This is a genomic window from Bacillus sp. 0102A (assembly GCF_036765155.1).
Classification (GTDB): domain Bacteria; phylum Bacillota; class Bacilli; order Bacillales; family Bacillaceae; genus Bacillus; species Bacillus subtilis_G.
In genome coordinates this window covers 286,623-467,197 of the sequence record NZ_JBAIZW010000003.1, presented here as the reverse complement: position 1 = coordinate 467,197, position 180,575 = coordinate 286,623, and the positions used below count along the sequence as shown (strand labels likewise).

Sequence of the window (180,575 nt, the reverse complement as noted above, 5' to 3'; positions counted from 1 at the left end):
TTTCCACAAGGCGTTTTTTCTTATGCGGCGCCGGCCAGGTTTTTCTTCTTTTTAATCGGGCTTAACGCGCGTTCAAGCCAGCCCATGACCAAATCGGCAATCACCGCCATCAGAGCCGTTGGGATCGCCCCCGCCAATATAATCGCGGTACCGTTTGTTGCGTTTGATCCCCTGACGATGATGTCCCCGAGTCCGCCTGCACCGACAAATGTCCCGATGGCCGTAATGCCGATGGCGATGACAAGCGCGGTGCGGAGGCCGGCCATAATGACAGAAAGCGCAAGCGGAAGCTCGACCATCCGCAGCACTTGAAATTTCGTCATTCCCATTGCTTTTCCGGATTCAAGATAGGCGTGTTCAATGCTGATAATCCCTGTATACGTATTTCTGATAATCGGCAAAAGAGAATACAGAAATAATGACAATATCACCGTATTAGCGCCCAGCCCCATGACAAGCATCAGCACGGCCAGCATGGCGAGGGCCGGGATCGTCTGAATGACGTTCGTCACCGCAAAAATCCACCCGCTTAATGTTCTGTATCTGGCGATCAGGATGCCGAGCGGTATTCCAACAATGGCCGCAAACAAAACGCCGTACACCGACATCAGAAAATGGCGGTAAAACTCCTGCATCACGTAACCGCCGTTTTGCGAATAGTAGGTGCCAAGCTGCTGTAGTACTTCCATATGATCCGCCTCTTTTCTTAGTCAAAATAATGATGTTTCTCTAAAAATTCCTTTGCTACGACAGACGGCTCCTTCAGCTTGCCATCCACCTCATAGTTAAGCTCCTGCATCGTTTCCGTATCGATTTGCCCAATCAGCTTATTGATCACACCTTCAAGCTCCGGATGCTCCTTCAGCACCTTTTCCGGAAGCACTGGTGAACAGTCATACGGCGGGAAAAACCGTTTATCGTCTGTTAAGATTTTCAGATCATAGGCTTTAATCCGTCCATCCGTTGAATAGGCAAGAACAGCATCCATTTTCCCGTTTTTCACCGCGTCATAGACAAGCCCGATCTGCATCGGATAGGTTGTGCCGAATTCAAATTCATACGTGCTGACAAAGCCTTTATATCCGTCGCCTTTCCGTTTCAGCCAGGCATTGTCGACGCCCAGTTTATATTGGGAGACATTTTTCTTCAGGTCAGACACGGTGTTGAGATGCTCCTTTTCCGCAAACGTTTTTGTTACGGTGAAGGCATATGTGTTTTCAAACCCATAGGAATCAAACCATTTATAAGAAAAGCGCTTTTCAAATTCATTCTGCACAATGTTCAGTGCTTTTTTGGGGTCTTTCTCCGCTTCCTTGCCGAGGGTGCTTGTTAAATCCGTCCCGGAATAGCGCGTGGCAGAAATATCAACATCACCGCCAAGCATCGCTTGGTGCTGAACATAGTTGGACCCGAGGTTTTTCACTAAAGCGGTATTCAAATCGGTATCATGTTCAATAAGCTGCGCGATCATATTCGCTAAAATTTCTGATTCTGTCATGCTTTGCGCCCCGATTTTGATCGTATCGTCTGAAGCTCCGCCAAGTCCCGGCAGAGAACAGCCGCCAAGCAGCAGGACAAAGGCGAGAGCGAACGCGCCTAGCCATTTGATTTTTTTCGTTTTCAACAGAGCCAACTCCTTACGAAACTTCCTTCATTCCTTGCAGTCCTTTCGGCGTCACCTTCCGTTCTGTCACAGCCAGCACATAATCAATGATAATCGCCAGGATCGTAACCGGCACGGCGCCGCCAATGATATATTCAGGCTGATACAGGTTCAGGCCGATAAAAATGTAATCACCGAGACCGCCGCCCCCGATAAACGACGCAAGTGTCGCCCAGCCAATTAAGTAGATCGTTGACGTACGGATTCCCGCCATGATGATCGGAATCGCCAGCGGGATTTCGACGAGCCGAATCTGCTCCCAGCCGGTCATGCCGATCCCCTTTCCCGATTCCAGCAGATTTTTGTTTACACCTTTAATGCCTGTATACGTATTGCGCAGGATCGGCAGCACCGAATAGAAAAATAAAGCGACAATCGCAGGCACTTTCCCTACACCGAGAAGCGGAATAAAAAAGGCTAAAATCGCCAGACTCGGCAGGGTTTGCACAATGTTGACGACACCTATAATCGCGCCTGCGCCTTTTTTCATTCTAGTAAGTGCAACGCCGAGCGGCACCGCAACGATAATGCCCAATACAACAGCAATGAGTGAAATATATATATGCTCTCCTGTTTTATACAGTAGCTCTCCGCCGTTCGTTTGCAAAAAAGTCATCATTTGATTCATCTTAAAAGAGCTCCTTCCCTGGTCAGATCGTCATGAGCTGGTCTTCCTCGCCCCATATGGAATCGTATACGATATCAACAAGGCTCGCTCTTGTCACAATGCCAGCTAAATGGTTCTGTTCATCCACCACCGGAACATATTTAATTCCCTGCTTCAGGATCTTACGGACCGTATCGCGCAGAAGCGCCCCTTTTTGTACGGTATACATATCCGAGCGGTATACTTCGCCAACGACGCTCGCTTTTTTGCGGTTTTGATCAATCATTTCCACATCAACATAGCCCTTCAGCACATTTTGTTTGTCTACAACGAGCAGCGAATCGACACGTTTTTCTCTCATCAGCTGAATCGCCTGAGAAAGCGTTTTGTCCGCTGATACTGTCACAGGCGTTCTGTTCATCATTTGCTCAACCCGCTCGATATCCGGCCTTGACTGGATCAGCCGTTCTTTCCCGATAAATTCTTCAACAAATTCATTGGCCGGGTTCCTGAGAATCTCGTCAGGTGTGCCGACTTGAACGATTTCGCCTGCTTTTAAAATCACGATCCTGTCAGCAAGCTTAATCGCTTCATCCATATCGTGTGTGACAAACACAATCGTTTTGTTTAAGGTTCTCTGCAGTTTTTTGAATTCTTCCTGAAGGGAATCACGCGTAATCGGATCAAGCGCTCCGAACGGTTCATCCATTAAAATGAGAGGGGGTTCCGCAGCCAGCGCGCGCAGCACGCCGATTCTTTGCTGCTGTCCGCCGCTGAGCTCATGGGGATAACGGTCTAAATATTCCGGGCCCATATCCACAAGCTTTAACAGCTCTCTCGCCCGTTCTTTCCGTTTTTCTTCAGGCCATTTCAGCAGTTTCGGCACGAGTGAGATATTCTGCTGGATGGTCATGTGAGGGAACAAACCAATCTGCTGAATCACATAGCCGATTTTTCTCCTCAGTTCTACCGGGTCCTGTTCCATCATATTTTCTCCGTCGATAAAGATCTTTCCTGACGATGGTTCTATCAATCTGTTGATCATTTTCATCGTCGTCGTTTTTCCGCAGCCGCTCGGGCCGATAAAACAGATAAACTCACCTTTGGCAATATCTAAATCAACGCAGTTCACAGCTTTTTTGCCGCCCTTATATACTTTTGACACTTGTTCCAATTTCAGCAATCCGTGCACCTCCGCAGGTTCCTTTTAAATTTTCTGAAAAGTATAACCTTTATTATAGTTTGAACTTTATAAAATAAAAAGTTTATAATGTGTTGAAATTATATGTTATTTACAGATTATTTATTGTTATGACCAAGGCGTAAAGGGAGTTCTTACAATTACGCCGGATACCTCCCTCTTTCTCTGCATTCAGCTATTTTCAACAACTGGCAGAAATATGATATATTGACTCCATCAATTGCCATTTGAAGGGATGATCAGCTGTGGAAAAAACTGCTCTCGACATCATTGAACATGCTGAAGAGCATCTCATTGAGAAGATTGCCGAAAATATGCAGACGTTTGGCATGCCTTCCACTGTCGGACGTGTGCTTGGGATTATTTATATGAATCGAAAACCGATGACGTTAAGCGAGCTGTCAGAGGCAACAGGCATGAGCAAAACACGGATGAGCCAAGTGGTCCGTGAAATGATTGATGCCAATATTGCCGAAAAGGTGTTTGAAAAAGGGGTAAGAAAAGATCTTTACGACGTTGAGCAGGATTATTATCAAACCTTCATTTCTTTATTTGCGGCGAACTGGACTAAGGTCGTGAGTAAAAACAAAGTACTGTATAAAAAATTAAACCGGGAGCTGACTGATCTTTTGCAAAGGGACGGGCTTACTCCTGAGACTGAGGAGAAAGTCAACCAGCTATTACATGAATTAAGAGAATGGCTCAATTACTATGACTGGGTGAGCCGCTTAATTGATTTTTTTGAAAGTGAAGAAGTGTTTCAATACGTGCCGAAAACAATAGAAAGCAGCTCCCGCAAGTAAGGGAACTGCTTTTTGAATGTATCGAAAACATGTCTTTCAGCCCGGCACCGATCATCACCTCCGCTAAGATGAATCCCATCAGCTGGTAATGACATTCATCTCTATTTTCCCGAGTTTGCTATTCAATGAAAGAAGAATAGTGAAAAAAGAGGCTATGCCGACCATCACAACGAGATCAAGAATAACGTTGCTAAGCCCGGCGCTATGGATCATGACGCGCACTCGTGCCGGCATCTGCGATAATCGGTATAGATAGAGGCACGACTGACCTATCCGCTTTTTCCTGGCTTTCCTTATGTTTATCATGAGAAGACATTCAATAGATAATTAATGAAATATGCCGCCCGTTACGTATAAAACGTTTGTAGCCTGCCAGAAACACTCCATGCTACAATGAAGTGACAAACTGACTAGGAAGGACGTATACAGATGTTCAAAAAAATTGCAGCAGATGCACTGGGCTTATCTGATATCGGAAAAATTATCGAACCTCAGGATTATGACAAAACAGATGCTGATGACTATGTCATGCATGAAGACAATGAAAAAATATATTTCTTGATTAAAACGAAAGCAGACGAATACTGCTTTACAAATCTAGCTCTGATCCATGTAGACGGCGAACGCGCCACTTCCTCAAAACGAACGTTAAAACGCTATCCTTACTCTCAATTCAAAATGTCTGATGTTTTTCTGGAAACCGCGGGAAAAGTCGATCTAGATGTTGAGATTAAATTTAAACTGGGCGCGGAAAAATTCGACATCGATGTGCACAAAGACCAAATTGAAAAGTTAAAAGATCTATATAAAGCATTGCTTCGGATTGCTGAAACAACTTATGAAAATGATATTTTAATCAATCAGGCGGAACAAAGCTTGGATAAAGCCGTGACAATTCTTCACCACACCCGCCCCGAACACGTCAATCTTGAAACGCAATATAAAGAGCTGACCGAATTCGGTTTCACTTGGCTGACATCCGTTCGCTCGCAGTATCATATTAAGGATTTTGGAGATGTATTTGAGAAATATATTAATAACTAGCATAAAAAAGACACGGCTTCTATTAGGCTCGTGTCTTTTTTGTGGCATTTTTGTATGAATACTGGTTACTTTACTACATTTTTCTTTTATAATAAAACTATTAGTCTATTTTCCCTATATTACAGGTAAAGGAGTTATTTTATGTATTGTCCTCAATGCGGCCATCAAACAGATGGCGGAAAGTTTTGTGAGAAATGCGGATCACCGCTCCCCGGTCAGTCAGGCCAGCAGCAAGCAGCTCAGACCGGAGCCGCTGCAAAGCAAGCAGCAAAACAGTTCGGTTCATTTGTTTTGGCCGTCCTGAAACGCCCTTATCAGGAATGTAAAACAACGGGCGGCGAACAGCTGATTAGCGCGATCATTACGATGGTTCTGTTCAGTTTGCTGACCCCTTTGATGTTTTATATTCTTTTTTCAGACGGTCCCGGCAGCGTAAGCTTTACAGCAATCTTTTTAGAGCCAACCATTTATTTTGCCCTGTTTCTTTTCTTTTTGCATGCATTGATCTTTTTCGCCTTGAAAATCGCGGGAAACCAAGTATCTTTCAAAGATTCATTTTCCAGATTTGGCGCGTTTCTCATTCCGTTTACAGCTATTTTGGTTCTTGCCCTTTTATTCTTTTTATTACATACAGACATTTGCTTCACCGTGTTAGCCGTTGGTTTAATCGGTGCATTCTTTGCCATTCCTCCTGCGATGCTGAGCAGTTATCAGCATTCATATAAAGGAAAGATTGATATCATTTACTCAACGATTGTGATTTATCTGATCACCTGCGTTACATTTCAGCTTATGATCGAACACTATATTAAAGAGATTTTCCGTTATATGCTCTTTTAAAAAACAACCCCATCACCTGCTGGTGATGGGGGTTGTTTTTTATTGAATAGACGTTAAATAAATTCTTCCGTTCTTCACTGTGCCTGTGTAGGTCCAGTTATAGGTTCTCAGTTTGGGACTGCCGCCTGATTTTGTGATATAGAATTCTTCATATGTCTTAATCGTGATAGCTGATCCATTTTGACTCCAGCTTTTCACTTCATAGTTATTAAAGTCTTCTGTTGTCCCCTCTTTATTTAATTTCGCCACGAGATGCTGCTGGTCGGAATAAAGAGAACTGCCTTTTTCAAGGCTGTCTTCCATCAGCGAGAAATGATTTTGATTTACGGCATCTGCCTGGCTTTGCAAATAACTGCCCATAAATAATGTCACTTGTTCATCTCTCACATTACCGCTTGCAGAGCTTTCACTGTCTTTGTTTTTCGAGCCTTCCCAGGCGGACGTGTACGTCTCCGGCTTATCATTTTTGATTTTCTTTATATTTGTTCCGGCCGATTCGAATGTTGATTCTGCTCCTTCAAAAATCCACTTTTTCTGTTTTTTATCATATGAAAGGAGATATTCGTAACTCGGACTGTCATCAGTCATTTCGGATTTTGTATAGTCGTTATACGAAGAAGACTGGTGAAGTTCTTTTCCTGATACCGATACCTGCCACGTCCCGTCGTTTTTCTGAGAGAGAGCGAATGTATCCAGGTCAAAATCAGTTTCTAAATATTTATCTTTTAAGTAAGAATTCGTGTATTTCATAGAATCGACGGTATCCTTCGCCTCCGCCTTCCATTTGGCGCTCGCCTCTGTCATCTGGGCTGTATTTCCATCTGATAGCGCTTTGGAATACTGTTTTGTTGTTTTGACAATCGTGTTCAAAATCGTTTCCTGTGTATCTTGATCAGGAATTAACGTGATCTCCATTTCTTTATGGTCGATTGGCACGCCCGTTGTTTTTGTTTTTCCCCACGGAAATTCTGCTTCGACCGCAGCCGTCATGGACCCGTCTGTCAGAAGAGGGCCATATGTGACGGATTTAAACGGGTCTTTATGAATCGACTTGCCGTTAATCAGCAAATCTCCCTTCCCGCTTTTGATGTCATCTGCTAAGCTGAATGTCACATCGTCTGCTTCCAATGAGAGATTAACACGAAAGCTATTATCGCCAACCGCCTGAATGTCTTCTTTTTTCACAAGATCGACCACGTCGTTTTTCAGTTTGGCTGTGACTGTATATTCGCCGGGAATGTACGGCCCAAGGGTTTGTACTTGATCCGCTTTTTTTACCGTTCCGGCATCCTCTTTATTCACATATAGATCGGCATTTTTATAATTGCTGGTCACTTCAAAATAAACAGGTGCTATCTTTAAGTCATAATGGTCAAATACGAGCAAGCTTCTCCCGTCTTTCTCCGCGTATACGATATCCTTTTGAGCTGTTTCAACTCGCAGCGATGCAAAAAGCTCATCTTTTTTGTCAGGATGGTCCTTCAAATACGCAAGAAACGGTTTTACATTCTTTTTAGTCAGTTTAAGCTTGTCATTTACCGGCGTAAGAAGAGAAGCGATTTGGTCTTGATCTTCATCCTTTACAGCCTGTTCAAACTTGTCGACTAATCTATCCTTTGAAGTAAAGTACGCTCCGGTTTTATAGGCGGTGAATAATATGACGCACGCAGCGGCAATGCTGCTCCATAAAACGATGGTTTTCTTAGGGATTGGTTTTCGCGGAGCCTGCCTCGTTTCAGCAGCGCTTGCTGTTTCTTTATGCGCCTGTCTGCTGCTCCCTCCGATCGGGGTGCCGCATTCTTTACAAAACTTGGCTCCTTCTTTATTTTTTTGACCGCATTCCTTACAAAACATGTGACGTTCCTCCTATTTATGATCCACTATTTTGTACTTATTTCCTATGTTACATATTTTATAATAGAATGGTATGAAATTGGAGGAAATCACGAAAATATCTCTATAAACATGTGAAAAGGTGGAATGATGATGCAACAGCTCACCATTCAAAAAGCTACAAACCATGACCAAGCGCTGTATGAGCTTCTGCTGCTCGCCGATCCGTCGAAAGAAATTGTTGATGAATACATAGCCAGAGGAGAATGCTACACCGCTTATATATCGGGTGAATTAGCTGGTGTATACGTGATGATCACAACTAGACCGCAAACCGTAGAAATCGTTAACATCGCAGTAAAACAAGCAATGCAAAAACAGGGCATTGGCAAGCAGCTTATCCGCGATGCCATCGAAAAAGCAAAACATATGGGGGCAAAGGTGATTGAGATTGGAACTGGAAATTCCAGCATCCATCAGCTTTCTCTTTATCAAAAATGCGGATTTCGCCTGCAGGCGATCGACCATGATTTTTTTATCAGACATTATGATGAGGAGATCTTTGAAAACGGTATTCAATGCCGTGATATGGTGAGGCTTTATTTGGATCTCTAAAAGCACAAAAAAGCCGCCGAGAGATATCTCGGCGGTCATTTTATTACTTGTTTAAGTTGTAGAAAGTGTTAATGCCGTGGTATTGAGCAGTTTCAGCCAACTGATCTTCGATGCGAAGAAGCTGGTTGTATTTCGCAACACGGTCCGTACGAGACGGAGCACCTGTTTTGATTTGTCCTGCATTTGTTGCCACAGCGATGTCAGCGATTGTGCTGTCTTCTGTTTCACCAGAACGGTGAGAGATAACAGCTGTGTAGCCTGCACGTTTCGCCATTTCGATTGCATCGAATGTTTCAGTCAATGTACCGATTTGGTTTACTTTGATCAGGATAGAGTTGCCTACGCCGTTTTCGATGCCTTCAGCCAATTTTTTCGTGTTTGTAACGAAGAGATCGTCACCGACAAGCTGAACTTTTTTGCCAAGACGCTCAGTAAGAAGCTTGTGGCCTTCCCAGTCGTTTTCGTCAAGTCCGTCTTCGATAGAGATGATTGGGTATTTAGAAACCATTTCCTCGTACCAGTCAACCATTTCAGCAGATGTTTTCACAACGCCTTCGCCAGACAGATGGTATTTGCCGTCTTCTTTGTTGTAGAACTCAGAAGATGCAGCATCCATTGCAAGCTTCACTTCTTCGCCAGGTTTGAAGCCGGCTTTTTCGATTGCTTCAACGATTGTTTGAAGCGCTTCTTCATTTGAACCAAGGTTTGGAGCAAATCCGCCTTCATCACCTACAGCTGTGTTCATTCCTTTAGCAGAAAGAACTGATTTCAGGCTGTGGAAGATTTGAGCGCCCATGCGAAGTGCTTCACGGAAGTTAGGAGCACCTACAGGCATGATCATGAATTCTTGAATATCCACGTTGTTGTCAGCATGCTCTCCGCCGTTGACGATGTTCATCATCGGTACAGGAAGCGTTTTTGAGTTGAATCCTCCAAGGTATTGGTAAAGAGGAATCTGTAAGAAATCAGCAGCTGCGCGCGCACAAGCCATAGATACGCCAAGGATTGCGTTCGCACCAAGTTTGCCTTTGTTTTCAGTACCGTCAAGCTCGATTAAAAGCTGATCGATTGCGTTTTGTTCAGTTACATCAAAGCCAAGAAGCTCTGGAGAAATGATTTCGTTTACGTTGTTAACAGCTGTTAACACGCCTTTTCCAAGGTAACGGTCTTTGTCGCCGTCACGAAGCTCAACTGCTTCGTATTCACCTGTAGAAGCTCCGCTTGGCACTAATGCACGGCCGAAAGCTCCTGTTTCTGTATATACTTCAACTTCAACTGTTGGGTTGCCGCGAGAGTCTAATACTTCGCGTGCATAAACATCAACAATGTATGGCATGAGTTTTGTCTCTCCTTTTGATTTCAAATTATTTTTGAATTAACGATGTTCCTGTCATTTCTGTCGGTTTTTCAACATTGAGAAGGTCTAATAACGTTGGTGCAAGGTCGCCTAGGATTCCGCCTTCACGCAACGTGATGCCTTCTTTCGTCACAATGACAGGGACTGGGTTTGTCGTATGCGCAGTGTGCGGATCGCCTGATTCAGTAATCAGAATGTCAGCATTACCGTGATCAGCGGTAATGATCGCGTGTCCGCCTTTAGCGATAATCGCGTCAACGACTTCGCCTAAGCATTCGTCCACTGCTTCAATTGCTTTAATTGTTGGTTCAACCATTCCGGAGTGGCCGACCATATCAGGGTTTGCGAAGTTAAGAATAATCGCGTCATGCTTGTCATCTTCAATTTCTTTGACAAGCGCGTCCTTCACTTCATACGCACTCATTTCTGGCTTTAAGTCATATGTGGCAACTTTCGGCGAGTTGATGAGAATACGCTCTTCACCCGGGAATTCAGCTTCACGGCCGCCGCTCATAAAGAACGTGACATGCGGATACTTTTCAGTCTCTGCAATTCGAAGCTGTTTTAATCCATGTTGAGATAATACTTCTCCGACTGTGTTATCAAGATTTATCGGTTTAAACGCTACATATCCGTCAACTGTTTCACTGAAGTGAGTCAGGCAGACGAAATGCAGGTTCTTCGGATAATTCTCGCCGCGATCGAAGTCACGGAAGTCTTTGTTTGTGAACGTGTTGGAAATCTGGATGGCGCGGTCCGGTCTGAAATTATAGAAAATCACAGAGTCGCCGTCTTGGATTGTCGCAACAGGCTCACCGTTTTCTTTTGTGATAACGGATGGAATCACGAATTCATCATAGATTCCGTTCGCATATGAATCATCAACAACATCCATTGCACTGCGGTAGGTCGGGCCTTCGCCGTACGCCATTACGCGGTACGCTTTTTCTACACGGTCCCAGCGTTTGTCGCGGTCCATTGAGTAGTAGCGCCCGGAAATGCTGGCGATTTCTCCGACACCGATTTCCTCGATTTGTTCGTTCAGCTGCTTAATGTACGTCTTCGCTGTTTGCGGACCAACATCACGGCCGTCAAGGAAACCATGGATGTAAACCTTTGTCAGCCCTTCATTTTTCGCAAGCTTTAACAATGCGAACAAATGATTGATGTGGCTGTGCACGCCGCCGTCTGATAAAAGGCCGAACAGGTGCAGAGCTTTGTTGTTTTCTTTCGCGTTGTTAATCGCGTCAAGGAAAGTTTGATTGCGTTCGAACTCTCCGTCACGAATGGCAACATTTACGCGTGTTAAACTTTGATACACAATACGGCCCGCGCCGATATTTAAGTGACCCACTTCAGAGTTCCCCATCTGTCCGTCTGGAAGGCCTACAGCCTCACCTGAAGCAGTCAATGTTTGATGAGGATACTGATTCCAGTAGCGGTCAAAATTCGGTTTTTTCGCTAAAGCGACTGCGTTCCCTACTGTTTCGTTACGTAATCCGAACCCATCAAGAATGATGAGTGCAGCTGGTTTTTTACTCATATTGACCTTCCTCCAATAATTGAACGAATGACTGTGGCTCAAGGCTCGCGCCGCCGACCAAAGCACCGTCAATATCGGACTCTGCCATATATTCTTTAATGTTTGCAGGCTTTACGCTTCCGCCATATTGGATGCGAAGCTTGTCTGCAATTTCTTGGCTAAAGCTGTCAGCGACGGTTTTACGGATGTGCGCACACACGTCGTTCGCATCTTTCGCTGTAGAAGATTTGCCTGTTCCGATTGCCCAGATTGGCTCATATGCAATAACAGAAGCAGCAACTTGTTCTTCTGAAAGACCAGCAAGGCCTTTTTTCACTTGGTCAGCAACAAGATCATTTGTTTTGCCGGCTTCGCGCTCTTCAAGCGTTTCACCCACACAGATGATCGGCACAATGCCGTGTTTGAAAGCGGCGTGTGCTTTTTTGTTAACTGTTTCATCAGTTTCAGCGAACATTTCACGGCGCTCAGAGTGGCCGATGACACAGTAGTCAACGCCAATGTCTTTTAGAGCAACCGGGCTGATTTCTCCTGTGAACGCGCCGCTTTCTTCAAAGTGCATGTTTTGAGCTCCGACTTTAAGGTCAGTGCCTTTAACGGCAGAAGTAAGCTTTTCTAAGAAAAGCGCTGGCGCGCAAACAACAGCTTCCGCTTTGTCTGCTGCTGGAATGGAAGATTTTACTTCTTCAACGAAGCTGACAGCTTCGCCGAGTGTTTTGTTCATTTTCCAGTTACCGGCGATAATTGGTTTTCTCATCTGTTCCACTTCCTTATAGCAGTTTTAAGATTATTTATCGTTCAGTGCAGCTACCCCTGGAAGCTCTTTGCCTTCCATAAACTCAAGGGACGCGCCGCCGCCTGTTGAGATGTGGCTCATTTTGTCAGCAAGGCCGAATTTTTCAACCGCTGCCGCTGAGTCTCCTCCGCCGATGACAGAGTATGTATCTTTCGCCTCTGCCAATGCTTCCGCAACCGCTTTTGTTCCTTGTGCGAACAAGTCGATTTCGAATACGCCCATCGGTCCGTTCCACACGACAAGTTTGCTGTTTTTAATGACGTCAGCATACGTTTCGCGTGTTTTCGTACCGATGTCGATTGCTTCTAAATCACTAGGGATTTCAGAGATCGGCACCATTTTCACGTTTGCATCGTTAGAGAAATCATCTGCAACGAGTACATCTTCAGGCATGTAGAAGTTCACGCCTTTTTCTTTCGCGCGGTCCATAAATGACTTCGCAAGCTCGATTTTATCCTCTTCAAGAAGAGAATTACCGACTTCATAGCCAAGCGCTTTTACGAATGTATAAGCAAGACCTCCGCCGATGATCAGGTTGTCCACTTTATCAAGAAGACTTTCGATCACTCCGATTTTGTCTTTTACTTTCGCTCCGCCGATGATCGCTGTGAACGGGCGGTCCGGGTTAGAAACCGCTTTTCCGAGTACATCAAGCTCTTTTTCCATTAAGAAACCTGCAACTGCTGGCAGATGCTCGGCAATTCCAGCTGTAGATGCGTGAGCACGGTGGGCAGCACCAAATGCGTCATTTACATATACATCTGCAAGCTCAGCAAATGCTTTTGCAAGCTCAGGATCATTTTTCTCTTCACCAGGGTAGAAGCGTACGTTTTCCAATACAAGAACGTCTCCGTCCGTCATGTCGGAAACTTGTGCTTTTACAGCATCGCCGTAAGCTTCATCCGCTTTTTTCACTTCTTTGCCAAGCAGTTCGCCGAGACGTGCAGCGACAGGAGTTAAACGAAGCTCCTCAACCACTTCGCCTTTCGGGCGGCCTAAGTGGCTCGCGAGAAGGACTTTCGCGCCTTGGTCTGCAAGGTGTTTGATTGTTGGAAGCGCAGCACGGATACGTGTATCGTCTGTTACTTCCCCGTCTTTCATTGGAACGTTAAAGTCAACGCGGCAGAATACAACTTTGCCTTTTACGTCGATGTCTTTGAGAGTTTTCTTATTCATGCCTAGGAGATCCTCCTTCAAAGTGGTTTGCATACAGCACGAAAAACGTGAAACCGTCTGGTCAAGCGATAACTCCGCTAGGGCAGATCACAGTCTTTTTCGGCACAGGGCAGTTCGTCTAAAAGCCAGGGCAGCGGCCTTAGGCGAAAGCGCCGGCAAAGCTGCAAAAAACGCGGCCGTTTCTCTGTCACAGAGCGTTTTCTGAAAGCCGGTCTTCATGGAAAAAGGGAAAGGGAGTCCGTCCCCTTCCCTTGTCCGCTTTCATTATAGCCCTTCTATTCAAAAGAACCAAGTCAGGTCCTTTTTTCAGCTATAAATTAAAGACCTTTTTTTGCGATGTAAGCTGCAAGGTCAACAACGCGGTTAGAGTAGCCGCTTTCGTTATCGTACCAAGAGATTACTTTTACCATGCTGCCTTCCATAACCATTGTAGAAAGGGCATCGATTGTAGAAGAGTTTTTGTTTCCGTTGTAGTCGCCAGAAACTAATGGCTCTTCGCTGTAGCCAAGGATTCCTTTAAGATCTCCTTCAGCCGCTTCTTTAAGAGCTGCGTTTACATCTTCAGCTGTTACTTCTTGGTTCAGTTCAGCAACCAAGTCAACTAGAGAAACGTTTGGAGTTGGAACACGCATTGCTCCACCGTTCAGTTTGCCTTTTAGTTCAGGAAGAACTAGAGAAACTGCTTTAGCAGCACCAGTTGATGTTGGGATGATGTTTTCAGCTGCTGCACGCGCACGACGGTAGTCTTTGTGCGGAAGATCAAGGATTTGCTGATCGTTCGTGTAAGAGTGAACAGTTGTCATCATACCGCGTTTGATGCCGAATTTATCGTTAAGTACTTTTGCAAACGGCGCAAGGCAGTTTGTTGTGCAAGATGCGTTAGAGATAACATCGTGGTTAGCCGCATCGTATTTATCTTCGTTAACACCCATAACGATTGTGATATCTTCTTCGTTAGCAGGAGCAGAGATGATTACTTTTTTCGCGCCAGCTTCTAAGTGTTTCGCAGCGTCTGCGCGTTTTGTGAAGAAACCAGTAGATTCAACTACGATTTCAACGCCTTGTTTGCCCCAGCTAAGTTTAGCAGGATCGCGTTCTGCAGAAACTTCAATTGTTTTGCCGTTAACAACAAGGTTGTTACCGTCAACTGAAACTTCAGCGTCTAATTTTCCGTGTACAGAATCATATTGTAAAAGGTGAGCCAGCATATTAGCATCTGTTAAATCGTTAACCGCTACTACCTCAACTTCAGGATTTTTTAATGCTGCGCGGAATACGTTACGTCCAATACGACCAAAACCGTTAATACCGACTTTTACTGCCATGATTTGTTTCCTCCTTTAAATAAGTGAGAGATATTTATATTGAGGGATTATTCATCCCTTAATAACTTCTTTGCGGCCCCTTCGTCTGTGACGAGAACCGTGTCGCGGGGCTTTTTAAAGTAAGCCTCGATCGCCCCGGCTTTTGATGATCCGCCCGCTACCGCAATAATATCGGGGATGGCGTCTATGTCATCCAGCTGCATTCCGACAGAATGCACTTTGTGGACCACTTCGCCGTCCGCGTTAAAATAGTAGCCAAACGCTTCTGTGACAGCGTCGTTATCATCTATTTTCTTTAAGTCTTCTAAAGGTGTGTTTCTCCGCTGAGCCATCGTTTTAGCTTCACCGATTCCGTGAACCAGCATACTCGCCGATTTGATCGTGTTCAGCACCTCTTTGACAGAAGGCTCTTCAATAATAGATGAATAGGCGCCTTTTGACAGCTGTCCCGGAACAAACAAAAGCCGGTAAGTGCCTGAAGCCTTTTCCGCCATATGCGCGCATATGGTGTTCGCCTGGTTTTTCACGTCTTCGCCTAAACCGCCTCTTGCAGGCACAAACAAAAGCTCGCGGTTTTTAGAATCCGGCGTCATCATTTCGGCGACAGCTTCAATTGTCGTACCGCCAGTTACAGCGACGATATTTTTGCCTGAAAATCTTTTTTTCATACATGCGACAGCTGCTCTTCCCATTTCTTTTTTGACCCATGGGGATTGATCACTGTCACCGGACACGATAATGGCATCCTTAAGATTTAAACGTTCTTTTAATGTCTTTTCCAAAAGAGTCAAACCTAAAACATCTTTCATCGTATCTTCCAAAACCGAAAGCAGTTCATAGCCCTCTTCTGTCAAGGTCATGCCGTTTGTTTTAATATCGACCAGGTTCTGTTCCTTTAAAAACTGAACCTCGCCCCTCAACACACGCTCGCTGATCCCGAGACTGGCAGACAGGCTTCTTCGCCCGATGGGTTCCGTCAGCCTGATATACTGCAAGATTTCAAACCTCTTTTGCATAATGAGCAGAAGATCAGGCAATAATTTTTTTTGAGCTTGTATTAACTGGTTCATGACTCAAACGTTCCTTCCTTTTTTTGCTGGACATTATATGTCCCGCTATGACAAAAAACGTCCCATCATAGCCAAAAAAAAATTACTTCTGCTTTCTTTAATTATTTTAACAGGGTGGAATTGTTTATTCAACTGTTAAGAGCTAATTCATCGACAATATTCGCAGAGTTTTCATGCAGCGGTGTTTATCCAGCTATATTTTTTCCTATATATCTTTATCTTATACAGAAAACGGCAAAAGGTGCATCCCAACATAAACAGCCCTTCCAATCGAAAGGGCCTGATTCTTTAAAGCGTTTTCATTTTATCCAGAGCTTTTCAATTTCTTCGAGCGATTTGTTCTTCGTTTCCGGGCAGATCGTAACGACAAACAGGAAGCAAAGGATGTTAATCACCGCAAAGATCCAGAATGTATAGGCGAGTCCGAATGAGTCGATCATCATCGGCACAAACTGTCCGATCGCCCAGTTTGCTCCCCATAAAAAGATGGTCGCAATACCTGCGGCCCGCGCACGCAGATGGTTCGGGAAGATTTCAGAAATCATAATCCATGTGATCGGCCCTACAGATACACAAAATGCCGCCACAAAACCTAAAATAAAGAAGATCAGCATAAGTCCGCTTGTTAACTGAAAGTAGAACGACGTTCCGATTAAGATCATAAAAATAGCCATAAAAGCAGATCCGATGGACATCAATTTTTTTCGTCCGACTTTATCAATCAACAACACCGCAATAACGGTAAAAATAACTTCTACAACACCGACGATACAGGTTGCCACAAATCCGGCGTTTTGCCCGTATCCCATCATTTTAAAGATTTCCGGCCCGTAGTAAGTAATCGCGTTCATGCCGATGACTTGGTTAAACAACGCCAGCAGGATTCCAATGACAAGCGCCTTTCTGAGACCCGGCTTGAACAGCTGAGACAGCGACCCCATTTGTTCTATTTTTAAAGAGTTCTCAATGTTCTTTAATTCTTCTTTTGCGACTGTTTCTCCATTAATACGTGTCAGTATCTTTAACGCTTCTGTTGTTTTGCCCGCTTTCGCCAGCCATCTCGGACTTTCCGGCACGACGAGCAATACGAGGAAAAAGATCACGGACGGCACCATCCCATAAGCGAGCATCCATCTCCAGCCGGTGTGCACGCCCCATTCGTATGTTCCGGACCGCTGCACAGCGAGATTAATAAAGTACGTAGCGGAAATACCCAATATCGTAAAGAGCTGATATAAGGAAGAAAGGCTTCCGCGTATGGCAGGCGGCGCCGCTTCTGTAATATACGTAACAGAGAGTGATGAGCCCATCCCTATTCCGAGGCCTCCGATAACCCTTGCAATGATTAAGGTCGATACGTCTTGTGATAACGCTGAAACGATGGCTGATATCGCAAATAACAAAGCAGCTGTCATTAAAATTTTTCTCCGGCCGAACCTGTCGCTTAAAAATCCGGATATCCCGACGCCCGCAACTCCTCCGATCATAATGCTGGAAATCACGAGTCCTTCCATAAACGGAGTGAGGCTGTATAAATCTTTCAGAAAACCGATGGCGCCTGAAATCACTGCCGTGTCATAGCCGTACAGTAAGCCGCCAAGTCCCGCCGCGCATGAGATTAAAATGACAAATCCCATTGAATGGCCTCTTGTTACAGGAGCAATTGGTTCTAATTGAGTTGGAGTATTCTTCATTTCCCTGCCCTCCCGAATGTTAAGTAAAGCGTTTACATTTACTTCTGTAATTGTACGTACTTATATTAAAATTTAACGAAAATTCCATTTAATTAGTACGTACAAATATAGAATAATCTTGTTTGTATTTTCTGTCAATGTTTTATTACAAAGAACGCTGTGATATACTAAAATTTGTCCGTATACATTTTGGAGGAATAGATATGTTACCAAAATACGCCCAAGTAAAAGAAGAAATCAGTTCATGGATTAATCAAGGCAAAATTCTGCCCGATGAAAAGATCCCTACCGAAAACGAATTAATGCAGCAATTCGGCGTCAGCCGGCACACCATTCGCAAAGCGATCGGAGACCTCGTATCACAAGGTCTGCTTTACAGCGTGCAAGGCGGAGGAACCTTTGTCGCTTCACGCTCTGCTAAGTCAGCGCTGCATTCCAATAAAACGATTGGCGTTCTGACAACCTACATATCAGACTATATTTTCCCGAGCATCATTAGAGGAATCGAGTCTTATTTAAGCGAGCAAGGATATTCTATGCTTTTGACAAGCACAAACAACAATCCGGACAATGAACGAAGAGGATTAGAAAATCTGCTGTCACAGCATATTGACGGACTTATTGTGGAACCGACAAAAAGCGCCCTGCAAACCCCCAATATCGGCTACTATCTGAATTTAGAGAAAAACGGCATTCCTTTTGCGATGATTAACGCGTCATACGCCGAGCTTGCCGCACCGAGTTTTACCTTGGATGATGTGAAAGGCGGCATGATGGCGGCGGATCACTTGCTTACTCTCGACCACACGCATATGATGGGTATTTTCAAAGCTGATGACACACAAGGTGTGAAGCGGATGAACGGGTTTATACAGGCGCACCGGGAGCGTGAGTTATTCCCTTCACCGGATATGATCGTGACATTTACGACCGAGGAAAAGGAATCGAAGCTGCTGGAGAAAGTGAAAGAGACGCTGGAGAAAAACAGCAAAAACATGCCGACTGCTATTCTTTGCTATAATGATGAAATTGCGCTGAAAGTGATTGATATGCTTAGGGAAATGGATATCAAGGTGCCGGAGGATATGTCCATCGTCGGATATGATGATTCCCATTTCGCGCAAATCTCCGAGGTGAAATTAACCTCTGTGAAGCATCCAAAATCCGTGCTAGGAAAAGCGGCTGCGAAATATGTCATTGACTGCTTAGAACATAAAAAGCCGAAGCAAGAGGATGTCATATTTGAGCCTGAGCTGGTCGTTCGCCAGTCGGCCAGAAAACGGAGTGAATAAAAAAGCAATGTACGGGTCTCCCGCTGCATTGCTTTTTTTATGGCTGTTATCTGTTTTTCCAAACGTCTGCGATGATTTCAAACGAACGCATTCTGTCTGCGTGTTCATAGGTTTCTGAGTTGACCATAATTTCATCAGCCTGTGTCGTTCTGACAAAGTCTTCAAGCTTCGCCTTCACTTCTTCCGGACCGCCGACAATCGTCGAGCTCAGCTGTTCATTGACCATCGCTTTTTCATACGGACTCCAGATTTGATCCATGTCTTCTACAGGCGGCTTCAACTGGTTCGGCGTGCCGCGGACGAGATCGAGAAATCTTTGATAATGTGAAGTCGCAAGGTGCTGCGCTTTCTCGTTTGTATCTGCCGCGATAATGGTGACGCCTACCATTGCATACGGTTCATCAAGCACTTTTGACGGCGTAAACGAATTGCGGTACAGCTCTAAAGCTGGAACTGTATTCGCCGGCGAGAAATGAGCCGCGAATGCAAACGGAAGGCCTAGTTCGCCTGCGAGACGGGCACTGAAGCCGCTTGAGCCCAGCAGCCAAATCGGCACATCTATGCCCTCTCCCGGAATGGCGCGGACTTGATTCCGCACATTTCCTAATGGTTTAAAGTAATTGCGCAGTTCCTCTAATTGTTCTGGAAAATCTTCACCGCTGTTGATGTTTCTGCGAAGCGCTCTTGCTGTCAATTGGTCTGTTCCCGGAGCACGTCCGAGCCCCAGATCAATCCGCCCGGGATACAGCGTTTCCAGTGTGCCGAATTGCTCGGCAATCACTAGAGAAGAGTGGTTCGGCAGCATAATGCCGCCGGAACCGACACGGATTTTCTTTGTGCCGCCGGCAATATGGCCGATCAGTACCGCGGTGGCAGAGCTTGCGACACCTTCTATATTATGATGCTCAGCGAGCCAGTAGCGATGATAGCCCCATTCCTCCGCACGGCGCGCCAAGTCCATGCTGTTTCGGAATGATTCAGCAACCGTTCCTCCCTGAACAACCGGAGATAAATTCAAGACAGAAAGCAAGGTATCTTTGCGTTGGTTGTTAGACATATTGTTCTCCTTTGCAAATGTGTTATCAGTAAACAGCCTCAAGCTGTCAAGTATGAATGAAAGGACTTCTCTCACACCATAACACAACTGCTTTCAGGAATAAAAGAATTTGATTCGATGAAATTCGAACAATTTAAAACGAACGGTTTGCCCCGTTATTCTGCCCCAAACAGGTTCTGGGCCATATCAATGAATAGTTTAGCCGCTAGAGAAGCCTCCTTTAGCGACGGAACAGCAAGCTGCACATCACGGTATACCTGCGGGTCCAGATCCCGCGTCACCACATGCTCCGGCAGCGGCATGCCCGACATGGACATTTCTGATAAAATCGCCAGGCCCAATCCTTCTCTGACCATACTGATCGAGGTGTTCATGTTATAGACTGTGAAAGCGGCGTTCAGCGTAGCATCCGCCTGCCTGAACATATGGTTAAAAGGCGATTCATAGCCGCCGTCACAGACGATCATCGGTTCATGATCAAGATCTTTCAGCGTAATGGCTGAACGGCTGCAAAGCGGGTGATCATCCCTGAGCACGACGGCCATTTTGTCTTTTTTCAGATGAATGTACTCCATCTCCTCCGTTGGATACAGAAGAATGCCGACATCTATCATCCGCGTGTGAAGCCACTCCTTGACTTCATTTACAGTTCCCTCGTGCAGCACGAGCTCCAGTTTCGGGTATTTTTGTTTAAACTCACTGATCAGCTTCGGCATAAAATAAGCCGAGGCAGTTGAGAATGTGCCGATATGGACCGTTCCCAGTTCTAGCCCTTTTTCCGCGGCTGCGACTTGCTCAACTTTTTCAACGCCTTTCAAGACTTCCCTGATGTGGACTAAGATCTTTTTCCCTGTCTCGGTCAGCATCAGGCCATTCCGGCGGTCACGGATGATCAGCTTTACGTCAAGTTCAGCTTCAATCGCAGAAATCGCATGGCTGACAGCCGGCTGTGTCATGTTCAGCGCCTGCCCCGCTTTTGTAAAGCTTCCCGTTTCAGCTATTTTCACGAAAACCCTTAATTGTGTAATAGTCATAACAATTTACTTATGCTCCTTATAAAAAAGATTCATTTTATTTATCTTATATTCTACAGTATCATAATGGAAAAGTTCTACAAGGAGTGATTGAAAAAGTGAAACAGCTCTCAAAAACGCGGACAGCGCTCCTGCTCGCCTTTCTCGTCATCATGTGGGGCATCAATTGGCCGCTGTCCAAAGCAGCGCTCGCCTATTCGCCTCCGCTATTGTTCGCGGGCATCCGGATGCTGATTGGCGGGCTTTTATTAGTCATTGTCGCACTGCCGCGTATTCATAAATTGCGTTTTAAAGAAACGTGGCCGATTTATCTTGTTTCTGCACTTTTAAATATTACGTTATTCTATGGGCTGCAAACGATCGGGCTGAATTACCTTCCGGCCGGCCTGTTTTCCGCAATCGTCTTCTTTCAGCCGGTATTGATGGGCGTGTTTTCTTGGCTGTGGCTCGGTGAATCGATGTTTGCCATGAAAGTGATCGGGCTGATCCTCGGTTTTGCGGGAGTAGCCGTCATCAGCGCCGCGGGCTTTGGCGGGCATATTTCTGTCATTGGGGTTCTGCTGGCCCTCGGCTCCGCACTCAGCTGGGCGCTAGGAACAGTATTTATGAAAAAAACAGGCAGCCGCGTCGATTCCATCTGGATGGTCGCTTTGCAGCTGACGATCGGAAGCGTGTTTCTGCTTTTATCCGGATTTTCGACAGAAAGCTTTGCGGCGATTCAATGGACAGTTCCGTTTATCACCAGCCTGTTGTTCATCTCTGTCTTCGTTATCGCACTCGGCTGGCTTGTCTTTTTTACGCTTGTCGGTTCAGGGGAAGCAAGCAAGGTCGCTTCCTACACTTTTTTGATTCCGCTCATTTCGATCGTGGCCAGCTCCATTTTCCTGCATGAACCGCTGACCTTAAGCCTCTTGGCGGGGCTGCTGCTGATTGTAACGAGTATCTGCCTCGTGAATTCAAAATCAAAAGCACAGAAAGCGGCGGCGATTGGTGTAAAAGAGAAGGCTGCACAATAGTAAAAACCTCTTGTCGGATGTGACAAGAGGTTTCTTATTTACTGATGCTTGCGTCCTTTGATCAAATACACAACCGTAATCAAAAGATAGATCGCCGCAGTAATGCTGGTCATCACAATTGACGTTGTCATAATGACTCCAATCAGAATAGCGAGTAATGCCAGAATCGCAAACCATGTCGTGTATGGGAACAACTTTACATAATAAGCCGGTGTTTCTGTTTGGTGTTTTCTTGATTTCAAATGGGCGAATCCGATGATCAGCCAGATGAATAATACGGTATATCCCAATGACCCCATTAAGTAATCAAACGTTTGGCTTCCCGCAAACAGAGAAATCAATACGCCAATATATAGGGAGGAAGTGCACATCAGAATCGCAAACATCGGTACGTTTTTCGATGAAAGTTTCGAAAAGATTTTCGGGAGCCTTCCGTCACTTGCCTGTGTATACAAAATGCGGGACGAGCCGTATAAACCTGAATTCATTGAAGAAATGATCGCAAGCAGGATGACTGCGTTCATGATATGATCCGCACCCGGAATGCCTACCATTTTAAAGACCATGACGAAAGGACTTTCCGGAACGGAATTGACTTGATTCCATGGAATCAGGCTGACAATGATAAAAAACGGCAGCAGATAGAACGCGACAATCCGTGTCAGAGTGCTGCGGACAGCTTTCGGGACAACCTTTTCAGGATTTTTTGTCTCAGCAAGCGTTACACCAATAATTTCTGTACCGCCGTAAGAGTAGATCACGACTAGCATCGCCGTAATCAGCCCTGTGCCTCCGTTCGGGAAAAATCCGCCGTGCTCTGTCAGGTTTGAGAACCCGGCAGCTGTATGATCACCGAATGATACAAATAAGAGCAACAATCCTAATATAATAAAAATAATAATAACGGTAATCTTGATCATCGCCAGCCAATATTCGGTTTCGGCAAAGATTTTAACAGAAAGCAAATTCACAACCGTGACAACAAGAGATATCCCTAATGCCAGAACCCAAATCGGGCAGCCCGGCAGCCAATATTGAATAAAGATCGCAGCGACAACAGCTTCAGCCGCAATGTTGAGCACCCACATTTTCCAGTATATCCAGTCCAAGAAATAAGCAGCGTAATTTCCTAATACCTGCTGGACAAGATCCCGGAAGGTTCTTGCGTTTCGGTTGCGCACAGCCATTTCCGCGAGCCCCTGCATAATAAACAGCAAAATAATACCGCCGAGCAGGTATGCGATAATGACAGATGGCCCCGCCACATCGATCGCCGAACTGCTCCCTTTAAATAAACCTGCGCCGATTGCTCCGCCCAGCGCCATCATCATAATATGGCGGGACGTCATCGTGCGCTTTAACGTCTGATTGTCCTTTTTCATCCTCTACTACCTCTCCTTCTCGTTTTCAAAAACAAAAAAGCCCGCCGCCTCTTATCCAATAGATAAAGAGACGACGAGCCTTAGGCTGACCGCGGTACCACTCTTGTTGATTCTTTATGAAGAATCCAGCTTTTGACCTGTAACGAAGGTTAGCCGTTAAAACATGAGGAATATTCAATCTATTCCGTTTCGTCTTACCACTCCCGGGCGAGTTCAAAGAAAAATCAGGCTGCGTCCCACCGCCCCGCAGCTCTCTTTTCTGATTAATTCTTTTACTACTCCCAATCTATGTGTTTTCGTTTTCTGAAAAACTGAAATTTTATGTTCTGAATATACTAACATAATATACGTGCTTCTTTTTTCCCTGTCAATAACCTCAGAGAAAAAAGAAATGGTTATTTTACCCCTTTTTGAATGGCTTTCCAAAAGGATTCTGACTCGTTTCCTAATGCATAGACTGAGACACCTGCTATTTTGTATTGCTTTGCCAGATGGCTTTTCGTTTGGACGGTTTTTTCATTTTCATACCACACGACATGTTTATGCTTCTTTTTGTCAATGTAAGAAAACGTCATCGAACCTGATTTTTTGTTGAATATCGGCTTTGCTTTCTGCTTTTTGATCAGGGGCTTGAGTTCATTCCATGCTCTCATTGTGCTGCCGCTTCCGTCTTTCACATCCCAGTCATAGCCGTACGCAGGGATTCCCATGATGACTTTATTGGCTTTGATCTTTTTGGCTGAAAACTGCAGAGAGCTTTTGATCCAGCCTGTGCTCGCCACCGATCCCGGCTCGCCCCAAATGCCGTGTTCGTCGTAAGTCATGACTTGCACATAATCGGCATATTGACCGATTTTCGCATAATCATACGGCCAGCTCCAGTCATCGTTTTGATCATCGGCGCTTTTGGCCGGAACGGAAACCATTGTTTTGATCTGTTTCTTTTTCAGCGCCTGTGAGACATCTTGTATGAAGCGTGAATATGTGGACCGGTCTTCTGGATTCACCGCTTCAAAATCGATATTGATACCGTAGTATGAATGCTTTTTAGCCAGTGCTATCAGCTGATCTGTGAATCGTTTTTTCGCTGTTTTATTACCCATGACCCGGCTCGCTAAGTCTCCGTCAAAATCGTAAATCGTGTCATTATAGTTTGAGATGACCGCCCATGTCTTGATTTTTTTCTTTTTCGCATATGTCAGCTGCTTGCTTGGGGCATCGCCAATGATGTGTCCGTTTTTTTCAAACGCAAACGTATCTGTGGCGATCGAATTCATGTATGTATGATATTTCACAAGAGAATTGTATGAGTCCGTATCCCCAGTTGTGTAGCCTAATGTCATGCCAGCGGCTTTCGCTTCTGCGTTTGAATACATAAACAGAATGATCGCAATCGCCAGTGAAACAGCTGCGATCAGCCATTTTTTCATCGCATTTCCTCCTTTTTCAATTCATACTCTTCTCATCGGCCAAACAATTGGAAGTTGAAGTTTTTTCAGCGCGATTGAAAACCTTTGAAGTCTAGGAAGGATGAGCATTGGAGCAGACTTCCGCAGGTTGCGGTGACAGGGGCGTTTGAGCAGGACGCTGCCTGACAACGAATGCGAGGGTTTGTCGACACGCTGGAAGCCCGGCATATGGCCGGGCTTTCTGAGGTTAGCGGTCAGAGACGAGAATGTATGCTGCTTTTACAGGTCCGTGCACCCCGACGACCAAATCCATTTCGATATCGGCTGAGTTGCTCGGTCCGGTAATGTAGTTGACGCAGGAGGGGACAGTGGCGCCGTCCGCAATGTTTTGGCGGATGATATCACTGGCTTGCGTCATTCTCGGCACAATGCTTGATTTTGGCACAATCGCAATGTAGGTCGTCGGCAGAAGGCTGACAGACCGGCCGATATCTTTTGAGGAGAAGAGGACAACCGTCCCCGACTCGGCCAGTGTGATTTCACTGAATGTAATTCCTACATTAGCTTGCTCCGCTTTTTTGATATTTTCTTCGCCTTTGTCAGCATCCCACTCCCAGACCGGCGTTCCATCGCTCGGCCAGTCTTTGGTGAGCAGGCTTTTTAGCCCGTATGCTTCAAAGCGGGGGTCCTTTGGAATGATAACAGGGCCTCCGGAAAACCGGCTGACTTGCTCGCGCAGGGCATCGCAGAGACCGGTTGAATCCGTTTCAATCAGCTCTGTATGGATTTTGACGCAATGGTTTTTGAGCACTGTGACCAAGTCATCCGCTGAGTATCCTTCAAGTGTTTGATATTGCGGCTGATGCGCCCACTCTGGGACTGCCACGCCTCCTGTTCTTCTTTCACGGCCAAGGCGTGATGCGATCCGGTTTAAAAAGCTCTCCTGATTCTGAACGGTTCCCTTCGTCATCACTGTTCCTCCTTCGTGCGTTCACTTGTTTCTCTATCTGTAAACCAGTCTCTGAATCTCGATTTATGCGGTGCCGGGAAGTCGCGGATCTGTGTCCAGCTTTTGAGCGGGCCGGGCCCTTTCGACATTTTTTCACCCTCTGTAAAAGGCGTCATCGCGGCCGGTGCCCATTTTGAGCCCATTTTATAAAGCGGCAAAGAGGACGCGCCGAGTCCAAATGCTTTCATCGCAAGCTTTTCACTGATCGGCGCCCTGCCTTCTTTTTCGACGATGTTCTGGCGATGCTTGAGGAGCAGCTCATGTAGCGGAATTTTGACCGGGCAGGCTTCTGAACAAGCCGCGCACAGTGTAGATGCGTACGGCAGCTCCTTATAATCGTCATAACCGCCAAGCAGCGGCGATAAAACCGCTCCGATCGGCCCCGAATAGATTGAGCCGTAAGAGTGTCCGCCGACATGGCGGTACACTGGGCAGACATTGATACAGGCGGCACAGCGGATACATTGCAACACAGACTGGAATTCCGTTCCGAGAATGTTGGACCGCCCATTATCAACAATGACAAGGTGGAATTCCTCCGGCCCGTCCACTTCCCCTTCCAGCTTCGGGCCTGTCAGTGCTGTAATATAACTTGTCAGCCGCTGCCCGACAGCACTTCTTGTCAGCATGCTGACAAGCACTTCAAATTCAGAAAATGACGGGACAATCCGCTCCATTCCCATCACGGTGATTTGTGTTTTCGGCAAGGTGCTCACAAGCCGTCCATTTCCTTCATTGGTCACAAGGCTGACAGAACCCGTATCAGCGATGGCGAAGTTGCAGCCGGTAATGCCGATATCCGCTTCGAGAAACTTTTCCCGGAGGATGGCGCGCGCATGCATCACTAGCTCTTCCGGTTTTTCTGTATGTTGATAGTCCAGCCTTTCTTTAAAGACATCGCGTATCTGCTCTTTATTTTTATGAAGGGCGGGCGCTACGATATGTGACGGCGGATCGTGATCATCAATCTGCAAAATATATTCGCCGAGGTCGGTTTCAACGACTTCACAGCCTTCCTGTTCCAGCACCTCATTCAGATTGATTTCCTCTGTAACCATTGATTTTGATTTTACGATTTTCTTTCCATTCTTCTTTTGAATGACGTTGCGAATATAAGAAGACGCCTCTTCCGATGTTTCCGCGAAATAAACATGCCCGCCTCGTTTCGCCACATTTTCGGCAAGCTGGCCGAGATAGAAATCGAGATTTTCAAGGACATGCTGCCTGATTTCCTCTGATAAGGAGCGCCAGTCTTCCCAGTTTCCCAGCTCTTCGGCCGCTTCAAGGCGCCGTGTCCGCAGACGTTCCTGCGCACCAGAAACAGCGCCTCTCATAAATTCATTATCAATCCCCTGTGACACCCGCTCTTTAAAAGCGTCAGTACCGATTTTCATCGCCATGATCCTTCCCCCTCTGAATCCAGTTTTATCTGCTGTTTAGCACTTCGGCGATGTGCATCACTTTGACATTCTTGTCTTTTCGGTCAAGCCGGCCCCCGATATTCATCAAACAGCCGCAGTCAGCGCCGATCAGCACCTCCGCACCCGTATCCTCCACGCATGCGACTTTTTCATCGACCATCTGCTCAGAAATCTGTGCCATTTTGACGGAGAATGTTCCTCCGAATCCGCAGCAGTTATGTTTGCCCGGAAGCGCTGTGAACTCTAAGCCCTTCACTTGGCTCAAGAGCTTCATCGGCTCCTCCCGAACTCCGAGCAGTCGCGTCATATGGCACGACGTATGTAAGGTCGCTTTTGTATGAAGGGTCGCGCCGACATCCTCCACGCCAAGGACGTTCACGATAAAATCCGTCAGTTCATACGTTTTATCCGCGAGCTTTTGCGCTTTGTCCGCCCATTTCGGATCATTCTGAAACAGGTGCGGATACTCCCTGAACATCGTCGTGCAGGAACCGGAAGGGCTGACGACATATTCGGAATCCTGAAACGTTTCGATCATCCGTTTCATTGCTTTTTTGGCGTCATTCACATAGCCGCTGTTATAAGCCGGCTGCCCGCAGCAGATCTGCCCCTCCGGAAAATCCACCTCACATCCAAGGCGCTCTAGCAGTTCCACCGTTGCTTTTCCGACATTTGTTTGAAACATATCAACAAGACAAGTGACAAAAAGTGAGACTTTCATGATGAACCCCTCTTTCATCCCCAATATATGATCAGGTCATCTGATGACCTGAGTTAAAATAACTATATGAATATCGTACACTATTCTGACAAAGGAAGGAAAGGGTTTTCTGGGTATAATTTCATTTGCGGGCTTATAAAAACACCCCTGATCCCTCAGGAGTGCCATGATGCTGAAAACATATGGTTAAATCCAGCCCTTTTCCTCAGCGATGCTGGCGGCTTCTGTCCGATTTTTCGCATTGAGCTTTTGGATGATTTCTGAAATATAATTTCGGACTGTGCCTTGTGATAAATAGAGTTCGAGCGTAATATCTTTTGTTGTCTTGCCTAAAGCCGCCAGTCGCAGAATTTCTTGTTCTCTTACGGTGAGCGGATTTTCGTCTCGCATCATATTAAACGTCAGCTCGGGGCTGAACACCCGTTTTCCCTTTACACACTTTCGGATGGCGTCGGCCAGATCGTCAATTTCGCCGTCTTTCAGCAGATAGCCATGTACGCCGGCTTTGACGGCGCGTTCAAAATATCCGGGACGGGCAAAAGTGGTTAAAATAATGACCTTGCTGCCGCAGCCTTTTTGCATTAATTCCTCTGCCACATCCAGCCCGCTTCGAACCGGCATTTCAATGTCCATGATGCATACATCCGGCTCCAGCTTCAGAATGGCTTTTAACGCTTCTTCCCCGTTGAGTGCTTGTCCGATGACTTCCATATCCTCTTCTAAATCCAGCAGAGATCCCAGAGCGCCTAAAAGCATTCGCTGGTCCTCAGCAATAAACAGACGAATCATTCTTTTCGTCCTCCTATCAATCTGCTTTTTTAATAAGCGGAATCGTCAGTGTCAAAACCGTTCCGTTATGAGCTGAAAGCGTTAATCCTCCTTCAATGAGCATCAGTCGTTCTTCCATTCCCCGCAGGCCATTCCCAAACGTATTCTCCTTTGCCGCTCCCTTTCCGTCATCCCGTATCACAACTCTCATTTTGTCAGCAAACCGAGAAATGGTGATGGCGCAGTGGGTTGCTTTGCTGTGCTTGATGATATTGGTCACGGCTTCCCGCATACACATGCTGATAATATTTTGCGTGACGGGAGATATTGCTGAAAAGTCTTCGTCACCTACATATTGAAAGGTAATGTTCCCCGTTCTTAATATGTGCTGAATGTTGGCGAGCTCCTCCGCCATCGTGGCCGTTCTCATATCAGAAACAAGCTCACGAACCTGCTTGAGTGCGGCGCGTGAACTGATTTCCATTTCTTTTGCTTCAAGCCGGGTCCGTTCTGAATCAGATGTTGCCAGCCGCTGAATCAGCTGGCTTTTTAACGTAAGAAGGGACAGCGTATGTCCGAGGGTATCGTGCAGATCACGGGCGATTCGAACGCGCTCCTCTCTTTTGGAGAGTTCTTTTATCTGTTCGTTGGCTTGGGCAAGCTTGGTTTCGAGTTCAATTCTCCGAAACAAAGAACGGATTCCGAAGGGAGAAATGAGCATAATGACGAGAAACGGGAGAACTGAAAAAAGCTCCCGGAGCGAGACTGAACTCGCGACAAATTGGTAAAAGCACGGAAAAACCAACATGAAGAGTAAACCACAAAACGCACGGTTAAACTTTGTTTTCTCTTTGTAATAACCAACAAAGTTTGCCGGAAAAAACCCTAAATAGATATAGGTGATATTGTAAAACACACTATAGATGAAAATAACCGCCATTTGCACGATAAGCCAATACGTAAACGAAGCTCTGCCCACATTGCAAAACAACTGGCGATAGGCTATGACAAAAAAGAGCAGCATGCCATATCCAATCACCTGTTTGACGCCTGTTTCTCTCAATAAAGAAAGAAACGGCATGATGGTATACACCAGAAAGATATAAGGGAAAAACCCGAATTGCTTAGGGAATATGGATCTTAAGATTTTCATGTATTACACCGCTTCTTGTTTTCTTCTTATATACTTAGATAGTAGCATGAAGAGCATCAAATAAGCGATTAGTATCAGAATATTTTCCCATGACGGACCCCCGCCCCGGACAAGTTCCCACGCTCCGTTCCCGAAGTGATAAGATGGAAGCCACCGGCCAATGTTCTGCATCATCTCAGGCATAACCTCAAACGGCATCCACATGCCTCCGCCTAAAGCCAGCAGCATGTAAAACACATTACTGATTCCGGCTGCTGTTTCTACTTTTCTCATAAGGCCGATTAGTGTGCCTAATGCTAAAAACGGCAATGCGCCAAACAAAACCCACAGTCCGCTCATGATCCATTCAAACGGGGACAAGTCGATGTCATTGATAATTGCGCCGCAAAGAAAAATGACGGTAATAGATAAGATGTGAATCACACTTTGACCGATCATCTGAGCTGATAAATAGATATGATCCGGAAGAGGCGTAATGCGGATAAAGGCAGTCCAGCCTTGCGACCGTTCTTGAACCATACGGATTCCAAGCGTCATGATAGAGGATCCCATTACGCTGAAGACTGTCATTGACATTAAGTAATGAGCGTCCCATGCACGTTGATCAGGGGCGTCCGTATTCACTACATTAGTAAAGAGATAATAAAAGGCAATCGGCATCATCAGAGACCAAAACACAAAATACTTATTCCGAAGCACCCTTTTCATTTCGGCTGCGCTTTGCTTTTGCAGCATATTCACTCACATCGCCTCCCTATTTCCGTCAGCCAGCTGGCGAAATGCCTCATCGAGCGTTCCTTGCTCAATTCGAATATCGCATGCTTGTATGTTTTCTTGAAAAATCAGTGCTAACACTTTGTCTGTATTTGATGTTTGGATGATGGTTCTCTGTTGCTTTTGGATCACTCGCTCTACGATCGGATGACGAGACAGCTTTTCCAATGATTCATCTGAATGCAGCGTAAAGGAAACAGACTGTTTTTGGATCCTTGAGCGGATTTGCATTGGCGAGTCGTCCGCCACAAGCCGTCCGTCAGCAAAAAATAAGATTCGCTGCGCGGCATCATCTGCTTCCTGTAAATAATGGGTTGAAAAAATAATTGTTTTTCCTTGGTCCGCGAGCCCATGTATGGTCTGCCAGAATCGATGTCTTGATGATGTGTCCATTCCGACTGTCGGTTCATCGAATATGAGCAGCTCCGGGTTCCCGACAAGTGACAAAGCAAAGCTCAAACGGCGTTTTTGTCCGCCGGATAATTTTTCTGCCCTCGTTTTCAAGTCTTCTTTTGTGAGTGCTGTTAACGAAACGAGTTCTTTCATAGACAATGGATTTGGATAATAGCTTCGGAAGAGATCGAGGATTTCATACACCTTCAGACCAGGCATGACGCTCACTTCCTGCAGCATCACCCCTATTTTTTCCCGCACCTGTTGATCATCGGGAACCCGGTTAAATAGTTTGATGTCTCCCTCGCTTGGTTTCAGCAATCCTAATATCATGGAGATAACGGTCGTCTTCCCTGCCCCATTCGGACCGAGAATGGCTGCAATTTCTCCTTTTTTAATGCTGAAGCTGATGTTGTTTACAGCTGTTTTTTGCTGGAATTGTTTTATCACATTGCTTACTGATACTGCCTCATTCATCACATGAACACCTCCTGATAGCTTATAATGATTGTAAAATGACGGAGAAGATGATGTTAGTATGAGGTGTCATGATGGTGGGTGACAAATGTCATATTCTTTCTCAAGTCTAGGCAATCCCTCCTCTACATCTTCCATTTCTTCCAGCTCGCCTATGCCGGATGTCCTCTTTCTTTTAAACTGCTATATACTTTCATAGAAAGACACACTCTTCAAACCGTGAGTGTTATGATATACATACTGAACTTTATTTTACTTCCCCTGAAAGGAGCCAATCATGAACGATGCGATTTTGTCTCGAAATGATGTGAAGGTGAAGGGAAGCGGCAAAACATCTATCATTTTCGCACCTGGTTTTGGATGTGATCAAAGTGTGTGGAATGCCGTGGCCCCGGCCTTCGAAGAATATCATCGGGTCATTTTATTTGATTACGTCGGTTCGGGCCATTCAGACTTGCACGCATATGACCCGGATCGTTACCGGACACTTGAAGGCTATGCCCAAGATGTTCTTGATGTTTGTGAAGCTTTAGATCTGAAAGACACCGTGTTTGTGGGGCACTCTGTCGGGGCTGTGATTGGGATGCTTGCTTCCATCCGCCGTCCGGCGCTTTTTTCCCATCTGGTGATGGTGGGACCTTCTCCTTGCTATTTGAATGATCCGCCTGAGTATTACGGAGGATTTGAGGAGGAACAGCTCCGTGGTTTGCTGGAGATGATGGAGAAAAATTACATAGGCTGGGCTACTGTATTCGCAGCAACCGTTCTGAATCAGCCAGATCGGCCTGAAATCAGGGAAGAGCTTGAAAACCGTTTTTGTTCTACTGACCCTGTAATTGCCCGCCAATTCGCGAAAGCCGCGTTTTTTTCTGATCACCGGGAGAATCTTTCGAAGGTAACGGTTCCCTCTCTGATTCTCCAATGCGCGGACGATATCATCGCACCGGTCGCAGTAGGCGAGTATATGCATAAGCATCTTCCTTATAGTACACTGAAACAAATGGAGGCTCGCGGGCATTGCCCCCACATGAGCCATCCTGAAGAGACGATCCAGCTGATCAGCGATTATTTGAAAGCGCTCGTGATATAGGAACGAAAGAGATAGAGGTGACCCTCTTAATGGACAAACAATTGAATGATGCACCATGCGGTTTCCTCACCTTGTCAGAAGAGGGTTCAATCATAGCTGTCAACCGTACCCTGCTCAAGATTCTGGATTATCGTTCGGAACAGGTGATCGGCCAGCATATGGATACAATTTTGACCGTTTCCGCACAGCTTTTCTACCAGCTTTATTTTGTTCCGCTTTTGAAGCTGGAGCAGCACATTGAAGAAATGTACATTTCTCTGCAAACTAGAGATGGAGAAGAAATTCCCGTCCTTGTCAATGCTGTTGCAAGAGCTGATGGCGGATTATCTGTCACCGAGTGTGTTCTGATACCGATGCGAAAGCGAAACGAATATGAAAATGAGCTGCTGATGGCCAGAAACACGGCTCAGGAAGCTTTGCTTGCCAAACAGAAAGCCAATGCGGAGTTAGAAATGGCCTTGGAAGCGCTGAAGGCAAAACAAGAAGAACTTCTTGAGATCAACAAACAAAATCAACAATTTAAACTAAACACTAAAAGAGAGCTCGAGCTTGCCAGAAAAACACAGGAAAACTCGTTGACTGAACCGATTGTAAACGACCAGATCCAGATTGACGCTTATTACAAAGCATCCAGTGAATTATCGGGTGATCTATACGGATTTTATCAAATCGATGAACATCGATACGGCATTATTATTCTTGATGTGATGGGGCATGGGATTTCATCTGCATTGATTACGATGTCTCTGCATCCTTTGTTCCAGCGCCAGATCACGCAAGGTCTCAGTCCCGTCAAAGTCATGAAGGAATTAGACCGCCACCTTCACAGCTTGTTTCAAAATGATGAGGAAGCAAGACATTATTGCACGGCCATTTATCTCGAGATTGATACAGCCCGGCAAAAAATTGATTATGTCAACGCAGGGCATCCGCCGGCATTATGGCAGGGCACCGGCGGAACCCAAAATCCGCTGCCCGCTACCGCGCCTCCGATCGGGATGTTTGAAGATACAGTGTTTCAGTCAAGCAGTCTTTCATACACGGAAGGTGGAAGGCTCCTGCTGTATACGGATGGCGTGATGGATCCTACGACTTCATGTTATTTATTTGATTTGTTAAAGGACCATCCCGATTTGCCTATCGCTGACTTGAAAGAGCAAATTCTTACATCCCTGCATGATCATAAGGAAGCCCATCATAAAAGTGATGACGAATGTTTTATATTAGTTGATTTGAAATAAAATGATCCATGAGACGCAACAATGTTTGTTACATCTCATGGATTTTCTGTTTCAGCGATTCTTCAGGATATGTCCTGACTCCGCATATTGAAACACCTGCAGGGAAGGCAGCGGGTGTCCGTTAAAATCAAACAAAGCTTGGTTATCCACAGCACTTCCCCCATACCACTTTCCGGCATCTTCTGGGTCATATTCGGCGGCATAGCTGGAGGCCCAGCCTGAACCGTATGTATCCCACAACACTTTGTTTTTCTCTACCTGTGTTTTCGGCCCGACTGGAATCCACGCAGGCTCCCAATAGAACACACCAAGCCCCGCCGTTCCTGTATTCGCTACGGCCTGCATCACATCTCTTATCGCATTTGCCTGGCCTTGAACGGAAATAGGATATGGCAGCGTCTGTCCGCTTTTTGGCGCTGTATTTTCATGCCCATCGCCATCCTTAGCGGTATAGGTGTACGATGTCTCCGCCACCATGACTTTTTTGCCGTACCTCCCGGCAACTGCCTTCAGCACAGAGGTCAAATTCTGCAATGTGCCGTGCCAGAAAGGATAATAAGAACTGGCAAACACATCATAATCCACTTTGTTTTTGCGGAGTGTGTCTGCAATAAATGAATACCTTCCAGTTGTTTCAGGATTGGTAAAATGCAGCGCGACCAAGATGCCTGGGTCTGTTTCTCTGACCGCCCGGCTTCCTTCATTAAATAATTGACTCATCTTCGCCCAATCGGTTTCGCCGGCAAATGCCCCTGTTGTTTCATTTCCGACCTGAACCATGCCGATGTCGACGCCTTCCTTGATCATTTTTTGCAGGCTTTGTTTCGTATACTCATAGAGCTCTGCTTTTTTAGCATCAAAGCTGAGATTCGCCCAAGCTTTGGGCACCTTCTGTTTCGCAGGATCAGCCCAGAAATCAGAATAATGAAAGTCGGCCAGCACCTTCATTCCGTTCGCAGTCGCTCTTTTTCCAATTTCAATGGCTTTATGAACATCATTGTTTCCTCCTCCATATCCATTGCCATGTGAATCATACGGATCATTCCAAATGCGGACTCGAACATAGTTGACGCCGGCTTGTTTTAGGGTTGTAAAGATGTCCTGGCGTTTTCCGCTTGTATTGTAAAAGGTGACTCCGCTGTTTTCTAAAGCAATAACACTGGACACATCTGCCCCTTTGATAAAGTCCTTGTTCATGCCCTCTACTTTTTTAACGAAAAGATCCTCTGTCCGAGGGTTCGGCACATGTTTCTCCTCCCCAATGGCAGCGGCATATCCCGTAGAACTGAATACACTCCACACGATGGCAGCCGCAAAGAACATTTTCACTCTGCTTCTCATCATTCCACCCCTCACTCTAAAGTAGGCGTTTACAAATATGTTAGAAAAAGAATCCGCCCATATCGAGCGGAGCATTAGCCTAATGTGTGCGTACGACGATTCTCACTTCATATTTTTCCAACGTCAGGTCGCCTGATAATATTTCTCCTGTCATCATATCCTTCACACTCTGATCAAACGTGACCAGCTGCTTCTCTTCGGTAAAATTCATGACGAAAATATAATCATTGTGCTGATCCTGCCTCGCTTGTACGGAGACGCCTTTTCCATGCCGAACCGGAAAAACAGGAGAAAGAGACAGGTCTGTAATGAGTCCTTCATAGAAATCCCGCTGAAATTGATCCTCCAAACGCGCACCGATAAAATACGCCTTGCCCTGCTGATATTGGTGGCTTGTCACCGCTGGCGTACGCGCATAAAAATCTTCTTGATACACCGCTTCTGTTGATGCGGTCTTTACATCGATCACCGTTGCATAATCCTTCATTTCATATGTTTGGCTGCGATAGCTGACAGCATTTCGATCCTTCGGATACAGCGTGTCGGTTTCAAGAGGCTCCATTCCGAAAATGGCTTGCAGATCCTGAGGCCATCCGCCTGTGTACGTTAAGTCATGTTCATTCACAATCCCGCTGATATACGTCATGACTAAGGTGCCGCCGTTAGCCGTAAACGCTTTTAAACGAGAAATGGTGTCTTCGCTGATTAAATAAAGCATCGGGACGATCAGCAGTTTATATGATAAAAAGTCTTGTTCTTTTGTGATGACGTCGACAGGGATATCGTGTTCCCAGAACGTGCGGTAATGCTGCTGAAGTGTTTGCGCATAACGTTTTGTCGCCTTTGCAAAACCCTGAGCATCCTCGAGCGCCCAATGATTTTCCCAGTCATATAAAATAGCAGTTTCAGCGGGCCGGTTCGTTCCGACAACTGCGGACAGCTGTTCTAATGTCTCGCCGACTTTTGCCACTTCTTGAAAGACCCGATTTTTCGGGCTATTGTCATGATCGACAATCGCCCCGTGCAATTTTTCTGATGACCCGCGCGATTTACGGTATTGGAAATAGAGTACGCTGTCCGAACCGTGGGCAATCATTTGCATAGACGACAGCAGATTCATGCCCGGGCGCTTCGCCTTGTTGACGTTATGCCAATTGACCGCGCTTGGCGTACACTCCATTAATAAGAAAGGCTGCTGCTTTAGGCTGCGGTACATGTCATTGATAAATCCGGCCTTCATCGCCAAATCAGCTGTACTTTCCCAGTCATTGTGCCAGACCGGATAAGCGTCCCAGCTGATGACATCGACATGCTTCGCAAATTTGCTGTAGTCGAGGCCCTGATACGGAATCAAATCCGATGTGTCAGCCATAAAGTTCGTTGTAATAGGGATATCAGGCGTCAGTTCTTTCAGCGGGATGATTTCATTTTCATAAAACGAAATCGTTTGATCAGTGACGAACCGGCGCCAGTCTAAGTTCAAACCGTGCAAGCCATTTTCACCGATCGGCGAAGGGCTTTCAATTTGTGACCAGTCATTAAATGTATGGCTCCAAAAAGGAGTCCACCACGCATGGTTCAATGCCTTGAGGCTGTTGTCATATTTCGATTTCAGCCACACCCTGAAAGCATGCTGGCATTGGTCGCAGTGGCACTCTCCTCCGTATTCGTTGGAAATATGCCACATTAACAGCGCCGGATGATGGCCGTATCGTTCTGCTAATAACCGGTTGATGTGACGTGTTTTTTCACGGTAGACTTTAGATGTAAGGCAGTGGTTGTGCCTTCCGCCGTGCAGCTGTTTGACGCGGGAGGCATTGACCCGCAGCACTTCAGGATAGGTTTGTGACAGCCAGGCAGGACGGGCTCCGCTTGGCGTTGCTAATATGACCCGGCCGCCTATGCTGTGAATCCGTTCAAAAATATCATCAAGCCATTCAAATTGATACACGCCCTCTTCCGGCTCAAGCGCGCTCCATGCAAAAATGCCGACAGAAAATGTATTCGTATGAGAAAGCTTCATCAGCTTAATATCATCGGCTAAAATATCAGGCCGATCCAGCCACTGATCAGGATTGTAGTCTCCTCCGTGGAGCATGAACTTCGCTTTTGTAACGTACGTTTTTTCAAGCTTTGCCATTATTTTCTCCCCCTTATTCTCTTACCCTTTTGTTCCCCCAGCGGTTAATCCGGACACAAAATGCTTTTGCAGCATGATAAAGATGACGGCAACCGGTATGCTGATAAGCAGGGCTCCGGCTGCAAATGTTGTATAGCTGGCTCCCATGACATCATTCACTAAATTGAATAGACCTACGGGCAATGTATATGATTCAGGCGTTCTCAATATCGTTGAGGACAGCACAAAATCTCCGAGCGGGCCGGTAAAGCCGTTCATGGCAACTACTGCCGCCATCGGTTTTGATAATGGCAGAATGATCTGGAAGAAGATTCTTGTGCTGCCGGCCCCGTCAATCTTGGCGCTTTCGTCTAAATCCATCGGAATGGAATCCATGTATCCTTTCATCAAATACGTATTCATCGGGATCAGGCCGCCGATATAAAGCAAGATTAACAGCCAGTGGCTATTGATCATCCCCATGATTTGCGCCAACACAAACAAGGCGATTAAAGCCGAAAACTGAGGAATCATTTGCAGCAATAAAAAGAGGGTTAAAGCGTATTTCCTTCCTTTAAATCGAAAGCGCGAAAACGCATAGGCGGTAAACGTCACACAGATCAAAGATCCGGCCATCGTAAACAGGCTGATCTTCATTGAGTTGAGATACCACTGTACATATTGAAGGCTTTCTTCGCCCGCAAATAACTCCTTGTAATGATCGAAAGTCGGATGCTTAGGAATGATGGATGTACTGATTAAGCTGTTGCCGGGGTTAAAGCTTGCGCCTGCCGTCCAAAGGAGAGGATAAACAATGATGGCCGCCATACAGGCTAATAACAAGTAAGACAAAAGGAGACGAATACATTTTCTGATCTTCATATCTGCCAGCATGCCTCATGCCTCCTCTTTAAAAGACTTCGTCCGTCTGAACTGCCACAATGCGATAGAGATGACAAACACAGATAATAAAATCGTTAAAGCCGCGGCGAGTGAATATTGACTGGACTGCATTGTCAATTTATAAATCCACGAAACAAGGATATCTGTCCCGCCAGCTGTTGATCCGGTTACCGCCGGACCGCCGCCGTTGAATAGATAGATCAGATTAAAGTTATTAAAATTAAACGTAAACTGAGTAATGATAATTGGAGCCATAGCAATGAACACCATCGGAAGCGTGATGTATCTCAGCTTCGAGAAAACAGAAGCGCCATCAATCGTGGCTGCTTCATACAAATCGTCCGGGATGGACTGCAAGACGCCTGTTGAGACGAGAAAGATGTACGGAAACCCGAGCCATCCCTGCATGAGAATCAGCGCAAGTCTCGACCAATTGGCATCTGTCATCCATGGAAGAGGCTCTATGCCGAAGAAAGCCAAGATATCGTGATTCATCGCACCGAAGCTATCATTAAACAGCCCTGCAAAAATTAAAATCGTCACAAAACCGGGAACAGCCCATGGCAAAATCAAAATCGTCCGGAAAAAACGTTTAAAACGAATGTCTTTCTGATTGACAATAATCGCGAGAAAAATCCCCATACTGACTTGCAGTGTGGATGCAGCAAGTGTCCAAACCACCGTCCAAGCCAGCACATCAAAAAAAGTCGACCTCCAAATATCAACTGTGAAAATGTTTGAGAAGGTTTGAAAACCGACCCAATCAATTAATTTAGCAGGAGGCGAATGATATAAATCATAGTTTGTAAAGGCTAGTGCAAAGCTGAATAAGATGGGGAAGATCACGGCGAAAATTAAAATAAACAAAGATGGGCCGCTGACGACATAAGGGTAGCCATGAGAAATGATATGTTGGTATTGTTCCTTGAGGGAGCTCAATGGCTTGTTTTCATCGCGCTGTTTTCCGCTTTGAAACGCATCGCGAAGATTCACATAATACACCGCAAGGCCAAAGCAGGTCACGATTACAGCGATAATCCCTTCCGCCAGCAGAAACACGGAATGATCCCGCGGCACCTCTGTTCCCAACGTGAAAATTCCCCAAAACCCCATATTGAGCAGATCTCCAAAGACTGCAAAAAACGATGCGCCTAGGAAAAGAAAGACCAAACCTTTTATCCATTGCTTGTTATAAAATTGCCCCAGCCCCGGGATGATTGACAGGAACAAAGCGATTTGACGATGCTGCACCGTTTTCACCTCTCTCACAATACAAATCTAGCTTTCTCTTTATTTTCCGCTGTGCTTTGCCTTGATTTGTCCTTTAGCCGTTTCAGCAGCTTGATCCAATGCTTGTTTCGGATCTGCTTTTCCTGTTGCAATCGTCTGTAATGCTGAATCAGCCGGTGTCCATATTTCATTCATTTCCGGAATATTTGGTGTCAGCTCTGCGAAGCGGGTTTGTTCCGTAACAGCCCGTGCCGCCTCGCTTTTCATAATAGCCGGATCATTGGCTAAGGATTTCACAGCAGGAACTTCTTTCGTTTTTTCATAGCGTGTTTTAGCATTTTTTTCGTTTGCAAGAAAAACGGCTAATTCCTGCGCCAGCTCCGCATTCTTTGAAAACGCACTGACGTTGTAGCTTTTGACGCCGATAAAGGAACTCATGTTTTTCCCCTTTTCCAGTTCCGGCAGTTTCGTTATGCCATAATTGATTCCTGCTTTCGAAAAGGCGTCTACATTCCATGGGCCCGAGATAATCGCTGCGGCTTTTCCTTCTGTGAACAGTGATTCCAGCACGTTTATCCCTTGTTCTCCAATAATGCCTGCCGGGAATAAACCATCCTTGTAAAACTTTTGAATCTGCGCCGCACCTTTGACAGCGCCTTTATTATTGATCCCGATGTCTGACGGGTTATAGCTGCCGTCTTTGTCCTTTCCGAAAATATATCCGCCGTAACCGCTCATCACACTTTCCGCGTAATAAATTTGATCAAATAATGCTAAAAAGCCAAATTTGCTGCCGTCAGCAGTCTTTTTGGAATAGTCGTACCACTCCCCCAGCGTTTGCGGCAATTCCTTCTCTGAAATAAGATCTTTGTTGTAAAAAAGCACTGTCGTTTCGACCGCTTTAGGCAGCCCATAAAGCTTTTGATCTACCATTTGAGATTGGATGGAAGTGTCAGTGTAAAGCGATTGCGCGTCCTTTTCAACATGTAATTCCTTGAGTAATCCCTCCGTGACAGCCGTTCCGATTTGGTCACCGGGCATTGTTAACACGTCAGGCCCTGTGCCGGCCGGACCGTCCATCCGCAAATCTTCAATCTGCTGGGCATACGGTTTTTCAACGACTCTGACCTTCACTTCATACTCTTTTTCAAAGGCGGCAACGGCACCTTTAATGCCGATGCTCTTTTCTTTATCCTCCCACACGACAAGCTTTGACCCTTTTGAGCTTGGTTTGGTGCTGCCGCTTTCCTTTGGGCCGCAAGCCGCCAAGGATAAACTGACAGCCGCGCAGAGCATGAGTGCGGAACACTTTTTCGCCATTTTCATTGTTTGTCACCCTTTCGCTAGTAATGAAAGCGCTTTAAAAAATAATATAGCACGGATGAGAAAATATGTAAACAAACTATTTACTTCTATCAGTAAATCTTTTTACCAAATAAAAAATAGCTTAGTGTCCTAAGCCATTCTTAATTCATACTCTTTCTGACGATTAATTCCGCGCCCACATATAATGTTTTTACCGTTCTTCTCTTGTCCTGCACTTGTTCAAGCAGCATTTCAACAGCATTTTTACATAATTCATGTATATCAATATGAAACGTCGTCAGAGGGGGCGAGACATACTTTGCAAAGCTGATGTTGTTGATGCTCACAATGCTTACCCTGTTCGGTATGGCAACTCCCTTTTCGTTCAGGGCTTGCAGACAGCCAACTGCAATCGGGTCCGCCGCGATCAAAAAAGCCGTTGGAAGCTGATCGCCTAATGTGTCGATCGCTGCTGTCATCAGGCGATAGCCGTTTTCTACAGAGAACCCGCGATGACAGAAGATATAGCACTCGTCCAACAAGCCTTTTTCCCTCATATAAGATCTAAAGGTTTGTTCACGGATGTCCATTTCATCCTGATTGGTGTTCGGATTTTTGTATGTGCCTCCGATAAAACCGATGCTCTGATGCCCTTTCCTGCTCAGGATATTTACCGTCTTCCTTGTCATTTGAGCTAAATCGGGCCTTACCGAGTCAAAATGATCGGGATCAGGGGTTGAATCGATAAACACGCCGTTTTCAGTGAGATTTCTGAGAAAAGCCAGCTCTTCATCAGAAAATGTTCCGACGGCAATAAATCCTTCTGTATGTGCAGGAATGCTTTCGATTCTATCCGATATTTTATAAGTGGTCATATCGACATTAAATGCTCTCGCCAGTTTCTCTACTTCTAATCTCATCGTTTTAAAATAGACATCTTCTAATTCTTCTTTATCTGTCAGCCAATATAAAAACGCAATATGTTTCACTAGCGGCCTTACTGTTTTCTTACGGTAATTGAGTTTTTCCGCCGCTTCATAGATTTTCTCCCGTGTTTCATCAGGAACAGAAAGGCTTTCATCGTTATTTAAAACGCGGGAAACAGTTGAAATCGAAAATCCCGCTTCCTGTGCGATATCTTTAATTGTCGCCATTGCATCTGCCTCCATTATTCAGCTTTTATTCGTTTTAGTAAAATATTTTACTTTGTTTTTCACAAATGTCAAGTGCTGCTGCAAGCAAAAAGACTGAACCATTTGTGGCTCAGTCTCGGTTTTTCATTCGGCACCGGCAGAATTGCCCGGGAAATGAGTTGGTTATTGCACATTTTCCTCGAAATATCCCGAAAGCACATCTTCCACATTTGTTAAATGCGCCAGCATAGCAGCCTCCGCCTGCCCTCCATCCTGTGCAGCCACGGCATTGTAAATCCGTTCATGCTCCTCATAAAGCCGCTGAACTGAGGTCTTCTTGGAAAACAGCCAGATTTTCCGTGTTTCTCTCATCGTTTCCAGCAACAATGATGAAACGTGGTTCATCAGATGTTTGAGAAGATCGTTTTGGGAAGCGTCAGCCAGCGCCAGATGAAACGCGAAGTCTGCTTTCTCTCCAAGCTCTCCGTCGGCTTCAATGCTGCCCATTTCCTTTAACGCGGCATGAATTCTTTCGAGATCCTCTTCTGTTCTTTTTTCAGCCGCTAATGAAGCCACGCCGATTTCAAGCAGTTTTCTGACCTCGAGCAGCTGCTTGACGTCCTCTTTTTTCATAAGAAGGGCGGCTGAGAGCGGCTGAGAAATTTGATTGAGCTCAAATTCCTTTAGGTATGTGCCTTCTCCCTGTTTCATTTCGACAAGCCCCATCGCTTTTAGCGCGGAAAGTGCTTCGCGAACCGCTGAGCGGCTGACTTGAAAGCTTTCGGAAAGCGCTTGAACGGAGTCCAGTTTATCTCCCGGCTTCAATTCGCCGTTTTTGATCATGTCTAATAGTGCGTCCGCCACTTCTTCATATATTTTCTTTGTTTTAATCTGTTTGTATTTCAATGCAATTCACCCCGTAACTTGTAGGTCTGGCTGTTTACGATCTATTATACTCTGTTTTTGGGGGAGCCAAAAGATTTTGACAATTTTGTCAAAAAGTCTTGTACTTTGATTTTTTTCAAAATATAATGCTAGGTAACTGGTCTTATTACCCAGTCATCAGATGATCATACCACCATCTATAGAAAACGCTTACACACAACGCCAGTTTATGTTTCAAGGAGGGGTTTGGGATGCAATGGACACAGGCATATACGCCTATAGGGGGAAATTTGCTTTTATCAGCGCTTGCGGCACTTGTACCGATTATTTTCTTTTTTTGGGCACTCGCGATTAAACGGATGAAGGGGTATACAGCGGGCTTGTCCACATTGGGGATCGCACTTTTCATCGCTGTATTGGTTTATCGGATGCCGGCGGAAAAAGCGCTGATGTCCGCGACACAAGGAGCCGTATACGGGATTTTGCCGATCGGCTGGATCATTGTGACGTCTGTTTTTTTGTATAAAATCACTGTGAAAACGGGACAATTTGATATCATTCGCAGTTCTGTTCTCTCGATTACGGATGATCGCCGGCTTCAGGCGCTCCTGATCGCTTTCTCATTCGGGGCTTTTTTAGAAGGAGCGGCGGGCTTCGGAGCGCCGGTCGCCATTTCAGCCGCGCTGCTGGTCGGCCTCGGCTTTAACCCTCTTTATGCGGCGGGAATCTGTTTGATCGCCAATACGGCGCCGGTCGCCTTTGGCGCGATTGGGATTCCGATTACAGCCGTAGAAGGGCCGACAGGAATTCCGGCGATGGAGATTTCGCAAATGGTCGGGCGGCAGCTGCCGTTTTTATCCGTATTTATTCCTCTTTATTTACTCATCATCATGAGCGGGTTCAGGAAAGCCTTTGAGGTCTGGCCGGCCATTCTCGTTTCCGGTGTTTCCTTTGCTGTCGTTCAATACCTTAGCTCCAATTTTTTAGGGCCTGAGCTGCCGGATGTTTTGTCAGCGCTTGTTTCGATGGCAGCGCTTGCTGTGTTTTTGAAATGGTGGAAACCGAAAACAACATTCCGGTTTGCCGGTGAACAGGAATCGGCCGCAGCGATTGAAACGGCGAAAACGAGTCAGGCAGCGCCTGCATACAGCGGGGGACAGATTTTTAAGGCCTGGTCGCCATTTTTGCTGCTGACGGTGATGATTTCTGTATGGGGCATTCCCTCTGTCAAATCCGCGCTGACCGGGCATTATGAAGGCGCTTCTGTTTTCTTGAAGTGGCTGAATGGTATTGGAGAAAAACTGACTTTCGCCCCTGGTGTGCCTTTTTTGAACAATCAAATTGTCAATGCTGACGGTACGCCGATTGAAGCACTTTACAAGCTTGAGGTGCTTGGTTCGGCCGGCACAGCGATATTGATTGCGGCCGTGCTGTCAAAGTTCATCACGGCGATTGCATGGAAAGACTGGGGAGCTGTTTTTAAAGAAACGATCCAAGAGTTGAAGTTTCCGATTTTGACCATCGCTTCTGTCGTTGGTTTTGCCTATGTCACCAACTCTTCGGGGATGAGCACGACCCTCGGGATGACACTTGCGCTGACAGGTTCGATGTTTACCTTCTTTTCGCCTGTTCTCGGCTGGCTCGGCGTCTTCATTACCGGCTCGGATACGTCTGCCAACCTGCTGTTCGGCAACCTGCAGAAAGTCACCGCGTTATCAGTCGGCATGGACCCTGTTCTGTCTGTCGCCGCCAATTCATCAGGCGGTGTCACAGGAAAAATGATCTCGCCGCAGTCGATCGCGGTCGCGTGCGCCGCGGTAGGGCTCGCCGGGAAGGAGTCGGATCTTTTCCGCTTTACGATTAAGCACAGCTTGTTTTTACTGCTACTCGTTTGTATCATCACTTTTTTACAGCATCACGTGTTCAGCTGGATGATTCCAGCAGGATGATGCAGTATGAACAGTCAAGATTATCAAGAAATAAAAACAAAACTGGCAGATTGATGTTCTGCCAGTTTTATTTCTTAATATTTTTTTGATAATATCACCCACGAAGTGAAGGTCGTAATGATTGTTAAGGATATTAAAATCCTCATGATTTCAACTGCCGATAACGCCACTGCGCTGAACTGAATACTGAACAAGATCATTACGCAATAAATCAATACAGAATAAAGTGCGTACTGCATTCCTTTTTGCTTAATCAAGTTTGCTCTTTCATCTTTTTCTTTGAAATGCGGATAAATATAGCCCGCAGCAAAACTTAAATAAGACAGAGCTCCCCACATTAATAATTCAGTAAAGGAAACAGAATAAGTCACAATTTGAAAAAAAGCTTTCGTCAGTAAAATCATTGTGAATAAAGCGCCAATTATGAAGTAAACTTTTCGTAATGCCATGATTTTCACCTCTCGTTCTCATCTTCATAAAACATGTTTTCGACAGTTGTATGAAACGTTTTCGCGATTGCTAATGCCAGCGGCAAAGAAGGATTATATTTTCCTTTCTCAATTGATATAACCGTTTGTCTGCTGACGTTTAGCAGCTCAGCTAATGTATCTTGGGAATATCCATATTTCTTTCTGTATTCTATTAACCTATTTTTCAAAGGGATTACCTCTTTTTCCATTAATTGTACAATAAATTCATTATAACGTAAAGCTTGCTTTACAATTTGTGAATGTAGCACCGCAATTACGCAATAAAAATCCTCCCTTTTCTGGAGGATTTTATTTATACCGTTTTCTCGCTGCCGATGACGGAATGCTCATTTGATCGCGGTACTTTGCCACGGTGCGTCTGGAGATTTGAATGCCGTGCTGTTCATATAGCAAATCGGCAATCTTTTGATCTGAGAACGGTTTTGTTTTGTCCTCTTGATTGATCAGATCTTCAAGATGTGTTTTAACTGCATAGTTAGACGCATCTCCATCTCCTGAAGCCTCGGCCTTTGCTGAGAAAAAGAGTTTCATCTCAAATAGTCCGTACGGCGTTTGTAGCGTTTTTCCTTTGATTGCCCGGCTTACAGTTGATTCATGGAGGCTTAGGCAGTCGGCTATCTCTCTGAGAGTCAGCGGCTTCATTGCGCTTCTCCCTTTCAGAAAGAACTCCCTTTGCCGTGTGATCAGCTCATTGACAATTCTTGTGATCGTCTGTTTTCGCTGTCGCAGCGCGCGGCTCAGCCAGCGCCATTCCTGATATTTCGCAGATAAATAAGAGGCGGTATCCTGACAGGAGCCCGACGATAAAAGCGGTCTGTACTGCGAATGCAGTTCTATTTCCGGAAACGAGCGGGTATTCAGCTCCGCTGCGATGTGCCCGCTTTTCACAGAGATAAAAATGTCAGGCTCGATATACATATCTTGCTCTGGCCGGGCAAACAGAAGGCCTGGTCTCGGATGAAGAGCCGCGATGTCATCAGAGATATCTTGAATGGTATGAAGCGGAATCCCAGTCTCTTTTGAAAGCGCTTTCCAGTTTTTTTGCGCAAAAGCATCAAAATGAGCTGAAACAAGCATTTCCGCTTGCTCATTTCTGTCCGGCAGCCGCTGTAATTGAAGAAGGATACATTCCTGCAGAGATCTTGCGCCGATTCCAGCTGGCTCTAACGACTGGAGTTTTGCCAAAACAGCTTCCGCTTCCTTGGCCGAAACAGATAGGCGCCGGGCTGCCTCCTCCACCTCTTCTTCCAAGTACCCGTTCGAATCAAGCGAATGAATCAGATAATTGAAAATCTTTTTTTCGGAGTTTGTCAGATTCATATCGAGTGACTGCTGTTTTAACACATCCTGCAATGTTTTTTGCGGATCACTTAATTGAAGGCCGGCTTCCTGTGGATTCATCCTGTTTTTATTTGTTTTATGGTAAGATAGTGGCGGTGTGTCTGTTTCCTTTCGTTCAATAAGAGGGTTTTCCAGTGAGAGCTCATCAATGTATTCGGCGAGTTCTGCCGAATGATAGCCAAGCAGCGTGATGGCCTGCCTGAGCTCCTGTGTCAGTTGAGGCTTTAATACTTGTACTTGCTGAAGTTTCATATCCATCTTGCTCACTCCCCTTTCTTCATTGTACATGATTGAGATCACACCGTATACATTTATGAAAAAGGAGCTGCCAAAAGAATGTCTGAACTTTTTTCCGTCCCTTATTTTATTGAGAATTTAAAACAGCATATTGAAATGAATCCGTCTGAGGATAAAATCCATGCGATGAACAGCTACTACCGTTCCGTCGTCTCAACGCTTGTTCAGGACCAGCTGACGAAAAACGCGGTTGTCTTGAAACGGATTCAGCATTTAGATGAAGCGTACAATAAAGTCAAACGGGGAGAATCAAAATAAACCTTCCGCTCACATGTGAGCAGGAAGGTTTTCCTTCTTTGAGGCGTTCTGGATGAGTCGGGTGTTCGGTACTTCTTCCATCCAGGTGTGATAGTAATTGGCGTTTTTCCCGTAGGAATTATCAATAACCGTGTTTTCTTTTTGAAGAAGAGATGACAAGATGTGGCCGTGCAGCCTTGACGTTTCCACCGATTCGTAACGGCTGAAAAATCGAATCGCTTTTTTGACGATATAATCCGAGTATTTTTCCCATATATACGCGATGGGCAGAAGATTGCCCGCTTTTTTATTCAGGACGTTCAGCGTTTGCAGAAAAGCGATTGTCCGGCGGTCTGAAGCTGACAGCACCGTACGCCAGTCGTAGCTTTCCGCTTTTGCGTGTCCCTGAAGCTCCTTATTCGCTTCGTGATCTGTTCTGATAAATCTCAGCTTTTGATTGAACGGCTGCTGCGTGGGAACGACAGGAAACAACTGATGAGCCATATCAGGCAGAAGCTTAATGTGATTGCTTGTAAAATAAGCCTGCGCCGTAGCATAGGATGCTTTTTCCCTTGTGATGATATGGAGATTCGCATGTGCAGAAAATATCTCCGCCGTCCGTTTAAGATTGTCTTCGTTTTGAAAATAAATCGATTGCGGCAGGATCACGATTTTATGATTCGGATAGGTTTGGACGATTTTCTCTCTAAAGCCTTGATAATACGGATACAAATCCCCGAAGTTGCCGCCTCCCTGGCAGACGATGATGAGATTCGGATCCAGCTTTCGACCGACTGGAAAGTTGTCGGGATTCCAGCGTTTTCTGACCTGAATCCCATGTTCTTTAAAGAAGGCTTCTGTTCCCTTCATAATAAATAAATCCCCTACATTTCCGTATAGAGGATAATCGGCATAGATGATCTCGGATTGTTTCGGAATGACGTCGAGCAGCCCGGACAGTTTCTGTTTCAGGCTGATCATCGAATGCTTGCTGTCCATTTCTTCACCTCGCCAGTTTGGAATAAGTGTACGAGTACATCAATAACCCGGTCTTGCTCTTCTTCCGTCAGATTTGACCCTGATGGGAGACAGATTCCCCGCTTGAAAAGATCTTCGCATATGCTTCCTGTATCTTCATGAGCATAAAATAAAGACGGCTCAAACAGCGGCTGGGTATGGAGCGGCTTCCACAGCGGGCGCGCTTCAATGTTCTCTTCCGCAAGACGCTGAACCGCGTCATATGGGCTCAGCCCGTTATCAAGTGTAAGTGTGGTGAGCCAGCGATTGGATACACCTGCTGCATGTTCTGGCATAAAGCGGACTCCGTTTATGTGACCGAGTGCATTCTTGTATCTCGTGAAAATGGCCCTTCTTTTCTTCACCCGTTCATCCAGCACCTCAAGCTGGGCAATGCCCACGCCGGCCAAGATATTGCTCAGCCTGTAATTGTGCCCGATTTCGCTGTGCTGATAATGAACAGCCGGCTCACGTGCCTGTGAAGCGAGAAATTTTGCTTTTTCAATAGCTGCTTCATCATCTGAAACGAGCATCCCGCCACCTGATGTCGTGATGATTTTGTTCCCGTTAAACGAAAAAATGCCGAAGCGCCCAAATGTCCCGCTCTGCTTCCCTTTATAGACTGTGCCGAGAGATTCGGCTGCGTCCTCAATGACAGGAACTCCATATGCCTCACACAGGCTTACGATTTCATCCATTTTCGCGCTTTGCCCATATAGATTGACGGCAATGACCGCTTTTGGCAGCTTTCTGTTTCTTTTCGCTTCCTCCAGCGCTCTTTCTAGGGCTTGCGGCGACATGTTCCACGTATCAGGCTCAGAATCAATAAAGACGGGCACCGCTTTTTCATATAAAATCGGATTGGCGGTCGCCACAAATGTGAAGGACTGGCAAAACACGCTGTCCCCTTCTTTTATCTCAAGCAAACGCAGCGCCAGATGAATCGCCGCTGTTCCTGAGCTGACCGCCGCTGCCCCTTTTACGCCGACACGTCCAGCCAATTGCTCTTCAAATGAATTCACGAGAGGCCCAAGCGGCGCAATCCAATTTGAGCGAAAGGCTTCTGAAATATAGTGCTGCTCTCTGCCGCTCATGTGAGGGGGAGATAAATAGATTCTTTTATGCATATAATCATCCTTTGTTTTATGTTTGAATGGGAGAAATAATGCGCGCCGGGGCACCGGCCGCCGTTACCCTGTCCGGTACGGAACGGATCACCGCCGAGCCGGCGCCGACAATGCTCCAAGATCCGATTGTGAGCTGCGGTATGACATTTGCGCCGGTTCCGATGTGAGCGCCTTCCTGAACGGCAACCGCTCCTGACAGCGTGACACGCGGGGAAAGATGAACATAATCGCTGAGTTGATTGTCGTGCTCTGCCACTGCGCCCGTATTGATGATGCAGTGGGCGCCGATCCGCGCATCCGCCTGAATGATCGCGCCCGCCATAATGACCGTCCCTTCCCCGATGACAGCGGACTTGCTGACGATGGCTGACGGGTGAATCAATGTAATAAAATCTTCTTTTTTCAGTCCCAGCCGCTCCGCCAGGTGTTTTCTGACGCTGTTGTTTCCAATGGCGATCAGAAACATCACGTCGGGAACCAGCCTGCGCACGTCAGTAATGGCTTCCGGCGGGCCTGTGTACCACTCTTTTCCGGCTTCAAATGTTGGGAATTTATCATCCAGCACCGCGGCTAAGCGCGTATCTGACCGGGCGTTTATCAGCTCTCTGATCACCTTTCCGTGCCCGCCGTCACCCACAATGGCAACGTTTCTCATGAGGACACATCTCCTCTTCCTGTAAACCGTTCAGCGGTCACATGATTGGTTTGCTGAACCCCTTCTGAAACAAGCACTTTTCGCACCGTCAAACATAAAATTTTCAAATCGAGAAAAAATGACCGGTTGTCAACGTACCAAACATCTAATTCAAATTTCTTTTCCCAGGAAATCGCGTTCCTGCCGTTGATTTGCGCCCAGCCTGTGATGCCCGGCTTCACCTCATGGCGCCGGGCCTGCTTTTCTGTATAAAGAGGCAGATAGTCCATCAAAAGCGGGCGCGGGCCGACAAGGCTCAGATCGCCTTTTAAGACATTCAGCAGCTGTGGAAGCTCATCGATGCTCAGCTTTCTGATCAGCCTGCCCGTTTTCGTCAGCCGAACTTCATCAGGCAGCAGATTTCCTTCACTGTCCCGTTGATCCGTCATCGTCCGGAATTTATAAAGGGTAAACGGCTTGCCGTGCAGGCCCGGCCTTACTTGCTTAAAGAAGACAGGTGATCCTATTTTCAGCCTGACCACGGCGATGGTGAATAGAATGATGACACTTGTACAGCACAATAAAAAAATGGCGGCCGTCAGATCAAAAAGTCGTTTCAGGATCAAAGATTCACAGCCCCTTTCGTTTTTCGAAATCGTTTCAGTACCAACTGTCTTTCCTCTTTCGTACAAACAAGCGCAAACGCGAATATGGCGTAGCAGCAGCTGACTGTGATTCCCGCCGCAATCAGTGATGTCCAGCCGTCAATCTTCACAGCGAACCTGATTGCCTCACAGACCGCCCAGGCAAACACAGCCGCTGAAAGAGGCCCGATTATGCCTTTAAAAAACATGTGCTTTTTGTAGCCGGTCATGCGGGATACGTAAAGCGGCGTAAAAATGGCGTTTTTCAAAATAAGGGAAATCGCTCCGGCCAATGTAATGCCGTACAGACCGAGATGAGCCGGCCCGCTCAGTGTGACGGCCAGCACCACATTTAACACGCCTAACAGCAGGGTAATGATCGCCGGGGTTTTTTGTTTATTAAAGGCGGTCCAGATATAAAACAGCGGCATAAAGGCGAGACTGACCACCAAGTATCCGGCATGAATATATAAAATCGGTGCGATAGACGAAAAGGACGGTCCGAGCCAGATTGTCAGAAAAGGCCCCGCCAGCCCGCCCAATAAGGCAGCAGGAAGCGCAAGCAGAAGACCGTTCAGCCTCACTGCCTTGTTGGCGTAATTCACCAATCCGTCCATATCGCCTTTTGAATAATACGACGTCATGAGAGGCGCAAACAGAGATGCGACCGTTCCAGCCAAGCTGCGCAGCAGCAGCGGAAACTGGATAATCGCCGCGTATTTTCCGGCTTCAGACGCTCCCAGCACCAAATTGGCGGTTAATAGATCAATCTGCAAAAAAAGCAGGACGCCGATTTGATTGACTGAGCTCCATGTGCCCGCCTGAAACAGCTCTTTGCTTATGCGGAATGAAAGATCCTTCACCCGAAACGTAAACCACGGAATCAGCTTTTTAAAGAAATAGAAAGACAGCACAGCCGCGATGACAGCACCAGCTAAAGCGGCAAGCTGAATCTGCCAGATTTTAGGTGTTAAACATACAAACAAGAGCAGCACAGACAGCACGCGTACAAGCATTTGCACCGCCTGAATGGAGCTGGTGATGTAAAGGCGGTTGGCATAAAATGGGGCAGCACCGAAACCCGCCATCAGAAACGTTAAAATAAACAGCAGACTGCCGATCAAAATCGACAAGCGCACATCAGCCAAAAGCGCCTGCGGCACGTTCATGACCCGGTCAATAAAGAAAGCTGAACCCGCAAGAGGCAGCAAAAGAAGCAATGATATCAGAACAGAAGCCGCCAAATAATTGCTGATATACGCATTTGCTTTATCCCGCTCCCCCCGGTGTGCGGCGACAGAAAAAAACCGCACGACAACCGAGCTGAGCGCGACGGTGATGATCGAAAAGTAATTAATCACGTTTTGGGTCAAATGAACAAAACCGAACGCTTCCACACCAAGCGTTTTGACAATAAAAGGCGTCATCCAGACCGACAAGAAAACGGACAAGAGAAAAGCCGTGAGATTTGCGCTGAAGTTGATCGTGAATTTCATGCCTGCTTCGCACTGCCTTTCATCGTTCCCCGCTGCTCGAAAAACAGCTTGATGAGAAAAATGAGCCGCAATTTGCACAATCCTAATACCAAACGCTCGCCTCTTAGTAATTTCTCATGCTGAAACGGTGTATGTCTGACAGCCTGCCGCACCATATCATAGGATAAAATGTGTTTGATCTGCTTTTTAATGTCTTTCGGCGAATTTGGAGAAGCACAGGCGTTTGCCAGAAGCATCGGAAGCTGGTGCTTGCAAATGTACACATTCAAGTCTTCTTTGCATGCACCTGCTATACCGTAATGATTGTAGAATGCGATTTTCGCCTGATATTGCTTTTGTATATGTTCATCCATCGCCGGCTTATAAGGGATTTCTGTCAGGCTGTTCGGGTTTTCACGATAGATGTACAAGCCTTCATCCAGCATTTTCACCCGCTCCGCTTCGCAAAAAGCGGACAAATTGAAGGGAGAGTCTTCAGCAAAACGGATGTCTTCATCGAACATCAGATGGGCTCTCTCCAAAAGCTCACGGCGATAAACATAACGCCATACATACCAGATAAATCTCGTTTCGTGAGCATATTTGAGCCATTCAGCCATTTCAGGTTTTGTCAGCACTTGGTTTGTGTCAAGCTGCGGCGGCACATAAGTCCGCCTGTCCGCTGACTGCTTGTAAAAACCGCATCCAGCGATGTCGAGCCGGTGCTGTTCCGCTTCTTCAATCAACCTTTGGAACATGGCGGAAGATACATAATCGTCACCGTCCACAAAGCCGATGTACGTCCCCCGGGCGGCCTTTATTCCCGTATTACGCGCTGAACTCAACCCGCCGTTTTTCTGATGAACAACCCGGATTCTCGCATCCCGTTTTGCATAATCCTCTGCAATCTCGCCTGAACGATCCGGTGTTCCATCATTCACGAGGATGATTTCAATATTAGAGATCGTTTGACGAAGGAGAGAGTCAATGCACTCTTCTATAAATGGTTCAACGTTATACATTGGGACAATAATGCTGACGAGCGGGGTCATTGCGCTTCACCGCTGATTTTGTCACGCAGCCCTTTAAAATACACGTCTCTCGGAAAGCCGGAACGGATTGTTTCTTTTGTTAACAGCTCTTTTACTGCGACTGTCACGCGCTCCGGGTCCGGATGTTCAATCAGCTTCATGTATGGGATGTCTTTGAGCCATTGATAGCCTTCCATCACCTTGTGGTCAAAGGAGCGGATGACGACACACGGCGTTCCTGTCAGCGCGCAAAAAATCATGCCATGAAGCCTGTCTGTGACAACAGCTTCTGCACTTTGCAGCTTAGACCACAGCGCTTCAAGCTCCTGCTCACGGGAATCGCGGCTGACCCGGCGCCCGATCGTTGTCGTAAAGGCTTTAATGTCGCCGAATTCTTCAAATAGCGCAGCCTTCACATTGTTTCTCTCATCTTCTTGAAGCACGCTTTCCTGATCCTCGCGCAAACACATATAAACCCCTTCGCGCTCTGCGGGGGTCTTGCTTCTGTCTAAGTACAGCACCATATCCGGCTGCTTCAAAATCATTTTTTCTTGAAAATGCTGTTTCATAAATTGATACGTTGTTTCATCCCTGGCCATCAGCAATAGGCCGGGGTGCGCGTTATAAATTTTTTGCGCCCGTTTCAGCTCTTTGCGTCCCTTTTTCGTGTCGGAAAAATGAGCCGTTGCGGGAAGCTGGACAACTGGATAGTCATGAAATGTTTTAATGATGAAGCGGCGCGTCCACTCCTCATAACGGTATAAGTCCCCCATGTTTCCGCCGCCGATGATAAAGACCATGTCCGCCGGATGGCGCGAGCGGAGCAGCGCTTTTGCTGATTTATAAATGTCCTTCATATCAACCTCGACGATGTTAAAATCGGGGTATTCCTGCTCAAGAAATGCCTTGCTGGCATAAGCAATCGCGTGATCCCCCAAATTGTCATGGGACGGCAGCAGGGTCAGTATGATTTTTTTCTGATGTGCTGCGGCCTTGACCGGCTGATCGGCCGTACCCAGCCAATATTGGGACGGGTATTTGACCTTAAGCAGCAGCCATTCTGCAAGATTGATTTTCAACGATTGTAACGACATGTCCTCACCCTCTGTTTCTCATTTTGTACTCAATTACCCGCTGATACACGGCCGACGCCATAGCGACGAACGGGATCATTCTGTATTTCGCCATCAGAAGCAGGCATGACCGTTTTGCGTCAAAAGGCGCGGTACCCGTTTTTGAGAGGCTCTCTTGAAATACGGGATCCCCGCAAATCACGCCGACATTTCTAAACTTGTCAAACAGCCGGCGGCTGCCGCTTGTTTTCCATTCATTCAGCATACAGATGCTGCTGTGAAGCACGATAAAGGTATCAAGCTCCTTACCGTACTCCTCCAGTTTGTTGTTCTCCTGTAAAAACGCTGCATTCGCCTCATACAGCGCAAGCCCCGATTCAAACAGTTTTTTCTGATAGCGCTGCACGATGGATGATAGGTGAATGCGGTAATGATAGAGCGGCGCCTTGACATAGGATACAGAGCGGGCGAAAAAATGAGCTCTGAAACTAAAAAACTGATCCTCGACATGCTCCAGCTCGCCTCGGAGCGGAAACGACAGCCGATGTGCTTTAACCATGCTTCTTCTGTACAGTTTGTTCCATGAAAACCCTCTGACCTTCCCTTCGAATAATGCCTTAATATAGTGCTCCTTCGGCTGATCCCGGTAGTTTTCGGCAATGTCAGAGATCATGGTTTTTCCAGTGTCCTCAAACTCCGCGGCGTAATTGCAAATGACAAGATCAGTTTCATCGCCCGCTGCTTGGAGCATCCGCTCGCAATAATCAGGCTCGATCCAATCATCAGAATCGATAAATGCGAGAAACTCGCCGCGTGCTGCCTCGATGCCTTTATTTCGAACCGCACCGAGGCCCTTGTTCTCCTGATGAATCACACTGAACCTGCGATCCTTTGTGGCGTATTCCTCCGCGATATCCGGGCTGGCGTCTGCCGAACCGTCATTGACGATGATGATTTCAATATTGTCCACCGTCTGGTTCCGCAGCGATTCGAGGCACTTTTTGATATATGTTTCTGTGTTATAAACAGCGACTAGCAGACTAACCACAGGTATTTCCATAATGACCGGCTCCTCTTGCGTAAATTACCGGGAAAAAATCGTTCTGTAAGGCAGAACGGACGAATCAACCGGCATAAGCAAATAACTGTAAAGAAAATAACAAACAACGATCGCGATATAGATAAGGGCATTCGATTTTTCATCAAATATCCTGACGAAATAAGGGACTAGGATCAATTGATACAGGCCGAAATAAATATTGAATCTGGCAAAGATCACGTCTTTTGTGGCCAAAAGCCCGAATAAAAAACCGAGCAGGCACAAATTGACGACGATGTCGATTTGCGGCCACAGCTTCCGCAGACGCGCCCTGTAGCAAAAGGCGAGAAACAGCGGCAGAACCAAGACAGCGATTTTGATCACATTCATTCCATTTGTGTTCGTCATAAGCCATTTTTCATAATGGCTGTATGAGCTGTTTTCAAGCACAACAACAAACACAGAAATGAATTTTTGATATAAAAACGTCATGCCGAGAAATAAAGCGGATAGCCCGAATATCGCCGGTGACCAGGCTTTTTTTCTGACAATAAAGTATACTGGAATCATAATCAGCGCCGAGGAATGAAAGAGCGAGCTGATCAACACGATCAGAAAATATCGCTTCCAGTTCCCGCTAATGATGTAACGAATCGCCCAAAACAAACCGGCTGCCACCATGTATTGCCTGATGCCGTTAAAAGACGCGTAATAATGAAAGGTTCCTAAAAATAAAAAGACACTCAGCTCAAACGGCCTTCCGTAATCAGCGAGTGTCTTCATAACCAAACTGTAGGTCACGGCCGCAACTGTTATATACATGATTTGCGGATCTGCCGTGATGACATTCATCAGCCAAAGGAGTGCGGTAAAGCCCGGATCCGTCGCCATTTTCGCTGTGCCGAAACCGAATATCTGCCACACATTTTGATAATCGCCCGCCAATTCATACAGCAGCGTGTACGTCTGAAAATCCGTGCCGACTCTGTAACGGAGACCCGACACAAGCACAAGTGACACTAGCGGAATCCAGATTAACAGCTTATTCGGCCTATATCCCGTAGCGAGCGAATCATCACGGCCGCCGCACATTTTGGCAAACCAAGACCAAATATATACAATTCCCATATTGACGGCATATACAATCATCGTTTATTGTCCTTTTCCGCTGCTAATGTTATATACATTCAGCAGCGCTCCTACATTTTGCTGTGCATCGTAGCCAAGTTCGGCGAGTGTTTCTTTGATAAGCTCCCGCTTCGGCCTGCCTGCGGCGGCCGCCCTTGCAATGGTTTCAGCCCAGATGCCGATCGGCTCAGAAAGATTCAATCTTGTCACAAGTCCTAGACCGACATCGACTTTTTCTGTGATTGTGTCTGAAATGATGCATGGAAGTCCCGATGCCTGCGCTTCCACCAGCACAACCGGCAAGCCTTCGTACAGAGACGGCATGACAAACACATCAAATGTGCGCATCAATTCATGAATGTTATCTTCAGTGCCTAAAAAGAGGACATCTGAAAGCAGATTCTGCCGCCGCGCCTCCTCTTCCATTTTCTCGCGCAGCGGCCCGTCTCCTGCGAGCACGAGCTGAAAGCGAACCCCGTGTTCTTTAAGATGTGCGGCAAGCTTCAGCAGAAACACGTGGTTTTTCACTTCATGAAATCGGGCGACATGGCCGATGATGAGACGGTCAGCTGCAATGCCGCGTGCTGTTTTTTCTTCATCAGCCCACTGCACATTTGGGGCGAACAAATCAAGATCAATCCCGTTTGGAAGGAGATGAACACGCTCCATGTTGGACGGTCCGAATAAAAACCTGCCCGCATCCTCTCCGCAGGCACACAGTGCTGTCGCGTTCGCCAAAATCAGCCGCCTGAACACCATCAGCTGCAGGCGGTCTTTCCAATTGAAGCCGGTCTTCCACGACGTATTATGGGAATGACATACCCTGACCGGCACTCCGGCTAGCCTTGCCGCAAGGGCGATAAAGCCCGTTTGAAAATCCGTGTGCGCATGAACCGCGCTGAACGGCCCGTTTTCTGTTATCGTATGTCTTACATTCCTCACAAATGTAAGGGGATTGCTTTGCCCGATGCTTGGGACATAAAAAAGCCGCCCGCCTAAAGATAAAATTTCTTCATCAAAAGCGCACGGATCATTTCGATACGTTAAAAAATCAAATTGTACTTTGCTTCTGTCCATTTTCCGATATAAATTCATCACCATGGTCTCCGCGCCGCCCCTGTTCATGCCGCTGAGAACATGGAGCACGCGTTTTTGGCTGCTATTCATGTTTGACAAGCCCTTCCTTTTGATTCATCACTCTTTTTTTGTGGTAGCGATTCATCACGGCTGGAGGCATAAGCGCGCGGATTAACGGTTTTGCGATATATAGGTAATCAGATAATGGAAGCTTCAAGCGTCTGCATGCCTGATAGACAAGGATGGCATTGTCAATGGAATACGTAAATGACCGCCGTTTGAAAGCATCGCTGTCTTCCCTTACTTTATACAAGGTTTCCTGGAGGTTGTAGCCCCTGAAGCCCTCTTCAAAAAAGCGAAGCCATAAATCAATATCCTCCATCCGTCTCGTCCGCCGCACCGAACGGTAGCCTTTCAGCGTGCGGTAGGCGCTGGCTCTCATCATAATCGTTCCGTGGCAAAACGGGGTCCCTTTTGCCATGATGCCCGGCTCCGGAACAGAAGGCAGGATGCGTGTGCCTCTTACGCCACATTCATCAAATACAAGCATGCCGGTGCCAACCACCTGATAGTGGCGGTGCTTTTCTAAAAATGCGACCTGCTTTTCCAGACGGCGCGGAAACGAAAGATCGTCTCCGTCCTGGCGGGCAATATACTCGCCTGTGGCATGTGAAAGACAATGATTTAATGAAGCGGCAAGCCGCTTGTTTGTTTTGTTTTGAATCACCTTGATGCGGTCGCTGTAATGAGCGGCATACTGCTTCGCGATGCGGAGCGTGCCGTCTGTTGACGCATCATCGCACATAATCAGCTCCCAATTTTTATAAGATTGGCTGAGTATGGATTCAATACTCTCCGCCAAAGTGCGTTCACAATTATAAATGCCCATAATGACAGAAACTTTCGGTCCTGAGTTCATACGCTTTTCTCCTTTGTATCCAAATCCATGTACGCGGAATAAATATCTGCCATTTCTTCTACCGTGCGCGCCTCCGAAAAGCGCAAGGCTGTTTTTCGGCCTTCCTGCCCCAAATTTCGGCAGAGTTCCGGTTTACTATAAAGCTGTTCAATCCGGCGGGCAAACGCGGCACTATCACCGATTTTGATCAGAAAACCATTTTCTCCGTCCCGGATGATTTCCCGGTGCCCGCGGTTATCCGTGGCAATCGCCGGTTTTTCTGCGGCCATCCCCTCAAGAACGTTCATGCCAAGGCCTTCTCTCATGCTGGATGCGACAGATACATCTGCAAGCTGAATCAGCTCGTGAATGTCCCGGCAAAAGCCGTAAAAGCGGACGTTGCCGGAAGCGCCAAGCTTTTCAGCTAACGTTCGATACGTTTGTTCCATCGCCCCTTCTCCGGCAAAAACAAGGCGAAGCGACGGTATTTTTTCTTTCAGCAAGGCCGCGGCTTCAATTAACAGCTTCTGATTTTTGTTGAAATTAAGCTCAGCCGGATAAACCAATATAAAATCGTCTTCGCTGAATCCGTGTTTTTCTCTGAGGCTTCGCTTCTCTTGCAGGCTGACAGGCCGAAACCGCTCTGTATTCACCCCGATGCCGTGAATTTTCCGCGTCATGCCGTCCGGCCTTTGAAGTCCTTTCGCCCGTATGTAATCCTCTTCATTGATCGTAATCAGACAGTCTGTATAAGCCGAGAGCCATTTCTCAACCGGATAGTAAAGAAGCCAATTTTTGACCGGCGCTCCGCTGCAGAAGTGAAATCCGTGCGCGGTGTACAGCACCTTTGTCCCATGCCGCCTCGCTTGCCTCGCCGCTAGTCTGGCAAGCACGCCGCCAACCGGCGTATGGCAATGGACAATGTCGTATTGATTGGTGTCAATCACTTCCTTCAGCTGTCTGTAAACGGCCAGATTCTGAGGATGAAAGGGTGACCTGCGAATCGCAATGGAGAATTTCTCGTCCACATACGGCAGTTTGGTTTGTCCGCTCGCCGCGACATGAACCTCCCAGCCCATTCGTTTAAACCATTTAAAGTAAGGAAGATGAAAGGCCTTAAAATGATAATCAACAGTCGCACAAAACAAGATCTTTTTCGTCATCTTCACTCCCCCTATTGAACACTGGCAGCCGTCATTTTGTCTGATGTATCAATCGCCGCAAACAGCCTCGCTCTCAGATCGTCTTCCGGCATCTCATGAAAATCCTCGATAAAGCGCATCAGCACTGGCCAATCGCCGTCAACCGCTTTGCCGATATGAATTTTCGGAAAGATTTGTTCAGCGTGTACTTCATTTTGGTTCAGCAATTCCTCATACATTTTTTCACCGGGACGAATGCCTGTAAATTCGATTGGAATTTGCTCAGTCGTATAGCCGGACAGATGAATGAGATTTTTGGCAAGGTCCACAATCTTTACGGGCTCTCCCATATCGAGAACGAAAATCTGGCGCCCTTTCGCAAGTGCTCCTGCCTGGATGACAAGCCTTGAGGCCTCGGGAATCGTCATGAAATAGCGGGTCATCGCCGGGTGTGTGACCGTCACCGGTCCGCCTTTTTCAATCTGCTTTTTAAAAATCGGAATGACGCTGCCGCGGCTCCCGAGCACATTGCCGAAGCGGACAGCGACAAATTTGGTTCTGCTCATTTTTCCAAGATTCATAATAATCATCTCGGCGAATCGTTTTGTCGCCCCCATTATATTGGCTGGGTTCACCGCTTTGTCCGATGAAATCAGCACAAACGTCTCTGTCCCCGACATATCGGCTGCTTCCGCGACATTTTTTGTTCCGATGATGTTGTTTTTGACAGCCTCTTCGGGATTGTGCTCCATTAAAGGAACATGTTTATGGGCAGCTGCATGGTAGACCACGTGCGGCTCGTACTTTTTCATCAAGGTAAACATTTTATCGCGATCCTGCACATCCGCAATTTCCGTATGGAACACAATGTGTTTGCCGAATCGCCCGTTCAGCTCTGTATAAATCGAATGAATGCTGTTTTCTCCATGGCCGAGCAGAATGATTTCTTTAGGCTGAAACGCGCTGATCTGCCGGCAGATTTCCGAGCCGATTGATCCGCCCGCTCCCGTGACGAGAACTGTTTTTCCTTTGATGCGGTTCGAAATTTCGCTTGTGTCGAGGGTTACCGGCTTTCTGCCAAGCAAATCCTCAGCTTTTACATCTCTGATTTGCCCGGCAGTTCGTGTGCCGAGCAGCATTTCATCAAAGTGAGGCATAATTTTGATGTTGACTCCAGTCCGCACACATTCTTTATATAAAACCTGAAGCTCATGGGTGTGGAGTGAAGGAATCGCAATAATAATATAGTTAATTTTGAGCTTTTGCACCGCAGGCATGATACTTTCTTTTCCGCCGATCACGGGCAGCCCCATCATTTCTAATTTATGTTTTGTCTGGTCATCATCAATAAAAGCAACAGGCGTGATGTCAGGATCATCTTTTGAAAGCAGCTGCCTGACCATCAGAGTCCCTCCTGAGCCCGCCCCGATAATCAGCGCGCGGGACGAGGCGCTGCGGTTTTTTCTGATGTTTTCTTTTAACACTCTCGACAAAACACGGGTTCCTCCGATGGACAAAAGCTGCAGCACCCAACACGCGATTAACAGACGGAAGAACATCGTATGATACACAGCATACTGGATGAAGCCGGTCACAGCGGCCGAAAGCGTGATGCCCTTAAGCAGGACGATCAGCTCGCCGATTCCGGTGTATGTCCACACCTGTTTATACTGATGGAACAGGAAAGCACATACATGATAGCTGAGGAGCAAGCTGACAGCGGTAAGCAATAATGCTCCGGAGTCATAAAATTGATAGGAATCTTTTAAAAATTGATATCCTGCAATAACTGAATTTAAAACGAGATAAGTGTCCAGCGCAATAATCATTGACAGTCTTCTCCGGTAACTCAACCTTTTCCCCCCTAATTCTTTTATCGGTTTAGCTGCGGCGGCTTTCGTCCTACAAAACATCGGCAGCAGCTAAACCGACAACACGTCCTATGTATATATCAAATAAGTGGGCATTTAACCCATCCTCACGCCCCGCCAGTGACGACCAGCATCTAAGGCAGCAACACCAGCTGCCCACAGCAGAGCCGAGTGCCTCCATTGATACAGGTCAGGAGACATCACCTTTACCATCTATTTAGTAGGAATAGTGTTCCGATTTTTTCATTTTCTTTTTGTTTAAAAGAGCGCCTAACAGCTTCGCGTTGGATTGTTCCAGTGCATCCTTCGCTTTTAGGATGGTATCGGTTTTCGTTTTTCCGCTTAAAACGACGAGTACGCTGCCGTCTGTCTGGTTTGCTAAAATCTGAGCATCCGCAACAGCCAAAAGCGGAGGGGAATCAAAGATGACGAGGCTGTATTGTTCATAGATGTCAGATATTAAATCTCCCATCGCTTTTGAAGACAGCAGTTCAGCCGGATTCGGCGGGGTGGGTCCGCTTGTCAGAACATATAAGTTATCGATCGGCGTCTTTTGCACCGTCTCACTGAGTGAAGCATTACCGACCAGCACATTTGTCAGCCCGGTTACATTCCCAACCTGAAACGTCTGATTGATCGTCGGCTTTCTTAAATCGGCATCCACCAGCAGCACTTTCTTTTCCTGCTGCTGCGCAAAGACAGCCGCAAGATTCGCCGCACTGAACGATTTACCTTCTCCAGGCACAGAGGAGGTGACGAGGATAGACCGCAAGTTGGTCTGGACGGATGAAAACTCAATGTTTGTCCGAATGGTGCGATATTGTTCCGCAACAATTGATTTATTGTGTAAAACGGATATTTGAGCCAAACCACGACTTGCTTTCTTTTTTCTAAAGATCACTCGCTTCACTCCCCGAAGTGTTTTATCCCGCGATTCCGCCCTTTTTTGACATCAGGGACGGAGCCTAAGCATGGCAATCCGGTTCTCTCGCTGAGCTGCCGTGCGCTTTTGCACGTATCATCGAGAAAATGCAGAAAAAATGCCAGTGTAATGCCGCCCATGACAGCAGCGCCAAAAGCCATGATCATATTTCGCAGCCGGGCCGGCTTTATCATTGGGCTTTCAGAAGCCTTCGCCTCTGATAAAATATGTACGCCTTGTATGTTCAATCTTTTATCTACTTCTTTTTCAAACTTGTTCACTAACGTGTTCGCAATCTCAGCCGCTTCCGCCGGATCGTGGTCCCGGACGGCAACGGTGATAATTTCTGATTCATTTTCACTGCTGGTCATCACTTTTCCTTTCAGCAAGGAAGCCGATTCAGAAAGATGCAATTCCTCCTTGACTTCTTCCATCAAGGCCGTGCTTTTCATAATCGCTTGGAACGTGCTGCTGTACTGAAGATTTCGCTGGATGTCACTGAGATTCGAGTTTTTTTCACCGTCTGATTCATGAATCAGCACTTGCGTCGACGCCTGATAGGTCGGTGAAACGACCTTAAATTGCATAAAACCTGTCATAAGGGTGACGCCGAATGTGATGAGCAGAATCAGCACGAATCTGTGTCTGACAATCGCATATAATTCTTTAAAACTCATATTCTCATTCATGTATTCATAGCCTTCGGCCTTCCTGCGGCTGGCTTCCCGCGCCCCTTTCTGTTAATGATTGGATTATAAAAGAAAAAGATATTATTTAAAAATTGCAAAATAAGCCAATAAGTTCTCTTTAGAGAACAAATTCATGATTTTCCTCTTATTTACTGCACTTCCCTTATTATTTTAAATTTTATAAAGAACGAATAATTCCTTATAATGAACGAAATAACGACAGGAATAGAGGAGAATTTTAATTATGATTGGAAGAATTATCCGTTTATACCGTAAAAGAAAAGGCTATTCTATAAATCAGCTGGCCGTTGAATCAGGTGTATCTAAATCCTATTTAAGCAAGATTGAAAGAGGCGTTCATACGAATCCGTCCGTTCAATTTTTAAAGAAAATTTCCGTTACACTGGAGGTAGAATTAACAGAATTGTTCGACGCGGAAACGATGATGTATGAGAAAATCAGCGGCGGTGAAGAAGAATGGCGCGTGCATCTTGTGCAAGCCGTACAAGCCGGAATGGAAAAGGAAGAGCTGTTCACTTTTACGAACATACTAAAGAAAGAACAGCCTGAAATCGCTTCCTACAGAAATCGTAAACTGACGGAATCCAATATAGAGGAATGGAAAACGCTGATGGAGGAAGCAAGAGAAATCGGCTTGACCGTGCAGGAAGTCAAATCCTTTTTCAAAACGATGGGAAGATGAATATCGGCTAAGGGCTGACATTCGCATAATCAGGGGAAATCTGTTTATAATGGGGGAAAAAGGGAGAGAGAGCGATGTCACATACAACAGTAACAACTCCATACGGGAAAGTAAAAGGCACAACAGAAAACGGCGTACATATATGGAGAGGCATCCCCTATGCCAAGCCGCCTGTCGGACAGTTGCGTTTTAAAGCACCGGAGCCCCCGGAAGCGTGGAAGGACGAATTGGACACAACAGCGTACGGCCCGATTTGCCCGCAGCCGCCGGATTTAATGTCACTTTCGTATGCTGAGCCTCCCCGCCAGTCTGAGGATTGTCTGTATCTCAATGTTTTCGCGCCTGACACTGGGAATCAAAACCTGCCTGTCATGGTGTGGATTCACGGCGGCGCTTTTTATCTCGGAGCGGGCAGTGAGCCATTATACGATGGATCAAGCCTTGCGGCGCAGGGAGACGTCATTGTCGTTACATTGAATTACCGGCTGGGGCCGTTTGGATTTTTACATTTGTCTTCGTTTGATGAGGCGTATTCCGATAACCTCGGGCTTTTGGACCAAGCCGCCGCGCTGAAATGGGTGCGAGACAATATCTCAGCGTTTGGCGGTGATCCGGAGAACGTAACGGTATTTGGAGAATCCGCAGGCGGCATGAGCATTGCCGCGCTGCTCGCTATGCCTGCGGCAAAAGGCCTGTTCCAGAAAGCGATCATGGAAAGCGGCGCTTCCCGAACGATGACGAAAGAGAAAGCGGCAAGCACCGCGGCAGCCTTTGTACAGGTCCTTGGGATTGATGAGAGTCAATTGGACAGATTGCATACGCTATCGGCGGAAGATTTGCTTAAAGCGGCCGATCAGCTTCGGAAAGCAGAAAATGAAAATATCTTTCAGCTGTTCTTCCAGCCCGTCCTTGATCCGAAAACGCTGCCTGCTGAACCAGAAAAAGCGATCGCAGAAGGTGCTGCGGCCGGCATTCCGCTGTTAATCGGAACAAATCGCGATGAAGGATATTTATTTTTCACCCCGGATTCAGATGTTCATTCTCAGGAAACGCTTGATGCTGCGCTCGAGTACTTATTAGGGCAGCCGCTGGCCGAGAAAGCCGCCGATCTGTATCCGCGTTCGCTTGAAAGCCAAATCCACATGATGACTGATTTATTATTTTGGCGCCCGGCCGTCGCCTATGCCGCCGCCCAGTCCCATTTCGCGCCTGTCTGGATGTACCGATTCGACTGGCACTCGAATAAGCCTCCGTACAATAAAGCGTTTCACGCATTAGAGCTTCCTTTTGTTTTCGGAAATCTGGGCGGCTTAGAACAAATGGCAAAAGCGGAGATTACAGATGAGGTGAAACAACTTTCTCATACCATACAATCAGCATGGATCACGTTCGCCAAAACAGGAAACCCAAGCACTGAGGATGTAAAATGGCCGGCGTATCATGAAGAAACAAGAAAGACGCTGATTTTAGATTCAGAGATTACGATTGAAAACGATCCTGAATCTGATAAAAGGCAAAAACTATTCCTTCCAAAAGGAGAATAAACATGGGGAAAACAGGTTACATTGGTGCTGTCATCGTTGTGGCAGCTTGCATCATCATTTCGTCGGCAGTCGTATTATTGCGGGACACAGCCTATTACGATCCCATCCGCTGGACTGGAATCATACTGTTTTTTACGGGAATTGTGATGGTTCCGGCATACGCAGCAAAAAGAAAACCCGGAAAAGAGAAGTAATTTCTCTCTTTTCCGGGTTTTTGTTTTTTACAATTTTCCGGCGCGAATATCGTCTGTCATTCCTTCATAAGGAGCTTTCGAAATCACTTCTTCATTGTCGGCTCCCTCATTTTTCAGAAATGTAATCTCCGCAAATTCAGGTACAACGTATTTCGGATACGTTTCATATTTTTCGCGGGATTCTTTCATAAGATCAATGTGGTCATTTTGATAGCAGACCGTAATTTCAGGGTGTTCATGCACCCATTTCGGGAAGAAAATAATGCCGTGCATGCGTTTTTCATTCGGCATAAAGTTTAATGAAACATCTGTGCCTGTCGGTTCTGTCCAAGACACTTTATATACGCCTTCTGTCAGTTTAACAATATTGACTTCCTGATCCCGAACCCAGCGTCCGGCAACCATTCCGCTATGAATTCTATAATCGATGGTATGATCGTTTTTTATATAGATCTCGTATTCCCATCCGTTTTCATAAGTATAAATCATGTGGCTTCCGATAAAGTTTTCCATCTTTCACACTCTCCTTAGTCTTTACTGTACTTCATAAATGTCTAGTCGAACGCAATCAGGGGTTCTTTCTGCGGCACCGATAAACAAGCGGTCATGCAGCCATTGATAAGCTTCACTGCCTGTTTCAAACGTCGGCACCGTACGGAAATAAACATGTGCCGGATCAATGATGTCCCCGGCTACGGCTTGTTTTCGAGACGGCTCGCTGACTTGCCGTATTCCATTGTTTTCAATGTAAATCAGTTCATGATCGGCTGTTTCGATGACATACCTGGCAGATAAATCTGTTCTGCCGTCAGCGCGAATGATTTGTAAATCGGCACCGCCCGGCAAAATACGCCCTTATACTTTCCCGGTTATTGTTCCTGAACGAATCGGAATCCATCGACTCATTCCCAGGCCTGTCTCACCAATCGTGATAGGCGGATCTAAAGAGGCGAATAATGTTAAAACCGGCTTCTTCATGAGCACCACCTCACATCCATAAAAATCATGTAACTATTTACATGTTAAATTTAACACCATTTCGTACAGCTGTCAAACAATAGGAACATAAAAAAAGGACTGGTTGAAGACAGTCCTTTTTTGAAGCTAGCTTTGATTGGCAAGATATGTGCTGACAGTGCTTTTCGCCAGACAGTCAGAGGAATCTATAATCGGAATCTCGCTTTGAAAATGATCTAACACCGCATTTAAATCCGTGCAGGCTGAAATGATGATGTCTGCATGCTGGCTGATTTCGGTATATAGCTTCTGCCACAATGCATGTGTATGCTGCATATGGTGCGGCTGTTTGATAGCGGCGATGAGCTGATTCACAGCCTGCTGCCAATGATCCTTGTGAACAACTTCTTGCCCGTTTGCCTTTAGCCCTTTTTGATAGATGCCGGATTGGATGGTTGAATCTGTTCCTAAAACAGCCACTTTTTTTGCAGCATGCGGAATTTCTTTTTCCGTTTCCTTTATGATATGTAACAAAGGAACCGCCAACGCCTGCTGAATCTCTTTATAATACACATGTGCCGTATTACAAGGAAGAGCAATAAAATCAACGCCTGTCTTTTCAAGCTTTACCGCGCCATCAATAATCGCTCTTTTCATCTCGTCATGATCGATGGGACGATCTGCATAGAATGGGGTCGGGCACGAATAAATCATCATGTGTGGAAAGTCGATATCATTTGAAGCCCCATACAGCTTCTGACAGTAATCAATCACCTTATCAATAAACGGCGAGGTTGATTTCGGCCCCATTCCGGCTAATATTCCGATCATCACGTTCATTCCTTTCTCTTTCTAATTCGTACGGACTACTACTTCTTCTGTGCCATCTTCATAGAGGATAAAGCTTTTCGCAACATCATCGCCTAACAAAAATTCGATTTCAACAGACAATGATCGCAAAAAGAAACGGGTTTCCGAGGAAGGAAATAATTCAAGCCTCACCTGTCCTGTGATCTGCAAATAAAGCTTTTCATTCTCGGCTGTCACCCGTGCAGCCGTCCCATCCTGAAACGAGTAGCTGCCAACATAGCGGCTGTATATCGCCGGATCAACTTCTTTTTTCTTTTTATCAGCAGGACGTTTCGGGATCTCATATGGCTGGCCAAATAAAATATGTTCCGCCGCCTTCAGAATCGCTTGTTCATATTCCGCATCCTCTTCCTTGTTACTCAAATAGATCAGCGTTTTACGCAGATCTATATACCGGATCATCATCGTCGAATAACCTGGCCACCCACCACTGTGGCTGACAATCTTCCCTTTTTCAGGACTGTGTTGCAGCACCCAGCCAAAGCCGTAATCGAACGTTTCACCATTGTTCAGCCGCACCGGAGAAAATGCGGCCTCCTTAGAAGTGTTACTAATTAAATCGTCCTGATATAGAGCCTGATCAAATCGAAACAAATCGCTTGTGACAGAGTTCACCGTACCGTCTCCCTGTATGCCATCGAGGTACACAACATAGTTCGTTTCCTCCAGATCATCAGGAAGGACGTACGTTTCGGAATGTACATCATACACGTAGCCATATGCATAATGATCCATCTGCTCTGGCCGAAGCCTCCTATTATGCACTTTCGTTTCATTCATGCCGACCGGTGAAAAAATATGTGTTTTCATAAAATCCGAATAGCTCATGCCGGAGGCTTTTTCCATGATAACCGCCAACAACACATACCCCGTATTGCTGTACTGCCAGCCTTCATTCGGCTCAAAATAACCAGGCAGCCCCTCATTCATCAGCATATCCACAATATCCTGATTCACCGCAATCTTGTGTTTGTCCCAATTGGCAAGAAACCATTCAAAATAATCAGGCAGCCCTGACGTATGGTTCAATAAATGTCGAATCGTGACGCCCTGATATGGAAAACCCGGCAGCCAGCGCTCGACTTTGTCTTCATATCCAAGAATTCCTTTCTCCTCGAGCAATATGATCCCTAAAGCTGTAAAAGGCTTTGACAGAGACGCTAACTCAAACAAAGAGCTGGTTTGCAAAGGGCGTTTTTCCGCCAGTTCCGCATAGCCGAAAGAGTGATGATATAAAATATCGCCATCCTCCGCAGCTAGAACCGTCCCGTTGAACTGTTGTTTTTCCGCCAACACAGAGAATAATGTGCCAAGATGTTTCCTTTTTTCTTGCTTCATTTTTACACCTCCCTTAATACCTACGATATTTCCCCTTCTATGTTTCAAAAATTTGAAAAATATGAGAGAAAGAGTGGTAGTGGCCTGTATCCTGAATACGTTTCACAATCGCTTCCGCAAACCCTGAAGTCGAAGCCCCCGAATTCAACGGTTGCGAAAAGACCCTTTGACATCTGACCCGTGCGACCAGTCTCTAAAACAGCCGATCTCCCAGAAAAGAAAAGAGCTTTCACCACATTGTTATAGAGAATCCCCCTGACTTTCCGTAACACCCATTAGTCTATTAGACTCATATCAGCGAAGGTCTTTTTTCATTTTCTATCAAACAAAAGAGGAAAATAGACCCGTTGTAATCTAAACGAGAGTTTAATAGAATGATGTCGAAAAGTAAATCACGCAGGTTTGTTACTGATAAAGCAGGCAAGACCTAAAATGTGTAAAGGGCAAAGTATATTCTTTGGCGTCACCCCTTACATATTTTAGGTCTTTTTTTATTGTGCGTAACTGACTTGCCATCTTCAAACAGGAGGGCCGGGAGAAGCAAACCGCTAACACAGTACATAAAAAAGGAGACATGAACGATGAACATCAAAAAGTTTGCAAAACAAGCGACAGCATTAACCTTTACAACCGCACTGCTGGCAGGAGGCGCGACTCAAGCGTTTGCGAAAGAAACGAACCATAAACCGCATAAGGAAACGTACGGCATTACCCATATTACACGCCATGATATGCTGAAAATCCCTGAACAGCAAAAAAATGAAAAATATCAAGTGCCTGAATTCGATCCATCCACAATTAAAAATATCTCTTCTGCAAAAGGCCTGGACGTTTGGGACAGCTGGCCATTGCAAAACGCTGACGGCACAGTCGCAAACTATCACGGCTACAATATCGTCTTTGCATTAGCCGGAGACCCTAAAAATGCGGATGACACATCCATTTACATGTTCTATCAAAAAGTCGGCGAAACGTCTATCGACAGCTGGAAAAACGCGGGCCGTGTCTTTAAAGACAGCGACAAATTCGATGCAAATGATTCTATCCTGAAAGACCAAACACAAGAATGGTCAGGTTCAGCGACATTCACATCTGACGGTCACATTCGTTTGTTCTACACTGATTTCTCCGGTAAACATTACGGCAAACAAACCCTGACAACGGCACAGGTTAACGTATCAACGTCAGACAGCTCTCTGAACATCGACGGTGTAGAGGATTATAAATCAATCTTTGACGGTGACGGCAAAACGTATCAAAATGTACAGCAGTTCATCGATGAAGGCAACTACAGCTCCGGCGATAACCACACGCTGAGAGATCCTCACTACGTAGAAGATAAAGGCCGCAAATACTTAGTATTTGAAGCGAACACTGGTACAGAAAACGGCTACCAAGGCGAAGAATCTTTATTCAACAAAGCATACTATGGCAAAAGCACATCATTCTTCCGTAAAGAAAGCAAAAAACTTCTGCAAAGCGATAAAAAACGCACAGCTGAATTAGCGAACGGCGCACTCGGCATGATCGAGCTAAACGATGACTACACACTGAAAAAAGTGATGAAACCACTGCTTGCATCTAACACAGTTACAGATGAAATTGAACGCGCGAATGTCTTTAAAATGAATGGCAAATGGTACCTGTTCACTGACTCCCGCGGATCAAAAATGACAATCGACGGCATTACATCTAATGACATTTACATGCTTGGTTATGTTTCTAATTCCTTAACCGGCCCATACAAGCCGCTGAACAAAACAGGCCTTGTGTTAAAAATGGATCTTGATCCTAACGATGTGACCTTTACTTATTCACACTTCGCTGTGCCTCAAGCTAAAGGAAACAATGTCGTCATTACAAGCTACATGACAAACAGAGGCTTCTTTGCAGACAAACAAGCAACGTTTGCGCCAAGCTTCCTATTAAACATCAAAGGTAAGAAAACATCTGTTGTAAAAGACAGCATCCTTGAACAAGGGCAATTAACAGTTAACAAATAAAGACGCAAAAGAAAATGCCGATATCTTATTGGCATTTTCTTTTATTTCTTATCAACATCATAAAGGTGAATCCCAGATGAACTATAAAAAAACAGGCAAATGGCTAACAGTAATCCTGAGCTTTTTAGGAATATTGCTGTTTATCAACTTATTGCCAAACGAAGAACCTGTCAAAAAAACAAAATCAACACAGAAGCCGGACTACCGGGCGGCCTATCATTTTACGACGCCGGATAAATGGAAAAATGATCCCCAAAAACCGGTCTATTTTGAGGGCAAGTATCATTATTTCTACCTTTATAACCGGGATTACCCAAACGGGAACGGCACAGAATGGCGCCATGCCGTATCAGAGGACTTGGTGCACTGGACCGATGAAGGCGTGGCGATCCCGAAATACACAAACCCAGACGGGGACATTTGGACCGGTTCTGTCGTGCTCGATAAAGAAAACACAGCCGGATTCGGGAAAAACGCGCTCGTCGCAATCGTGACACAGCCTTCAGCCAAAGATAAAAAGCAGGAGCAACATTTGTGGTACAGCACAGACAAAGGAAAATCATTTAAGTCCTATAGTGATAATCCCGTTATGCCTAATCCCGGCACAGACGATTTCAGAGACCCGAAAGTCATATGGGATGACCAGAATAACAAATGGGTCATAGCCATGGCTGAAGGAACAAAAATCGGCTTTTATGAATCCGATAATCTAAAGGACTGGCATTACACAAGCGGATTCTTAACGGAGCAGGCGGGAATTGTGGAATGTCCTGACCTCTACATGATGCGGGCAAGCGATGGAACGACTAAATGGGTTCTCGGCGCGAGCGCGAACGGCAAACCATGGGGCAAACCAAATACGTACGCATACTGGACCGGGAGCTTTGACGGAAAAGAATTTTCTGCGGATCAGGCCGAACCGCGATGGCTTGACCACGGCTTTGACTGGTACGGCGGCGTGACGTTCGAAGACGCCAAAAGCACAGATCCATTAGAAAAGCGGTATGCGCTTGCCTGGATGAACAATTGGGATTACGCCAACAACACACCGACAATGAAGAACGGCTTTAACGGCACAGATTCTGTCATACGCGAACTCCGGCTGCAGGAGCAGGACGGCACATACAGCCTCGTCTCACAGCCGATCGAAGCTTTGGAGCAGCTGACCGTTTCAACTGACGAAATAGAGGATCAGGATGTGAGCGGATCAAAAACACTGTCGATCACTGGTGATACGTACCAGCTTGATATGGATCTTTCTTGGTCAGAGCTAAAGAACGCAGGCGTCAGACTGAGAGAATCGAAAGACCAAAAACGCCATATTGATGTCGGCATTTTCGCCGAAGACGGCTATGCATATGTCAACAGAGCGGCTACAAATCAGCCTGACAAAAGCAACACCTATGTCGAAAGCAAGGCTCCCTACGATGTAAGCAAACAGAAGGCCCATTTGAAAATTCTCGCCGATAAAACAACGATAGAAGTATTTGTCGGCGACGGGAAAACCGTTTTTTCAAATCAAGTGTTTCCAAAACCCGAAGATAAAGGCATTACCCTTTATTCTGAAGGCGGCACAGCCTCATTTAAAAATATAACGGTGAAACACTTCGATACGATTCATGAATAAAAAACAGATGCAGCGCAGGCTGCATCTGTTTTTTTATTAGAGCGGTATTCTCTGTTGCATATTGGGCATTGTAAGGAATATAAGGCTGGTTGCTAAGGAGGAAGCGGATGTCTAAACAAGGAAATTTTCAAAAATCAATGTCGCTGTTTGATCTGATTTTGATTGGGATGGGAGCCATCTTTGGATCAGCGTGGCTGTTCGCTGTCAGTAATGTCGCATCTAAAGCGGGACCCTCCGGCGCTTTTTCCTGGATCATAGGCGGAGCCATCATTCTGTTAATCGGGCTCGTGTACGCGGAGCTTGGAGCCGCCCTGCCCCGTACCGGAGGCATCATTCGATACCCGGTTTATTCACATGGCCACCTTGTCGGCTATTTAATTTCATTTGTCACAATCGTCGCTTACACAAGCCTGATTTCGATTGAAGTCACGGCAGTCCGGCAATACGTGGCCTATTGGTTTCCCGGCCTGACCAAAGAAGGCTCTGATTCACCGACCATTGCCGGCTGGCTCTTACAGTTTGCCTTGCTATGCTTGTTTTTCCTGCTGAATTATTGGAGCGTCAAAACATTCGCTAAGGCAAATTTCATCATATCGATTTTTAAATATATTGTACCGATTACCATCATTATCGTGCTGATCTTTCATTTTAACCCGCAGAATTTATCTGTTGAAGGATTTGCTCCGTTTGGTTTTACAGGTATTCAGGCTGCGATATCGACAGGCGGCGTAATGTTTGCGTATCTTGGCCTGCACCCAATTGTGGCTGTTGCAGGCGAAGTGCGAAATCCAAAACGCAATATCCCGATCGCTTTAATCGTTTGCATCATTGTTTCCACCATCATTTACACTGTTTTGCAAGTCACCTTTATTGGTGCAATTCCGACAGAAACGCTTAAAAATGGCTGGCCCGCAATCGGACGGGAGTTCTCACTGCCGTTTAAAGATATTGCGGTCATGCTCGGTTTAGGCTGGCTTGCAACGCTTGTCATTTTAGACGCCATTCTGTCTCCGGGAGGAAACGGGAATATTTTTATGAATACGACATCTCGCCTCGTCTACGCCTGGGCGCGAAACGGCACATTATTTGGCATATTTTCAAAGGTCAATAAAGAAACGGGAACCCCCCGTGCTTCACTCTGGCTTTCATTTGCCTTGTCCATTTTTTGGACGCTCCCCTTCCCTTCGTGGAACGCACTTGTCAATGTCTGTTCTGTAGCGCTCATCCTTTCTTATGCGATTGCACCCATTTGTTCAGCGGCGCTGAGGGTCAATGCGAAGGATTTAAACAGGCCGTTTTATTTAAAAGGGATGGGTATTATCGGGCCGCTTTCCTTTATTTTCACGGCGTTTATCGTTTACTGGTCAGGATGGACGACCGTTTCCTGGCTGCTCGGTTCACAGCTCATCATGTTTTTGGTCTATCTCTGTTTCAGCAAATATGCGCCTCAAGAAGATGTCAGTCTGGCCCAGCAGCTGAAATCAGCTTGGTGGCTTATCGGGTTTTATATCATGATGCTGGTCTTTTCCTACATCGGTTCTTTCGGACATGGTTTAGGCATCATCAGCAATCCCGTCGACCTTATTTTGGTCGCCATCGGCTCACTTGCGATTTACTACTGGGCAAAGTATACCGGGCTCCCGAAAGCCGCTATTGATTATGATAAATAAAGAAGCAAGAGGTTTTCTTGCTTCTTTATACTTTACAAACGCACATACCCAAGATAAAATGAATGATAGTCAGTCATTACAGGAGGTGTTCCTTATGCCAAAACAAACTTCGGGCAAATATGAAAAAATTCTGCACGCTGCCATTGACGTTATATCTGAAAAAGGTCTCGACAAAGCCTCTATTTCTGATATTGTCAAAAAGGCCGGCACTGCACAAGGAACGTTCTATTTGTACTTCTCATCTAAAAACGCCCTCATTCCGGCAATTGCAGAAAATCTTCTCACCCTTACGCTGGATCAAATCAAAGGAAGACTGCATGGAGACGAGGATTTTTGGACCGTTTTAGACATATTAATTGATGAGACATTTCTCATTACAGAACGCCATAAGGATATTATCATCCTCTGTTACTCCGGGCTTGCGATCGACCACTCCATGGAAAAATGGGAGACGATCTATCAGCCTTATTATTCCTGGCTCGAAAACATCATTCATAAGGCGATTGAAAGCCGCGAGGTAACTGAAGAAATCAAAGCAAAATGGACGGCCAGAACGATTATTAACTTGGTCGAGAACACAGCAGAACGATTCTATATCGGGTTTGAACAAGATGAAAATGTTGAAGTGTATAAAAAAGAAATCTTTACTTTCTTAAAACGAAGCTTAGCTACAGCGTAAAAAATGACTGGGTAAAACCGCTCATTTTTTAATGCCTCAAAAATGACTGACGTTCATTCATAAAAATAGAGAGGTGTTTCATTTGAATTGGGTGCTTGTTTTCATTGCAGGGCTTCTAGAAGTTGTTTGGGCCTCTTCCCTCAAACATGCCGATTCGCTTTTGGATTGGATCATTATTTTTATTTTGATCGCGGTCAGCTTTATCCTGTTAATCCGCTCTTATCAAAAAATCCCGATGGCCGCGGCGTACTCTGTATTTGTCGGAATCGGAACCGTCGGAACATACATCACCGGAATTGTTTTGGGCGAATCCTTCTCAGCAGCCCAAATGTTCTTTTTAGCTTTATTGCTGGCCGGCATTTTAGGAATGAAGCTATTCACGAAAGAAAGCAAAACGCAGTCGGGAGGTGACTCGTAATGGCATGGTTTTTATTAGTGATTGCCGGCATAGAAGAAATTATAGCTGCCGTTGCCATGAAATATGTAGACGGAACAAGAAAAAAATGGCCGATTATTGTGATGACTGTTGGATTTGGCTTATCCTTTTACTGCCTTTCACAAGCGATGCTGATCCTGCCTGCCGGAGTCGCTTATGCCGTCTGGACCGGCATTGGCAGCATTGGCGTTTCAGCGGTCGGCTTTGTCTGGTTTAAGGAGCGGTTTCAGCTTTCACAAGTGATTTCTCTTTGCCTTATCCTCGCTGGCGTCATCGGCCTGCGTCTTACGGCTTCATCATAAGATAAGGGCACATACAGCTGTATATGCCCTTGCCATTAAGCTTCGTCTTGATGGTTGTGAAGATGAAGCGGCGGCGGGATGAGCCAGCCTTTGTTTTTTAGCAGCCTTAAGTATTTTGCTCCCATTGCCGCTTTCGATAAATGGAATTGCCCAAACATCATGGCAATATCCTCACGAATTGACTCACCCATAATTTTGCTGCATGCCACAAGGCCTGCAGCATTTTGCGCTGCCGCAGAGACCGCCACATCCGGATCGAGAAACCGCGCACCCGTCGGAATATCTTTAAGATCCGCTGCCGGCGGTTCAGGAGAAGCCGGCGGGAGCGCCACACCGTTTTCCTTCAGGATGTTGCTGACTTGTTTCATTTCATCTTGGCACTTCTCAATGGCCTCATGAAGCAGCTTTTTCAAATCGTCATCACCGACATGATGCAATAACATCTGGTAATTGCCGACCATTTTATTGCCTGCCATTACATAACTCCACAAGCTGAAAACCTCACCGTAATGCATCGGTTCCTCTTGCGGATTTCCACTTAAAATACCCATATTCATCCTCCTTGTAAATTCAATATCGCACATTTCATAAAGTGCCCGGCAGGAGGAAAATTTATGTTCAGATGAGAAAACATTTTTAACATAAAACAAAAAAGACAAGAGCGGCAAAGTGCCAAACCCTTGTCTTTCCTGTTGTTCTATTGGACGCGCTCGGAGGGATTCGAACCCCCGGCAGACGTGGTACCGGAAACCACCGCTCTATCCAACTGAGCTACGAGCGCATATTCGTTGCGTGATGAGAACGTCAGCACAACTCATTATACGATAATTCCCTTCAAATAACAACCCTCTATTTCAAGAGGCCGTTTTTCACATCTAACACATCATCTTATTTGGCAATCTGACATACGATGGTTTGAACCCATATAAATTTGGGGAAAATGGGAAAAAGAGAAGACTTTGCGTGTCAAGCCAGCTTTTTGTTTGACCTTTATTGACCAAAAATGTATCATGTAACTACATACTTACCTAAAAGGTGAAGGAGGAGCATTATGAATTTAATACCTACAGTCATTGAACAAACGAACCGCGGGGAAAGAGCGTATGACATTTATTCTCGTCTATTAAAGGATCGTATCATCATGCTTGGATCTGCGATTGATGACAACGTTGCGAACTCCATCGTGTCACAGCTTTTATTCTTAGAAGCGGAAGACCCTGAAAAAGATATTTCTATTTACATCAACAGCCCGGGCGGCTCTATCACAGCCGGTATGGCGATCTATGATACCATGCAGTTTATTAAGCCGAAAGTATCTACCATTTGTATCGGTATGGCTGCATCAATGGGCGCGTTCCTGCTTGCTGCCGGCGAAAAAGGCAAACGCTATGCGCTTCCAAACAGTGAAGTCATGATTCACCAGCCGCTTGGCGGTGCGCAAGGTCAGGCGACAGAAATTGAAATTGCCGCGAAACGCATTCTCTTGCTTCGTGACAAATTAAACAAAGTTCTTGCTGAACGTACTGGCCAGCCGCTTGAAGTAATCGAACGCGACACAGACCGCGATAACTTCAAGTCTGCTGAAGAAGCGCTTGAATACGGCCTGATTGATAAAATTCTGACTCGCAACACAGATGAGCAAAAGTAATACTGTAACCTGCAAGAGCTATGTCTCTTGCAGGTTTTTTTATTTATGAATTCACTCTCTAATCTTCCTTATTCCATACTGCACCCATTCTTCGTTCAACAGCTCAAGCGTCAAATCACTGGTTTGTCTCACAATCAGATCAGCATCAAGCATTGACTGTTCATGACCGACTCCCACCGCAAACATCCCGGCAGATTTAATTGCGGAAATCCCTGCTTCAGCGTCTTCTATTGCCGCACAATCAGCAGGGGAAACGCCGAGCAGCGCTGCGGCTGTTAGAAAGATTTCGGGATCGGGTTTTCCCTTCGCGAGAGCTGTCGGGTCAACAATGGCATGAAAATCATCCATAATCTCCAAACGTTTTAAAATCGCGGGAGCATTACGGCTTGAAGACGCTAACCCGATTTTTATATTTTCACCTTTTAATTCACAAAGAAACCTGCCGATTCCCGGCAAAAGATCTTCCGGCGTCAATTTGCTGATCAACATTTGATAGTATTGGTTTTTTTGATCCATAAGTGCTTGTTTCTCCGCATTTGTATACTTTGTTTGCGCACCGCCAATGATAAGCATGCTTTCAAGTGACTCTGCTCTGCTGATTCCTTTTAGGCTTTCATTTACACTTCTGTTAAAGGGAATATCAATTTGTTCTGCGATATGCTTCCAAGCGAGATAATGATATTCAGCGGTATCTGTTATCACACCGTCTAAATCAAAAATGGCCGCTTTCATATGCGAATGCCCATCACAGCTTCATAAGGTTCGAGGCACATGCGTTTTAAGTCAGCCGGCTCCTGCGGATAGTTGGAAATCAGCACTTTCCAATGCTCACGGGCCAGTTCAGGAGGCGCTTCGAACAGAGCCTTGTCTTCCGACAAATTCACAACGACGAGAAGCTTTTCCCCTTGGTATTCACGGAGATAAGAAAAGACTTGCGGATCATTCTCATTCAGCAGCTGATAATCTCCATATATGATGGTCTTGTATTGCTTTCGTAATTGAATGAGCTTCTGATAGTAATAGAAAATGGAATCTTGATCTTCCAAGGACTCCTTCACATTAATATCTCGATAGCGGGAATTTACTGCTATCCAAGGGTCTCCGGCTGTGAATCCCGCATGTTTTTCGGCATCCCATTGCATCGGTGTTCTGGCATGATCCCGTCCTTTTTTCCTCACGGCTTTTAGAAACTCTTTTTCTGACATCATTTTGTTTTCAACGACTAGTTCACGATATGCATTTTTTATTTCAAGATCATCATACATCTCCAGAGGCATATCGCTGTTAACCATACCGATTTCTTCTCCCTGGTAAATAAACGGTGTTCCTTTCATACCGTGGAGTACCGTTGCAAATGCTTTTGCACATTCCTTACGCAGCTTCCCGTCATTGCCCCAGCGGGAAATAACCCTCGGCTGATCATGGTTTTCAAAATACAAGGTGTTCCACCCGACATTCATTAACGCGGTCTGCCACCTTGTCATCGTCTTTTTTAAAGCAATCAAATCAAACGGCTTGATCTGCCATTTCCCGTTTGGCGAGTTTTGTTCTGTATCAATATCCATATGTTCAAATGTGAAAATCATATTCAGCTCTTGCCTGCTTGCATCCGTGTACTTTTTCGCCTCTTCAATATCAGAGCCGTTTGCCTCTCCGACCGTCATGCAGTCGTAATGAGAAAGCACTTCCTTGTTCATCTCCTGAATAAATTCATGAAGGCGGGGGCCATTCGAATGATAACGGCCGACGATATAGCTGCGGATGTTATCTGTTTCGTAGTTCGGAAAATCGGTATACTTGGAAATAGAGCCGATCACATCCATCCGCCAGCCGTCAACGCCTTTATCCATCCAAAATCTCATCACATCATAAACTTCCCGGCGCACCGCTTCATTTTCCCAATTTAAATCAGGCTGCTTTTTTGAAAAGTAGTGCAAATAATACTGTCCTGTCCCTTCATCAATTGTCCACGCCGGGCCTGAGAAGATCGACCCCCAATTATTCGGCTCTGAGCCGTCCGGTTTCGGATCTTTCCAAAAATAGTAATCCCGGTATGGATTGTCCTTCGACTTGCGGCTTTCAGCAAACCAGGCATGCTCATTTGACGTGTGGTTCACAACCAAATCCATGATGATTTTCATTCCGCGTTGGTGCACTTCGTCAATCAGCTGAAACATATCTTCATTTGTCCCAAATTTTTCGTACATGTTTCTGTAGTCGCTGATATCATAGCCGTTGTCATCCTGTGGGGAATCAAACACCGGGGAGAGCCAGATCACATCCGCCCCGAGATGTTTGATGTAATCCAGCTTTTGAATCACACCTTGCAAATCCCCGAATCCATCTCCATTGGCATCATAAAAACTGCGCGGGTAAATTTGATAAACGACAGCTTCTTTCCACCATTCATTCATCAGGCGTGCTCCTTTCACATCGTCCATTTAGGACAACTGGTTCCTCATACACTTTCATGTGCAGCGGCTCGCCTTTTACAAGCTCAAAGACGGCGCTCATTTCATCAACCGTAATATTGATTAACCTGTTTCGATAATTGATTTTGAACGAATATCTGTCCCATTCTTTCGGCAAAAACGGGGCAAATGACAGCGTCTCACTCGCGATGCGCATGCCTGCAAAGCCCTGAACGATCGCGAGCCAGCTTCCCGTCATTGATGTGATGTGCAGACCTTCCTCCGTGTCATGATTATAATTGTCAAGATCAAGCCTTGCTGTACGCTTATATAATTCAAGCGCTTTCTTTTCCATCTTAAGTTCGGCTGCGAGAACGGCATGAACAGAGGGCGACAGGCTTGATTCATGAACAGTCATCGGTTCATAAAATTCGAAGTTTCGCCGTTTTTCCTCCATTGTAAAACGGTCATGGAACAGATAAATGCCTTGAAGCACATCTGCCTGTTTAATAAAATTGGAGCGGAGAATCTTGTCCCAGGACCAATTCTGATAAAGAGGCCGCTCAGCTGGATCTAATTCATCCGCTGATCGCAGGTCTTTGTCCAAGAATGTGTCATGCTGAATGAAAATTTGCAGTTCTTCACTATACGGATAGTACATGTGCTGGATGATTTTTCTCCAGACGTTCAGTTCTTCTTCCTGCACATCAAGCAGGCGGCGTTTTTCCGCTGAAACACTTTCGAGATTTTCCAATGTATATTCCAACGTCCAAGCCGCAATGACATTTGTATACCAATTGTTGTTGACATTGTTTTCGTATTCATTCGGCCCTGTGACGCCGTGGATCATATACTTGTTTTTTCGTTTCGAGAAGTGAACGCGGTCTGCCCAAAACCTGCTGACTTCCACAAGAACGTCTATCCCGTATTCCTTCATATAGTCATGGTCACCTGTATATTGGACGTAATTGCAGATCGCATAGCAAATCGCGCCATTGCGGTGAATTTCTTCAAAGGTGATCTCCCATTCATTGTGGCATTCATCGCCTGTAAAGGTCACCATCGGGTAAAGTGCCCCTTTCATCCCCAGTTTGGCGGCATTCCGTTTCGCTGCCTCCAAATGATGATAGCGGTACAAAAGCAGGTTTTTCGTGACCTCTGGTTCGGCTGTCGCCAAATACATCGGAACGGCGTACGCCTCCGTATCCCAATATGCGGCGCCTCCGTATTTTTCACCAGTAAATCCTTTCGGCCCGATATTCAAACGGGCATCGCCGCCATAATATGTCGAGAATAACTGAAAGATATTGTAGCGGATTCCTTGCTGAAGTTCCTCATCCCCTTTAATCTCTATGTCCGCTTTTGCCCACCTTTCCTTCCATTGATCAATGTGCCTTCGTTTTGCTTCTTCATATCCGTTCTCAAGTACACACGCCAAAAGCTCCTTGGCTTTCGCTAAAAGCTCTGCCTCCCGAAAATCACGGGACGTCGTGACAATAATAAACTTTTTCAAAGAAGCCTTCGTTTGGTAACTGTAGCGGTTCTCGACATACATTTCAGCTGTTTTATAGCTTTCATTGACAAAACCCTCTGTTACGTTTGCCATTGCGGCTGAAACGGTAAAGCGCGGTGTTTCAAACGGATTTTCGATCGTTTTTGCTGCTAAATGACCGCTGTGAGAATCAGCCCCTTTCGCTTCTTCCTGCCAAAATTGTTCTTGGTAGTTCGAATCTTCATTTGCGACATTTCCGTCCAGGTAAGGAACAAGTGTAATGACAGCATCTTCTGTCAGGCACTCCGCTTCATAATGAATCGCGCAAAGCTCTTTGACGGCAAGGCTGATAAATCGCTCTGATCTGATTCTGACGGTTTTGTCCTGAATGCGGACAATAGCGCTTCGCCGCAGAATCCCCTCTTTCATATTAAGTTCTAACTCAAATGACTCAATTGGGTTTTGATAAAGATCGACTTTTTCATCATCAATATATAAGTCTATGCCAATAAAATTCATCGCATTGATCACTTTTCCAAAATACTCTGGATACCCGTTTTTCCACCAGCCTACCCTTGTTTTGTCAGGGAACCACACGCCTGCAATATATGCGCCTTGGTGACTGTCGCCTGAATAACCTTCTTCAAAATTCCCTCTGACTCCCATATAGCCGTTGGCAAGAGAAGTCAGGCTCTCCTGCAGCCGTATATGTTCCTTTTGAAATGTATTTGTTTTGACTTTCCATTCATCAATCTCGAATAACCGCTGATTTATCATAATTTCCTCCCAAATGTAAGTTTCCATGATCACGGCGGGTTTTCGTCAAATATCTAAACGCAAAAGTGATCATCAAAGTAACGCCGCACGAATGGATCATCAATACAGTGATCAAGTTAAAATGAATCATACCGATAACAGCTGCGGCAAATGCCGGCAGTGCGGATGCGCAAACCGCCGCAGATGCCGCTTCCTTGAATGACGCAATAGAGATCATGTTTGATATTTTTGTGATCCAGAGGCCCCCCGCAAGAACAGCCGTTACAAATAGCTGAATCACAAAAATCACAGCATATGCCAGCATCATGATCATCGGCTTATACTGTGACAGCCACAATGTATCGATCAAAGCCTCTATATCATGGACGTTCGGTTTCTTAAACTCAGCATCCATTTTCGCATAGCCAACAGAAAACCCCGTTCCGTTCTGATCGGTGATCACCAGTTGATCGGATTGAAAGACGATGGCGTTATCAAATCCAGTTACATTCAATCGCCCATTTTCACCGTTTACCTGATATTCATGCTTCATATCAATCGCCAGCAAACTCTCTCCCTCTTCAATTCGATCAGAGCTCTTCCCGCCCGTCAGTTTTCCGTTTCTGATTTGATAACCTTGTAATTGATCAGCAAATTGATTATTAAGCTTTTGAATCGCTGACGGCATGAAAGATGTAACACTGAAGCGATCCATTTTCATAAACGAAACCGTAATCGGCGCCATCAAGCAGGCCGTTAAAAACATAAAGAGAAAACAGAGCTGCAGCCAGCTGAATGTATTCCCGTAACGGCAAACACCTGATGGAGACGCAGCCGCTTTTAGGCAGCGGATCATAAAACTTTCTTTTTGCAGATTCTTCATCGAATTACCCCTTTGTTCCGCCGGCTGTCAGCCCGGACACAAAGTTCTTTTGGAGAAAAAAGAATAAGACACATATCGGCAATGCGGCCAGTATAGCTCCGGCTGCAAACAGGGCGACTTTTTGCTGCTGCGGATTTGAAATAAAGGACTGCAATCCTACAGCGATGGTCAGCCTTTCCGGTGAGCGGAGCAAAAACTTCGCCAGCAAATAGTCGCCGAACGGCGCCATGAACGCCCAAAGCGCTTGTACTGCAAGCATCGGCTTAACAAGCGGGAGAACAATTGATGCGAAAATCCTCAGATGTCCCGCTCCATCAATTCGCGCCGCTTCATCAATTTCTCTCGGCACAGTATCAAAATAACCTTTCATCAGCCACGTGTTCATCGGAATTCCGCCGCCGATATAGATCGCTGTCAAAAACCAGTACTGATCGAGTGCGCCTATCAGCATCGCTAGGACATAAAAAGCAGTAAGCGCTGCCATCGTCGGCACCATTTGAATGATGAGAAAGAAGACCAGGCTCTTTTTTCGGCCTGCAAATCGATAGCGGCTGTACGTATATCCGGCAAGCGTCACTATCGTAACCTGCAATACCATGACCGATAACGCGATGATAAGTGTATTACTGTACCAATGAAGGTAAAGCGTCTCGTCAAATAGCCGCCTAAAATGATCTAAAGTCCAAGAACCCGAAAAATCAAGCTGAAAAGCCGCCGCATTTCCCACACGGAAAGCGGATGATGCCGTAATCAGCAATGGATATATAATGACTATACTTAACAGCGTCAAAAATAAATACGTACAGATTCTATTCAGCATTCTGGCCGTTCCCGCGTTCACCTACATAACCTCCTCATTGCCAAAAGCATTCGATTTTTTGAAAGCAATCAGGGAAATTCCAATGACAATGAAAGAAATTAACAGTGTAACAGCCGCCGCAACGGAATATTGCGGTGATGTGCCTGTTGTCAGTTTATAAATCCACGAAATTAAGATATCGGTCGACCCGGCCCCGGCTCCCGCGCTGCCCGGTCCTCCCTCATTAAATAAGTAGATAATCGAGAAATTATTAAAATTAAACGTATACTGGGTAATCATCACGGGTGCTGTCGCAAATAAAATCATCGGCAATGTAATATGTTGAAAACGCTGGATAAAAGTGGACCCGTCAATCTTTGCCGCTTCATACAGTTCACCTGGAATCGCCTGAAGCACTCCCGTTACCATGACATAAATATAGGGAAAGCCAAGCCACGTCTGAATCATAATGAGGGCTGTCTTTGTCCAGAAAGGATCAGTCTTCCACGCGATCGCAGGCAGCTCTACAAACGGCAGGTGATTTAATAAAGGAATCACTTGTGCATTCATCGCCCCTATGCTGTCGTTAAATAGGTTGGAAAAACTCATGATTGTAATAAAAGCCGGAACAGCCCATGGCAATAAGAAAATCATTCGAAATATCCGCTTGCCTTTTATAAAATCCTGATTAACGAAAAGTGCCGTCACGATCCCCAAAATGATTTGCAGCGTTGTCGCACAGATTGTCCAGATGATCGTCCAGCCAAGTACATTCACAAATGTTTCACGATAGGAGCCGAGGAAAAAAATATTCAAGAAATTTTTAAAACCGACCCAGTCAATCAGACTGTTAGGCGGGATATGATAAAAATCATAGTTTGTACATGCAACAAACAGAGTCACCAAAACCGGAAAAATAATCACAAACACCATCATGATATACGCCGGCAGTGTAAATAAATATGGAAACCCTTTATCACCCGCATGACAGATCATATCCTTGGCCGTTGTATTGACTTCCAAACCCGCTGCTTTCATAGCGGCGACCTTACGCGAATCATAAATAGTAAAGATATAGAACATGAGGAAAATCACCGTCACGATCAATTGCAGTGTGCCTTCAATCAGCATAAACAGTGAGTGGTCAACACCGGGAACACTTCCCAATGTAATCAATCCGGTGATCGCCTGAATACCGAAAACGTGTAATTCAAAAGCAAACAAGCCTGTAACGGCAAGAAACAAGATCCCCTTTAAAAACTGCTGATTCGCAATCTGCCCAAGTCCCGGAATGATTGATAAAAGCCCTGCCTTTCGTTTTTGCTCTGCAAGTGTGTGGTGTTTATTCATTTTTTCGCCCTCTATTCTTCCGAGCTGTCCCGCCGTTTATTTCACATATTTTTCTTTGATATTTTCCTTTATGACGTTTACAGCATCATTCGCTGACGTTTGCGCCGCTTTTTTTCCTGAAGCTGCATCAAAAATCAAACTTTCCGCTCCTGTCCATACCTCAGCCATTTCCGGAATATTCGGAGTCGGTGTCGCTGTTTCATATTGTTTAATCACAGCTGACGCCAGCTCATTTTTTTGCTCATCCGCTTTCTTTCTCGCAGCTGTGTTGGCCGGAACTTCGTTTGTATTCTCAAAAAAAGCGTAAGCATTGGCATCATTTGCAGCATACTCAAGCCATTTTTCAGCCAGTTCGGGTTCTTTTGTATATTTTGATGCAACCCATCCCTTCCCGCCGGCAAAAGGGGCATATTCTTCTCCATTTGGCAATGTCGGAATAGGAGACGCTCCGTAGTTTAATTCAGCCTCTTTATAGTTAGCAGCTGACCAAGGTCCGCCGATGATCGCAGCCGCTTTGCCATCTAAAAACATCTGCTGAATAAAATCGTCTGCACTTGAATTATCCTGCATGCCTTTTGGCCAATAGGTTTTAAACCATTTCTCCGCATATTTCACTGCTTCTACAGCCCCTTTATTGTTTAGGCCGATGTCCCCGGAATCTGTGCCGTTTTTTCCAAATACATATCCGCCGTAACCGGCCAACAAACCGTACGACATATAAAAGTCAGTCCATTTTGCCAAAAATCCGGTTGATTTCCCTTTTTCCGAAGCAAACGCAAATCGGGAATCCTCTGTTAATTCTTCAAGATCTTTAAATGTTTTTGGTGCTGTTTGTAAAAGATCTTTGTTGTAATACAAAACAAGTGTTTCAATCACTAGCGGCATTCCATACACCTTGCCGTCAACCGTTACTTGCTGCATCTCTTTATCTCCAAAACTTTTTGTGTGAGATGGCTTAATGTCAAGCAAATGTCCTTGCTGGCCCAAACCGCCTATCCGGTCGTAGGCAGCAAGCATCACATCAGGTGCATTCCCCGCCGGGCCATCAAGAGGAAGCGCTTCCAACTGCTCAAACATTTGCTTTTCAACAATTTTTATTGTGACATCATTCTCTTTTTCGAATGTTGCTTTTATGCTTTCAATGTAATCTTTATAGGTTTCTTCAACAGATACAGTCAGTACCTTTTTGCCGTCAGAGCTTGCTGGATCTTTTGAACTTGAGCAGGCGGCAAGGCCGAATGTCAGGACTGATGCCGCCAATAAGGCGAACCCCTTTTTAACAAGTATCATCCCTTTTCCCCCTTTATTTATGAATCTACAACAATTGTATGGTTCTTAAGAAAGCGGTTACAACATATTTTAACCTGTTACCGATAACAGAATTTAAACAGGAACGGCAGCACCCAAAATAAAAAATTCTCCCGGCTGAACGGCAATGACATCGTGATGATGAAGCGGCTGATCTGTCCATACATCGTAGATTTTCTTATTCCTTTCAATATTCAAATCTCGCAAACTGACATGTCGTGTCGCGTCCCCCTGATTAAAGAAATAAATCAGTGTTTTTTCCTCAAGAGTCCGCGAAAAACGAATAAAATGGTTTTGGTCATCCAGCAGATTCCACTCAAGTTGTCCCTCAGTCAATAAAGCATTTTCCTGTTTGCGCAAAGCAATTAACCGTTTCATAAATCGCAGCATGTCTTGGTTCTGCTTCTCTTTTTCCCAAACCATACATTTCCGGCATAATGGATCATTTTCGCCGTCCAGCCCGATTTCCGTTCCGTAATAGATGCATGGTGAACCTATCTGGGCAAACATAAAGGCCAGCAAAGCGCGTGCTTTTTTCTCGTCATTGCGGCATCTGGTCAAAAGGCGTTTTGTATCATGGCTATCCAGTACATTGAACATCACCTCATTGACCTGCTTCATTCCATTCATCAAATGGGCATTTACACGGTGGGCCATATGCGAGGCTGGAATCGTCCCGTCAGCAAAATATTCAATCATAGGCTCTGTAAAAGGATAGTTCATCACCGCATGAAATTCATCTCCTCTAAGCCAAGGTTCGGCGGAATGCCAAATCTCTCCTAAAATATAAACATCAGGCTTTTCCGCTGATACAGCTTGCCTGAATGTCTTCCAAAAAACGTGATCCACTTCATTTGCCACATCCAAACGCCAGCCGTCAATGTTAAATTCGCGAATCCAGTACAATGCAATATCTAGCAAGTATCTCTGTACTTCGGGATTAGCCGTATTTAGCTTCGGCATATCAGGTGTAAACGCAAACCTATCATAATTGTCTTCTTTGACAGGAAAAGAGTGAATATGAAACCAGTCTTTATAGCGTGATTGAGCTCCGTTTTTCACGACATCCTGCCACTGCGGAGAAGCGCTTCCTATATGGTTAAAAACAGCATCAAGCATCATTCTCATCCCCCGCTGATGAAGCTGGCTGACCAATGTGTGAAAAAGCTCCGGATCTCCAAAATGCGGATCAATAGAATAGTAATCCAGCGTGTCGTATTTGTGATTAGAAGGCGCGGAAAAGATCGGCGTTAAATAAATCCCGTTCACCCCTAAATCCTCTAAATAATCAAGCTTGTCAATAATCCCCTGCAAATCTCCTCCAAAAAAATCATTGACGTCCGGATCCTTGCTTCCCCACGGCAATGCATTCTCCGGTGACAAGTCTTCTCTTCCATTCGCAAAACGCTCCGGAAAAATTTGATACCAAACCGTTGATTTGGCCCACTGAGGCGCTTCGAATGTATCAGCCTCGTGAACAAATGGAAATTTAAAATAATAATGGATCGTCTCCAGCGTTTTTTCGTTATAAGGGCATACACCTGAACTTCCGAAAAAGATGTCTTCATGTCGGTCTGTAACAACAAACGCATATTGCAGACGCCTAAATGGCGGCACCACTTCAGCAAACCAATAATCATGCATGTCTGTTGCGGCAATTTTCCTCATCGGCTGCTCGTTTGCCGACCACCTGCCGCCGTTGTACTCATAAGGATCACCCCAAATGAATCGAATGTGATCTGCATCACCTTTTTTTGTCCGAATCTTGATATGCACCGTCCGCCCGTCATAAGAATAAGCATCAGAACTGAACGGCTGATGATGAATCGCTGCATATTCCATCATGTCTCCCCCTTTGAATTCCGTTTTCATTAGGCCGGCTCTTAGCTTGAAAGTATCATGATGAAATATCAGGAACAATCCTTTTCACCTTGTTACCGATAACAGAATAATTCGCTTACAGTGTTGATTCCCGTACAATCAACTCCGGTTCAAAAAATAGATTTCCTTGAGCGGCCCCGCCTTCATTCATTTTTTTCAGTAACATTCTCGCACAGGCTTCCCCCATTTCAACAACAGGCTGTCTGACCGTAGTCAACCGGGGCGAGGAGATGCGATCAAGAAAAACACCGTCATTCCCGGTTACCGCGACGTCTTCCGGTATTCGTTTTCCAAGCGATTGCACGGCACGAATGACGCCGAGCGCGATCCGATCGGATGCGCAGACAAACGCGGCCTGATGATCCAGAGATTTCAGCACTTCTCTTGCAAGGCATTCACTTTTCTTAGAACTGTTGTCGATCCGAAATATTTTCGTTTTTCTAAAGCTTTCATTCATTGCCCGAATGTATCCCTGTTCTCTTGAACGTTCAAAAGGCTCATCTAAATCAATACCAATAAAGACAATTTCCCGCTCCCCCAGCCCCATCACATGGCGGGTTGCCATAAAAGTGCCTTTCTCGTTATTTACATCGATAAAGTCATAGCCCATTTCATTTTGTCCAAATACGACCAGCGGCTTCTCAAAAGCTTTGATCACACCTTCAAAATCGGTCTTCCTCAAGCCGGTGGCAATAATGCCGTCGCATTGGCCAATATTGAGAGAGTTTCTTGTCACAAGCTGCAGAGCATAATGATTGCGATCCAGCTCCCGGCTGATTCCGGTCAGCAGGTTCATGTAATATGGTTCTGTCGTATTCATTTCCTCAAGAATCAACAGTTTGACAACCTGTGTTCTGTTTTGCACGAGCGCTCTTGCCGCATAATTAGGGATGTAATTCAGCTCTTTCATCGCAGAATGAACAAGCTTTTTCAATTCATCTGTCACCGTCTCAGGATGATTTATCACTCGTGATACCGTCATTTTCGAAACATTTGCTTTTTTTGCCACATCTGACAATGTTGCCATTTTCATCCCCTCCTTACCTGTGCATATTATCCAAACTAGTGAAAAAGTCCTTTATTTACAACTGAATAGACTAGCAGCAAAAAGAATAGAAAAAAGGAGATTTCCTTCAGGAAACCTCCTTTGTTGAAAAAACTCGATTTTTAGTTCATTTTCCACATGAAATACTCCCATAGAATAGAGGATCAAGGCCGTGGATGCACGGCCGGACTCAGAACAAATACGGCAGGTGGCTCACTTGAAGGCTCTTTTTTTAAATTTCCGTCCACTTTTTCTCTAAAATCGGATACGAGTAGTTCTGCATTTGCTCAATTAACTCATCCGGCCGTGAAGAGCTGTGGATCAGTTTAAGGTGCGAGTCGTTAGAAAACCCTTCCTGAATGCTGTATTTGATCATTTTCATCATCGGTTCAAAATATCCATTCACATTGTACAGTCCGATCGGCTTTTGGTGAATGCCGATCTGCGCCCAGCAAAGCACTTCAAATAATTCTTCATATGTACCGAAGCCGCCCGGCATGGCGATAAAGCCGTCCGCCAGCTCGCTCATTTTAGCTTTTCGTTCATGCATGCCGTTTACTTCAATCAGCTCAGTCAGGTTTTGATGGACGACCTCCCCGCTGAACAAACCGCTCGGCATGACTCCGATCGCAGTTCCGCCGTTTTCCATTATCGCGTCAGCAATCGCGCCCATCAACCCTACGCGTGAGCCCCCATAGACAAGGCCGATTCCCTGCTCAGCCATGTACGCGCCTAGCTCTTCCGCTTTTCTTTTATACGCTTCATTTCCCCCCGGGTTTGAGCCCGCAAATACACAAATTGTTTTCATTTTGTCATCTCCGCATCTGTATATCGTATCAAACGTTCAAAAAACACACTATATATTGTCCCACCTTCATGTGATAATATCAATATGAAATACATAAAGAATGCAGGAGTGATCATGTTGCAGCTGACTGATGCAGAGAAATGGATGAAAGATTTTTACGAAAAAAGAGGCTGGACAGAGTACGGACCGTTTATTCGAGTGAGCTTTTTAATGGAGGAAGCAGGAGAGCTGGCCCGGGCTGTCAGAGCATATGAAATCGGCAGAGACCGGCCGGATGAGAAAGAATCGTCACGAGCTGAGCAAAAACAAGAATTGATTGAGGAAATGGGAGATGTCATCGGAAATATCGCCATTCTTGCTGACATGTACGGTGTATCCTTAGAAGAGGTGATGAAGGCACACCAAGAAAAACTGACAAAACGATTTGAGCATGCATAAAAAAGCGGCCGTAACGGCCGCTTTTTTTAACCTCTGATTTCATCGTGGTGATCAAAGAAATGCTGTTTCCCTATTTTGTGAAATAGGCCTGTTTTATGCAGCAGTTCCTTCGGCTGCGATTGCAGTCCTACAATCATCAGCTTTCCGTTGTGGCGTTTAATTCGGTTCATAATGTTCCCTAGCACTGCTTCGGCCGACGTATCCATGTAGTGCACCTTATTCATGAGCAGAATAAGGATCTTTGGCTTTTTCTGTACATGCTCTAGCAGTGAAGATTCAAGCGAATCAATTGACCCGAAAAACAGCGGTCCTTCTATGGCATACATGCTGACAGATAGGTCTTCTCTCTTTGTTGTCTTCGCCAAAAAAGGATGCGATTCCTGATTGTGGATGCGGGTTGCTTCGCTCATTCTTCTGATGAAGAACACAAATGCGAGCAGCAAGCCAACTCCCACACCGACGATTAAGTCAAACAGAACGGTTAGCGCAAAGGTCGCTGCCAAAATAAAGGAATCAGCGGTTTTCAGTCTCAGCATGTTTGCGACTTCCTTGCGCTCACTCATATTCCATGCGACAACCATGAGAATCGGCGCCATACTGGCAAGCGGCACATGGGATGCATAAGGCGCGAATACGAGCAGGACAAGAAGAACGACTACACCGTGAACAACGCCTGAAACAGGCGACACCGCTCCGTTTTTAATATTGGTCGCCGTTCTGGCGATCGCTCCTGTTGCCGGGATTCCGCCGAACAGCGGCGCAGCCATATTCGCAATTCCCTGGCCGACAAGCTCCTTGTTGCTGTCATGCTTTGAGCCCTTCATATTATCAGCGACCATCGCGGACAATATCGACTCAAGGCCGCCAAGAAGCGCGATGACAAGGGCTGCCGGAAACAGCATGACCATTTTATCGAATGTAAGCTCAGGAAACTGAAATTCAGGCAAATGGCGGGGAATTTCTCCATATGTTGACCCGATCGTTGCCATGCGGTCAGGGAAAAAGACAACCGCGACCAATGTCGAAATAAGAAGCGCCAATAAAGCGCCAGGTACTTTAGGCATCACCTTGGCGGATACAAGCAAAATGACGAGCCCGATCACCGCTGTCAAAATGGCATACACGTTGAAGGTGCCGAGATTCTGTGCAATTTCAAACATGTTGTGATGAAAATTCTCATGTTTCTCAATATTACTCAAACCAAGAAAATTAGCGATTTGCTCTGTAAAGATCAGCACGGCAATCCCGGCTGTAAAACCGACGATAACAGGTTTCGGCACGAATTTCATGATCTTTCCGAGCTTAAACAGCCCGAACAGCACCAGCATTACTCCTGCCATAAACCCTGCAATCAACAGGTTCTCAAAGCCGTACTGCATCACAATGCCAAATAGAATCGGGACAAAGGCGCCTGTCGGACCGCCAATTTGATATTTGGAGCCCCCAAACAAAGAAATACAAATCCCCGCCACAACAACAGTGTACAGCCCGTATTCAGGCTGAACTCCCGAAGCAATGGCAAACGCCATCCCTAAAGGAATTGCCACTACACCTACTACGATACCTGCAATCAAGTCTTTCTGAAATTTCTGTAAATTATAGGACTTGAATCTCCCTGAGAATCGCATATTTTGCTATAACCTCCCTTATGATTGAGTGTTTATGAGCTCAGTTTCATAACCGTTAATGACGACATCAAGTTTTCCTGTTTCAGGGTGAATGACAAGTCCGTGAACCGGCACCTTTTTCGGCAGCAGCGGATGATGCTTGATCAAATTCACACTATGGGAAACGCTTTCTTCTACGCTGTGAAAACCAGTCAGCCATGTTTTCAAATCAAGTCCGGCGCTAGCAAGCAAGTTCAGGCAGCTTTCTTCCACTCCGCGTTCCTTTGCTTTCTCGAGAATCGAGGACGCATTCAGTCCCGACATCCCACATTCATGGTGGCCGACAATGCACACCTCTTCAGCCTGCAATTCATAAATCGCGACCAGTATGCTGCGCATCACGCTTCCAAATGGGTGGGAAACGATGGCTCCCGCGTTTTTAACAATTTTAGCATCGCCGTTTTTAAGCCCCATTGCTTGCGGAAGAAGTTCGGTGAGCCTTGTATCCATACAGGTGACAATGACGAGCTTTTTTGAAGGAAATTTTGTCGTTTTGTACGGTTCGTACTTCTTCTCTCTGACAAACCGCTGATTGTGTTCCATAATTGATGTTAAAGAAACCATTTGATTCATCTCCCATCCATATGATTTCGCAAGCCTTCTTACCCAGCTTACAGTAAGGAATTATAGCATAGGAATACGCCTCGAAAAGACTTTCACAAAAAGACACTATAATTGAACTGTAGAATAAAAACAGAAACATTTATATCTTTCAAAGATAATAAAATTTATATTTATTGATCCCTATAATCTGGCTTCAACTCGATATGGATGATTTGTCTGACAAAAAATATAGGTGAATTCAGATAATTAAAAAACTTATTTAAGACAATTTAGCTGTTCATCCGATTTCTATATCCATTTTAAGTTCAAAAGAACCAGAATTCAAAATGAACATAGCTATATTTTTAACATCTATTTATTTCCGATATAATAAAAAAGACAACAGCCATAAAGGGGGAGCCTTGTTGAAACCATTTGTATTCATCACAAAACCGATTCCTGAAGAGATTGAATCATTCATCGATGAACATTGCCGTTATGAAATATGGCAGGAAGATACGCTTCCGAGTGATGTGCTATTTGAGAAATTAAAAGATGCGGAAGGGCTTTTAACTACAGGAACGTCCGGACCGTCCATCAATCGTGAACTGCTTGAACATGCGCCAAAGCTCAAAGTGGTCAGCAACCAATCCGTAGGCTATGATAACTTCGATATAGAAGCGATGAAAGAAAGTGGAGTCGCCGGCACTCATACGCCTTATACACTGGATGATACGGTCGCGGATCTGGCCTTTTCTCTCATTCTATCTTCCGCCAGACGTGTTGCCGAACTGGACCGTTTCGTCAGAGCCGGAAAATGGGGAACCGTTGAAGAAGAAGCGCTTTTCGGCATTGACGCTCATCATCAAACGTTAGGCATTATCGGCATGGGCAGAATTGGCGAACAAGCCGCAAGACGCGCCAAATTCGGTTTCGATATGGAAGTGCTTTATCATAACCGCCATCGCAAACAAGAAACTGAAAACAGCATCGGCGTCGAGTACGCTGAGCTCGATACATTGCTCAAACAATCTGACTTTATTCTGCTCATTACGCCGCTGACTGATGAAACGTATCACATGATAGGGGAACGCGAATTTAAGATGATGAAGGATTCAGCAATTTTCGTCAATATTTCCCGGGGAAAGACAGTTGATGAAAAAGCGCTGATTCGCGCCCTGCAAGAAGGCTGGATCAAAGGAGCTGGCTTAGATGTATACGAAAAAGAACCTGTCACACAGGATAACCCGCTCTTACAGCTGGATAACGTGACACTGCTCCCGCACATCGGTTCAGCAACAGCAAAAGTGCGCTTCAACATGTGCAAACAGGCTGCCGAAAACATGATCGCAGCCATCCAAGGACAAACGCCGAAAAATCTCACAAGAGAATTTCAATAATAGAAAACATCCGGTCTGAAACAGACCGGATGTTAAAATGTGATATGTTGCAGAACAGCACGCTTATAGATGTAGCGGGTGACAAGATAGTATACTGCCTGAAACACAAAATAAATGAAGATGACCAGTACAGCCTTCAGAAATAAGTTTGAATGCAGCATATTGCTTAACGCTGCATACGCAAAGCCTGCATGAATGGTACCCGCGATAAACGGGATGAAGAATAAAAATCCAATTTGTTTTCCAAGGATGGAGTGAATTTCTTTGTCCGTAATCCCTATCCTCTTTAACGCTAACACCTGCAATTTCGTATCCTCTATTTCCGTAAACATTCGCAAATACAGCATGCTTCCTTGCACGATAAAAAACAGCACGCTGACAAACATTCCTATAAACAGCGTTAATGCCACGGCCTGCTTTACAACCTGATAACTTGGAGCACGTGTTTGAAAATCAGATGTATGTTCTTTCGGCACCATGTTTTCAAGTTTTTCAGAGACATCCACCGTCTCCTGCCAATGCTCAAGCTCGTAACCTACCACTCTCATCTGTTCCTTCAGCGGCACATCCCGTGTCAGGCTGTCAAAGCTTTTTTCGCTGACGACCAATAAACGGCTGACTCCTCCGACTGACATCAATATCCCTTTGTTTTGCTGCTTTTTCATGACATAGGAAAGTGTTTTTCCTGACTTCATCTGAAATGCTGCTGTTTCCCCTTCTCCAAATGTATCTTTCACCATCATCTGAAAAGGAACATTGATAAACGCTTCATTTTCTTGTAAATGAATAACAGGGTAACCTTTTTCCTTTGCGACTTGATTATAGATTTTCTCTGAAATCAACAAGGCTTCCGCTTCCGTTTTCTTGTTTCCATACGGCAGGTCTGATTGAAAAGTGACAGGAATCCCTGTGGCATTTACCTTATACTTAATCTCAGCATCTGCTTTTCTCAGTGTGCTCTCCGCTCTCGCAGGCTCCATCACCTGAAAACGGGAAGCGTCTTTTTCCACCCATGCAACAGACTGAGGAATGCTTTGCTCCTCCTGCCTTTGTAAATCGGCATAAAACATATAGATGACACCTGTCGCTGTGAGTATAACCGCTGTAATGATAGAGGTTAAAAACAGCATGCTGGCGTGGTCCTTCAGCCGGAAGATCATGTTGGAACGCACAATGATATTGGTGCCTTTATAGAAGCTGTGTTTCTTTCTGTACAGCATCCGGAAAAACGCCACACTGCTTTGGGTAAAAAAGAAATACGTGCCAATTAACACTAAAATCAGAATCGGAAAGACACGAAATACCATATCAATCGCATTCGCTGTGGCAGACAGATAATAACCGCCAGCCAGACACAGCAAAGACAGCACAGTGAGCCATTTCGAATAGGCCGGCAAGCTTTTCGGCTTTTGAGCCGATTTCATCAACTCAATGATTTCCAGCTTGCGAATCCGCCCCAGCGATAAAATGAGCAGCGTCTGAAACAGGATGAGAAAGCCCGCAGCCGTCAGCACAAACGCTTTCGGCACAATGACAAACGAAATCGGCACCTTCACGCTGAGCATCCATGTCATGATCATAAAAAACAGCTTTGAAAATAACAGCCCTGCTCCAATACCTGCCGCAATCGCCGCAAGAGAGATCAGAGACTGCTCATAATAAATCATCTTGCGGAGCTGCTGTTTTGATGTTCCGAAAAGTGTCAGCAGCCCAAACTCTTTCTTTCTCGCCTGCAAAAACGCCGAATTCGAATATGAGATAAAAAATAGACAAAACACAATGATGACGACAAGGGCTGCGCTTAAGCACGTTTTGACAAGGCTTCCGCCATATATATTGTCTTCATTGACATCCGGATGAAAAATGAAAGATGTGAAGACAAAAAACACGGAAACGGCAAACACACAGCTTAAAAAGTAGGCGACATACCGTTGCAGATTCCCAAGAATGTTTTTACGGGCGATGGTTCTCAAATTCATGAAAATCGCCTCCCAACACACTCAAGGTATCCAATATACTTTGATAAAACACCTGTTGATTTGTCCCTCTGTGAATCTCTGAAAAGAAACGGCCATCCTTAATAAAAACAATCCTTTTACAGAAGCTCGCCGCTGTCGCATCATGCGTGACCAATAATATCGTCGCTTCTTTTTCTTCATTCAGCTGAGCCAGCGTGTTCATCACTTGCTTTGCCGATTTTGAATCAAGATTTCCTGTCGGTTCATCAGCTAGAATGAGCGCCGGATTGTGAATAATAGCTCTGGCGCAAGCGGCCCGCTGCTGCTGCCCGCCCGACACCTCGTATGTCCGGTGATCGAGAATATGCTTGATTTGCAATGCATTGGCCAATTCATCCAGACGGGCTTCCATTTCTCTCAGCTTTACCTTATCCAGTGCGAGCGGCAGCAGAATATTTTCCCGAACCGTCAGCGTATCAAGCAGATTAAAATCCTGAAAGACGAAGCCGAGTTCTCTTCTGCGAAACAGAGCCAGCTCCTGATCCTTTAACGCTTTCGGCTGAATGCCGTTAATCATCATCTCACCCTGAGTCGGCTTATCAATGGTGGCCAGCAAATTCAGAAGCGTGGTTTTTCCGCTTCCCGATGGCCCCATAATTCCGACAAATTCTCCTTTTGCCACACTGAGGTCAAAGTCGCTGAGCGCTTGATATGATATCGTTCCTTTATTTGAATAGTACGTTTTCGACAGGTTCGTTGTTTGTAACACGTTCATGTTCTGCTCCTCCTTTTTCTTTATTATAAAAAGGAAGTCAGCAGCCTCCCATCGAACTTTCTTGCAATTCCACGCTCCTACCTTACAATGCTGTCACATTCATTAGGGTGTCACTTGAAAACACGATGGTCATCACCGTGCCAGCCCCTTCTTTTGATTCCGCATACAGCCGGTGGCCAAGCCGGCTGCATACCTGTTTTGCTAAATAAAGACCCATTCCCGTTGCCTCTTTCATGCTTCTTCCGTTTTCCCCGGTAAAAAACGCGTCAAAAATCCGCGGCAGATCCTGCGGCGGTATGCCGATGCCTTCATCAGCAACCGACAAACGCGTCTCACGCCCCTGCGTTTCTATCCGGATTGTAATATGGTCTCCCACCCCTTGCTTTGAGTATTTCAAGGCATTGAAAAGGATTTGCTCGACGACAAAGGAAAGCCATTTTTGATCACTGGAAATCTGAACGGCGTTTGGCGGAACATGTAATGTTGGAAAAAGGCGCCGTTTGATAAACTGCCGTTTTTCCTGATTAATAAGTGAACGGACCAGCTCGGCCACATCAAAGGTTTGCGGCTTTACATCAAATGCAAATTCCTCCAGTCGGGCTGTTTGCAGCATCATATCAAGACCGTGGCGAAATCTCTCATTTTCATCCTCAAGCTCCTCTAAAAACGTCGGAAAAGAAGAAGAGGCTCCGTTTTTTCCTTCTTGAATCATTAAGGAAATAACAGAAACCGGTGTTTTCATATGGTGGACCCACTGATTGGTGAAAGTATAATGCTGTTTTTGCTGATTCATATATTGTAAGAGCCTGCCTTCGTATTGCTGCCCGAGTGCGTTGATCATTTTTGTCCAAAGCGCCTGCTCTCGTGTTCTTGGCTTTCGGGCTTTCAAAGACTGGCCAATGTCATTCGAAGAAGGCGCTTGTTCTGCAAGTTTTTTGACATAAGTCAGAAAGGAAAATTGCCGAACGTAATCTACAGTAAAACCGGCAGCTAATAGAGCACCGGGCAAAACCCATATGTACATCATATTTTCTGCGGGAGGTTCCGCGCCGCTCTCTATGATGCTTAAATACGCAATCAACATGGCGGCCCCTATCCCTAATAATGAAAATAAAATAATGGCTAAGCGGTCGATGAGATACGTCTTTAACACTCCGGTTCATCCTTCCGATTGACTTGAAATTGATAGCCTTGTCCCCTTATCGTTGAAATGCAATCTTTCAGTCCTGCATTCTCCAGTTTTCTCCGCAGCCGATTGACATTGACCGTTAACGTATTATCATCGACAAAATCAACGTCATCCCATAAAGCCTCCAATAATTCATCACGAGAGACAATTTTTTTATGCTTTTTCACGAAAATAGATAAGAGCTGAAATTCTTTTTGTGAAAACAAGATGCGGGTGCTGTTCCACTCCGCCTCATTCTGATCCGGATAAATCGTGAGCCCGCCCAGCTCCATTATTCTTGATTCCTGTGACAAAGAGGGCGAGTATTCACCATATGTGCGGCGCAGGACGCTTTTGATTTTGGCCACCACTACCTCTAAATGGAATGGTTTCGTGATATAATCATCGCCGCCATTTTCAATCGCCATCACCTGATTCATCTCATCGGTTCGTGCCGATATAAAGATAATCGGCGCATTGGAAATGGTACGGATTTGCCTGCACCAATAAAACCCGTCAAAAAAAGGAAGATTAATATCAAGCAGCACAAGATCCGGCTTCATGTCTATAAATTCATATTTTATATCATTCAGCTGTTCAGCAATTTTCACTTCATATCCGTATTTTTGAAGATGACCGCCCAGCAAAGAAGCAATGCGTTCATCATCTTCCACAAGCAAAATCCGATACACGTTTATCCCCCCTTATATTCTGGACGAAGATTTTTCTAGAAGATTCCAAAATTATTATAGCATGTGACGGGATCGTAAATCGGTCTTTTTCTATTCGTTATGGTAGAATAAAAAAAGGAAAAAACTTCTTGATAAGTAGGTGTCATTATGAAGAAAATCATGCTCTTTGTCACCATTACGTCAATTCTTTCAGCATGTCAGCCCAACTATACCGGGGAATACATAGAAATTGGGGATACACTAACTGAATACAACAAAAAGTGCTTTAATGAGAATTAAATTCCTTATAAATATGAAAAAGAAAAACTGTCTATCCCAGAAGATGCATTTGATGCAGCAATCTATACTTGCTCATAAGAAAAAGCTTGCAGTATGTCTGCAAGCTTTTCACGTTATAAAAAATGAGTATTTAATTTCTCTTCAAACTCTGAAGAGACAATATCACTTTTTTGGCTCTCTCCGCCGTTTTCCTGAATCGTCAAATGGCGGTCAGACATGACCATCCGTCCGTTCGGTGTCAGCTTTGAAGCGAGCAGTGATTTGTTAAAAGGAGACTTTTCATGAGTGTGAATCATGTCCTTCATTCCATCTAAATCACCGGCATCGCTCTCATCGAGGGTAAAGGCGTAACCGATTTGCCAGCCTTCGCCTTTGTCCATCAACAGAACATGACTGCCCTTTTCTGTCTCTTCTTCTTTGATTCGGAATGACCCGACAGGTGATTGTGCCGTTTCTCCGGAAAGCGGTATCGGCTGGAGCGCCAGGTTGATGCCGAAGCCGATATCTAAGATATAATCACCTTTTTCCGCAGACAGCAATACAGCGGCATGCGTTCCGTCTAACGCCCACTCTTCTTGATGCCCTGCATAAACCGTCCCCCGAATGAGCTTCACTTGAAACCCGGCCTCCCGCAGGACAAAATAAAGGAAACCATTTAAATCGTAGCACAGACCGCCGCGCTGTTCTTTGACCAGACGGAGCCACAGCTCTTCTTTTGTTACCTTATAAACCTCATTTGCGAGTACGGCACGATTTTCAAATGGAAAACGGTATGCCATTGCTTCGAGAAAAAGGGGGAGATCGCCGAAGCTGACATGGTCTTTCTCCCAGCCGATTTTCTGAAAGCAGTCATTTAGAAAGTCACTCATCTTTATCACCTAAACTTCTTCTTGAACATAAGCAGCCAGCTTTTCCAGCGCCTCTTGTTCGTCTTCTCCCTGGGCAATCAAGGTCACCTCAGTGCCTGTGCTTACCGCAAGGCTCATCAGTCCCATGATGCTTTTCGCGTTTACTTTTTTCCCATCCTTCTCAAGAAACACATCTGACGTAAACCGGTTTGCTTCTTGCACAAACAAAGCAGCAGGACGCGCCTGCAGTCCTGTCTTTAATCGAACTTCCACTTTCTGTTGAACCATAAGATCTCCCCTTTTCTTTACGGTTATTTTAAAGTGACGGTTTGCCCTGTCCGCAGCTGTTCCGCGATTTCATCAAGTTTTCTCAGCCTGTGATTGATCCCTGATTTGCTTATTTTTCCACTTGTTACCATTTCCCCTAGTTCTTTCAGCGTCACTTCCTGATAATCAACCCGCAGCTGCGCGATTTCCCGAAGTTTTTCAGGAAGTGCATCCAGGCCGATCCGTTCATCGATGTATTTAATATTTTCCACCTGTCTGAGCGAAGCGCCGATCGTTTTGTTTAAGTTGGCTGTTTCACAATTAACGAGGCGATTGACCGAATTTCTCATATCCCTGACGATTCTGACATCCTCAAATCGCAGAAGAGAATTGTGGGCGCCAATGACATTCAGAAATTCGGTAATCTTTTCAGCCTCTTTTAAATAGGTGATATAGCCTTTTTTACGTTCGAGCGTTTTGCTGTTTAACTGAAACTCATTTAACAGGTCGCATAATGAATCGTTATGCTCCTTATAAAGAGAGAAGATTTCTAAATGATACGAGGAGGTTTCCGGGTTATTGACCGAACCTCCCGCCAAAAATGCCCCTCTCATATAAGAGCGTTTGCAGCATCTCTTTTTGACCAGCTCTTCCGAAATACTTCGTTCAAACACAAAATTCTTCTCAAGTATTTTTAAATCCTCTAAAATCGCTTTTGCATTTTCGGAAAAACGCACAATATAGACGTTATTCTTTTTCAGCCGCATTTTCTTTCTGACCAGAAGCTCGACCGACACATCATATTGTTTTTTCAGCAATGTATAGATGCGGCGGGCAATCGCCGCATTTTCGGTTTGAACATCAAGTACGAGATGGCGGTTTGTAAATGATAATGCTCCATTCATCCGGATAAGAGCAGACAGCTCTGCGTTAATGCAGCAGTCTTTCACTTCCAGATTCGTTAATTCTTTTTTTGTTTCCGATGCAAATGACATATAGCCACCTCATTTCAAGGCTTCATTCTTTCAGTAAATCGACAAGAAGAGAGGCCACTTTATGTGTATCGTGACGAATTACGTCATTTTTATACGTTACGATTTGATCTCTGATGACTTCCAGCTCCATCGCTTTCAGCTCTTCGATATCAAAATCAACAGGGCGCGCCGATTCCATTTCGTACTTACGTTTGATTTCGTCAGGAATGTCTTCGCTGTTCACTAATATCGTATCAATAAAACCGCAGCCCATATGCTGATTGAGCGCTTTCACGTGATCAGCAGCGGTGTAATGGAGCGTTTCGCCGGGCTGAGTCATCACGTTGCAAATGTATACCTTTTTCGCCTGCGCCTTTATCACTTCTTCCCCGATTTTTGGGACGAGCAAATTGGGAAGAATGCTTGTATAGAGGCTTCCCGGGCCGATGATAATCAAATCCGCTTCCCTGATTACGTCTATCGTTTCCGGCAGCGGGTCAATATGTTCAGGCGTGAGAAAAACACGCTTAATGCGCTGTCCGTAAGCCGGAATCGTGGACTCGCCTGAAACCACGCGGCCGTCTTCCATCTCAGCATGCAGAACGACACTGGCATTGGCAGCCGGCAAAACTTTTCCTCTTACATTCAGCACCTTGCTCATTTCTGTGACAGCGTGAAAAAAATCACCGGTTATATTTGTCATCGCTGCCAAAATCAAATTCCCGAGAGAATGGCCTGTTAAGTCATTCCCCTTATTGAAGCGGTGCTGAAAGAGATCTTCAACAAGCGGCTCCACATCGGATAAAGCGGCAAGCACATTTCTGATGTCTCCGGGAGGCGGAATTTTCAGTTCATTACGCAGACGGCCAGAGCTCCCCCCATCATCGGCAACTGTCACAATGGCCGTAATGTCAACAGGTTTATGCTTTAAGCCTCGAAGCAATACAGAAAGACCCGTACCCCCGCCAAAGATTGCGATTTTCGGTTTTTGTCCCATCTTATTTCCGGCTTCTCTTTTCAATGTCCCGGTGAGTAACATGAGTATAGTAATCCTTCTTGAAATAATCAGCTAAATGTTCGGCAAGTGTCACAGAGCGGTGCTGGCCCCCTGTGCAGCCGATCGCAATGACGACCTGGCTTTTTCCTTCTCTTTTGTAAGATGGAAGCATAAAGCTCAGCAGATCGATCAATTTTTCATTGAACTTCTGCGTTTCATTCCACTTCATGACGTAAGAGGAAACCTCTTCATCCTTGCCAGTCAGCGGCCGCATGCTTTCGATATAATAAGGATTCGGCAAAAATCTGACATCAAAGACGAGGTCTGCGTCAATCGGGATACCGTATTTAAAACCAAATGACATGACATTCACAGTAAATGTTTCTCCTTGGTTTGACGCAAAGTGATTTACGATTTTTTCACGCAAATCACGCGGCTTCATGTCTGACGTATCATAAATCATTTGAGAACGGCCTTTTAATTCCTCAAGCAGCTCACGTTCCAGCCCGATGCCTTCAAGCGGAAGGCCAGTCGATGCCAGCGGATGTGAACGTCTCGTTTCTTTATATCTCGTGACGAGAATGGAATCCTTCGCGTCCAAGAATAAAATTCGCGGTGTAATCCACGGATTTTCCGCCATTTCATCCAGCGCTTCAATCATCCGGTCAAAAAATTCACGTCCGCGCAAATCCATCACGAGCGCAACCTTGCTCATTTTCGAATTTGATTCCTTCATCAGCTCTAAAAATTTCGGAAGTAATGAAGGCGGAAGATTATCGACGCAGAAATAGCCGAGATCTTCAAAGCTTTGAATGGCGACAGTTTTTCCCGCTCCCGACATTCCGGTTATAATGACAAGCTGAATATCATGTGATTCACTAACACTCATCTTACTCCCCCCTGACTTGTACTTTCTATTTAATATGCTGCGGGTCTAAACGATAACTGAGCAGCTTAAAGTCCGGTGTATACGTAAATGTACCGTGCAGCAGCCCTTGTCCCTTCATCATAAAATCAAGAATATGGCCGTCTCCCGGGGCCATTGGGAGGTTTTGAATCTCCTCGACATTGTGCCACTGCAATTTGCCTTCCTCTGATTCAGATACATTTTGTCCGGTATAAGAATCAGCGACAAACGTAAACATCATCCACTCAGAAACTATCTGGTCACCTTCTTTAATGATAAAGGTAAAAACGCCTTTTAACTGAGGGTTTATGATATAGATACCAGTCTCTTCTCTGTACTCTCTGATGACGGAGTCTCTGACTGATTCCCCGCTCTCCATTTTGCCTCCCGGCGCGACCCACCAGCCGCGTCTCGGCTTTTGAAGCAGAAGGACTTTGTCATCCGTCTGAAGCACACAATTTGTCACTCTTTGCAAGTACGTTCACCTAACCTTCTCGTCCTGTCATCGTCTCTTTATTATACCGCTTCAAGATGCCTCCCACAATGAAGAGACATTGACAATCTTTCCTTCTATTTTACAGCATATTCATTTCTGAGCTCAGGTGATTTTGCTGTAACAGGCATCCGCCTTTATTTTCAAACAAAAAAAGGACACGGATAACTGGAGAATCCGTGCCAAAAAAGTGTATTCATTATAAAAAGGGGGTCAATTACTTTATTAATCATAACCGAAAAGCATTACACAACTGTTACAGCGGAATTAAAACCCAGTAACGTAATATGAAACTCTTATGACAGCCTTTTTATTTTAAGGTTTTCAGCGTTTCTTCGAGCTCTTCGACATAATGCTGGACGCTTTGTGCCGCAATACTTCCGTCTCCTGTAGCTGTTACGATTTGGCGCAGTGATTTTTCGCGAATGTCTCCGGCAGCGAAAATCCCTTCAACCTTTGTTTCCATCCGGTCGTTTGTTTCGATGTAGCCCTCTTCATTCGTAATGCCCAGATTTTCAAACGGTTTAGACAGAGGAAGCATGCCGATGTAAATGAATACGCCGTCTGTTTTGAATTCACTTTCTTCACCGGTTACCGTATCGACAAGCGTTACGTTACCGACTTTACCGTTTTCTTCATGAATTTCCTTCACAGTTTTGTTCCATAGGAAGTCAATTTTTTCATTATCAAATGCTCTCGCTTGGAGAATGCTCTGCGCACGGAGTTTATCACGTCTGTGAACAATCGTTACTTTTGAAGCGAAACGTGTCAGATACACGCCTTCTTCTACCGCGGAATCTCCCCCGCCGACAACGACAAGCTCTTTGCCTTTAAAGAAAGCGCCGTCACATACTGCACAATAAGAAACACCGCGGCCGCCTAATTCTTTTTCGCCAGGCACGCCTATTTTCTTATACTCCGCACCCGCGGAAATGATGACTGCACGTGCTTTATATTCTTTTGAACCGGCTTTCACCACTTTGTACTCTTTGCCGTCAACGACTTCTTTAATATCGCCATAAGCGTATTCAGCACCAAATTTTTTCGCGTGTTCAAACATTTTGTTGGAAAGCTCAGGTCCAAGAATGCTTTCAAATCCAGGATAGTTTTCTACATCTTCCGTATTGGCCATTTGCCCGCCAGGAATTCCTCTTTCAATCATTAATGTCGATAAATTTGCTCTTGATGTGTATACAGCGGCCGTCATCCCAGCAGGACCCGCGCCGATAATAATCACGTCATATACTTTTTCTTCTGACACACTATTCACTCCTTAACACGTCTTTTTCAAGTTGGGGCGCTTCTTTATATGATAAGAGTCCCCATCTAACGTATTCCTTACCCATATCCTATAAAATCTCAGGGTAATACGCTATTTTTTTGCTCATTTTTTTCTGATCATGATTAAATGTTTTTTTAAGGGGTATATGTATTAATAAAGAAAGAGCCTTCTGTTCAAGAAGGCCCTTGTCTTATTTATTATTGAACAACACGTCTTACATTGCCATTGAAATATTTTTTCCAGTAAGGGTTACTCATAGAATCAATTGAAACACCATGTGAAGAATTGTCGTTAAGGAATGTTCCATTTCCTAAATAAATTCCAACGTGACCGTTTGTTTTATATGTGTCAAAGAAAACTAAGTCTCCACGCTTCATTTCAGACGCGCTGACAGCTCTTCCTTTATTGATTAAAGTGTCAGTTGTTGTTCCGCCGACAGGTCCAAGGTTGACACCTGCAGAAGCGTATGCCCAGCGTACGAATGACGAGCAGTCAAAAATACGGTTGTTGATATCAGACTGAGAGCGTCCGCCGCCAAATTTGTACGGAGATCTTCCGACAATGCTTGAACCAACGCTGATCGCGCCTTCAATTCCGCCTGAGTTACTGATGACAGTGCCGCCTGAATTGCTGTTTGAACCGCTGCTCTTCTTAGAAGATGAGCCGTTAGACGAACTGTTTGATGAACCCTTAGAAGAATTGTTTGAAGAATCATCATGAGATGAGCTTGCTGTTGCTGTTTCAGTTGTAGCTGTTTGTGTCTCATCAGATGCTTTTTGCGCTTCTTCCTGCTTTTTGATCAAAGCAGCCGCTGCTTCTTGTTCTTTTTTGATGCGTGCTTGTTCTGCTTCGGTATCTGCTTTTTGGTTAGCAAGTTCAGATGCTTCTGATTTTAATTCAGAAATCGCGTCAGCCGTTTTCTTCTGGCTTGCTTTCGCTTCTTCAAAAAGCTTGTCTTTATCATCAAGCTGTTTATCAAGGTCTTTTTGCATGGTTTCTAATTTAGCCAATGCAGCTTGAACTTCTTTCAGCTTGTTATTCAAATCCGCTTCAGAATCTTCAAGCTTCGCTTTATCCTGCTCTTGCTGCTTGATTAAATCTTTGTCTGCATCCACAATAGATGAAACCGCAGTCGCGCGAGAGATAAAGTCACCAAAGCTAGTTGATCCTAAAAGGACATCTATGTACCCTTGAGATCCGCCGCTTTCCTGTAAAGAACGAACGCGTTTTTTCAAGATTTCGTTTCGCTTTTCAATGCGGGCTTCTGTCTCTTTAATCTCTTTTTTCAGTTTTTTGATTTCTTCTTTTGTTTTATCGTTTTCTTCTTTTTTATCTTCGATCTTGTTGCTTGTATCAAGCGCCTTATCGTTAATGTCTTTCAGTTCTTTTTCAATCTTTGATTGATTTTGCTGAAGCTCAGTTAATTCTTTTTCCTTCGCTTCGATGCTGGAAGCAACCTCAGATTGCTTGCTTTCGATATTTTCTTTCTTTTCATCTAATGTTTCCGCCGATGCAGTTTTACTTGTAAATGGGATCAAAAAACTGCTTGTACCGATGACGGAAGCCAAACCAAGTGTCAATAAACTCTTTCTCACTTTTTATATCCTCCCTTTACTGTGAACCTGTTCTCATGTGGAATCGTATTTTAAACATCAAGTTTCGTTCCTCATACTCTACGAGGAATGATGGTTTTTTATGGTTAATTATTCTGTGCATCTCTTATTCTGGCTGTATAGCGTATATTTCACATCATATGTAAAAAACACTAATTCCTTATGTACGAGAATCATTATACCATCAAGTTTCGACAAATTAGCGATAAATTTTATTACATTTGTGTTTCAAACAGATGTCAAGTCGTTCATCAATTGTCATTTTTCTTAAACGAGTAAAAAAACTGTCGATATTATTTTCTTAATATAATCTATCAAACCAAAAAAAAGAGTCGATTCTAAGAATCAACTCTTTAAAATATTCTATTCTAGAATATCATCAATATATTTCATATATTTCGTCAACGTTGCCGGAGAGATGCCGAATCGGGCTGCTGTATCTTTTTTCGTATCGTGTTTGCCGTGCGCTTCTTTCCAAATATAGCAAATCGCGGCCGCCCAGCCTTTCTCATTTTTCAACGGAGCGGCTGCACGGATTTGCTGGATGACATGGAACACCCAGCAGCTCATGACTTCTGTTTTCATCTCTTCTTTTTCAGCTTGCTCTAATAATTTCACGGTTTGATAGGCAAAAAGCGCATCCTTTGATACATCAGCAGCCGCGGAATCTCCATTCAAGAGCAGCTGCACAAAATGATTTTCGAAAGGAGCGGTCATTCTCTTCGAGTGTATCACCGCTTCTAGATGCTCCGTTTCACCCTTTGTGCTGCTGATATAATAGGCTGCGAGACGTTGTTCTACGGATGAAGGAAGTGCTTCCCTCCGCTCAACCCAGGGAGCCGGGCGGTCCTCTCCGGGATATTGCGACTCGGCTTTTCTCCAGATCGTCTCGGCAAATTCAGTATGCCCTGTAAAATAAGCGGAACACGAAAGCCAGTAAAAGAATGTATCGTCACCTTCAAAGCCGCTTTTATATAATGATTTGAGCCATTTATACCCGATCTCATAACGGCCGACAAGCGCCAAAGTAGCTCCCAGTTTGTAGCGCTGTTCCAATAGCATCGGATACACATTAGAAAGCTGGTCACTCAATTCCGCCACATTTTCGTCTTCTCTTTCATAATAGTAGAAAACAAGAAGATTGCATAAGGCATGAAGATTTCCTTCATTATGACTGAGCACTTGATAAGCGGTTTCCTTTGCTTTTACGATATTGCCTGAATAGAAGTAAGCAAGCGCCAGATTGTTGTATGCTGACCAAAGCTCCGGATATTCAGCTGTGATTTCCTCAAGCGCCGCCACCGCTTCAGCAAGCTGGCCGCTTTCCAGCAGGGACTTTGCCCGATCCTGTTTCACCAGCAATTCATCCTGATCATACAAAGAATCCTCAGGCCCGCCGTCTCCTAAGTCTAGCAATTCAAGCAGACTATCGTTTTCTTCAGCGAATTCACCGTCCGGATCCGCATCTGAATAAGCGGCCGCTTCTTTATAAGCTTCTTGAAAGAGCCCCAAGTGGGCAAAGTTATTCGCTTTAAAGTAATGGCACTCCGGCATTTCGATCTCCAGATTTGCCATAATATAATCAAGAAGATCGTTCGACTCTTGATATTGACCCATTTCTGAATAAATGACCGCAAGCTGCGAAAGCATCTCTGAATCCTCCGGCTCCAAATGAACCGCGCGCTGAATCAGTTTGCTTGCCCGTTTCAGATTGCGCTCTTTATACGCTTTCAAGCCTTTATGAAAAAAATATTGTCCATCTTGAAGCAGCTGGACAATTTGTGCGTGATTTTTATGTTCAGAAGTGTGTTTTCCCACAACTACCCTCCGTTTTATACAATGTTACCGTCAGTAGTATACCATAAATCATCAGCTCCTCAATAGTTCAAAAGGAAGGATCGGGAAAATCCCTCCGTTTTTTTACTGGCTGATTCGACCAAAATTTACCCGGCTTTGTTTTCTAAATCTGAATTCATTTTCAGCTGCTGTTCAGCAAAATCTTTATATAGATCATGCGAAGCCATTAATTCATGATGTGTGCCCCGGCCGGTAATTTCTCCTTTTTCAACAAACAAAAGCTGGTCCGCGTCTACAACGGTAGATAGGCGGTGAGCGATGACAATCGTTGTGCGGCCCTCCATCAGCACCTCGAGCGCCTGCTGAACTGATTTTTCAGATTGGCTGTCAAGACTAGAGGTCGCTTCATCAAGCATGAGAATGCTCGGATCTCGGAGAAGTGCTCTCGCAATCGCGATTCTTTGCCTTTGTCCGCCTGACAGCATAATGCCGCGTTCGCCCACCTCTGTATCAAACTGATTCGGAAGCTCCTTTATAAAATTGAGCGCGTATGCCATCTCCGCGGCTTTTTCAATCTCAGCGTCCGTTACATCACGTTCTAACCCGTAACAAATATTTTCTCTGATCGTTCCTGACATTAACGGGCTTTCCTGTGATACATACCCGATATGCTCCCGCCACGATTCAAGCGAGTAAGTATCAACCGGCTCTTCCCCCAGCCGAATGATCCCCGCAGTCGGTGAATAAAAACGTTCAAGCAGCTTAAACAATGTTGTTTTCCCTCCGCCGCTCGGACCGACAATCGCTGTTACTTTCCCTGCTTCAATGACGGCGCTGATCTCTTTCAAAATCAGCTGATCAGGCTTATAGCCAAAAGACACACGATCAAGCTGGATAGGCAAATGCGCGTTTTCGATTTGTTTCCCTGTGACTGTATCTTCCTCTTCTTCTGACAAAATCTCAATCATCCGTTCTGTTGCGCCGATTGATTTTTGCAGCTGTGTAAAAAACGTTGTGATCTGGCCCATCGGCATAATAATTTGAAACAAATATAAAATAAAGGCCACGAGCGCTCCGGCAGTGAGCTCGCCTGATGAGACCTGCATGCCGCCGTATCCGATGACTGCCACAAGCGCTGCCATTAATACAAGTGAGATAAGCGGACTGACAAGCGACTGGACCTTGGCTTCACGAACTCCCAGTTTAAATAATGAGGAAATCCCCAGTTTCCCGCGCCCATATTCGACAACCTCCGCATTTGAAGCCTTGACGAGTCTGATTTCCGGAAGTATTTGGTTCAGCAGGCCGGTAAAACGGGCTGTTTCATCTTGCGTCTCCCGAGAAATGGTGAACATCTTCCGCCCAATCGGGATTAAAATTAGAGCGGCAAGCGGAACAACAACTAATACAAGCAGTGTCAGCTTCCAATTCATAATAAACAAGATTGTCAGTGATCCAATGACTGAAATGATGCCTGTAATAAACCCGCTAATATGGGTTGTGATCAGTTCTTTGACCACCATCGTATCATTTGTCACACGGCTGACGGTTTCTCCGGAAGCGTTTGTATCGAAATAAGGGACAGGGAGCTTAATTAATTTCTTCCATAATAAATCCCGCAGCCCTGAAATGATTTTTTGTCCATTATAGTTAAGCGCGTAGGTGGCATAGGCGCTCAAAGCGGCCTGAACGAAAAAAACAAGCGCGATGAGCCCGATTTGTGTCCCTGAAAGAGCTGACATGGAAAAGCCATCGACTAACTGTTTCGTTAATAATGGAATGAGCAGGCTGACCAGTGTCGTTACAATACTGAGAACCAGCGCAAAAGCAAGCTTTCCATAAGAAGGGTTGGTCTGCTTCACTAGTGCAAAAAAGGGCTTCAATTTACTTTTTGATTTTTGTTGCTGGGTTGGCATATACTTTTTCCTCCTGTTTCAGCGTTCAGAAAGGTGAAATGTCGTATCAAAAGGATGATTTTTACTCTTTCTCAATCATATCAATGGAGAGAGACTTTTTCAGTATATTTTTGCCATAATAAAAATAAAAATCTCCCACTCATGATTTGAATAGGAGAGGTATGATCTTATACATCCTTAACAGGCTTCTTTTTCCTGTAAGTCAATGTCACATCCTGCTTTCGCAGGTCTTCAACCATCATTTTGTACCGGTCAACTTTCGCGGTATGTTCTTCTTTTATCATTTGAAGTGCGGCTTTTTGTTTTTCACTTTTTGATTCAAGCTCTTCTTTTATTTTTTTGACAATCAACCCTTTTTGTCCTTTGATTTCTTCTTTTAGTGAAGACTCAAATTTCTTTGTCAAACTGAGAATGTCGTTGATCGGTTTATTGAGGCTGCCTGCTTTCCCCTTCATTTCATCTTGGGTAAGAAACATATAGGTGGTTGATACAATTTCTGTTTCACTTTCTGAAAATAAGGAAGTCACTCTTCATATTCCTCCTAAAGCTGAAAATCAAATAACTGAGAAATCATTTCTTCTTTTTCAAACAGCTTTTCAATACTTTCACGGATGTTTTTGATAAAATCTCTTTTTTCTGTTGCCTGTTTTTTTAATTCAGCAACGATTCCATCATTAGCAGGGAGCGCACCTGTGTGGAACGATTCATGAACTGAAATTTTCTCCAATTTATCGAATGTGTGGCTGAAACCGGCCGCAAGCCGGAATTGAAGATCGAAGGCATAATGCGAAGGATTTTCTTCCATATGATGAATAGCCGTGATGATCGCCTGTTTTTTGTCTATAAAGTCTTCATTGATTTCCTGACTGTAAACCTTCTGGTACTTAGAAATCGCATCTTCCATATCTTCAACGATCCTCATACCATTTTGATAGATTCTGACAGCGGATGAGATATTAACTTTAATCGTTTCTCCCGAGCCGCTCTTCCCTGTAAAGTAAATATCAGAGCCTTTATAGCTGAAGCCTTTTTCCTTTGATAGTGCGTTTAGCATTTGAACGATGCCGTGGCCGTCGACGATGAGTTTTAACGCGTCTTTTGTTTCTGCGTCGAGGGTTTCTATAGAAGACAAAATAGATTTCACGTACTCTACTATTTCACCAACGTCTTTTAAAGCATGTGTAAATTGACCATGCTTTAGATGGTCAATGAAAAGTTCATACTGAGATTCTATGCCTCGCATACTCGCATTAATATTCGTTAATTCTTTTTTGATCACTTTCTTTTGCGTTTCATCGATATACCCATTTTCAGCTAGCTGATCTACGACCGGTCCGCTGTTTCCCAATAAGGTATGGAGAAAACCTAAAAACGCTGGCAAATTCTCTTTAATTCGGCCATACATTTGCTTAACATCATCAAAGTTTTCATAAATGACATTAGCTTTTGCTAATGCACCATCTGTGTATTTCACTTTATCTATCAGCTCTATGTCAATCCCGCTTGCAGCCTTTACAAAACCGTTCAAGCCGTCTTTTTCATAGTCATCCTTATATTTTTGAAGGAATTCTTGAATCGCTCTCACGTCTTCATCAGGGATCCCATCCATAATGTTTCGGATGCCTTCTACACTTGTATTTGTATCCGCCATCTTCACATCGCCGAATGTAATGAAGTCCGCCTTGCCGCTCGCACCGTACAGCGGGTCATCTTTTGAGATGCGCTGGGTGATGTTTGCTGTTACGCCTTTGTCACTGTAGTATTTGGTGATTGCTTTTTTAAGGTCTTCTTTAGGGACATTTTTAAGGTCTTTAGTGTTCAGAGCATCGAATTTATTGATCATGGCATCTAGTAAATCTTTATCAGCTTGTAACAAATGATTTACACTAACCTGAGCACCGTTTATCCCATAAACTTCATCAAACTCTCCATCTATTAACTGAACCATTACCTGGTTGTTATTTGCAAGTGAATGCCCAAGAGCATAAGTATGTAACTCATCAGAATTTCCAGCTCTTTTCTTTGCTTCCTTAGTAAATTCTCTCGTTGCTCTGTATTGGCTACTGTCGATCCCTAAGAAGAGGCCAAAAAAATTATAAGCCCAATCCTCGTTATCAGCACTACCTTCTGAAATAATATGAAGTTGGTCTATTTGATTTTGACTATCTTTTATATATATTGCCGTACCATCATAACCCGATTCTTTGATTGACCTATCTTTTTGATTATTTTTCTTAATCAGTTCTTTAGATGTATAAATCTCAATGTCCTCAGAAAGAGTTTGATTAGTTTCTTCTTTATAGATCCTGCGGACTTCCGTTTCAAATTCTGCTTTCGCTTCCTTTATTTCTTTAGAATTGTTTGATGCAAACTTTTTTTTATAATCATACTCTAGATTTATTAACCGCAGTTTTACATTTTCATTTGCAAATATATTATTGTTACCCATCTTACCCCTCCTGATTTAAAAAGGTGACGGATTTTACGAGCTTTTTAACCTGCTCTCCTAAGTTATCTTTATCTAACGTACAAGGCTTATCTTTATTTGGGCATCTAAACATAAACGAAAATACAATACCTATTTGGTCTTTCTCAGAAGATTTAATATAACCGAAGTATCTGTAAGAAAAATTATATTTATTTTTATCATTTTCAAAAGTATTTTTCTTGTAAGCAATATAAATATCTTTACCTTCGTTCTCTAGCTTTTCAAAATTACCATTAAAGCCATTTTCACTACTAATTTGGTCTAGCATTGTCTCAGGATTGTTAATAAAAGTTACTCCTTGATAATACTCTATTTGTGCATTTAGCATTTTATTTTTTGTTTTTTCATAACTATCAAATGCTATGATTTCTTCATTTTCATCACGACTAGACAAATAGCTTGAATACTCCCCATCCTCCGGAAACAACATCCTAAATCCTTTCAACTTAGACTCCAGCAAATAATACCCGAGCTCCTCTTCTTTCGTTGACACCATGTACTCTCTCGTTTTCTCGTCCTGAAACGCAGGAACTTGCGGCAAGTCTTTTGGATCCATGTCTTTTGGTTTTACGGCTTCTGTTTTATTGTCATTTGTCGTATTTTTATCATTGTCATTCATACTGCATCCTCCTGTCATGGCTAGTAATAAGCTGAAGCAAATAAAGATGATCTTTTTCATTACGAACCTCCAAGGGTTTTTTGAGCTGATTAATCAAAATCATACTAATGACCCTGTTACAAAGTGATTATTTTATCCTTATTCATGTTACAACATGGAATAAATTTGATAAATAGGAAATTAGGCTTGGTTTACACTAATAAACAGAAAGGAGGACTTAAGGTACAGGTCGAATTTCTCATACTCGAAAAAACGCTGTTTCCCTTGGCAGTCTTTGAGCGATATTACTACTTCTGTTTCGAATAAAACCTCTTCGAGATAAACAAACCTTTGACATCAGTGTTTGTATTTTTCTCTTACACAACGCCAAAGGTAACAGAGTTTATTATTCTTTTAACCTGTTCTTCATTTGCTTTTGAATCTAGTTTGCATGTCTTTGCATTGGCTGAGCTGCTAAACATAAAAGAATATTCCATCCCTAAATCATCTTGTTTTTTTGACTTTATATATCCAAGAAAGATGTAAGATGGGTTTTCTTCGTTGTCAAAGAATTCTTTTTTTGAAGCAAAATAAATATCCTTATCTTTTGCTTCAAATTTTTCGAAATTACCTTTGTATTCATTTTTACCGCTAACGATATTCAACATAGTCTCCGGATCGTTTATAAATGATTCATTTTGATAAAACTTTACTGAAGCATTCATTACTATATTCGTTTTTTTATTCACACTGTCAAAAAATAGTGATTCGTTTTTCTTTGAAGTTTCAGAGTCTGAGTACTCCCCATCCTCCGGAAACAACATCCTAAATCCTTTCAGCTTAGACTCCAGCAAATAATACCCCGGCTCCTCTTCCTTTGTTGACACCATGTACGCTCTCGTTTTCTCGTCCTGAAACGCAGGAACTTGCGGCAGGTCTTTTGGGTCCATGTCTTTTGGTTTTACGGCTTCTGTTTTATTGTCATTTGTGCTGTTTTTTTCATTGTCGTTCATACTGCATCCGCCTGTCAGGCAAAGTAATAAAATGATGTAAATATAGGTGTTCTTTTTCAAAGTGAACCTCCAACCGGTTGCAAAGTGCTTATTTTGTTCTTATTCATGTTACAGCTGCGAAGATGCGAAGACATTTTTATTCGCCATCTCTACTCTTCTTTTTATTTTTAAAGAAGGTGATAGAATGAATTAGAGTATCCGTTTTTTCTTTTGCTTGGTCTTCATCCAAAGTACAAGGTTTATCATCTTTTTTACACCGGGCGATAAAGGAATATACTATCCCTAGACACTCTTCATCACTGGATGCTATATATCCAAAATAACCAAAGGAATAATTGTGTTTACGATCACTGTTTTTAAAAGTGCTTTTTTTTGATGCAGTATAAACTGTTTTTCCATCAGTTTTTTCTTTCTTAAAATCACCTTCGAAACCATTCTCATTACTAATTTGGTGCAGCATTGTTTCTGGATTATTAATAAAAGAAGATTTGATATAGTAGCTAATTTGCGCATCTAAGAGTATATTTGATTTTTCATTATAGCTTTGAAACCCTATCGATTCGCTATTCTTTCCATTTGACCTAGAATAGTCTGGAAGATACTCGCCATCTGCCGGAAACAACATTCTAAACCCTTTCAGCTTAGACTCAAGCAAATAATACCCCGGCTTTTCTTCTTGCGTTGACACCATGTACTCTCTCGTTTTCTCATCCTGAAACGCAGGAACTTGCGGCAGGTCTTTTAAATCCATGTCTTTTGGTTTTACGGCTTCTGTTTTATTGTCATTTGTGCTGTTTTTTTCATTGTCATTCATACTGCATCCGCCTGCCAGGGCTAGTAATAAGCCGAAACAAATAAAGATGATCTTTTTCATGATGATCCTCCACGGGTTTTCGCCTAATTTACAAGTAATTATTGATGCTATAGCAACTGATTGGCTTTGGTTTCTTTCTTCACTTTATTAGCATTAAAATGATGCTAAGTTTTACTTATCGTCTCAATTATTTAGCAGTAATTTTTATGTACTCATTTTCAAGTGAATTTTTATTTCCCATCGTTATCTCACCTTTTTATGTATTAAAAAGGTGATAGAATGTATTAATTTCTCAACTTTATTTTTAGCCTTTTCTTCATCTAAGGAGCATGGTTGATTTTCATTTTTGCATCCGAAAGTAAAGGCGTATTCTACTCCTAGAGTATCTTCTTCTGTAGATTTCACATATCCAAAGTAACTGTATGAGTAATTATATTTTCTATTAATATCGTCAAAGATGTCTTTTTTCTTAGCGAGGTAGATATCCGTGTTCTTATCGCTACTTTTCTTGTATTCACCTTTATAATCATTTTTCCCACTAACAATATCTAACATTGTCTCAGGCTCATTCACAAAACTTTCTTCTTTGTAATATGTTACATGGCCATCAAACATTACATTGGTGTCTTTATCATAACTATTAAATCCAATACTCTCTTTGTTTTTCCCAGTTAACGATGATCTTCTTGATAGATATTCCGCATCCTCCGGAAACAACATCCTAAACCCTTTAAGCTTAGACTCAAGCAAATAATACCCCGGCTCCTCTTCTTTCGTTGACACCATGTACTCTCTCGTTTTCTCATCCTGAAACGCAGGAACTTGTGGCAGGTCTTTTAAATCCATGTCTTTTGGTTTTACGGTTTTTGTTTTATGGTCCTCTATCCTGTTTGTTTCGTTGTCGTTCATACTGCATCCGCCTGTCAGGGCAAGTAATAAGCTGAAACAAATAAAGATGATCTTTTTCATGACGATCCTCCATTGGTTTATCTAAGTATTACGGAAGAAAAGAATGAAGGAATAGGATAAAGCTCCCTCTCAATACTTTCGAGCTAAAAAAAACCGCCGAGTTCTCTCGGCAGTCGTGGCCAGGCATTATGGCTTCTCTTTTTTCGAATAAAATATTCTGGATATAAACAGCCCGATGACCCCTAACAAGATGAATAAGACCGCTCTCCAAACAATATCAATCGAAGCAGAATCTATTAAAATCATTTTGGCCAGTGTAATGAATAAAAATATCAGCCCGATTCGGTTCCATGTCTTGTCTTTGGTTGCGTAATAAACAGCGTACATCACGATGACAAATATAAACCAAGACAGAGATACCCCGACATTACTGGATAGGCCGTCAATCTTAGCCGTCATCCAAATGGATAATTTGCTGAAGAATACAAGCATCAGGAATGAAACGGTGTATGAAACAACAATCTTGACTTGTTTATATTGTATTTTTTTCGAATACAGATAGGCGGCAAAAAGTGAGCTGATCAGCAGCAGCCAAGAGACAATGCTGAGAATGTGTAATGAGCGTGCCGGGTATTGCATGATGCCGCACGATGCCTGTAGTACTACAATCGCCCCGGCAATGCCGATCAGCCAGCTTTTTTTGCGGTATGACACGTAACACATCATGATTCCTTGTAACGTGAATATGATGTACAGCAAAATCTCATTTTCATCTAATACATCCGCTGCTAATATATTGAAATAAATCATAGAAATGAGAAAAAACGTATGTTTGATTTCGGCAAATTCTTTTCTTTTCCATAAGCTTAACAAAAGGTAAAACACAAAAGCAGCAGTATAAAAGGCGTATAACGCCGTATCGTTTTTTAGATACAGGACAAACCCTGTGATGAAAACGACAAAAGCTCCGATTGAAACGGCTGTGAGATAGACGGCTTTTTTAAATGGGCTGTGCGATCGTAAAGCCGAGAGGATCATGACCGCCTGCTGCATCGTAAATACAGCAAGTGTCCAAACTGATACCTGTGCATCGGTAAATGATAAGAAAGCAAAAATCGCTAATATGAACGCATAGTTTGCTATATTCCATGCCACACTGTACTTTTGTTTGACTGTTTCATACATTAAGCCTGCGAAAACCAATGACTCATATAAATAAAAGGTGTATTCGTTTCCTTGTTCCCCGCCAAATAAAAACGGATACAGGTAAACACCTGCGCCGATAATCGCAATCAGTGTTTGTGACCGATATTTTCTTGATATGTACACACCGCCCGCAACGCCTGCAGCAAGAAGGATCACTGTAAGCGGGGTCGGTATCATCTGGTACAGCATGTTCCCCGCAAATAAGGAAACGATGTAGACAATATTACTGCCCGCCAATAATGAAACGCCCAGCACACTGGCATTTTTCTTATATTGCCTGCTGCCGAGAACATATAGCATAATGGAGACCATGAGTCCTGCCGCCACCCTCATATATGTGTTGATCCAACCTTTTTCAGCAGCTGCCGCAAACGCCCAAATCATACCAAGAAGAAAAACAAAAATAAAGATTTTCGGAAGCCAATTTCCTGCCATGTTTTCTAAAGTTCGTTTCTCTTCCTTTGGCGGAGCCGGTGCCTGTTTTGGCACTTCGGTTTCTTTGCTGATTTTTGGAAGTTCTTCCGTTTTGACTATAGCTTGTTTCTGCTTGCCTGCCGTGAGATATGCGATCTCTTTTTTGACATTGGCCAGTTCTTGTTCCAAACGTCCAATTCTTTTGTTCAGTTCATCAAATTTTTCGTTCACCATTCTCTCCCCATTTTCGAATTTACTTGCTTTTTCATGATATGCCTTTTTTTACTCCCCTTACCGGTTTCCATAAAATCATGCTAAAGACCTGCTATCCAACAGGGATTTTCATCCTTAGTTATGTTACATCATGGAAAATTTTCGATGAATAGGGAATTCGATTGGTTTTTTATGTGTATTTTTTGTGAGCAGTGCTTTTTTACATTTTATTTACCGAAACACGACAAATGGATCAGGCGTAAAGATGCATAAAAAAGGAGCTGCTAATGAACAGCTCCACTCCTCTTACTTTTCAGTATGGCGTTTCTTCAACACATCAAGCACATCATCCAGCGGCAGAGCTTGTTCTCTGAGCAGGACAAGCAGGTGATACAGCAGGTCTGCCGCTTCCCATTTGAGTTCCTCGCGGTCTCGGTTTTTCGCGGCAATGATCACTTCGGATGCTTCTTCACCGACTTTTTTCAAAATCTTATCGACACCTTCACGGAAAAGATAAGTGGTGTAAGCTCCTTCAGGCATTTCCGCTTGGCGTTCCGCGATCACGCGCTCCAGCTCGTTCATGATGTCAAATCGGCCCGCAGCCTGTTCTTCTGTTTGTTCCTTTGTAAAACAGCTGTAGCTGCCAGTGTGGCATGCCGGACCAGACGGCTCTACGAGTACGATCAACGCGTCTTGGTCACAGTCATACCGGATGCCCTTAACGGCTTGCGTGTTGCCTGAGGTTTCTCCTTTATGCCATAACTCTTGGCGCGAGCGGCTGTAGAACCATGTTTCTTTCGTTTCCAATGTTTTTTCGTACGATTCCTTGTTCATATAGGCAAGGGTCAGCACTTCTTTACTTGCCGTATCCTGCACGATGGCGGGAATTAATCCATCCTCGTTAAAACGCAGTTCATCTGCCTGTTTCATCTCACATTCACCCCGTGCTCTTTCAAGTATGATTTCACTTCTTTAATCGACGTTTCTTTATAATGAAAAATAGAAGCGGCCAGCGCGGCGTCGGCTTCTCCTTTTGTAAAAGCCTCAAGCATATGCTGCGCGTTTCCCGCTCCTCCCGAGGCAATAACAGGTACGGGAACAGCTTCAGAAACTAGCTTTGTCAGCCTGTGGTCAAAACCTTTTTTCTCACCGTCAGAGTCCATGCTTGTCAGCAATATTTCTCCTGCTCCGTGTTTGACGCCTTCTTTTGCCCATGCGGTGACTTCCCAGTCTGTTTTCTTTCTGCCGCCGTGCGTGTAGACCTTATATGTGCCAGATTCCTGGTCGTACTTGGCATCAATGGCAAGTACGATGCATTGAGAGCCGAAAAACTCGGCTCCTTCTGTAATCAGCTCAGGGCGGAGAACAGCCGCCGTGTTCACCGAAACTTTGTCCGCGCCGGCACGCAGAATCGTTTTCATATCGCTGAGCTGATTGATGCCGCCGCCGACTGTAAACGGAATCGCAAGCTTCGCGGCAACCTGCTCCACAACGTCAACCATCGTTTTTCGGCCTTCGTGCGAGGCGGAGATATCAAGAAAAACGAGTTCATCCGCGCCTTCCTGGTCGTACACTTCCGCCAGTTCGACAGGGTCACCGGCATCCTTTAATTCGAGAAATTGAATTCCTTTGACAACGCGTCCTTCTTTGACATCAAGACATGGAATAATCCGTTTTGTGATCATTTGCGCTTCACCCTTTCAAGCGCCTCGCTCAGTGTAAACTGATTGGTATATAGCGCTTTTCCGATGATCGCTCCAGAAACGCCATCCGCCTGATAGCGGGCGAGGGCTTCGAGATCCTCGACCGAGCTCACGCCGCCGGAAGCAATCACAGATTTCCCCGTTTCCTTTGCAAGCTCGACCGTGCTTTCAATATTAGGGCCTGACAGCATTCCGTCTGTCGAGATGTCAGTAAAAATAAAGACCTCCGCTCCTTCATTGGCAAGCTCTTTGCCGAGTTCAGTTGCTTTAAGACTTGATGTTTCCAGCCATCCTTCAGTTGAAACAAAACCGTTTCTCGCGTCCAGGCCGATTGCAATTTTTCCCCCATATTGTTTCAGCATTTTTTTGACAAACGGGGGGTTAGAAACAGCTGAGCTTCCGAGGATCACCCGATCGACTCCTGCAGATAAGTATTCATAGACGTCACTTTCGGAACGGATCCCGCCGCCGATTTCCACCTTCAGCTCCAGCTTTTGCGCAATTTCGATCACGTGGCGGTGATTTACTCTTTTTCCTTCTTTGGCACCATCAAGATCAACAAGATGGATCCATTCGGCACCCGCACTCGCAAATAACGCGGCCATGTCGTATGGTGAATCGCCGTATATCGTTTCCTGATTATAATCTCCTTGAACAAGACGGACACATTTGCCGTTTCTCATATCAATTGCCGGATATAATGTAAAAGCACTCATTTTTTCACCTTCTGTTCTGCTGCCATTTTCGTGAATTGGGTTAAGATAGACATTCCTACCGTGCTGCTTTTTTCCGGATGAAATTGGGCGCCAAAGACATTTCCTTTTCCGACGACAGCAGGCACTCGCACACCATAATCAGCGCTTGCCAGAAGCGCATCCTCCTTCATCCCGTCAATGTAATACGAATGCACAAAATAAGCGTAGCCTTCTTCTGTTTCAGCCAGCAGCAGAGATTCGTTATGAAAGAAAAGGCGATTCCAGCCCATATGCGGAACCTTCAGCTTGTTTCCTTCCTCATCTTCTGCTTTCAGCCTGACTGCTTTTCCTTTTAACAGCCCAAGGCCTGTCGCGGTGCCGTTTTCTTCACTTTCATCAAATAAAAGCTGCATGCCGAGGCAGATCCCGAGCAGCAATCGCCCCTCTGAGACCATATCGTGAATCAATTGATCAAGCTTCGCGTTGCGCAAATTGTCCATCGCGTCTCCAAATGAACCGACGCCCGGCAAAATAAAGGCATCAGCTTCTTTCAGCTCCTCCGGCTTTTCAGAAACAAAGTACGGGACGCCGACGCGCTCAAGCGCCTTTGAGACACTGTATAAATTGCCCATTCCGTAATCTATTACGCCGATCATTTACAGCATCCCTTTCGTTGATGGGATCCCTTTAACACGCGGATCGATCATTGTCGCTTCATCAAGCGCACGTCCAAGCGCTTTAAAAACAGCTTCAATCATGTGGTGGGTGTTTGTGCCGTAATGAACGATGACATGCAGGTTCATCCGCGCTTCAAGCGCCAGCTTCCACAAAAATTCATGTACAAGCTCCGTATCAAAGGTTCCGACTTTAGCCGCAGGGAAGTCTGCGCGCATTTCCAAGTGCGGCCGGTTGCTTAAATCGATGACGACTTGAGCAAGCGCCTCATCCATCGGCACAAACGCCGATCCGTAGCGTTTAATTCCTTTTTTATCGCCCAATGCTTCAAGCAGCGCCTGCCCTAGGCAAATGCCGATGTCTTCAGTCGTGTGGTGGTCATCTATATCAACATCGCCTTTGGCGTTAATGGAAAGATCAAATTGTCCGTGTTTCGTGAATAAATCCAGCATGTGCGTCATAAACGGCACGTCTGTTTTGATATCAGCTTGTCCCTCGCCGTCTATTGCGAATGCCAGTTCAATATCTGTTTCGTTTGTTTTTCTGGCGCGTTCCGCTTTTCTCATTTTGAATTCCTCCGTTCTCTCGCTTCAATTGATCTGGCATGCGCGTCTAACCCTTCAAGTCTGGCAAAAGCCGCGATGCTTTCGGCATGTTCTTCAAAGGCTGTTTGACTGTAAGAAATAATGCTCGATTTCTTTTGAAAATCCGTTACGTTTAATGGACTTGAAAATCTGGCTGTTCCGTTTGTCGGGAGCACATGGTTCGGTCCGGCAAAATAATCTCCGACAGGCTCAGGGCTGTATCTGCCTAAGAAGATCGCACCCGCATGTTTGATGCTGCCAAGCAGAGCTTCGGGAGACTGTGTGATAATTTCTAAATGCTCCGGTGCGAGCGTATTGACAGTATCAATCGCTTCATCCATTGTTTCCGCCACATAGATACAACCGTAATCGTTCACTGAAACTTCTGCTATTTCTCTTCGCGGCAAGGTTTTCAGCTGCTCGTTCACCTCTGCTGAAACCGCCTCGGCCAGCGCCACGGAATCTGTGACACACACACATGAGCTGAGTTTATCGTGTTCCGCCTGTGACAGAAGATCGGCTGCGATTTCGCTCGGAATCGCAGTTTCATCAGCCAGCACGACGATTTCACTCGGTCCGGCAATCATGTCAATATCGACATCACCGAACACCTCTCGTTTGGCAAGCGCGACATAAATATTTCCCGGACCTGTGATTTTATCCACCGGCTCAATGGTCTCTGTTCCGTACGCCAGCGCCGCAATCGCCTGAGCGCCGCCCATTTTGTAAATGTCTTTTATCCCTAGCTCGGCAGCAGCGACTAAAACCCCTGAAGACAGCCGCCCGTCTTTCCCCGGAGGCGTCACAAGAACGATTCTTTCCACACCCGCTGTCAGCGCCGGGATGACATTCATCAAAACAGATGAAGGATATGCCGCCGTCCCCCCCGGCACATATACGCCCGCGGAATCTAATGCCGTCACTTTCTGCCCCAGCATTGTGCCATCCTTTCTGTGATAAAACCAGGAGGATTGCAGCTGTCTTTCGTGATATTCCTTTATATTTTCAATTGCCTGCTTCATCACCTGAAGCAGCTGTGAATCCAGCAAGGTGTATGCTTCCTCAATTTCTTCTTTTGTGACCAGCGGGCTGTCTATTTCGATGCCGTCAAATCTCGCCGTGTAGCTGCGGACCGCCTGATCACCGTTTGCTTTGACATCTTCAATAATGGATCGGACCGCTTTTCTTTGCTCTTCCGTTCCGGCATCTATGGACCGTTTGAGAGAAAGCCGTTCTGCGCCGCTGATGGATTTGATCTTCATTTTGCCGTTTCTCCTTCCACAACAAGGGATAAGCGGGATGCCATTTCGTCTATCACATCGTCTTTCATGCGATAGCTTACCGGGTTCACGATAAAGCGGGAAGTAATGTCACAAATGTGCTCCGTTTCAACAAGCCCGTTTTCTTTCAGCGTCTGTCCTGTTGAAACGATATCCACAATCCGGTCTGCGAGCCCAATGAGCGGGGCCAGCTCAATTGAACCGTTGAGCTTGATGATCTCGACTTGTTCTCCCTGCTCTCTAAAATAGCTGGAAGCCACATTCGGATACTTTGTCGCGATTCTCGGGGCTACGCCGCTCCAGTCTGTATTCGGAAGTCCGGCGACTGCTAAGTGGCATTTGCTGATCTTCAAATCCAGCACCTCATACACATCGCGTTCTTCCTCCAGCATGACATCCTTGCCCGCAATTCCGACATCTGCCACGCCATGCTCCACATATGTGGTCACGTCCATCGGCTTAGCTAATATAAAACGGAGATTTTCCTCCGGCACATCGATGATCAGTTTTCTTGAATCTTCAAACTCCTCAGGGAGCTTATAGCCCGCCTGACGAAGCAGCCCTGCCGCTTCTTCAAATATCCGGCCCTTCGGCATCGCCATTGTGAGTAACTTACCCATTTTGCTCTTCCTTTCTGGCACCGATAAAATAGGTGACGTTTGCAAAAGATTTTGTCATCTGATCGATATTTTCGATTCCCGATAAATCTTGAAGAACCACTTTGTTCCCTTTCATCCGTTCTTCATTCGCATAAGCGATGGCTTGTGCCCGCTGCTCTTTGCTGAAAATAACAGCGTCTATTTCACAAGCTTCGTCTTTCATATGGAGCGCTTCAATCAGCCGGTCGACCCGAAGCCCGAAGCCTGTCGCCGGCGCGGGTGAATCAAAATAGCCGAAGAGCTTGTTATAACGGCCCCCGCTTCCAATGACAAAGCCGACATTTTCGGCGTACACTTCAAATAAAATCCCCGTGTAATAGCTCATGTGGCTGACCATATTCAGATCCAGACGGACATTTTCCGTACATCCGTAATCCTCAAGAATGTCCCACAGCGCCTTCAGCTCATCAACAACGCTTTTTCCTTGCGCGGAATCGACGATTTCCTCAGCACGTCCGCATACTTCTATGCCGCCCCGCAACTCAAGAAGCTCAAGCAGCCTGCTTTTATCAATGGAGGAAAGCGGGAGAGACTTGACATGTTCTCTGTAGCCGACGTAGTTCTTCTCGTACAAAAACCTCCGCAGCACATCGGCACGTTCAACGTTTCCGAGCACCTCAACAAACAAAGCATCCGCAATGCCGGCATGGCCGATGGCAATTTTAAAGGAAGCCAGCCCCGCGCTTTTTAAGGCGCCGACGACTAATGCAATGACCTCAGCATCCGCGCTTGTCGTGCCGTCACCGATTAATTCCACTCCGACCTGCTCGAATTCGGCGGGACGTCCGCCTTCACGTTCCTGAGCCCTGAAGACATTTGCCGCATAGCCGACTCTGAGCGGATGATCGTGTTTCAGAAGCTTGGATGCCGCCACCCTTGCAATTGGACCTGTCATATCCGGGCGAAGCACCAATGTTTTGCCGTCCTGATCAAGAAGCTTGAACAGCTGCTGCTCTTCAATCGCTGACTGCACGCCAACGGTATCGTAAAACTCCAGTGTCGGTGTTTCCATAAATCGGTATCCCCATTTATCGATCAAATCGGTTAACGATTGTCTCACCTTTTTTTTCGTTTCGTATAAACCGGGCAGTGTATCTCTCATGCCGTGCGGTTTTTCAAACATAAACATCAACCCGTGCACCTCCGTTGCCATCGTTTGAAGGAAAATTCCGAATACTTTAGTTCGCTAATATGATAATATGTTAGCAGATGAAAGAGTGAAAATCAATGCTTAACTTTAGTCAGGATATGTTATCTCAGTTGTCCTCCTCCTAATTATGAAAAAATCATGAACAAATCATTAAAGATGCGTCATATCTCAAATTCTTTTGATTGGCATGCTATAATACAAATCAAATAGAGAACAAGGAGATAAAGATGAAAACACTGCGAACTCTATGTGTCCTGATTATTCTTTCAGGCGTCGTTTTTTTCGGACTTAAAATATATGCAAAAGATATAGATATCCCTTTTTTCAATAGCAATAAAAGAGAGGCTGAAAAAGAATCAACAGCCGCAAACAGCACAAACGAGCTGAAAGGAAGCGCGGAACCGCTGGATGTCGTCCTTTACAATCAGATGGACGCACCTCGGCTCTATAACGGCTGTGAAGTAACAAGTCTTGCGATGGTGCTGAATGACGCGGGATACAACGTGACAAAAAACACACTGGCAAACCAGATTGCCACAGTGCCTTTGACATACAGCAGCGGATTAAAAGGGGATCCGAATGATGGATTTGTCGGGGATATGGCGAATGGCCCGGGTCTCGGTGTCTATCACGGACCGATCTATCAATTGGCGAAAACCTATGCCGGAGACAAAGTGTCTGACCTGACTGGAAAACACATTTCTTCTGTTTATGAACAGCTTGAGAAAGGCAATCCTGTTTGGGTCATTACAACTGCCAACTTTACGCCAGTTGACAACATGCAGACGTGGAAAACGCCAAACGGAACGATCGATATCACGTACAGTGTACACAGTGTCGCCGTTACGGGATATGATGAAAAATACGTGTATCTCAATGATCCTTATGGCTATAAAAACAGAAAAACCGACAGAACCAGTTTCGAAAAAGCGTGGGAACAAATGGGCAGCCAGGCCATCGTTATTCAAAAGTAAACAGCTGGTAACCTCCAGCCTTCCCAGTGCCTATGTTCTATCTTGAGCAAATACGACAATATTCATGGTTTTTGTTTCAATCGGTAATATCGATTCATTTTCCATTTATCATCCAAAATTATCTTTACTTTCAGGCTGTCTGTTTTTATGATTAAAGCAGATTCAGCCTTGCCCCGATCTATGTGAGAGAAGCCGGAGCAAGACGCTGAGGCTTCTCTTACAAAAATCATAGATATCCGGGGAGGATTTTATCTTTGAAAAAAATCGTGTCTATCCTATTTATGTTCAGTTTGGTTATAGGTTTCAGCCAGTTTCAAACATCAACTGCTTTCGCAGCTGACAAAGTGGTTCACGAAACAATTATCGTACCCAAAAATACAACATATGACGGGAAGGGACAGCGGTTTGCAGCAGGGAAAGAATTAGGTGACGGAAGCCAGTCCGAAAACCAAAAACCTGTTTTTCGTGTAGAGGATGGCGCAACTCTGAAAAACGTGGTGCTCGGCGCACCTGCTGCTGATGGCGTGCACACTTATGGAAACGTTAACATTCAGAATGTGAAGTGGGAAGATGTTGGGGAGGATGCGTTAACGGTAAAGAAGGAAGGAAAAGTGACCATCGATGGCGGCTCTGCCCAAAAAGCGTCTGATAAAATTTTTCAGATCAATAAAGCCAGCACCTTCACAGTAAAAAATTTCACAGCCGACAATGGCGGAAAGTTCATTAGACAGCTTGGCGGTTCAACCTTCCACGTTGATGTGATTATCGACAAGTGCACCATCACGAACATGAAAGAAGCGATATTCCGGACCGACAGCAAAACAAGCACGGTCAGAATGACAAATACACGCTACTCCAATGTCGGCCAGAAATGGATTGGCGTTCAGCATATTTATGAAAATAACAATACTCCATTTTAATATAAAAAAGTCCGCTGATGTTTATTCAGCGGGCCTTTTCAATCTTTCTTTCATTTCTTCCTTCGTATAGATGATCCGCATCGGGTTTCCGCCGACAAACGCGCCGGCAGGCACATCTTTATGGACAAGCGTTCCGGCGGACACAACTGCGCCATCGCCTATTTCCACCCCGGGCAAAATGGTCGTGTTGGCACCGATCATCACTTCGTCTCCGATAAAGACTTTGCCAATCCGGTATTCTTGAATCAAATACTCATGGGCTAAAATGGTCGTATTGTATCCGATGATTGAATTTGTTCCGACTGTGATCTTTTCCGGAAACATAATATCCGGCATCACCATCAAGGCAAACGATGTTTGCTTCCCAATCTCCATCCGCAGAAACGTACGGTACAGCCAGTTTTTCATCCCTATAAACGGTGTATATCTCGCTATTTGAATGACAATGAAATTTTTGACAACCTTTAAAAAAGGGACCGTTTGATAGACATGCCATAGTGAGTTAGCTCCTGAGACCGGATGACGATCTGTTTTTCTCACAGATTACTTCACTCCAACGATTTGTAATAGATCACTCATTTTCTCAAGCATATAATCAGGCTCATGTTTCACCAACATTTCCGCCCCTTTAATCGTCCATGCGACTCCGGCCGTTTTTGTTCCGGCGTTTTTTCCCGACAGCACATCGTGGTAATTATCTCCAACCATCATGGCTTCCGCAGGCTCGCTTCCAAGCTGTTTCAGCGCTAACAGAACTGGCTCGGGATCAGGCTTTGCATTTGTCACATCATCGAGGGTGACGACCGTTTCAAAGAACTCACCGATTCCCGTCAGCTTGAGGCCCATATTGACAGTATCTCTTAATTTCGTTGTTACAATCCCTAATCTAAACCCGGCTTTTTTCAATGCATCCAAGGTTTCATACACGGTTTCATATTCAGTCACAAGTGAATCATGCATGTCGTGATTGTACGCTCTGTACATGGCGATCATATCATCGCATTTATCAGCGTCCATCGAAGAGAATGTGTCAAAAAGAGACGGCCCGATAAACGCGAGCACATCTTCTCTTTTATATTTGCTCGGGTAATAATGCTCCAGTGTATGTAAAAAGGACGCGATAATTAATTCATTCGTATTAATTAGAGTTCCGTCTAAATCAAATAGAATCGTCGTTACTTGTTTGTCACTCATATTGCTTCCTTTCCAACCGCTGAGGGTTTCCATTTTTTCCATGTGCGCGCAATGACAATTGTCAGCAGCACTGCTGTGGTGACACGTATCAGAAGAAGAGGCCAGACCGGTATGCCGAGCGGAATAAAGACGAGCGTATCTTCCACGACCGCGTGGCAGGCGACGAGAAAAATAAATGCCAATGTCATATCCCGTCTGCTCACGCCGTCATCCTCGACTGCTTTGATCATGACACCCGCTCCGTAGGCCAGACCGATCGTCAGTCCCGCCACCATCGTCATGGACGTATTTTTATTCATGCCAAGCAGCTGCGTAAACGGAGACAACCACCTCGAAAACCGATGCAGCCAGCCTAAATCTCTTAAAAACTGAATGATGATCATCAGCGGGATCACAATGGCCGCCAGCTGCAAAACACCAAGTCCGGCTTTCATTAAAGCCTCGGCCAGCATTGCCAGCCAGCCGTCAGGCGCCGTGCTCTTCGCGGCGATAAAACCGTACTGCGCCGTTTCCTGTCCGCCATGCCAAATGAGATTGATGACAATTGCTGACACAGCGGCCAAACCGATGCGCACCGCCAAAATGACGCCAATTCTGATGCCAACCTTTGCGGCGACTGTCGATTCGATAATCAAGTTATGACAGAATGAAAGCATCACAGCTAAAATAAAGACTTCCTTCACAGATAAATCCAATGTTAAAATCCCGGCAATTCCAGCATACAGATTCAGTATATTCCCCAGCACAAGCGGAATGGCCGCTTCACCAGAAAGCCCGAACAGGCCCATAACCGGTGTGATCAGCCGTACCAGCCAATCCATGACAGGCGTATGCTGAAGCAATGTAACCAGTAGTGTTACCGGGAAAATGACTTTACCGAGTGTCCATGTTGTTTGAAGACCTGCCGCTAGACCGGCCAGAAAGATCTTCTTCATCCCTCATCCCCCTTTGTTGGCGTCTACTCCGCGTACCGCTCCTTCGAGTATCCTTTGACCCGTCTGAAAATGATGGCTGCCACAGCCAAAACAATCAATACGATTGAAATCACCTGAGCGATGCGAAGTGCATCAGTCAGCATTAAGCTGTCCGTCCGCATTCCTTCAATAAAGTATCTTCCGATTGAATACCAGATGATATAGATCAAGAACATCTCGCCTCTGCGCAAATTTGCTTTGCGCAGGAACAGCAAAACAATGACGCCGACAAAGCTCCATAGTGATTCATATAAAAAAGTAGGGTGATAATATTGTCCGTTGATGTACATTTGATTGATGATAAAGTCAGGCAGATGCAGGCTTTCCAAAAAGGCTCTGCTGACTGCCTCGCCGTGTGCTTCCTGATTCATGAAGTTTCCCCAGCGGCCGATCGCCTGTCCGAGTAAAATGCTTGGCGCGGCAATATCCGCAAGCTTCCAGAACGAAAGGTTTTTTACTCTTGAAAACACATAACCTGTTAAAATGGCCCCGATTAACCCGCCGTGAATGGCAATGCCGCCCTTCCAAATCTTAATGATTTCTCCCAGATGCGCCGCATAATAATCCCATTCAAATGCAACGTAATAAATTCGGGCGCAAATAATCGCAATCGGAATGGCAAACAGGACAAGATCGATAAACGTATCTTTCTGCAGCCCCAGTCTCTCACTTTCCCTCATCGCAATCCAAAGTCCAAGCAAAGCACCGAGACCGATAATGATTCCGTACCAATGGACGGCTAACGGTCCCAGCTGAAAAGCTATCGGATTGAGTGGTTCTATCGCTTCATTCATTTAACGCCAACTCCTATTCGTCTTGTTCACCGTCTTCAATGACGTCCGCCAGCTTAGTGGTAAATTGCTCGGCGGCATTCAGACCCATCCGTTTCAATCTGAAGTTCATTGCTGCCACTTCAATAATGACTGCGAGATTTCGGCCCGGACGGACGGGAATCGTCAGTTTTGTCACTTCCGTATCAATGATTTTCATGGTTTCTTCCTCAAGTCCGAGACGGTCGTACTGCTTGCCCTGCTCCCAGAGTTCTAGATTCATGACAATCGTGATTCGTTTATTGCTTCTGACAGCGCCGGCACCAAACAGCGTCATCACGTTGATAATGCCGAGCCCCCTGATTTCCAGAAGATGCTCAATTAATTCCGGAGCGTTTCCGACAAGGGTATCCTGATCCTCCTGCCGAATTTCAACGCAATCATCGGCAACGAGGCGATGTCCCCTTTTCACAAGCTCCAGCGCGGTTTCACTTTTCCCGACACCGCTTTTTCCTGTGATCAGCACGCCGACGCCGTATATATCAACAAGAACGCCATGAATCGCCGTGGTAGGCGCCAACCGGCTCTCTAGAAAGTTGGTTAAACGGCTTGACAGCCTAGTCGTTTTCAGAGGCGATCTGAGGACAGGCACACCGTTTTTCTCGGAAGCATCAATCAGCTCCTGCGGGATAGGCATATCTCTAGAAAGAATAATAGCTGGTGTTACATCCGTGCACAGAGATTCCATTCGCTGCTTTTTATCCTCTTCCGGCAGCTGCTCAAAGAAAGAAAGCTCTGTTTTTCCGAGAAGCTGCACGCGTTCTCTCGGGTAATATGTAAAATATCCGGCAATTTCAATGCCTGGTCTTGATAAGTCACTCATGGTAATCGGGCGGTTAACCCCTTCTTCTCCGCTGATTAGTTCCAAATTGAACTGTTCCATTACGTCTTTTGTGCGAACTTTTGCCACGATCTGTTCCTCCTGTTCCGGGCTGCCCCGAGCTTGCTCACAATACTTTCATTTTATCACTTTCGGGCTTGAACCCAAAACAGATTTTATAAAAGACAGGAAAACACCTCAGCTGGTCTAGATCACTAGTCTGAAAAGGAGTAAAATAAGTGTATTCATATTCCAGAAAGGCGGATGACCTATGGCAGAAAGTCTTCTTATCAAAGACGTCGCGATCGTGACAGAAAATGAAGGAATCAAAAAAGGCTATGTCGGAATCAATGACGGAAAGATCAGCACAGTCACAACAGAACGGCCTAAAGAGTCTTATTCAAAAGAGATTCAAGCACCGGCAGATTCCGTTTTGCTTCCCGGCATGATTGACATTCATATTCACGGCGGCTATGGCGCAGATACGATGGATGCAAACTTATCCGCCCTCGACACCATGTCGTCAAGACTGCCCGAAGAAGGAACGACGAGCTTTTTAGCAACAACCATTACCCAGGAACACGGGCACATTTCTCGAGCTATGGTGAATGCAAGAGATTGGAAAGCAGCTGAAGAATCCTCTTTATTAGGTGCGGAACTGCTCGGCATTCATTTAGAGGGACCCTTTGTTTCACCTAAAAGAGCCGGAGCGCAGCCAAAGGAATGGATCAGGCCTACGGATGTTGCCCTTTTCAAAAAGTGGCAGCAGGAGGCGGGCGGACTGATCAAAATTGTCACACTTGCGCCTGAAGAGGATCGGCATTTTGAACTGATCCGCTATTTGAAAGACGAATCGATTATCGCTTCAATGGGGCACACAGATGCCGACTCCGCATTACTGTCGGAGGCTGCGAAAGCAGGCGCGAGCCATATGACTCATCTTTACAACGCGATGAGTCCGTTTCATCACCGAGAGCCCGGAGTGATCGGAACGGCGCTTGCCCATGATGGATTTGTGACAGAGCTTATTGCCGACGGCATCCACTCCCATCCTTTAGCAGCAAAGCTGGCTTTTTTGGCAAAAGGCAGCAGCAAGCTCATTTTAATTACTGATTCAATGAGGGCGAAAGGCCTGAAAGACGGTGTATACGAGTTCGGCGGCCAAAGTGTGACGGTAAGAGGAAAAACAGCTCTTCTTTCAGATGGAACACTTGCCGGTTCAATCCTCAAAATGAACGAAGGCGCACGGCATATGCGTGAGTTTACAAATTGTTCTTGGACGGATATAGCTAATATAACTTCTGCAAACGCGGCCAAACAGCTGGGCATCTTTGACCGTAAAGGCAGTGTGACAGAGGGAAAAGATGCGGATCTTGTGGTTGTCAGCAGCGATTGCGAGGTCATTCTCACCATCTGCCGCGGAAACATTGCATTTATATCCAAGGAGGCTGACCAGATATGAAACTAATGGAATGTCAAACATATGAAGAGCTAAGCCAAAAAGCAGCCAAAATAACGGCAGACACGATCACGGAAAAACCTGGCGCCGTTCTCGGTTTAGCGACAGGCGGCACACCCGAAGGCACGTATCGCGAGCTGATCCGCCTGCACCAAACTGAGAACCTCTCATTTCAAAACGTCACTACGGTTAATTTGGATGAATACGCCGGACTTTCAAGTGATGACCCGAACAGCTATCACTTCTATATGAATCATCGTTTTTTTCAGCATATTGACAGTCAGCCGAGCCGGCATTTTATTCCCAATGGAAATGCAGACGATCTGGAAGCCGAATGCGGGCGGTACGAACAATTAATCGAATCTCTCGGCGGCACTGACATTCAGCTTCTCGGCATCGGCCGGAACGGACATATCGGCTTTAACGAACCGGGAACGCCTTTCAAGTCGCGAACACACATTGTGACATTAAATGAACAAACCCGTCAGGCGAATGCCAGATATTTTTCTTCAATAGACAGTGTGCCGAAAAAAGCGCTCACAATGGGCATACAGACGATTCTCTCAAGCAAACGCATTCTGCTGCTTATTTCCGGCGAAAACAAGGCAGCAGCTGTGAAAAAGCTGTTAGAAGGAGACATAAGCGAAGATTTCCCCGCGTCTGCTTTGCACCTGCATTCCGATGTTACGGTTTTAATAGATCGTGAAGCAGCGGCATTAAGGCCTTGAAAGGAACATGCTGACTTATGAATATCGATAAACAATCGCCCATTCCGATTTATTATCAAATTATGGAGCAATTAAAAGCCCAAATGAAGAGCGGAGAGTTGCAGCCGGATATGCCTCTTCCCTCCGAGCGTGAATATGCCGAACAATTCGGAATCAGCCGGATGACGGTTCGACAGGCGCTTTCTAATTTAGTCAATGAAGGCTTTCTCTATCGCCTCAAAGGTCGAGGCACCTTTGTCAGCAAGCCAAAAATGGAACAAGCACTACAAGGGCTGACAAGCTTTACGGAGGATATGAAAAGCCGTGGGATGACACCCGGCAGCAGGCTCCTTCATTATCAGCTTATTGATTCAACGGAGGAGCTCGCCGCTATATTAGGCTGTGGGCACCCCTCCCTTATCCATAAAATCACTCGGGTGCGGCTGGCAAATGATATTCCGATGGCGATTGAATCCTCGCATATTCCGTTTGAGCTTGCGGGTGAGTTAAACGAATCGCATTTTCAGTCGTCAATTTACGAGCATATTGAAAAGTACAACCGCATACCGATTTCCCGCGCAAAACAGGAGCTTGAACCAAGCGCTGCAACATCGGATGAAGCAAGCATTCTCGGCATTCAAAAGGGGGCGCCTGTCCTCTTAATCAAACGAACAACGTATTTACAGAACGGAACTGCTTTTGAACATGCAAAATCTGTATACAGGGGCGACCGTTATACATTTGTCCATTACATGGATCGACTTTCATAAAAAAATCTCCAACCCTTTTTAAGGATTGGAGACATGGCGAAAATCTAACTGGTCTGGAGCCGGACGATATGTCTCTTCTTTCGTTTTGAACTTCCAGATCGGTGATTTCGTTTTGCCGTTAAAACTGTCTTCCACAATGGTGTACCAATAATAAACAGAGTGCGGCTCAAGATGATCCCAGCGGAATTCAGCAGTATCCCCGCTCTTCACTTGCTCCCGTTTTCCAAGCTCTTCATTGGTATATACATTACATTCAAAATAATCGGTTTCCACCTTTTTGATCCTCGGCTTCAAATCAAGCGAAAGAGAAAACTCATCCTTGTTTCCGTAGGTATCCGTATCATAGTAGTTCTTATCATGTAAATACGGAGAGTACGTCGACACATGCACCATATCATTCGCCTGGTCAAATTGCAGCAAACGTAAATATCCTTGTCCGCCTTCCGGTCCGCCCTGATAATCGGCCAGCATTTGATGCACGAGGCGATCCGGCTTTCCATCACCATCATCATCAAGCTCATCAGTTTTTCTCATCGCACTATGATAATGCCCGCTCAACACCATCACGACATTCGGATTCGGCTTAACCACTTTTTTGAATATTTTCTCTCCGATCGGGCTTCTGTTTCCGCTGACCAGCAAATACTCATGAAAAGCTAAAACAGCCATCCGGTCAGGGTGCTTCTTCAGTACCTGATTCATCCACGCGATGTCTTCATCGGTAATGCCCCACCCCATGTACAGCATGATATAATCATTGCCGTTGCTCGAAATCAAGTCATAATGTCCGCGGTTATTTTTATAGGAACCGCCATAATGCAATTTTTTATCAAAACGGTGGCTGCCAAAGTATTTGCCAAACGCCCTGTAGGAGCCGTCCTTATGCCCGACATCGTGGTTGCCAGCCAGCACGCCGTATGGAATTCCGTTCTTATCCAGAACAGACATTGACCGATCAGCGTTTTTCCACTGTCTGATATCGGCAGAATCATCTACAATATCACCCGTGTGAAACACATATTTGACATTGAGCCGCTTTTGATTATTTTTGATCCATGCGGTCTGTTTATCAAAAATATGCGGATAGCTTTCGGCGTAATACTGTGTATCAGACATCCAGACAAATGTATACATATCCTTCGCTGGAGGAATTTCATCCTGGACAATCACATTCATCTTCGACTGCCGTACAAAATCTGAGACGATCACAGACGCCTTCAGCGTAAACGGTTTGTCATCCTTGGCAACGCAGCTGTCAACCGTCTGCCACTCGTTTGTCCGATAATTCCAAGTATACATCGTCACCTTTCTCCCCGATAAAGAACTCCCCTGCCAGACCGCTTCCGCCAAGTCATTCTCATCAACTGACGGATCAACCGTCACTTCAAAGCGATGATAAGGGAAAAGCTCCTTCTTTTCTGTCGATACTGTTTTTTTGTCAGCGGCTGATACCCGCTCCAATTCTTGATTCGTAAACGGGGTCTCACTTTCCGGCACAAAGCTTTTCGGCGGTTCAGTCAGTGACGCGTGCTTGAATATTTTCACATTGTTTCGCGCTGTATATTGAAATCCTCTATAAAAAGCGACATTCATGGCGTCATTCGTCGGGTCCTTCACCCGTACAGAAAGCTTTGCCCTATGTGTATCGGCTTCGCTGTCTATGACCTCCGGCTGATCCGGATGCTCCCGTTCTGTTTTAAACGTCCGCTCTATGACCGTTTTATTGCCCGCGAGGTCCGTTGCTGTCACTTTTAGAGAATGTTTTCCCGGCGATAGTTCAGAAGATGACGTATGGTATGGGAGTGTAATGCTTTCACCATCTAAAGACGCCTCCACTTCCTCAATTTTGCTCCATTTGTCATACATATCCGCCTGCAGGATGAGGTTACCTTTGTACGTTTGTCCCTCGGTGATATTCGGCTCGATGTGGGGCCCTGAATTATCTACCCGCACAACCAAGCTTACATTTTCCTTGCCGTCGCTTGCTTGAATATGGTGAGCACCTTCAGATAGCTTTGACGTATCCCACTCCAGCAGCTGTGACGTAAACAAGCCGTCAGGCAGATTGAATTGAAATTGCCAGCTTTTTTTCGAGCGCTGATTATCCCCAATAAAGAGTTCCTTCTCAGGAGAAACCCTCGGATCCCTGATAACCGTCCCATCCGATAACACCAATCGGGCGTTTTTGACTAAGAAATCATCACGGTTTTCAGCCGTATCAAATGGAGACACCTTCGAACCTGAACGTATGGTAATACGCTGTAGCTGCTTTCCTTTCCGAAGCAGCGTTTCTGGCAATGGAACAGAATAGGTGCGGTATTTATTTGTCGTATCATCAAACACCTTTAGCACTTTGCCTTCCATTGTGACTGCGTTTTTAAAGTAGAGATTTGTTTTTCTCGTATCGAACGCAAAATACACTTCTTTTTCCATAGCAGGCTCTGGCACTTGTTTTTTTCCGTCAATCCATAGCTTAATGCTGCCAGTGTGCCCGTCTGTTGTCGCTTTGAGGAACTGGGTTCCCGACAGCGTGTCTCTGTTTTCAATGTTCATACGCAAACCGTGCGATTTGCTTGTTTGTTTAATATCAATCATTTTGACCGGCGTTTTCGCTTCATTGCTCCCGTCCCCAGCCGCCACGTAATACTCAAGCTGATCCTTCCCGATCAGTTCAGGCGAATACACAATATAATGGTAGAGATTGTCGTTGCGGTCTTTTTCAGCGAGAATGCGCTTAAACGGTTTATTTTCATCTGTCCGATAGTAAAAGGCCGCAGTTTTCACAAGATTGCGGTCCCGAATGTCAGCCCGCAGCTCAATGCTTTCAGCAGGACGGACAGGCTTACGGTCAGTCAAATCCTCAATAACCGGTTTTTCTTTATCAAGCTTGATTTTTCGTTTCTGCTCGGGCACCTGCGCCTGTAATACAGTTCCGGGAGACGGATTCTTTTCTCCGATTGAAATATTGAGAAGTTCTGCGGTTCCGTCAAGCGGATATTTGTAAAGCACAGACGAGAGCCGGCGAAGCGCATGTTTCCGATAATGCGCAACCGAGATATCTTTTCCTGTATTCGTTGATATCACAACTGCCCGCGGCCTGGTATTGGCCATGCCCTCTGTCTCTTCTATCACCGCCAGATTTTTCCCTTCCGTTAATTGTGTCTGGTAATATCGATTGAAATCCCCCGCCGTCAATTCTGGATGACCGGCAGGCTTCAGCCAAACCACAAACGTTTCGCCGGATGGAATCGTGATCCTTTCTTCAGGTCTCCAAATCAGATCCGAATCAGGCCCTTCTTTCGGATAGCGGTAACGGATATGATAGTCTTTAAAATCAATCGTTCTGTCAGTCGTATTGTAAATCTCAATAAATTCATAACCATCTGCACGTCCCGTATTCTTTGTATCAACCGCCAGCTCTGTAATCAGAAGCTCCGGAATATGGGCAAGATCCGCTTGATAGCCTTCAAGCTTCAGTTTTTTTGTCCCCGACTCGGCCCGCTGCTTCCCATTCGAAATCACAATGTAATACTCAAGCTCGCTGTTCCAAATCAATCGTTTTGGAATTTGCGCCAAAAACTTGTGAATCGCTCCGGGTGTCGGGTCCATCGGCACCATTTTGTAGCCCAGCTCATTACTTTGTTTATAAAAAAGAAAGGCAGAAAATGCTTGATACTCATTGTCACGCACTTGAGCCTCAATCATCAGATTGCTTTTCATTTCAGCTTTCACATCGATTTGAGGAGGATTTTCAAGCAAGGGTATGTAATGAGGCGTTTGGAATGGTTCCTGTTTTGTAACAGGGAAAACTTTCGGTTCATGATGGCCGCCAGACAAAACTGAAAGAAAAGACAAAAATAAAGAAGCGATAACTGTGTATTTCCTCATTAAAGCACCTCCCTTTTCATGTATTTTGCGTCTGAACAGGGAAGCTTATGAGTTCATTTTTGTGCAAAAAGAACAAAAAAGCGTCTATCTCTTGAAAATCCCACTATTAACCAGTAAAATAGGAATAGTTAACCAGTTAACAATTAAATCAGAGAGGCAGATTGATGAACAACAGCATACATGATGAATTATTTCAAGCGATACAACAATTCGCATTTAAAAGGGATAAACGCGTCTTGCAAAAGGTGCAAATACCGTCCAGCGATATGTCCTCAGAACATCTTGGTCACCTCAAAAAAGACTGGACATTGACCCAGCTTCATATTGTTTCCTGCATACACACCAGCCAAAATGTGAATAACAGCTTTCTGGCATCCCGCTTACATATCTCAAAAGCAGCTATTTCAAAAGCGGTTCAAGCTTTGTTGAAACACAATATCGTCACAGTGAAAAAAAAGCCCGGCAATAAAAAAGAAACTTTTTATACGTTAACTGAAAGCGGCAGAGAACTGGCGGCATTCCATGAACAGCTTCATGAAAAAGCTAAGGAGCAGTACAAGCGGCTCTTCAATGAATTTTCAATTGATGATTTAAAAACAGTGACTGCGTTTTTCAACTTATGGGTAAAACATATGTAAAAAAAGCCTCGCCCGCATGGGAGAGACCTTTGAATCTTATTAAACTCTGTCAAACGTAATATGAAGTGAAACGGGTCCGCGTGTATACAAACCGGACTCAGCATAACGAAAACCTTCCTCTAATCGGATATTCCGCATGCTATCCAGTACAATATTGGCTACAATCTCGATTTCGGTTTTGGCAAAAGCTGCTCCTACACAGTTATGGATGCCGGATCCGAAAGCGAGATGCCGGGCGGCACCGCTAAAAGCGCTCTTGATGCCGAGGTCTTCCCGATGAATATTAAATACGTCAGGATGTTCAAACGCTTCGGGGTCCCGGTTAGCTGCTCCGATCATACAAAAAACAATCGTATCTTTTTTGATTTCTATACCGCCGACCGCCGTATCTTGGGACAGCTGCCGCGGAATCAGCTGAACCGGCGGTTTATAACGCAACGTCTCCGCGATGGCTCTTGACACTAACGAACGGTCAGCCAAAACATCATTCATCTGCTCAGGATTGTTGAGCAAATGATAGATCATCAGCGCCAGCGTCTTATCCGCCGGTTCCGTTGCCGCTAACAGCACATTGAGAATCAGGGCCAGTATATCCTTGTCCGACATCGCCATGCCTTCATATTCAGAAGTACATAGGATAGAAATTAAATCTGATCCCGGATTGAGGCGGCGTTCTTCGATGACAGGCATCAAGTATTGGGAAAGCTGTTCGCTGCACCATAAAGAATGCGCTCGCGCTTCAGGAGTCTGAGAGATACTCGTAATAAAATCGGCAACTCCGCTGTGCCACTCGGCGATTTTTTCATGATCTCTTTTATCCAGCCCGAGCATGTCCATCGTGACACACACGGCAAACGTCTTTCCAAAATCATTGACGAGATCGATTCTCCCTTTTTCAAGATAAGGAGCTAACAAGTTTTCTGCATTTTGTTTAATCAATGGTGACAGATGATCCAATGCGTCCCCGACAAAGCTTCTCACTACAATTCTTCTTTTTGCGGAGTGTTCTTTTCCATGCATTTGGGCGAGCACAGGGCCGCGCATGACCGGTTCAGCACGCTCAACAAGTGATTTCGTCGTAAAGATATCCGGATGCTGAAGGATATAGCGGACATCGTGATAGCGGCTGATAAAATAGCTGTCTATCGACTCTTCATAATGAACAGGATCTTCCTCCCGCAGCTGTGAAAAATAAGCATATGGATTTTCTTGAAATTGATCAGAAAGCACACTAAACAATTTAATGGATTGACTCATGTTTACTCCCCCTATCATCCTTCAGATGTAATCCGTGATTCAGAAAGCATCTGCTCCATTTCCTGCACAATGAGATATCCTTGGTTCGGCCGCATACGAATAGAAAATTCATGATTACTGATCTGCTCACCCAGCTTCCATGGACGATGATAAGCAAGGAGCGTCTCTTCCACCTCTAAAATATCCGGTGCTCCAATAAAAAACGGCATCTCTGCTATGACATATTCCACAGCAAGATTCAGCATATCCTCACTGACTTCTTCCATCATCAAGCTGATGCCGCGCGCACGCCCGATCATCGCCTCACGAGACATGTCCAAACAAGCCTCCCGAAAATGAGGCTGTTCAAAAAACGCATGTTCAACTTCTTGTCTCATCAGCTGGTAGGCTTTGTTTTCCGTGAAATCAGAAAATGTATGAATCGCCTTCGGGTCCCCGCCATGAGCTGCAAGAGCCCTTTCTGCAAACCTTCTGTTTCGCGATACCTCTTTCCTTACTTTTCGTTCCGCCTTGCCTCTGGGAGTTCCGAGCGCTTCAAGAAGATTAGCCGCCTCATGCCCCGCAAGCAAAACAGAAACACTCTTAAATTCAGCGGTTGCCCAACCAATCAATCTGTAAATATAATCCTCAGAAAATCTGCTGTTAAACGGGCTGATACCCACTAAAACATGCCGGCGCCGTTCAAATATTTCTCTGCAGTTTTGTGTCAGAGACTCAGCAGTAAAATCTGCCGGCTTTTTTTCCGTCACCATTTCAGTCATCTCATTCACCCCTAAAAACTTATCCCGCTTTAAGTCTTCACCCTCAAACATGGGATGGAACAACTGGTACAACTGAACAAGACGAATGGCAGGCAGCACTTAAAGTTTCCAAGTGAATTTTGTTCAGATTTCAACTTCTTTTTGGATTCATTACAATGTACACCTAATAAATGTTTACTAGTAAACATTAGTTATTTTATCCCTTATTTTTCCTTCCGTCAATACAATCAGTACCCAAATAATTGAAAATAAATGTTAATGTCACATTTTTCACACACTTTTTACACTTATATTTAGCATGACTAACAGCAAATAAAGTTTAAACACCAGCAATTGACAACGAAAACAAGAAAAGATAAAATTGAATCGTTCACCAGTAAACAATATTATTATTATTTCTTTGTAAACTATAATTTCTAAGAAAGAAGGTTGCCTATGTCTAATTTGACAAAGCAGATGATATACGACATATACGTGAGACTGCTGCACCTTAATGAACAAAAAGCGAACACTTCACTTCAGCAGTTTTTTAAGGAGGCCGCAGAAAAGGATGTGATGGATGTTCCTAAAAACATGACAAGCATTCATGTCATTGACTGTATCGGCCGGCATGAACCCATTAACAACGCGGGAATCGCCAGAAAAATGAATTTATCGAAGGCAAATGTAACGAAAATCAGCACAAAACTGATTAAGGAAGAATTCATTAACAGCTATCAGCTGACAGATAACAAGAAAGAAGTGTATTTCAAGTTAACTCGTAAAGGCAGACGGATTTTCGACTTGCATGAGAAACTGCATAAAAAAAAGGAACTGGCTTTTTACCAATTCCTCGATTCATTCTCACAAGATGAGCAAAATGCTGTATTAAAATTTTTAGAGAACCTGACGTCTTCACTTGAAGCAGAACAAACCAACGAGACTCCGGATAAACCTGTAAAGTAAACAAAAAGGCGGTGTACACAATGGCTCAAACGAAATCAAAGGCGGTATTGATCTTATATATTGTTTGCTTCAGTGCATTTTTTGCGTCTTTAAGCCAAAACATTTATTCACCTATTATCCCGATTATTAAAGAATCGTTCCACGTTTCCGCAGCAATGGTCAATCTGTCAGTCTCAGTCTTTATGATTGTGACAGCGATTATGCAAATTATATTAGGGACCATCATCGATTTTAAAGGCGCGCGGTTTGTATTGATTGCCGGTATTCTGGCAACGGCAGCCGCCAGCATCGGCTGTGCGGTGACCACTGACTTTACTTTGTTTCTGATATTCAGAATGATACAGGCAGCCGGGTCCGCAGCACTGCCTCTTATTGCTGCCACAACGATCGGACAGCTTTTTACAGGCAGGGAACGCGGAAGTGCCATGGGAACGTATCAAATGCTCCTTTCCGCCGCGCCGGCTATCGCACCTGTCCTCGGGGGATTGATCGGCGGAGCAGCCGGGTACGAAGGGATCTTCTGGATGCTTACGGCCATCTCTGTCATTATGCTGGCGGCAAACAGCATGATCTTTCCCAAAGATTCTCCCGCTGGTTCTAAGCAGCAAACTAAGGGCAATGTTTTTACCCATTACAAATCAATATTTACAAACCGAACAGGAAACGTCATTTTAACCTTAAGCTTTTTCCTCTTTTTCATTTATTTTGCAGTGATCGTCTACCTCCCGATATTACTGACGGAGCATTATCATATTGATGTGAGCATTGCAGGGCTGTTGTATTTGCCACTGGCGCTAAGTACAATCGCAGGTACGTTTCTATTTAAAAGAATACAGGCAAAAGTCACGCTGAACACCTTGTTTATCGGCAGCAATGTGATAGCGGCCTGCAGTATCATTTTGTTCGCCGTTACACATTCCGTTTCTCTCATTCTCATGGCACTCACACTGGCATTGTTTGGCATCTCAATGGGGGTCATCCCTCCCTTGTACTCCACAATGATCACCAATGAATTTGAACACAACAGAGGGAGCGCCATCGGAATGTTTAACTTTATCAGATACACAGGCATGGCGGCAGGTCCGATGATATCTGCCTATCTGCTCACAATGATGCCGTCTGCCATGTCGTTTGGCCTCTTAGGCCTTATATTTGCCGCATTGAGCTTTTGCCTTCTGCCGCAACTGTATCCGCCGCAAAAGCGCATGAAGCAAAAAAAGCACCACATGTAAAAAGCTGCCCTTTGATGGCAGCTTTTTTTATTTCTTTTGCAGAGGTTCTAAAATGCCTTTTTGAATCAGCAAATGGAACACCGATAGGATAACGGATGCCCATATCGCTGTGCCGAAGCCGCCAATTTGAAAACTGTCACCCATAATGGACGCGGTCATCATAAGCGTGATGGCGTTAATCACAAACAAGAAGAGACCAAACGTCACCATGGTGACTGGCAGTGTGAAGATAATCAACAGCGGTTTAATCAGCACGTTTAAGATCGATAATATGAGGCTGGCGATAACCGCTGCCCCGATGCTGCTGACATGGATGGAGTCAATATATCCATCAATGACGATTAATAACAATGCATTGACTAAAATGCTGACTGCCCATTTTACCATGTCATTTCATTTCCCTTTCTGACGGGACGACAAAAATCCAAATGATATATATCAGCAAAACAGGGAAAACACTTGTCATAACAGCTAAAATGACAGTTATGACTCTGAGGAGTGATGCGTCCCAATTAAAATATTCCGCGAGACCGCCGATGACACCGGCCATTTTTTTGTTTTTCTCTGAACGATAAAGCCTATTCATTCGATCACCTCTGTGAGTACTTTAGTTTGATGGCGCCTGTTAATGATTCTGAGAAGACGGTGATGTTTTGATCATGTGCCTGATTTGAAGTGAACATCATTTCTTTTTGAATGGTATCATTTTTTTCTTTCAGCATCTCAACATCCATTAATTCATGAGACAGCGAACCAAGATTGCTTTTCAGCTCTGCCTTCACGGCAAGATCGTCTGGAATCGCAAGCTCCACATTTCCAGTCGTCGTTTTTGCATAAATGGAGCGGCAATCCGATTCTGTTACGTTCATCGCAATATTTCCGTTAAAGCTTTGAACGTCAATCGATTCGCTTCTCCCGCGGAGATCGATCAATCCGTTAATGGTTTCCGCTTCTATCGTGCCGCAGTTGTGGCTTGCAAGCTTAATTTGCCCGTTGGCCGTTTCCGCTGTGGCTTTTTCAGCTGTTAAATGCGAGAACGACAGCACGCCGTTTGTCGTTTTCGCCGAGAACTCTTTTACATGTAAATGTTCCCCTCTGACCGGACCATTAAACAGCTTCACCCGAATCTTATCATACTCCTTCTGAGGAATATATAAAGTCACATTGGTTTTCATCGTTTTCTTCTCAGTACGGATAAAAAATTTATTTCCTTTGATTTCACATTCAATATGCTGAAGAAATGCATGTCTCGCCGCATCCTGGCTGTCAGCGCGATATACCTTCGCTTGACATTCCGCTCTGATATCCTCATCATCCCAAGGAACGATATTCACACTGCCGTTGGCGATTTGCAGGTCAACACTGGAAAGGGCAGTATCTTTAAATTGAAAAATGTGCTGAACATCATACGCATGGCCAAAGTTCAAATCAAGATCAACTTCCTTGACCTTTTTCACCGCAGAATCAATCCAGTCAAACAGCTTGGCTCCTAAAGACGGCTTGCCGCTTTCTTTTTTTGCTGCTGTAAACGGCTCTTCCTCATCATGTACATAAACTGAGAGCGCTGTGATTTTTTCTTCTTTTTCCTTGTAGTCGCTGTCAAGCTTTTCAATCAGTGTCAAAGCCTCTTGTGCTGTCAGTTTCCCTTCTTCCACAAGCTTAAGGATTCGTTCCTTTTCTTGCTTCATTGCGATCTCCTCCCCATTGTCTACTTATGCTGCGCGCAACACCTTAATACCCTGAATCACATTCCAAATCATAATGCCAATGACAACTAAGAAATAAATAACCGCTCCCCCAATGATCACAAATACAGGCAGCAGGCTGTCCCCATCAAACGCAATGGCTCCGCCCAGAAAAGCGATAAAAAGGACCAGCCAGCCAGCAAAAGGAACGATGTGAGAAATAAGAGAACGTATCGCATGGCGTTTTGTTTCTCTCTCATCTACAACAAAATAAGCGACAATCGGCACAATGATCGGCGCGATGAACACACTGAAATAACAAAGTGATGCAATAATAGCTTGATTACGGTTCAAATCATTCCACACTCCTATAGTGAATTACCCATGACAAAAGGTCAGGGACGTTTTACTTATTCATACGTTTAAAACCTCTTCAGGTTTCACATTCATTCTTTAGACATGCTCCGATTTACGGAAATTGGATTTTAAAAAGTTTTAGAAGTAGAATCTTAGAGCTGTACCGATTACAATATGTAAAAAGCTTACGGCAATCAAGGAGGCTGGACAAGCAATGGATAAAGATCCCAGTGACTATACAGTAACACAAGAATCGGTGTTAAAGCTGATTCATGAACAAAAACGAATGAATCGTGAAATGATCGCTGAGCTTGAACAGATTCACGGGCCTCTTCCGATCTCTCACGATATTCAATATATAAAAGTGCTGCTCGACAGCAGCAATACGCATATTGTTCAAGATTTAATGAGTGTAAGCAGGCAGTTGTATAAGAAGACGTTGTAATGGCAGAAAAAGCTGCAAATGATTATAACTGAAACAAAGAAAGGTTAGATGACAATATCTTGCCTTTTTTATTTTGAAGAAACAAGTGATTTCCCTGATCGTCACACAATGATTATAACAAAAATAGCCTGCCGGCATATCCAAAGAATGGACACTGCCGGCAAGCTGTGACTACCAGAAAGAACGATAGCCGTTCAGAAATTAACGTAATAATTGAAGTACGTTTTGCGGCTGTTGGTTCGCTTGAGCAAGCATCGCTTGAGAAGCTTGAGAAAGAATGTTGTTCTTTGTGAACTCGCTCATCTCTTTCGCCATGTCAACGTCACGGATACGAGACTCAGCAGCTGTCAGGTTTTCACCAGAAGCGCCTAAGTTGTTGATTGTGTGCTCAAGACGGTTTTGTACCGCACCTAATTCAGAACGTTGTTTTGAAACTGTGTTGATTGCTCCATCAACGATAGCCAATTGGTCATTAAAACCGCCATCTTCGCTAGCCTTAATAGTTTCAAAATTTTTCACATTGATATCTTGTACAGATTTTCCAGAAACAAGAGCACCGCTTGTTTCATCAACTTTTCCGATTGCTTTAGCACTCATATCTTCAATGTGTACAGATAGCTGCTGACCGCCATTTGCACCAATTTGGAATGTGAGCTCTTTTCCATCAGTAGAATTGAAATCTCCATTAAGAAGTTTCTTACCGTTAAACTCGGTACGGTCAGAGATACCGTTAGCGTTAGTTCCGCCACCAAGTTCCTCAACTAAGGAATCAATCTCGTCTTGAATAGCGCCAAGATCTGTAGTATCTTGAGTACCTGTGTTTCCTGCTTGAACAACTAGTTCACGGACACGCTGAAGGATTGAGTGAGTTTCAGTCAATGCACCCTCAGCTGTTTGGATAAGAGAGATTCCATCTTGAGAGTTTTTAGAAGCCATTTCTAAACCTCTGATTTGTCCTCTCATTTTTTCAGAGATCGCAAGACCTGCTGCGTCATCCCCCGCACGGTTGATACGAAGACCTGAAGAAAGCTTCTCCATGTTTTTTGAGCTTGCATTGTTGTTTGAAGACAAACGGTTCAGTGTGTTAAGCGCTGCGATATTGTGGTTAATTCTCATGTGTAAAATACCTCCATGTGTATATGTTTTTGAAATCAAAGACTTCCTTTTCTTCGATTTCTGGCGCACTGTGATTCCAGTAAAGCTTCTGGCTGTTATGTAGATCCTTCATAAAGGATACCTTCAAATCCCTTCATATAAAGGGCCTTTTTGCTTAATATGGAATACTTTGCACGACCATCAATCCATATATCGGCAGTTTTTTGTAAATGTTTAGGCGTTTTCCCAAAGAAATTTTACCCATTTGAAAAAGTGCTTCTAAATGATCGCAAAACTTTTTTCTTTTCTCGTTAAACTATAAAGGAAGCTTGCCTGCTAAGCCCAATCATGGACTTGCTGACAAGCTCCCTCTGAAAAGAATATTGTTAAGATGTAGCCGTTTTTTTAGCTTCCAAGAGCGTTTTCATGCGTTTTTTGTCTCGCTCTATAACAGGCTTCAAATAGCGGCCTGTATATGATTCTTCGACTTCCGTGATTTCCTCAGGCGTTCCCGACGCAACAATGGTTCCGCCTCCGGCTCCGCCCTCCGGCCCCAGATCCACAATATAATCCGCCGTCTTAATGATATCAAGATTATGCTCAATGACGAGTACTGTATCTCCGTTGTCCACCAAACGCTGAAGCACGACAAGGAGTCTGGCGATATCGTCGACGTGCAGACCTGTCGTCGGCTCATCTAAAATGTAAAGCGTTCGCCCTGTTGACCGTTTGTGCAGCTCAGATGCAAGCTTCACGCGCTGCGCTTCTCCGCCCGACAAGGTTGTCGCTGGCTGGCCGAGCGTGATATAACCTAAGCCGACATCATAAAGGGTTTGGAGCTTACGCTTGATTTTCGGGATATTTTCAAAGAAAGCAAGAGCGTCTTCAACCGTCATATCAAGCACATCTGAGATGCTTTTTCCTTTGTACGTCACTTCAAGCGTTTCCCGGTTGTAGCGTTTACCGTGACATACCTCGCATGGAACGTACACGTCAGGAAGGAAATGCATTTCAATTTTAATAATTCCGTCGCCGCGGCACGCTTCACATCTCCCGCCCTTCACGTTAAAGCTGAAACGGCCTTTTTTATAGCCGCGGACTTTCGCTTCATTTGTCTGCGCGAATACATCGCGAATGTCGTCAAACACACCGGTGTATGTCGCGGGATTGGATCTCGGCGTTCTTCCGATTGGCGCCTGGTCAATGTCTATGACTTTGTCTAGGTGATCCAAGCCTTTAATCTCTTTATGGCTGCCCGGCTTCGCTTTTGCTTTATGGAGCTTTTGCGCCAACGCCTTGTGTAAAATTTCATTGACGAGTGTGCTCTTTCCTGAGCCAGAAACCCCTGTAACCGCTGTGAACGTTCCTAGCGGAAACTTGGCATTCGCCTTTTTCAGGTTGTTTTCTGTAGCGCCTTTAATCTCAATAAAACGTCCGTCCGGCTTTCTTCTTTCAGAAGGCAATGGGATGAACTTTTTCCCAGATAAATAGCTGCCCGTTAATGAGTTTGGATCTTCCATCACTTCATCCGGCGTACCCGCAGCTGTCACCTGTCCGCCGTGGATGCCGGCGCCGGGTCCAATATCAATTAAATAATCCGCTGCCATCATCGTGTCCTCATCGTGTTCGACAACAATCAGCGTGTTCCCAAGGTCTCTCATATTTTTCAGGGCGCTGATCAAGCGGTCGTTATCACGCTGATGCAGGCCGATAGACGGCTCGTCTAAAATATAAAGCACACCCGATAAGCGCGAACCAATTTGAGTGGCCAGCCTGATACGCTGCGCCTCTCCTCCGGACAATGTTCCCGCTGCCCTGCTCAGTGTCAGGTAATCAAGGCCGACTTTGTCCAGAAAGCTTAAACGCTCCACAATTTCACGCAAGATTAAATTGGCAATCTGCATATCCTTCTCAGAAAGGGTAAGGCCTTTGAAGAAAGTAAGTGCGTCTCCGACAGACAGCTTGGTAATTTTTCCGATATGGCGTCCGTCAATCAGCACGGCAAGCGCCTCTTTCTTTAACCGATAGCCTTTGCACGTTGGACAAGACTTCTGAGACATATACTGCTCCATTTGTTCACGAATGTAATCGGAGCTTGTCTCCTTATAGCGTCTTTCAATATTTCGCAACACGCCTTCAAATTGAATTTCGCCTTCACGTATTTGCCCAAAATCATTTTCATAACGGAAATAAATCAGGTCGTCTCCGCTGCCGTACAGCACTTTATCCAGCTGCTGCTTCGGCAGATCTTTTACAGGCACGTCCATATCAATGCCGTAGTGGGTGCAGACCGCCTCAAGCAGCTGCGGATAATATTGTGAGCTGATCGGTGTCCAAGGGGCGACCGCATTCTCCTTCAATGACAAATCTTGATTGGGGATGACGAGATCCGCATCCACTTCAAGCTTCATTCCGAGACCGTCACACGTCGGACAAGCTCCGAACGGGCTGTTGAATGAAAACAGCCGCGGCTCAAGCTCGCCGATTGAAAATCCGCAGTGCGGGCAGGCGTGATGCTCACTAAACATCAGCTCTTCCTCACCGATGACATCAATCATAACCCGTCCTTCACCTAAACGGAGCGCCGTTTCCAATGAATCTGACAGACGGGCCGCCACGCCTTCTTTCACCACAATCCGGTCAATGACAACCTCAATCGAATGCTTTTTATTCTTTTCTAATTCAATATCATCAGAAAGCTCGGCCATTTCGCCGTCAATTCTGACTCTGACATAGCCTTGTTTTCTAATCTGGTCAAGCACTTTGACATGAGCGCCTTTCCGGCCAGAGACAATCGGGGCCAGCACCTGAAGCTTCGTCCGTTCCGGGTATTCCAGAATTCTGTCGACCATTTGCTCGATGGTTTGCGATGTAATCTCAATTCCGTGTTCCGGACAATGAGGCTTTCCTACTCTCGCATACAAAAGACGCAGATAATCATAAATCTCAGTTACCGTACCGACAGTTGACCTCGGGTTGCGGCTCGTTGTTTTCTGATCGATGCTGATGGCGGGAGACAGCCCCTCAATTGCATCAACATCCGGCTTATCCATTTGCCCTAAAAACTGGCGGGCATAGGCAGACAGCGACTCAACATACCTTCTCTGTCCTTCTGCATATATGGTGTCAAAGGCCAGGGAGGATTTCCCTGATCCGGACAAACCCGTAACAACAACAAGCTGATCTCTTGGAATCGTTACGTCTATATTTTTCAAATTATGCGCCCTTGCTCCCTTCACCTCTATCCGATCCATAGCCATATGTTCATCATCCTTCCGCTTTTAGCTCTAAAAGTAAATCGCGAAGCTCCGCGGCTCTTTCAAAGTCAAGCGCCTTGGCGGCTTCTTTCATTTCGTGCTCCATCTGTTCAACGACTTTCTGGCGTTCTTTCTTCGTCATTTTCGACAGCTTCGGCGCGGCTTTTGTTTTGTATTCGGCTTTATCCTCAGCTGCTGCTGTGGCACGAATGACATCGCGAATTTCTTTATTTATGGTTTTCGGCGTAATGCCGTGCTCTTCGTTAAAACGCTTCTGTTGCTCGCGGCGGCGTTTTGTTTCATTCATAGCAATTTCCATAGACTTCGTCATTTTATCTGCGTACATAATGACGCGGCCTTCAGAGTTTCTCGCTGCCCGTCCGATGGTCTGAATCAGAGAACGCTCCGAACGAAGGAAGCCTTCCTTATCGGCATCCAAAATCGCAACGAGAGATACTTCGGGAATATCGAGGCCTTCCCTCAGCAGGTTGATGCCGACAAGCACATCATGCTTCCCAAGGCGCAGGTCGCGGATAATTTCAATCCGTTCAAGCGTCTTAATCTCTGAATGCAAATAGTTTATTTTAATGCCAATTTCCTTCAGATAATCCGTCAGGTCCTCTGACATTTTCTTCGTCAAGGTTGTCACGAGCACCCGTTCATCCCGTTCGACTCTTGCTTGAATTTCGCCGATCAAGTCATCAATCTGGCCTTCAATCGGACGCACATCAATAAGCGGGTCAAGAAGCCCCGTCGGACGGATGATCTGCTCGATCATTTCATCCGTATGCTCAATCTCATACGGTCCTGGCGTTGCTGATACATACACGATGTTGTGCATGTGCTTTTCAAACTCTTCAAAACGGAGCGGACGGTTATCAAGTGCTGACGGAAGACGGAAGCCGTGATCCACGAGCACCTGTTTCCGTGCCTGGTCCCCATTAAACATGCCGCGCACCTGAGGAATCGTCACATGCGACTCATCTACCACGATCATAAAATCGTCAGGGAAATAATCAAGAAGCGTATACGGCGTTGAACCCGGAGGCCGAAGCGTCAAATGTCTTGAATAGTTCTCAATGCCGGAGCAGAAACCCATTTCCCGCATCATCTCAAGATCATATCTTGTCCGCTGCTCTAAACGCTGCGCTTCAAGCAACTTGCCATTTTCGTGCATGACCTTCAGCTGCTCCTCAAGCTCCTTCTCGATATTTTGAATCGCTTTCTCCATTTTCTCGGCCCGCGTTACGAAGTGGGACGCCGGGAAAATCGCAACATGATCACGGTCACCGAGAATTTCTCCTGTCAGGGCGTCCACTTCCCTGATCCGTTCGATTTCATCACCGAAAAATTCAACCCTGATACAATGTTCATCACGAGAGGCAGGGAAGATTTCCACTACATCTCCGCGCACACGAAAGGTCCCGCGCTGAAAGTCGATATCATTGCGGGCATATTGGATGTCTACAAGTTTTCTGAGCAGCTCATTTCTCTCAATTTCCATTTCAGGCCGCAGTGACACGACCATTTCCCGGTATTCTTCAGGCGAACCGAGACCGTATATACAAGACACACTTGCGATAATAATGACATCTCTCCGCTCAAACAGAGACGATGTGGCGGAGTGTCTCAATTTATCAATTTCATCATTAATACTTGCGTCTTTCTCTATAAACGTATCCGTTTGAGGCACATACGCCTCCGGCTGATAATAATCATAATAGCTTACAAAATACTCGACAGCATTGTTCGGAAAAAATTCCTTGAACTCACTGTAAAGCTGTCCGGCGAGAGTTTTGTTATGGGCAATCACGAGAGTCGGCTTATTGACTTCTTTAATCAAATTGGACACTGTAAATGTTTTACCCGTTCCTGTCGCACCCAGCAGAGTCTGATGCTTCTTGCCCTCCTGAATTCCTTTTACAAGTTTTTCAATGGCTTTCGGCTGATCTCCCTGGGGCTGGTATTTCGAGACTAACTCAAAGCGATCTTTCACAAAATAAGCCTCCGTTTCTTTAACGAAATCTTCCTATAGATATAGTAACACAATGGAATGTAAAATCACTAAAAATACGAACTAAAGTTCGGTGGTTTTTTATTTCCAGCTGTTTTCATGTATAAAAAACCTGCTTTTAAAACGTAAAAGCAGGAATTCGTCGTTATATTCATTATGTCCGTTTTACTCTTCTTTTTTCTCGGCAGTTTTTTTGGCCATGTACAGTCCGCCAGCCACAAGAGACACAACATCCAATCCTACAATAAAATACGTTTCTGTATAGCCTTTTAAATAAGAGGCAAACAGCAATGCAGCTGTCAGAGCGATCGCCACATAATGATTAAAAGTGACTCTTGAAAAAAGGACAACAAGCATAAAAGGGAAAAACAATGCAAAAACGGCTTTTGTAATCAACAAAAACCCTCCTCAGGGATTCTTCATCTGATCTGATTATAGTAAAAAATGAAGAATCGGACAATCGTGCGATCGTTCCCTCTTTCTACACCATACCCTTTTTCAGGCGACATCAATCACCATCTTTGCACTTTGCCCCGGCCGACAGAAGCATTTGCGGCACTTTTGTATGAAGGGCATTAAGCCTCAGCTTGATTTGCAGCCCGCCGCCAGAGGCAGCACAATTCCGAGAAGAAATAGGCGGACAGCACTAGTTAAGCTAAATTTTTCATAATATTTTATTTAGGACTTTCTGCTTTTGACATCATTTTCCTGAAAATCTACAATTGAGCGATAGTGTTCACTATCATTTTTTGACCACAGGCTCCGTCATAAAAGACTAGAGAGAAAAAAAGGAAGGAAAGAGGGGTTTCAAATATGTATTCTTTTTTATTTCGCCAAGCAGAAGCGTCCAGCCAGCTGGCTGGCGCAAAAGGCATGAATTTAATTAAACTGACCAAACACGGGCTTCCTGTTCCGGACGGGTTTATCATTCAGACGAATGCGCTCACCCGTTTTATGGAGGATAACCAGCTTCATGAGACTAGCAAAAGCATCGAAAACAAGATCATCGCCGGAACATTTTCTGAGGAACTGAAACATGAGCTGACAAGTTCCTTTTACAAGTTAAGAGAATCATATCGCTCCGTTGCCGTTCGCTCTTCGTCTGCCTCGGAAGATTTAGAAGGCGCTTCATTCGCGGGGCAATATGAAACCTATTTAAATATCAAAACAGAGGAAGAGTTTCTAGCTAAAGTGAAAGAATGCTGGGCTTCATTTTTCTCCTGCCGAGTCAGCAGTTATAAGAAAAAAATGAACAACCAGATCGCAGAGCCGTTAATGGGAGTTGTCGTTCAGGGCCTGATCGATTCAGACGTATCAGGTGTAATTTTCAGCCGCAATCCTGTTACCCATGATGATAGAGAGTTATTAATCAGCGCCAGCTATGGTTTGGGGGAAGCTGTTGTATCAGGAAGTGTCACCCCAGACACATTTATAGTCAATAAATCTTCGTTTGAGATTCAGAAAGAAATAGGTGCCAAGGAAATCTACATAGAGTCCGCGGCAGAAGGAATTGCTGAAAGAGAAACGAGCGAAGACATGCGCAGCCGTTTTTGCCTTACAGATGAACAAGTGTTTGAACTGACTGAAATCACAAAAAAAACCGAAGACCTGTACGGGTATCCAGTCGATCTAGAATTCGGAATCGCAGATCATCAAGTATACCTTCTGCAGGCTCGCCCGATTACAACAATTGAACAGGACGAAAAAGCGGCAGAGGAAAAACGCAGCTTTATGATTACAGACACTGATATGGATGATTTCTGGATCAATATGGAGTCAAATATTGAAGGTCCGGTAAGTCCGTTATTTTCATCATTCATTGTACCAGCCATGGAATACGGCTTGAAGAAAAACATGCAAAAATTTCCGCTCGGCGCAGTTGCAGAAGAAGTGAAGCTTTATCGCGGGCACATTTACTCCAAAAACAAAGGCGGGCAACAGCCTGATGAGGACTGCGGCAAAGAGATTTTTCCGATATTAACAGAGCGTATGTATGACATCATCAACCACACATACCTTCCATTTTATGAGACGCTGGATCAGCTCGCACAAACTGATCATACTGCTGAAAGCGCACTTGATGCTTTTCGGAAATTAAAAGCCTTTTATCTCACGGCTTATGATGAGCATTTCAATATTGTTTTCCCACAAATGCTTCTGACAAAAAAATTGCAAGCGATGTACCAGCACATTCAAGGCGAGTCCGAAACCGCTCATTTTTACGAGATGCTGACAGGCAAAATGAACAAATCACTGGAAACTGACCGCTGCCTGTGGCTCTATTCCGTTAAAGTGCAGGAAAACCCGAATCTGCTGTTCATTTTTGAAAACACTGAGCCGGAACAGCTTCAGGAAAAATTGGAACAAACTGATGAGGGCAGACACTTCCTGAGTAACATCCATGAATTTTTACAGGATTACGGGTGGAGGTCTGTAAAGAGCCATGATCTGATTGAACAGATCTGGGCAGAAAATCCGTATTTTGCTCTGGCCAATATTCAAAATTACGTCCGCAATGGCTATCATTTTGACAATGAATTTCAGAAAACGAAAGAAAAACGAGAGAAATTATACCATGACTTCTTGAAAAACATAGAGGATCCCAATTTTCAACAAGAATTCAACCGTTATTATCAGTGGACGCTGAACGCTGCAAATATAATGGATGACCACCACTTTTATATTGACGCCATGCTGGATGCCAAGGCGAGGGTCTTTTTGCTGAAGGTAGGTGAGTTACTGGCGGAAAACGGTGTCATTCAAGATCGGGAAGACCTTTGGTTCTTATATGATGATGAAGTGGAAAACGCGCTACTTCACCCTGTATCCCTGCAAGAAAAGGCTGAAAAACGCAGACAGGCCTTTCACGAGTATGAGCTTGCCAAAGCCCCTGCCTACCTCGGTACTCCGACAAAAGAACAGCTCAAAGTCGCTGAAGAAATTGTCGGCGCTGTGATAGAGGATGAAAAAAACACGGAGGAGCATATCTTTGGCATAGCGGCATCAAGCGGCATGGCAACAGGTCCGGTCAAAATGATTCGGGACGCCAGTGAATTTTCTCAATTCGCTTCTGGTGAAGTGCTCGTTTGCAAAATGACCACACCGCTATGGACCAGCCTGTTTCAAGACGCCAAAGCGGTTATTACAGATACTGGCGGCATTTTGTCTCACGCTGCGATTATCGCTCGCGAATACGGCATTCCCGCCGTTCTCGGCACACGCACTGCAACAGAAAGACTTCGAGACGGAGACATCATTACTGTTGACGGGAGCAGCGGCAAAATCACAGTTGTCAGCCGGGCCTGACGCCTTCTCCCCTCTTTCTTATACAAGCGGGGCAGGTGTATACTTGTCCTGCCAGTATATTCGCGAGGTGAAACGTATTGAGACCGACAAACAAGAGAATCCTTGACGCTGCCATGCAGCTGCTCGTCAAAAAAGGATATCGCGCAACGACTACAAAAGAAATCGCAGAAAAAGCAAATGTCAGTGAAGCGACGATTTTCAGGAATTTTAAAAACAAACAGGGGCTAGTCGAGGCTTTGCTTTCTCAGCCTTCTCCAAACAGGAGCCGCATTTTGGAGCAAACAGAAGGCGATTTGCACAAAGATCTGCTGCATATCGGAACCTGTCTCTTGGAGGAGCTCGAACATAGAAAAGATTTGATTAAAATCAGCTTTCGTGAACCGGCCATGTTTCAGGATGTCATCAACCACGTAACTGAATATCCCCAATCTATGAAACAGCTATTGGTTGATTATCTCAAAGTAATGGGTGAAAAAGGGGTTATTCAGACAGGAAATGAAGCGGAGCATGCGGACGTGTTCATGTCGCTCATTTTCGGTTATTTTATTCACCGCCTCCATTTAGGAGACCGGGTGATTTCAATGCCTCAGGAAAAAATGCTGGAGCATAGCACTGCTTTATTTGTCAAAGGAATCTCTCGATGAACTCCTTGGCATAACAAAAAGGAGGATCCCAATGAGTTCAAGAAAAGAATGGGCGCTGATCGTCTCGTTATTATTGGGGGCCATCCTGGTTCCCATTAACTCAACGATGATCGCGGTCGCGCTCTCATCTATATCCCATACGTATAACGAGTCCATCACAAGCATCACCTGGGTGGTTACCGTTTATCTAATCATAATGGCAGTCACACAGCCGATCGCTGGAAAACTCGGTGACATGTACGGCAACAAAACAATGTATTTATGGGGCGTCGGTCTATTTCTTATCGCATCTCTAGGCTGCGCCCTCTCACCGAGCCTGCTGCTGCTGATTGTCTTTCGGGCATTGCAGGCTGTCGGCGGCGCACTGCTTACGCCAAACAGCATTGCCATTATCCGTCACGTTGTTTCTGAAAAACGCCTTCCGAAAGTATTTGGATTTTTCGGGCTTGGCGCGGGACTTGGAGCAGCACTCGGGCCTTTCATCGGCTCTATGCTGATTGACAGCTTCAGCTGGCATTCGATTTTTTGGGTCAACATCCCGTTTCTCGCCATTGCTTTATTTACGGCATTAATCATGTTCCCTCAATATAAAGAAAATAAATCTGAAGCGCCGCTGGATATTATCGGGTCTGTCTTGCTTGCAGGCAGTATCGTTTCAATTATCCTGCTGACGAAAAATGAGGCTTCATGGGGCTATGCGGTATACAGTGTATTGATACTTCTTTTTGTGCCGCTTTTTTTCAGAAGAGAAAAACGCACACAGCACCCAATCATCGATTTTACACTGTTTAAAAGCTCAACCTTTACAAATGCCAATCTATCAGTCTTGTTGAGCAATCTAATGATGTATGCCATCTTATTGATTATGCCATTATTCATGACGAACCAATTTGGGCTTAATACGTCTAACAGCGGCATGGCGCTTTCTGTATTTTCGATCTTTATGTCGGCGAGCAACTGGGCGGGCGCACAGCTCCATCACAAATGGGGAGCAAAGAAAATCATTTTTCTTTCATTTGCCATGATGGCTGGAGCCAATTTATTATTTATACTGTTAAGCAGCTCGCATTCCGTCTTGTTCCTCATGCTCTCTCTTATCCTGGGCGGGCTGGCGTCCGGAGTCGGACTGACCAGCATGCAGGTGTCATCGCTTGCCACAGTAGATCCTGGCATGTCAGGAGCGGCGTCCGGAATTTTCTCGACCTTCCGTTATTTCGGAAGCATCATTTCATCAGCCTTAATCGGTCTGATATCGGGATATCACACCCTATTTATCATTCTCTTTGCTGTGTCCATCATTGGCGTTTTTGTTTCATTAGGCATCAAATCTGATGAAACAGCACGGTTGGAGAAAAACTCAGCGTAATTCAAAACAGCCCGGCACCGCATCTTCTTGCGGTGCCGGGCTGTCTTTTACGACCCAGACAAAGCAGCTGCTTCGTCTTCACGTTCATCCTTTACGAAAAGGATACCTAATTCATGATGTTCTCCCTCATAAGAAGCTCGCTGATCAAAACGAATTTCCCCGTTCAAACCGATAATTTCAAGCTTCACATACGCACGGTTATGCTGGAGCGCTTCATAAAAATCGGATACATTCTTAACGGGTATGCCATTAACCTTCGTAATGATTTCCCCAATTTTCAATTCCAGATCCTCAGCAGGCGTATTTGGTATAATACCAAGCACCATTAAGCCTTGATCACGTTTTGAGAAATAAAACGGAGCCGCATTATCGTTCACTCTTTGTTTAATGGACAGAAAAACACGCCCTAACAAAGCTGTGATGACGGCGGCACCTGCAAGCGGCGTCCACAGTAAGCTCGCTGCACCGAGGGCTGTGACGGCAAGACCGAGAATGCAAATGCGTTTCGCTGTGATCCTTATGCTCGTTTCAGGCAGCGACCCCTGCACCCGTTGCCCAAACCCGACAAAATAAGGAATCCATAGAAAATGGAATGACCCGCCGGGAACAGTAAACACTGGCCACCAGCTGAGGTGCGATTCTAATCCGTTCCCTGGCACGAGAAGGAACAGCGGCAAAAGCCATATCCGGTTTGCCAGTTGCTGGCCGATCGGCAAACCGCGGCTGCTCACGACAAGTGCCGGTGATGTTCTCATATGTGCAGAGCGATAAGCTACTACTCCTTCAATGATAACCAACAAGCCCAAAAACACAGCCATAGCCGGCCAAACGACCGCAAACCCTTGCGGAAATCTCTCTAGAAAAGGTTCCGCTTGATTCATTTGCAGTCCAAAACCTATCAGCATACTCACACTGACGATATATGCAGCAGACATCCAGTTGGCGCGAAGAGTGAGCGCTGCCGCCGCAGTGATAACGGCAATAATTGCAAGTACACCGAGAGGAATCGAGATGCCGAGTCCGCCTAAAACAACTGACAAAAGGAGTCCGGGAATCACTCCCTTTGTATAAGTGAATTTTAGATCATCATAAATATCCGCTATTTTTGTATGAAAGGTTCTTCGTTCCCGTTTGATTCTCACATAGCCGAAAGCAAGGCTTATGATGATAAAAAACCAGAAAAGCGGGTGTAAGAAGAACAGGCCCGCACTTTTTAACAGTTCAAATCCCCATTGAACAGACACTATCTTTTTCACCGCCTCAAGCCAAACATGTTACTCATATTCTATCAAATATTAAATGGCTTGGATATCCTCAGGATGGTTTATCCCTCCTGCGTCATCCACAGCGTGACATTCGATAGTGAAAAATCCTTTAAATAATGGTTCACATCCACATCCAATAAACCGCTGATCAGGTGCATCGACCTTTTGATATCTGTCAGATTGATTCCTAATCGCTTATGATTTTTCATTAAATAATTAAAATAATGTTTGGCACACTCTTCATCGATTTCATTTACTGTTTCGACATTGGTGTAATTGACCAAATACCTGCTGAACAGCATAAGAAGACTTAGTGCTTTTGTAGCCGAAAATGTTACATCTTGTGTTCTGTCTTTTAATTGTTCCACTAATTCATAATATTTTTTTTCACGCACAATACTTGCCCTCTTCAATTGTGAACCCCCATTTTCTTTATACAGATAAGCACGGGCCAGTATAAGCAGCAGTACTGGAGTGCTAACAAGCATTCTCGCTAACGTTACTCTTTAAATACCTGTCGTTCAGCTGCCTTAAACCTGATTACTGTTCTTTTTAGAACCTTCTTATATTGTATGAAGTAAACAAAGACTAGGCAACTTGCAAAAGTTTCATTTTAAATACATATTATCTCGTTAGAAAGTCTCTCTCTTCTATTGATATCGGGTAATACAAGTCCTTTATAAATGTTTATTTGTGAAAATTTTTTTATTTCTTGTTAAAAACTCATTTTTTATGTGACTTATGATTCACTTTCTCGTTAAGTATAAAGAAATAGGAGATGGAACACCATCTCCTTTAATTGACAAATAATGATTTCAGCGCTGTTTGGAGCTGCAAATCATTTTTTTCATCGGATTTTTTCTTTTCTATCTGCTGATTTAATGACTCTGCAGTACGCGTGTCGATTACGCCCGTTTTATCCAGCTTGTTTTGTTCCTGAAAGGCCATAACCGCTTTTTTCATATCTTTGCTGAAATAGCCATCTTCACGTCCCGGATCAAAGCTGAGACCTTTTAATAAAACCTGAGCATGCTTGACGTCCTCATTGTTCATATCCGCTTTAAGCGGCTCCTTCAGCTGCAAGGGGCCTGCGGAAAAATAATCAGGCTGCTTAATGGCAATGGTCGGCTCAATTCCTTTCTTATGAATCCAATTTCCCTTTGGCGTCAGCCACTTGTAAAGGGTTAATTTAATGTTGCTGCCGTCTCCCATCGGAACAGCCTGCTGAACCGTTCCCTTACCAAAAGACGTATCGCCTACAACATCATAATGGGCCGCTTCTTTTAATGCGCCGGCAAGAATTTCTGATGCGGAGGCACTCCCTTTATCCGTGATCACATTGACAGGATACGCTTTTTTACGGGTCAATGTTGAAAAATAACGTTTTTTATCTCCATTACGTTCAGCAATCTGAATATACGGCTGATCCTTTGTGACGAAGTGTTTAAGAATTTCTTCTACACTTTGCAGATAACCGCCCGGGTTGCCGCGTACATCAATGACAAGGCCTTCAATTCCTTTTTTCTCAAGGTCGCCCAGCGCTTTTGCGAAGTCCTCCGCGGTATGCTCTGAAAAAGTAGAGATGGCGATATGGCCGACAGAATGCCCTTGTACTTTTTTCTCTGAAGCAAAAACCGTTTCGAGCGGAATTTCAGCTCTCTTGATCCGGAATGACAACTGCTTCTTCGTCCCCGGCCGCTGAATCTTCATTGAAACGCTGGAGCCTTTCTTTCCTCTTATTTTTAGGACAGCTTGGTTTAAATCCTTACCGGCCATTGATTCTCCATTGATGCTGATAATTTCATCATTGGGCTTGAGTCCGGCTTTCTCCGCCGGCGATTGCTTAAATGGAGAAACAATAATAATTTTGCCGTCTTCCATACCAACCTCAGCTCCGATGCCTTCAAACGAGGAATCAAGAGAATCAGAAAATTGCTTAGCCGTCTGCTTGTCCATGTAGACAGAATAAGGATCATTTAGCGTTGACAGCATTCCTTGGATGGCTCCCTCGAGCAGCTTTTCTCTATCAACTTTTTCTACGTACTCATTCGAAATTAACTCATACGCTTTTTCGATTTTGTCCATGGCCTTATCCCGTTCAGAGTCAGCTTGTGCGGTCGCAGGAACAGCTGCAGTCTGGGGCTTATCCATCTCAAGCAGGTTCATTCCCGCATATACACCGGCACCTCCGAAGAGCATGCTCCCCGCTGCAATCACAGCCATTATTTTTTGATTCATCCTATACTCCTCCTGTATGCCAGACTGTCTTTATCAAAACCTAGAGATAGTATATGTAAAGGATGGAGATTTCATGTAATCATAGAAGAAAAAGAAGGCAAAAGAAAAGCCGCCCCGGAAGTGGGACAGCTTTTTTTCTTTATACTCGCAGAAACTTGCGGATGGAAGTCAGACTTCCCCATACCCCAATCACTGCGCCGATTGCAACCAGCACTAACGAAACTTGGAATACAAATGGGTTATAAGGAAGAAGAGAGACAAATGATCCTTGAACTTTCGGAACAACCCATCCGATGACGTATTGATAAGTGCTCAGCACCAATGCGATCGGAATCACTGAGCCGAATACACCAAGCAGCAATCCTTCAAGGAAAAACGGCCAGCGGATAAACCAGTTCGTCGCGCCGACAAGCTTCATGATTTCAATTTCTTTTCTTCTTGCGAAAATTGTAATTTTAATGGTATTGGAAATTAAGAACATCGCCGTAAATACCAAGCCGATAATTAACGCGATTCCGATGTTGCGGGAAACGCCAACCACTTTAAACAAACGACTGACCTCTTCTTTTCCGTAAGTGACTTTATAGACATGATCCATTTTTTCAATCTTTTTAGCCACGTTCGGCGTATCATGCGGATCTGTCGTTTTGATGACAAACGCATCATTAAGCGGGTTTTCCTGATCCTGCATTGTGAGGGATTCTCCGCTGTCACCAAAGCTGTCAACCAGCTGGTCAAGCTCTTTTTCTTTTGATGAAAAATTGACGCTCTGAATGCCCTTTAGTTCTTTAATATCGTTCTGCAGCTTGTCCTGCGCCTTCTGATCTGCAGTCAGATCAACCAAAACTTTGATTTCGACTTGTTTTTCAGCATTCGAAGCCATGTTATTCAAATTCAGCATAATCACTAAAAACACGCCGACTAAAATCAGCGTAACGGTTACAGCACTAATGGATGCAAACGTCATCCATGTGTTTCTCCCGAGAGATTTAAAACTCTCACGCAAGTGGCGCCCGAGAATTTTAATCATATGAACCATACTCCCCTCTTGACTCATCACGCACAATGATACCATCTTCGATTGCAATGACACGTTTCTTAATGGTGTTTACGATTTCTTTATTATGTGTCGCCATCACGACTGTTGTCCCGCGGTTATTAATTTCCTCGAGCGTCTTCATGACTTCCCAGGACGTATCCGGATCAAGGTTTCCTGTAGGTTCATCAGCAATGACAACATCAGGGTTGTTCACAATTGATCTGGCAATCGAAACACGCTGCTGCTCCCCGCCTGAAAGCTGGTCAGGAAATTGTCTCGCTTTATGCTTCAGCTGAACAAGATCAAGCACTTCAAGCACCCGTTTCTTAATGATAGACGGCTGTTCTCCAATTACTTCAAGGGCAAACGCCACATTTTCAAAAACAGTAAGTTTCGGCAGAAGCTTAAAATCTTGGAAGACAACACCTATTTTACGGCGCACAAAAGGAATCTCTTTTTCTTTAATGGTAGCAAGATCTTTATGATTAATTAAAATCTGTCCTTTTGTCGGTTTTTCTTCTCTGTATATCATTTTAATAAAAGTAGATTTACCCGCTCCGCTCGGACCGACAACATAAACAAACTCGCCCGGATGAATGGCAACAGACACCCCATTGAGCGCTTTTACGCCATTCTGATAGGCTTTGTATACTTCCTTCATTTCTATCATGAAATCACCTAATCTTTTATATCATTTTATCTATCACACGGTCATACTCTTCGAATGCATTCGACAATTTATGACTCATTCATTTGTAAAAAGACGAAAAATCTGAAAGTTTCATTTTTCAACACACTTCATTATACGTCAAATTTAGACATAATACTATTACAGTTTCTTTTCATTCAAATTGTCATGGCATAAAAAAAATCCTTGCCTGCACTGAGGCAAAGATTTTCTCAACTTACTTTTTTTCTGACAGCCATTTGGCAATAACAGCGGCTTCGGTATCATCTACAAGCCCCTTCGGCATATTGCCGCGTCCGTTTTTAATAATGCTTTCAATTTTGTCTTCATCGTATTTGCCTCCGACCTCTTGGAGATTAGGCCCTGACATACCTTCTAAATCCTTGCCGTGGCAGCCTACGCAACTTTGCTGATATAATTCTTCCCCTTCAGATGCAGAGGCTTCAGTCTTGCTGCCGGTGTCTGTCTTCTCTTCTTTTGCATCATTTGAACCGCAGGCAGCCAACAGAACAGAAAGCGCAAATACAAGCATTAGTATCGATAACTTTGATTTCATGTTGAGAAGCACAACTCCTTTACGATCTCTTCCATATTATAACCTCGTTTAAGCGCGTTTGAAACCCTCGCCCAGTACCTCACTTGCATCCGCCACAATCACAAAAGCTGACTCATCAATCTGTTTGACGATTTGTTTCAATTTGGTGAATTCAGTTTGCCCAACTACGCACATTAAAATCGGACGGTCATCGTCAGTATATCCGCCGACCGCGGAAATTCTCGTCACGCCTCTGTCAATCTTCTGTAAAACGGCTTCCTTGACTGCCTGCTCCTGCTTTGTAATAATGAGCGCCATTTTTGAACGATTAAAGCCGACTTGAACGACATCAATTGTTTTGCTGGACACAAAGACGCCAAGCATAGCATACAAGCCTTGCTCAATATTAAATACCATCATAGCCGTAACGACAATCAATCCGTCAATGATGGCAAGGCACGTTCCCAATGACAGACCGGAGTACTTATGAATGATCTGCGCAGCCAAGGCCGTTCCTCCCGTCGACCCTTTCCCTAAATACACGATGCCAATTCCGACACCGATACCGACGCCGCCAAAAATCGCCGCTAAGAGCTCATGATGGGTGGCGGGCTGAATATCTCTTGTCAAAAACACAACAAGCGGCAAAAAAACAGAACCCGCAAGCGTCTTAAGCCCAAATTTTCCGCCGAGTAAAATGACACCGGCAATAAATAAAGGAATATTAATAATCCACTGTACATACGCTGCTTCAAAACCATACGACTGCAAAATCGTGCTGATTCCGCTGACACCGCCGGCAGCAATCTTGTTTGGAAGCAAAAATACATTAAAGGACACACCTGTAATCGCTGCTCCTATCAGTATGTATACATAATCCCGCAAAACCCGAAGTGTTTGATTCCGATCCATTGTATATCCTCCGTTTCTTCCAATGCTCTCCGATAGCATTTTAATCCTTCCCTGACCAGATGTAAATAACACCCAAATAAAGTGGTAATATGCTAAAGCATCAGTGGAATCAAGGATATAAAAGAATGAAAAAACACACCTGCGTACATCAGGTGTGTTTTTCTGCTTATGAAAGCTTAGAACGCAGGTAGGCATCAATAAATGTGTCAATGTCTCCGTCCATTACCGCTTGAACGTTCCCCATTTCTGTATTGGTGCGATGGTCTTTTACCATAGAATACGGATGGAATACGTAAGAGCGGATTTGGCTGCCCCAGCCGATTTCTTTTTGTTCACCGCGAATTTCATCCAACTCTGCCTGCTGTTCTTCAATTCTGCGCTGATACAGCTTGGCCTTCAGCATCTTCATGGCTCTTTCACGGTTTTTAATTTGTGAGCGCTCCGTTTGGCACGTCACAACCACATTCGTCGGCAAGTGAGTAATCCGAACGGCTGAATCGGTCGTATTGACGTGCTGTCCGCCCGCTCCGCTTGCGCGATACGTATCAACTTTAATATCCTCCGTACGGATATCAATATCGATCTCATCGTTAAATTCAGGCATGATTTCACATGAAACGAAAGACGTGTGGCGGCGGCCTGATGAATCAAACGGCGAAATCCGCACGAGACGATGGACGCCTTTTTCTGCTTTGAGATAACCGTAAGCGTTGTGTCCTTTAATCAGTAATGTGACTGATTTAATTCCCGCCTCATCACCTGGAAGGTAATCGAGCGTTTCCACCTTAAAGCCGCGGCGTTCTCCCCATCTGGTATACATTCTAAGAAGCATAGAGCCCCAGTCCTGTGACTCTGTACCGCCAGCACCAGGGTGCAATTCTAAAATCGCGTTATTTTTATCATACGGCTCACTGAGAAGAAGCTGAAGCTCAAACTCATTGAACTCTTTTGTTAATGATTTTAGTTCTTTTTCAAGCTCAAGGTGCAGGTCTGGATCCGGCTCTTCTTTCAAAAGATCATGAGTCATTTGCAATTCCTCATGGGAGTCACTCAATTTTTTATATGAATTGACATAATCCTTTAAACCGTTTGCTTCATTTATGACAGTTTGGGCTTTCTGCTGATCATTCCAGAATTCCGGATCAGACATCTGTTCATCTAGCTCAGCAATGCGGTCCTCCTTTGATTCGAGGTCAAAGAGACCCCCTAAAGTCCGCTAAACGAGAAGCCATATTTTCGAGTTCTGCTCTGATTTCTGATAATTCCATTCCATTCACCTCATTAAAAGATCCGCAGGCGCCTGCTGGCGCCGCGGTCTAACCTTGCCCGAACGAACTATTCAGCCCGGCCGCAGCAATTTTTATATTTTTTTCCGCTTCCGCAGTGGCATGGGGCATTTCGGCCGATATCAACCACTTTGCGAACCGGTGCTTTTTTTGCTTTTTTGTTATCGTCGCCTTCTTGCTGCTGATGAGCCGTTGTCTGGCCCTGTACAACCTCTTCACGCTCCAGATTGTTTTCAATCTCAGCTTTCATCACAAATTTTGCGACCTCGTCCTCGATCGATTCAATCATATGCTCAAACATCGCAAAGCCTTCCATTTGATACTCACGAAGCGGATTTGTCTGCGCATAAGCTCGAAGGTGAATCCCTTGGCGAAGCTGATCCATTGCGTCGATGTGATCCATCCATTTTGAATCAACGGCGCGAAGGACGATGACTTTTTCGAATTCACGCATTTGCTCTTCGCCGAATTTCTCTTCTTTTTCATTATATTTGGTCATGATGCGATCCATAATGAGCTCATGCATTTCATCCGGCTCTTTCCCGAAGATATCGCTCTTCTCTAGCTTGCCTTCATCAAGATAAGTCGTGTTGACAAGCTCAACAAGACCGTCAAGCTTCCACTCCTCAGGAAGCTCTTCTCTTGGCGTATAGGCTGCAATTGCACGTTCGAGAGAAGACTTGATCATATTCTCAACGATTTCACGCAGGTTTTCAGAGTCAATGACTTCAAAGCGTTGCTTATAAATGACCTCACGCTGCTGGCGGAGAACGTCATCATATTGCAGGAGCTGTTTACGTGAATCGAAGTTATTGCCTTCGACGCGTTTTTGTGACGATTCAACCGCGCGGGATACCATTTTACTTTGAATTGGAGTAGAGTCGTCCATGCCGAAACGGTCAAGCATCGCCATTGTCCGCTCAGCTCCGAATCTGCGCATCAATTCATCTTCCATAGAAAGATAAAATTGGGTAATCCCCGGGTCTCCCTGACGTCCAGAACGCCCTCGCAGCTGATTGTCAATCCGGCGTGATTCATGTCGTTCCGTTCCGACAACAGCAAGACCGCCAAGCTCTTTTACGCCTTCGCCAAGCTTAATGTCCGTTCCGCGTCCCGCCATGTTTGTCGCAATTGTAATTGCTCCTTTTTGGCCGGCCTCTTCAATAATCTGCGCTTCACGTTCATGGTTTTTGGCGTTTAACACTTGATGCGGAATTCCTTTGTTTTTGAGCAGCTTAGAAATCAGTTCAGACGTTTCAACCGCAACCGTACCGACAAGAACAGGCTGTCCCGTCATGTAACGCTGTGCGACATCCTCCGCAACCGCCTTAAACTTTCCTTCCATCGAACGGTAAATTAAATCCGGACGGTCGTCACGGACAACAGGCTTGTTAGTAGGGATCGTGACAACCTGCATGTTATATATGTTGCGGAATTCTTCTTCCTCTGTCTTAGCCGTACCTGTCATACCGGCAAGCTTCTCATACATCCGGAAGTAGTTTTGGAACGTAATTGTCGCCAAGGTCATGCTTTCGTTCTGAATTTCAAGCCCTTCCTTCGCTTCAATCGCTTGGTGAAGACCTTCGCTGTAGCGGCGGCCTTTCATCAGGCGCCCCGTAAACGAATCAACAATAACAACCTGATCGTCTTCCACAACGTAGTCAACGTCCTTCTGCATCGCAGCGTGTGCTTTTAGGGACTGGTTGATATGGTGGTTGAGCGCGACATGTTTCACATCAAACAGGTTATCAATGCCGAACGCTTTTTCCGCCTTCGTCATTCCTTCCTCAGTCAGCTGTACACCTTTTGTTTTGATATCATACGTATAATCCTTCTCTGCTTTTAACGTGCGGACAAAAGCATTTGCCTGTACGTACAGCTTAGTGGATTTTGCAGCTTGTCCAGAAATGATAAGCGGCGTTCTCGCTTCATCAATTAAAATAGAGTCAACTTCATCTATTACCGCAAAATGAAGCGGGCGCTGAACCATCTGCTCTTTATAAAGAACCATATTGTCACGCAAATAGTCGAAGCCAAGCTCGTTGTTTGTGGAGTAAGTAATGTCTGCGGCATAAGCTTCCCGCTTTTCGTCTTTTGACAATGAGTTTAAATTCAATCCGACGGTCAAACCGAGAAACTCGAAAATTTCCCCCATTTGCTCAGCATCACGGCTCGCCAAGTATTCGTTGACAGTCACGATATGCACGCCTTTACCTGTTAACGCATTTAAATAAACAGGCAGAGTAGACGTTAACGTTTTCCCTTCCCCTGTTTTCATTTCCGCGATATTTCCGTCATGAAGCGCCACGCCCCCCATGAGCTGGACTTTGAACGGAAACATGCCGGTTACGCGGCGCGAAGCTTCCCGAACAACGGCAAATGCTTCAACAAGAAGATCATCGGTTGTCGCCCCTTTTTCAAGGCGCTCTTTAAATTCAATCGTTTTATGTTTCAGATCATCGTCAGAGAGATTTTCATAGTCTCCGCGAATCGCATCAATATCGTTAGCTACTTTTTCGTATCTATTCAGCGTACGTTTTGTTGGATCAAACATTTTATTTAAAATCCCAAGCATTTATAACGCTCCTCTATCTTCACATGCCTGATTTGCAGGCATGTATAAATAATTTACTAGCCCATGTATACCTCTCATTATCATATCATACCTTGTGTTATTTCCAAAGAATTTGCAAATAAGAAAAAGCAAAAACCTTCCGTGTAGATCACGGAAGGCTGCGCTTCATTATTCAGTCGGTTCAATCAAGCCATATTTCCCATCATTTCTGCGGTATACGACATTTGTAAGGTTTGTTTCTGCATTGGTGAAAACAAAGAAATTATGGCCGAGCATATTCATTTGCAAGATCGCTTCTTCACTATCCATCGGCTTTAAATTAAAGCGTTTCTGACGGACAATGTCCAAGCTATCCTCATCTTCTATTTCATCCTGAACCGCAATATCTGTATCAGAACCGAGACCATTCGCTAATAGATATTTCGGAGGGCCCTGCTCACGGAATTTGCGGTTTACTTTCGTTTTATGCTTACGGATTTGACGTTCCAGTTTGTTTGTTGCGAGATCAATTGCGTTGTACATATCCTCGTTATGCACCTCGGACCGAAGCACCAGATCTGTCATCGGAATTGTAACCTCAACTTTAGACTCCTTGTCATTGTAAAACTTCAAGTTGACGTTCACATCGGCATTCACGTTATGGTCAAAATAACGCTCCAGCTTGCCGATCTTCTTCTCGACATGATCCTTCAACGCGGGTGTCACTTCAATATTTTCTCCTCTGATGTTATAGTTCATCAAAGAACGCCTCCCTTTTATTAAGGATATGTATCTATTTCTCCTTTACCCTTCACAATTCCTGCTGAAACGTAAACTTTTTGTGAAAATTCAGTGAACTTTGTCGAATTGTGTTTTATATGCTGTTGTTATTGGCGGTTCGGAGGTATATGTATATGCTGATTGTAAGAAACAAATACCTCACCCTCGCCTAATTGATTACAAAGGGCTCCATACATTGATGAATGGACAGCATCCATTGTCTATAGTGAATCAGAAAATGTTCTTTTAAATACTCGAAAAACTCATGAGAGGGAAAAGAGAAAGAAACCAATTGATCAAACTCCGCAAAAATTTCGTCAAATGCTTTAATACTACATTCAGCACATCCCGTATTCATAATAAAAAGAAGGGTTGAATGTGATGAATCCAAATAAAAAAAGGCTTGGATCAGATCTTGGTAGATCCGATCCCCTTCTGTTTTTGATAAATTTTGTTCAGCCTCTATCAAATAACACAGCCCTTCTTCAATGGTAAAAAGAAGATGATAATAAGCTGATAAAAGCGTATAATCTTCAATGCTCTTCACGGCACTCACCTATTTACGCTTGTCATAATATCTGCCGTCTATCGTGATGTTGTTATAAGGATTTAAATACGTCGTATGCATCGTCCGTTTTCTTTTCACTTGCTGCAGCTCGTCTGCGATCGACTGCTTCAGTCTTTCCATTTCCTTCACAATAAGCTGATCCCATGTCAGGACAAGCCTCATCTGCTTTTTTTCCTCTTCTGAAAGCGGCAGAGATATCTTCTGAATAAGTTCAGACCGTTTAGCCACAAAGTTTTCAATCTGCGCTAAAAGTTCATCGCTTTCGGGCGTATCTTGTATGTGCGACAGCATACTATTCGTCTCAATGTATAGTTGATCTATGTTATTCATGCCATCCCGCCTGATCCGTGCCGATCCTTCCGTTCAGTTTGAATGGCTTGTTTCCATGCATCGCGAAAATCTGTTACATAGCCCTCAACCTCAGCCAGCATGCTCGTATCACTTTTGATATTTGCCTGCACCAATCTTCGATACATATAGTCGTACATCGCGCCCATGGAATTGGAAAGCTCGATGTTACGGTTCAGTGTGAAATTTAATTCCTGTATGATATTTTGCGCTTTAATCAGATTCTCATTTTTACGTTCCATATCATCATTCTCGATAGCCTGGGATGCAAGTCTTATAAATTTCAAACAGCCATTATACAGCATTAGCGTCAGTTCACCGGGTGTAGCGGTATTCACTGAATTTTGCTGATAAGCTGTATAAGGATTTTGGATCGCCATGTGTCATCCTCCAAATTACTTTTATTGTACAAGAAGCTGTGATAAATAGGACGCTTGTTCATTCATTTTTTGAATCGCAGAATCCATTGCACTAAATTTTTTATAGTAGCGGGTTTCAATGGTATTCAATCGGTCCTGCATTTTAATAATATTCGTGCTGATTGTATTTAAATTTTTACCGATTGAGTAGTCAGTGGTGCCCATTGTCGAGTTGCCGGCTTTTGCTTCAATGCTTTTCACTGTGCTTTTCAGTGTGTCACCGATACGTTTCATAATTCCTTTTTCACTATAAGGGCTGCTGTTCGTCCCGTTTGTAAATAAAGCGGCAACACTTTGCGGATCTTCTTGTATTTTTGCCTTTAGTTTTTTTTCATCAATCTCTAAATGTCCCCGCAATTGATAAGTGCTTGAAGTGGTGATGCCAAACTCAGTCAATTGATGCGTTTTTCCATCAGCCGTTACTTGAGAATAAAAATCGGTTCTCATTTGGTTCGTACCCGTGCTTATACTGGTATCATTTCTCAATAAACCGCTTTTTGCCTTCTCTTCCCAGAGTTCTACCTCTTTATCGGACATTGCTTCTTTTTGTTCACTCGTCAACGGAGTATAGTCTCTGTATTTTTCTTCGTGCAGCTTTTCATTCAAGCTGTCAACCAATTCATTGTATTTATCTACAAACTCCTTAATCTGGTTATAAATTCCGTCAACATCAGTAGAAACAGATGTAGTAACAGGGCCTGTGGTTGCCGTTGTATTTTTGAGCGAGTAGGTAACTCCGTTAACCGTAAAGTTGTTTGACAGCTTCTCCATTTCAAAACCATCGATTGTGACTTTTGCGTTTGTTCCTTCTTTGTATGCAATGAGCTTATTATCAGCGTCTAAAGAAAAACCAAGCTGGCCGGACATAAAGTCGGCTGTAGCTGAGTCTGCTGCCTGTATGCTGCTTCCTGCGCCTGTTGCTTTAGAAGAAAACGCAATCGTTTCTACATACTCGGTACCATTCCAAATTTTATCTTTAAAGGCTGATACTCCAAGATCAGATTTGTTAATTTTAGATATCACATTATCAATCGTATCAGCACTCGTCACACTGATGTTGACGGTTTTTGCCGTTGTTTCGCCAGGCGCAACAACATTAAATGCCAAATTATAGTCACCTTGAGTGTATCCCGCATAATTATCGGCCTTATACGTTGCTGAAGTTGCCAAGCTCGCTACTTCAACAGTAGAAGACGCATTTGGCGCAGTTGAACTTCCTGTAGCAGTTAACACAGACTCATTGGAGCTTGTCACAGTTTTGCTCTGATACGTACTCGGATATGTCAGCGTATTTTTAGACATATAATCTTGCAATTCTTTTATTTTAGTATTTACTTCCCGGTAGCTGTCACGCTGCCATTCAAGCGTTTGCTTTTTTTGCGTCAGCCTGTCAAGCGGCGCTCTTTCTGTCTGCATCAGCTTTGAGACGATATCATCTATATCCATTCCTGACGCCAAACCTGTTATTCTCATGACCATTTCAAACACTCCTCATCTACTTTTTTTCATCTACAAACAACCCAAGAAATTCAGTCATAGCCGCATAAAAATCAAGCCACTGTTTTGGCGGAATTTCGCGGATGACTTCATTTGTAGAGTCCTCTATTACCTTTACATAGTATTCATTTAACTCTTCGTGAAGCTCAAACTTCAGGTGAACTTGCGAAGGTTCCAAAAGCTTGTTCATTTCCCCTACCATTTCAGAGAGATTGGTATATGAAACTTGCTGAACAGGAACCTCACTCTCATGATCTTTTTGATTATGTATTTGAGTATCATAACGATCCCAAACAGGTTGTAACGTAGTGAGCCTTTCAATGTTCAATTGATCATCCCCTATGTCCCAATCTACCGTTTATATCGACTGAGTAGAGAGAAGATTACACATATTTTTGGAAAAAAACTCATCCGTTTTAGATTTCTTATTTAGATATACTTTTATCAAGTTAGCGGAGAATCCGATTATTATATCATGAGTTAGCGATATATAGCAGGGGAATCATTCGGAGTTAAACATATAAAAAAAGGACCCGGCAATGCCAAGGTCCTTTTAAAATTAACGTAATAATTGAAGTACGTTTTGCGGCTGTTGGTTCGCTTGAGCAAGCATTGCTTGAGAAGCTTGAGAAAGAATGTTGTTCTTTGTGAACTCGCTCATTTCTTTCGCCATGTCAACGTCACGGATACGAGACTCAGCAGCTGTCAAGTTTTCACCAGAAGCGCTCAAGTTGTTGATTGTGTGCTCAAGACGGTTTTGTACCGCACCTAATTCAGAGCGTTGTTTTGAAACTGTATTGATCGCATCATCAACAATTTTTAACTGAGCATTGAATCCTACAGTTGCAACAGTAGCATCGTTAGTAGCAAATTGAGTTACATCAATGTCAGAAACTGCTTCTCCTGCTACAAGAGCACCTGTACCATCTACAGCACCGATAGCTGTAGCAGCCATGCTTTCGATATTAACAGAAAGCTGTTGTCCTCCGTTAGCACCAATTTGGAAAGTTAGTTTATTTCCGCTTGCAGAGCTGAAATCTCCGTTAAGAAGACTTTTTCCGTTAAACTCGGTACGGTCAGAGATACCGTTAGCGTTAGTTCCTCCACCAATTTCCTCAACTAGAGAGTCAATTTCGTCTTGGATCGCTTGAAGATCAGTACCATCTTGAGTACCTGTGTTTCCTGCTTGAACAACTAGTTCACGAACACGTTGAAGGATTGAGTGAGTTTCAGTTAATGCACCCTCAGCTGTTTGGATAAGAGAGATTCCGTCTTGAGAGTTTTTAGAAGCCATTTCTAAACCTCTGATTTGTCCTCTCATTTTTTCAGAGATCGCAAGACCTGCTGCGTCATCTCCAGCACGGTTAATACGAAGACCTGAAGAAAGTTTCTCCATGTTCTTTTGGCTCGCACCGTTGTTTGAAGACAAACGGTTCAGTGTGTTAAGCGCTGCGATATTGTGGTTAATTCTCATTGTTTTGTTCCTCCCTGAATATGTTGTTAAGGCACGTCCTTGTGCCTCATTTTTTATAACTGGGGAAGTTTTTTGCGTCTCCTCCCGGCTACATCTTTTATATCGGATTATCTCTGATTTTGTTAATAGAAAAATAAAAAATCCTCACTTTTTTTGTGAGGATAATGCGGAGATGACATCGCTGGATAACGCTGCCGCACGGTTGTTTTCTTCCTGAATGGTCAAATATATTTCTTTTCTATGAATATCAATATGCTTCGGGGCGTCAATTCCAAGTTTCACTTGATCACCTTCAATCGAAATAACTTTCACTTCAATATCAGCACCTATTTGAATGGCTTCGTTTATTTTCCGCGATAAAACTAGCATGATTGCCCTCCAATCGGATGCTTTGTCGTATATGAGGAGTCGTGTAAAACGACTTGCTTAGCCTTCATGTTCTTGCGATTCACAATAATGGGAGCCAATAAATTGGCAGTCGATTTTTCGAACGGCTCAGCCATGGTCAATATGGTCATGACTTCCACGTCTTCAATGTTATCAATAGCCAAAAGTTCGGCGGTTGATGCATCAAGGTCAAATTCATAGTTCTTAAAAAAGATGAACGGACTGACAACGATGAACGCAAGATTTTCTGAAATGACGGACTGCAGCGCCACGAATGGAGAGTCTTCTGACAGCGGAAGAATAACGAACTGTTTTTCTTCTAAAAAGCCTGGAATCCCGCTTTCAAAAAGAATAATTTGTTCTTCTTTTACGTTCATTTGGCCATGGTACTTCGTTTGAATGATCATTGTTCACGATCCTTTTCTGTTTACTTTTCGGATGATTCTTTCGGGTATTCTACATCTATTTTTAAATCAGGGTATTGCAGCATGTCAACCTTAACGTTCCCCGGCGTATAATCCACAATTGGCTTATTCGGTTCAGCCTGAATGACAGGCTTTTGCGGCGTAATCTGAATATCAAGCTGTGACGGGGTATATTGTATTTTCACTCTTGAAAGAGACGGGGCATAATGTTCGCCTAATTGAATTTGTTGCATTTCAGAGTTCCTCTTTGCTTGTAAAGCAATTGGGTTCCCTTTGTTTTCAATCCTCATAAGCTCGTCTCCTTCTTGTGCGGTACGAGCTATCCCCGCCGTTACATCTTCATGCCCTTGTTGGGCGGCTTCTTCAATTCTTTTGAAAATATGTTTTCTGTCTAATTCTTCCCATGCTTGTGTTTGGTCAATCGTTAATTTTCCAGGTGTCACCGATATTTCCATTTCCGCGCTCGGCTGTTCAATTTTGAGATCGGCTTGCGGCTGCTCCATTTTTAAGGTGGCGGGCGTCGTCGTTAAACCAATTTTCCCTTGAACACTGTGCATAATCAATCTGGGAATTTGCATCACTCTACCTCCTAAACTATAAAAAAAGCGAACTCCTGAGAGCCGCTTACTTTAAAAAGTCAATCAATGTAGGCTGAACAATTTGCGCATTTACAGCAAGGGTAGCCCTATGCACACTTTGCTGCGCAATAAATTCTGTTATTACGTTTTCCAGTTCTACATCTTCATTATCAGACAACACTTTTGTAGATGTTTCTTCTTGAGCTGAAAGCCTAGTATTAATCAGTTCAAGACGATTGTATCTTGCTCCAAGATCAGAACGTTCAGAGCTCATGCCATTAGAAAATTGATCAATATCATCTAAAACGCTGTCCATGCCATCGAGTGAACCTGAACTAAGTGCTTGCTCAAATGAGTCAAGCATTTCAAATACATTTTGTCCGCTTTCTGAAGTGCCCCCAAAAGCTGACTTTGGATCTGAATTCACTTTTAAATTCATATTATTTGATATATTGACCACAACATCAGCAGTATCGGAAATGGTATAAGTTCCGTCTCCGTTATCAGTAACCGGTGGCTTGTCTGAATTTGTTCCGTTAAAGATATATCTGCCGTTAACTTGTGTATTCGCAATTTTTAAAAGCTGTTCCTTTAACTGCTTTACTTCTACACCAATCGCTTGCCGCTCATCTTCACCATTTGTGTCATTTTTAGCCTGAATAGCTAAATCTTTGACTTTCGATAAAATGTCAATTCCTTCAGTAATGTTTGTTTCTGTGTTTTCCAGCCAGGTAAAAGCTTGAGAAGCATTACTTTGATATTGCTGAACCTGAGATAATTGCGTATGGTATTTTAAGCTCTTCATAGCTACGACAGGATCGTCAGAAGCTTTTGAGATTTTTTTCCCTGAAGAAATCTGTGATTGAAGTTTATCCAGCTTCGAGTAGCTTGAACCGATATATCTCAATGAGTTTTGCTGAATCATGCCTTGTGTTACTCTCATTTGATCTACCTACCTTCCTCCGACACCCATGCCATTGATCACTTTATCGAGTATTTCGTCTTGTAAAGTCACCATTCTCGCGGCAGCATTGTATGCGTGTTGGAATTGAATCATATTCGTCATTTCTTCGTCTAAAGAAACTGCGCTCATTTGCTGACGGTTGATGTCGGCGTCGTTAAGCTGTGTTTCAGTATTAGACGCGAGCCGATTAGCTTCTTGCGCTTTAATTCCAAGCTCGCCAATCAGTCCTGCATAGTAATCCAGCACACTTGTTTTTGTGCCATTAATAGTAATATCGCCAGTTAAAACATTCGCTAACTTTGTTGCATTTGCATTGTCATTGGCTGATCCAGTTAGTGAGAAAGCAATGTTCGCGCCTTTTGAATCTAATATGCTGTCAGCAATTTTAATCTTGCCTGCTGCTCCTTTTGCCGGCTCAGACTCACCTCCGGTAAAATCAAAAAAGTCCCCGCCTTGCTCGCCGCTTTTGGTTAAACCATTTCTGTGCACTTCATTGAAAGCTTTTGCGAATTCAAGCACCATATTATCAAGGTCAGAAAGCATATCCGGATATGCGCCCTTTTCTTCGCCGCCTGCTGTTACATATCCGTAAGACTCTATAAATCCTAAAAGGGATCCCTTACTGCTGAATGACTCAGCCTGTACAGCAGCGCCTCCGATTGAAATACTTGATACTAAACCCGTTTCATTATCATAATTGGCTGCAAGTTCTGAAACCTCATAATTCTTACCGTCCAAAACAGTTCCCAGCGACTGTTTATTTTTATCGAGGATTTCAATTGATACAGTTCCTTCAGCAGAAGCAAGTGCATTCCCGCCTGATTTGTTATAGCTGACTTTGATATCAACCATTGAGGATAATTTATCGATCAGCAAATCCCGCTGGTCATATAAACCATTCGGAAGAAGCCCGACCGGCTCCACTTGCGCAATTTGCTTATTTAAACTGTTTAATTGAGAAAGCAGAGAATTGACATCTAATACAGTAGTATCTAGCTCCGCTTTTAAGTTTGATTGGACATTTGTAAGTGATTCAGAAAGATAATTAAACGTTTCTGCTAAAGCTTTTCCTTTTTCAGCAACAACAGAACGCGCGCTGTCTTCGTTTGTATTGTTTGATAACTCCTGAAGGGAATTCCAAAACGAATTGAGCACACTGTTTAAGCCGCTTTCATCCGTCTCATTTAAGATGCCTTCCATTTGGGACAAAGCTTTGGCCTTAGTGTCGTAGTAACCGGCACTGTTGTTTTGAAGACGGTATTGGTAGTCAAGAAAGATATCTCTTATTCTCTCAACTGACTTGCCTTGAACACCCGTTCCCATTTGTCCCGCGGTTTTTTCTGCGTTTTTTGATACAGCAGGAAAATAGTCAGTTGCTTCCAATGAGACCCGCTGTCTTGTATAACCGTCTGTATTGGCATTTGCCACGTTATTTGCAGTAGTGCTTAACGCTGCCTGCTGAGCGCTTAACGCCCGCCTTGCAGTTTCAAGCCCCATAAAGGTAGATGTCATGTTCTGAATTCCTTTCTGCTAAGCTTTTGAATCAAATAGTTTCATTCGGCTGCTTTTCGGAAGCTCAGCTTTAATTGATTTGCTGTAATTGAAGTTATTTTCCTTAGGAACCAGCATATCGTACGAAATTGAAATGAATTGCAGCGCGTCTCTCGTCAGCTGCCTATTCATCTCATTCACTTCCTTCAGACGTCCGATAGCGTTAGAAAGAGACTCATATAGTTGTTCCAGCTCTTCCTTTTCACTGCCTGAAGTTTTGGCGATACATGCGGAAATGGTGTTGTTTTCACTGTATCCGAGAAAGGCGGAAGTTGCTTTGATCCGGTCATCTTCTGTCTGTCCGATTGCTTGTATATATTTTTGCTCTTTTGTCAAAATGTTAGAAAGCTCTTTTGTTTTGCCGGCCTTGAGCGCTTCCGTCTTTTCCTGAGACAGCGTGAGCAGGTGCTCATGCAGAACGCAAAGTCGCTTCAATTGGTCAATAATTGGCTTTGCTGACATGGGCTTTCTCCTTTTTATTGCTTTTTATAAAAATTAACAATATTTTTCGCTATATGATTTGCGTCCACTTTGTATGACCCATTTTCAATTTGCGCTTTAAGCTGCGCAATTTTTTCCTGGCGGGAACCAGTGACTGCATCAGATGCATTTTGCATTTCTTTAGCCTGTGATGAAATTTCAATTTTATCTTTAGGCTGTGCAGCAGTTTTTTGCATCGCTTGCTTTTCATAATTTTTTTGGTATGGATTAACGGATTGTGTTCCAAATTGATTGATTTTCATAGGATTCCTCTCGCTTTCCGTTGCAGTCTTTAAACAATCTAACCCTTTTATCGACTGCGGTTTCAGTTAGTTTAGGGAATCAGCTGTTTTTGGTATTATAGGCATAGTACGTGTCTTTTTTACTATTTTCCCTCTCGGTTTTCAGGGTATCCTCATGGTCCAAATGATCCATTTGAGCCTTTATATCTGACTGACAAGCCTTGCAGAATTTTCCTTCCCGAATCGATGTCCCGCACCTCTCACATGGGTATGCCAAATTAGGAAGATGAGTGATTTGAATCCGTTTCTGACTGATGAATTTTAATATCAGCTCTTCTTCTACACCTGTTTCCTCTGTTATGTGGTTCAAAGTTGATTGCCGGTTTTCCTGTTTCCTTAAAAACTTATATACAATCTCAAATGACTTTTCTTCTTCTTTAATACACGCCTGACATATGGTTTGCAGCTTTGTTTTTAAAAATAAAGCATTGCATTTTGGACAATTCGCCAGTTCTCCCATCTTTTTTTCTCCTTATCGATAATATATCTGTTAATTTCTAGTGATTATATCGGCATAAAAACAGAATCATTTAGCTTCTGATCAAGGTAAAAGATGCCACTGAACCGGCTTTTCCTTTCTCTAATAAACAGCGGGCTGCAAAATGCAAGGTAGCGCCTGTTGTATAAAGATCGTCTATTAAAATGATATTCATACCTTCAACTGAGTTATTTTTTGTATCAAAAATACGTTCTGAAAGAAGGCGTTCTTTTTTCTTTTTCTTAGACTGTTTCTCATTATTCAAGCGGATGAGGGCATGGCGGATAGGCTGGTCTAAGCATTCTGCGAGGAGCTGTGCCTGGTTAAATCCACGCTCTTTTTCCCGTTCCTTGCTCAACGGAATAGGAACGAGAACAACATGCTTATCGGGGTAAACCTCTGAGAAAGTTGAAGAGAAATCACTTTTAAACGCATTTATGATTTCTGCATCTCCTCGAAATTTAAAACGGGAGAGTGTTTCTTTCATCATATCATTATATGTGTAAACTGAACGGTTTTGGCGCAGCAGCAAGCTGTCACTGACCCTTGATTTCCACGCCTCGCAATCCCTGCATAGCGCACGAATGGATTGAGGCCTGCCGCACAGTGAGCAGATATGTCCTGTGATTTTCTTTAATTTGCTTGTGCAGGAATGACAGACCTTTTCGTCAGGCTTTAATAAAAAAAGAGCTCTCCATGTAACAGCTTGAGAAAATTGCGAATCGCATAATAGACAGATCAGTTTATGAATTCCTCCTCCTGCTTCGTTTGGCATAAATCGTTTGGACTTTCTGATACCACAGCAGCAGATTCAGCCAAAATCACAAGCATAGCCGTGTTTTTTTGTTTATCTACCAGCTCAGCTTTCGTATATGCGATCTTTTTAAGATCAGTGACATAGGATGGTCTTACTTGATTTAAAGAAAGTGCCAACACATCGTTTTTGCATACTTGGCAAGTACAGGTCATATGAAGCTGGTCCATATATCGGTCGAGCAGTTCTTTCATTACGATTTCTTTGGAATTGACAAGCATTTTTACAGCTCCTCATCATCGGTTATATGAGTATACTGTACCATGTTTTCAAATAATAACTAGTCTGTTCTTTCATTTTTTGCCGCCAAAGCATTCATTTCTTTTATATGCTTTTTTGCATCCAGCATGCTCTTTGTTTTTCCGTAGTGAAAGAAAATAACGTCGCCGTTCGCGTGTTCTTTATGCCGGCCGGTTCTTCCTGCGATTTGCACAAGTGCGCTTTCCGTAAAGATAGGCGATTCGGCCCCTAATATCCCTGTTTGTACCTTGGGGACAGTGACACCTCTTTCTAATATTGTTGTTGTGATTAAAAGATCAAACTGACCGTCTCTAAATTGCTTTACTTTTTCTTTTCTGTCCTTATCTTCCGCATGAACAGACGCTGTTCGGCAATGAACATCTTTAAAGCAGGCAGCTGCCTTTTCCAAAACAGAAACGGAGGGAACAAATAAAAACACAGACCTCCCTTCTTTCACATGAAACGCTATCCATCTTTTTACCGCTGGCGGAATTTTGTTTTGGTTTAATTTCTTTTTCCAATTTCCGCACCATAGAAAGCGCGGTTCTGGCAAAGGTTTCTGGTGGTGTCTTGCTGGAATGCGAACTGAATGCAGCTGTCCGTTCAGTGTTTTTCTTTTTAATTCTTTAGAGGGTGTTGCACTTAAATAAACAAAGGTGCTGTTTTTCTTTTTAGCTTTTTGAACAGCGAATTGAAGAGTTTGATCAGCGGAATACGGAAAAGCATCAACTTCATCAACGATGATAACATCGAACGCGTCTTTATATCGCAAAAGCTGATGTGTGGTGGAAATCATAAGCGGAGATAAACACCCTTTGTCCTCGCCGCCTCCGTAAAGTGCAGCAATGTCAGCGCCCTGAAAGGCGGCCTTGAGTCTCGGAGCAAGCTCTAATACAACATCGGTGCGGGGTGTTGCAATACATACTCGCAATCCTTCATTTAACGCTGATTCTATACCGGGGAATAACATCTCTGTTTTGCCAGCGCCGCAAACCGCCCAGATGAGAAGCTCTTCTTTTTTTGATATTGCTTCAATTAAGACATTGGCAGCTTTTTGCTGTCCGCTTGAGAGCTTGCCATTCCAAGTCAGCTTGATAGGCTTCCAATGGGATTCATCTTCCTTTTTCCATGAATATAAAAGCACATCCTCGCTCACTCTGCCCATCATGACACAGGAACGGCAATACAGCTGCTTCTTTCCAGATGAGTAATAAAAAGAAAAATACCGCTGATCATTTTGGCCGCACCTATTACACCTATACTCCCGTTTATTTTTGGATATAGAGTATTGAGCGCAGATATAGCCGTTCTTGATATGCCATTCAATCATCTCATCGGAGAAGGGGAGTTCAGTTCTGAGCAAATGACGGCCTTGGAGCGTCTGCTGTAATTCTTTTGAGAAAGTAATGTTCTTTTCATCTGGCACAACCAGCATAGCACCGCCTCCTTTCGAGACAGTATGCCTGAATGGAAATTTTCTGTCCAGCGGTGAAAATAAGAATATAAAAAAATCTCCGCTGCTAAAACGGAGATTTTACGTTATTGAAAACACCAGCAAATTCCCAGCGCGCCCTCACCCAAATGAGTGCCGATTACCGCGCCAAAATAACTGTTATAAAATTCAACATGAGGGTATTTCGCAGAAAGCTCTTCAATGATTTTCGCTGCTTCTTCTTCTCGATTAGCGTGAATAACCGCAGCACGCATAGGCAATCCTTTACTCGCATCTTCGTCTAAAAGCTCATAAATTCGTGAAATTGCTTTTTTACGTGTGCGAATCTTCTCAAAAGGCACAATGACCTCATTGTCAAAGTGAAGAATAGGCTTTACCTTTAGAAGACTCCCAATAAAGGCTTGGGCGCTGCTTAATCGTCCGCCCCGCTGAAGATGCGCTAAATCATCTACCATAAAATACGCCCGAACTGTCTTTTTCATTTCTTCCAGTTCTTTTATGATATCTTCCGGTGATGAGGCTCCATTTTTGATCAATTCAGCAGCTTTAAGAGCATAAAAGCCTTGAGCCAAACAGCTGATCTCTGAGTCAAATGGATACACTTTAACATTGTCAACCATTGCGTCTGCCGCTGCCGCACTGCTGAATGTTCCGCTGATCCCGCTGGAAAGATGGATGCTGATGACCGCATCATAAGACTTGCCAAGCTCTTCATACAAAGCAGCCAGTTCGCCGATTGGCGGCTGAGAAGTCGTCGGAAGCTCAGTATGTTTCTTTACTTCCTCGTAAAAGCTTTTCCAGTCCAATTCGATTTCTTCACGATAAGTTTCCTCCCCAAACACAACCTGGAGTGGGATCATATGTATTTGATGTTGTTCACGTATTTCTTTCGGGATATATGCTGTGCTGTCTGTTACGACTGCAATATTCATAGCTTCGATACCTGCCTTATTGCTTTATAACTCTATTGTAAGCGAAACGGCAGTCTAAAAAAAGACCTGCCTAATAAAAGGCAAGTCTCGTATTATACTATCTCATTTCTACCCAGCCATTTTTAATGGCGACCACAACGGCTTGCGTCCGGTCGTTTACATTCATTTTTTGCAAAATATTGCTCACATGGTTTTTGACGGTTTTCTCACTGATAAACAATGATTCACCGATACCGCGGTTGCTTTTTCCGTCTGCAAGCATCTGCAGCACTTCACATTCCCGTCTAGTTAAGATATGTAATGGTCTGCGGATTTCAGGGTAGACCTCATGCTGAGGGTGTGCAGAAACTCCGCTTGTTGCAAGACGGCGGAATTCGTTAACGAGATTGTGAGTAACCTTCGGATGAAGGTAAGAACCTCCCTCGGCAACTACTTTAACCGCTTCAATTAATGTATCAGCATCCATCTCTTTCAGCAGATAACCTCTCGCGCCGGTTTTCAGGGCATGTGTTACATAATTTTCATCATCGTGAATTGATAGAATAATTACTTTAGATTCAGGATACAGCTCTACAAGCTGTTTTGTAGCTTCCACACCATTTACGTTTGGCATATTGATATCCATGATCACAACATCAGGATGATAGTGCTCGACAATACGAGCCGCTTCATCTCCGTCGTCCCCTTCGGCTACCACTTCAAAGGTAGGTTCAAAATCCAATATTCGTTTAACACCTTCACGAAATAACTGATGGTCGTCGATAATAACAATGTTTACTTTAGTCACAAGCCACGCCTCCTTGTATTATTGTTCTATATACTCTAGCATTCGGTCAATATGCCTTTTGGCTCTATTTTACAAATCATAGTCAAAGAGATAACGGAACCTTGATCATAATAAATGTCCCAAGA

Annotated in this window: 172 protein-coding genes, 1 tRNA gene, 4 pseudogenes and 1 other annotated feature (1 of these 178 only partly in view); of the genes and pseudogenes, 35 read left to right on the top strand and 142 right to left on the bottom strand. The window is 44.6% G+C overall.

What is annotated here, in order from left to right; translation table 11 throughout:
- Window positions 1-20 precede the first annotated feature (20 nt).
- Genes opuCD through opuCA form a run of 4 tightly spaced genes read right to left on the bottom strand, consistent with a single transcriptional unit; the run spans window position 21 to window position 3,453 of the window.
- Window positions 21-689, bottom strand: a complete 669-nt coding sequence (gene opuCD / locus V6D41_RS10520; RefSeq protein ID WP_151268712.1) for a glycine betaine/carnitine/choline/choline sulfate ABC transporter permease OpuCD — start codon at window positions 687-689, stop codon at window positions 21-23.
- A 17-nt stretch (window positions 690-706) separates the two neighbouring features.
- On the bottom strand, window positions 707-1,624 hold the full coding sequence (gene opuCC, locus V6D41_RS10515; protein WP_333518158.1) for an osmoprotectant ABC transporter substrate-binding lipoprotein OpuCC: 918 nt from the start codon (window positions 1,622-1,624) through the stop codon (window positions 707-709).
- A gap of 13 nt (window positions 1,625-1,637) precedes the next feature.
- Entirely contained in the window at window positions 1,638-2,291 is a 654-nt protein-coding gene (opuCB, locus tag V6D41_RS10510) for a glycine betaine/carnitine/choline/choline sulfate ABC transporter permease OpuCB (protein ID WP_087991162.1), read from the bottom strand.
- A 22-nt stretch (window positions 2,292-2,313) separates the two neighbouring features.
- The gene (gene opuCA / locus V6D41_RS10505) at window positions 2,314-3,453 is read right to left on the bottom strand and encodes an osmoprotectant ABC transporter ATP-binding protein OpuCA (protein WP_148962765.1); all 1,140 of its coding nucleotides are present in this window, start codon (window positions 3,451-3,453) and stop codon (window positions 2,314-2,316) included.
- A gap of 263 nt (window positions 3,454-3,716) precedes the next feature.
- On the opposite strand from opuCA, the gene V6D41_RS10500 reads away from it, so the two are divergent.
- On the top strand, window positions 3,717-4,274 hold the full coding sequence (locus tag V6D41_RS10500) for a GbsR/MarR family transcriptional regulator (RefSeq protein ID WP_333518157.1): 558 nt from the start codon (window positions 3,717-3,719) through the stop codon (window positions 4,272-4,274).
- A 19-nt stretch (window positions 4,275-4,293) separates the two neighbouring features.
- On the opposite strand, the pseudogene V6D41_RS10495 reads toward V6D41_RS10500, so the two are convergent.
- Window positions 4,294-4,581, bottom strand: a pseudogene (locus tag V6D41_RS10495) (MarC family protein); the annotation flags it as partial.
- Window positions 4,582-4,703: 122 nt separating this feature from the next.
- Here V6D41_RS10495 and V6D41_RS10490 point away from each other — a divergent pair.
- The gene (locus V6D41_RS10490; RefSeq protein WP_333518156.1) at window positions 4,704-5,318 is read left to right on the top strand and encodes a PH domain-containing protein; all 615 of its coding nucleotides are present in this window, start codon (window positions 4,704-4,706) and stop codon (window positions 5,316-5,318) included.
- Between the two features lie 141 nt (window positions 5,319-5,459).
- The gene (locus V6D41_RS10485; protein ID WP_148962762.1) at window positions 5,460-6,158 is read left to right on the top strand and encodes a zinc ribbon domain-containing protein; all 699 of its coding nucleotides are present in this window, start codon (window positions 5,460-5,462) and stop codon (window positions 6,156-6,158) included.
- A 39-nt stretch (window positions 6,159-6,197) separates the two neighbouring features.
- On the opposite strand, the gene V6D41_RS10480 is transcribed toward V6D41_RS10485, so the two are convergent.
- Complete coding sequence (locus tag V6D41_RS10480; RefSeq protein ID WP_333518155.1) at window positions 6,198-8,012, bottom strand: zinc ribbon domain-containing protein; 1,815 nt, start codon at window positions 8,010-8,012, stop codon at window positions 6,198-6,200.
- Window positions 8,013-8,138: 126 nt separating this feature from the next.
- Between V6D41_RS10480 and V6D41_RS10475 the strand changes: the two genes are divergently transcribed.
- Window positions 8,139-8,606 (top strand): GNAT family N-acetyltransferase, encoded by a 468-nt coding sequence (locus tag V6D41_RS10475; protein WP_148962760.1) that lies wholly within the window; start codon window positions 8,139-8,141, stop codon window positions 8,604-8,606.
- A gap of 43 nt (window positions 8,607-8,649) precedes the next feature.
- Here V6D41_RS10475 and eno read toward each other — a convergent pair whose 3' ends face one another.
- The 7 genes from eno to araE all read right to left on the bottom strand — a co-directional run bounded on the left by eno (window position 8,650) and on the right by araE (window position 17,564).
- A complete protein-coding gene (gene eno, locus V6D41_RS10470; RefSeq protein ID WP_148962759.1) occupies window positions 8,650-9,942 on the bottom strand; it encodes a phosphopyruvate hydratase in 1,293 nt (430 codons plus the stop codon).
- 28 nt (window positions 9,943-9,970) lie between these two features.
- Window positions 9,971-11,506 (bottom strand): 2,3-bisphosphoglycerate-independent phosphoglycerate mutase, encoded by a 1,536-nt coding sequence (gene gpmI, locus V6D41_RS10465; protein WP_148962758.1) that lies wholly within the window; start codon window positions 11,504-11,506, stop codon window positions 9,971-9,973.
- Window positions 11,499-12,260, bottom strand: a complete 762-nt coding sequence (tpiA, locus tag V6D41_RS10460; protein ID WP_148962757.1) for a triose-phosphate isomerase — start codon at window positions 12,258-12,260, stop codon at window positions 11,499-11,501. The genes gpmI and tpiA overlap by 8 nt, the downstream gene beginning before the upstream one ends.
- A 30-nt stretch (window positions 12,261-12,290) precedes the next feature.
- Window positions 12,291-13,475, bottom strand: a complete 1,185-nt coding sequence (locus V6D41_RS10455; protein ID WP_148962756.1) for a phosphoglycerate kinase — start codon at window positions 13,473-13,475, stop codon at window positions 12,291-12,293.
- A gap of 317 nt (window positions 13,476-13,792) precedes the next feature.
- Entirely contained in the window at window positions 13,793-14,800 is a 1,008-nt protein-coding gene (gene gap, locus V6D41_RS10450) for a type I glyceraldehyde-3-phosphate dehydrogenase (RefSeq protein ID WP_087993478.1), read from the bottom strand.
- 47 nt (window positions 14,801-14,847) lie between these two features.
- Window positions 14,848-15,870, bottom strand: coding sequence for a gapA transcriptional regulator CggR (gene cggR / locus V6D41_RS10445; protein ID WP_333518154.1), 1,023 nt, complete (start codon window positions 15,868-15,870; stop codon window positions 14,848-14,850).
- Window positions 15,871-16,169: 299 nt separating this feature from the next.
- Window positions 16,170-17,564, bottom strand: coding sequence for an arabinose-proton symporter AraE (gene araE / locus V6D41_RS10440; RefSeq protein ID WP_333518153.1), 1,395 nt, complete (start codon window positions 17,562-17,564; stop codon window positions 16,170-16,172).
- A gap of 203 nt (window positions 17,565-17,767) precedes the next feature.
- Between araE and araR the strand changes: the two genes are divergently transcribed.
- Window positions 17,768-18,856 (top strand): arabinose utilization transcriptional regulator AraR, encoded by a 1,089-nt coding sequence (gene araR, locus V6D41_RS10435; RefSeq protein ID WP_333518152.1) that lies wholly within the window; start codon window positions 17,768-17,770, stop codon window positions 18,854-18,856.
- 46 nt (window positions 18,857-18,902) lie between these two features.
- On the opposite strand, the gene V6D41_RS10430 is transcribed toward araR, so the two are convergent.
- Both V6D41_RS10430 and V6D41_RS10425 read right to left on the bottom strand, forming a co-directional pair.
- The gene (locus V6D41_RS10430; RefSeq protein ID WP_333518151.1) at window positions 18,903-19,913 is read right to left on the bottom strand and encodes an LLM class flavin-dependent oxidoreductase; all 1,011 of its coding nucleotides are present in this window, start codon (window positions 19,911-19,913) and stop codon (window positions 18,903-18,905) included.
- A gap of 155 nt (window positions 19,914-20,068) precedes the next feature.
- Window positions 20,069-20,947 (bottom strand): LysR family transcriptional regulator, encoded by an 879-nt coding sequence (locus V6D41_RS10425; protein ID WP_333518150.1) that lies wholly within the window; start codon window positions 20,945-20,947, stop codon window positions 20,069-20,071.
- 98 nt (window positions 20,948-21,045) lie between these two features.
- Between V6D41_RS10425 and V6D41_RS10420 the strand changes: the two genes are divergently transcribed.
- A complete protein-coding gene (locus V6D41_RS10420; protein WP_333518149.1) occupies window positions 21,046-21,963 on the top strand; it encodes a DMT family transporter in 918 nt (305 codons plus the stop codon).
- Between the two features lie 38 nt (window positions 21,964-22,001).
- Here V6D41_RS10420 and V6D41_RS10415 read toward each other — a convergent pair whose 3' ends face one another.
- The 9 genes from V6D41_RS10415 to V6D41_RS10375 form a co-directional block, all read right to left on the bottom strand.
- Window positions 22,002-23,345: an amino acid permease gene (locus tag V6D41_RS10415; RefSeq protein ID WP_148962748.1), complete on the bottom strand. Its 1,344-nt coding sequence runs from the start codon at window positions 23,343-23,345 to the stop codon at window positions 22,002-22,004.
- A 63-nt stretch (window positions 23,346-23,408) separates the two neighbouring features.
- Window positions 23,409-23,643, bottom strand: a binding site (T-box leader).
- A 97-nt stretch (window positions 23,644-23,740) separates the two neighbouring features.
- Window positions 23,741-24,775 carry a glycosyl hydrolase family 18 protein gene (locus tag V6D41_RS10410; protein WP_333518148.1) on the bottom strand — a complete coding sequence of 345 codons (1,035 nt, stop codon included), beginning with the start codon at window positions 24,773-24,775 and terminating at the stop codon, window positions 23,741-23,743.
- Window positions 24,776-25,001: 226 nt separating this feature from the next.
- Window positions 25,002-25,724 carry a lactate utilization protein LutC gene (lutC, locus tag V6D41_RS10405; protein ID WP_333518147.1) on the bottom strand — a complete coding sequence of 241 codons (723 nt, stop codon included), beginning with the start codon at window positions 25,722-25,724 and terminating at the stop codon, window positions 25,002-25,004.
- Window positions 25,724-27,163, bottom strand: a complete 1,440-nt coding sequence (gene lutB, locus V6D41_RS10400; RefSeq protein WP_333518146.1) for a lactate utilization iron-sulfur protein LutB — start codon at window positions 27,161-27,163, stop codon at window positions 25,724-25,726. Before lutB ends, lutC begins: the two co-directional genes overlap by 1 nt.
- Window positions 27,164-27,188: 25 nt before the next feature.
- Window positions 27,189-27,905 (bottom strand): lactate utilization iron-sulfur protein LutA, encoded by a 717-nt coding sequence (gene lutA / locus V6D41_RS10395; RefSeq protein WP_148962744.1) that lies wholly within the window; start codon window positions 27,903-27,905, stop codon window positions 27,189-27,191.
- Between the two features lie 186 nt (window positions 27,906-28,091).
- A complete protein-coding gene (yvfU, locus tag V6D41_RS10390) occupies window positions 28,092-28,694 on the bottom strand; it encodes a two-component system response regulator YvfU (RefSeq protein ID WP_087993490.1) in 603 nt (200 codons plus the stop codon).
- A 16-nt stretch (window positions 28,695-28,710) separates the two neighbouring features.
- Window positions 28,711-29,826 carry a sensor histidine kinase gene (locus tag V6D41_RS10385; protein WP_333518145.1) on the bottom strand — a complete coding sequence of 372 codons (1,116 nt, stop codon included), beginning with the start codon at window positions 29,824-29,826 and terminating at the stop codon, window positions 28,711-28,713.
- A 3-nt stretch (window positions 29,827-29,829) separates the two neighbouring features.
- Complete coding sequence (locus V6D41_RS10380) at window positions 29,830-30,567, bottom strand: ABC transporter permease (RefSeq protein ID WP_333518144.1); 738 nt, start codon at window positions 30,565-30,567, stop codon at window positions 29,830-29,832.
- A complete protein-coding gene (locus V6D41_RS10375) occupies window positions 30,568-31,473 on the bottom strand; it encodes an ABC transporter ATP-binding protein (RefSeq protein ID WP_333518143.1) in 906 nt (301 codons plus the stop codon).
- Between the two features lie 274 nt (window positions 31,474-31,747).
- Here V6D41_RS10375 and V6D41_RS10370 point away from each other — a divergent pair, with 274 nt between their 5' ends.
- Window positions 31,748-32,560, top strand: coding sequence for an alpha/beta fold hydrolase (locus tag V6D41_RS10370; RefSeq protein ID WP_333518142.1), 813 nt, complete (start codon window positions 31,748-31,750; stop codon window positions 32,558-32,560).
- 29 nt (window positions 32,561-32,589) lie between these two features.
- Window positions 32,590-33,801, top strand: coding sequence for a PP2C family protein-serine/threonine phosphatase (locus V6D41_RS10365; protein WP_333518141.1), 1,212 nt, complete (start codon window positions 32,590-32,592; stop codon window positions 33,799-33,801).
- Window positions 33,802-33,852: 51 nt separating this feature from the next.
- Here V6D41_RS10365 and V6D41_RS10360 read toward each other — a convergent pair whose 3' ends face one another.
- The 7 genes from V6D41_RS10360 to lutR all read right to left on the bottom strand — a co-directional run bounded on the left by V6D41_RS10360 (window position 33,853) and on the right by lutR (window position 42,738).
- Window positions 33,853-35,142, bottom strand: coding sequence for an arabinogalactan endo-1,4-beta-galactosidase (locus V6D41_RS10360; RefSeq protein ID WP_333518140.1), 1,290 nt, complete (start codon window positions 35,140-35,142; stop codon window positions 33,853-33,855).
- Window positions 35,143-35,221: 79 nt separating this feature from the next.
- On the bottom strand, window positions 35,222-37,285 hold the full coding sequence (gene ganA / locus V6D41_RS10355) for a beta-galactosidase GanA (protein WP_333518173.1): 2,064 nt from the start codon (window positions 37,283-37,285) through the stop codon (window positions 35,222-35,224).
- 18 nt (window positions 37,286-37,303) lie between these two features.
- Complete coding sequence (gene ganQ / locus V6D41_RS10350) at window positions 37,304-38,155, bottom strand: arabinogalactan oligomer ABC transporter permease GanQ (RefSeq protein WP_333518139.1); 852 nt, start codon at window positions 38,153-38,155, stop codon at window positions 37,304-37,306.
- A 3-nt stretch (window positions 38,156-38,158) separates the two neighbouring features.
- A complete protein-coding gene (gene ganP, locus V6D41_RS10345) occupies window positions 38,159-39,415 on the bottom strand; it encodes an arabinogalactan oligomer ABC transporter permease GanP (RefSeq protein ID WP_333518138.1) in 1,257 nt (418 codons plus the stop codon).
- A 39-nt stretch (window positions 39,416-39,454) separates the two neighbouring features.
- Complete coding sequence (locus tag V6D41_RS10340; protein WP_333518137.1) at window positions 39,455-40,720, bottom strand: sugar ABC transporter substrate-binding protein; 1,266 nt, start codon at window positions 40,718-40,720, stop codon at window positions 39,455-39,457.
- 140 nt (window positions 40,721-40,860) lie between these two features.
- Window positions 40,861-41,853: a galactan degradation operon transcriptional regulator GanR gene (gene ganR, locus V6D41_RS10335; RefSeq protein WP_333518136.1), complete on the bottom strand. Its 993-nt coding sequence runs from the start codon at window positions 41,851-41,853 to the stop codon at window positions 40,861-40,863.
- 162 nt (window positions 41,854-42,015) lie between these two features.
- Window positions 42,016-42,738 carry an L-lactate utilization/bacilysin biosynthesis transcriptional regulator LutR gene (gene lutR / locus V6D41_RS10330; RefSeq protein WP_148962733.1) on the bottom strand — a complete coding sequence of 241 codons (723 nt, stop codon included), beginning with the start codon at window positions 42,736-42,738 and terminating at the stop codon, window positions 42,016-42,018.
- A 230-nt stretch (window positions 42,739-42,968) separates the two neighbouring features.
- Between lutR and lutP the strand changes: the two genes are divergently transcribed.
- Complete coding sequence (gene lutP, locus V6D41_RS10325; RefSeq protein WP_333518135.1) at window positions 42,969-44,666, top strand: L-lactate permease LutP; 1,698 nt, start codon at window positions 42,969-42,971, stop codon at window positions 44,664-44,666.
- A gap of 74 nt (window positions 44,667-44,740) precedes the next feature.
- Here lutP and V6D41_RS10320 read toward each other — a convergent pair whose 3' ends face one another.
- The 3 genes from V6D41_RS10320 to rpoN form a co-directional block, all read right to left on the bottom strand.
- The gene (locus V6D41_RS10320) at window positions 44,741-45,115 is read right to left on the bottom strand and encodes a hypothetical protein (RefSeq protein WP_333518134.1); all 375 of its coding nucleotides are present in this window, start codon (window positions 45,113-45,115) and stop codon (window positions 44,741-44,743) included.
- Window positions 45,116-45,120: 5 nt separating this feature from the next.
- The gene (locus V6D41_RS10315; protein ID WP_087993534.1) at window positions 45,121-45,324 is read right to left on the bottom strand and encodes a helix-turn-helix transcriptional regulator; all 204 of its coding nucleotides are present in this window, start codon (window positions 45,322-45,324) and stop codon (window positions 45,121-45,123) included.
- 121 nt (window positions 45,325-45,445) lie between these two features.
- Entirely contained in the window at window positions 45,446-46,756 is a 1,311-nt protein-coding gene (gene rpoN, locus V6D41_RS10310) for an RNA polymerase factor sigma-54 (RefSeq protein ID WP_333518133.1), read from the bottom strand.
- Window positions 46,757-46,834: 78 nt separating this feature from the next.
- Between rpoN and yvfG the strand changes: the two genes are divergently transcribed.
- Complete coding sequence (gene yvfG / locus V6D41_RS10305) at window positions 46,835-47,053, top strand: protein YvfG (protein ID WP_105953948.1); 219 nt, start codon at window positions 46,835-46,837, stop codon at window positions 47,051-47,053.
- A 9-nt stretch (window positions 47,054-47,062) separates the two neighbouring features.
- On the opposite strand, the gene V6D41_RS10300 is transcribed toward yvfG, so the two are convergent.
- The 15 genes and pseudogenes from V6D41_RS10300 to V6D41_RS10230 all read right to left on the bottom strand — a co-directional run bounded on the left by V6D41_RS10300 (window position 47,063) and on the right by V6D41_RS10230 (window position 62,799).
- Complete coding sequence (locus V6D41_RS10300; protein ID WP_333518132.1) at window positions 47,063-48,031, bottom strand: polysaccharide pyruvyl transferase family protein; 969 nt, start codon at window positions 48,029-48,031, stop codon at window positions 47,063-47,065.
- On the bottom strand, window positions 48,010-49,176 hold the full coding sequence (locus V6D41_RS10295) for a DegT/DnrJ/EryC1/StrS family aminotransferase (protein ID WP_333518131.1): 1,167 nt from the start codon (window positions 49,174-49,176) through the stop codon (window positions 48,010-48,012). The genes V6D41_RS10300 and V6D41_RS10295 overlap by 22 nt, the downstream gene beginning before the upstream one ends.
- Window positions 49,177-49,192: 16 nt before the next feature.
- Complete coding sequence (locus V6D41_RS10290) at window positions 49,193-49,831, bottom strand: acetyltransferase (protein WP_148962726.1); 639 nt, start codon at window positions 49,829-49,831, stop codon at window positions 49,193-49,195.
- Entirely contained in the window at window positions 49,828-50,436 is a 609-nt protein-coding gene (locus V6D41_RS10285; RefSeq protein ID WP_148962725.1) for a sugar transferase, read from the bottom strand. The genes V6D41_RS10290 and V6D41_RS10285 overlap by 4 nt, the downstream gene beginning before the upstream one ends.
- Window positions 50,433-51,950 carry an MATE family efflux transporter gene (locus tag V6D41_RS10280; RefSeq protein ID WP_333518130.1) on the bottom strand — a complete coding sequence of 506 codons (1,518 nt, stop codon included), beginning with the start codon at window positions 51,948-51,950 and terminating at the stop codon, window positions 50,433-50,435. The genes V6D41_RS10285 and V6D41_RS10280 overlap by 4 nt, the downstream gene beginning before the upstream one ends.
- Complete coding sequence (locus tag V6D41_RS10275; RefSeq protein ID WP_333518129.1) at window positions 51,947-52,981, bottom strand: glycosyltransferase; 1,035 nt, start codon at window positions 52,979-52,981, stop codon at window positions 51,947-51,949. The genes V6D41_RS10280 and V6D41_RS10275 overlap by 4 nt, the downstream gene beginning before the upstream one ends.
- Window positions 52,978-54,054: a polysaccharide pyruvyl transferase family protein gene (locus tag V6D41_RS10270; RefSeq protein ID WP_333518128.1), complete on the bottom strand. Its 1,077-nt coding sequence runs from the start codon at window positions 54,052-54,054 to the stop codon at window positions 52,978-52,980. The genes V6D41_RS10275 and V6D41_RS10270 overlap by 4 nt, the downstream gene beginning before the upstream one ends.
- Before the next feature lie 4 nt (window positions 54,055-54,058).
- Entirely contained in the window at window positions 54,059-55,093 is a 1,035-nt protein-coding gene (locus V6D41_RS10265) for a glycosyltransferase family 2 protein (RefSeq protein ID WP_333518127.1), read from the bottom strand.
- 24 nt (window positions 55,094-55,117) lie between these two features.
- On the bottom strand, window positions 55,118-56,221 hold the full coding sequence (gene epsG / locus V6D41_RS10260) for a biofilm exopolysaccharide biosynthesis protein EpsG (RefSeq protein WP_333518126.1): 1,104 nt from the start codon (window positions 56,219-56,221) through the stop codon (window positions 55,118-55,120).
- Window positions 56,218-57,367 (bottom strand): annotated as a pseudogene (locus V6D41_RS10255) (glycosyltransferase family 1 protein). Before V6D41_RS10255 ends, epsG begins: the two are co-directional and overlap by 4 nt.
- The gene (gene epsE, locus V6D41_RS10250) at window positions 57,360-58,196 is read right to left on the bottom strand and encodes a glycosyltransferase EpsE (protein ID WP_333518124.1); all 837 of its coding nucleotides are present in this window, start codon (window positions 58,194-58,196) and stop codon (window positions 57,360-57,362) included. The pseudogene V6D41_RS10255 and the gene epsE overlap by 8 nt, the downstream one beginning before the upstream one ends.
- Window positions 58,193-59,338: a glycosyltransferase family 4 protein gene (locus V6D41_RS10245; protein WP_333518123.1), complete on the bottom strand. Its 1,146-nt coding sequence runs from the start codon at window positions 59,336-59,338 to the stop codon at window positions 58,193-58,195. The genes epsE and V6D41_RS10245 overlap by 4 nt, the downstream gene beginning before the upstream one ends.
- An 11-nt stretch (window positions 59,339-59,349) precedes the next feature.
- Complete coding sequence (locus V6D41_RS10240) at window positions 59,350-61,170, bottom strand: polysaccharide biosynthesis protein (RefSeq protein WP_333518122.1); 1,821 nt, start codon at window positions 61,168-61,170, stop codon at window positions 59,350-59,352.
- A gap of 235 nt (window positions 61,171-61,405) precedes the next feature.
- Window positions 61,406-62,089, bottom strand: coding sequence for a protein tyrosine kinase EpsB (gene epsB, locus V6D41_RS10235; protein ID WP_333518121.1), 684 nt, complete (start codon window positions 62,087-62,089; stop codon window positions 61,406-61,408).
- 5 nt (window positions 62,090-62,094) lie between these two features.
- Entirely contained in the window at window positions 62,095-62,799 is a 705-nt protein-coding gene (locus V6D41_RS10230) for a YveK family protein (RefSeq protein ID WP_333518120.1), read from the bottom strand.
- 244 nt (window positions 62,800-63,043) lie between these two features.
- On the opposite strand from V6D41_RS10230, the gene slrR reads away from it, so the two are divergent.
- The 3 genes from slrR to V6D41_RS10215 all read left to right on the top strand — a co-directional run bounded on the left by slrR (window position 63,044) and on the right by V6D41_RS10215 (window position 65,240).
- A complete protein-coding gene (slrR, locus tag V6D41_RS10225) occupies window positions 63,044-63,502 on the top strand; it encodes an HTH-type transcriptional regulator SlrR (protein ID WP_333518119.1) in 459 nt (152 codons plus the stop codon).
- Between the two features lie 74 nt (window positions 63,503-63,576).
- Window positions 63,577-65,046 carry a carboxylesterase/lipase family protein gene (locus V6D41_RS10220; RefSeq protein ID WP_333518118.1) on the top strand — a complete coding sequence of 490 codons (1,470 nt, stop codon included), beginning with the start codon at window positions 63,577-63,579 and terminating at the stop codon, window positions 65,044-65,046.
- A gap of 2 nt (window positions 65,047-65,048) precedes the next feature.
- Window positions 65,049-65,240 (top strand): hypothetical protein, encoded by a 192-nt coding sequence (locus V6D41_RS10215; RefSeq protein ID WP_333518117.1) that lies wholly within the window; start codon window positions 65,049-65,051, stop codon window positions 65,238-65,240.
- Window positions 65,241-65,267: 27 nt separating this feature from the next.
- Here the strand turns inward: V6D41_RS10215 and padC are convergent, their stop codons facing one another.
- The 4 genes and pseudogenes from padC to V6D41_RS10195 all read right to left on the bottom strand — a co-directional run bounded on the left by padC (window position 65,268) and on the right by V6D41_RS10195 (window position 68,405).
- Window positions 65,268-65,753 (bottom strand): phenolic acid decarboxylase, encoded by a 486-nt coding sequence (gene padC / locus V6D41_RS10210; protein WP_003235304.1) that lies wholly within the window; start codon window positions 65,751-65,753, stop codon window positions 65,268-65,270.
- Window positions 65,754-65,774: 21 nt separating this feature from the next.
- Window positions 65,775-66,218, bottom strand: a pseudogene (locus V6D41_RS10205) (DUF3237 domain-containing protein).
- A 126-nt stretch (window positions 66,219-66,344) separates the two neighbouring features.
- Window positions 66,345-67,028 carry an aspartate/glutamate racemase family protein gene (locus V6D41_RS10200; RefSeq protein ID WP_333518116.1) on the bottom strand — a complete coding sequence of 228 codons (684 nt, stop codon included), beginning with the start codon at window positions 67,026-67,028 and terminating at the stop codon, window positions 66,345-66,347.
- A gap of 21 nt (window positions 67,029-67,049) precedes the next feature.
- The gene (locus tag V6D41_RS10195) at window positions 67,050-68,405 is read right to left on the bottom strand and encodes a serine hydrolase (RefSeq protein WP_333518115.1); all 1,356 of its coding nucleotides are present in this window, start codon (window positions 68,403-68,405) and stop codon (window positions 67,050-67,052) included.
- Window positions 68,406-68,986: 581 nt separating this feature from the next.
- On the opposite strand from V6D41_RS10195, the gene sacB reads away from it, so the two are divergent.
- The 6 genes from sacB to V6D41_RS10165 all read left to right on the top strand — a co-directional run bounded on the left by sacB (window position 68,987) and on the right by V6D41_RS10165 (window position 75,122).
- Window positions 68,987-70,408: a levansucrase gene (gene sacB, locus V6D41_RS10190; protein WP_333518114.1), complete on the top strand. Its 1,422-nt coding sequence runs from the start codon at window positions 68,987-68,989 to the stop codon at window positions 70,406-70,408.
- A gap of 76 nt (window positions 70,409-70,484) precedes the next feature.
- The gene (locus tag V6D41_RS10185; RefSeq protein ID WP_333518113.1) at window positions 70,485-72,035 is read left to right on the top strand and encodes a glycoside hydrolase family 32 protein; all 1,551 of its coding nucleotides are present in this window, start codon (window positions 70,485-70,487) and stop codon (window positions 72,033-72,035) included.
- 107 nt (window positions 72,036-72,142) lie between these two features.
- Complete coding sequence (aspP, locus tag V6D41_RS10180; protein WP_087993525.1) at window positions 72,143-73,705, top strand: aspartate/proton symporter AspP; 1,563 nt, start codon at window positions 72,143-72,145, stop codon at window positions 73,703-73,705.
- A gap of 94 nt (window positions 73,706-73,799) precedes the next feature.
- Window positions 73,800-74,384: a TetR family transcriptional regulator gene (locus V6D41_RS10175; RefSeq protein ID WP_148962706.1), complete on the top strand. Its 585-nt coding sequence runs from the start codon at window positions 73,800-73,802 to the stop codon at window positions 74,382-74,384.
- An 82-nt stretch (window positions 74,385-74,466) separates the two neighbouring features.
- Entirely contained in the window at window positions 74,467-74,802 is a 336-nt protein-coding gene (locus tag V6D41_RS10170) for a multidrug efflux SMR transporter (RefSeq protein ID WP_333518112.1), read from the top strand.
- A complete protein-coding gene (locus V6D41_RS10165) occupies window positions 74,802-75,122 on the top strand; it encodes a DMT family transporter (protein WP_202327992.1) in 321 nt (106 codons plus the stop codon). The genes V6D41_RS10170 and V6D41_RS10165 overlap by 1 nt, the downstream gene beginning before the upstream one ends.
- Before the next feature lie 35 nt (window positions 75,123-75,157).
- On the opposite strand, the gene V6D41_RS10160 is transcribed toward V6D41_RS10165, so the two are convergent.
- Both V6D41_RS10160 and V6D41_RS10155 read right to left on the bottom strand, forming a co-directional pair.
- Window positions 75,158-75,673 carry a DUF3231 family protein gene (locus tag V6D41_RS10160; protein WP_333518111.1) on the bottom strand — a complete coding sequence of 172 codons (516 nt, stop codon included), beginning with the start codon at window positions 75,671-75,673 and terminating at the stop codon, window positions 75,158-75,160.
- Between the two features lie 154 nt (window positions 75,674-75,827).
- Window positions 75,828-75,903, bottom strand: a tRNA-Arg gene (locus V6D41_RS10155).
- Window positions 75,904-76,173: 270 nt separating this feature from the next.
- Between V6D41_RS10155 and clpP the strand changes: the two genes are divergently transcribed.
- On the top strand, window positions 76,174-76,770 hold the full coding sequence (clpP, locus tag V6D41_RS10150; RefSeq protein WP_014115260.1) for an ATP-dependent Clp endopeptidase proteolytic subunit ClpP: 597 nt from the start codon (window positions 76,174-76,176) through the stop codon (window positions 76,768-76,770).
- A gap of 51 nt (window positions 76,771-76,821) precedes the next feature.
- Here the strand turns inward: clpP and pgmB are convergent, their stop codons facing one another.
- The 10 genes from pgmB to V6D41_RS10100 form a co-directional block, all read right to left on the bottom strand.
- The gene (pgmB, locus tag V6D41_RS10145; protein WP_148962702.1) at window positions 76,822-77,502 is read right to left on the bottom strand and encodes a beta-phosphoglucomutase; all 681 of its coding nucleotides are present in this window, start codon (window positions 77,500-77,502) and stop codon (window positions 76,822-76,824) included.
- Window positions 77,499-79,184, bottom strand: a complete 1,686-nt coding sequence (locus tag V6D41_RS10140; protein WP_333518110.1) for a glycoside hydrolase family 13 protein — start codon at window positions 79,182-79,184, stop codon at window positions 77,499-77,501. Before V6D41_RS10140 ends, pgmB begins: the two co-directional genes overlap by 4 nt.
- On the bottom strand, window positions 79,177-81,450 hold the full coding sequence (locus V6D41_RS10135; protein ID WP_333518109.1) for a glycoside hydrolase family 65 protein: 2,274 nt from the start codon (window positions 81,448-81,450) through the stop codon (window positions 79,177-79,179). The genes V6D41_RS10140 and V6D41_RS10135 overlap by 8 nt, the downstream gene beginning before the upstream one ends.
- Window positions 81,422-82,312 carry a DUF1189 domain-containing protein gene (locus V6D41_RS10130; protein WP_333518108.1) on the bottom strand — a complete coding sequence of 297 codons (891 nt, stop codon included), beginning with the start codon at window positions 82,310-82,312 and terminating at the stop codon, window positions 81,422-81,424. Before V6D41_RS10130 ends, V6D41_RS10135 begins: the two co-directional genes overlap by 29 nt.
- Window positions 82,313-82,316: 4 nt before the next feature.
- On the bottom strand, window positions 82,317-83,153 hold the full coding sequence (gene mdxG, locus V6D41_RS10125; protein ID WP_087993791.1) for a maltodextrin ABC transporter permease MdxG: 837 nt from the start codon (window positions 83,151-83,153) through the stop codon (window positions 82,317-82,319).
- Entirely contained in the window at window positions 83,154-84,461 is a 1,308-nt protein-coding gene (mdxF, locus tag V6D41_RS10120; protein WP_333518107.1) for a maltodextrin ABC transporter permease MdxF, read from the bottom strand.
- Between the two features lie 36 nt (window positions 84,462-84,497).
- Window positions 84,498-85,751 carry a maltodextrin ABC transporter substrate-binding protein MdxE gene (gene mdxE / locus V6D41_RS10115; RefSeq protein WP_333518106.1) on the bottom strand — a complete coding sequence of 418 codons (1,254 nt, stop codon included), beginning with the start codon at window positions 85,749-85,751 and terminating at the stop codon, window positions 84,498-84,500.
- A 93-nt stretch (window positions 85,752-85,844) separates the two neighbouring features.
- Entirely contained in the window at window positions 85,845-87,614 is a 1,770-nt protein-coding gene (locus V6D41_RS10110; RefSeq protein ID WP_333518172.1) for a glycoside hydrolase family 13 protein, read from the bottom strand.
- A gap of 112 nt (window positions 87,615-87,726) precedes the next feature.
- Entirely contained in the window at window positions 87,727-88,677 is a 951-nt protein-coding gene (locus tag V6D41_RS10105; protein WP_333518105.1) for a LacI family DNA-binding transcriptional regulator, read from the bottom strand.
- A gap of 250 nt (window positions 88,678-88,927) precedes the next feature.
- Window positions 88,928-89,503: a TIGR00730 family Rossman fold protein gene (locus tag V6D41_RS10100; RefSeq protein ID WP_333518104.1), complete on the bottom strand. Its 576-nt coding sequence runs from the start codon at window positions 89,501-89,503 to the stop codon at window positions 88,928-88,930.
- A 117-nt stretch (window positions 89,504-89,620) separates the two neighbouring features.
- Here V6D41_RS10100 and V6D41_RS10095 point away from each other — a divergent pair, with 117 nt between their 5' ends.
- The gene (locus V6D41_RS10095) at window positions 89,621-89,941 is read left to right on the top strand and encodes a MazG nucleotide pyrophosphohydrolase domain-containing protein (RefSeq protein WP_087993786.1); all 321 of its coding nucleotides are present in this window, start codon (window positions 89,621-89,623) and stop codon (window positions 89,939-89,941) included.
- A gap of 26 nt (window positions 89,942-89,967) precedes the next feature.
- Here the strand turns inward: V6D41_RS10095 and V6D41_RS10090 are convergent, their stop codons facing one another.
- Window positions 89,968-91,569, bottom strand: a complete 1,602-nt coding sequence (locus tag V6D41_RS10090) for a SulP family inorganic anion transporter (RefSeq protein WP_333518103.1) — start codon at window positions 91,567-91,569, stop codon at window positions 89,968-89,970.
- An 18-nt stretch (window positions 91,570-91,587) separates the two neighbouring features.
- Window positions 91,588-92,181: a beta-class carbonic anhydrase gene (locus V6D41_RS10085; RefSeq protein ID WP_333518102.1), complete on the bottom strand. Its 594-nt coding sequence runs from the start codon at window positions 92,179-92,181 to the stop codon at window positions 91,588-91,590.
- Between the two features lie 392 nt (window positions 92,182-92,573).
- Here V6D41_RS10085 and V6D41_RS10080 point away from each other — a divergent pair, with 392 nt between their 5' ends.
- Window positions 92,574-93,551, top strand: coding sequence for a 2-hydroxyacid dehydrogenase (locus V6D41_RS10080; protein ID WP_333518101.1), 978 nt, complete (start codon window positions 92,574-92,576; stop codon window positions 93,549-93,551).
- A gap of 32 nt (window positions 93,552-93,583) precedes the next feature.
- On the opposite strand, the gene V6D41_RS10075 is transcribed toward V6D41_RS10080, so the two are convergent.
- The 4 genes from V6D41_RS10075 to psdR all read right to left on the bottom strand — a co-directional run bounded on the left by V6D41_RS10075 (window position 93,584) and on the right by psdR (window position 98,144).
- Window positions 93,584-95,530: an ABC transporter permease gene (locus V6D41_RS10075; RefSeq protein ID WP_333518100.1), complete on the bottom strand. Its 1,947-nt coding sequence runs from the start codon at window positions 95,528-95,530 to the stop codon at window positions 93,584-93,586.
- Entirely contained in the window at window positions 95,505-96,284 is a 780-nt protein-coding gene (gene psdA / locus V6D41_RS10070; protein ID WP_333518099.1) for a lantibiotic ABC transporter ATP-binding protein PsdA, read from the bottom strand. The genes V6D41_RS10075 and psdA overlap by 26 nt, the downstream gene beginning before the upstream one ends.
- 82 nt (window positions 96,285-96,366) lie before the next feature.
- The gene (psdS, locus tag V6D41_RS10065; RefSeq protein ID WP_333518098.1) at window positions 96,367-97,437 is read right to left on the bottom strand and encodes a two-component sensor histidine kinase PsdS; all 1,071 of its coding nucleotides are present in this window, start codon (window positions 97,435-97,437) and stop codon (window positions 96,367-96,369) included.
- Complete coding sequence (psdR, locus tag V6D41_RS10060; protein WP_333518097.1) at window positions 97,431-98,144, bottom strand: two-component system response regulator PsdR; 714 nt, start codon at window positions 98,142-98,144, stop codon at window positions 97,431-97,433. Before psdR ends, psdS begins: the two co-directional genes overlap by 7 nt.
- 147 nt (window positions 98,145-98,291) lie before the next feature.
- Here psdR and V6D41_RS10055 point away from each other — a divergent pair.
- Window positions 98,292-98,501 (top strand): annotated as a pseudogene (locus V6D41_RS10055) (hypothetical protein).
- 35 nt (window positions 98,502-98,536) lie between these two features.
- On the opposite strand, the gene V6D41_RS10050 reads toward V6D41_RS10055, so the two are convergent.
- The 25 genes from V6D41_RS10050 to V6D41_RS09930 all read right to left on the bottom strand — a co-directional run bounded on the left by V6D41_RS10050 (window position 98,537) and on the right by V6D41_RS09930 (window position 123,897).
- Window positions 98,537-99,301 (bottom strand): arylamine N-acetyltransferase family protein, encoded by a 765-nt coding sequence (locus V6D41_RS10050; RefSeq protein WP_333518096.1) that lies wholly within the window; start codon window positions 99,299-99,301, stop codon window positions 98,537-98,539.
- Window positions 99,302-99,559 (bottom strand): HPr family phosphocarrier protein, encoded by a 258-nt coding sequence (locus tag V6D41_RS10045; RefSeq protein ID WP_003219835.1) that lies wholly within the window; start codon window positions 99,557-99,559, stop codon window positions 99,302-99,304.
- 23 nt (window positions 99,560-99,582) lie between these two features.
- A complete protein-coding gene (gene whiA / locus V6D41_RS10040; protein WP_333518095.1) occupies window positions 99,583-100,533 on the bottom strand; it encodes a DNA-binding protein WhiA in 951 nt (316 codons plus the stop codon).
- A 22-nt stretch (window positions 100,534-100,555) separates the two neighbouring features.
- Window positions 100,556-101,509, bottom strand: coding sequence for a gluconeogenesis morphogenetic factor (gene mgfK, locus V6D41_RS10035; RefSeq protein WP_289349163.1), 954 nt, complete (start codon window positions 101,507-101,509; stop codon window positions 100,556-100,558).
- Between the two features lies 1 nt (window position 101,510).
- On the bottom strand, window positions 101,511-102,398 hold the full coding sequence (gene rapZ, locus V6D41_RS10030; RefSeq protein WP_087993775.1) for an RNase adapter RapZ: 888 nt from the start codon (window positions 102,396-102,398) through the stop codon (window positions 101,511-101,513).
- Between the two features lie 25 nt (window positions 102,399-102,423).
- A complete protein-coding gene (locus tag V6D41_RS10025) occupies window positions 102,424-102,891 on the bottom strand; it encodes an 8-oxo-dGTP diphosphatase (protein WP_087993774.1) in 468 nt (155 codons plus the stop codon).
- Between the two features lie 328 nt (window positions 102,892-103,219).
- Window positions 103,220-104,170, bottom strand: coding sequence for a thioredoxin-disulfide reductase (gene trxB, locus V6D41_RS10020; protein ID WP_333518094.1), 951 nt, complete (start codon window positions 104,168-104,170; stop codon window positions 103,220-103,222).
- Window positions 104,171-104,388: 218 nt separating this feature from the next.
- On the bottom strand, window positions 104,389-105,786 hold the full coding sequence (locus tag V6D41_RS10015) for a PcsB-like coiled-coil domain-containing protein (protein ID WP_333518093.1): 1,398 nt from the start codon (window positions 105,784-105,786) through the stop codon (window positions 104,389-104,391).
- Window positions 105,787-106,167: 381 nt separating this feature from the next.
- Complete coding sequence (locus tag V6D41_RS10010) at window positions 106,168-107,622, bottom strand: tetratricopeptide repeat protein (RefSeq protein ID WP_333518092.1); 1,455 nt, start codon at window positions 107,620-107,622, stop codon at window positions 106,168-106,170.
- A 125-nt stretch (window positions 107,623-107,747) separates the two neighbouring features.
- Window positions 107,748-109,517 (bottom strand): multidrug resistance ABC transporter ATP-binding protein/permease BmrA, encoded by a 1,770-nt coding sequence (bmrA, locus tag V6D41_RS10005; RefSeq protein WP_333518091.1) that lies wholly within the window; start codon window positions 109,515-109,517, stop codon window positions 107,748-107,750.
- 167 nt (window positions 109,518-109,684) lie between these two features.
- Window positions 109,685-110,044 (bottom strand): hypothetical protein, encoded by a 360-nt coding sequence (locus V6D41_RS10000; RefSeq protein ID WP_333518090.1) that lies wholly within the window; start codon window positions 110,042-110,044, stop codon window positions 109,685-109,687.
- Window positions 110,045-110,058: 14 nt separating this feature from the next.
- Window positions 110,059-111,966, bottom strand: coding sequence for a DUF6792 domain-containing protein (locus V6D41_RS09995; RefSeq protein ID WP_333518089.1), 1,908 nt, complete (start codon window positions 111,964-111,966; stop codon window positions 110,059-110,061).
- Between the two features lies 1 nt (window position 111,967).
- Entirely contained in the window at window positions 111,968-112,684 is a 717-nt protein-coding gene (locus V6D41_RS09990; RefSeq protein ID WP_333518088.1) for a lipoprotein YvcA, read from the bottom strand.
- A gap of 296 nt (window positions 112,685-112,980) precedes the next feature.
- Window positions 112,981-113,616, bottom strand: coding sequence for a lipoprotein YvcA (locus V6D41_RS09985; RefSeq protein ID WP_442893056.1), 636 nt, complete (start codon window positions 113,614-113,616; stop codon window positions 112,981-112,983).
- Window positions 113,617-113,752: 136 nt separating this feature from the next.
- Window positions 113,753-114,490, bottom strand: coding sequence for a lipoprotein YvcA (locus tag V6D41_RS09980; RefSeq protein ID WP_333518086.1), 738 nt, complete (start codon window positions 114,488-114,490; stop codon window positions 113,753-113,755).
- A 183-nt stretch (window positions 114,491-114,673) separates the two neighbouring features.
- The gene (locus V6D41_RS09975) at window positions 114,674-115,399 is read right to left on the bottom strand and encodes a lipoprotein YvcA (protein ID WP_333518085.1); all 726 of its coding nucleotides are present in this window, start codon (window positions 115,397-115,399) and stop codon (window positions 114,674-114,676) included.
- A 126-nt stretch (window positions 115,400-115,525) separates the two neighbouring features.
- Window positions 115,526-117,193 (bottom strand): DUF2339 domain-containing protein, encoded by a 1,668-nt coding sequence (locus tag V6D41_RS09970; protein WP_333518084.1) that lies wholly within the window; start codon window positions 117,191-117,193, stop codon window positions 115,526-115,528.
- Between the two features lie 285 nt (window positions 117,194-117,478).
- Complete coding sequence (hisIE, locus tag V6D41_RS09965) at window positions 117,479-118,102, bottom strand: bifunctional phosphoribosyl-AMP cyclohydrolase/phosphoribosyl-ATP diphosphatase HisIE (RefSeq protein ID WP_333518083.1); 624 nt, start codon at window positions 118,100-118,102, stop codon at window positions 117,479-117,481.
- Window positions 118,099-118,857 (bottom strand): imidazole glycerol phosphate synthase subunit HisF, encoded by a 759-nt coding sequence (gene hisF / locus V6D41_RS09960; RefSeq protein WP_333518082.1) that lies wholly within the window; start codon window positions 118,855-118,857, stop codon window positions 118,099-118,101. Before hisF ends, hisIE begins: the two co-directional genes overlap by 4 nt.
- Window positions 118,854-119,591 carry a 1-(5-phosphoribosyl)-5-[(5-phosphoribosylamino)methylideneamino]imidazole-4-carboxamide isomerase gene (hisA, locus tag V6D41_RS09955; RefSeq protein ID WP_333518081.1) on the bottom strand — a complete coding sequence of 246 codons (738 nt, stop codon included), beginning with the start codon at window positions 119,589-119,591 and terminating at the stop codon, window positions 118,854-118,856. The genes hisF and hisA overlap by 4 nt, the downstream gene beginning before the upstream one ends.
- On the bottom strand, window positions 119,588-120,226 hold the full coding sequence (gene hisH / locus V6D41_RS09950; protein WP_333518080.1) for an imidazole glycerol phosphate synthase subunit HisH: 639 nt from the start codon (window positions 120,224-120,226) through the stop codon (window positions 119,588-119,590). The genes hisA and hisH overlap by 4 nt, the downstream gene beginning before the upstream one ends.
- On the bottom strand, window positions 120,227-120,811 hold the full coding sequence (hisB, locus tag V6D41_RS09945) for an imidazoleglycerol-phosphate dehydratase HisB (RefSeq protein ID WP_040081703.1): 585 nt from the start codon (window positions 120,809-120,811) through the stop codon (window positions 120,227-120,229).
- The gene (hisD, locus tag V6D41_RS09940) at window positions 120,808-122,091 is read right to left on the bottom strand and encodes a histidinol dehydrogenase (RefSeq protein ID WP_333518079.1); all 1,284 of its coding nucleotides are present in this window, start codon (window positions 122,089-122,091) and stop codon (window positions 120,808-120,810) included. The genes hisB and hisD overlap by 4 nt, the downstream gene beginning before the upstream one ends.
- Window positions 122,088-122,729 (bottom strand): ATP phosphoribosyltransferase, encoded by a 642-nt coding sequence (gene hisG / locus V6D41_RS09935; RefSeq protein ID WP_003219799.1) that lies wholly within the window; start codon window positions 122,727-122,729, stop codon window positions 122,088-122,090. The genes hisD and hisG overlap by 4 nt, the downstream gene beginning before the upstream one ends.
- Complete coding sequence (locus tag V6D41_RS09930; RefSeq protein WP_148962673.1) at window positions 122,722-123,897, bottom strand: ATP phosphoribosyltransferase regulatory subunit; 1,176 nt, start codon at window positions 123,895-123,897, stop codon at window positions 122,722-122,724. The genes hisG and V6D41_RS09930 overlap by 8 nt, the downstream gene beginning before the upstream one ends.
- A gap of 248 nt (window positions 123,898-124,145) precedes the next feature.
- Here V6D41_RS09930 and V6D41_RS09925 point away from each other — a divergent pair, with 248 nt between their 5' ends.
- Window positions 124,146-124,892, top strand: a complete 747-nt coding sequence (locus tag V6D41_RS09925; protein WP_333518078.1) for a C39 family peptidase — start codon at window positions 124,146-124,148, stop codon at window positions 124,890-124,892.
- A gap of 254 nt (window positions 124,893-125,146) precedes the next feature.
- Window positions 125,147-125,812, top strand: a complete 666-nt coding sequence (gene pelC / locus V6D41_RS09920; protein ID WP_148962671.1) for a pectate/pectin lyase PelC — start codon at window positions 125,147-125,149, stop codon at window positions 125,810-125,812.
- A gap of 21 nt (window positions 125,813-125,833) precedes the next feature.
- On the opposite strand, the gene V6D41_RS09915 is transcribed toward pelC, so the two are convergent.
- The 5 genes from V6D41_RS09915 to hprK are packed head-to-tail and all read right to left on the bottom strand — an operon-like array spanning window position 125,834 to window position 129,720.
- A complete protein-coding gene (locus V6D41_RS09915) occupies window positions 125,834-126,352 on the bottom strand; it encodes an acyltransferase (RefSeq protein WP_148962670.1) in 519 nt (172 codons plus the stop codon).
- Between the two features lie 3 nt (window positions 126,353-126,355).
- Window positions 126,356-127,006, bottom strand: a complete 651-nt coding sequence (gene ppaX / locus V6D41_RS09910; RefSeq protein ID WP_333518077.1) for a pyrophosphatase PpaX — start codon at window positions 127,004-127,006, stop codon at window positions 126,356-126,358.
- Window positions 127,003-127,941: a nucleoside recognition domain-containing protein gene (locus tag V6D41_RS09905; protein WP_148962668.1), complete on the bottom strand. Its 939-nt coding sequence runs from the start codon at window positions 127,939-127,941 to the stop codon at window positions 127,003-127,005. The genes ppaX and V6D41_RS09905 overlap by 4 nt, the downstream gene beginning before the upstream one ends.
- Window positions 127,942-127,964: 23 nt before the next feature.
- The gene (gene lgt / locus V6D41_RS09900) at window positions 127,965-128,774 is read right to left on the bottom strand and encodes a prolipoprotein diacylglyceryl transferase (RefSeq protein WP_333518076.1); all 810 of its coding nucleotides are present in this window, start codon (window positions 128,772-128,774) and stop codon (window positions 127,965-127,967) included.
- Between the two features lie 13 nt (window positions 128,775-128,787).
- Window positions 128,788-129,720, bottom strand: a complete 933-nt coding sequence (hprK, locus tag V6D41_RS09895) for an HPr(Ser) kinase/phosphatase (RefSeq protein WP_010328731.1) — start codon at window positions 129,718-129,720, stop codon at window positions 128,788-128,790.
- Window positions 129,721-129,901: 181 nt separating this feature from the next.
- Here hprK and nagA point away from each other — a divergent pair, with 181 nt between their 5' ends.
- The 3 genes from nagA to nagR are packed head-to-tail and all read left to right on the top strand — an operon-like array spanning window position 129,902 to window position 132,566.
- The gene (gene nagA / locus V6D41_RS09890; protein ID WP_333518075.1) at window positions 129,902-131,092 is read left to right on the top strand and encodes an N-acetylglucosamine-6-phosphate deacetylase; all 1,191 of its coding nucleotides are present in this window, start codon (window positions 129,902-129,904) and stop codon (window positions 131,090-131,092) included.
- Window positions 131,089-131,817, top strand: a complete 729-nt coding sequence (nagB, locus tag V6D41_RS09885) for a glucosamine-6-phosphate deaminase (protein WP_333518074.1) — start codon at window positions 131,089-131,091, stop codon at window positions 131,815-131,817. Before nagA ends, nagB begins: the two co-directional genes overlap by 4 nt.
- Before the next feature lie 17 nt (window positions 131,818-131,834).
- Complete coding sequence (nagR, locus tag V6D41_RS09880) at window positions 131,835-132,566, top strand: N-acetylglucosamine utilization transcriptional regulator NagR (protein WP_289348352.1); 732 nt, start codon at window positions 131,835-131,837, stop codon at window positions 132,564-132,566.
- Window positions 132,567-132,584: 18 nt separating this feature from the next.
- On the opposite strand, the gene V6D41_RS09875 is transcribed toward nagR, so the two are convergent.
- Window positions 132,585-136,454: a metallophosphoesterase gene (locus tag V6D41_RS09875; protein ID WP_333518073.1), complete on the bottom strand. Its 3,870-nt coding sequence runs from the start codon at window positions 136,452-136,454 to the stop codon at window positions 132,585-132,587.
- 164 nt (window positions 136,455-136,618) lie between these two features.
- Here V6D41_RS09875 and V6D41_RS09870 point away from each other — a divergent pair, with 164 nt between their 5' ends.
- Complete coding sequence (locus V6D41_RS09870; protein ID WP_333518072.1) at window positions 136,619-137,092, top strand: MarR family transcriptional regulator; 474 nt, start codon at window positions 136,619-136,621, stop codon at window positions 137,090-137,092.
- A gap of 39 nt (window positions 137,093-137,131) precedes the next feature.
- Here the strand turns inward: V6D41_RS09870 and cypX are convergent, their stop codons facing one another.
- Together cypX and pchC are read right to left on the bottom strand one after the other, a co-directional pair.
- A complete protein-coding gene (gene cypX / locus V6D41_RS09865) occupies window positions 137,132-138,349 on the bottom strand; it encodes a pulcherriminic acid synthase (protein ID WP_333518071.1) in 1,218 nt (405 codons plus the stop codon).
- Window positions 138,350-138,363: 14 nt separating this feature from the next.
- A complete protein-coding gene (gene pchC, locus V6D41_RS09860) occupies window positions 138,364-139,110 on the bottom strand; it encodes a cyclo(L-leucyl-L-leucyl) synthase (protein WP_333518070.1) in 747 nt (248 codons plus the stop codon).
- 435 nt (window positions 139,111-139,545) lie between these two features.
- Between pchC and V6D41_RS09855 the strand changes: the two genes are divergently transcribed.
- Together V6D41_RS09855 and V6D41_RS09850 are read left to right on the top strand one after the other, a co-directional pair.
- Complete coding sequence (locus V6D41_RS09855; RefSeq protein WP_148962659.1) at window positions 139,546-140,055, top strand: MarR family transcriptional regulator; 510 nt, start codon at window positions 139,546-139,548, stop codon at window positions 140,053-140,055.
- Window positions 140,056-140,075: 20 nt separating this feature from the next.
- A complete protein-coding gene (locus tag V6D41_RS09850; protein ID WP_333518069.1) occupies window positions 140,076-141,287 on the top strand; it encodes an MFS transporter in 1,212 nt (403 codons plus the stop codon).
- A 27-nt stretch (window positions 141,288-141,314) separates the two neighbouring features.
- Here the strand turns inward: V6D41_RS09850 and V6D41_RS09845 are convergent, their stop codons facing one another.
- From V6D41_RS09845 to V6D41_RS09830, 4 genes are read right to left on the bottom strand one after another with little or no spacing between them, the layout of a single operon-like run.
- Entirely contained in the window at window positions 141,315-141,674 is a 360-nt protein-coding gene (locus V6D41_RS09845; RefSeq protein WP_148962657.1) for a phage holin family protein, read from the bottom strand.
- A 1-nt stretch (window position 141,675) separates the two neighbouring features.
- A complete protein-coding gene (locus tag V6D41_RS09840) occupies window positions 141,676-141,873 on the bottom strand; it encodes a PspC domain-containing protein (RefSeq protein ID WP_148962656.1) in 198 nt (65 codons plus the stop codon).
- A gap of 4 nt (window positions 141,874-141,877) precedes the next feature.
- Entirely contained in the window at window positions 141,878-142,975 is a 1,098-nt protein-coding gene (locus V6D41_RS09835; RefSeq protein ID WP_333518068.1) for a DUF4097 family beta strand repeat-containing protein, read from the bottom strand.
- Between the two features lie 24 nt (window positions 142,976-142,999).
- The gene (locus V6D41_RS09830; protein ID WP_333518067.1) at window positions 143,000-143,326 is read right to left on the bottom strand and encodes a hypothetical protein; all 327 of its coding nucleotides are present in this window, start codon (window positions 143,324-143,326) and stop codon (window positions 143,000-143,002) included.
- Between the two features lie 217 nt (window positions 143,327-143,543).
- Here V6D41_RS09830 and V6D41_RS09825 point away from each other — a divergent pair, with 217 nt between their 5' ends.
- Window positions 143,544-143,774: a hypothetical protein gene (locus V6D41_RS09825; RefSeq protein ID WP_333518066.1), complete on the top strand. Its 231-nt coding sequence runs from the start codon at window positions 143,544-143,546 to the stop codon at window positions 143,772-143,774.
- 201 nt (window positions 143,775-143,975) lie between these two features.
- On the opposite strand, the gene hag (V6D41_RS09820) is transcribed toward V6D41_RS09825, so the two are convergent.
- The 4 genes from hag (V6D41_RS09820) to V6D41_RS09805 all read right to left on the bottom strand — a co-directional run bounded on the left by hag (V6D41_RS09820) (window position 143,976) and on the right by V6D41_RS09805 (window position 150,536).
- The gene (gene hag, locus V6D41_RS09820) at window positions 143,976-144,890 is read right to left on the bottom strand and encodes a flagellin Hag (RefSeq protein ID WP_253268595.1); all 915 of its coding nucleotides are present in this window, start codon (window positions 144,888-144,890) and stop codon (window positions 143,976-143,978) included.
- A 365-nt stretch (window positions 144,891-145,255) separates the two neighbouring features.
- On the bottom strand, window positions 145,256-148,129 hold the full coding sequence (gene uvrA, locus V6D41_RS09815) for an excinuclease ABC subunit UvrA (protein WP_333518065.1): 2,874 nt from the start codon (window positions 148,127-148,129) through the stop codon (window positions 145,256-145,258).
- 7 nt (window positions 148,130-148,136) lie between these two features.
- Window positions 148,137-150,122: an excinuclease ABC subunit UvrB gene (gene uvrB / locus V6D41_RS09810; protein WP_333518064.1), complete on the bottom strand. Its 1,986-nt coding sequence runs from the start codon at window positions 150,120-150,122 to the stop codon at window positions 148,137-148,139.
- 183 nt (window positions 150,123-150,305) lie between these two features.
- Entirely contained in the window at window positions 150,306-150,536 is a 231-nt protein-coding gene (locus V6D41_RS09805) for a CsbA family protein (protein WP_087991534.1), read from the bottom strand.
- A 417-nt stretch (window positions 150,537-150,953) separates the two neighbouring features.
- Between V6D41_RS09805 and V6D41_RS09800 the strand changes: the two genes are divergently transcribed.
- The 3 genes from V6D41_RS09800 (at window position 150,954) to V6D41_RS09790 (ending at window position 155,456) form a co-directional block, all read left to right on the top strand.
- Window positions 150,954-153,446, top strand: a complete 2,493-nt coding sequence (locus V6D41_RS09800; protein WP_333518063.1) for a PEP/pyruvate-binding domain-containing protein — start codon at window positions 150,954-150,956, stop codon at window positions 153,444-153,446.
- A 77-nt stretch (window positions 153,447-153,523) separates the two neighbouring features.
- Entirely contained in the window at window positions 153,524-154,090 is a 567-nt protein-coding gene (locus V6D41_RS09795; protein WP_333518062.1) for a TetR/AcrR family transcriptional regulator, read from the top strand.
- Between the two features lie 31 nt (window positions 154,091-154,121).
- Window positions 154,122-155,456, top strand: a complete 1,335-nt coding sequence (locus V6D41_RS09790) for an MFS transporter (protein WP_148962647.1) — start codon at window positions 154,122-154,124, stop codon at window positions 155,454-155,456.
- 47 nt (window positions 155,457-155,503) lie between these two features.
- Here V6D41_RS09790 and V6D41_RS09785 read toward each other — a convergent pair whose 3' ends face one another.
- The 30 genes from V6D41_RS09785 to degS form a co-directional block, all read right to left on the bottom strand.
- Window positions 155,504-156,700 carry a S1C family serine protease gene (locus tag V6D41_RS09785; protein WP_333518061.1) on the bottom strand — a complete coding sequence of 399 codons (1,197 nt, stop codon included), beginning with the start codon at window positions 156,698-156,700 and terminating at the stop codon, window positions 155,504-155,506.
- Between the two features lie 80 nt (window positions 156,701-156,780).
- A complete protein-coding gene (gene swrA / locus V6D41_RS09780; RefSeq protein ID WP_052331638.1) occupies window positions 156,781-157,134 on the bottom strand; it encodes a swarming motility protein SwrAA in 354 nt (117 codons plus the stop codon).
- 382 nt (window positions 157,135-157,516) lie between these two features.
- Window positions 157,517-158,959: a carboxy-terminal processing protease CtpB gene (gene ctpB / locus V6D41_RS09775; RefSeq protein ID WP_333518060.1), complete on the bottom strand. Its 1,443-nt coding sequence runs from the start codon at window positions 158,957-158,959 to the stop codon at window positions 157,517-157,519.
- A gap of 139 nt (window positions 158,960-159,098) precedes the next feature.
- On the bottom strand, window positions 159,099-159,989 hold the full coding sequence (gene ftsX, locus V6D41_RS09770; RefSeq protein WP_087991579.1) for a permease-like cell division protein FtsX: 891 nt from the start codon (window positions 159,987-159,989) through the stop codon (window positions 159,099-159,101).
- A complete protein-coding gene (ftsE, locus tag V6D41_RS09765) occupies window positions 159,982-160,668 on the bottom strand; it encodes a cell division ATP-binding protein FtsE (protein ID WP_333518059.1) in 687 nt (228 codons plus the stop codon). The genes ftsX and ftsE overlap by 8 nt, the downstream gene beginning before the upstream one ends.
- A gap of 235 nt (window positions 160,669-160,903) precedes the next feature.
- Window positions 160,904-161,242, bottom strand: a complete 339-nt coding sequence (cccB, locus tag V6D41_RS09760) for a cytochrome c551 (protein WP_333518058.1) — start codon at window positions 161,240-161,242, stop codon at window positions 160,904-160,906.
- A gap of 48 nt (window positions 161,243-161,290) precedes the next feature.
- A complete protein-coding gene (locus V6D41_RS09755) occupies window positions 161,291-162,133 on the bottom strand; it encodes a YitT family protein (protein ID WP_333518057.1) in 843 nt (280 codons plus the stop codon).
- A gap of 166 nt (window positions 162,134-162,299) precedes the next feature.
- A protein-coding gene (prfB, locus tag V6D41_RS09750) for a peptide chain release factor 2 (protein WP_141113398.1) occupies window positions 162,300-163,401 on the bottom strand; the annotation gives its coding sequence in 2 pieces (ribosomal slippage) (window positions 162,300-163,328 and window positions 163,330-163,401; 1,101 coding nt in all).
- A gap of 67 nt (window positions 163,402-163,468) precedes the next feature.
- Window positions 163,469-165,994 carry a preprotein translocase subunit SecA gene (secA, locus tag V6D41_RS09745; protein ID WP_087991543.1) on the bottom strand — a complete coding sequence of 842 codons (2,526 nt, stop codon included), beginning with the start codon at window positions 165,992-165,994 and terminating at the stop codon, window positions 163,469-163,471.
- Window positions 165,995-166,162: 168 nt separating this feature from the next.
- Window positions 166,163-166,732, bottom strand: coding sequence for a ribosome hibernation promotion factor (gene hpf, locus V6D41_RS09740; protein ID WP_333518056.1), 570 nt, complete (start codon window positions 166,730-166,732; stop codon window positions 166,163-166,165).
- Window positions 166,733-166,922: 190 nt separating this feature from the next.
- Window positions 166,923-167,300 carry a hypothetical protein gene (locus tag V6D41_RS09735; RefSeq protein ID WP_010328762.1) on the bottom strand — a complete coding sequence of 126 codons (378 nt, stop codon included), beginning with the start codon at window positions 167,298-167,300 and terminating at the stop codon, window positions 166,923-166,925.
- A 9-nt stretch (window positions 167,301-167,309) separates the two neighbouring features.
- Entirely contained in the window at window positions 167,310-167,651 is a 342-nt protein-coding gene (locus V6D41_RS09730) for a flagellar protein FliT (RefSeq protein ID WP_333518055.1), read from the bottom strand.
- Window positions 167,648-168,049 (bottom strand): flagellar export chaperone FliS, encoded by a 402-nt coding sequence (fliS, locus tag V6D41_RS09725; protein ID WP_087991547.1) that lies wholly within the window; start codon window positions 168,047-168,049, stop codon window positions 167,648-167,650. The genes V6D41_RS09730 and fliS overlap by 4 nt, the downstream gene beginning before the upstream one ends.
- 21 nt (window positions 168,050-168,070) lie before the next feature.
- Window positions 168,071-169,567, bottom strand: coding sequence for a flagellar hook-associated protein 2 (locus tag V6D41_RS09720; RefSeq protein ID WP_333518054.1), 1,497 nt, complete (start codon window positions 169,565-169,567; stop codon window positions 168,071-168,073).
- Between the two features lie 16 nt (window positions 169,568-169,583).
- Entirely contained in the window at window positions 169,584-169,913 is a 330-nt protein-coding gene (flaG, locus tag V6D41_RS09715; protein WP_010328766.1) for a flagellar protein FlaG, read from the bottom strand.
- A 231-nt stretch (window positions 169,914-170,144) separates the two neighbouring features.
- Window positions 170,145-171,059 (bottom strand): flagellin Hag, encoded by a 915-nt coding sequence (gene hag / locus V6D41_RS09710; protein ID WP_010328767.1) that lies wholly within the window; start codon window positions 171,057-171,059, stop codon window positions 170,145-170,147.
- 144 nt (window positions 171,060-171,203) lie between these two features.
- Window positions 171,204-171,428, bottom strand: coding sequence for a carbon storage regulator CsrA (gene csrA, locus V6D41_RS09705; protein ID WP_333518053.1), 225 nt, complete (start codon window positions 171,426-171,428; stop codon window positions 171,204-171,206).
- Window positions 171,422-171,853 (bottom strand): flagellar assembly protein FliW, encoded by a 432-nt coding sequence (fliW, locus tag V6D41_RS09700; protein WP_148962632.1) that lies wholly within the window; start codon window positions 171,851-171,853, stop codon window positions 171,422-171,424. The genes csrA and fliW overlap by 7 nt, the downstream gene beginning before the upstream one ends.
- Window positions 171,854-171,873: 20 nt before the next feature.
- On the bottom strand, window positions 171,874-172,449 hold the full coding sequence (locus V6D41_RS09695) for a DUF6470 family protein (RefSeq protein ID WP_333518052.1): 576 nt from the start codon (window positions 172,447-172,449) through the stop codon (window positions 171,874-171,876).
- 46 nt (window positions 172,450-172,495) lie between these two features.
- Window positions 172,496-173,392, bottom strand: a complete 897-nt coding sequence (gene flgL / locus V6D41_RS09690) for a flagellar hook-associated protein FlgL (RefSeq protein ID WP_333518051.1) — start codon at window positions 173,390-173,392, stop codon at window positions 172,496-172,498.
- Window positions 173,393-173,401: 9 nt separating this feature from the next.
- Entirely contained in the window at window positions 173,402-174,925 is a 1,524-nt protein-coding gene (gene flgK / locus V6D41_RS09685; RefSeq protein WP_333518050.1) for a flagellar hook-associated protein FlgK, read from the bottom strand.
- Window positions 174,926-174,943: 18 nt separating this feature from the next.
- A complete protein-coding gene (flgN, locus tag V6D41_RS09680; protein WP_010328773.1) occupies window positions 174,944-175,426 on the bottom strand; it encodes a flagellar protein FlgN in 483 nt (160 codons plus the stop codon).
- Window positions 175,427-175,440: 14 nt separating this feature from the next.
- On the bottom strand, window positions 175,441-175,707 hold the full coding sequence (flgM, locus tag V6D41_RS09675; protein ID WP_333518049.1) for a flagellar biosynthesis anti-sigma factor FlgM: 267 nt from the start codon (window positions 175,705-175,707) through the stop codon (window positions 175,441-175,443).
- Window positions 175,708-175,786: 79 nt separating this feature from the next.
- Complete coding sequence (locus V6D41_RS09670; protein WP_148962628.1) at window positions 175,787-176,206, bottom strand: TIGR03826 family flagellar region protein; 420 nt, start codon at window positions 176,204-176,206, stop codon at window positions 175,787-175,789.
- 70 nt (window positions 176,207-176,276) lie between these two features.
- The gene (locus V6D41_RS09665) at window positions 176,277-176,999 is read right to left on the bottom strand and encodes a phosphoribosyltransferase family protein (RefSeq protein WP_333518048.1); all 723 of its coding nucleotides are present in this window, start codon (window positions 176,997-176,999) and stop codon (window positions 176,277-176,279) included.
- A complete protein-coding gene (locus tag V6D41_RS09660; protein WP_148962626.1) occupies window positions 176,963-177,259 on the bottom strand; it encodes a late competence development ComFB family protein in 297 nt (98 codons plus the stop codon). Before V6D41_RS09660 ends, V6D41_RS09665 begins: the two co-directional genes overlap by 37 nt.
- Window positions 177,260-177,318: 59 nt before the next feature.
- Entirely contained in the window at window positions 177,319-178,710 is a 1,392-nt protein-coding gene (gene comFA / locus V6D41_RS09655) for an ATP-dependent helicase ComFA (protein WP_333518171.1), read from the bottom strand.
- A gap of 107 nt (window positions 178,711-178,817) precedes the next feature.
- A complete protein-coding gene (locus V6D41_RS09650; protein ID WP_333518047.1) occupies window positions 178,818-179,663 on the bottom strand; it encodes a DegV family protein in 846 nt (281 codons plus the stop codon).
- Between the two features lie 97 nt (window positions 179,664-179,760).
- Window positions 179,761-180,450, bottom strand: a complete 690-nt coding sequence (gene degU, locus V6D41_RS09645) for a two-component system response regulator DegU (RefSeq protein WP_003219701.1) — start codon at window positions 180,448-180,450, stop codon at window positions 179,761-179,763.
- Between the two features lie 82 nt (window positions 180,451-180,532).
- Window positions 180,533-180,575, bottom strand: the end of a protein-coding gene (gene degS / locus V6D41_RS09640) for a two-component sensor histidine kinase DegS (protein WP_148962624.1). Its footprint extends 1,115 nt past the window's final position; only the last 43 of its 1,158 coding nucleotides appear in the window; its start codon lies off the right edge, out of view — the gene reads right to left on this strand; it ends in the stop codon at window positions 180,533-180,535.

What these genes read in the sequence shown, in the direction of transcription:
- opuCD (WP_151268712.1), bottom strand. Translation starts at nt 689, where the DNA reads ATGGAAGTACTACAGCAGCTTGGCACCTACTATTCGCAAAACGGCGGT.
- opuCB (WP_087991162.1), bottom strand. Translation starts at nt 2,291, where the DNA reads ATGAATCAAATGATGACTTTTTTGCAAACGAACGGCGGAGAGCTACTG.
- V6D41_RS10490 (WP_333518156.1), top strand. Translation starts at nt 4,704, where the DNA reads ATGTTCAAAAAAATTGCAGCAGATGCACTGGGCTTATCTGATATCGGA.
- V6D41_RS10485 (WP_148962762.1), top strand. Translation starts at nt 5,460, where the DNA reads ATGTATTGTCCTCAATGCGGCCATCAAACAGATGGCGGAAAGTTTTGT.
- V6D41_RS10480 (WP_333518155.1), bottom strand. Translation starts at nt 8,012, where the DNA reads ATGTTTTGTAAGGAATGCGGTCAAAAAAATAAAGAAGGAGCCAAGTTT.
- V6D41_RS10475 (WP_148962760.1), top strand. Translation starts at nt 8,139, where the DNA reads ATGATGATGCAACAGCTCACCATTCAAAAAGCTACAAACCATGACCAA.
- eno (WP_148962759.1), bottom strand. Translation starts at nt 9,942, where the DNA reads ATGCCATACATTGTTGATGTTTATGCACGCGAAGTATTAGACTCTCGC.
- gpmI (WP_148962758.1), bottom strand. Translation starts at nt 11,506, where the DNA reads ATGAGTAAAAAACCAGCTGCACTCATCATTCTTGATGGGTTCGGATTA.
- tpiA (WP_148962757.1), bottom strand. Translation starts at nt 12,260, where the DNA reads ATGAGAAAACCAATTATCGCCGGTAACTGGAAAATGAACAAAACACTC.
- V6D41_RS10455 (WP_148962756.1), bottom strand. Translation starts at nt 13,475, where the DNA reads ATGAATAAGAAAACTCTCAAAGACATCGACGTAAAAGGCAAAGTTGTA.
- gap (WP_087993478.1), bottom strand. Translation starts at nt 14,800, where the DNA reads ATGGCAGTAAAAGTCGGTATTAACGGTTTTGGTCGTATTGGACGTAAC.
- cggR (WP_333518154.1), bottom strand. Translation starts at nt 15,870, where the DNA reads ATGAACCAGTTAATACAAGCTCAAAAAAAATTATTGCCTGATCTTCTG.
- araE (WP_333518153.1), bottom strand. Translation starts at nt 17,564, where the DNA reads ATGAAGAATACTCCAACTCAATTAGAACCAATTGCTCCTGTAACAAGA.
- araR (WP_333518152.1), top strand. Translation starts at nt 17,768, where the DNA reads ATGTTACCAAAATACGCCCAAGTAAAAGAAGAAATCAGTTCATGGATT.
- V6D41_RS10430 (WP_333518151.1), bottom strand. Translation starts at nt 19,913, where the DNA reads ATGTCTAACAACCAACGCAAAGATACCTTGCTTTCTGTCTTGAATTTA.
- V6D41_RS10425 (WP_333518150.1), bottom strand. Translation starts at nt 20,947, where the DNA reads ATGACTATTACACAATTAAGGGTTTTCGTGAAAATAGCTGAAACGGGA.
- V6D41_RS10415 (WP_148962748.1), bottom strand. Translation starts at nt 23,345, where the DNA reads ATGAAAAAGGACAATCAGACGTTAAAGCGCACGATGACGTCCCGCCAT.
- V6D41_RS10410 (WP_333518148.1), bottom strand. Translation starts at nt 24,775, where the DNA reads ATGAAAAAATGGCTGATCGCAGCTGTTTCACTGGCGATTGCGATCATT.
- lutC (WP_333518147.1), bottom strand. Translation starts at nt 25,724, where the DNA reads ATGACGAAGGGAACCGTTCAGAATCAGGAGAGCTTTTTAAACCGGATC.
- lutB (WP_333518146.1), bottom strand. Translation starts at nt 27,163, where the DNA reads ATGGCGATGAAAATCGGTACTGACGCTTTTAAAGAGCGGGTGTCACAG.
- lutA (WP_148962744.1), bottom strand. Translation starts at nt 27,905, where the DNA reads ATGAAAGTCTCACTTTTTGTCACTTGTCTTGTTGATATGTTTCAAACA.
- yvfU (WP_087993490.1), bottom strand. Translation starts at nt 28,694, where the DNA reads ATGATTCGTCTGTTTATTGCTGAGGACCAGCGAATGCTTTTAGGCGCT.
- V6D41_RS10385 (WP_333518145.1), bottom strand. Translation starts at nt 29,826, where the DNA reads ATGAAAATCTTAAGATCCATATTCCCTAAGCAATTCGGGTTTTTCCCT.
- V6D41_RS10370 (WP_333518142.1), top strand. Translation starts at nt 31,748, where the DNA reads ATGAACGATGCGATTTTGTCTCGAAATGATGTGAAGGTGAAGGGAAGC.
- V6D41_RS10365 (WP_333518141.1), top strand. Translation starts at nt 32,590, where the DNA reads ATGGACAAACAATTGAATGATGCACCATGCGGTTTCCTCACCTTGTCA.
- V6D41_RS10360 (WP_333518140.1), bottom strand. Translation starts at nt 35,142, where the DNA reads ATGAGAAGCAGAGTGAAAATGTTCTTTGCGGCTGCCATCGTGTGGAGT.
- ganQ (WP_333518139.1), bottom strand. Translation starts at nt 38,155, where the DNA reads ATGCTGGCAGATATGAAGATCAGAAAATGTATTCGTCTCCTTTTGTCT.
- V6D41_RS10340 (WP_333518137.1), bottom strand. Translation starts at nt 40,720, where the DNA reads ATGAAAATGGCGAAAAAGTGTTCCGCACTCATGCTCTGCGCGGCTGTC.
- ganR (WP_333518136.1), bottom strand. Translation starts at nt 41,853, where the DNA reads ATGGCGACAATTAAAGATATCGCACAGGAAGCGGGATTTTCGATTTCA.
- lutP (WP_333518135.1), top strand. Translation starts at nt 42,969, where the DNA reads ATGCAATGGACACAGGCATATACGCCTATAGGGGGAAATTTGCTTTTA.
- V6D41_RS10320 (WP_333518134.1), bottom strand. Translation starts at nt 45,115, where the DNA reads ATGGCATTACGAAAAGTTTACTTCATAATTGGCGCTTTATTCACAATG.
- rpoN (WP_333518133.1), bottom strand. Translation starts at nt 46,756, where the DNA reads ATGGATATGAAACTTCAGCAAGTACAAGTATTAAAGCCTCAACTGACA.
- yvfG (WP_105953948.1), top strand. Translation starts at nt 46,835, where the DNA reads ATGTCTGAACTTTTTTCCGTCCCTTATTTTATTGAGAATTTAAAACAG.
- V6D41_RS10300 (WP_333518132.1), bottom strand. Translation starts at nt 48,031, where the DNA reads ATGGACAGCAAGCATTCGATGATCAGCCTGAAACAGAAACTGTCCGGG.
- V6D41_RS10295 (WP_333518131.1), bottom strand. Translation starts at nt 49,176, where the DNA reads ATGCATAAAAGAATCTATTTATCTCCCCCTCACATGAGCGGCAGAGAG.
- V6D41_RS10290 (WP_148962726.1), bottom strand. Translation starts at nt 49,831, where the DNA reads ATGAGAAACGTTGCCATTGTGGGTGACGGCGGGCACGGAAAGGTGATC.
- V6D41_RS10280 (WP_333518130.1), bottom strand. Translation starts at nt 51,950, where the DNA reads ATGAAATTCACGATCAACTTCAGCGCAAATCTCACGGCTTTTCTCTTG.
- V6D41_RS10275 (WP_333518129.1), bottom strand. Translation starts at nt 52,981, where the DNA reads ATGACCCCGCTCGTCAGCATTATTGTCCCAATGTATAACGTTGAACCA.
- V6D41_RS10270 (WP_333518128.1), bottom strand. Translation starts at nt 54,054, where the DNA reads ATGTCGTTACAATCGTTGAAAATCAATCTTGCAGAATGGCTGCTGCTT.
- V6D41_RS10265 (WP_333518127.1), bottom strand. Translation starts at nt 55,093, where the DNA reads ATGGAAATACCTGTGGTTAGTCTGCTAGTCGCTGTTTATAACACAGAA.
- epsG (WP_333518126.1), bottom strand. Translation starts at nt 56,221, where the DNA reads ATGATTGTATATGCCGTCAATATGGGAATTGTATATATTTGGTCTTGG.
- epsE (WP_333518124.1), bottom strand. Translation starts at nt 58,196, where the DNA reads ATGAACTCAGGACCGAAAGTTTCTGTCATTATGGGCATTTATAATTGT.
- V6D41_RS10245 (WP_333518123.1), bottom strand. Translation starts at nt 59,338, where the DNA reads ATGACGAAAAAGATCTTGTTTTGTGCGACTGTTGATTATCATTTTAAG.
- V6D41_RS10230 (WP_333518120.1), bottom strand. Translation starts at nt 62,799, where the DNA reads ATGAATGAGAATATGAGTTTTAAAGAATTATATGCGATTGTCAGACAC.
- slrR (WP_333518119.1), top strand. Translation starts at nt 63,044, where the DNA reads ATGATTGGAAGAATTATCCGTTTATACCGTAAAAGAAAAGGCTATTCT.
- V6D41_RS10220 (WP_333518118.1), top strand. Translation starts at nt 63,577, where the DNA reads ATGTCACATACAACAGTAACAACTCCATACGGGAAAGTAAAAGGCACA.
- V6D41_RS10215 (WP_333518117.1), top strand. Translation starts at nt 65,049, where the DNA reads ATGGGGAAAACAGGTTACATTGGTGCTGTCATCGTTGTGGCAGCTTGC.
- padC (WP_003235304.1), bottom strand. Translation starts at nt 65,753, where the DNA reads ATGGAAAACTTTATCGGAAGCCACATGATTTATACTTATGAAAACGGA.
- V6D41_RS10200 (WP_333518116.1), bottom strand. Translation starts at nt 67,028, where the DNA reads ATGATCGGAATATTAGCCGGAATGGGGCCGAAATCAACCTCGCCGTTT.
- V6D41_RS10195 (WP_333518115.1), bottom strand. Translation starts at nt 68,405, where the DNA reads ATGAAGCAAGAAAAAAGGAAACATCTTGGCACATTATTCTCTGTGTTG.
- sacB (WP_333518114.1), top strand. Translation starts at nt 68,987, where the DNA reads ATGAACATCAAAAAGTTTGCAAAACAAGCGACAGCATTAACCTTTACA.
- V6D41_RS10185 (WP_333518113.1), top strand. Translation starts at nt 70,485, where the DNA reads ATGAACTATAAAAAAACAGGCAAATGGCTAACAGTAATCCTGAGCTTT.
- aspP (WP_087993525.1), top strand. Translation starts at nt 72,143, where the DNA reads ATGTCTAAACAAGGAAATTTTCAAAAATCAATGTCGCTGTTTGATCTG.
- V6D41_RS10175 (WP_148962706.1), top strand. Translation starts at nt 73,800, where the DNA reads ATGCCAAAACAAACTTCGGGCAAATATGAAAAAATTCTGCACGCTGCC.
- V6D41_RS10165 (WP_202327992.1), top strand. Translation starts at nt 74,802, where the DNA reads ATGGCATGGTTTTTATTAGTGATTGCCGGCATAGAAGAAATTATAGCT.
- V6D41_RS10160 (WP_333518111.1), bottom strand. Translation starts at nt 75,673, where the DNA reads ATGGGTATTTTAAGTGGAAATCCGCAAGAGGAACCGATGCATTACGGT.
- clpP (WP_014115260.1), top strand. Translation starts at nt 76,174, where the DNA reads ATGAATTTAATACCTACAGTCATTGAACAAACGAACCGCGGGGAAAGA.
- pgmB (WP_148962702.1), bottom strand. Translation starts at nt 77,502, where the DNA reads ATGAAAGCGGCCATTTTTGATTTAGACGGTGTGATAACAGATACCGCT.
- V6D41_RS10140 (WP_333518110.1), bottom strand. Translation starts at nt 79,184, where the DNA reads ATGAATGAATGGTGGAAAGAAGCTGTCGTTTATCAAATTTACCCGCGC.
- V6D41_RS10135 (WP_333518109.1), bottom strand. Translation starts at nt 81,450, where the DNA reads ATGATAAATCAGCGGTTATTCGAGATTGATGAATGGAAAGTCAAAACA.
- V6D41_RS10130 (WP_333518108.1), bottom strand. Translation starts at nt 82,312, where the DNA reads ATGAAGAATCTGCAAAAAGAAAGTTTTATGATCCGCTGCCTAAAAGCG.
- mdxF (WP_333518107.1), bottom strand. Translation starts at nt 84,461, where the DNA reads ATGAATAAACACCACACACTTGCAGAGCAAAAACGAAAGGCAGGGCTT.
- mdxE (WP_333518106.1), bottom strand. Translation starts at nt 85,751, where the DNA reads ATGATACTTGTTAAAAAGGGGTTCGCCTTATTGGCGGCATCAGTCCTG.
- V6D41_RS10110 (WP_333518172.1), bottom strand. Translation starts at nt 87,614, where the DNA reads ATGATGGAATATGCAGCGATTCATCATCAGCCGTTCAGTTCTGATGCT.
- V6D41_RS10105 (WP_333518105.1), bottom strand. Translation starts at nt 88,677, where the DNA reads ATGGCAACATTGTCAGATGTGGCAAAAAAAGCAAATGTTTCGAAAATG.
- V6D41_RS10100 (WP_333518104.1), bottom strand. Translation starts at nt 89,503, where the DNA reads ATGAAAACAATTTGTGTATTTGCGGGCTCAAACCCGGGGGGAAATGAA.
- V6D41_RS10090 (WP_333518103.1), bottom strand. Translation starts at nt 91,569, where the DNA reads ATGCGATTCTCAGGGAGATTCAAGTCCTATAATTTACAGAAATTTCAG.
- V6D41_RS10085 (WP_333518102.1), bottom strand. Translation starts at nt 92,181, where the DNA reads ATGAATCAAATGGTTTCTTTAACATCAATTATGGAACACAATCAGCGG.
- V6D41_RS10075 (WP_333518100.1), bottom strand. Translation starts at nt 95,530, where the DNA reads ATGAATTTGAGAACCATCGCCCGTAAAAACATTCTTGGGAATCTGCAA.
- psdA (WP_333518099.1), bottom strand. Translation starts at nt 96,284, where the DNA reads ATGAACGTGTTACAAACAACGAACCTGTCGAAAACGTACTATTCAAAT.
- V6D41_RS10045 (WP_003219835.1), bottom strand. Translation starts at nt 99,559, where the DNA reads ATGGTTCAACAGAAAGTGGAAGTTCGATTAAAGACAGGACTGCAGGCG.
- whiA (WP_333518095.1), bottom strand. Translation starts at nt 100,533, where the DNA reads ATGTCATTTGCATCGGAAACAAAAAAAGAATTAACGAATCTGGAAGTG.
- mgfK (WP_289349163.1), bottom strand. Translation starts at nt 101,509, where the DNA reads ATGGGACAAAAACCGAAAATCGCAATCTTTGGCGGGGGTACGGGTCTT.
- rapZ (WP_087993775.1), bottom strand. Translation starts at nt 102,398, where the DNA reads ATGAGTGTTAGTGAATCACATGATATTCAGCTTGTCATTATAACCGGA.
- bmrA (WP_333518091.1), bottom strand. Translation starts at nt 109,517, where the DNA reads ATGCCAACCCAGCAACAAAAATCAAAAAGTAAATTGAAGCCCTTTTTT.
- V6D41_RS09995 (WP_333518089.1), bottom strand. Translation starts at nt 111,966, where the DNA reads ATGGGTAACAATAATATATTTGCAAATGAAAATGTAAAACTGCGGTTA.
- V6D41_RS09990 (WP_333518088.1), bottom strand. Translation starts at nt 112,684, where the DNA reads ATGAAAAAGATCATCTTTATTTGCTTCAGCTTATTACTAGCCATGACA.
- V6D41_RS09985 (WP_442893056.1), bottom strand. Translation starts at nt 113,616, where the DNA reads ATGAACGACAATGAAAAAAACAGCACAAATGACAATAAAACAGAAGCC.
- V6D41_RS09980 (WP_333518086.1), bottom strand. Translation starts at nt 114,490, where the DNA reads ATGAAAAAGATCATCTTTATTTGTTTCGGCTTATTACTAGCCCTGGCA.
- V6D41_RS09975 (WP_333518085.1), bottom strand. Translation starts at nt 115,399, where the DNA reads ATGAAAAAGATCATCTTTATTTGTTTCAGCTTATTACTTGCCCTGACA.
- V6D41_RS09970 (WP_333518084.1), bottom strand. Translation starts at nt 117,193, where the DNA reads ATGGTGAACGAAAAATTTGATGAACTGAACAAAAGAATTGGACGTTTG.
- hisIE (WP_333518083.1), bottom strand. Translation starts at nt 118,102, where the DNA reads ATGAAACAGGCAGATGAACTGCGTTTTAACGAGGATGGATTAATTCCC.
- hisF (WP_333518082.1), bottom strand. Translation starts at nt 118,857, where the DNA reads ATGATCACAAAACGGATTATTCCATGTCTTGATGTCAAAGAAGGACGC.
- hisA (WP_333518081.1), bottom strand. Translation starts at nt 119,591, where the DNA reads ATGAGTGCTTTTACATTATATCCGGCAATTGATATGAGAAACGGCAAA.
- hisH (WP_333518080.1), bottom strand. Translation starts at nt 120,226, where the DNA reads ATGATCGGCGTAATAGATTACGGAATGGGCAATTTATACAGTGTCTCA.
- hisB (WP_040081703.1), bottom strand. Translation starts at nt 120,811, where the DNA reads ATGAGAAAAGCGGAACGCGCCAGAAAAACAAACGAAACAGATATTGAA.
- hisD (WP_333518079.1), bottom strand. Translation starts at nt 122,091, where the DNA reads ATGAAGATCAAATCCATCAGCGGCGCAGAACGGCTTTCTCTCAAACGG.
- hisG (WP_003219799.1), bottom strand. Translation starts at nt 122,729, where the DNA reads ATGGGTAAGTTACTCACAATGGCGATGCCGAAGGGCCGGATATTTGAA.
- V6D41_RS09930 (WP_148962673.1), bottom strand. Translation starts at nt 123,897, where the DNA reads ATGTTTATGTTTGAAAAACCGCACGGCATGAGAGATACACTGCCCGGT.
- V6D41_RS09925 (WP_333518078.1), top strand. Translation starts at nt 124,146, where the DNA reads ATGAAAACACTGCGAACTCTATGTGTCCTGATTATTCTTTCAGGCGTC.
- ppaX (WP_333518077.1), bottom strand. Translation starts at nt 127,006, where the DNA reads ATGAGTGACAAACAAGTAACGACGATTCTATTTGATTTAGACGGAACT.
- V6D41_RS09905 (WP_148962668.1), bottom strand. Translation starts at nt 127,941, where the DNA reads ATGAAGAAGATCTTTCTGGCCGGTCTAGCGGCAGGTCTTCAAACAACA.
- lgt (WP_333518076.1), bottom strand. Translation starts at nt 128,774, where the DNA reads ATGAATGAAGCGATAGAACCACTCAATCCGATAGCTTTTCAGCTGGGA.
- nagA (WP_333518075.1), top strand. Translation starts at nt 129,902, where the DNA reads ATGGCAGAAAGTCTTCTTATCAAAGACGTCGCGATCGTGACAGAAAAT.
- nagB (WP_333518074.1), top strand. Translation starts at nt 131,089, where the DNA reads ATGAAACTAATGGAATGTCAAACATATGAAGAGCTAAGCCAAAAAGCA.
- nagR (WP_289348352.1), top strand. Translation starts at nt 131,835, where the DNA reads ATGAATATCGATAAACAATCGCCCATTCCGATTTATTATCAAATTATG.
- V6D41_RS09875 (WP_333518073.1), bottom strand. Translation starts at nt 136,454, where the DNA reads ATGAGGAAATACACAGTTATCGCTTCTTTATTTTTGTCTTTTCTTTCA.
- V6D41_RS09870 (WP_333518072.1), top strand. Translation starts at nt 136,619, where the DNA reads ATGAACAACAGCATACATGATGAATTATTTCAAGCGATACAACAATTC.
- cypX (WP_333518071.1), bottom strand. Translation starts at nt 138,349, where the DNA reads ATGAGTCAATCCATTAAATTGTTTAGTGTGCTTTCTGATCAATTTCAA.
- pchC (WP_333518070.1), bottom strand. Translation starts at nt 139,110, where the DNA reads ATGACTGAAATGGTGACGGAAAAAAAGCCGGCAGATTTTACTGCTGAG.
- V6D41_RS09855 (WP_148962659.1), top strand. Translation starts at nt 139,546, where the DNA reads ATGTCTAATTTGACAAAGCAGATGATATACGACATATACGTGAGACTG.
- V6D41_RS09850 (WP_333518069.1), top strand. Translation starts at nt 140,076, where the DNA reads ATGGCTCAAACGAAATCAAAGGCGGTATTGATCTTATATATTGTTTGC.
- V6D41_RS09845 (WP_148962657.1), bottom strand. Translation starts at nt 141,674, where the DNA reads ATGGTAAAATGGGCAGTCAGCATTTTAGTCAATGCATTGTTATTAATC.
- V6D41_RS09840 (WP_148962656.1), bottom strand. Translation starts at nt 141,873, where the DNA reads ATGAATAGGCTTTATCGTTCAGAGAAAAACAAAAAAATGGCCGGTGTC.
- V6D41_RS09835 (WP_333518068.1), bottom strand. Translation starts at nt 142,975, where the DNA reads ATGAAGCAAGAAAAGGAACGAATCCTTAAGCTTGTGGAAGAAGGGAAA.
- V6D41_RS09825 (WP_333518066.1), top strand. Translation starts at nt 143,544, where the DNA reads ATGGATAAAGATCCCAGTGACTATACAGTAACACAAGAATCGGTGTTA.
- hag (WP_253268595.1), bottom strand. Translation starts at nt 144,890, where the DNA reads ATGAGAATTAACCACAATATCGCAGCGCTTAACACACTGAACCGTTTG.
- uvrA (WP_333518065.1), bottom strand. Translation starts at nt 148,129, where the DNA reads ATGGCTATGGATCGGATAGAGGTGAAGGGAGCAAGGGCGCATAATTTG.
- V6D41_RS09800 (WP_333518063.1), top strand. Translation starts at nt 150,954, where the DNA reads ATGTATTCTTTTTTATTTCGCCAAGCAGAAGCGTCCAGCCAGCTGGCT.
- V6D41_RS09790 (WP_148962647.1), top strand. Translation starts at nt 154,122, where the DNA reads ATGAGTTCAAGAAAAGAATGGGCGCTGATCGTCTCGTTATTATTGGGG.
- ctpB (WP_333518060.1), bottom strand. Translation starts at nt 158,959, where the DNA reads ATGAATCAAAAAATAATGGCTGTGATTGCAGCGGGGAGCATGCTCTTC.
- ftsX (WP_087991579.1), bottom strand. Translation starts at nt 159,989, where the DNA reads ATGATTAAAATTCTCGGGCGCCACTTGCGTGAGAGTTTTAAATCTCTC.
- ftsE (WP_333518059.1), bottom strand. Translation starts at nt 160,668, where the DNA reads ATGATAGAAATGAAGGAAGTATACAAAGCCTATCAGAATGGCGTAAAA.
- cccB (WP_333518058.1), bottom strand. Translation starts at nt 161,242, where the DNA reads ATGAAATCAAAGTTATCGATACTAATGCTTGTATTTGCGCTTTCTGTT.
- V6D41_RS09755 (WP_333518057.1), bottom strand. Translation starts at nt 162,133, where the DNA reads ATGGATCGGAATCAAACACTTCGGGTTTTGCGGGATTATGTATACATA.
- secA (WP_087991543.1), bottom strand. Translation starts at nt 165,994, where the DNA reads ATGCTTGGGATTTTAAATAAAATGTTTGATCCAACAAAACGTACGCTG.
- hpf (WP_333518056.1), bottom strand. Translation starts at nt 166,732, where the DNA reads ATGAACTATAACATCAGAGGAGAAAATATTGAAGTGACACCCGCGTTG.
- V6D41_RS09730 (WP_333518055.1), bottom strand. Translation starts at nt 167,651, where the DNA reads ATGAATAACATAGATCAACTATACATTGAGACGAATAGTATGCTGTCG.
- fliS (WP_087991547.1), bottom strand. Translation starts at nt 168,049, where the DNA reads ATGGCGATCCAAAATCCTTATACAGCTTATCAGCAAAATTCAGTGAAT.
- V6D41_RS09720 (WP_333518054.1), bottom strand. Translation starts at nt 169,567, where the DNA reads ATGGTCATGAGAATAACAGGTTTGGCGTCAGGAATGGATATAGATGAT.
- hag (WP_010328767.1), bottom strand. Translation starts at nt 171,059, where the DNA reads ATGAGAATTAACCACAATATCGCAGCGCTTAACACACTGAACCGTTTG.
- csrA (WP_333518053.1), bottom strand. Translation starts at nt 171,428, where the DNA reads ATGCTAGTTTTATCGCGGAAAATAAACGAAGCCATTCAAATAGGTGCT.
- fliW (WP_148962632.1), bottom strand. Translation starts at nt 171,853, where the DNA reads ATGATCATTCAAACGAAGTACCATGGCCAAATGAACGTAAAAGAAGAA.
- V6D41_RS09695 (WP_333518052.1), bottom strand. Translation starts at nt 172,449, where the DNA reads ATGCAAATTCCCAGATTGATTATGCACAGTGTTCAAGGGAAAATTGGT.
- flgL (WP_333518051.1), bottom strand. Translation starts at nt 173,392, where the DNA reads ATGAGAGTAACACAAGGCATGATTCAGCAAAACTCATTGAGATATATC.
- flgK (WP_333518050.1), bottom strand. Translation starts at nt 174,925, where the DNA reads ATGACATCTACCTTTATGGGGCTTGAAACTGCAAGGCGGGCGTTAAGC.
- flgN (WP_010328773.1), bottom strand. Translation starts at nt 175,426, where the DNA reads ATGTCAGCAAAGCCAATTATTGACCAATTGAAGCGACTTTGCGTTCTG.
- flgM (WP_333518049.1), bottom strand. Translation starts at nt 175,707, where the DNA reads ATGAAAATCAATCAATTTGGAACACAATCCGTTAATCCATACCAAAAA.
- V6D41_RS09670 (WP_148962628.1), bottom strand. Translation starts at nt 176,206, where the DNA reads ATGGGAGAACTGGCGAATTGTCCAAAATGCAATGCTTTATTTTTAAAA.
- V6D41_RS09665 (WP_333518048.1), bottom strand. Translation starts at nt 176,999, where the DNA reads ATGCCAAACGAAGCAGGAGGAGGAATTCATAAACTGATCTGTCTATTA.
- V6D41_RS09660 (WP_148962626.1), bottom strand. Translation starts at nt 177,259, where the DNA reads ATGCTTGTCAATTCCAAAGAAATCGTAATGAAAGAACTGCTCGACCGA.
- V6D41_RS09650 (WP_333518047.1), bottom strand. Translation starts at nt 179,663, where the DNA reads ATGAATATTGCAGTCGTAACAGACAGCACAGCATATATCCCGAAAGAA.